The organism is Stappia indica (genome assembly GCF_001696535.1).
In the GTDB taxonomy this organism is placed as follows: Bacteria; Pseudomonadota; Alphaproteobacteria; order Rhizobiales; family Stappiaceae; genus Stappia; species Stappia indica.
Genome location: NZ_MBQE01000001.1, coordinates 1459483 through 1683996, shown reverse-complemented (window position 1 = coordinate 1683996; position 224514 = coordinate 1459483). Strand labels below are relative to the sequence as shown.

The 224514-nt window shown below is 66.3% G+C and carries 215 protein-coding genes, 1 tRNA gene, 2 pseudogenes and 1 other annotated feature (1 of these 219 only partly in view); of the genes and pseudogenes, 104 read left to right on the top strand and 114 right to left on the bottom strand.

The features are described 5' to 3' along the window. Positions 1–33: 33 nt before the first annotated feature. The gene (locus tag BBX35_RS07890) at positions 34–2010 is read left to right on the top strand and encodes a vWA domain-containing protein (protein WP_141687834.1); all 1977 of its coding nucleotides are present in this window, start codon (positions 34–36) and stop codon (positions 2008–2010) included. Between the two features lie 84 nt (positions 2011–2094). On the opposite strand, the gene BBX35_RS07885 is transcribed toward BBX35_RS07890, so the two are convergent. The 5 genes from BBX35_RS07885 to BBX35_RS07865 all read right to left on the bottom strand — a co-directional run bounded on the left by BBX35_RS07885 (position 2095) and on the right by BBX35_RS07865 (position 7281). Beyond that, positions 2095–2946, bottom strand: a complete 852-nt coding sequence (locus BBX35_RS07885; RefSeq protein WP_067217898.1) for a carbohydrate ABC transporter permease — start codon at positions 2944–2946, stop codon at positions 2095–2097. After that, positions 2943–3857, bottom strand: coding sequence for a carbohydrate ABC transporter permease (locus BBX35_RS07880; RefSeq protein WP_208979774.1), 915 nt, complete (start codon positions 3855–3857; stop codon positions 2943–2945). Before BBX35_RS07880 ends, BBX35_RS07885 begins: the two co-directional genes overlap by 4 nt. Before the next feature lie 127 nt (positions 3858–3984). After that, the gene (locus BBX35_RS07875; RefSeq protein WP_088946043.1) at positions 3985–5280 is read right to left on the bottom strand and encodes an ABC transporter substrate-binding protein; all 1296 of its coding nucleotides are present in this window, start codon (positions 5278–5280) and stop codon (positions 3985–3987) included. A gap of 130 nt (positions 5281–5410) precedes the next feature. Beyond that, positions 5411–6490 carry an ABC transporter ATP-binding protein gene (locus BBX35_RS07870; RefSeq protein ID WP_067217893.1) on the bottom strand — a complete coding sequence of 360 codons (1080 nt, stop codon included), beginning with the start codon at positions 6488–6490 and terminating at the stop codon, positions 5411–5413. Then, positions 6490–7281, bottom strand: a complete 792-nt coding sequence (locus BBX35_RS07865) for a DeoR/GlpR family DNA-binding transcription regulator (protein WP_067217890.1) — start codon at positions 7279–7281, stop codon at positions 6490–6492. Before BBX35_RS07865 ends, BBX35_RS07870 begins: the two co-directional genes overlap by 1 nt. Before the next feature lie 388 nt (positions 7282–7669). Between BBX35_RS07865 and BBX35_RS07860 the strand changes: the two genes are divergently transcribed. The 9 genes from BBX35_RS07860 to BBX35_RS07820 all read left to right on the top strand — a co-directional run bounded on the left by BBX35_RS07860 (position 7670) and on the right by BBX35_RS07820 (position 21855). Further along, positions 7670–9328, top strand: coding sequence for a methyl-accepting chemotaxis protein (locus BBX35_RS07860; protein WP_067217888.1), 1659 nt, complete (start codon positions 7670–7672; stop codon positions 9326–9328). A 271-nt stretch (positions 9329–9599) separates the two neighbouring features. Continuing rightward, complete coding sequence (locus tag BBX35_RS07855; protein ID WP_244271578.1) at positions 9600–10547, top strand: metal ABC transporter solute-binding protein, Zn/Mn family; 948 nt, start codon at positions 9600–9602, stop codon at positions 10545–10547. Between the two features lie 15 nt (positions 10548–10562). Further along, positions 10563–11387, top strand: a complete 825-nt coding sequence (locus BBX35_RS07850; protein WP_083206082.1) for a metal ABC transporter ATP-binding protein — start codon at positions 10563–10565, stop codon at positions 11385–11387. Beyond that, positions 11387–12631, top strand: coding sequence for a metal ABC transporter permease (locus tag BBX35_RS07845; protein ID WP_067217883.1), 1245 nt, complete (start codon positions 11387–11389; stop codon positions 12629–12631). The genes BBX35_RS07850 and BBX35_RS07845 overlap by 1 nt, the downstream gene beginning before the upstream one ends. After that, positions 12631–13554, top strand: coding sequence for a metal ABC transporter permease (locus tag BBX35_RS07840; protein ID WP_067217881.1), 924 nt, complete (start codon positions 12631–12633; stop codon positions 13552–13554). Before BBX35_RS07845 ends, BBX35_RS07840 begins: the two co-directional genes overlap by 1 nt. A 250-nt stretch (positions 13555–13804) precedes the next feature. Next, a complete protein-coding gene (locus tag BBX35_RS07835; RefSeq protein ID WP_067217878.1) occupies positions 13805–16153 on the top strand; it encodes a hypothetical protein in 2349 nt (782 codons plus the stop codon). Between the two features lie 6 nt (positions 16154–16159). Next, the gene (locus BBX35_RS07830; protein ID WP_141687833.1) at positions 16160–17260 is read left to right on the top strand and encodes a hypothetical protein; all 1101 of its coding nucleotides are present in this window, start codon (positions 16160–16162) and stop codon (positions 17258–17260) included. After that, positions 17253–18212, top strand: coding sequence for a hypothetical protein (locus tag BBX35_RS07825; RefSeq protein WP_067217872.1), 960 nt, complete (start codon positions 17253–17255; stop codon positions 18210–18212). Before BBX35_RS07830 ends, BBX35_RS07825 begins: the two co-directional genes overlap by 8 nt. After that, on the top strand, positions 18181–21855 hold the full coding sequence (locus tag BBX35_RS07820; RefSeq protein ID WP_141687832.1) for a PLL family lectin: 3675 nt from the start codon (positions 18181–18183) through the stop codon (positions 21853–21855). Before BBX35_RS07825 ends, BBX35_RS07820 begins: the two co-directional genes overlap by 32 nt. 97 nt (positions 21856–21952) lie before the next feature. On the opposite strand, the gene yghX is transcribed toward BBX35_RS07820, so the two are convergent. The 3 genes from yghX to BBX35_RS07805 all read right to left on the bottom strand — a co-directional run bounded on the left by yghX (position 21953) and on the right by BBX35_RS07805 (position 25511). Continuing rightward, complete coding sequence (gene yghX / locus BBX35_RS07815) at positions 21953–22873, bottom strand: YghX family hydrolase (protein WP_067217867.1); 921 nt, start codon at positions 22871–22873, stop codon at positions 21953–21955. A gap of 161 nt (positions 22874–23034) precedes the next feature. Then, on the bottom strand, positions 23035–23334 hold the full coding sequence (locus BBX35_RS07810; protein WP_067217865.1) for a GNAT family N-acetyltransferase: 300 nt from the start codon (positions 23332–23334) through the stop codon (positions 23035–23037). A gap of 269 nt (positions 23335–23603) precedes the next feature. After that, positions 23604–25511, bottom strand: coding sequence for a PhoX family protein (locus tag BBX35_RS07805; RefSeq protein WP_067217863.1), 1908 nt, complete (start codon positions 25509–25511; stop codon positions 23604–23606). A 160-nt stretch (positions 25512–25671) separates the two neighbouring features. Between BBX35_RS07805 and BBX35_RS07800 the strand changes: the two genes are divergently transcribed. The 3 genes from BBX35_RS07800 (at position 25672) to BBX35_RS07790 (ending at position 29657) form a co-directional block, all read left to right on the top strand. After that, entirely contained in the window at positions 25672–26562 is an 891-nt protein-coding gene (locus tag BBX35_RS07800) for a metal-dependent hydrolase (protein WP_083206081.1), read from the top strand. Continuing rightward, positions 26559–27380, top strand: coding sequence for a class I SAM-dependent methyltransferase (locus BBX35_RS07795; RefSeq protein WP_067217860.1), 822 nt, complete (start codon positions 26559–26561; stop codon positions 27378–27380). The genes BBX35_RS07800 and BBX35_RS07795 overlap by 4 nt, the downstream gene beginning before the upstream one ends. Before the next feature lie 105 nt (positions 27381–27485). Next, the gene (locus BBX35_RS07790; RefSeq protein WP_067217857.1) at positions 27486–29657 is read left to right on the top strand and encodes an esterase-like activity of phytase family protein; all 2172 of its coding nucleotides are present in this window, start codon (positions 27486–27488) and stop codon (positions 29655–29657) included. Positions 29658–29724: 67 nt separating this feature from the next. Here the strand turns inward: BBX35_RS07790 and BBX35_RS07785 are convergent, their stop codons facing one another. Together BBX35_RS07785 and mnmA are read right to left on the bottom strand one after the other, a co-directional pair. Next, complete coding sequence (locus BBX35_RS07785) at positions 29725–30429, bottom strand: class I SAM-dependent methyltransferase (protein ID WP_083206080.1); 705 nt, start codon at positions 30427–30429, stop codon at positions 29725–29727. Further along, positions 30429–31613, bottom strand: a complete 1185-nt coding sequence (gene mnmA / locus BBX35_RS07780) for a tRNA 2-thiouridine(34) synthase MnmA (RefSeq protein WP_067217855.1) — start codon at positions 31611–31613, stop codon at positions 30429–30431. Before mnmA ends, BBX35_RS07785 begins: the two co-directional genes overlap by 1 nt. A gap of 403 nt (positions 31614–32016) precedes the next feature. Between mnmA and BBX35_RS07775 the strand changes: the two genes are divergently transcribed. From BBX35_RS07775 to flhA, 9 genes are all read left to right on the top strand, one after another. Further along, positions 32017–34572 (top strand): flagellar hook-length control protein FliK, encoded by a 2556-nt coding sequence (locus BBX35_RS07775; protein WP_067217853.1) that lies wholly within the window; start codon positions 32017–32019, stop codon positions 34570–34572. A 58-nt stretch (positions 34573–34630) separates the two neighbouring features. Then, on the top strand, positions 34631–35296 hold the full coding sequence (locus BBX35_RS07770) for a flagellar hook assembly protein FlgD (protein ID WP_067217851.1): 666 nt from the start codon (positions 34631–34633) through the stop codon (positions 35294–35296). Positions 35297–35601: 305 nt separating this feature from the next. Further along, positions 35602–35877 (top strand): CtrA inhibitor SciP, encoded by a 276-nt coding sequence (gene sciP, locus BBX35_RS07765; protein WP_067217848.1) that lies wholly within the window; start codon positions 35602–35604, stop codon positions 35875–35877. A gap of 558 nt (positions 35878–36435) precedes the next feature. Further along, positions 36436–38064, top strand: a complete 1629-nt coding sequence (gene fliF, locus BBX35_RS07760) for a flagellar basal-body MS-ring/collar protein FliF (protein WP_067217846.1) — start codon at positions 36436–36438, stop codon at positions 38062–38064. Further along, positions 38061–39125, top strand: a complete 1065-nt coding sequence (gene fliG / locus BBX35_RS07755) for a flagellar motor switch protein FliG (protein WP_067217843.1) — start codon at positions 38061–38063, stop codon at positions 39123–39125. Before fliF ends, fliG begins: the two co-directional genes overlap by 4 nt. Before the next feature lie 24 nt (positions 39126–39149). Then, positions 39150–39869: a FliH/SctL family protein gene (locus BBX35_RS07750; RefSeq protein ID WP_208979773.1), complete on the top strand. Its 720-nt coding sequence runs from the start codon at positions 39150–39152 to the stop codon at positions 39867–39869. Positions 39870–39913: 44 nt separating this feature from the next. Next, positions 39914–40213 (top strand): flagellar motor switch protein FliN, encoded by a 300-nt coding sequence (gene fliN, locus BBX35_RS07745; protein WP_410176271.1) that lies wholly within the window; start codon positions 39914–39916, stop codon positions 40211–40213. A 17-nt stretch (positions 40214–40230) separates the two neighbouring features. After that, on the top strand, positions 40231–41604 hold the full coding sequence (gene flbD / locus BBX35_RS07740; protein ID WP_067217835.1) for a sigma-54-dependent transcriptional regulator FlbD: 1374 nt from the start codon (positions 40231–40233) through the stop codon (positions 41602–41604). 65 nt (positions 41605–41669) lie between these two features. After that, positions 41670–43850 (top strand): flagellar biosynthesis protein FlhA, encoded by a 2181-nt coding sequence (flhA, locus tag BBX35_RS07735; RefSeq protein WP_083206079.1) that lies wholly within the window; start codon positions 41670–41672, stop codon positions 43848–43850. 60 nt (positions 43851–43910) lie between these two features. On the opposite strand, the gene BBX35_RS07730 is transcribed toward flhA, so the two are convergent. The 3 genes from BBX35_RS07730 to aguB all read right to left on the bottom strand — a co-directional run bounded on the left by BBX35_RS07730 (position 43911) and on the right by aguB (position 46397). Further along, a complete protein-coding gene (locus tag BBX35_RS07730; protein WP_067217832.1) occupies positions 43911–44267 on the bottom strand; it encodes a hypothetical protein in 357 nt (118 codons plus the stop codon). 148 nt (positions 44268–44415) lie between these two features. After that, entirely contained in the window at positions 44416–45510 is a 1095-nt protein-coding gene (gene aguA, locus BBX35_RS07725) for an agmatine deiminase (RefSeq protein ID WP_067217830.1), read from the bottom strand. Then, a complete protein-coding gene (aguB, locus tag BBX35_RS07720) occupies positions 45507–46397 on the bottom strand; it encodes an N-carbamoylputrescine amidase (RefSeq protein WP_067217828.1) in 891 nt (296 codons plus the stop codon). Before aguB ends, aguA begins: the two co-directional genes overlap by 4 nt. A 138-nt stretch (positions 46398–46535) precedes the next feature. On the opposite strand from aguB, the gene BBX35_RS07715 reads away from it, so the two are divergent. Continuing rightward, positions 46536–47159 (top strand): GNAT family N-acetyltransferase, encoded by a 624-nt coding sequence (locus BBX35_RS07715; protein ID WP_067217826.1) that lies wholly within the window; start codon positions 46536–46538, stop codon positions 47157–47159. 54 nt (positions 47160–47213) lie between these two features. Here the strand turns inward: BBX35_RS07715 and BBX35_RS07710 are convergent, their stop codons facing one another. After that, the gene (locus BBX35_RS07710) at positions 47214–47687 is read right to left on the bottom strand and encodes a YbaK/EbsC family protein (protein ID WP_067217823.1); all 474 of its coding nucleotides are present in this window, start codon (positions 47685–47687) and stop codon (positions 47214–47216) included. Positions 47688–47833: 146 nt separating this feature from the next. Between BBX35_RS07710 and BBX35_RS07705 the strand changes: the two genes are divergently transcribed. After that, positions 47834–48454 (top strand): hypothetical protein, encoded by a 621-nt coding sequence (locus BBX35_RS07705; RefSeq protein WP_067217821.1) that lies wholly within the window; start codon positions 47834–47836, stop codon positions 48452–48454. A 58-nt stretch (positions 48455–48512) separates the two neighbouring features. Here the strand turns inward: BBX35_RS07705 and BBX35_RS07700 are convergent, their stop codons facing one another. After that, entirely contained in the window at positions 48513–49424 is a 912-nt protein-coding gene (locus tag BBX35_RS07700) for a metallophosphoesterase family protein (protein WP_067217819.1), read from the bottom strand. A gap of 489 nt (positions 49425–49913) precedes the next feature. Between BBX35_RS07700 and BBX35_RS07695 the strand changes: the two genes are divergently transcribed. Continuing rightward, entirely contained in the window at positions 49914–50387 is a 474-nt protein-coding gene (locus tag BBX35_RS07695) for an NUDIX domain-containing protein (protein ID WP_244271577.1), read from the top strand. Between the two features lie 4 nt (positions 50388–50391). Here BBX35_RS07695 and BBX35_RS07690 read toward each other — a convergent pair whose 3' ends face one another. Continuing rightward, positions 50392–51369 (bottom strand): glutathione S-transferase family protein, encoded by a 978-nt coding sequence (locus tag BBX35_RS07690; protein WP_067217817.1) that lies wholly within the window; start codon positions 51367–51369, stop codon positions 50392–50394. Positions 51370–51786: 417 nt separating this feature from the next. Here BBX35_RS07690 and BBX35_RS07685 point away from each other — a divergent pair, with 417 nt between their 5' ends. Further along, entirely contained in the window at positions 51787–52299 is a 513-nt protein-coding gene (locus tag BBX35_RS07685; protein WP_067217815.1) for a GNAT family N-acetyltransferase, read from the top strand. A 70-nt stretch (positions 52300–52369) separates the two neighbouring features. Here the strand turns inward: BBX35_RS07685 and BBX35_RS07680 are convergent, their stop codons facing one another. The 4 genes from BBX35_RS07680 to BBX35_RS07665 are packed head-to-tail and all read right to left on the bottom strand — an operon-like array spanning position 52370 to position 59257. Then, positions 52370–54448 carry a hypothetical protein gene (locus BBX35_RS07680; protein WP_067217812.1) on the bottom strand — a complete coding sequence of 693 codons (2079 nt, stop codon included), beginning with the start codon at positions 54446–54448 and terminating at the stop codon, positions 52370–52372. Between the two features lie 10 nt (positions 54449–54458). Then, positions 54459–57293, bottom strand: a complete 2835-nt coding sequence (locus tag BBX35_RS07675; protein ID WP_067217811.1) for a DUF4159 domain-containing protein — start codon at positions 57291–57293, stop codon at positions 54459–54461. Beyond that, positions 57290–58246 (bottom strand): DUF58 domain-containing protein, encoded by a 957-nt coding sequence (locus BBX35_RS07670; RefSeq protein ID WP_083206078.1) that lies wholly within the window; start codon positions 58244–58246, stop codon positions 57290–57292. The genes BBX35_RS07675 and BBX35_RS07670 overlap by 4 nt, the downstream gene beginning before the upstream one ends. A gap of 6 nt (positions 58247–58252) precedes the next feature. Continuing rightward, on the bottom strand, positions 58253–59257 hold the full coding sequence (locus BBX35_RS07665; protein ID WP_067217808.1) for an AAA family ATPase: 1005 nt from the start codon (positions 59255–59257) through the stop codon (positions 58253–58255). Positions 59258–59462: 205 nt separating this feature from the next. On the opposite strand from BBX35_RS07665, the gene BBX35_RS07660 reads away from it, so the two are divergent. The 4 genes from BBX35_RS07660 to BBX35_RS07645 all read left to right on the top strand — a co-directional run bounded on the left by BBX35_RS07660 (position 59463) and on the right by BBX35_RS07645 (position 62312). After that, a complete protein-coding gene (locus BBX35_RS07660; RefSeq protein WP_067217805.1) occupies positions 59463–60083 on the top strand; it encodes a DUF1285 domain-containing protein in 621 nt (206 codons plus the stop codon). A 71-nt stretch (positions 60084–60154) separates the two neighbouring features. After that, positions 60155–60781, top strand: coding sequence for a CoA pyrophosphatase (locus BBX35_RS07655; protein ID WP_067218392.1), 627 nt, complete (start codon positions 60155–60157; stop codon positions 60779–60781). Further along, entirely contained in the window at positions 60781–61041 is a 261-nt protein-coding gene (locus tag BBX35_RS07650; RefSeq protein WP_083206127.1) for a DUF6111 family protein, read from the top strand. The genes BBX35_RS07655 and BBX35_RS07650 overlap by 1 nt, the downstream gene beginning before the upstream one ends. A 26-nt stretch (positions 61042–61067) precedes the next feature. Continuing rightward, complete coding sequence (locus BBX35_RS07645; RefSeq protein WP_067217803.1) at positions 61068–62312, top strand: CCA tRNA nucleotidyltransferase; 1245 nt, start codon at positions 61068–61070, stop codon at positions 62310–62312. Between the two features lie 18 nt (positions 62313–62330). On the opposite strand, the gene BBX35_RS07640 is transcribed toward BBX35_RS07645, so the two are convergent. From BBX35_RS07640 to BBX35_RS07625, 4 genes are all read right to left on the bottom strand, one after another. Next, positions 62331–63452: an AAA family ATPase gene (locus BBX35_RS07640; protein ID WP_067217801.1), complete on the bottom strand. Its 1122-nt coding sequence runs from the start codon at positions 63450–63452 to the stop codon at positions 62331–62333. 15 nt (positions 63453–63467) lie between these two features. Next, a complete protein-coding gene (hemF, locus tag BBX35_RS07635) occupies positions 63468–64406 on the bottom strand; it encodes an oxygen-dependent coproporphyrinogen oxidase (protein ID WP_067217799.1) in 939 nt (312 codons plus the stop codon). Between the two features lie 97 nt (positions 64407–64503). Continuing rightward, positions 64504–65508 carry a DUF1176 domain-containing protein gene (locus BBX35_RS07630; protein ID WP_067217797.1) on the bottom strand — a complete coding sequence of 335 codons (1005 nt, stop codon included), beginning with the start codon at positions 65506–65508 and terminating at the stop codon, positions 64504–64506. A 90-nt stretch (positions 65509–65598) separates the two neighbouring features. Beyond that, a complete protein-coding gene (locus BBX35_RS07625) occupies positions 65599–66093 on the bottom strand; it encodes a tRNA (cytidine(34)-2'-O)-methyltransferase (RefSeq protein WP_067217795.1) in 495 nt (164 codons plus the stop codon). Positions 66094–66235: 142 nt separating this feature from the next. On the opposite strand from BBX35_RS07625, the gene BBX35_RS07620 reads away from it, so the two are divergent. The 10 genes from BBX35_RS07620 to BBX35_RS07575 all read left to right on the top strand — a co-directional run bounded on the left by BBX35_RS07620 (position 66236) and on the right by BBX35_RS07575 (position 76944). Then, positions 66236–68104, top strand: coding sequence for an ABC transporter ATP-binding protein (locus tag BBX35_RS07620; RefSeq protein ID WP_067217793.1), 1869 nt, complete (start codon positions 66236–66238; stop codon positions 68102–68104). A 539-nt stretch (positions 68105–68643) separates the two neighbouring features. Then, positions 68644–69102, top strand: coding sequence for a hypothetical protein (locus tag BBX35_RS07615; protein ID WP_067217792.1), 459 nt, complete (start codon positions 68644–68646; stop codon positions 69100–69102). Further along, positions 69086–70927 (top strand): ABC transporter ATP-binding protein, encoded by a 1842-nt coding sequence (locus tag BBX35_RS07610; RefSeq protein WP_067217789.1) that lies wholly within the window; start codon positions 69086–69088, stop codon positions 70925–70927. Before BBX35_RS07615 ends, BBX35_RS07610 begins: the two co-directional genes overlap by 17 nt. A gap of 356 nt (positions 70928–71283) precedes the next feature. Further along, positions 71284–71844, top strand: a complete 561-nt coding sequence (petA, locus tag BBX35_RS07605; protein ID WP_067217787.1) for a ubiquinol-cytochrome c reductase iron-sulfur subunit — start codon at positions 71284–71286, stop codon at positions 71842–71844. 27 nt (positions 71845–71871) lie between these two features. Then, positions 71872–73134 (top strand): cytochrome b, encoded by a 1263-nt coding sequence (locus BBX35_RS07600; RefSeq protein WP_067217784.1) that lies wholly within the window; start codon positions 71872–71874, stop codon positions 73132–73134. Positions 73135–73163: 29 nt separating this feature from the next. Continuing rightward, the gene (locus BBX35_RS07595) at positions 73164–74048 is read left to right on the top strand and encodes a cytochrome c1 (protein WP_067217782.1); all 885 of its coding nucleotides are present in this window, start codon (positions 73164–73166) and stop codon (positions 74046–74048) included. Between the two features lie 128 nt (positions 74049–74176). Next, the gene (locus tag BBX35_RS07590; RefSeq protein ID WP_171901401.1) at positions 74177–75052 is read left to right on the top strand and encodes an S-methyl-5'-thioadenosine phosphorylase; all 876 of its coding nucleotides are present in this window, start codon (positions 74177–74179) and stop codon (positions 75050–75052) included. 124 nt (positions 75053–75176) lie between these two features. Beyond that, a complete protein-coding gene (locus BBX35_RS07585; protein WP_067217780.1) occupies positions 75177–75725 on the top strand; it encodes an adenine phosphoribosyltransferase in 549 nt (182 codons plus the stop codon). After that, entirely contained in the window at positions 75722–76408 is a 687-nt protein-coding gene (gene bluB, locus BBX35_RS07580; protein WP_083202545.1) for a 5,6-dimethylbenzimidazole synthase, read from the top strand. Before BBX35_RS07585 ends, bluB begins: the two co-directional genes overlap by 4 nt. Positions 76409–76461: 53 nt before the next feature. After that, complete coding sequence (locus BBX35_RS07575) at positions 76462–76944, top strand: GNAT family N-acetyltransferase (RefSeq protein ID WP_067218384.1); 483 nt, start codon at positions 76462–76464, stop codon at positions 76942–76944. 12 nt (positions 76945–76956) lie between these two features. Here BBX35_RS07575 and BBX35_RS07570 read toward each other — a convergent pair whose 3' ends face one another. The 7 genes from BBX35_RS07570 to BBX35_RS07540 form a co-directional block, all read right to left on the bottom strand. Further along, positions 76957–77781, bottom strand: coding sequence for a hypothetical protein (locus BBX35_RS07570; protein ID WP_141687831.1), 825 nt, complete (start codon positions 77779–77781; stop codon positions 76957–76959). Between the two features lie 450 nt (positions 77782–78231). Further along, entirely contained in the window at positions 78232–78714 is a 483-nt protein-coding gene (locus BBX35_RS23625) for a MaoC family dehydratase (protein ID WP_067217774.1), read from the bottom strand. Next, on the bottom strand, positions 78711–79169 hold the full coding sequence (locus BBX35_RS23620; protein ID WP_067217771.1) for a MaoC family dehydratase: 459 nt from the start codon (positions 79167–79169) through the stop codon (positions 78711–78713). The genes BBX35_RS23625 and BBX35_RS23620 overlap by 4 nt, the downstream gene beginning before the upstream one ends. A gap of 60 nt (positions 79170–79229) precedes the next feature. Beyond that, entirely contained in the window at positions 79230–79589 is a 360-nt protein-coding gene (locus BBX35_RS07555) for a hypothetical protein (protein ID WP_067217769.1), read from the bottom strand. A 91-nt stretch (positions 79590–79680) separates the two neighbouring features. Beyond that, the gene (gene ychF, locus BBX35_RS07550) at positions 79681–80781 is read right to left on the bottom strand and encodes a redox-regulated ATPase YchF (protein WP_067217766.1); all 1101 of its coding nucleotides are present in this window, start codon (positions 80779–80781) and stop codon (positions 79681–79683) included. A 6-nt stretch (positions 80782–80787) separates the two neighbouring features. After that, the gene (pth, locus tag BBX35_RS07545; RefSeq protein WP_067217765.1) at positions 80788–81510 is read right to left on the bottom strand and encodes an aminoacyl-tRNA hydrolase; all 723 of its coding nucleotides are present in this window, start codon (positions 81508–81510) and stop codon (positions 80788–80790) included. Positions 81511–81554: 44 nt separating this feature from the next. Beyond that, positions 81555–82175, bottom strand: a complete 621-nt coding sequence (locus BBX35_RS07540) for a 50S ribosomal protein L25/general stress protein Ctc (protein WP_067217762.1) — start codon at positions 82173–82175, stop codon at positions 81555–81557. A 320-nt stretch (positions 82176–82495) separates the two neighbouring features. Between BBX35_RS07540 and BBX35_RS07535 the strand changes: the two genes are divergently transcribed. From BBX35_RS07535 to BBX35_RS07520, 4 genes are all read left to right on the top strand, one after another. Then, positions 82496–83077, top strand: a complete 582-nt coding sequence (locus BBX35_RS07535; protein WP_088946041.1) for a hypothetical protein — start codon at positions 82496–82498, stop codon at positions 83075–83077. Between the two features lie 189 nt (positions 83078–83266). Next, positions 83267–84301 (top strand): ABC transporter substrate-binding protein, encoded by a 1035-nt coding sequence (locus tag BBX35_RS07530; RefSeq protein WP_067217759.1) that lies wholly within the window; start codon positions 83267–83269, stop codon positions 84299–84301. A 41-nt stretch (positions 84302–84342) separates the two neighbouring features. After that, entirely contained in the window at positions 84343–85116 is a 774-nt protein-coding gene (locus tag BBX35_RS07525) for an ABC transporter ATP-binding protein (protein WP_067217757.1), read from the top strand. Then, positions 85103–85954, top strand: a complete 852-nt coding sequence (locus BBX35_RS07520) for an ABC transporter permease (protein ID WP_083206076.1) — start codon at positions 85103–85105, stop codon at positions 85952–85954. The genes BBX35_RS07525 and BBX35_RS07520 overlap by 14 nt, the downstream gene beginning before the upstream one ends. Before the next feature lie 6 nt (positions 85955–85960). Here the strand turns inward: BBX35_RS07520 and BBX35_RS07515 are convergent, their stop codons facing one another. From BBX35_RS07515 to lgt, 7 genes are all read right to left on the bottom strand, one after another. Next, positions 85961–86410 carry a DUF411 domain-containing protein gene (locus tag BBX35_RS07515; RefSeq protein ID WP_341871210.1) on the bottom strand — a complete coding sequence of 150 codons (450 nt, stop codon included), beginning with the start codon at positions 86408–86410 and terminating at the stop codon, positions 85961–85963. Between the two features lie 124 nt (positions 86411–86534). Further along, complete coding sequence (locus tag BBX35_RS07510) at positions 86535–87467, bottom strand: ribose-phosphate pyrophosphokinase (RefSeq protein WP_067217754.1); 933 nt, start codon at positions 87465–87467, stop codon at positions 86535–86537. A gap of 244 nt (positions 87468–87711) precedes the next feature. Further along, on the bottom strand, positions 87712–88230 hold the full coding sequence (locus BBX35_RS07505) for a hypothetical protein (RefSeq protein ID WP_067217752.1): 519 nt from the start codon (positions 88228–88230) through the stop codon (positions 87712–87714). A gap of 98 nt (positions 88231–88328) precedes the next feature. Further along, the gene (locus BBX35_RS07500; protein ID WP_067217749.1) at positions 88329–89486 is read right to left on the bottom strand and encodes a M24 family metallopeptidase; all 1158 of its coding nucleotides are present in this window, start codon (positions 89484–89486) and stop codon (positions 88329–88331) included. A 3-nt stretch (positions 89487–89489) separates the two neighbouring features. Further along, complete coding sequence (gene pgeF, locus BBX35_RS07495) at positions 89490–90260, bottom strand: peptidoglycan editing factor PgeF (protein ID WP_067217746.1); 771 nt, start codon at positions 90258–90260, stop codon at positions 89490–89492. A 67-nt stretch (positions 90261–90327) separates the two neighbouring features. Further along, on the bottom strand, positions 90328–91437 hold the full coding sequence (locus BBX35_RS07490; protein WP_341871209.1) for a class I SAM-dependent methyltransferase: 1110 nt from the start codon (positions 91435–91437) through the stop codon (positions 90328–90330). After that, positions 91434–92279, bottom strand: coding sequence for a prolipoprotein diacylglyceryl transferase (gene lgt, locus BBX35_RS07485; protein WP_067217743.1), 846 nt, complete (start codon positions 92277–92279; stop codon positions 91434–91436). Before lgt ends, BBX35_RS07490 begins: the two co-directional genes overlap by 4 nt. A 33-nt stretch (positions 92280–92312) precedes the next feature. Here lgt and BBX35_RS07480 point away from each other — a divergent pair, with 33 nt between their 5' ends. The 5 genes from BBX35_RS07480 to BBX35_RS07460 all read left to right on the top strand — a co-directional run bounded on the left by BBX35_RS07480 (position 92313) and on the right by BBX35_RS07460 (position 95708). Beyond that, entirely contained in the window at positions 92313–92744 is a 432-nt protein-coding gene (locus tag BBX35_RS07480) for an accessory factor UbiK family protein (RefSeq protein ID WP_341871208.1), read from the top strand. A 314-nt stretch (positions 92745–93058) separates the two neighbouring features. Beyond that, a complete protein-coding gene (locus BBX35_RS07475; RefSeq protein ID WP_067217738.1) occupies positions 93059–93559 on the top strand; it encodes a type III secretion system chaperone family protein in 501 nt (166 codons plus the stop codon). Beyond that, the gene (gene proC, locus BBX35_RS07470; protein WP_067217736.1) at positions 93556–94377 is read left to right on the top strand and encodes a pyrroline-5-carboxylate reductase; all 822 of its coding nucleotides are present in this window, start codon (positions 93556–93558) and stop codon (positions 94375–94377) included. Before BBX35_RS07475 ends, proC begins: the two co-directional genes overlap by 4 nt. 170 nt (positions 94378–94547) lie before the next feature. Then, the gene (locus BBX35_RS07465; protein WP_067217734.1) at positions 94548–95249 is read left to right on the top strand and encodes a TetR/AcrR family transcriptional regulator; all 702 of its coding nucleotides are present in this window, start codon (positions 94548–94550) and stop codon (positions 95247–95249) included. 96 nt (positions 95250–95345) lie between these two features. Continuing rightward, positions 95346–95708 carry a tRNA-binding protein gene (locus tag BBX35_RS07460; protein ID WP_067217731.1) on the top strand — a complete coding sequence of 121 codons (363 nt, stop codon included), beginning with the start codon at positions 95346–95348 and terminating at the stop codon, positions 95706–95708. A 41-nt stretch (positions 95709–95749) separates the two neighbouring features. On the opposite strand, the gene BBX35_RS07455 is transcribed toward BBX35_RS07460, so the two are convergent. The 3 genes from BBX35_RS07455 to BBX35_RS07445 are packed head-to-tail and all read right to left on the bottom strand — an operon-like array spanning position 95750 to position 98429. Then, entirely contained in the window at positions 95750–97177 is a 1428-nt protein-coding gene (locus BBX35_RS07455) for an ATP-binding protein (protein ID WP_083206075.1), read from the bottom strand. Next, positions 97168–97890 carry a response regulator gene (locus BBX35_RS07450; protein WP_067218370.1) on the bottom strand — a complete coding sequence of 241 codons (723 nt, stop codon included), beginning with the start codon at positions 97888–97890 and terminating at the stop codon, positions 97168–97170. Before BBX35_RS07450 ends, BBX35_RS07455 begins: the two co-directional genes overlap by 10 nt. An 11-nt stretch (positions 97891–97901) precedes the next feature. Next, a complete protein-coding gene (locus tag BBX35_RS07445) occupies positions 97902–98429 on the bottom strand; it encodes a MarR family winged helix-turn-helix transcriptional regulator (protein WP_083206074.1) in 528 nt (175 codons plus the stop codon). 307 nt (positions 98430–98736) lie between these two features. Between BBX35_RS07445 and BBX35_RS07440 the strand changes: the two genes are divergently transcribed. Continuing rightward, the gene (locus BBX35_RS07440; RefSeq protein WP_067217729.1) at positions 98737–99639 is read left to right on the top strand and encodes a branched-chain amino acid aminotransferase; all 903 of its coding nucleotides are present in this window, start codon (positions 98737–98739) and stop codon (positions 99637–99639) included. Positions 99640–99722: 83 nt separating this feature from the next. On the opposite strand, the gene BBX35_RS07435 is transcribed toward BBX35_RS07440, so the two are convergent. The 4 genes from BBX35_RS07435 to pgsA all read right to left on the bottom strand — a co-directional run bounded on the left by BBX35_RS07435 (position 99723) and on the right by pgsA (position 102419). Continuing rightward, positions 99723–100958, bottom strand: a complete 1236-nt coding sequence (locus BBX35_RS07435) for a multidrug effflux MFS transporter (protein ID WP_067217726.1) — start codon at positions 100956–100958, stop codon at positions 99723–99725. Between the two features lie 103 nt (positions 100959–101061). Next, a complete protein-coding gene (locus tag BBX35_RS07430; RefSeq protein ID WP_067217724.1) occupies positions 101062–101556 on the bottom strand; it encodes a molybdenum cofactor biosynthesis protein MoaE in 495 nt (164 codons plus the stop codon). Between the two features lie 7 nt (positions 101557–101563). Next, positions 101564–101815, bottom strand: coding sequence for a molybdopterin converting factor subunit 1 (gene moaD, locus BBX35_RS07425; RefSeq protein ID WP_067217721.1), 252 nt, complete (start codon positions 101813–101815; stop codon positions 101564–101566). Between the two features lie 31 nt (positions 101816–101846). Further along, entirely contained in the window at positions 101847–102419 is a 573-nt protein-coding gene (pgsA, locus tag BBX35_RS07420) for a CDP-diacylglycerol--glycerol-3-phosphate 3-phosphatidyltransferase (protein ID WP_067217719.1), read from the bottom strand. Between the two features lie 208 nt (positions 102420–102627). Between pgsA and BBX35_RS07415 the strand changes: the two genes are divergently transcribed. Next, on the top strand, positions 102628–103341 hold the full coding sequence (locus BBX35_RS07415; RefSeq protein ID WP_067217717.1) for a GNAT family N-acetyltransferase: 714 nt from the start codon (positions 102628–102630) through the stop codon (positions 103339–103341). Between the two features lie 7 nt (positions 103342–103348). On the opposite strand, the gene BBX35_RS07410 is transcribed toward BBX35_RS07415, so the two are convergent. The 4 genes from BBX35_RS07410 to BBX35_RS07395 all read right to left on the bottom strand — a co-directional run bounded on the left by BBX35_RS07410 (position 103349) and on the right by BBX35_RS07395 (position 107648). Then, complete coding sequence (locus BBX35_RS07410; protein WP_067217715.1) at positions 103349–103645, bottom strand: HlyU family transcriptional regulator; 297 nt, start codon at positions 103643–103645, stop codon at positions 103349–103351. Between the two features lie 97 nt (positions 103646–103742). Further along, positions 103743–105806, bottom strand: a complete 2064-nt coding sequence (uvrC, locus tag BBX35_RS07405) for an excinuclease ABC subunit UvrC (RefSeq protein WP_083206073.1) — start codon at positions 105804–105806, stop codon at positions 103743–103745. Further along, on the bottom strand, positions 105803–106591 hold the full coding sequence (locus BBX35_RS07400; protein ID WP_244271575.1) for an SDR family oxidoreductase: 789 nt from the start codon (positions 106589–106591) through the stop codon (positions 105803–105805). The genes uvrC and BBX35_RS07400 overlap by 4 nt, the downstream gene beginning before the upstream one ends. Before the next feature lie 67 nt (positions 106592–106658). Continuing rightward, complete coding sequence (locus BBX35_RS07395) at positions 106659–107648, bottom strand: calcium/sodium antiporter (protein WP_067217713.1); 990 nt, start codon at positions 107646–107648, stop codon at positions 106659–106661. Between the two features lie 389 nt (positions 107649–108037). Between BBX35_RS07395 and BBX35_RS07390 the strand changes: the two genes are divergently transcribed. Further along, on the top strand, positions 108038–108709 hold the full coding sequence (locus BBX35_RS07390) for an outer membrane protein (RefSeq protein ID WP_067217710.1): 672 nt from the start codon (positions 108038–108040) through the stop codon (positions 108707–108709). A 144-nt stretch (positions 108710–108853) separates the two neighbouring features. After that, positions 108854–109681: a phosphate/phosphite/phosphonate ABC transporter substrate-binding protein gene (locus BBX35_RS07385; RefSeq protein ID WP_083206072.1), complete on the top strand. Its 828-nt coding sequence runs from the start codon at positions 108854–108856 to the stop codon at positions 109679–109681. A gap of 9 nt (positions 109682–109690) precedes the next feature. On the opposite strand, the gene BBX35_RS07380 is transcribed toward BBX35_RS07385, so the two are convergent. Further along, positions 109691–110305 carry a glutathione S-transferase family protein gene (locus BBX35_RS07380; RefSeq protein ID WP_067217708.1) on the bottom strand — a complete coding sequence of 205 codons (615 nt, stop codon included), beginning with the start codon at positions 110303–110305 and terminating at the stop codon, positions 109691–109693. Positions 110306–110612: 307 nt separating this feature from the next. Here BBX35_RS07380 and BBX35_RS07375 point away from each other — a divergent pair, with 307 nt between their 5' ends. Continuing rightward, positions 110613–110867 carry a hypothetical protein gene (locus BBX35_RS07375; RefSeq protein WP_067217706.1) on the top strand — a complete coding sequence of 85 codons (255 nt, stop codon included), beginning with the start codon at positions 110613–110615 and terminating at the stop codon, positions 110865–110867. An 11-nt stretch (positions 110868–110878) separates the two neighbouring features. Here the strand turns inward: BBX35_RS07375 and BBX35_RS07370 are convergent, their stop codons facing one another. The 6 genes from BBX35_RS07370 to BBX35_RS23985 form a co-directional block, all read right to left on the bottom strand. After that, a complete protein-coding gene (locus BBX35_RS07370; RefSeq protein WP_067217704.1) occupies positions 110879–111949 on the bottom strand; it encodes a DUF1176 domain-containing protein in 1071 nt (356 codons plus the stop codon). Further along, positions 111927–112616, bottom strand: a complete 690-nt coding sequence (locus BBX35_RS07365; RefSeq protein WP_244271574.1) for a ribonuclease T2 family protein — start codon at positions 112614–112616, stop codon at positions 111927–111929. The genes BBX35_RS07370 and BBX35_RS07365 overlap by 23 nt, the downstream gene beginning before the upstream one ends. 29 nt (positions 112617–112645) lie before the next feature. Continuing rightward, the gene (locus BBX35_RS07360; RefSeq protein WP_067217701.1) at positions 112646–113092 is read right to left on the bottom strand and encodes a hypothetical protein; all 447 of its coding nucleotides are present in this window, start codon (positions 113090–113092) and stop codon (positions 112646–112648) included. Positions 113093–113184: 92 nt separating this feature from the next. Continuing rightward, positions 113185–114036 (bottom strand): 23S rRNA (adenine(2030)-N(6))-methyltransferase RlmJ, encoded by an 852-nt coding sequence (locus tag BBX35_RS07355; RefSeq protein WP_067217699.1) that lies wholly within the window; start codon positions 114034–114036, stop codon positions 113185–113187. Beyond that, entirely contained in the window at positions 114033–114554 is a 522-nt protein-coding gene (locus BBX35_RS07350; RefSeq protein WP_067217697.1) for a GNAT family N-acetyltransferase, read from the bottom strand. The genes BBX35_RS07355 and BBX35_RS07350 overlap by 4 nt, the downstream gene beginning before the upstream one ends. A 212-nt stretch (positions 114555–114766) precedes the next feature. Beyond that, positions 114767–115591: a cold-shock protein gene (locus tag BBX35_RS23985; protein ID WP_083206071.1), complete on the bottom strand. Its 825-nt coding sequence runs from the start codon at positions 115589–115591 to the stop codon at positions 114767–114769. A 561-nt stretch (positions 115592–116152) separates the two neighbouring features. On the opposite strand from BBX35_RS23985, the gene BBX35_RS07335 reads away from it, so the two are divergent. Further along, positions 116153–116812: an MBL fold metallo-hydrolase gene (locus tag BBX35_RS07335; RefSeq protein ID WP_067217693.1), complete on the top strand. Its 660-nt coding sequence runs from the start codon at positions 116153–116155 to the stop codon at positions 116810–116812. A gap of 51 nt (positions 116813–116863) precedes the next feature. On the opposite strand, the gene BBX35_RS07330 is transcribed toward BBX35_RS07335, so the two are convergent. The 9 genes from BBX35_RS07330 to BBX35_RS07295 form a co-directional block, all read right to left on the bottom strand. Then, complete coding sequence (locus BBX35_RS07330; RefSeq protein WP_171901405.1) at positions 116864–117802, bottom strand: DUF1402 family protein; 939 nt, start codon at positions 117800–117802, stop codon at positions 116864–116866. A gap of 239 nt (positions 117803–118041) precedes the next feature. Next, positions 118042–118473 carry a hypothetical protein gene (locus BBX35_RS07325; protein ID WP_067217690.1) on the bottom strand — a complete coding sequence of 144 codons (432 nt, stop codon included), beginning with the start codon at positions 118471–118473 and terminating at the stop codon, positions 118042–118044. Beyond that, complete coding sequence (locus tag BBX35_RS07320) at positions 118470–119618, bottom strand: anhydro-N-acetylmuramic acid kinase (RefSeq protein WP_067217688.1); 1149 nt, start codon at positions 119616–119618, stop codon at positions 118470–118472. The genes BBX35_RS07325 and BBX35_RS07320 overlap by 4 nt, the downstream gene beginning before the upstream one ends. Before the next feature lie 177 nt (positions 119619–119795). After that, positions 119796–120770, bottom strand: a complete 975-nt coding sequence (locus BBX35_RS07315; RefSeq protein ID WP_067217686.1) for a heparan-alpha-glucosaminide N-acetyltransferase — start codon at positions 120768–120770, stop codon at positions 119796–119798. Between the two features lie 25 nt (positions 120771–120795). Further along, on the bottom strand, positions 120796–121746 hold the full coding sequence (locus tag BBX35_RS07310) for a DMT family transporter (protein ID WP_067217683.1): 951 nt from the start codon (positions 121744–121746) through the stop codon (positions 120796–120798). Positions 121747–121804: 58 nt separating this feature from the next. Then, positions 121805–121963: a hypothetical protein gene (locus BBX35_RS23615; protein ID WP_158193308.1), complete on the bottom strand. Its 159-nt coding sequence runs from the start codon at positions 121961–121963 to the stop codon at positions 121805–121807. A 132-nt stretch (positions 121964–122095) separates the two neighbouring features. Continuing rightward, positions 122096–122509, bottom strand: coding sequence for a DUF3775 domain-containing protein (locus BBX35_RS07305; protein ID WP_067217681.1), 414 nt, complete (start codon positions 122507–122509; stop codon positions 122096–122098). A 308-nt stretch (positions 122510–122817) separates the two neighbouring features. Continuing rightward, the gene (locus BBX35_RS07300; RefSeq protein WP_067217678.1) at positions 122818–123033 is read right to left on the bottom strand and encodes a hypothetical protein; all 216 of its coding nucleotides are present in this window, start codon (positions 123031–123033) and stop codon (positions 122818–122820) included. Further along, positions 123033–123311, bottom strand: coding sequence for a hypothetical protein (locus tag BBX35_RS07295; protein WP_067217676.1), 279 nt, complete (start codon positions 123309–123311; stop codon positions 123033–123035). Before BBX35_RS07295 ends, BBX35_RS07300 begins: the two co-directional genes overlap by 1 nt. Positions 123312–123565: 254 nt before the next feature. Between BBX35_RS07295 and BBX35_RS07290 the strand changes: the two genes are divergently transcribed. The 8 genes from BBX35_RS07290 to msrP all read left to right on the top strand — a co-directional run bounded on the left by BBX35_RS07290 (position 123566) and on the right by msrP (position 135283). Next, on the top strand, positions 123566–124690 hold the full coding sequence (locus tag BBX35_RS07290; protein WP_083206069.1) for a nitrogen regulation protein NR(II): 1125 nt from the start codon (positions 123566–123568) through the stop codon (positions 124688–124690). 663 nt (positions 124691–125353) lie between these two features. After that, positions 125354–125782, top strand: coding sequence for a TadE/TadG family type IV pilus assembly protein (locus tag BBX35_RS07285; protein WP_067218349.1), 429 nt, complete (start codon positions 125354–125356; stop codon positions 125780–125782). 14 nt (positions 125783–125796) lie between these two features. Then, positions 125797–127512 (top strand): TadG family pilus assembly protein, encoded by a 1716-nt coding sequence (locus tag BBX35_RS07280; RefSeq protein ID WP_083206068.1) that lies wholly within the window; start codon positions 125797–125799, stop codon positions 127510–127512. A 146-nt stretch (positions 127513–127658) separates the two neighbouring features. Beyond that, positions 127659–128858, top strand: coding sequence for a pyridoxal phosphate-dependent aminotransferase (locus BBX35_RS07275; protein ID WP_067217674.1), 1200 nt, complete (start codon positions 127659–127661; stop codon positions 128856–128858). Positions 128859–129293: 435 nt separating this feature from the next. Continuing rightward, positions 129294–131363: an elongation factor G gene (locus tag BBX35_RS07270; protein ID WP_067217671.1), complete on the top strand. Its 2070-nt coding sequence runs from the start codon at positions 129294–129296 to the stop codon at positions 131361–131363. A 135-nt stretch (positions 131364–131498) separates the two neighbouring features. After that, complete coding sequence (locus tag BBX35_RS07265; RefSeq protein WP_244271573.1) at positions 131499–132629, top strand: PQQ-dependent sugar dehydrogenase; 1131 nt, start codon at positions 131499–131501, stop codon at positions 132627–132629. A 157-nt stretch (positions 132630–132786) separates the two neighbouring features. Then, positions 132787–134172, top strand: coding sequence for a DHA2 family efflux MFS transporter permease subunit (locus BBX35_RS07260; protein WP_067217667.1), 1386 nt, complete (start codon positions 132787–132789; stop codon positions 134170–134172). Positions 134173–134317: 145 nt separating this feature from the next. Continuing rightward, a complete protein-coding gene (msrP, locus tag BBX35_RS07255; RefSeq protein ID WP_067217664.1) occupies positions 134318–135283 on the top strand; it encodes a protein-methionine-sulfoxide reductase catalytic subunit MsrP in 966 nt (321 codons plus the stop codon). A gap of 669 nt (positions 135284–135952) precedes the next feature. On the opposite strand, the gene BBX35_RS07250 is transcribed toward msrP, so the two are convergent. The 3 genes from BBX35_RS07250 to BBX35_RS07240 all read right to left on the bottom strand — a co-directional run bounded on the left by BBX35_RS07250 (position 135953) and on the right by BBX35_RS07240 (position 138929). Next, on the bottom strand, positions 135953–136849 hold the full coding sequence (locus tag BBX35_RS07250) for a LysR family transcriptional regulator (protein WP_067217662.1): 897 nt from the start codon (positions 136847–136849) through the stop codon (positions 135953–135955). A 63-nt stretch (positions 136850–136912) separates the two neighbouring features. Then, on the bottom strand, positions 136913–137878 hold the full coding sequence (gene trxB / locus BBX35_RS07245) for a thioredoxin-disulfide reductase (RefSeq protein WP_067217660.1): 966 nt from the start codon (positions 137876–137878) through the stop codon (positions 136913–136915). Between the two features lie 19 nt (positions 137879–137897). Further along, positions 137898–138929 (bottom strand): mitochondrial fission ELM1 family protein, encoded by a 1032-nt coding sequence (locus tag BBX35_RS07240; protein WP_067217657.1) that lies wholly within the window; start codon positions 138927–138929, stop codon positions 137898–137900. A gap of 225 nt (positions 138930–139154) precedes the next feature. Between BBX35_RS07240 and BBX35_RS07235 the strand changes: the two genes are divergently transcribed. Further along, entirely contained in the window at positions 139155–139625 is a 471-nt protein-coding gene (locus BBX35_RS07235) for an Lrp/AsnC family transcriptional regulator (protein WP_067217655.1), read from the top strand. A 22-nt stretch (positions 139626–139647) separates the two neighbouring features. Next, a complete protein-coding gene (locus tag BBX35_RS22760; RefSeq protein WP_083206067.1) occupies positions 139648–140871 on the top strand; it encodes a DUF2971 domain-containing protein in 1224 nt (407 codons plus the stop codon). 1500 nt (positions 140872–142371) lie between these two features. Here the strand turns inward: BBX35_RS22760 and greA are convergent. The 3 genes from greA to BBX35_RS07220 form a co-directional block, all read right to left on the bottom strand. Continuing rightward, a complete protein-coding gene (gene greA / locus BBX35_RS07230; RefSeq protein ID WP_067217652.1) occupies positions 142372–142845 on the bottom strand; it encodes a transcription elongation factor GreA in 474 nt (157 codons plus the stop codon). Between the two features lie 130 nt (positions 142846–142975). Further along, positions 142976–146290 carry a carbamoyl-phosphate synthase large subunit gene (gene carB / locus BBX35_RS07225; protein ID WP_067217649.1) on the bottom strand — a complete coding sequence of 1105 codons (3315 nt, stop codon included), beginning with the start codon at positions 146288–146290 and terminating at the stop codon, positions 142976–142978. Between the two features lie 170 nt (positions 146291–146460). After that, positions 146461–146778: a helix-turn-helix domain-containing protein gene (locus BBX35_RS07220; protein ID WP_244271572.1), complete on the bottom strand. Its 318-nt coding sequence runs from the start codon at positions 146776–146778 to the stop codon at positions 146461–146463. A gap of 288 nt (positions 146779–147066) precedes the next feature. Here BBX35_RS07220 and BBX35_RS07215 point away from each other — a divergent pair, with 288 nt between their 5' ends. After that, positions 147067–148110, top strand: coding sequence for an AraC family transcriptional regulator (locus BBX35_RS07215; protein ID WP_067217645.1), 1044 nt, complete (start codon positions 147067–147069; stop codon positions 148108–148110). Positions 148111–148565: 455 nt separating this feature from the next. Then, positions 148566–149018 carry a MerR family transcriptional regulator gene (locus BBX35_RS07210; protein ID WP_067217643.1) on the top strand — a complete coding sequence of 151 codons (453 nt, stop codon included), beginning with the start codon at positions 148566–148568 and terminating at the stop codon, positions 149016–149018. 623 nt (positions 149019–149641) lie between these two features. Here the strand turns inward: BBX35_RS07210 and carA are convergent. Continuing rightward, positions 149642–150853 carry a glutamine-hydrolyzing carbamoyl-phosphate synthase small subunit gene (gene carA, locus BBX35_RS07205; RefSeq protein WP_067217641.1) on the bottom strand — a complete coding sequence of 404 codons (1212 nt, stop codon included), beginning with the start codon at positions 150851–150853 and terminating at the stop codon, positions 149642–149644. Positions 150854–151096: 243 nt separating this feature from the next. On the opposite strand from carA, the gene BBX35_RS07200 reads away from it, so the two are divergent. The 7 genes from BBX35_RS07200 (at position 151097) to BBX35_RS23610 (ending at position 163000) form a co-directional block, all read left to right on the top strand. Continuing rightward, positions 151097–151552 (top strand): GatB/YqeY domain-containing protein, encoded by a 456-nt coding sequence (locus BBX35_RS07200; protein WP_083206065.1) that lies wholly within the window; start codon positions 151097–151099, stop codon positions 151550–151552. A gap of 143 nt (positions 151553–151695) precedes the next feature. After that, positions 151696–153783, top strand: coding sequence for a DNA primase (dnaG, locus tag BBX35_RS07195; protein WP_067217637.1), 2088 nt, complete (start codon positions 151696–151698; stop codon positions 153781–153783). A gap of 560 nt (positions 153784–154343) precedes the next feature. Next, a complete protein-coding gene (gene rpoD, locus BBX35_RS07190) occupies positions 154344–156392 on the top strand; it encodes an RNA polymerase sigma factor RpoD (RefSeq protein WP_067217635.1) in 2049 nt (682 codons plus the stop codon). A gap of 390 nt (positions 156393–156782) precedes the next feature. Next, entirely contained in the window at positions 156783–158270 is a 1488-nt protein-coding gene (locus BBX35_RS07185) for a DUF930 domain-containing protein (protein WP_067217632.1), read from the top strand. A 94-nt stretch (positions 158271–158364) separates the two neighbouring features. Continuing rightward, positions 158365–160962 carry a KAP family P-loop NTPase fold protein gene (locus BBX35_RS07180; protein ID WP_141687829.1) on the top strand — a complete coding sequence of 866 codons (2598 nt, stop codon included), beginning with the start codon at positions 158365–158367 and terminating at the stop codon, positions 160960–160962. Between the two features lie 802 nt (positions 160963–161764). After that, the gene (locus BBX35_RS07175; protein ID WP_067217628.1) at positions 161765–162154 is read left to right on the top strand and encodes a DoxX family protein; all 390 of its coding nucleotides are present in this window, start codon (positions 161765–161767) and stop codon (positions 162152–162154) included. Positions 162155–162301: 147 nt separating this feature from the next. Further along, positions 162302–163000: a hypothetical protein gene (locus BBX35_RS23610; protein WP_171901400.1), complete on the top strand. Its 699-nt coding sequence runs from the start codon at positions 162302–162304 to the stop codon at positions 162998–163000. Between the two features lie 15 nt (positions 163001–163015). Here the strand turns inward: BBX35_RS23610 and BBX35_RS23605 are convergent, their stop codons facing one another. Beyond that, positions 163016–163891, bottom strand: a complete 876-nt coding sequence (locus BBX35_RS23605) for a LysR family transcriptional regulator (protein WP_067217624.1) — start codon at positions 163889–163891, stop codon at positions 163016–163018. Between the two features lie 123 nt (positions 163892–164014). On the opposite strand from BBX35_RS23605, the gene BBX35_RS07160 reads away from it, so the two are divergent. After that, a complete protein-coding gene (locus tag BBX35_RS07160; protein ID WP_067217621.1) occupies positions 164015–164722 on the top strand; it encodes a glutathione S-transferase family protein in 708 nt (235 codons plus the stop codon). 19 nt (positions 164723–164741) lie between these two features. On the opposite strand, the gene BBX35_RS07155 is transcribed toward BBX35_RS07160, so the two are convergent. Then, positions 164742–165356, bottom strand: coding sequence for a TetR/AcrR family transcriptional regulator (locus BBX35_RS07155; protein ID WP_067218344.1), 615 nt, complete (start codon positions 165354–165356; stop codon positions 164742–164744). Positions 165357–165544: 188 nt separating this feature from the next. On the opposite strand from BBX35_RS07155, the gene BBX35_RS07150 reads away from it, so the two are divergent. The 3 genes from BBX35_RS07150 (at position 165545) to BBX35_RS07140 (ending at position 167652) form a co-directional block, all read left to right on the top strand. Continuing rightward, entirely contained in the window at positions 165545–165976 is a 432-nt protein-coding gene (locus BBX35_RS07150) for a VOC family protein (RefSeq protein WP_067218342.1), read from the top strand. Between the two features lie 118 nt (positions 165977–166094). After that, on the top strand, positions 166095–166505 hold the full coding sequence (locus BBX35_RS07145; protein ID WP_067217620.1) for a ketosteroid isomerase-related protein: 411 nt from the start codon (positions 166095–166097) through the stop codon (positions 166503–166505). A gap of 49 nt (positions 166506–166554) precedes the next feature. After that, positions 166555–167652 (top strand): NAD(P)/FAD-dependent oxidoreductase, encoded by a 1098-nt coding sequence (locus BBX35_RS07140; RefSeq protein ID WP_067217617.1) that lies wholly within the window; start codon positions 166555–166557, stop codon positions 167650–167652. Positions 167653–167693: 41 nt separating this feature from the next. Here BBX35_RS07140 and BBX35_RS07135 read toward each other — a convergent pair whose 3' ends face one another. The 3 genes from BBX35_RS07135 to speD all read right to left on the bottom strand — a co-directional run bounded on the left by BBX35_RS07135 (position 167694) and on the right by speD (position 169829). Beyond that, positions 167694–168218 (bottom strand): cytochrome b, encoded by a 525-nt coding sequence (locus tag BBX35_RS07135; protein ID WP_067217614.1) that lies wholly within the window; start codon positions 168216–168218, stop codon positions 167694–167696. Between the two features lie 202 nt (positions 168219–168420). Further along, the gene (gene speE, locus BBX35_RS07130; RefSeq protein ID WP_067217613.1) at positions 168421–169293 is read right to left on the bottom strand and encodes a polyamine aminopropyltransferase; all 873 of its coding nucleotides are present in this window, start codon (positions 169291–169293) and stop codon (positions 168421–168423) included. Beyond that, positions 169290–169829 carry an adenosylmethionine decarboxylase gene (gene speD / locus BBX35_RS07125; RefSeq protein ID WP_067217610.1) on the bottom strand — a complete coding sequence of 180 codons (540 nt, stop codon included), beginning with the start codon at positions 169827–169829 and terminating at the stop codon, positions 169290–169292. The genes speE and speD overlap by 4 nt, the downstream gene beginning before the upstream one ends. Before the next feature lie 546 nt (positions 169830–170375). Here speD and BBX35_RS23880 point away from each other — a divergent pair. Beyond that, positions 170376–170552, top strand: a complete 177-nt coding sequence (locus BBX35_RS23880; protein ID WP_244271571.1) for a hypothetical protein — start codon at positions 170376–170378, stop codon at positions 170550–170552. 106 nt (positions 170553–170658) lie between these two features. On the opposite strand, the gene BBX35_RS07115 is transcribed toward BBX35_RS23880, so the two are convergent. The 5 genes from BBX35_RS07115 to BBX35_RS07095 form a co-directional block, all read right to left on the bottom strand. Beyond that, positions 170659–171399, bottom strand: a complete 741-nt coding sequence (locus tag BBX35_RS07115; protein WP_067217608.1) for an SIMPL domain-containing protein — start codon at positions 171397–171399, stop codon at positions 170659–170661. Between the two features lie 245 nt (positions 171400–171644). After that, positions 171645–172892, bottom strand: a complete 1248-nt coding sequence (locus BBX35_RS07110) for a TRAP transporter large permease (protein WP_067217606.1) — start codon at positions 172890–172892, stop codon at positions 171645–171647. Continuing rightward, complete coding sequence (locus tag BBX35_RS07105; RefSeq protein ID WP_067217605.1) at positions 172889–173434, bottom strand: TRAP transporter small permease; 546 nt, start codon at positions 173432–173434, stop codon at positions 172889–172891. The genes BBX35_RS07110 and BBX35_RS07105 overlap by 4 nt, the downstream gene beginning before the upstream one ends. Before the next feature lies 1 nt (position 173435). Continuing rightward, the gene (locus tag BBX35_RS07100; RefSeq protein WP_083202136.1) at positions 173436–174419 is read right to left on the bottom strand and encodes a TRAP transporter substrate-binding protein; all 984 of its coding nucleotides are present in this window, start codon (positions 174417–174419) and stop codon (positions 173436–173438) included. A 332-nt stretch (positions 174420–174751) separates the two neighbouring features. Then, the gene (locus BBX35_RS07095; RefSeq protein ID WP_067217602.1) at positions 174752–175834 is read right to left on the bottom strand and encodes an AI-2E family transporter; all 1083 of its coding nucleotides are present in this window, start codon (positions 175832–175834) and stop codon (positions 174752–174754) included. A gap of 181 nt (positions 175835–176015) precedes the next feature. On the opposite strand from BBX35_RS07095, the gene BBX35_RS07090 reads away from it, so the two are divergent. Further along, positions 176016–176091: transfer RNA gene (locus BBX35_RS07090), tRNA-Ile, on the top strand. A gap of 145 nt (positions 176092–176236) precedes the next feature. Further along, complete coding sequence (locus tag BBX35_RS23875; protein WP_141687828.1) at positions 176237–176617, top strand: hypothetical protein; 381 nt, start codon at positions 176237–176239, stop codon at positions 176615–176617. Positions 176618–176641: 24 nt separating this feature from the next. Here the strand turns inward: BBX35_RS23875 and BBX35_RS24065 are convergent. From BBX35_RS24065 to BBX35_RS07070, 4 genes and pseudogenes are all read right to left on the bottom strand, one after another. Further along, positions 176642–177634: pseudogene (locus tag BBX35_RS24065) on the bottom strand (recombinase family protein); the annotation flags it as partial. Between the two features lie 5 nt (positions 177635–177639). Then, a complete protein-coding gene (locus BBX35_RS07080; RefSeq protein WP_067217597.1) occupies positions 177640–178038 on the bottom strand; it encodes a hypothetical protein in 399 nt (132 codons plus the stop codon). 182 nt (positions 178039–178220) lie between these two features. Beyond that, entirely contained in the window at positions 178221–179066 is an 846-nt protein-coding gene (locus BBX35_RS07075) for a hypothetical protein (RefSeq protein WP_067217596.1), read from the bottom strand. A gap of 228 nt (positions 179067–179294) precedes the next feature. Continuing rightward, entirely contained in the window at positions 179295–179807 is a 513-nt protein-coding gene (locus BBX35_RS07070; protein ID WP_067217593.1) for a hypothetical protein, read from the bottom strand. A gap of 92 nt (positions 179808–179899) precedes the next feature. Between BBX35_RS07070 and BBX35_RS07065 the strand changes: the two genes are divergently transcribed. Then, positions 179900–180124 (top strand): hypothetical protein, encoded by a 225-nt coding sequence (locus BBX35_RS07065; protein ID WP_141687827.1) that lies wholly within the window; start codon positions 179900–179902, stop codon positions 180122–180124. Between the two features lie 23 nt (positions 180125–180147). Here BBX35_RS07065 and BBX35_RS07060 read toward each other — a convergent pair whose 3' ends face one another. From BBX35_RS07060 to BBX35_RS07020, 9 genes are all read right to left on the bottom strand, one after another. Further along, the gene (locus tag BBX35_RS07060; RefSeq protein ID WP_067217585.1) at positions 180148–180456 is read right to left on the bottom strand and encodes a hypothetical protein; all 309 of its coding nucleotides are present in this window, start codon (positions 180454–180456) and stop codon (positions 180148–180150) included. Between the two features lie 332 nt (positions 180457–180788). Then, complete coding sequence (locus BBX35_RS07055; RefSeq protein ID WP_171901399.1) at positions 180789–182312, bottom strand: type IV secretory system conjugative DNA transfer family protein; 1524 nt, start codon at positions 182310–182312, stop codon at positions 180789–180791. Further along, positions 182309–182698 (bottom strand): hypothetical protein, encoded by a 390-nt coding sequence (locus BBX35_RS23600; RefSeq protein ID WP_171901398.1) that lies wholly within the window; start codon positions 182696–182698, stop codon positions 182309–182311. Before BBX35_RS23600 ends, BBX35_RS07055 begins: the two co-directional genes overlap by 4 nt. Next, entirely contained in the window at positions 182695–183171 is a 477-nt protein-coding gene (locus tag BBX35_RS07045) for a hypothetical protein (RefSeq protein ID WP_067217581.1), read from the bottom strand. The genes BBX35_RS23600 and BBX35_RS07045 overlap by 4 nt, the downstream gene beginning before the upstream one ends. Then, positions 183168–183800: a hypothetical protein gene (locus BBX35_RS07040; RefSeq protein ID WP_067217578.1), complete on the bottom strand. Its 633-nt coding sequence runs from the start codon at positions 183798–183800 to the stop codon at positions 183168–183170. Before BBX35_RS07040 ends, BBX35_RS07045 begins: the two co-directional genes overlap by 4 nt. 113 nt (positions 183801–183913) lie before the next feature. Next, positions 183914–184705 carry a hypothetical protein gene (locus BBX35_RS07035; protein ID WP_067217576.1) on the bottom strand — a complete coding sequence of 264 codons (792 nt, stop codon included), beginning with the start codon at positions 184703–184705 and terminating at the stop codon, positions 183914–183916. 160 nt (positions 184706–184865) lie between these two features. Then, positions 184866–186071 carry a hypothetical protein gene (locus BBX35_RS07030; protein WP_067217574.1) on the bottom strand — a complete coding sequence of 402 codons (1206 nt, stop codon included), beginning with the start codon at positions 186069–186071 and terminating at the stop codon, positions 184866–184868. 560 nt (positions 186072–186631) lie between these two features. Further along, entirely contained in the window at positions 186632–187381 is a 750-nt protein-coding gene (locus BBX35_RS07025; RefSeq protein ID WP_067217572.1) for a GNAT family N-acetyltransferase, read from the bottom strand. Next, entirely contained in the window at positions 187381–187698 is a 318-nt protein-coding gene (locus BBX35_RS07020) for a hypothetical protein (protein WP_067217569.1), read from the bottom strand. Before BBX35_RS07020 ends, BBX35_RS07025 begins: the two co-directional genes overlap by 1 nt. A 27-nt stretch (positions 187699–187725) precedes the next feature. Between BBX35_RS07020 and BBX35_RS23360 the strand changes: the two genes are divergently transcribed. Together BBX35_RS23360 and BBX35_RS07015 are read left to right on the top strand one after the other, a co-directional pair. After that, positions 187726–188292, top strand: a complete 567-nt coding sequence (locus tag BBX35_RS23360; RefSeq protein WP_141687826.1) for a hypothetical protein — start codon at positions 187726–187728, stop codon at positions 188290–188292. 65 nt (positions 188293–188357) lie between these two features. Further along, complete coding sequence (locus BBX35_RS07015) at positions 188358–191273, top strand: tetratricopeptide repeat protein (protein WP_083206063.1); 2916 nt, start codon at positions 188358–188360, stop codon at positions 191271–191273. A 305-nt stretch (positions 191274–191578) separates the two neighbouring features. Here BBX35_RS07015 and BBX35_RS07010 read toward each other — a convergent pair whose 3' ends face one another. From BBX35_RS07010 to BBX35_RS07000, 3 genes are read right to left on the bottom strand one after another with little or no spacing between them, the layout of a single operon-like run. Continuing rightward, a complete protein-coding gene (locus tag BBX35_RS07010; protein WP_067217562.1) occupies positions 191579–191923 on the bottom strand; it encodes a TraR/DksA family transcriptional regulator in 345 nt (114 codons plus the stop codon). A gap of 4 nt (positions 191924–191927) precedes the next feature. Beyond that, on the bottom strand, positions 191928–192779 hold the full coding sequence (locus tag BBX35_RS07005; protein WP_067217560.1) for a universal stress protein: 852 nt from the start codon (positions 192777–192779) through the stop codon (positions 191928–191930). Between the two features lie 16 nt (positions 192780–192795). Next, positions 192796–194280, bottom strand: a complete 1485-nt coding sequence (locus BBX35_RS07000; RefSeq protein WP_067217557.1) for a SulP family inorganic anion transporter — start codon at positions 194278–194280, stop codon at positions 192796–192798. A gap of 78 nt (positions 194281–194358) precedes the next feature. Continuing rightward, positions 194359–194414 (bottom strand) — a sequence feature (sul1 is cis-regulatory element that is thought to sense ions involved in sulfur or methionine metabolism; They are found in Alphaproteobacteria). Between the two features lie 646 nt (positions 194415–195060). Between BBX35_RS07000 and BBX35_RS06995 the strand changes: the two genes are divergently transcribed. The 7 genes from BBX35_RS06995 (at position 195061) to BBX35_RS06975 (ending at position 200146) form a co-directional block, all read left to right on the top strand. After that, positions 195061–196794 (top strand): SHOCT domain-containing protein, encoded by a 1734-nt coding sequence (locus BBX35_RS06995; RefSeq protein ID WP_067217554.1) that lies wholly within the window; start codon positions 195061–195063, stop codon positions 196792–196794. Continuing rightward, positions 196791–197156 carry an ankyrin repeat domain-containing protein gene (locus tag BBX35_RS24060; protein ID WP_083206062.1) on the top strand — a complete coding sequence of 122 codons (366 nt, stop codon included), beginning with the start codon at positions 196791–196793 and terminating at the stop codon, positions 197154–197156. The genes BBX35_RS06995 and BBX35_RS24060 overlap by 4 nt, the downstream gene beginning before the upstream one ends. Before the next feature lie 176 nt (positions 197157–197332). After that, entirely contained in the window at positions 197333–197530 is a 198-nt protein-coding gene (locus BBX35_RS06990) for a hypothetical protein (protein WP_067217552.1), read from the top strand. A 106-nt stretch (positions 197531–197636) separates the two neighbouring features. Further along, entirely contained in the window at positions 197637–197927 is a 291-nt protein-coding gene (locus BBX35_RS06985) for a type II toxin-antitoxin system TacA family antitoxin (protein ID WP_067217549.1), read from the top strand. Next, a complete protein-coding gene (locus tag BBX35_RS06980) occupies positions 197924–198415 on the top strand; it encodes a GNAT family N-acetyltransferase (RefSeq protein WP_067217547.1) in 492 nt (163 codons plus the stop codon). The genes BBX35_RS06985 and BBX35_RS06980 overlap by 4 nt, the downstream gene beginning before the upstream one ends. A gap of 100 nt (positions 198416–198515) precedes the next feature. After that, entirely contained in the window at positions 198516–198692 is a 177-nt protein-coding gene (locus BBX35_RS23595; RefSeq protein ID WP_171901397.1) for a hypothetical protein, read from the top strand. Between the two features lie 539 nt (positions 198693–199231). Next, positions 199232–200146, top strand: coding sequence for an ArdC family protein (locus BBX35_RS06975; protein ID WP_067217545.1), 915 nt, complete (start codon positions 199232–199234; stop codon positions 200144–200146). A gap of 158 nt (positions 200147–200304) precedes the next feature. On the opposite strand, the gene chrA is transcribed toward BBX35_RS06975, so the two are convergent. The 6 genes from chrA to BBX35_RS06945 all read right to left on the bottom strand — a co-directional run bounded on the left by chrA (position 200305) and on the right by BBX35_RS06945 (position 205424). Continuing rightward, on the bottom strand, positions 200305–201708 hold the full coding sequence (gene chrA, locus BBX35_RS06970) for a chromate efflux transporter (protein WP_067217542.1): 1404 nt from the start codon (positions 201706–201708) through the stop codon (positions 200305–200307). Continuing rightward, positions 201705–202529 (bottom strand): chromate resistance protein ChrB domain-containing protein, encoded by an 825-nt coding sequence (locus BBX35_RS06965; RefSeq protein ID WP_067217540.1) that lies wholly within the window; start codon positions 202527–202529, stop codon positions 201705–201707. The genes chrA and BBX35_RS06965 overlap by 4 nt, the downstream gene beginning before the upstream one ends. 114 nt (positions 202530–202643) lie before the next feature. Then, complete coding sequence (locus tag BBX35_RS06960) at positions 202644–203354, bottom strand: HoxN/HupN/NixA family nickel/cobalt transporter (protein WP_067218332.1); 711 nt, start codon at positions 203352–203354, stop codon at positions 202644–202646. Positions 203355–203359: 5 nt separating this feature from the next. Then, a complete protein-coding gene (locus BBX35_RS06955) occupies positions 203360–203800 on the bottom strand; it encodes a YqaA family protein (protein WP_067217538.1) in 441 nt (146 codons plus the stop codon). A gap of 29 nt (positions 203801–203829) precedes the next feature. Further along, positions 203830–205149 carry an MFS transporter gene (locus tag BBX35_RS06950; RefSeq protein ID WP_067217535.1) on the bottom strand — a complete coding sequence of 440 codons (1320 nt, stop codon included), beginning with the start codon at positions 205147–205149 and terminating at the stop codon, positions 203830–203832. Beyond that, positions 205149–205424, bottom strand: coding sequence for a metal-sensing transcriptional repressor (locus BBX35_RS06945; protein WP_067217533.1), 276 nt, complete (start codon positions 205422–205424; stop codon positions 205149–205151). Before BBX35_RS06945 ends, BBX35_RS06950 begins: the two co-directional genes overlap by 1 nt. Before the next feature lie 90 nt (positions 205425–205514). Here BBX35_RS06945 and BBX35_RS23355 point away from each other — a divergent pair, with 90 nt between their 5' ends. From BBX35_RS23355 to BBX35_RS06930, 3 genes are all read left to right on the top strand, one after another. After that, complete coding sequence (locus tag BBX35_RS23355) at positions 205515–205889, top strand: hypothetical protein (RefSeq protein WP_141687825.1); 375 nt, start codon at positions 205515–205517, stop codon at positions 205887–205889. Between the two features lie 140 nt (positions 205890–206029). Beyond that, the gene (locus BBX35_RS06935) at positions 206030–206677 is read left to right on the top strand and encodes a HupE/UreJ family protein (RefSeq protein ID WP_244271592.1); all 648 of its coding nucleotides are present in this window, start codon (positions 206030–206032) and stop codon (positions 206675–206677) included. A gap of 16 nt (positions 206678–206693) precedes the next feature. Then, positions 206694–207341 carry a transmembrane anchor protein gene (locus BBX35_RS06930; protein WP_067217525.1) on the top strand — a complete coding sequence of 216 codons (648 nt, stop codon included), beginning with the start codon at positions 206694–206696 and terminating at the stop codon, positions 207339–207341. 239 nt (positions 207342–207580) lie between these two features. Here the strand turns inward: BBX35_RS06930 and BBX35_RS06925 are convergent, their stop codons facing one another. Genes BBX35_RS06925 through BBX35_RS23350 form a run of 3 tightly spaced genes read right to left on the bottom strand, consistent with a single transcriptional unit; the run spans position 207581 to position 209425 of the window. Next, the gene (locus BBX35_RS06925) at positions 207581–208861 is read right to left on the bottom strand and encodes a relaxase/mobilization nuclease domain-containing protein (protein ID WP_067217523.1); all 1281 of its coding nucleotides are present in this window, start codon (positions 208859–208861) and stop codon (positions 207581–207583) included. Next, positions 208858–209256, bottom strand: a complete 399-nt coding sequence (locus tag BBX35_RS06920; protein ID WP_083206060.1) for a plasmid mobilization protein — start codon at positions 209254–209256, stop codon at positions 208858–208860. The genes BBX35_RS06925 and BBX35_RS06920 overlap by 4 nt, the downstream gene beginning before the upstream one ends. A 31-nt stretch (positions 209257–209287) precedes the next feature. After that, a complete protein-coding gene (locus BBX35_RS23350; RefSeq protein WP_208979772.1) occupies positions 209288–209425 on the bottom strand; it encodes a hypothetical protein in 138 nt (45 codons plus the stop codon). Positions 209426–209550: 125 nt separating this feature from the next. Here BBX35_RS23350 and BBX35_RS06915 point away from each other — a divergent pair, with 125 nt between their 5' ends. Beyond that, a complete protein-coding gene (locus tag BBX35_RS06915; RefSeq protein WP_067217518.1) occupies positions 209551–210270 on the top strand; it encodes an imm11 family protein in 720 nt (239 codons plus the stop codon). On the opposite strand, the gene BBX35_RS22740 is transcribed toward BBX35_RS06915, so the two are convergent. Further along, positions 210267–210476: a hypothetical protein gene (locus BBX35_RS22740; protein ID WP_083206059.1), complete on the bottom strand. Its 210-nt coding sequence runs from the start codon at positions 210474–210476 to the stop codon at positions 210267–210269. The genes BBX35_RS06915 and BBX35_RS22740 overlap by 4 nt on opposite strands. Before the next feature lie 58 nt (positions 210477–210534). Between BBX35_RS22740 and BBX35_RS23870 the strand changes: the two are divergent. Beyond that, positions 210535–210733 (top strand): annotated as a pseudogene (locus BBX35_RS23870) (IS3 family transposase); the annotation flags it as partial. A 117-nt stretch (positions 210734–210850) separates the two neighbouring features. Here the strand turns inward: BBX35_RS23870 and BBX35_RS06910 are convergent. Beyond that, entirely contained in the window at positions 210851–211738 is an 888-nt protein-coding gene (locus BBX35_RS06910; RefSeq protein WP_171901396.1) for a LysR substrate-binding domain-containing protein, read from the bottom strand. A gap of 217 nt (positions 211739–211955) precedes the next feature. On the opposite strand from BBX35_RS06910, the gene BBX35_RS06905 reads away from it, so the two are divergent. From BBX35_RS06905 to BBX35_RS06870, 8 genes are all read left to right on the top strand, one after another. After that, a complete protein-coding gene (locus BBX35_RS06905) occupies positions 211956–212666 on the top strand; it encodes an ABC transporter ATP-binding protein (RefSeq protein ID WP_244271570.1) in 711 nt (236 codons plus the stop codon). After that, complete coding sequence (locus tag BBX35_RS06900; protein WP_067217514.1) at positions 212666–213367, top strand: ABC transporter ATP-binding protein; 702 nt, start codon at positions 212666–212668, stop codon at positions 213365–213367. Before BBX35_RS06905 ends, BBX35_RS06900 begins: the two co-directional genes overlap by 1 nt. Before the next feature lie 67 nt (positions 213368–213434). Then, complete coding sequence (locus BBX35_RS06895; protein WP_067217511.1) at positions 213435–214655, top strand: ABC transporter substrate-binding protein; 1221 nt, start codon at positions 213435–213437, stop codon at positions 214653–214655. 4 nt (positions 214656–214659) lie between these two features. Beyond that, the gene (locus BBX35_RS06890) at positions 214660–215520 is read left to right on the top strand and encodes a branched-chain amino acid ABC transporter permease (RefSeq protein WP_067217508.1); all 861 of its coding nucleotides are present in this window, start codon (positions 214660–214662) and stop codon (positions 215518–215520) included. Then, on the top strand, positions 215517–216482 hold the full coding sequence (locus tag BBX35_RS06885) for a branched-chain amino acid ABC transporter permease (protein WP_067217507.1): 966 nt from the start codon (positions 215517–215519) through the stop codon (positions 216480–216482). The genes BBX35_RS06890 and BBX35_RS06885 overlap by 4 nt, the downstream gene beginning before the upstream one ends. Continuing rightward, positions 216479–217642, top strand: coding sequence for an acyl-CoA dehydrogenase family protein (locus BBX35_RS06880; RefSeq protein WP_067217505.1), 1164 nt, complete (start codon positions 216479–216481; stop codon positions 217640–217642). The genes BBX35_RS06885 and BBX35_RS06880 overlap by 4 nt, the downstream gene beginning before the upstream one ends. A 3-nt stretch (positions 217643–217645) precedes the next feature. Continuing rightward, the gene (locus BBX35_RS06875; protein ID WP_067217504.1) at positions 217646–218662 is read left to right on the top strand and encodes a zinc-dependent alcohol dehydrogenase family protein; all 1017 of its coding nucleotides are present in this window, start codon (positions 217646–217648) and stop codon (positions 218660–218662) included. Between the two features lie 119 nt (positions 218663–218781). Next, positions 218782–220335 (top strand): acyl-CoA synthetase, encoded by a 1554-nt coding sequence (locus BBX35_RS06870; protein WP_067217500.1) that lies wholly within the window; start codon positions 218782–218784, stop codon positions 220333–220335. 86 nt (positions 220336–220421) lie between these two features. On the opposite strand, the gene BBX35_RS22730 is transcribed toward BBX35_RS06870, so the two are convergent. From BBX35_RS22730 to BBX35_RS06850, 5 genes are all read right to left on the bottom strand, one after another. Beyond that, positions 220422–220706, bottom strand: coding sequence for a DDE-type integrase/transposase/recombinase (locus BBX35_RS22730; protein WP_341871213.1), 285 nt, complete (start codon positions 220704–220706; stop codon positions 220422–220424). A 12-nt stretch (positions 220707–220718) separates the two neighbouring features. Further along, positions 220719–220946: a hypothetical protein gene (locus tag BBX35_RS22725; protein ID WP_083206055.1), complete on the bottom strand. Its 228-nt coding sequence runs from the start codon at positions 220944–220946 to the stop codon at positions 220719–220721. A gap of 234 nt (positions 220947–221180) precedes the next feature. After that, on the bottom strand, positions 221181–223082 hold the full coding sequence (locus BBX35_RS06860; RefSeq protein WP_244271569.1) for a methyl-accepting chemotaxis protein: 1902 nt from the start codon (positions 223080–223082) through the stop codon (positions 221181–221183). Positions 223083–223261: 179 nt separating this feature from the next. Then, complete coding sequence (locus BBX35_RS06855) at positions 223262–223960, bottom strand: response regulator (protein ID WP_067217495.1); 699 nt, start codon at positions 223958–223960, stop codon at positions 223262–223264. Then, on the bottom strand, positions 223957–224514 hold the 3' end of the coding sequence (locus tag BBX35_RS06850) for a sensor histidine kinase (RefSeq protein ID WP_067217492.1). The gene runs 1590 nt beyond the window's last position; 558 of the gene's 2148 nt are visible here — the last part of the coding sequence; the start codon falls outside the window, past its right edge; it ends in the stop codon at positions 223957–223959. The genes BBX35_RS06855 and BBX35_RS06850 overlap by 4 nt, the downstream gene beginning before the upstream one ends.

Below are 224514 nucleotides of genomic sequence, written 5' to 3'. Positions count from 1 at the left end.
TGCGGTGCTCGATGCATCCGGTGGAGGTTCGTTTTGCGACAGACAGGAATTGCTGCCCTGCTGGCAGCGGTGTTGGCCGTGCCTGCGGCGACAGCGCAGGAGACCCAGCCCGACACGTTGCTTGTCATCGACATGTCCAACTCGATGTGGGGGCAGATCGATGGCGTCGCCAAGGTGGAGATCGCCCGCGAGGCGCTGGCCGGGCTGGTGGAGACCCTGCCCGACGGCGCGCCGACCGGGCTTATGGCCTATGGACACCGGCGCACCGGCGACTGCGGCGACGTGGAGCAGGTGGTGCCGGTCACGCCGCTCGACCGTGCTGCGCTCAATCGCGCCGTGGCGGCGATGAAGCCGCGCGGCAAGACGCCGATCACCGAGGCGCTGCGGCAGGCGGCCGCAGGCCTCAATGCCAACGACCGGCCGGCCCGGCTGGTGCTGATCTCCGACGGCATCGAGACCTGCGGCGGTGATCCTTGCGCTCTTGCCAAGGAACTTGCGGCAGGCGGCATCGACTTTACCGCGCATGTCATCGGCTTCGATATCGCCTCGCGCGCCGACCAGGCGAAGATCGCCTGCATCGCCTCCGAGACGGGCGGGCGCTATTTCAACGCGCGCAATGCCGGCGAACTGGCGCAGGCGCTGAAGAGCTCGACCGAGGCAGCGCCGGCCGAACCGGCCGGTTTTCCCGTCAGCTTCAGCGCGGTCGAGGCCGAGACCGGCAATGCGGTTACCGGTCCGATCGACTGGGCCGTGACCGATGCGACGAGCGAGCAGCTCGTGGCGACGCTCGGCGGCAACGATGCCAAGATGGAGCTTCCGGCAGGCGACTATCTCGTCACTGCAACGGCCGGCGAGCGTGCCGGCGGCGTCGAGGTCAGCGTCAACGACCAGGGCGCGTCGGTCGTGGTCAAGCTTGCCAGCGACGTGCCGCAGGCGACCGTGGCCCCTGCTGCGGCGTCCGCTTCCGCCTCGTCCAGTCTTTCCGTGGCCTTCACCGGGCCGATGGAGGACGGCGATTTCCTGCGTATCACCGGCCCCGACGGGGAGCGGCTGGAAACCGACAGCTGGGCCTGGGTGCGCGACGGCAGCCCGGTCTCCCTGCGCCTTCCCTCCGAGCCCGGCCGCTATGCGGTCGCCTATGTCTGGGCCAAGGGCGGTGACCGGAGCATCGCCACCGCGGCGATCGAGGTGACGCCGGCCGACCTTGCTATTGACCTGCCGGCAGAGGTGCCGGCCGGCACGATGGTCAAGGTCTCATGGCGCGGTCCGAACGGGGAAGGCGACTATCTCGCCTTCGTTCCGGTCGGGGGAACCGGGGCCGATTACGACGGGCGCTATGCCTTTGTCCGCGATGGCGCGGAGCTGTCCATGCAGGCTCCTGCCGAGACCGGCGACTACGAGGCGGTTTATGTGGCGGGCAACGACGGACAGGTGATGGTCCGCACGCCGTTCAAGGTGGTGGCTTCGCCTGCAACGGTCTCGTTCGAGGGGCCGCTGACGGTCGGCAGTCATGTGGATGTGGCCTGGACCGGCCCGGGCGGCGGATCCGATTGGGTCGGCTTTGCTCCGGCCGGCGCGCCGGCGGGCGAGTATCTCGGCTGGGCGACGCCCGAGGGCTCCAGCGTACGCCTGCCGACGCCGGCCATCGCGGGCAACTACGAGCTGCGCTACGTGCTCTCGGCCTCGGAAGGGCCAAAGGTTCTGGCCTCGACACCGGTCACGGTCGCGGAAGCCGAGGTGAAGCTTGAGGCACCCGCCGAGGTCGCGGCCGGCAGCGAGGTGCAGGTGATTGCCGAAGGGCCGATGGCCGGCGCCAACTGGGTGGGCTTCGCCCTGCCGGGCGAGGGCGATGCGGCTTATGTCGGCGGGGCTTGGAACAGCGCCGAGAACATCGCGGACGGCCGGATCTCGGTCATGGCGCCGACGGAACCGGGCCAGTACGAGCTGCGCTATGTCATCGCCACCGGCGAGCCGCGGGTTGTCGCGCGGGTACCGGTCACGGTGAAGTAGGCAAGAGCCGGCCCTGAAAAAGAAAACACCCCGGCAGGCGGGCCGCCTGCCGGGGTGTCTTGCATTTCGGCGAGGCACTCCGGCCTACTTGATGCCGGCGCGCATGAAGCTCTGCACGAACTGGCGCTGGAACAGCAGGAAGGCGATCAGCAGCGGCCCCGAGGTCATCAGTGTCGCCGCATTGATCACCGACCATTCGATGCCGGAATCGATGGCCGAGAAGACGCTGAGGCCGACCGTCACGGGGCGGGTGTCGACCGAGTTGGTGACGATCAGCGGCCACAGGAAGTTGTTCCAGTGGTGGCTGACCGAGACGAGGCCGTAGGCGAGGTAGGTCGGCTTGGCGAGCGGGATGTAGACCCGCCACAGGATGCCGAGGATGCTGGAGCCCTCGATGCGCGCGGCCTCGTCGAGTTCGCGCGGCACGGTCATGAAGGTCTGGCGCAGCAGGAAGATGCCGAAGCCGGAGGCGATGTAGGGCAGTGCGATCGCCGGGATCGTGTCGACCAGGCCGAGAATGCGCATGGTCTTGTAGTTCTCGACGATGAGGATGTCCGGCATCACTAGCAGCTGCAGCAGCACCAGCGTGAACAGGATCGAGCGGCCCGGGAAGGTGAAGCGCGCGAAGGCATAGGCCGCCAGCGTGCACAGCAGGAACTGGCCGGCGAGGATCAGCGTGACCAGCATGAAGGTGTTGAGGAAGTAGCGCGCGAAGGGGGCGGCCGCCCAGGCCTTCTCGAAATTCTCGAAGGTGAGCGGGGCCAGCAGCTCGAAGCGGGCCTCGTAGGCGGAAGGGTGGATCGCCGTCCAGATCGCGAAGGCGAGCGGCAGGATCCACATCAGGGCCAGTACCCAGGCGGCGAGCGTGTTGAGCGCCCGGTCGAGGTCGAAGCGCCGGCGGCGCGGGCGGGCGGGAGCGTCGGCTGCGGCGGTCATTTGTAGTGCACCCTGCGGTCGAAGAAGAAGAACTGGCCGATGGCGAGCGCACACAGGATCGCCAGCATCGCGACGGTCAGCGTCGCGCCGTAGCCGGTCTCCCAGTACTTGAAGGCCGTTTCGTAGATATGGAACAGCAGCAGCGAGGAGGCGTTGTCCGGGCCGCCATTGGTCAGGATGAAGATGTGGTCGACGAGGCGGAACGAGTTGATCACCGCGTTGATCGACACGAAGAGCGTGGTCGGCATCATCAAGGGGAAGGTGATGCGCCAGAAGATCGTCCAGCGGCCGGCGCCCTCGATCTTCGCCGCCTCCACCAGGGAGGGCGGGATCGCCTGCAGGGCCGCGAGATAGAAGATCATGAAGAACCCGGCCTCCTTCCACACCGTGACGACGATGACGGCGTTGAGGGCGGTGGCCGGATCGCCGAGCCAGTTGGTCTGCGGCCAGCCGAACAGGCTGGACGTGACCTGGTCGATGAGGCCGAAGCCGGGCGTGTAGAAGAACAGCCAGATGTTTGCGACGGCGATCAGCGGCAGCACGGTCGGGGTGAAATAGGCCATGCGCACGAAGCCGCGCCCCGTGAGGCGGTCATTGACCCAGAGCGCCATGACGATGGCGATGCCGACGGAGAGCGGGATCGTGCCGAAGGCGAACCAGAGATTGTTGCCCAGCACCTTCCAGAAGATGGGGTCGCCCATCATCCGCTCGTAATTGTCGAGGCCGATGAAGCGGGCGGGGCGCCGGCCGCGCGGGGTGGAGTGGAAGCTGTTCCACAGCGTCATCACCGCCGGCACATGGGTGAAGGCGAAAAGGAAGAACAGTGCGGGAAGCAGCAGCAGCCACGCGTGTATCCACTCGCGGCTGCGTATCAGCATCGGCACTCTCGTGCGGCCTGTCGCGGTCGTCATCTTGTCCTTGTTCCTTCCCTCGCAACGCTGTCGGTTCGTCCTGCCTCGAACCGGGATGGAGACCGGCAGCGATGGCTGCCGGTCTCCTTGTTCATCGTGACCCGGTTGCCCGGCTCGCCGTCAGGTGTCAGCGATACTCGGCGAGGATCGCGTCGGCCTGCTCCTGGGCGTCCTTGAGAGCGGTTGCGGCGTCCTTCTGGCCGGTGATCGCAGCGGCCAGCGCATCGTTGAAGATCGTCGTCACGCGCTGGTTCTGGTAGGTGGACAGCTCCGCGACGGCGAATTCGAGCTGGTCGCGGGCAACCGTCGCCGGCTGGAACTCGGCGGCGTAGGTCTTCATCGCCTCGGTCTCCCAGGCGTCCGGACGCGGTGCGACATAGCCCGTGGCAATGGTCCACTTGGCCGCCTGCTCGGGGCCGGTGATCCACTGCACGAAGTCGGCCGCTGCAGCGAGCTGCTCTTCGGACGCGCCCTTGAAGAGGTAGAAGTTGCCGCCGCCGGTCGGGGCGCCGCGGCGCTTGTGGGCGGGCAGCATGCCGACGCCGAACTCGAACGGCGCGTTGTCACGCACGTTGGTCAGGTTGCCGGTGGTGGTCCACATGATCGCGGCCTGGCGCTCGAAGAAGGCCTTCGGCGTTGCGCCCCACTCGATGATGCCCGGCTCCATCACGCCGTGCTTGGTCGACAGGTCGACCATGTACTGCAGTGCCTCGGCGACCTTCGGGTCGTCGAAATTGGTCTTGTTGCCCTCGCTGTTGGCCAGGATGACGTCGTTCTGCGTCGTCAGGCCCTGGAACAGCCAGTAGGGAAAGCCGGAGCTCGGGATGCGCACGCCCCACTGGGTGACATTGCCGTTGGCATCCTTCTTGGTCAGCTTCTTGCCGAACTCGACCAGCTCTTCCCAGGTCGCCGGGGGCGTCTCGGGGTCGAGGCCGGCCTCCTTGAAGGCTTCCTTGTTCCAGTACATCACCGGAGTGGAGCGCTGGAACGGAATGCCGTAGGTCTTGCCGCCGGTCTGGCTGTTTTCCATGAAGGCGGGATAGAAGCCCTCGAGCCAGGCCTTGTCCTCATCGGTCTTCAGGTAGTCGTCGAAGGGGACGATCAGGTCCTCGTCGATCAGGGTGAACATGTCGGCCGACAGGGCCATCGACAGCTGCGGCGGGGTGCCGCCGCGCGAGGCGGTGATCACCTTGGCGATGGTGTCCTGGTACGAGCCGGAATAGACGGCGTCGATCTTCACGTCCGGGTGGTTCGCGACATACTCGTCGGTCAGGGACTGGATGGTCTCCGCGGCCTTGCCGCCGACAGCCACCGGAAAGAAGAACTGCAGCTCGACGGCCTGGGCGGAGGCCCATGTGCCGAGTGCCAGTCCGGTCGAAAGGGTCGCCGTGGCGACGGCCTTCATCAGCATCGATTTCAACATGTCTGCCTTCCCTCATGTTGTGCCGGCCGCTTTGCGCTGGCTTGCCGGCTTGACGTCCCGCGTGCGGCGCGGAAGCGTTCCTCTGCGGAGAGCCGTTGCCGGCTCCCTGTTCATGCGTTGTCCGCTCGCCTCAACCGGCGATGCGTCCACCTGCGGCAGCCGCCAGATCGTCGCGGCGATGGCCCGTGGTGCCGTCGAAGACGTGCAGGTCCTGCGCTGCGAAGCCGAGGCGGATGTCCGTGCCGGCGGCGATGTCGTGGTCGCCCGGCAGGCGGACGGTGAAGAGCGTTCCGCCGGCCTCGCAGTCGATCAGCATGTCGGCACCGAGATATTCCAGGCTCGCCACCCGCGCGGCCAGGGGACCGCGCTCGGCCAGGGTCAAGGCCTCGGGGCGCAGGCCGACCTTGTGCGCGGCGAGATCCGCGTCCACACCGGCCAGCAGCGTGCCCGGCAGCACGTTCATCGGCGGTACGCCGATGAAGCGGGCAGCGAAGGGCGTCTCGGGACGCTGGTAGAGCGCGCGCGGATCGCTCGCCTGTTCCAGCCGGCCGCCGTTCAGCAGCACCACCTGGTCGGCCATTGTGATGGCCTCGACCTGATCGTGGGTGACATAGACCATGGTGAAGCCGAGCTTCTTCTGCAGCGCGCGGATCTCCACCCGCATCTCGTGGCGCAGCTTTGCGTCGAGATTGGACAGCGGCTCGTCCATCAGGCAGACGGGGCGCTCGGCGATGATGGCGCGCCCCAGCGCCACGCGCTGCTGCTGGCCGCCCGACAGTTGCGAGGGCTTGCGGTCGAGCAGGGCGGACAGGCCCAGCAGCTCGGCAACGCGCTTCAGGCGCGCCTCGCGCTCGTCCTTCGCCACGCGGCGTACCTTCAGGCCGAAGACGATGTTCTCGGCGACGTCGAGATGGGGAAACAGCGCATAGGACTGGAACACCATCGCCAGGTCCCGCTCGGCCGCCGGCAGGTGGGTGACATCCCGCCCGCCGATCAGGATGCGTCCCGCATCGGCGCTTTCCAGGCCGGCGATCATCCGCAGGGTCGTCGACTTGCCGCAGCCCGACGGGCCCAGCAGGACGGTGAACGTGCCGGCAGGCACGCGGATCGACAGGTCGTCGACCGCCTTGTGGGCGCCCCAGACCTTAGAGACATTTTCAAGCAGGATTTCCTGGCCCCCCGGGCGGCCGTCTGTCGCGGGCGTGTTCATCAGCGCTCCTCGTTGTTGTTGGTGCACACCACGCTTTCGCGTCCGGCCGCCGCCAGCAACGCCTCGACGGAGGCGGGCAGGGCGTCGTCGCAAAAGACCGTGGCGACTTCGGTGATATGACCGCCGCGCACATGCGCGGGGCGGCCGAACTTGCTGGCGTCGAGCACCAGGAAGGCGCGCCGGCAATTGGCCAGGATGGCCTGGCGCGCGGCGACCTCGTCCTCGTGGAAGTCGAGCAGGGTGCCGTCGGCATCGACACCGGCGACGCCGAAGACCCCGATGTCGACCTTGTAGGCGGAGAAGAACCGCTCGGTGTCGGCGCCCAGGATGTCGCGGTCGCCGTGGCGCAGGCGCCCGCCCGCGATGGTCACCTCGAAATCCGGGTTCTGCGAGGCGGAAAAGGCCACATGCAGGTTGTTGGTGAAGACCCGCAGTCCCTGATGGCGGGCCAGCGCCTGCATGACGATTTCGGGAGTCGTGCCGATGGAGAAGGCGAGGGAGGCTCCGTCCGGAACCTCGCGTGCCACCGTTTCGGCGATCGCGCGCTTCTGCGGCAGGTTCAGGATCTGGCGGCGCGCATAGTGGAGGTTGCCGGCGGGCGCCGGGGGCTCGACACCGCCATGGGTGCGGCGCAGGATGCCGTGCTCGCACAGCCGCGTGAGGTCGCGCCGGATGGTCTGGGTGGTTACGTCGAAGCGCTCGGCCAGCGACTCCACCGAGGCGAAGCCGTTGGACTGCACCAGATCGGCGATCTCGCGCTGGCGCGCAGTTATGGCCAGGCCGCTGGTCATGAGCGACTGTGTTCCTCCCGAATGCGGACGTTCCGTCTCTACTTCGTTCATATGAACATAGCACAACGTTCATATGAACATACAATGACAGAATTCACGATTTGGGAGATCAGCGCTTTTTTGCCCTTCTGCGGTTTGCGGCGCGGCGAAAAAGATGCTCCGGAGGGGCATGGAGGGCGGCAGCGTTTGCACGCCTTGCGTAAGCTCCCGACGGCTGCGGATCCTGCTGGTTGCAGGTCCGGGAGGTGTCGCTAATCGATTGATTTAAATGACGATCAGGTGCTGGCGGTATTTGGTAAATCACCTGTCAAAATTCACTAATATTTAATTCGAGAAAGCGCAAATTCCCGCTACGTCATCTAGACTGGTGGCGCCTTGGGAGTGGGCCATGCAAAATATGACAATCAACAAGCGGCTATATGCGGGGTTCGGCGCGGTGTTGCTGCTTACCCTGGCTCTTGCCGGCTTCGGGTTCTGGTCCGCCTGGACCGCAAGCGGGAACTTCGCAGGCTATCGCGAAGGAGCCAGGCAGACCATCGATTATGCGGATCTCAGCAAGTCGGCGTTGCAGACGCGCCTTGCCGTCATGCGCTACCGGGCGACGCGCAGCGACGCCATTGCAGCGGTCGTCGACGAGAACGTCGCGCGGATCGCGGATGTCTATCGCAGCGCGCAGGAGGCCGGCGTCGCGCCGGAGCATCTGGCTGTCGTCACCCGCATTCACGACAATGCGCTGGCCTATCGCGACGGTTTCCGAAAGGCACAACAGCTGGCGGGCAATCCCCAGGCGTTCGAGGCGGTCTATCGCGACACGCTCGACCGGCTGGGACCGCTGATGGTGGACGAGGCGACGGAAGGCCTGCTGGCCGCTGTTGCCAGGGAGGAGAAACTCGGCCCGGTCATTCAGGGCGAATTCCTGTGGCAGGAGATTGCCTCGGTCGTGCTCGGCCTTGCCATCGTCGCCGTCGGTCTCGGCATCGCCCTCTTCGCCGCCCGCAGCCTGTCCCGTCCCGTCGTTGCGATCACCGGCGTGATGCGGCGGCTGGCCGAAGACGATCTCACCGTCACCATCCCCGGCACACAGCGGGGCGATGAGCTCGGCGAAATGGCGCGCGCCGTCGACGTGTTCAAGACGCGAATGATCGAGGGCGAGCGCATGCGCTCGGAGCAGGAGCGCGAGACCGCGGCGAAGCTGCGCCGGCAGGAGGCGATGGAAGCGGCCGTCGGCGAGTTTCAGAGCGCGGCCCGTGCGGCCATCGCCACGGTGACCAGCGCGGCCTCGCAGATGGAAGGGGCGGCGCGCGGCCTGACCGGAACGGCCAGCAGCTCCGCCGCGCGTACCGTGACAGTGGGCGTGGCGGCGGAAGAGGCCAACCAGAACGTCCAGACCATCGCGACGGCAGCGGAGGAACTCGCGGCCTCGATCCAGGAGATCGCCCGCCAGGTGTCGTCCTCCACGGCCATGTCGGAGCGGGCGGTCGCCAGCGCCGGCCTCACGTCCGAACGGGTGCAGTCGCTGGCACATGCTTCGCAGAAGGTCGGCGAGGTTCTGCGGTTGATCTCCGATATCGCGGAGCAGACAAACCTGCTCGCCCTCAACGCCACCATCGAGGCGGCTCGGGCGGGCGAGGCGGGGCGCGGTTTTGCTGTGGTTGCTGCCGAGGTCAAGGAACTGGCGAACCAGACGTCGCGCGCCACCGAGGAGATCGGAGCCCAGATCACCGCCATCCAGTCCGCAACCGGAGTGGCCGTTTCCGACATCCGCTCGATCACCGAGACGATCCGGGAGATGGACATCGTGACGACCGCGATCGCTTCCGCCGTCGAGCAGCAGGGCGCGGCAACGCAGGAAATCGCTCGCAACGTCCAGAGCGCAGCAACGGGCACCATGTCGGTGACAGGCTCCATCGCCGACCTGGGTGCCGCAGCGGAGCAGACCGGCGGCGCCTCTCGCGAGGTGCTGTCGGCTGCCACCGAACTCAACCGGCAGTCCGACATGCTGCGCGGTCAGATCGGCCGCTTCCTGACGGCGATCCGCGCCGCCTGATCCAGCGAAACGGTCGGATAAAGATAGGGCTGCCGCATGGGACCGTGCGGCAGCCCTTTGCATTCCGCCCCTTCCGGTCGCTCTTCCTCCCTTGGCTCGACGTCGGCTGTTTTTGCAAATGGTTCGCAATTGCATTGACAAACTGCAAATGGTTCTCATAATCATTAAAAGGAAGAAGGCTGCCGACCCTCGCGAGCCGTGCAGCCGCCGCAGAACCACGGGACGGCAGCACATGCGCAGCAGCATCTTCAGCAGGCTTCGACGGATTGCGATGGCAGGCGCCTTCGCGCTTGCGACACTCGGTATGCTAGCGCCCACCGGAGCGCGGGCAGAGACCCCGCTGTCGGTCGTAGCGACCACCGGCATGATCGCCGATGCGGCCCGCCAGATCGGCGGCGACCGGGTGAGCGTGCGTGCCCTGATGGGGCCGGGCGTCGATCCGCATGCCTATCGCCAGACCCGCACGGACATCGCCGCCATGGTGCGGGCCGACCTGGTGCTGTGGCACGGTCTCTATCTGGAGGCGCAGATGGAGGGCTTCCTGCAGGAGCTCGCCGCCCGGAAGCCGGTCGTCGCGGTGGCCGAAAGCCTGCCGCGCGAGTTGCTGATCTCCCATGTCGACTATTCCGACAAGTTCGACCCGCATGTGTGGATGGATCCGCGGCTATGGTCGCGTGTCGTCGAGACGGTGCGCGAGGCACTGGTCGCGGCGCGGCCCGAGGACGCGGAGGTCTTCGCCGCCAATGCGAAGGCCTATCTCGACCGGTTGAGCCAGCTTGCCGACTACTCCGACAAGGTTTTCGCCAGCGTGCCCGAAACCGCGCGTGTCCTGGTCACCGCCCATGACGCCTTCAGCTATTTCGGCAGGGCTCAAGGGTTCGAGGTGCTCGGCATCCAGGGCATCTCGACCCAGAGCGAGGCGGGGCTGCAGCGGGTGGCGGAGCTCGTCGACATTCTCGTCCAGCGCAAGATCGGCGCCGTCTTCGTGGAAAGCTCGGTCTCCGACAGGTCGGTGCGGGCCCTGATCGAGGGCGCGGCGGCAAGGGGCCACACCGTCGTCATCGGCGGCGAGCTGTTCTCGGACGCGATGGGCGCGGACGGCACCTATGAGGGCACCTATCCGGGCATGATCGATCACAATGCCACGACCATCGCCCGCGCCCTTGGCGGCTCTGCGCCCGAGCGCGGCATGTCCGGGCAGCTGGCGAACGGAAGCTGAAGGAGCACGACGGTCATGCAAGCGCGCGACAGGATCGAACTGGTGCAGGGGCCGGAGGCGGAAGCCGCGGCGCGGGCGGAGGCGGCGCGGGCGGCGATGGCCTTGCGGGAGATCACGGTCTCCTATGGCGAGAGCCCGGCGGTGTTCTCCGTCGACGCTACGTTCCCGCGCGACAGCCTCGTTGCCATCGTCGGCCCGAACGGCGCCGGCAAGTCGACCCTGCTGAAGGCGGCGCTCGGCGTCGTGCCGCGGCTGTCCGGCACCGTCACCGTCTTCGGCACGCCGCTGGAGCGGGCACGCGAGCGGGTCGCCTATGTGCCGCAGCGTGCCTCGGTCGACTGGGATTTCCCGACCCGTGTCATCGACGTGGTGATGATGGGACTCTACCGTGAGCTCGGATTGCTCCGTCTGGTGCGGGCGAGCTACCGCGAGCGCGCGCTTGCCTGTCTTGCCCGCGTCGGCATGGCGGATTTCGCCACGCGCCAGATCGGCCAGCTGTCCGGCGGACAGCAGCAGCGGGTGTTCCTGGCCCGCGCCCTGGCGCAAGGGGCCGATCTCTACCTGCTGGACGAGCCTTTCGCCGGCGTCGATGCGGCGACCGAGAAGGCGATCATCGACGTGCTGAAGGAGCTGAAGGGCGAGGGGCGTACCGTCGTTTGCGTGCATCACGACCTTGCGACCGTTGCCGACTATTTCGACCGGGTGCTCCTGATCAACACCCGCCGCATTGCCGAAGGTCCGGTCGGCGAGGTCTTTACCGCCGAGAACCTTCAGGCGACCTATGGCGGCCGGCTGGCCTCCGCCCATATCGATCAGTTGCGCCTGTCGGAGCAGAGGTGATGCCGGTTCCGATCACTCCCTTCGAGGTGTTCGTTTCCGCGCTGCTGCTGCAGGCCGGCTACAATGCCGCGCTGGTCGCCATCGGCGCGGGGCTGCTCGGCATCGCCGCCGGGGCGGGCGGCACCTTCCTGTTCCTGCGCAAGCGGGCGCTGGTGAGTGATGCCATCGCCCATGCGACGCTGCCGGGCGTCGGCATCGCCTTCCTCGTGATGGTCGGCTTCGGCCTCGACGGGCGCAGCCTGATCGGCTTGCTGGCGGGGTCGGCGCTTTCGGCCGCGCTCGGACTTCTGTGCGTCGAGTGGATCACCCGTCGCACCCGCCTTGCCGAGGACACGGCGATCGGTGCGGTGCTGTCCGTCTTCTTCGGCTTCGGCATTGTCCTGTTGACAGTGATCCAGACCCTCTCTCAGGGACGGCAGGCGGGGCTGGAAGGCTTCCTGCTCGGCTCGACGGCGGGCATGCTCTACCAGGACGCGGTGGTGATCGCGCTCGGCGGTGCGCTCGCAGTGCTCGCCCTCGTCGCCCTGCGCCGGCCGATGACGCTGGTCTCTTTCGATCCGGGTTTCGCCGCCGCGCTCGGTCTCAACACCCGCCGCATCGATCTTGCCATGATGTTGCTGGTGCTCGCCGTCACCGTGACGGGGCTGAAGATCGTCGGGCTGGTGCTGGTGGTGGCGCTGCTGATCGTGCCGCCGGTCGCTGCCCGGCTGTGGAGCGAGCGGACCGACCATGTGGTGCTGATCGCCGGCGCCGTGGGCGGGGTGTCCGGCTATGCGGGTGCGGCCATCTCCGCCGCGGCGCCCGGCCTGCCGACCGGGCCGATCATCGTGCTGGTGGCCTTTGCGCTTTTTCTTCTGTCCCTTGCCTTCGCGCCCGGGCGCGGCGTGCTGGCCGCGGCGATCCGCCACCGACGCTTCCAGCTGCGCCTGCATCGGCGTCAGGGACTGCTGTCGCTGGCGCGCGGCGAGCCGATCTTCGATCCGCTGACGCTGAAGGTCCTGCGCCGCGAAGGGTTGATCCGTCCCGACCGGGTGCCGACCGAGGCCGGGCGCATCGAGGCGGGCCGCGCGCTCGTCGACGAGCGCCGCTTCGAGGTAGCCCGCCGGATCCACCGGGACGATCCGCTGAGCCATCGCTACGACGGGCTGACGCCCATCGCTGCGGTGTTGACGGGCGACGAGATCGCCGAGATCGACCGCATGCTGGCCGCTTCGGCGACCCTGCGGCGCGGGGAGGCAGTCTGATGGGTGCCGAGTTCGTCCAGCTGTCGCTGACGCCGATCCTGATCGGCGTGCTCGCGGCGATTGCCTGCGCCCTGCCGGGCAACTTCCTGATCCTGCGCCGGCAGGCGCTGATCGGCGATGCCATCAGCCATGTGGTGCTGCCCGGCATCGTCGTCGCCTTCCTGGTGACCGGCAGTCTCGCGAGCCTGCCGATGCTGCTTGGCGCCGCCGGGGCGGCGCTGGTCGCGGTCCTCCTGATCGAGACCATCCGCCGGCTCGGGCGTATCGAGCCGGGTGCGGCGATGGGTGTCGTCTTCACCGCGATGTTCGCCGGCGGCGTGCTGCTGCTGGAGCAGAGCGACACCAGCGGCGTTCATCTCGATGTCGAACATGCGCTCATGGGCAATCTGGAGAGCCTGATCTGGTTCGATGCGACCGGTTGGGGCTCGCTGCTGGACCCGGCGGCCCTCGCCGGCCTGCCGCCCGAGCTGCCGCGCATTGCGCTGGTCGCCGCCGCGATGACCCTGCTGATGCTGGTGTTCTGGAGGCCGCTGAAACTCTCCACCTTCGATGAGGGCTTTGCGGCCACGCTCGGCCTGCCGGTGCGGCTGATCGGGCTGGCGCTGGTTGCCGCCTCCGCCGTTGCCGCCGTTGCGGCTTTCGATGCGGTCGGCTCGATCATCGTCATCGCCATGTTCATCTGTCCGCCGGCAACCGCCCGGCTGATGACCGAGCGGCTGGAACGTCAGGTCGCCTGGAGCGCGGTTTTTGCGGCGCTCTCCGCCGTTCTCGGTTATGTGCTGGCCGGCTATGGGCCGCAGTGGTTCGGCGCTGCCAATGCGGTCAGCGCGGCCGGCATGATCGCCACCGTGTCCGGCGTGATCCTGGCCATCGCCTGCCTCGTCGCGCCACATCGCCGGCGTATCGGCCAGCCTGCTGCCTGACAATTCCGCCGATGATGTGCATATGATTCCGTTTTTGCCTCGTAAAATATGAAAATTATCAATTTACTCTGCGTAATCATGAAAGCTTTGAGAAAATGGTAATTTCAATTTCGACTTGAAAGAGCCGCTTCTATTCGAAAATAGGATCAATATTGCAGCTTCTATCGATTGTGTGAGGTCGGCCTCGGTGCGAATGTTCGCGCATAGAGTGCATTCCAGATTCATTCAATTTTTTCGATGGAGGGCTGTGATGTTCGACGTCTCGAGCGTTCGCGAGATCGAGTACGGCGCCAGCGGCGTCACCTATGTCTACCAGGACCACGACGATCCCAAGCTCTGGTACATGGTGCCGGTTCCGCGGCTGCGGACGCTGGACGGCGCACCCTCCTTCGGGTTGACCGAGTACACCTCCAACGGCGGCGGCATCGCCGGCCTTTGCACCTTCGAGATGGAGCTGGTGCAACCGGTCGAGGCGCGCCGCGCGGCCGAAGAGATTCTCGGCAACGACATTTCCTGGGGCGGCTTCGTGTGGGTGGGCGGTACGGCCTATTTCTACTACGACATCGCCGGCGAGAATCAGGTTCTGGCGGTCGAGCCGACGCTCTACGGCACCAATGTCGCGGCCTTCCAGATCGAGCTGGCGACGCCGGAAGCGGTCAACAGCTTCAAGAACGCCTTCAGCGGCGATGCGGGCGGCGCCTCGACCTTCCGCGTCGAATACGAGATGCAGGTTCTCACCAAGCTGCTCGGCGCCAAGGCCACGGTGATCTACACCGCCGAGGCGGCCATCGAATACGAGAAGAAGTACAAGACCGTTCGCGACACCTGGGGCAATCAGAAGCAGGTGCTGCAGGAGGTCAAGCAGGTGCTGCGCCAGTCGGGCGCCGGCGAAGTGAAGGTCGAGCTCGGGCCGGGCAGCAGCGACGAGCTGGCCCAGCGGGTGCGCGACTGGGGCTGGACGACGCTGGAAAACCAGGTGGCCAACACGGTGGCGGCGGCGGCCGTCATGGCGACGGGCCCCAATCCCGTCTCGGCAACGACCTCGTTCAACCAGACCTACCAGGAAGACACGGTGATCGACTGGTCGACGCCGGTGAGCAGCTTCATGCGCCGCTTCTCCTCCGACGAGTGGAAACAGGTCTTCACCAAGGTCGACAACCGCAAGCTCTCGGTGGTGTTCAACCTGATCGGCGAGCTCAACCGCTCCGGCACGGACGATCCCGTGGCCGAGACCGTGACCGTGACCGTCACCTATCCGACCCGCAAGACGGACAACACGTTCACGCTGATCGTGACCGACGGCGACCAGTCCTCGAAGATCTACGAGGCGCCGGGCGACTTTTCCGGAGGCAGCTACAATCCGGAATTCACCTACAGCTACGTGATCAACTTCAAGGACGGCAAGACCTTCCAGAGCGACCCGATCACCACGACGGACACGCTGGTCAACATCACGCCGAACGTCTTCGGCACACGGCAAGTGACGTTTATCGGCCAGAACATTCCCTTCACCGGTCCGGCCGGCGTGCGGGAGGTCAATATCGACTTCTTCTTCGCGCCGCCGGCGGGCAATCCGGCCATCGTCCAGACCAAGACCCTGACCGGTAACGGGGTCGAGAACGGCGTCCGCTTCGACAGCTTCTACAACCTGCCCATCGGCCAGAACTACAGCTACCGGCTGCGCTACCAGATGGCCGACAACAGCGAGATCGTCTCCGAGCCGCCCGGCGCCCTGTCGTCGGCCCCCGACTTCACGGGATCGGGCAATGCGGACATCGTGTTCGTCGCCGATCCGAAGGGGCTGTTCACCCAGTTCACGCTGCGCGCGTTCAACTACACGACAGAAACGACGACGCTGCTGCTGGTCGACGTCAACGCCCAGTATTTCGACCCGCTCAACAACGGCGACAGCTGGCTGGCGGAGAACACCTGGTCGAACTGGCAGCCGACGGGCCTCCTGAGCTTCGCCGAGCCGCGCTGGAACTTCCAGGCGGTCGACAACACCAACAATGCCTATTTCAACCTCTCCGGCACGATCTTCTATTCGAATGGCGAGAGCTTCACGCTCGACGGCTATCGGCAGTCGAGCGAATACAAGACCCTGACGATCACCAACACGGTGCAGAACTACAGCATCAAGGTCGACAGCAGCCTCATCGACTGGACGCAGGTTTCCAGCGTCAACCTCACCATGTTCCAGCTGAAGCCGCAGGCGCGGGAGAGGTTCGGCAAGTCCGTGCCGGCCTTCCTGACCCGGCCGCGCCACGAGATGAGTCGCGCGGAGCGGGTCGAGGCCGAGGCCTCGCAGCAGAACGTCATCCTGTTCAGCCTGCTGGGCGCGCCGTCGGGCGTCGTCGTCGACAATCTGGAGCGGTTCTACGGCATCCAGCGGCCGATCGCCGAACCGACGATCGAGTTCTATTACACGGCCGTCTATGTGTTGAAGGACGGTACGACCCGCGAGCTGGCGAACCAGGAAGTCTCCGGCCGCCTGTCGGTTGAACTGCCGGCGCTGCCGCCGGCGACCGTGACGCCCGGTCTCGTGCATCAGGTGATCGAGCCTGAGGCGCTGGCCGTGCGGATGCGCCAGGGCGGGTGACCGGTCATGCATCCGCCGATCCCGTCCGGGAGCGCGCGGTTGCAGCAGGGGCCGGGGGGCGTATCCCCGGCACCGCTCCCTTCCTTGCGGGCGGGGGCTGGCCCGGCTGCGGCCGTTTCGACGCTCGACCGCCTGCTGGCGGCGGCCCGTATCGTGCTGCCGCCGGAGATCCTGAAGGCCGGCCAACCGGCAAGCGACCTGACGCCTTCGGGTGCCCCGCTCGAGGCAGCCTTCGTCTGGGCCGATAGCGAGCCGGGCTGCGATCCGCGCATCAGTCTCGACCCTGCTCCCGGGGCACAGCCCGAAAGCCGGCTCGAGGCGGCGCTGTCGCTCTGCCGGGCGGTCTCCGGCACTGAGCCGGCGCCCGACGTGTTGCGGCTGGCCAAGCGGCTGTCCTGCTGGCAGCAACGGGCGGGGTGCCGTTACGGCGCCTGGGCGGGCCTGCGCCCGGGCGAAGCCGGTGGTCTTGCGGCGAAGCTCTATCTCGAGGTGGCGTCCCTCATCGACGCGAAAGGCCGCCCGCTCTGGGCCGCCTTCGAAGAGCGGCTTGCCGGCGTGCCGCCGGTTCTGGCGGGCCGGAACCTGCGGCCGACCATGGCAGGTGTCACGCCGGATGGCGGGCTGCTGGAACTCTATTATCGCACCGATCCGCTGTTTGCCGGCGATCTCGACACGCTGATGACTCGTTTCGGCCTTGTCCCGCGGGGGCAGGAGGTCCGTCGGCTGGTCGAGCGGCTGACCGGGCGCAGCGTCCGCTTCGAGATCCCCTCCAGCGACATCGGCTTTTCCGTCGCCTTCCGGCTGGCGGGCGAAGGCCGGGCGCAGCGCGCCCGTGCGGTGGCCTTCACCTTCTATTCGAACGCTGCCGCCCTGCTCGGCCCGGACGCGCGCATCGCCGATGCGCTGCTCGCCGAGGGTGCGGCGCGCGGCTGGGACATGACGGCCTACCGACAGGCCTTCGCGGCCTTTGACACCTGGCACAGCGAGGGCGAGGCCCCGCTGCAGCGGCACGGGCTCATCGGCATGGTGCTGGCGGGTGAGGAGCCGCCGCGCGTCACGGCGACGCTCGCGCTGCCGGTTCCGCACACGGGAGGTCGCGATGGCTGAGCCCGTCCCGCATCCGGCTGATCTTTTGGCCGATCTTCTGGCCCTGCAGGCTCCGTCCGGGGCGTTCCCCTCGCAGGTGGAAACGCCGGCGGGGGTGATCGCCGACGAAAGCTGTTTCGTCACCGCGCAGGTGGCGCTGCTGTTTGCCGCGCTCAGCCGCAGCGAGGCGGTAACCCATGCCCATGCGCGGGCGCTCGATTTTCTCGAGACTTGCGAGGACGCGAACCTGCCGGGGGCCTTCCGCTTTTATCCGCAAGGGGGAAGTGGACCTCGCCTGATCGACAGCCTGCCGCCGGATGCGGACGACACGGCGCTCGCCTGGATGGCGCTGGTCGCCGGCCGCCGCCGGGATGCGCGCGAAGGGCTGGTGCGGCTTGCGGGCCTGTTGCCGCGCCTTGCCTGCGGGCCGCTGCGGCGCGGAGATCCGCCGTTCGCGCGGGCGCCGTTGTTGCGCACCTGGTTTCTGGACGGCGATCCCGGTCCTGTCGACCTGACGGTCAATCTCAACGTGCTGGCGGCGCTTGCCGCCTGCGGCGCTGGGCGCTCGGGCTGTGCGCTCACCGCGTTGATGCCGCGGCTTGCCGGGCGCATCTCCGCAGCCTTTGCGCCGCACGCGCCGACCCGTTCGGCGATGCGGGTGCTCAGTCCCTACTACGCCGATCCGGCGGAGCTGGCGATTGCCGCACTGCGTGCGAGGGCCTGCGGCGCACCCGGCCTCGACAGCCTTGCCGCATCGCTCGCCCCGGTGGACGCACGCGACCGTGCCGACCGCCGTCCGCAGGATCGCCCCCTTTACTGCAACGCCCATGGTCGCCCGCTCTGGCGCGCGCCGGCACTGCAACTCGCCCGGCGGCTTGCCGACCGGGCGGCGTCCCCTTTCGACCTGTCTCTTTCACCGGCCAGATTTTCGGGAGGTTTCCATGATTGCGATGCCCAGGTCCGTTTTTGCTGAACTCGACACGGGCGAGCGCCCGGCAGCGCGCGCCAGTACCAAGTACATGGAGACCTTCCAGCTCTCCCGGCCCGCGCTCGGCGGCACCGATATCGTCACCTACGCCAATGGCGCCGGCGATCTCGACCTCTACACCATCGGCACGGGAGGCGAGATCTACCGCCTGCGCCGCGGCGAGAAGTCGATGGCGCCCTATGAGGACACCGACCTGCACATTCGCGGGCGTCAGTTGTTCCTCTACACGTCCGGCACGGAAGGCAGCGACACGCCCAACATCATGACGCTGGGCGACAGCGGGCAGCTGTCGCTGGCCGAATACCAGGCGACCACCGGCAGCTATTACCAGCGCGAGACCAAGCCGCGCGATGCAGGCGAGACCATCCGCCAGTTCCGCGGCGCGCGCGGCATCACCGGCAATGTCTATGTCAATGTCATGCTCGACGTGCCGGGCGAAGATTACGGCTTGCTCGCCAACAATTTCTTCAAGCCGGGCACTAGCGAATGGGCGGGGCCCGTCTGGGCGCCGGTGATGGGACCGGGCGGCACGCAGGCGCAGGTCAAGAGCATCGCCATGGTGGCCAACAGCTCCGTGCAGTCAGCGATCTTCGCCATCGGCAAGGACAATTCGGTCCTGTTCAGCGAGACCAGCGACCGCACCTCGGCGCTGCGGGTGTTAGGGCCCAAGAAGGCGACGGCGCTCTATGTCGTTGCGGATGCCAACGACCGGCTGGCGATCTTCGCGGTCGAGCAGGGCACCGGCAAGCTCTTGCTGAAAAAGGAGAAAAAGTACCAGTCGGGCACGGTGAAGCAGTTCGACGACTGGATCCAGGTTGATCCCGCGCAGAGTGTGCCGCTGACCGAGATCTACGCCTCCGTCACCTTCGACGACCTGCTGCAGGTCTTCGGCATCGGCACCGACGGGCGGCTGTGGCGCGCCGGGCAGGCGCCGGGCAGCGGGCGCAGCGCCGAGCCGGTGTGGCAGACGCTGTTTCCGCTCGGCAATGCGATCCCGGCAGATCCGGGATCCAAGGCGACGATCTTCACCGTCGGGCGCGACCGGGCCGGCTATGCGGAGGCCTATACCGTGTCGGCGGTGGGCGATCTCACCCGCTTCTGGCAGTCGCCGACCTCGCGCCAGTGGTTCGACCAGCGCATCGACCTGCTGCGCCAGGACAACGACATGGTGCCGGTGGAGACCCATGCGCTGGAGGTGGTGGTTCTGGACGAAGACGGCATGCCGCTGTCCTTCGCGCCGGTCTCGATCCAGGCCTCGTTCCTTGTGACCCTGTTCGTCGACGGCCGCTCCTACCGGTGCAGCCAGCTCAACCGGGTTGCGGCGCAGACCGGGCCGGGCGGCAAGCTGGTGATCTACCAGCAGGCGACGGCGCTGGCAGCAGCGACGGTCTATATCGAGACGCCGGGAACGCTGGCCGGCACGCCCATCGTGGTGGAGCCGAACCTGCAGCTGCAGGAAAAGCTCGCCAGTCTTTCGGTTGCCGACATCAAGAACGCTAAGGATGCTTCCGGCAACTACCTGCTGCCGGCGCAGTATCGCTCCAGCGACGAGTATGCGCAGAGCCTGCAGCAGATCACCCAGGCGTCAATGGACATTGCCGGCCAGCGCGAGACGCCGGCCGCGCGGGTGGTCTATCACACGGTCTCCCGGCGCAAGGCGGCGCGGGGCTTCGATCCGCGGCTGGATCTCCGGGCCATGTCCGGTACAGCCTGGTCCATCGACTTCAGCTCCGGCTTTCCGCAATACCAGCCGATGACGCTCGCGCAGGTGGCCGACTGGAAGGGCGAGCGGCTGGCAGCGATGCGGGCCTCGGCGGCCAACGACGACCGCGCCGAGGTCGCCGGGTTCCTCGGCATCGACTGGGGCGATGTGTGGAACGGCATCAAGAACGCGGCGAATTACGTCATCGACGGGCTGACCAAGATCGTCGTCGAGATCATCGACGGTATCGGCCGGGTGCTGTTCGAGATCGCCGGCAAGGTGTTCGAGGCGATCATCGAGTTCGTCCAGCAGGCCTTCGACTTCGTGCAAGGGGTCTGGAACTGGTTGAAGGTGAAGCTGCGCCAGCTGTTCGAATGGCTCGCCTTCCTGTTCAACCTCGGCGACTTCCAGCGCATGGCCGAGGCGGTGGAACACAACACCCGGGTGCTGCTCGACTTCACGGCGGCGGGCGTCGACCACGTCAAGGACATGATCCTGTCGGGCATCGACACCTTGAAGGAGTCGCTCCAGTCGGTCGTCGACACGATGATCGACGAGCTCAACAAGGACGACAATCCGACCTACGACCAGTTCTCGTCGCAGCAGGAGATGACCGACGAGCAAGCCTATGAAATGGAGCACAATCTGTTCTCCAACGCCTATGAGCAGAATGGCGGCAAGGCGGACGAGAAGGGCGGCGGCGGGGCGGCCAGCCTGATGCGGTCGACCGCCTTGTCGAGCGCGCTCGACGGGCTGCTGGCGATGATGGAGGACCTTGCCAACAACTTCCAGTTCGGCGACGGCAAGGAGGCTTTCGACGAGGCGCTGACCTTCTTCACCGCCATCGGCGATGACCCCAACAACGCGCTCAACCTCCTGATGAGCGGTGTCATCAAGCTGATGGAGAGCGTCGCCCTGTTTGCGCTCGACGCGGCCAAGGGCGTCATTGCGACGCTGATGGATCTCGTGCGGGAGGTGGTGGAGTCGTTCCGCGACGTGCTGTTCTCGGAATGGGAAATCCCGGTCCTGTCGCAGCTCTACAAGTTCTTCACCGGCAAGACCCTGTCGATCCGGGTCAGCCAGATCGCCTCGTGGCTGGTCGCGATCCCGGCAACGCTGATCTACAAGCTGGCGACCGGCAAGGCGCCGTTCCCCGACCAGGCCTCGCTCGACGCCTACAAGAACTACGTCACCGTCGACTGGGTGAAGTCGAAATTCGGCATGACGACGCAAAAGCAGGTTCTGTTCGACAGCACGTCGGAGAAGGTGGTGGCCGGCGTCTCGCTCGGCATCTATGCCGCCGCGATGGTGGTCCGCATCTTCACCGACGGGCTTACCGGCTTCCTCGGTTCCACCGGTGCCATGCCCGACCAGGGCAGCAAGGTGCCGGAGGGGCTGAAGACCTATTCGAAGAGCTGGACGCCGAAGGGCAAGAACCTCGCGGGCCTTGCCGCCGTGCTGATGCGCTACGTCACCACCTTCGCGACCATGCCCTGGCTGATCCGGCCCGGTTCGCCGGCGCCGAGCTGCCCGGCCGGCGATCCCGGCTTTGCCGGCGTCATCTGGATCTGCCAGGTGATCGCCGGGCCGACGCGCGGGCTCCTGATCCTCGCAACACTCAGCGGCAAGGCGCGCACCTATACCGGCGAGCTGACGATCACGCTATGGGGCTTTGCCAATATCGGAATGATTTCATGGAATTACGCGGCAAGTCCCAAAAAGGACAAGCTTGCCAAGCTCGGCCTGTCGCGGGCGCTGACCAATGTCATTCCGGGTCAGGCCACCCGCTTCCTGTTCGTGCCCGACGTGCAGGAGGCGCTTTACTACGTGCCGGCGATCATCGGCGAGGCGCTGATCGTCGTCGGCAATCTCGGCTCTGCCGGCGTCGCCGTCTGGGAACTCACGGAAGTGGTCAAGGACGAGTGAGGCGACGCTTGGCGGTGGTCCGGGAGGAGGGGCGGCGCCCTTCTCCCGGGCCCTTCCCGGTACGCGGGCGGGGCATGGCTCCGCCCGTTTTCGCGTGTCAGGCCAGATGCTTGCGGAAGAAGGCGATGGTCCGCTCTTCCGCCAGCTTCGCCGCCGTCTCGTCGTAGCGGGGCGTCGTGTCGTTGTGGAAGCCGTGGTTGGCGCCCGGATAGAAATGCACCTCATAGCTCTTGCCGTGCTGCTGCAGGGCCGCCTCGTAAGCGGGCCAGCCAGTGTTGATGCGCTCGTCGAGCCCGGCATAGTGCAGCTGCAGCGGTGCCTCGATCGACGACACGCCGTCAAGCGGTGCCTGGCGGCCGTAGAAGGGCACGCCCGCGCCCAGCTCCGGATAGGCGACCGCCAGCGCGTTGACCACGCCGCCGCCATAGCAGAAGCCGACGGCGCCGACCTTGCCGGTGCTGTCGTCGCGGGCGACCAGATGCTCGAAACCGGCAAAGAAGTCGTTGAGCAGCCTGGTCGCATCGACCGTACGCTGCAGTTCGCGGCCGCGGTCGTCGTCTCCTGGATAGCCGCCGACCGAGGTCAGCCCGTCGGGCGCCAGCGCCATGAAGCCGGCCTTGGCCATGCGCCGGGCGACGTCCTCGATATAGGGGTTGAGGCCGCGGTTCTCGTGAATCACCAGCACCGCCGGCAGCTTGCCGGTGCTGCCTGCCGGGCGCACCAGATAGGCGTTGACCGTGCCGTGCCCGTTCGGAGAATCGTAGGTGATCCGCGAGGTCTCGATGGCGGGATCGTCCGGGGCGACCTGCCGGGCGAGCGCGTAGTCGGGCGAGAGCTGGCGCAGCAGCGCCAGCGCGGTGACGCCGCCGACGGCGAACTTGGCCGCCCGGTCGAGAAATTCGCGGCGGTCGATCCGGCCGTGCGCGTAGAAATCGTAGAGCTCCAGCAGCTCCTGCGGAAAGTCCTTCGCGGTCTTCCGCGGGGCTGGCGCGCCGTCGATCCCAGACAAGTCGTCCATCGGTTCTCCTCCGTCGCGCGAGGCTCCGTCCAGCGCCGCCGACTCCCATGATGTGGTGAGACTGCAGACTATGACATGGAGTGCGACGGAAAAAAGACCATTTCCATCGGTGTTTTCGACGGATTGGTCGGCAAGGAGGACCTGGCGAGACCGCCGCTGCGTCAGACGTTGAAGGCGTCCGCCCACTCCGGATGCTTCTTGCGCTGGGCGTTGACGAAGGGGCAGAGCGGCATGATCCGGAAGCCTTTCTCGCGCGCGTCGGCGACCAGCCGCTCGACCATGGCAAGGCCGATGCCGGTGCCGCGCATGCTCTCCGGGACGCCGGTATGGTCGGCGATGACCAGCGTCTCGCTGGCGATCGAGAAGGTCAGTTCGGCCTCGCCTTCGCGGCCCTCGACACGGGCGACGTAGCGTCCCTTGCTGCCGGATTGCTCGAGTTCGATGGTGATCGCGTCGGTCATCGCTGTCTCCCTGATCGGCCCTTCGGGGCGGGCCGGTTCGCGATCGCGATCCTGTCAGTCAAGTGCAGGTTGGCGCAAGCGCCGGCTCGAAATTGCCGTTCGAACCGCCTTGAGACGATTTTGCAAAATTTTGCGAAATTTCGAGAATCGGCCTCCCAAACTCTCTCAATCGTCTCAAAAATCCGGCGCGCCGCTTTCGCCGCGCGCCGGGTCGTTTCGCCCGCCCGCAAACGGGGACAGGGCGGGGATAAGTGCGGTCCGGGGCCGCCTCAGCCGACCGGCGCGTTGTCCGCCCGCTTGATCGCGATCACGCTGGAGCGGGCGAGCTTGCCGTCGCCGTCCGGGAAGGGCGCCTTCGGATGCTGGATGCCGACGAACATGGTGCGGCGGTCGGCCGACCAGGTCAGGCCGGTCACCTCCGAGCCGACGGGCGCGGTCAGGAAGCGCTCGATGCGTCCGGTCGCCGGGTCGCCCGCCAGCATCTGGTTGTTGCCCTGTCCGGCGAAGTCGCCCTCGTTGCTGTCCTCGCCGTCGGTCTGGATCCACAGGAGGCCGGTCGTGTCGAACATCATCCCGTCGGGCGAGTTGAACATGTTGCCCTCGTTGACGTTGTCCGAGCCGCCATAGGCATCCTTGTGCACGGCCGGGTTGCCGGCCATGACGAAGAGGTCCCAGGCGAAGCTGTCGGCGGCGTGGTCATCGCCGTCCGGATACCAGCGCACGATCTGGCCGTACTGGTTCTCGGCGCGCGGGTTCGGCCCGCCGACCGGCGTCTCGTCGCCGCCGGCATTCGGCTTGACGCCCCGGCGCGTGTTGTTGGTCAGGGCGCAGTAAGCCTCGACCGCGACCGGGTTGACCGCGACCCATTCCGGCCGGTCCATCGTGGTGGCGCCGACCTTCGAGGCGGCGACGCGCGTGAAGACGGCGATCTCGGCCGCCGACATGCTGGTCGCCTCCGGCGTCAGCGCGACCCACTCGCCCTTGCCGTCGTCGGCAAAGCGGGCGACGGAGAGCGTGCCCTCGTCCAGCAGGCCCGAGGTGTCGGCGCCCGGCGTGTAGAGGCCGCTCGAGACGAAGCGGTAGAGAAACTCGCCGCGCTCGTCGTCGCCCATGTAGACGACGACGCGACCGTCGCGGGCCAGCGTCAGCGCCGCGTTCTCGTGCTTGAAGCGGCCGAGGGCGGTGCGCTTGACCGGAACGGAAGCCGGGTCGGACGGGTCGATCTCGACGATGTAGCCGGCGCGGTGCGGCTCGTTCGGGTTCTTCGAGACATCGAAGCGGGCGTCGAACTTCTCGTAGGAATAGACGCTTTTGGCGCCGATGCCGTAGCGCTTGTAGTGCTCGGGCAGGGCGAAGGCCTCGTCCGTCGAGCCGAAATAGCCGTTGAAGTTTTCCTCGCAGGTCAGGTAGGTGCCCCACGGGGTGCGGCCCGCGCCGCAATTGTTGAAGGTGCCGAGCGAGGCGGTGCCGGTCGGATCGGCCTCGGTCTTCAGGAGGTCGTGGCCGGCGGCCGGACCGGAAAGGCGCATCTGCGTGTTGTGGTCGATGCGCCGGTTGAGCGGGCTGTCGACGACGATGTGCCAGCCGTCCTCGCCTTCCGCGACTTCCATCACCGTGACGCCCTGCAGGTTCTGCAGCTTGCGCACGTCGTCAGCGCTTGCCGGGGTACCCTTGTCGTTCTTCGGCAGGTTCAGCTTCGGGTTGACGTATTCGTGGTTGACCGCGATCACCTGGCGGCCGCCGACGACGAACAGCTCCATGCCGTCGGTGTTCTCGCCGAAGGTCCGGGCGGAGCTGGCGACATCGCCGCCGGTCTCGTGGTCGAACTCGCCGGCATCGGAAAACAGCGGGTCGCCCCAGCGTGCCAGCACCTGCCAGGTGTAGCCCTCGGGCACGTGGACCGTGGCGTCGGTGGCGATCGGCACGGCCGTGAAGGCGAAGCGCGAGGTCGCGGCTTCGGCCGAGACGGACGACAGCAGGCCGGTCACGCCGGTCCCGAGGCCCATGGCGGCAGCGCCCGAGCCATAGGCCAGAACGCCCAGGAAACCACGGCGGCTCAGCGCGCGCTCGACCACCTGGTCGAAGCCGGTCGCCTGCGGGCCGGGGCGGCGGGCTTCGTCGAATGCGTCGAAGGAAAAGTCCTCGAAATCGATGTCGGGCTGGGTGTCGCGATCCATGCTGGCTCTCCTGTCGCTGGCCGGAAGCGGGCCGCATCGGCGGCCTCTGGCTGGACCCTAGCGCCGGTGTGACTCATATGTGTGACGGAGGCTCGGGACGTCTTGCAAGGGCAGCTCGCTCATTTTACGTTGCGTCCAACATTCCAGAAGGTCCGTATTAATGACGAGCGCAACCATGCCCGGTTGGGCAGGCGAGCATGACGACGACGAGATCGTGCCGCGCGACATCCGCTTCAACATCTCCGGCAATCCGGAGCGCCACTGGTTCGACGGCGATCCGATGCGCACCGCGATGTTCGACGCCTTCTCGATCTTCCTGCCCGAAGGCGAACGGTTCTTCATCCGCTCGCTGAAGCACTATACGTCCAAGCTCGGCGACCCGGAACTGATCAAGGAAATCAACGGCTACGCGGTGCAGGAGGCGTTCCACACGCGCGAGCACGAAGACTACAACCGCACGCTGGCGAGGCTCGGCTACGACGTGGAGGCGATGGAGCGGCCGGTGAAGTCGGTGCTCGGCAGCGTCAACGTGCCCCTGTTGCGGCTGGCGGTGACCTGTGCGGTCGAGCATCTGACGGCAAACTTCTCGACCATGACGCTGCGCCACCAGAAAATCCTCTCCAACGCGCACCCGGCCTATCGGCGCCTGTGGATGTGGCACGCGCTGGAGGAACTGGAACACAAGGCGGTCGCGCTCGACGTCTACAAGCGGGCAGCGGCCGGCATGCCGGCCTGGAAGCGCTACGGGCTTCGCGTTTCGGCGATGAACCTCACGGCGGTCCATTTCGTGCGGATCTTCCTGCGCAACGTGCGCCTGCACGCGCAGGCCGACGGCATCCGCACCGGCTTCCGGTTCTGGTCGCGCTTCGCCTGGCTGCAGATGGTCTCGCCCGGCTATACGCGGGTCAGCCTCTGGTCCTTCCTGTGCTATTACATGCCGGGCTATGATCCGCGAAAGGTTGACGACAGCGACCTCATCCGCAAGGGGCGGGCCTGGCTTGCCAACGAGTATGCCGCCGACGGCGCGGCGCAGGAGACCCCCGCCCGATGACCAGCCGCGCCTTCGTCTACATCCTGCGTGCGGTCGAGCGCGGCGCCTTCCCGAAGAGCCGCAAATGGGCGTGGAAGCGGCTCTACAATCTCCTCTCCAGGACCTGGCGCGACAGCGACTGGCGCTTCATGAACTACGGCTACATGCCGGCGGGCGACGCCTTTGCCCTGACGGCGGAGGACGAGCCGGAGCGCGCCTTCATCGGGCTCTACCATCAGGCGATGGCCGGGCTGCCGGTCGAGGGCGCGCGCGTTCTGGAAGTGGGCTCGGGCCGGGGCGGCGGAGCGCGCTACATCGCCCGCTACATGGCACCGGCCGCGGTGACCGGCCTCGACTATTCGCCCGAGACGGTGCGGCGGGCGCGGCAGCTCAACGCCGACACGCCGAACCTTACCTTCGAGGTTGGCGATGCGGAGGCGCTGCCCTTTGCGGATGCGAGTTTCGACATCGTCGTCAACATCGAGTCCTCCCATTGCTACGCTAATGTGCCGGCCTTCGCCCGCGAAGTGGCGCGGGTGCTGGCGCCGGGCGGCTGCTTCACCTGGGCCGATATGCGTGCGGCGACCATGGTCGAGGGGCTGGACCGGGATCTCGGCGCATCGGGCCTGGTGCTGGAGAGCGAAACCAACCTGTCGCCGGGCGTGGTCAGCGCGCTCGACGCGGTCGACGAGCGCAAGATGAGCCGCATCCAGAAGACCGCCATGATGCGGCGGTTCCTGAAGGAGTTTTCCGGCGCCAAGGGCTCGATCCTCTATGGCACCTTGAAGTCCGGAGCCGTCGTGTACCTTGCCCGTCGCTACCACAAGCCGCTGGCATAAAAGGGTTTTTCAAGCTCAGTCCTGCTGTCAAGCAGATGTCATGTCCACCCCGTAACACTGCCGGACCGGCGTAAGCGCCGCCTGCCATTCTCGGGGGAAACATCCATGAAATTCTCGGTGCTCGGCGCGCTTGCCGCCGCGCTTCTCGGCTCGACCGTCGCGGCCTCCGCCGATCCGGTGTTCAACCGGATCGCCTCCTTCCCGGTCAACACCAACCTGCCGGCCGGCACGGACGGCAAGACCGAAACCTCGGCCGAGATCATCGCCGCGACCGCCGACGGGATGATACTGGTCTATTCCGACAGTCCGCTAGGCGGCGTCGGCTTCATCGACATCGCGGATGCGACGGCGCCGAAGCCGGCCGGGTTCGTCGGCCTCGACGGCGAGCCGACCTCGGTAGCGGTGCTGGGCGGCAAGGTGTTCGCCGGCGTCAACACCTCGGAGAGCTATACGGCGCCGTCCGGCCGACTGGTTGTCATCGACATTGCGACGCGCGACGTCGGCGCGTCCTGCGATCTGGGCGGCCAGCCCGACTCCGTTGCCCTGTCGCCGTCCGGCGACCTCGTTGCCGTCGCCATCGAGAACGAGCGCGACGAGGACCTGAACGACGGCGCGCTGCCGCAGATGCCGGCGGGCTTTCTGGTGCTGCTGCCGGTGAAGGACGGGCTGCCCGACTGCGCCAATGCCCGCAAGGTCGACCTGACGGGTCTTGCGGCCGTTGCCCCGGAAGACCCGGAGCCGGAGTTCGTCGACATCAACGCGGCCAATGAGGTCGTGGTGACGCTGCAGGAAAACAACCACATCGCCATCGTCGATGGCGCCAGCGGCGAGATCCTCTCGCATTTCCCGGCCGGGACCGTCGATCTGGAGAATGTCGATGTCGAGGAAGAGGGCGCGCTGACCTTCGACGGCACGCTGACCGGCGTTGCCCGCGAGCCCGATGCGGTGCAGTGGCTGGGCGGCGAGCGGCTGGTGATCGCCAACGAGGGCGACTACGAGGGCGGCTCGCGCGGCTTCACGATTCTGTCCAGGTCCGGCGAGGTGCTGCACGAGAGCGGTCTCGACTTCGAGTACCGGGTCGCGATGGCCGGCCACTATCCGGAGAAGCGCTCGGGCAACAAGGGCGTCGAGCCCGAGGGGCTGGAAGTCGGGCGCTTCGGCGACGACACGCTGATCTTCGTGCTGTCCGAGCGCGGCTCGGCCATCGGCGTCTATCGCGATACGGGCGCAGCGCCGGAGTTCGTCCAGCTGCTGCCGACGGGCGTTGCGCCGGAAGGGGCGGTCGCCATTCCCGGGCGCAACCTCTTCGCCGTCTCCAACGAGGCGGACCTCGTCGAGGAGACGGGCCTGCGCTCGCATGTGACGCTGTACGAGCGGGCGGAAGGGGTTGCCGCCTATCCGATGATCGTGTCGCGGATGGATAACGCGGGCCGGCCGATCGGCTTCGGCGCGCTTTCGGGCCTTGCCGCGGACCCGAGCGAGCCCGGCATTCTCTATGCGGTGAACGACAGCGCCTACGCGATGCAGCCGACGATTTTCCGCATCGATGCCAGCGCCCATCCCGCCCGCATCACCGATGCGATCCGCGTGACGCGGGCCGGCCAGCCGGCGCAGCTGCTCGATCTGGAAGGCATCGTCGCCGACGGCAAGGGCGGGTTCTGGCTCGCCTCGGAAGGGCGCTCCGACAAGCTGGTGCCGCATGCGCTCTACCGCGTCGACGGCAAGGGCGAGATCAAGGCGCAGGTCGCCTTTCCGCCGGAGCTGCTGGCGGGGGAGACCCGCTTCGGCGCCGAAGGCGTGACGCTGATCGGCGACACGCTGTGGATCGCGATCCAGCGTCCGTGGAAGGACGATCCGAAGGACACGGTGAAGCTGGTTTCCTACAACACCGCCACGAAGGAATGGGGCGCGGTGCGCTATCCGCTGGAGCGGGCGGAGACGGGCTGGGTCGGCCTGTCGGAGATCGCGCTCCATGGCGAGCACGTCTACCTCATCGAGCGGGACAACCAGATCGGCGACAATGCCCGGCTGAAGAAGCTCTACAAGGTGCCGGTCTCGGCGCTGGTGCCGGCGCCGCTCGGCGGCGAGCTGCCGCTGGTTGCCAAGGAAGAGGTGCGCGACTTCATCCCGGACCTGAAGGCGACAGGCGGTTACGTCGTCGACAAGATCGAGGGCTTCACGGTCGATGCCTCGGGCACCGGCTATGCGGTCACCGACAATGACGGCGTCGACGACAGCAACGGCGAGACGCTGTTCTTCTCCACCGGCAAGATGTGACACGGGAACCGGCGGGCCGGCATGCCGGCCCGTCGCTCGGTTTCTCCCGTTCAGGGGGCCCGGTCGGTCAGGCCTGGCGGCGGAAGACCATCATCGTGAAGAGGCCGAGCGGGCCGAGGCGCTCTTCGCGGACCAGCTCCATCGAGGTGTTGTCGAGCACCGTCTCGCGGCGGAACAGCGGGTCCCAGCCGAGGGTCGAGGCGAAGCGGGCAAGGCCGCGCTCGATCAGCGCCAGCAGGCCTTTGTCGGCGGCGAAATGGTTGACGATGATCACCGTGCCGCCGGGCTTCACCACCCGCTCCAGCTCCTTGAGCACGGCGGAGGGATCGGGCACCACGGTCATCACATACATGACGGTGGCGATGTCGAAGCGGGCCTCGTCGAAATCCATCTCGGAGGCGTCCATCGCCCAAAGGGTGGCGACGTTCTTCAGCTTCTTGCGGCGGACGCGCTCGCGCGCGCGCTCCAGCATCGGCTTCGACAGGTCGATGCCGGTAACGGTCAGGTTCTCGCCGTAGAGCGGCAGGGACAGGCCCGTGCCGACGCCGACCTCCACCAGCTCGCCGCTCAGCCGGTTGGCCTCGCGCGCGGCGGCGCGCTGGCCGAAGACCAGCGGCGCGGTGAAGACCCAGTCATAGACCGGCGCCCAGCGGGCATAGGCGCTTTCCACCGAACCGGTGGACAGGCCGGCGACGCGGGCAAGACCAAGGCGCTTGGCAACGCGCTCGGCAAGGCGACGCAGGCGGCTGACCGGGAAGAACTCGACATTCATTACAGGGATACCGCTGTGGCGGGCTCGGCGCGCGGGGCGGCGAGGCCGGAATTGACGGGAATGGTGCGTTCGATCCAGCCCCCGCCGAGAACGCGGGCGCCGTCGCCGTCGTCGTCGAAGAAGACGCAGGCCTGGCCCGGCGCGACGCCGGTCTCGCCGTCGACGAGATCGATCACCGCCCGGCCCTCGACGAGGCGCAGAACGGCAGGCTTGGGCGGGCGGGTGGACCGGACCTTGGCGTGCAGCTCGATGCCTTCCGGCGGGATGTCGGAAAGGCGTCCGGGGCCGATCCAGTTGACCTCGCGCAGCACGATCTCGCGGGTGCCGAGCGCCTCGCGCGGGCCGACGACGACGCGGCGCCCCTCGGCATCCAGGCGCACGACATAGAGCGGCTCGCCGGTGGCGATGCCGATGCCGCGGCGCTGGCCGATCGTGTAGTGGATGATGCCCTGGTGGGTGCCGAGCACCCGGCCGTCGACATGGACGATCTCGCCCGGCTCGGCGGCATTGGGCTTCAGCCGTTCGATGACGTCGGCATAGCGGCCCTGCGGCACGAAGCAGATGTCCTGGCTGTCCTGCTTCTCGGCGACGGTGAGGCCGAACTCGCGTGCGAGCTCGCGCGTCTGCGGCTTGGTCAGCCCGCCGAGCGGGAAGCGCAGGAAGTCGAGCTGCTCCTGCGTGGTCGCGAAGAGGAAGTAGCTCTGGTCGCGGTCGAGATCGACCGGGCGGAACATCGCGCGGTGGCCGTCTACGAGGCGCGAGCGGACATAGTGGCCGGTGGCCAGCACGTCGGCGCCGAGCGTGCGCGCGGTCTCCAGCAGGTCGGAGAACTTGACCGTCTGGTTGCAGGCGACGCAGGGGATCGGCGTCTCGCCGGCGATGTAGCTTTCGGCGAAGCGTTCGATCACCTTTTCGCGGAAGCGGTCCTCGTAATCGAGCACGTAATGCGGGATGCCGAGGCGCTCGGCGACGCGGCGGGCGTCCTGGATGTCCTGGCCGGCGCAGCAGGCACCGGCCCGATGCACCGCCTCGCCGTGGTCGTAGAGCTGCAGCGTGACGCCGATGACGTCGTATCCCTCGCGCTGCATCAGCCCGGCGACGACCGAGGAATCGACGCCGCCGGACATGGCAACGACGACGCGGGTGTCCTCCGGTCGCTTCTTGATGTCGAGACTGTTGAGCATGAATGTCACCTTGCGGTCCTGTCGGGATGCGGGCCGGCGGCCGCTGCGCGGCGGCTGTCGGGCTCTGCGCGGACGGTGCTGGAGGACGCGCGTGAGGTCTCTGTATCTGGCGGCCCGCTTCTGTTGCCCGCGACTATAGCGGATCACCCCGCCCATGGGAAAGGGGACGCCGACGCGCGGCAGGGCGGTTTTCGCCGCTTCAGCCCGGCAAAGCTTGCCACACCCGGCAAACTTTACCCGGCATGTGAGGCGCATGCGGCGATTCCGCAAGAGGTCGTTCACCGAAAAGGTCAGGATTTCCGCGACTTTTCCAATCTGGCCCGGCATTTGCTCTCCTTCCTTGCGAAAGATGGCGCCTGGCGGGAAATCCCCCTTCCGGCGCTTGAGAGTTGCGGAGATACGCGTGAACCTCGCAGGCCATATCCCGACGATTGCGACAGGCGTCATGGCGGCTGCCCGTACCGGCCTTGCCGGTGGCGGGGACGGCGCCAACGGCGCGTCCGGCGCGATGTCGGCTTTCGCGGCGCTGCTGGGTGCGGTGCCGGGCGGAACGGCGGTGCAGGGCGTGCTGCAGGTGGCCGGTGCGGCCATCGGCGGGGCGAGCGGCAACGCGGCGAATGGCGCAGCGAAAACTTCTGCGGGCGGTGTACCCGTCTCCGCCGGACGGGCGATCTCCACCGATCTGGCGGGCCGCGTCGATTTCGGCGAGACGGGCAGCATGCTGCCGCTCGATTTTCTTCAGCGCCTGATCGCGGGGACGCAGGCCGGCGTGCCGGCGGTCGGCCTCGCCGCGGGCGGCGAGGTGACTGCGGCAGCCGAGACCGCCGCGGGCGATGCCGATCCGGCACTGGCGGCCAAGGGCAAGGACAGCGGCGCGACCGGGATCCCCGGCATTCTCTCCGGGCTGATCGCGCAGAACGGCAAGGCGGCCGAGGTGCTGCCGACGGTGCCGGCCGGCAACAAGAAGGACGCCTCGGCGGCCGTCATCGGCGCTGTGGCGCTGCCGGCTGCGGATGGCGCCGATGCTGGCGTGATCGCGCAGGGCACTGCGACGGTCGCGGCGGATGCCGACGGCATCGTCTCCACCGGTGTTGCAGCCACGGGCGCTGCCGCCGCCTCGCTCGGCGCGGCGGCGGGCCAGCTTGCCGAACAGGCAGCCGTGGGGGCGCAGGCCCAGGCTGGGGTGTCGCTGGCTGCAAAGGCGGCCGGTCCCACTGGTGATCTGGAGATTGTCGCCGCAGCCGGTGCCAAGGCTGGCGAAACCGGCGAAACGAATGCCGCGAGCGCGGGCGCTGTCTCCGGCGAAGGCGACGCGGACGGCGATGTCGCGGCGCAAGCGCTGCGGCTGGCAACGGCCGCCAAGCGCGGCGGCGAGACGATTGCGACCAGCGGAACGAGCCCGCAGCCGGTTGTCGCGACTCAGCAGGCTGACGAGACCGCCGCTGCGGACGAGACCAAGAGTTCCGGCCCGGCGACGATCGCGGCAGGTCTTGCCGCGGGAACGGATGCCGAGCTTTCGCAGCCGGCCGGCAACGGCACGCCGACGCAGGCCGCACCGCTGGCTGGCGCGGCTGGCGATGTTGCCCTGCCGCAGGACCTTGCGGCGACGACGGACACCCGCGCACCGGCTGCCCAGACGGTGGCAGCGACGGCAACGGCAACCGGCGAGGCCGAACTGCAGGACGCCGCTGTCCGCACGGTCTCCGCGCCGACGCCGGCGCCTGCCGCAGCGCAGGCCGCTGGCCTGCAGATCAGCGCAGCCGCGGCGACGGCGGATGCGGGCGTTGCGGCTGGCGTCCGCGCCTCGGCTGCGGCGCGGATGCAGGCCGATGTGCCGGCAGGAAAGACGACCGGAGAGACGACCGCCGACACGACCGGGGACGGCGATGCCGCTCCGGCCAGCGGCGCGAAGACCGCGACCGCCACCGTGACGGCCGCCGATGCGGCGGCACGGGCTGCGGGCGCGGCGGTTGTCGCACGTGCGGCGGTGAGCAGCAGCACGCCGCAGGACAGCAAGGTGCCGGCGGACGCGAAGGTTTCGGTCACGGTCGAGACCGACGAGACGAACGTTGCGGCGAAGACCGAGGCGCCGGCAGGGCGGCCGCAGACGGGCGCGGCCCAGACGCAGGCCGTCGATACGGCGGTTGCCGCGGTTCTGCCGCGCGGCGCAGCTTCGGCCGAGGCACGCCATATCGCCATCGGCGAGGCGGAGAGCCTTGCGGCGGCGGACCTTTCGGCAAGCCTGTCGACGGGAAGCGATGCGGACGGCGACACCCCGGTGCCGGGTGCCAAGCCGCAGGCGCAGACGATACAGGGAACGGCGGTTGCCGACATGCAGCGCCCGGGCGTGAGCGCAGCGGCGCTCGCCTTCGCGGCGGCGATGACGGATGGCGCCGGCGAGACAAGCACCGACGCGCCGCTCGACGGCAGCTTCGATGGACGCATAGAGATCGGCCGCGCCGAGGCGCAGGCCCATGCTTCAACCGCCGCCTTGCGCGGATCGACGGCGGCGCTGCCACAGAACGTGGCAGTGGCAAGCGCTCATCTGGCGGCGGAAGTCGCCAGGTTTGCCCAGAAGGGGCAAACGCGCTTCCAGATCCGTATGGACCCGCCGGAACTCGGCCGGGTGGACGTTGAACTGAAAGTCTCGCGCGACGGCACGGTGAAGGCGCACCTTTCCGTGGAGCGGAGCGAGACGCTGGACATGTTCCTGCGCGACCAGCGCGGGCTGGAGAGGGCACTCGATGCCGCCGGCCTCAAGCTGGACAGCGGAGGACTCGAAATGTCGCTGAAAAACCAGAATGGTTTCGCCGGATTCGACCGGGGCGAGGGCGGTCACGACCGCTTCGCCGCGGGCGAGGGCGGCGGCCTCCAGAAGGAGGACGGCGACACGCTGCCGATGGCAGCGGCACGGGCCTATGTCACCGGCGCGAGCGGCGCCCTCGACATACAGATCTGAAAACGCTCGAACGGCGGCGCCGCGGCCTCGGGCTGGGCGGCGACAGGAGTGAGACGAGATGGCGACGAGCGGTATCAGCGGAAGCGGCGGCAGCGGCGGGGCGACGACGACCTCGTCCTCGCTGACGGCCCTGTCGAACAATTACGAGCTGTTCCTGTCGATCCTGACGACGCAGATCCAGAACCAGGATCCGCTCAATCCGATGGACTCGTCCAAATATACCGAGCAGCTGGTGCAGTATTCGTCTGTCGAACAGCAGATCAAAACCAACGATCAGCTGGGCGATCTGCTGTCGGTGATGGCGGCGACCACCGCCTCCAGCTATGTCAGCTATCTGGGCACGAACGTCACTGCCGCCGGCAACACCACCAGCCTCAAGGACGGCGAGGCGGAGTGGACCTACGATACGCCGGAAGCGGGCAAGGCGCGCGTCGAGGTGCGCAACAATCTCGGCGCGGTGATCTTTTCCGAAGATGCGGACCTGTCCTACGGCCGCAACACCTACAGCTGGGACGGGCGCACGACCGCGGGTTCGACCGCGCCGGACGGCGAATACACCATCTCCATCGCCCGGTATGACGCCAACAACCGGCCAACCGTGCCGGTGGCGACGGAAATCTCCGGCACCGTCGACGGCATCGAGTTCACCTCGTCCGGCGCGGTGCTGCAGATCGGCGGCGTCTACGTGTCGGCAAGCTCGGTGCTTTCGGTCAACCGCGACTGAGCCGGCTTTTTCTCTCCCATCCCCTTCTCGCCCGATTCCGGGTCGGCACCAGATGCCGGCCCGGCGATTCCGTATCCGGCGAAATCTTGCGCGGGCCTGAGAAATTTTCGCCGCCGCTTCCCCCTTCTCATTTTGCAAGGAACGCGTTCAGGCCGCCGGGGCAGGGTTTTCCTTGGCTCGCGAGGTGTTTTGCGGGGCACGAGTCGTTCAAATTCTTACCGAATTGTTGCTTGCAGCTTAGGTAATTTTTAAAGGCAAACCGTTACATTCACAGTCAACGTGGTCATGTTGAGTGTGAGTGTACAATGACCGACCGAGCGAGTGCGCGTGTCAAATATGTAATCGGCCCCGACGGTTCGCCGTTGACGATCGCCGATCTTCCTCCGGCGACAACCCGTCGCTGGGTGATCCGGCGAAAGGCCGAAGTGGTGGCTGCCGTCCGTGGCGGACTGTTGTCCCTCGACGAAGCCTGCAAGCGGTATACGCTGACCGTCGAGGAATTCCTGTCCTGGCAGAGTTCCATCGACCGTCACGGCCTGGCCGGACTGCGCGCGACGCGCGTCCAGCAATATCGGAACTGACCGTACCCGGCCGGCTCGCTTCCCCGCAACGGCCCGTTCTGCAGATCAACTCCCAAGACGTTGCCAGAAGGCCGGCCGCCATGCCGGCCTTTTGGCGTTTGCTGGGGAGGCACAGCGGCGGCCGTCTCATTGGGGAGCTCACCTCATACGCCATCGGCTCTCCGGTCCCGGGTCGCACGTGCGCTTGCCCGGGATGACGAACGAGGGGGCGGTGGGAGACGGCTGGCGCTCTGGGAACCAATAGGCCCCGGCGCGCGCTTCGCTTGGCCGGGGTGACGGCCGAGGGGCGGTGCCGCGACTCATTACGATTGGCCAAAGGTTAACGGTACCCGGTCGATTTTGCCGGTCTCCTTTCGCATTTCGCGACGATAACCGATGGAAATCCCGAGATATTTACCCTTTCCTAACGCGCGTTAACCACTCGTTTACCATCTGGCGGGCAAAAATTGCCTACCGGCCATCCGGGGTGGCTTTTTTCCATCCCCTCATCCCCAGAAGCTGCCCTGGGTGGCCCGGTCTCGCCAAAGGGTTTCCGCGACAGCATCGACGGGTGGGCACGTGAACGGACTTGCGGATCTTGTGAAAGCACTCGGCCCGGCGCGGCTCGGCGCCATGGGCGCCGTGGCGGCGATCCTGGTGGGCGTCTTCGCCTTCATCATGCTGCGGGTGACGGCGCCGCAGATGACGCCGCTCTATACGGACCTGACGTTCGAGGACTCCTCGGCGATCGTTTCCCAGCTCGACAGCCTGGCGGTGCCTTACCAGATCCAGAACGACGGAGCGACGGTGCTGGTCCCCGAGGCCGACGTGTTCCGCACCCGCATGCGGCTGGCCGAGCAGGGCCTGCCGCTCGGCGGTTCGGTCGGCTACGAGATCTTCGACAAGGCCGACACGCTCGGCTCCACCAGCTTCGTCCAGAACATCAACCGGACGCGGGCGCTCGAAGGCGAGCTGGTCCGTACGATCCGGTCCATCGGCCGCATCAAGTCGGCCCGCGTCCATCTGGTGCTGCCCGAGCGCCGCCTGTTCCAGCGCGATTCGCAGCCGCCCTCCGCCTCCATCGTCCTGTCGGTGCGCGGCGACCTGGAGCCGGGCCAGATCCGCGCGATCCAGCATCTGGTGGCGACCGCCGTGGAAGGTCTGCAGCCGAATTTCGTGTCCATCGTCGACGAGACCGGCCGCCTGCTGGCCAGCGGCGCGGGCGACGAGGGCGAAGGCTTCCTCGCCTCCTCGCTGCAGGAGCGCACCCAGTCGATGGAGGCGCGGCTGCGCAACCAGATCGAGGAGATCCTGAACTCGGTGGTCGGCGTCGGCCGCTCGCGGGTGCGGGTGGCGCTGGAGCTGGACCACACGCGCGTTTCCGAAACCCAGGAGACCTTCGACCCGGAAGGACAGGTGGTCCGCTCGACCCAGTCGCGCGAGGAGAACTCCTCGACGCAGGGGCGGCAGGGCGCCGTCACCGCCGGCAATCAGGTGCCGGGCGGCAACCAGCAGACGGGCGATGCCGGCGACCGCGACCTTTCCAACCAGTCCGAGGAAATCGTCAACTACGAGATCTCCAAGTCGGTGAAGACCGAGGTGGTGGAAGCGGGCGGCATCCGCCGGCTGTCCGTCGCGGTGCTGGTCGACGGCGTCTATGCGCCGGACGCGAACGGCGACATGGTCTACACCCCGCGCACCGAGGACGAGCTGGCCCGCATCCAGACCCTGGTGCAGTCGGCCGTTGGCTTCGACGACCGGCGCGGCGACAAGGTCGACGTGGTCAACCTGCGCTTCGCCCAGGCGCCGAACACGATGCTGGGCGACGAGCAGGCCGGCCTGTTCGACTTCACCCGCGCCGACCTGATGCGCTTCGTCGAGCTGGGCGTGCTGTTCCTGATCGCCCTGCTGCTGACGCTCTTCGCGGTGCGCCCGCTGGTCAAGCGGATCCTGGCCAAGGAAGAAGAAGCCGCTCCCGTGCTGCTGGGCGCCGACGGCCAGCCGCTGGAGCCGGCGCTGCTCGCCGACCATTCGGCCGGGTCCGGCGAGGAAGAGGGCGACGGCACGCCGCGCATCGAGTGGCTGGAAGAGGCACAGGCGCAGGGCGCCGTGCAGGTCGCCACCATCGCCAAGGTGGGCGCGCTCATCGACGACTATCCCAAGGAAGCGGTCGGAATTATCCGCAGCTGGATGAATGAGGCAGCATGAGTATCGCAGGCAGCATCCAGGCCGGCCCAGGCAACCACCTGACGATCAGCGCGACCGAGAAGGAGCGCGACCTCAAGGGTGTCGAGCGCGTCGCAGTGCTGCTGCTGGCGCTCGGCGAAAAGCACGGCCGCCGCATCTGGGAGCAACTCGACGAGATGGAGGTGCGCGAGGTCTCCGCGGCGATGTCGCGGCTGGGCCCGGTGACGCCGAACATGCTCGACGAGCTGTTCGTCGACTTCGTGCGCAAGATTTCCAGCAACGGCGCGCTGAACGGCAATGTCGACGTGACCGAGCGGCTGCTGTCGAGCTTCCTGCCGCGCGAGCGCGTGTCGCTGATCATGGAAGAGATCCGCGGCCCGGCCGGCCGCAACATGTGGGAGAAGCTCTCCAACGTGCAGGAGAACGTTCTCGCCAACTACCTGAAGAACGAATACCCGCAGACCGTCGCCGTGGTGCTGTCGAAGATCGACCCCGACCATGCCGCCAAGGTCCTCGGCATCCTGCCGGAGGAGCTGGCGCTGGAGGTGATCTCGCGCATGCTGAAGATGGAAGCGATCCAGAAGGAAGTGCTGGAGAAGGTCGAGCAGACGCTGCGCGTCGAGTTCATGTCGAACCTGACCAACACCTCGCGGCGCGACAGCCACGAGATGATGGCCGAGATCTTCAACAATTTCGACCGCCAGACCGAGGCCCGGTTCCTTGCGGCGCTCGAGGAAGAGAACCGCGACTCGGCCGAACGCATCAAGACGCTGATGTTCACCTTCGACGACCTGATGAAGCTCGACGCCGGCAGCTGCCAGACCCTGCTGCGCAACGTCGAGAAGGACCGTCTCGCCATCGCGCTCAAGGGCGCCTCGGAATCGGTGCGCGAGTTCTTCTTCTCCAACATGTCGTCGCGTGCCGCGAAGATGATGCAGGACGACATGGAGGCGCTCGGACCGATCCGCCTGCGCGATGTCGACGAGGCTCAGTCGGGCATGGTCGCAACGGCCAAGGATCTCGCCGCGAAGGGAGAGCTGATGCTCTCCAAGAGCAAGGGCGACGACGAGATCATCTACTGAGCGGCCTGAGGAATGACGACGAGAATGGCGAGCACGCACATGAAGGTCCACCGTTTCCTCTTCGACCGCAATTTCGCGGCCGTCGAGCTTCCCGAGGTGGAAGAGGTCGAGGAGATCGTCGAGCCGGTGGAGCCGACGATCACGCTGGCCGAGCACAAGGCGCTGCTGGCCATCGCCGAGCAGGCGGCGTTCCAGCGCGGGCGCGTCGAGGCGCTCGGCGAGCAGCAGACGAGCGAGGAAGGCCGCCTCGCCGACGAGGCGGCGCGCCTGGCGGAATCGGTCTCGGCGCTGATCGGCCAGCTCGACGTCGAGCAGGCCCGGCACGAGAAGGATGCGGTGGCGCTGGCTTTTCTGGTGGCGCGGCGGATCTGCGCCCACCTGATCGCCCGCGAGCCGCTCGGCGAGATCATCGCGCTGATCTCCGAATGCCTGGGGCCGCTGCGGCGGGCGCCGCATCTGGTGATCCGCGTGCGCGACAGCGACCTGGCCGAGCTGAAGCCGCGGCTCGACCCGCTGGTCGCGGAAAAGGGCTTCGACGGGCGGCTGGTGCTGCTCGGCGAGCCGGACATCGCCGCCGGCGACTGCCGCATCGAATGGGCGGACGGCGGCATCGTGCGCGACCGCAAGGCGATCGAGCGGCAGGTCGATCAGGCCGCCAAGCGTTATTTCGAGGGCCGGCGCGCCGGCAAGGGGCACAAAGCGTCCCTCAACCAGGAGACCGCCGAGGAGCGGAGTGACGGATGAGCGATACCAACGAAGTGCAGGAAACCGGCTTCCAGCTCACCGACATGGAAGCGCAAGGCGCTCCCCGCGAAGGCGAGCGTGACTATACGCAGGCCCGCAGCGCCGCCGATCTGGAGGCGGTGTTCGACGTTCCGGTGCAGATCTCGGCCGTGCTCGGACACTCGCGCATGCATGTGTCCGAACTGCTGCGGCTGGCGCCGGGCACGGTGCTGAAGCTCGACCGCAAGGTCGGCGAGGCCATCGACATCTATGTGAATGACCGTCTGGTGGCACGCGGCGAGGTTGTCCTCGTCGAGGACAAGCTCGGCGTGACCATGACGGAAATCATCAAGTCCGATCGCTGATCGGAAGGAGAAGACCCATGCGACTGTTGATCGTCGGCACGCTGGAAGGCCAGCTGATCACCGCCTCGAAGATCGCCATGGACCGCGGCGCCTCCGTCACCCATGCGGCGACGATCGAGGAGATGCTGAAGGTGCTGCGCGCCGGGCGCGGCGCCGACCTGGTGATGGCCGATGTCGGGCTGGACATCGCCGACCTGATCGAGCGGCTGGAGGGCGAACGCTTCCATCTGCCGGTGGTCGCCTGCGGCGTGAAGACGGACGCGACGGCGGCGGTCGGCGCGATCCGGGCCGGTGCCAAGGAATACATCCCGCTGCCGCCGGATCCGGAGATGATCGCCGCGGTGCTGGCGGCGGTGGCGCGCGACCAGTCGAGCATCATCTACCGCGATGCGGCGATGGCCTCCGTGGTGCGCCTGGCCGAGCAGATCGCCCCGTCCGACGCCTCGGTGCTGGTGACCGGCGAAAGCGGCTCGGGCAAGGAGGTGATCTCCCGCTACGTGCATGCCCGCTCGTCCCGCGCCAACCGTCCGTTCATTTCCATCAACTGCGCGGCGATCCCCGAGCAGCTGCTGGAATCGGAGCTGTTCGGCCATGAGAAGGGCGCCTTCACCGGCGCCATCGCCCGGCGTATCGGCAAGTTCGAGGAAGCCAACGGCGGCACGCTGCTGCTGGACGAGATTTCGGAGATGGACGTGCGGCTGCAGGCGAAGCTGCTGCGTGCGATCCAGGAGCGGGTGATCGACCGGGTCGGCGGCGGCAAGCCGGTGCCCGTCGACATCCGCATCATCGCCACGTCCAACCGCGACCTTGCCGAGGCGGTCCGTGCCGGCACGTTCCGCGAGGACCTGCTCTACCGCCTCAACGTCGTGAACCTGAAGCTGCCGCCGCTGCGCGAGCGGCCGACGGACATCGTCGAGCTGGCCTCGCATTTCGTCGAGCGCTATGCCCGCGAGAACGGCGTGCGCCGGCGGCCGATCTCGGAAGAGGCGCGGCGGATGCTGCTGGCCAATCCCTGGCCGGGCAACGTGCGCGAGCTGGAAAACACCATGCACCGCGCGGTCCTGCTGGCGATGGGCGAGGAGATCGACGTCGACGCGATCCGCATGCCGGACGGCAGCCCGATCGCCCCGGGCCGCAGCGCCGACGCGCGGCTCGCCGCCGATGTCGCGGCGACGGCGGAGGCGGTCAGCCGGGCCCTTGTCGGGCGCACGGTCGCCGACGTGGAGCGGGATCTTATCCTCGACACGCTCGACCATTGCCTCGGCAACCGCACCCATGCGGCAAAGATCCTCGGGATCTCCATTCGCACGCTGCGCAACAAGCTGAATCAGTATACCGACGAAGGGGTCAACGTACCCGGTCCGGGCGAGGCGCGGATCGCCGTCGCCTGAGGGCGGCGGACGGATGGTTCGGTTGACGGCCCGCACGGGCCGCAGGGTGTGACGAAGGACGTGGCATGAGCGATGTGACGGCAGGCGAGAGCGGCGGCGCCCGGGTTCCGGCCCAGGCACCGGCGCCGGGCGGCTCCGGCGGGGGCGGCGGGTTCCGTCCCGCGCTCGGCGGGCTGAGCCTTGCCGCGATCTGGGACACGATCCGGCGCGGCGACATCGCGCTGGCTCTCGGCGTCATGGTCATCCTGGTGGTGCTCATCCTGCCGATGCCGGCGATGATGCTCGACCTGTTCCTGGCCATCTCGATCATCTTCTCCGTCCTGATCCTGATGACCGGCCTGTTCATCCAGAAGCCGCTGGAGTTCTCGTCCTTCCCGACCGTGCTGCTGATCGCGACCATGTTGCGGCTGGCGCTGAACCTTGCCTCCACCCGCCTGATCCTGGCCAACGGCCATGAAGGCACGGATGCGGCCGGCGAGGTCATCCAGGCCTTCGGCAACTTCGTGATGGGCGGCAATTTCGTCATCGGCATCATCGTCTTCGCGATCCTGGTGATCGTGAACTTCGTGGTCATCACCAAGGGTTCGGGCCGTATCGCGGAAGTGGCGGCGCGCTTCACCCTCGACGCGATGCCCGGCAAGCAGATGGCCATCGACGCGGACCTTTCGGCCGGCCTCATCGACGAGACGACGGCGCGCCAGCGTCGCCGCGAGCTGGAGGACGAGAGCTCGTTCTTCGGCGCCATGGACGGTGCCTCGAAATTCGTCCGGGGCGATGCCATCGCCGGCCTGCTGATCACCTTCATCAACGTGATCGGCGGCATCATCATCGGCGTCGCGCAGATGGAGCTGAGCTTCTCCCAGGCGGCGGCGTCCTACACGCTGCTGACGGTGGGCGACGGCCTCGTCTCGCAGATCCCGGCGCTGATCGTCTCGACTGCGGCCGGCCTGCTGGTGTCGAAGGCGGGCGTCGCCGGTTCGGCCGACAAGGCGCTAGGCCAGCAGCTCTCGGGCTATCCCAAGGCGCTCGGCATGTCGTCCTTCGTCATGGTGACGCTGGCGATGCTGCCGGGCATCCCGATGATCCCGTTCCTCGGTCTTGCCGGTCTTGCCGGCTATCTCGCCTATCGCTCGGGCAGGACGCAGAAGGTGGCGGCCGAACAGGTGCGCATCGCCGAGGTGGCGGCGGCCGAGCCGCCGAAGCCGAGCGAGCCGCCGGTGACGGATTCGCTGAAGATGGACGAGCTGCGCATCGAGCTCGGCTATGCGCTGCTGGCCCTGATCAACCAGAGCGCGGAAGGCGACCAGCTGACCGAGCAGATCAAGGCGCTGCGCCGCCAGCTGGCCTCCGATCTCGGCATCCTTATGCCGCCGGTGCGCATCCTCGACAACATCCAGCTGGGCGCCAACGACTACGTCATCAAGGTCAAGGAAGTGCCGGCCGGCAGCGGCCAGCTCTATCCGAACCACTACATGGTCATGGATCCGAGCGGCAACCAGGTGAAGCTGCCGGGCACCCACACGACGGAGCCGACCTTCGGCCTGCCGGCGACCTGGGTGGAGGGGCAGTATCGCGAGGATGCGGCGCTGCGCGGCTACACGGTCGTCGATCCGGCGACGGTGCTGGCGACGCACCTGACCGAGACGATCCGCGGCAATGTCTCCGAGCTGCTGACCTATGCGGACGTGCAGAAGCTGCTGAAGGAAATCCCCGGCGAGCAGGCGAAGCTGGTGGAGGACATCGTGCCCTCGCTGATCACTGTCTCCGGCATCCAGCGCGTGCTGCAGGCGCTGCTGGCCGAGCGAATCTCGATCCGCGATCTCGGCACGATCCTGGAAGGCATCGCCGAGGCGACGGGCTTCACCCGCAACCCGGCCACCATCGCCGAGCACGTGCGCTCGCGGCTGGCGCGCCAGATCACCGCGTCGAACCAGGCGCCGGGCGGCTACCTGCCGCTGATCGCCCTGTCGCCGCAGTGGGAGCAGGCCTTCATCGAGTCCATCGTCGGCGACGGCGACGAGCGCTCGCTGGCCATGGCGCCGTCGAAGCTGCAGGAATTCGTCCGCCTGGTGCGCGATGCGTTCGAGCAGGCGGCGCAGCTGGGCGAGGTGCCGGTGCTGCTGACCTCGCCGCAGACGCGGCCCTTCGTGCGCTCCATCGTCGAGCGGTTCCGTGCCCACACGACGGTGATGAGCCAGAACGAGGTGCACCCGCGCGCAAGGCTGAAGACGGTCGGATCGGTGTAACGAAAAAGCGCCCCGCAAGCGGAGCGCCAAAAACGCGATCAGGGGTGGAGGACCGGGCGGTCAGACCGTGACGTCGACGCCTTCGGTCTTCTTCTCGTCGGTCTTGCTGTCCGAATTGATGTCGGACTTGGCGAGGTCCAGGCTTTCGATGGCCTTGTCGATGCCCTCGTTCTGCTCGGCGAGCTTGGCCTGGGCGGCCTTTTTCACGCGCGCCGCGACGTTGTTGAACAGCATCTCGGTGGCGGTCTGGGTTTCGCTGACCCCGACGGCAAAGACGTTGCTCGCCACCGCCTGCTGATTCAGGAACTTCTGGGAATGGGCCTTCTGCTTGGCCTTCCACTGCTGGATCTGCTGATAGCCGGACACCTTCTTGGTGCTGCCATAGCCGCCGCCAAAAGATTTTCCGATGAGAGGCATGGCGGTGGAATGAGCTCCCTGAGCCTGTGCGAGTGCGAGATGTTCGGAACCAGTCTCGCCGCAATCCGGTTAACAAAGTCTTAGCAAGAATTCTGCCGTGACGGCATGTTGTTGCGGAATGCGACCCCGCGAGCGCGCGGCCCGGCCGTCAGGCCGGGACCTGCTGGGTGATGCAGTGGATGTTGCCGCCGCCGAGCAGCACCTCGCGCCCCGGCACGCCGACGATCTCGCGCCCCGGAAACAGCTCCGCGAGGATGGCGGCGGCCTCAGCGTCGGTCCGCTCGTCGAGCAGGGGAAACACCACGCGCGTGTTGGCGATGTAGAAATTGGCGTAGCTGCCGGCGAGCCGCTCGCCGGCACTGCGGGCCATGCCGTTGTCGCCGGCGGCGATGCCGGCCGCTTCCTCCGCGCTCATGTGGAGCGGGCCGGGCATCGGCAGGCGGACGATGCGCAAGGGGCGACCGCGCGCATCGCGGCAGGCGGAAAGATGCTCCAGCGCCTCGGCCGAGCGTTCGTATTGCGGGTCGCCCTTGTCCTCCGTCCAGGTGAGGGCAACGGTGCCGGGCGCGCAGACATGCAGCAGGTTGTCGACATGGCCGTCGGTTTCGTCGAGATGGACGCCGCGCGGCAGCCAGACGACGGTGGTGGCGCCGAGCCAGTCCTTCAGCCCCTGTTCGATTTCGGCCCTGGTCATCTGCGGATTTCGGCCCGCCGACAGCAGGCATTCGGCGGTGGTGAAGACGGTGCCTTCGCCATCGACATGGATCGCGCCGCCCTCCAGCACCAAGGGAGCGCGGTAGCGCTCGACCCCTTCCACCTCGGCAATACGCGCGGCCATGGCATCGTCCAGGTCGAAGGGGGCGTAAAGGCCGTTCACCTCGCCGCCCCAGGCGTTGAAGCGCCAGTCGACGGCGCGGATCCTGCCGCCCGGACCGGTGAGGAAGGTCGGCCCGATGTCGCGCATCCAGCAATCGTTCGAGGGAATATCGAGAATGCGGATGCCGGCGGGCAGCAGGGCCTGCGCGCTCTCGCGAGCCTGCGCCGAGGAGACTGTCACGGTGACCGGATCGCTGGCATGGATCGCGGCGGCAATCGCGGCGAAGGCGCGGCGGGCGGGGCCGGCGCCCTCGCGCCAGTTGTCGGGCCGCTCCGGCCAGGCCATCCAGCAGCCGGAATGGGGCGCGAACTCGCCGGGCATGCGGAAGCCGTCGGCGGCCGGCAGGGAGGCGAGCGGCGCGCTCATGCGCGGGACGTCCTGGGTGTGGCGCCGTCGAGGCTGGCGAGGGGGCCGTAAAGCTCCGGCCTCCGGTCGCGGAAGACGCCCCATGAGGCGCGCAAGGCGGCGAGCGCGTCGAGATCGAACGTGTGCAGCAGGATGCTCTCGGAGGTGCGGTCGGCCTCCGCGACCTTGGCGCCGGTGGCATTGGCAATGAAGGAGGAGCCGTAGAAGGTGAGCTCGGTGCCGCTGCGGCCCGGTTCGGTGCCGATGCGGTTGGAGGCGACCAGCGGCATCAGGTTGGCGCCGGCATGGCCCTGCATGACGCGCTGCCAGTGGGCGGCGGAGTCCCACTGCGGATCGAGCAGCTCCGAGCCGATGGCGGTGGGGAAGAACAGCATTTCGGCGCCCATCAGCGCCATGGCGCGGGCCGTCTCCGGGAACCACTGGTCCCAGCAGATGCCGACGCCGATGCGCCCGAAGCGGGTGGACCAGACGCGAAAGCCGGTGTCGCCGGGAGAGAAGTAATACTTCTCCTGATAGCCCGAGCCCTGCGGGATGTGGCTCTTGCGGTAGATGCCGAGGTTGGTGCCGTCCGCATCGACGATGGCGATGGAGTTGAAGCGGGCCTGGCCGGCGAGCTCGTAGAAGCTGACCGGAATGACGATGCCGAGCTCGGCGGCCAGCGCCTGCATGCGCGTGATCGCCGGGTGGCCGTCGGCGGGTTCCGCGTGCAGCAGCAGGTCGGGCGCCTCGTCCTGGCAGAAATAAGGGGTCTCGAACAGCTCCTGTGGCAGCACGATCTGGGCGCCGTCGGCCGCCGCCTTGCGGATCAGGCTCTCCATGCGGGCGAGATTGTCCTGCCGGTCGGGGCTGCAGGCCATCTGCAGGGCGGCGAGGGTGACCTGTCTCATCGAGGCTCCTTTGGCGGGCGGCGCTTTCGCAAGGGAGCCTAGCGCAAGGCGGTGCCCCGCGCCAACGCGGGTGCTTGATCGCCGGGGCGGGACGGATTACCTCAAGCCGTGCCGCATCGCATCGTGCAAGGAGCGAGAATGACGTCGTCGATCACAGTTGACCTGTCGGGCTATACCGACCTGCCGGCCGGCAAGGTCGCGACCATCGTCACCTATCTGGAGATGCATGCCCGCCCGCTGGCGCGCCGGGCCGAGCGGCCGGATCTGTCGCTGGAGCGGATCGAGCACCCCGATCCGACGGAGTACCGCGCCCTGTTCCGCCGCATCGGCGACGAGTGGCTGTGGTTCGGGCGGCTGACCGGGAGCGATGCGGATCTCGTCGCCGATCTGACGCGGCCCGGGCACGAGGTCTATTTCTGCCGCAAGGGCCGGGGCGGGGAGCCGGTCGGCCTGCTGGAGCTGGACTTCGGCGATCCCGCCAATGTGGAGCTGGCCTATTTCGGTCTGGTGGCGGAGGAAATCGGCAACGGCGCCGGGCGCTGGCTGATGAACGAGGCGCTGTCGCGGGTCTGGTCGCGGCCGCAGACGAAGCGGCTGTTCGTGCATACCTGCACCGCCGACAGCCCGCAGGCGCTGGGCTTTTACCGGGCGAGCGGCTTCACGCCCTACAAGCGGGCCATCGAGATCGCCGACGACCCGCGCCTTGCCGGCGTGCTGCCGCGCGAGGCGGCAGGCCATGTGCCGGTGATCGAGAGCGAGTGAGGGGGCGGGCGAGGCGGCGGGCGAGGCGCTGTGACGCCCCGGTCAGGGCGTCATTCAGGGCGTCATGCGGATGACGGTGGCGCCGGTCGCCTTGAGAAGATCGCTCGCAGTTGTGGCAAACACCGCATTGGGCGCGCCTGCGGCAGCCCAGATCCCTTCGAATCGGGTAAGGTCCTCGTCGAGATAGACCTTGACCGGGGCGAGATGCCCGATCGGGGCGACGCCGCCGATGGCAAAGCCGGTGCGCTCGCGCACGGTGCGCCCGTCGGCCCGGCCGAGCTCCTCGCCGAGGCGCTGCGCGACGGCGGCTTCATCGACCCGGTTCGAACCGCTGACCAGCAGCAGGACGATCTCGCCGCTGGTCTTGCCGAGGAAGACGAGGGACTTGCAGATCTCGGAGACGGAGCAGCCGCAGGCGTTTGCCGCATCTTCCGCCGTGCGGGTGGAGGACGGCATCTCGCGGATCTCGATGGTGAGGCCGGCGTCCGCGGCGGCTTGGCGGACGCGGTCTGTACTGCTGATTGCCATGGAGAAGTCTTAATCTCCGTTAACTATAAGTCGTTGTTTGTCCGTGGACGACTCGCGAACGACTGCCCACGATGCTGCGGTTAATGCGAGTCTATGGTACAAATTTAATTAAGGGTTCGTTTACCTCGCTCGAATCGGAATGATGCATGACCAGACCGCGTGACAATGTCGTACCGCATGCCAAGGTGCGCAGCCTTCGGGAGGCCATCCGCAAGGTCAAGTTCGCCGAAGTCGAGCGCACCGACGTGGTGGTGGAGTTGCAGGAATCGGAGCGGGCCCGTCTGGAACTCCTCGCCGAGGAGCTGCAGGACGTCTTCAAGGAAGTGCCGGAGGACGACGACCAGTTCTCCTTCCAGATCGTGCCGGGCAACCTGCCGCGGCTGTGGATCGACATCACCAGCCACGTGGCGATGGGCCGCGACAAGCGCACCTACCGCTTCGTCAAGGACACCAGGCTCGGCCGCACGGTCATCCTCGAGACGCCCGAGCTCGACGACATGGCCGACTGCATTACCGAATACATCGCCGAGCGGGTGCTGGAGCGCGAGCGCGCGGTCGAGGGCGACTGGCTGAACAAGCGGCTGAAAGAGCCGCCGCGCACGACGCAGCCCGAGGCCGCCGTGCAGCAGCCGCAGCCGGCCGCACCAGTTACCACCGTGCCGACGGTGCGGGGCCTGTGGGGACCGTTCGCGGCCTTCGCCATCGGCATCCTGGTCGGCGTTGCCGCGCTGATCGGCTATGCCTGGTTCGCCAATCCGCTGAACTGACGCTTCTTCGAAGCGAGAGCCTCCGGCGCACGGCCGGTGCCCGGGACGCGCATGCGCGTCAGCCGGGGATCTTCAGCGTGTGCCGGGCGATGAACTCGACCTTGGCCGGGTCGTCGCGGCCGGCGGAGGCGGGCAGGCCGCGCTCTTCCATCTCGCAGTGCCAATTGCCGGGTTCTCCGGAAATCGAGAAGAGATTGTAGCGGGCGGCCGGGCGCTTGCGGCCCGGACCGTTGGAGGCGGACGGCACGCCGATGACCGGAACGGGGCCGTTCGGGCCCTCGATTTCGGTCCGGGTCGCCAGATGCGTATGGCCGTGCAGCACCAGCTCGCAGCCGGCACGCTTGACGGCAGCGCGCACGCGCGAGGCATCCGTCAGCCGCTTGTTCCAAGAGGTGGCGCCGCTTTGCGGGGGATGGTGGATCAGCAGGACGCGGAACGCGCCTTCCTCGCCGAGGCGGCCGAGATGATCGCGCAGGCGGCGGGACTGGCCGCTGCCGAGCCGGCCGGTGGCGAACCACGGGCCGCTGGCCCGGGCGCTCGATGCGCCGACAAGGGCGACGTTGCCGCGGCGGCGGACGAACGGAAAACCGTCCTGCAGCGGCAGGTCGCCGGTCATGTACGGGCCCCACGCATGCACCGCGCGGCGCAGGGCGCCGGGCACATAGGCATCGTGATTGCCGGGCACCACCGTGAGGTCGTCGGGCAGGCCGAGATCGTCGAGCCAATGGCGGGCGGCGGAGATTTCCACATCGAGGGCGATGTTGACCAGATCGCCGGTGACCGTGACGTGGTCCGGTGACTGGGCTTTGAGGTCGTCGAGCAACAGGTCGAGCCAGCTGGCGGTCATCGAGCGGGCGCGGGAGCGATGCCAGTTGACGTAGCCGATCACACGTTTGGAAACGAGGTCGCGGAAGCTGGCATCGGGCATGGGACCCAGATGCGGGTCCGAAAGATGGGCGAGGTGAAACATGCGCCCACATCAGGATCTGGAGGGGGAGCGGTCAAGCAAAAAGCGCCTCGGAGGGTCCGGGCGCTTCCATCCGTCCCATGCGGACGGTGCTCACAAAGGCTCCGCGGCGGCGCGATGCGCGACCTGCCGAGCGTCCTGTCAGTTGCTGCTGAACGTGGTCAGCACCGCGGCGATGCGCGGGTTGGTCAGGTCGACCGCCGGGCGCCACACATAGCGACGACGGGCGAAGGCCGGGAACAGGGCCGACAACATGATTCTCTCCTTCGAGAAGACAGCTTGGAGACGGGCTTCGTCCCGGCGCTCTCGGTTGCGAGCTGATGTCCGGGTGCCGCTCCTTCGGCTGCGGTGGCACAATTGGCGGAATCGCTGGTGCGAACAAGCGCGATTCGGGCAGTGCTCCCATGCAGGGCGCGCATGGTGGGTTAAGCAAAGCTTGCGGTTTCGCGCGCCGGAATGGGCTCGGAGAGACAACGAAGGGACGCGGACGCGATGAAGCGAAGCCTGCCGGGCATGAAGGCGCTGAGACGGCTGGCGCTCTCCGCCACCCGCTACCAGCGGGCGATGACGCTCGGCGTGCGGGTTGCCGCCACCGACGCGGAGGGGCGCTTGCTGCTTGTGCGGCACACCTATCTGGCCGGCTGGTACCTGCCGGGCGGGGCGGTGGATGCGGGCGAGACGCTGGCCGAGGCGGCGCTGCGCGAGCTGCGCGAGGAGACCGGCGTGATCGGCGGCGAGCCGGTGCTTTTCGCCGTCTACCACAACCGGCGCAATCACATCCGCGACCATGTCGCGCTCTACCGGGTGGCGGTGACGGAGGTGCCGGAGGGGGCGCTGGCGCCCAATCGCGAGATCCGGGAGGCCGGGTTCTTCGCGCCGGGTGCGCTGCCGCCGGACACCAGCCCGGCGACGCTGAGGCGCATTGCGGAGCTTTCCGGAGAAAGCCCGCCGTCACCGCTCTGGTAGGAGCTCAGCCCTTCGGCAGGGCGTCGCGGCCATGCGGGCGATCGAGGTCCAGCACCGGGCCGAGCGGCACGATGCCGGTCGGGTTGATGGTGTCGTGCGAGCCGTAATAGTGCTGCTTGATGGTGGCGAAGTCGCACGTATCGGCGACGCCCGGGTGCTGGTAGAGTTCGCGCAAGTAGCCGGACAGCGCCGGATAGTCGGCAATGCGGCGGATGTTGCACTTGAAGTGGCCGACATAGACCGGGTCGAAGCGCAGCAGCGTGGTGAACAGCCGCCAATCGGCCTCCGTCAGCCGGCCGCCGACGAGATAGCGTTGGCGCGACAGGCGCTCCTCCAGCCAGTCGAGCGCGGTGAACAGGGTCGTCACCGCCTCCTCGTAGGCCTCCTGCGTGGTGGCGAAGCCGGCCTTGTAGACGCCGTTGTTGACCTCGTCATAGACGCGGGCGTTGACCTCCTCGATCTCCGTCCGCAGGTCTTCAGGGAAGAAGTCCAGCCCGCTGTCGACGCCGGGCAGGTCGTCGAAGGCGGAATTGAACATGCGGATGATCTCCGCCGATTCGTTCGAGACGATGGTCTGCGTCTTGCGGTCCCAGAGGATCGGTACGGTGGCGCGGCCGGTATAGTCGGGATCGGCCTTCACATAGACCTGCCAGGCGGCCTCGGCGCCGGTCTCGGGTTCGGGCTTGGCGAACGTCCAGCCGTTTTCCAGCATCAGCGGCTGGACGGCGGAGAGCGAGATCTTGTCCTCCAGGCCCTTGAGCTTGCGGAAGATCAGCGTGCGATGCGCCCAGGGACAGGCGAAGGAGACCATCAGGTGATAGCGACCGCTTTCGGCCGCGAACCCGCCGTCGCCGCTGGGGCCGGGGGTGCCGTCGCGGGTAACCCAGCTGCGGAAGGAGGATTCCTTGCGCTCGAACCGCCCGCCGGTCGAGCTGGTATCGTACCAGACGTCCTTCCACACTCCGTCCACCAGCATGCCCATGTCGCGTTCCCTTTTCCGTGTCGTTGTCGTTCACGACAGGAGATGGGACCATGGCGCGCGGCTTCAACCGCGCGAATGGACCATTCACGGTGAGTGAACGATGCCGGCGGGGCGCAAAAGCGCTTTACGCCCCGGGCATTGCATGATACCGACGCCATCCGGTCAAGGCACCCTTTCCGATTGCGGAAAACGGGCCGGACCGATACCGGTTGCGACGCATGCGAGAGGCATGCGGCAAGAGCAGGACGCGATGACCAGGATCGAACGGCAGCGACGACGAGACTTGCGACGAGGCCAGCCCTCGCGCGTCGTCACACGTGTGCCTTGAGATCCGGCTAGAGCGTTGGGGATGAACCGGCGGAGCGGATCGAGGGCACAAGTTTCCGCCTGACCGTACCGATCACCGAGATTCGACCCATGCTCGCACTGTCCTGGCTTATCCGGAACGAACTGCCTTCCGACCTTCCCGCCATCCTCGACCTGCAGGCCGAAGCCTTCGGCCCGGGCCGCTTCGCCAAGACGGCCTTCCGTCTGCGCGAGGGGATCGAGCACGACCGTCGGCTGAGCTTCGTGGGGATGAGCGGCGACGTATTCGCCGGCTCGGTCTGGCTGACGCCGATCACCATCGGCGATGCGCCCTCGCAGCTGCTCGGCCCGCTGGCGGTGGCGCCGGCCTTCAAGAACCGGGGGCTGGGCCGGCTGCTGGTCAACCAGGCGCTGAAGACGGCGCAGGCGCTGGGCGAAAAGAGCGTGCTGCTGGTCGGCGATGCGCCCTATTACGGGCCGCTCGGCTTCGCGCCAGTGCCGATGGGGCGGATTACCCTGCCGGGGCCGGTCGATCCGGCGCGGCTGCTGGTTGCCAATCTGGTGCCGGGCAGCGACATGCCGCATGGCAAGGTGCGCGGCGGCCGCGACGCGGTCGCGGCCTGAGGCGCCTTCACGCCAAATAGCGCTGTTTTACGCCTCACGCGATGGCACAGGCCCTGCGAGGGAGCGCGCGTCAGCGCCCCTCGCGATACCAAAGAAACGACACGCCGCCGAGCAGCAGGGCGAGACCGAGCAGACCCTGGAACAGGGGATAGCGGTCGATGCCGCGCAGGATGCTGGCTTCCGTGGTGCGGAAGCCGATCCAGCCGTCGCCGGCAAAGCTGGTCGCCCGGCGCATCGGCACCACCCGGGGCACGACGATGCGGTCGTCCGCACCGGCGAGGCGGCGGACGCTGCCGGCGGTTTCACCGGCGATGGGCGCAAGCGTTTCCACCGTCGACAGCACGTCGGTGAACTCGCGCGGGTTCGGCGGGCCGACATGGACCAGCGCCTTGCGGGTGCCGTCGTCGACGGAATAAAGGCCGAGATCGGGAGCCGGTGCCGTGGCGCGCCACAGGCCGGGCGAGACCTCGGTCGGGGTGAGGTTGCGCGTCTCGCCGCCCGGCAGGGTCAGCGTCATGTCGCCGACGGTTTCGCCGATGGTCTGGCGCTCGGCGACGACCTCCGCCCCGCGCGAGGTGAGACGCAGGGCCTCCTCCTCAAGGTCCGGTTCCTTCATCAGCCAGTGGGCGAGACGGCGCAGCAGAGCGACATGCGGGCCGCCGCCCTCGTACCCGCGCGCCCACAGCCAGACGTGATCCGACAGCAGCACAGCGACGCGGCCCTCGCCCTCGCGGCTGAGCACCAGCAGCGGCTTGTCCTCGGCGCCCGTCATCAGCGTTTCGCCGTTGCGGATGGTGGCATCGACCAGACGGAACCAGCGGCTCCAAGCCGGCGGCTCGGAGTTGGAGCCGGGCAGGGCGCGTGTCACCGGGTGGCGGTTGCCGACCTCGGAAATGCCGGCGCGGAACGGCTCCTCGTAGATCATGCCGCTGGGCTCTGCCGGCAGGACCGGCGAGAGCGGCGTGCGGTAGATGCTGCCGCCTTCCGCGTAGTCGGGACCGCCGGCGACGAGCACGGCGCCGCCCTCGCGCACATAGCGGGCGATGTTGTCGAAATAGAGCAGCGGCAGCACGCCGCGCCGCTCGTAGCGGTCGAAGATGATCAGGTCGAACTCGTCGATCTTCACCGAGAACAGCTCGCGCGTCGGGAAGGCGATCAGCGAGAGCTGGTTGATCGGCGTGCCGTCCTGCTTGTCGGGCGGGCGCAGGATGGTGAAGTGGACGAGGTCGACGGAGGCGTCGGACTTCAGAAGGTTGCGCCAGGTGCGCTCGCCCGCATGCGGGCTGCCGGAGACCAGCAGGACGCGCAGGTTCTCGCGGATGCCCTCGATGGTGACGACGACGCGGTTGTTGACGTCGGTGAGTTCGCCCTCCAGCACTTCGGCGGAGAACTCGAAGATGTTGTTGCCGCCATGGGCGATGGTGACGGGAATGTCGATGCTGGCGCCGGGCTGGGCCATCTGCTGCGAGACGATCTCGCCGTCGCGGCGGATGACGATGGGCACGCGGCCGCCCGATGCGGTCACGCCGCGATCCTGAAGCTGCAGCGTCACGATCTGCTCGGAGCCGACCAGCGCGAACTTCGGGGCGCGGGCGATGGCAAGGCGGCGGTCGATCTCGTCCTCGCGGCCGGTGATCAGCGCATGCAGCGGCGCGTTGAAGCCAAGGTCGGCGGCACGGGCGGGAATGTCGTGCACCTGGCCGTCCGTGATCATCACGGCGCCGCCGATGCGATCCGGCGGCACGTCGGACAGGCTGTCGGCGAGCGCGGAGAAGAGGGCGGTGCCATCGGCGGTGGCGCCGTCGCCGCGGCCGGCGCGCGTCACCCGCACCTCGTAGCCGGGCAGGCCGGCGAAGCGCTGTTCCAGGGCGGTCAGGGCTTCGGCGGCGGCGCTGGTGCGGTCGGCAAGGCGCTGGCTCTGGCTCTCGTCGACGATGACGGAGACGACGCTGGAGAGCGGCTCGCGGTCCTCCCGTTCGAGCGCAGGGCCGGTCAGCGCGAGAAGCAGCAGCGCCATGGCGAGCGCCCGCAGGGGCCAGGCCGGCAGGCGCAGCACCAGCGCGCCGACGACGAGCAGCAAGGCCACCACGGCGGCGGCGATGAGCGCCCAGAGCGGCACGAGAGGGGCGAAGGAGAGGGACCAGATCACAGGTGCGCTCCTATTGGCCGAGCCGTTCCAGCAGCGCCGGAACATGCACCTGGTCGGCCTTGTAGTTGCCGGTCAGGGCGTACATGACGATGTTGACGCCGGAGCGATAGGCATATTCGCGCTGCATGGCATCGTTCGGAACGGTGGGAAACAGCGGGTTGCCGGCCTCGTCCACGGCCCAGGCGGCGGCAAAGTCGTTGCCGGTGATCAGGAGCGGGGAGACGCCGTCGCCGGCGCGCACGGGGCGGTCGCCAGCGGACTGGGTTTCCGTCGCCTCGACCCAGAGCGGCCCGTCCGCATAGCGGCCGGGGAAGGTCTCCAGCAGGTAGAAGGCCTTGGTCAGGACGTGGTCGGCGGGCACCGGCTCCAGCGGCGGGATGTCGAGCCCGTCGAGCACCTGGCGCAGGCGCAGCACCGCCGGCGAGGTGCCGAAGCCGGAAATCCCGGCCGAAAGCTGGTCGGCAGTGTCGAACAGGATGGTGCCGCCGTTGCGCATATAGGTGTCGATGCGCGCCAGCGCCTCGGGCGAGGGCACCGGCGTCGTCTCGGAGATTGGCCAGTAGAGCACGGGGTAGAAGGCGAGCTCGTCGGTCGCAATGTCGACGCCGACCGGCGCCTCCGGCTCCAGCGCCGTGCGGGTGGAGATGTAGCGGGTGAGGCCGAGCAGGCCCTGGCGGCTGGTGGCGTCGCGGTCCGGTTGGCCGGTGAGCACATAGGCAAGGCGGGTGTCGAGCGTCGCTTCGAGTGCGGCGAGATCGTCTGACGTGTCCTGAGCCCGTGCCGTCTGCGGCTGGACGAGCGCTGAGGCAAGGCCGGCGAGAAGCAGCACGGCGGCCCCGCGGGACAGGCGGCTGCGCAGCCCTTGCGCATCGCCGCGCAGCCACATCATCGCGATGGCATCGGCGAAGAGCAGAAGCAGTGCGGCAATGAAGAGCAGCGGGCGCAGGTCCGTCGCCTCCGTGGTGGGATAGCGCGCGAGTGTCGCAGCGCCCTCGATCGGGGCAAGATCGAGCGGCATGACCTGATCGAGAGAGGTGAAGAGGTTGATGGCGCGGAATGCGTCGTCGCTGCCGTAAAGGCCCGGCGGATGGCGGCGGCTCGCCTCGACCTCGCCCTGGCGGGCCGAGACGGGCAGGGCGGAGGCCGGCGGCGGGCCGAGACGGCCGCGCCCGTCGAGCACGCGCACAGGCGGCAGCAGCACCTCGGCCGGCTCCTGCACGGTGCCGGAGGCCGCAGCCGTGCCGGCACCGTCTCCGCGAGCACCGGAGGTGGAGGAGAGTGCCACGATCCGCCGCAGCATCGAGACGAAGGTGCCGGAGATCGGCAGGTTCGACCAGCCGGTGTCGGCGGTGACATGGAAGAGGACCAGCGTGCCGCGTCCGCGCGGCGAGGCGGTGACCAGCGGCGTGCCGTCGGCCAGCGAAGCCCAGGTGCGGTCGGCAAGGTCGGGGCCGGGCTCGGCCAGCACCTGCCGGTTGACGGTGACGTCGGCCGGCACGTCGAGGCGGGCGAAGGGGGAAGTGTCCGCAAAGCTGGCCAGCGGCTGCGGCTGCTCCCAGGACAGGCTGCCGCCCAGCGTGCGGTCGCCGGCACGCAGGGGCGAGGGCACCAGATCGTCGGTGCCGCCGGCCATGCGCGGGCCGGCGAAGCGGACGAGCACGCCGCCCTGGTCGACCCAGGCGGCGACGGCCTCCAGCGCGCCTTCCGGCAGGCGGCCGACATCGGCCAGCACGATGACGGAGACGCCCTGCTCGATGAGGTCCGGCAGGGCTTCGGCGAGGTTCTCCTCGCGCGGGCGGCGCAACTCGGCGAAGGGCGAGAGCGCGCGCTCCAGATAATAGAGCGGCGACAGCAGCGGCTGTGCCTGATCGGCGGAGGCGCCGGAGACGAGGCCGACGGTGCGGCGCTGCCAGCGGTCGTCGAGAAGCTGCACGCCGGCGGCGCTGTCCTCGCCGACCAGCTCCAGCCGGGCGACATCGTTGCGCAGCTCGACGGGGAAGTCGAACCGGGCAGCGCCCGTCACCCCGTCGTCTTCAAAGGTGGCGTCGGCCTCGCCGAGGGTGAGGCCGCGCATGTCGAGCGCGCGGATGGTGCGCGGCTCGGAGGAGGGCGCATCGGCGAGCAGGGAGACGGTCAGCGCCTCGATGTCGTTGCGGGCATCGGCCAGGACGGCGGGGCGGCCGAGCCCGGTCATGACGGTCAGCTCGCTGTCGCCGGCAAGGGTGCGCAGGTCCTCGACGAAGCGCGGGGTGCCGGCCGTCGCCGCATCCTCGGCCAGCCAGACTATGGAGCCGGGGCGGGTCTCCTGCGCGGCCTTGCGCAGGCCGATGGTCAGCTCGCCCCGATTGGTCGGCCAGGAGCGCGGCTCGAGCACGCGCAGACGCTCCAGCGCGAGGCGGGCGTTCTGGGGAACGAGCGGCTGGTCGGCGCCTTCCGCGGTTGCCGCGAGCAGGACCGGTCGGCCGGTGTCGGCGGCGGTCTCGGCGAGGCGCTCGGCCGTGCGGCGGCGGGTTTCCCAGCCCGAGGAGGAGGCCCAGCCGTTGTCGAGGACGATCCACAGGGGACCGGAGCCGGCGGGCGCATCGGCGAGCGGGCGCCAGATTGGCCCGGCAAGGGCGAGGATGATCGCGGCTGCGAGCAGCAGGCGCAGAAGGGTCAGCCACCACGGGCTGTTGTCCGGCGTCTCCTCACGCTTGTCGATATCGGCGAGAAGGCGGGCGGGCGGAAAGGCGACGCGGCGCGGGCTCGGCGGGATCAGCCGCAGCAGCCACCAGATCACCGGCAGCAGCAGCAGGGCGGCGAGCACCAGCGGCGCGGTGAAGCCGAGGGGCAGGAAGGAGGTCATCGGCCGGCGCCTCCCGATCCGTTCAGCGGTATGCCGCTGAGGCGGCTGTGCAGGACCAGCATCGGCTCCGACGCCGGACGGTCGGTATGGTGGACGACGAAGGTCCAGCCGGCGCGGCGGGCGGCATCCGACAGGGCCTGCCGGTGTGCCTCCAGCCGGTCGCGATAGGCGCGGCGCCACTGCTCGGCCTTGCCGCTGGTCAGCTTGAAGCCGGTCTCGGGATCGCGGAACTCGGTGCGGCCGGTGAAGGGGAAGGTCTCCTCGATGGGATCGAGGACCATCACCACATGGGCGCGGGCACCGGTGGCGGCGACCTTGCGCATCCAGGAAAGCGTTTCCTCGACCGGGTCGAGCAGGTCGCCGATCAGAACGACTTCCGAAAAGCGCCGGATGTCTTCCGTCGGCGGCAGGCTGACCGGGTCGGCGAGATGCCCCAGCGCATCGGCGATACGCTCGGCCGCGTGACGGTCGGCGGCCGGCCGTCGCAAACCGGGCAGGCCGATGCGCTCTCCGGTGTCGGCGAGAAGGTCGGCCAGCGCCAGCAGCAGCACGAGGGCGCGGTCGCGCTTCAGCGTCTGCGACAGATGCGAGCGAAAGCCCATGGAGGGCGAGAGATCCGCCCAGAGCCAGACGGTGTGCGCGGCCTCCCACTCGCGCTCGCGCACATAGAGATGATCGTCGCGCGCGGAGCGGCGCCAGTCGATGCGGCGTACCGGCTCGCCGGCGATGAAGGGGCGGAACTGCCAGAAATTCTCGCCGGTGCCGGAGCGGCGGCGGCCGTGCCAGCCGGCATTGATGGTCATGGCGACCTGGCGGGCCTCGACCAGGAGGTCGGGCAGGGCTTCGGCGAGCGAGCGCGCGCCGGCCACGACCTGCGGCCAGGCGGCTCCCTGTTCATCGTCCTGCGACGCGGAGCCTGACGAGGAGAGCGAGAAACGCCCGAGGCCGCTCATGCGCCGTTACCCGATCCGGCTCTTGATGCGGCCGATCACCCCGCGGATGGTCTGGCCGTCGGCGCGCGCGCCGAAGGTCAGCGCCATGCGGTGCTGCAGGATCGGCTCGGCCAGCGCCAGCACGTCGTCCACCGATGGGGCGAGGCGGCCGTCGACCAGTGCGCGGGCGCGTACGGTGAGCATCAATGCCTGGCTGGCGCGCGGGCCCGGGCCCCAGGCGATCTGGCTGGTGATCTCGTCGTCGCTCTCGCCGGGACGGGCGGAACGGACGAGTTCGAGGATTGCCTCGACGACGCTCTCGCCGACCGGCATGCGGCGCACCAGCTGCTGGCAGGCGACGAGATCCTCCGCCGACATGACGGCGGTCGCCTTGGCGTCCTGCGCGCCGGTCGTCTCCATGAGGATGCGCCGTTCCGCCTCGCGGTCGGGATAATGCACGTCGATCTGCATCAGGAAGCGGTCGAGCTGCGCCTCGGGCAGGGGATAGGTGCCTTCCTGCTCCAGCGGGTTCTGGGTCGCGAGCACATGGAAGGGGCGCGGCAGGTCGTAGCTCTGGCCGGCGACGGTGACATGATATTCCTGCATCGCCTGCAGCAGGGCCGACTGGGTGCGCGGGCTGGCGCGGTTGATCTCGTCGGCCATCAGGACCTGCGAGAAGATCGGCCCCTTGATGAAGCGGAAGGCGCGGCTGCCGTCGCGGCCCTGGTCCATCACCTCGGCGCCGAGAATGTCAGAGGGCATCAGGTCCGGCGTGAACTGGATGCGCCGGGCATCGAGCCCGAGCACGGTGCCGAGCGTTTCCACCAGCTTGGTCTTGGCAAGGCCCGGCACGCCGACCAGCAGGCCGTGGCCGCCGGCCAGCAGGGTCACCAGCGCGCGTTCGACCACGCTCTCCTGACCGAAGATGATGCGGGCGATCTCGGTGCGGGCGGCGGTGATCTTGTCCATCGCCGCTTCCGCATCGCGGGCAACCTGCTCGTGATCAACTTCCGGTGAAGTGACGGCGCTCATGGTCGATTCTTACCTCCTGATCACGCGGCAGCTGCGACATCGCTCGATCTGCCAAGGTCGGCCCGCGGTTGCCATCGGCCGTCTGCCCGTTGCAGTCTTCGGCGGGAAACGGCCCGGGACTCAGTCTGCCATCCGGCGATGGTAACCCATGTCATGATAGGGTATGGGCCAAATGATGGCAGCGACAATGGGAGATGCGACAGGGATGACGCAAAGGCAGACGGAGGACACCAGCAAGATGCCCGCCGGACTGGCCGATCTCGTCGCCCGCGCCGGCAAGACACGCGGCACGCCGCCGGTCGAGCGCTGGAACCCGCCCTTCTGCGGCGACATCGACATGCGGATCGCCAGCGACGGCCGCTGGTACTACATGGGCTCACCCATCGGGCGCGAGGCCCTGGTGCGGTTGTTCGCCTCGGTGCTTCGGCGCGACGAGGACGGCCGGCACTATCTGGTGACGCCGGTCGAGCGGGTGGGCATCACCGTCGAGGATGCGCCGTTCATCGCGGTGGAAATGCATGCGCAGGGCGAGGGGCGCGAGCAGCGGCTGACCCTGCGCACCAATGTCGGCGATGTGGTGGACGCGGATGCCGACCATCCCCTTCGCTTCGAACGTGAAGCTGGCACCGACGGCCTGAAACCCTATATCAGGGTACGCGGGCGGCTGGATGCGCTGCTCGCGCGGCCGCTGCTCTATCAGCTGGCCGAGCTTTTCGAGGAACACGAAGTGGAAGGGCGCGCCATGCTCGGCGTATGGAGCGGCGGCGTCTTCTTCGCGGCGGTTGCAGCCGACGAAACGGATACGGAAACGGGCGGGGCAGGGTGAGCCTGGAGATCGAGACGGATCGCGGGGACAGCGATCGCGAGGCGCGGACGGCGCCGGCCATGTCGCCGGAAATGGCGGCCGTGCTGGACAGCGCCGAGGCCTTCGTCGAGCAGGCGCGGCTGCGCCTTGCGCTGGCCGCGATGGACGAGGTCGGCGACCACATCCTCAACCCGGACATGGGGCCGTTCGCCTTTGCCAAGCGCCCGCCGCGCGATGCGGCCGTGCTGATCCCGGTGGTGGACAGGCCGGCCGGCGCCTCGATCATCCTCACCCAGCGCACCGATCACCTGACCAGCCATGCGGGGCAGATCTCGCTACCCGGAGGTAAGATCGACCCGGAAGACAACGGGCCCATCGACGCGGCCCTGCGCGAGGCGAACGAGGAAATCGGCCTTGCGCCGCGCGCGGTGCAGCCCGTCGGCGTGCTGCCGACCTATCTCACCGGCTCGGGATACCGGGTCGCGCCGGTGCTGGGCCTGGTGTCGCCCAAGGCGCCGATCCGCGCCAATCCGGACGAGGTGGCGGAGATCTTCGAGGTCCCGCTGCGCTTCCTGATGAACGACGTCAACCATCGCCGGCAGTCCCGGATCTTCGCCGGAAAGCCCCGCTATTTCTACGCCATGCCCTATGGCGAGCGGTACATCTGGGGGGTTACCGCCGGTATCCTCCGTCTCCTCTACGACACGGTGTGCCGCTGATGCTGCGTATCATTCTCACCCAGCTCCTGCTGTTTTCGCTGCCCTTCATCGGCTTTGCGATCTGGCTGTTCATCAACAAGAAGGCGCAGACCTCCGAGAACTGGCGCAACGGACCGATGCTGTGGCTGGTCATCGCCGGCGGCCTGCTGGTCATCGGCGGACTGGTGATGCTGACCATGGCCGGCGGCCTGCCGGACGGCATGACCTACCGCCCGGCGGAAATGCGCGACGGGCAGTTCATCCCCGGCCGCTACGAATAACCGGCAGCAGTCGCCGGGAGGGGCGCATGGACGATCCGATCAAGGCCGACTGGCTGGGCGAGCCCGCCCTGCAGGCCGTGTTCGACGCGCTCGAGCAGGAGGGCGATACGGCACGGGTGGTCGGCGGCGCGGTGCGCAACACGCTGCTCGGCGTTCCCGTCAGCGACATCGACATCGCCACCACGGCCGAGCCGGCCACCGTCATCCGGCGGGTCGAGGCGGCCGGGCTGAAGGCGGTGCCGACCGGCGTCGACCACGGCACGGTGACGGTGGTCAGCGGCGGGCGTCCGTTCGAGGTGACCACCCTGCGCGAGGACGTGGAGACGCATGGACGGCACGCGACCGTGCGCTTCGGCCGCAACTGGCAGCACGATGCCGAGCGGCGCGACTTCACCATGAACGCGCTCTATGCAGCACGCGACGGCACGCTGTTCGATCCGGTCGGCGGGCTGCCCGATCTTGCCGCACGGCGGGTGCGCTTCATCGGCGAGGCAGACCGGCGCGTCCGCGAGGATTACCTGCGCATCCTGCGCTTTTTCCGCTTCCACGCCCAGTACGGCGAGGGTGCACCGGACGCCGAAGGGCTGGCCGCGGTTGCCCGGCTGAAGGACGGTCTTGCGGGGCTTTCGGCCGAGCGGATCGGCGCAGAGATGCGCAAGCTCGTCGGCGCGCGCGGCGCGGTCGCGACGCTGGAGGCGATGGCGGATGCCGGCATCATGCCGCAGGTCTTGGTGCCGCATGGCGGGCTCGCCCCGTTCAGGGGCTTGCGGGCACTCGATGGGCTTGGCGCCAACACGCGCGAGCCGGCGCTGGCGCTCGCTGCCCTCAGCGAGGGGGGCGAGGCGGAGCTGGACGCGCTCGCCGACCGGCTGCGGCTGTCCAATGCCGAGCGGCGGCGGATGAAGGCGGCCCGTCTTGCGGCCGACATGGCGCGAGAAAAGCTCGGGTCTGCGGAGCCCGAGGCGGTGCGTCTTGCCGCGCTGGAGCTGCTCTATCGCCATGGCCGCGAGGCAGCGTGCGACGGCGTGCTGCTGGCCGCCGCCGAGGCGGGACTGGCCGCGGAGGATGCGGGCCTTCGCGCGCTGCTGGAGGCGGTGACGGCACTCGATGTTCCAAGGCTCCCGGTCTCGGGCGGCGACCTGACGAAGGCCGGGGTCGCCCCGGGGCCGAAGGTCGGCGAGGGATTGCGCCTTGCCGAGAGCCGCTGGATCGACAGCGGCTTTTCGCTCGACCGGGCGGCATTGATCTCGGCGGTGCTCGGCCGGACCTGAGACCGCTCGGGCACACAATCAGTCGTCGTCGGCGAATTCGCCCGTGATCTTCAGCCCTTCGATGCCGGTGGCGCCCTCGGTCTTCAGAATCGTGCGCGGCACGGCCCCTGCCTCGCGCGCCAAAGCCTCGGCGAAATCTTGCGAGTGGGTGACGATCCAGACCTGCGTGCGTTCGCAGGCCCGTGCGACGACACGGGCGAGCGGCGCCAGAAGCTCGGGATGCAGGCTCGCCTCCGGCTCGTTCAGCGCGACGAAGGCCGGCAGACGGTAGGCGAGCAGCGCGCCGGCGAGCGCCAGATAGTTGAGCGTGCCGTCGGACAGCTCGCGGGCCGAGAAATCGCGTGGCATGTCGGCAAAGCGCAGCGACAGGCGCGCCGTTCCCTCCGCGACCTCGACCCCGAGGCGGGCGCCGGGAAAGGCATCGTCGATGGCGGCTTCCATGTCGCGGGCATCGCCCCGCACCATTGTCAGCGTGGCAAGGACGGCGGCAAGGTCCGACCCGTCGGACGAGAGGGTCGGCGTCGTCAGGGCAAGGGCGGGCTGGCGCAGCGGCGAGGCCTCGTCCGTGCGGAAGCCGTGATAGAAGCGCCAGTCGGCGAAGGTGCGGCGGGCGATGTCGAGCTCGGGAAAGCGGGCGCCGTCGCGAAAGGCACCGAGCGCCGTCTCCGAGCCGAGCAGCTCGTTCTCGTAGGTCAGCCTCGTGCCGTCGGCGGCGCGCAGCCAGGCCGTGGGGCCGCCGCGCTGCATCAAGGTCACCTCGCGCGCGCCGGCGGCAAGCGTCAGGCTCTCTTCCTTGACCAGCGGCTCCAGCGGCAGGGCGGCGTCCGAAATCTTGTTCGGCAGGCCGACCTCGATGGAATAGGTCATGTCGCCGAGCCGGGCCTTGAGGATCAGCCGCACCGGCGCGCCGCGCTTGCGGGTGCCGGCCCACAGCACGCTCTCGACGCCGCCCTCCTCGGCGATGGCGCGGGTGATGCGTCCGAGGGCTGCCTGCTGCAGCAGCGAGAGGGCGCGGTAGAGATTGGTCTTGCCGGTGCCGTTGCGGCCGACGAAGACGTTGAGCGCGCCGACGGGCATGTGCAGCGCGCGCAAGGAGCGGTAGCCGGTGACGGACAGGGATGTCAGCGGCGGCAAGGACATGGGATCAGCCTCGCCTCAGGGCCATTTCACCAAGGGAGGCATCGACGAGAGGATCGAGGCGACATTGCCGCCGGTCTTCAGGCCGAAGATCGTGCCGCGGTCGTAGAGCAGGTTGTACTCAACGTAGCGCCCGCGGCGGATCAGCTGTTCCTCGCGCTCTTCTTCGCCCCAGGGCTTGTGGTAGTTGGCGCGCACGAGCTTGGGATAGATGTCGAGGAAGGCGAGGCCTACATCCTGGGTGAAGGCGAAGTCCGCGTCCCAGTCGCCGGAGTTGAGATAGTCGTAGAAGATGCCGCCGATGCCGCGCGCCTCGTTGCGATGCTTGAGGAAGAAGTACTCGTCGCACCACTTTTTGTAGCGGGGATAGTCGGCGACCGCGTGGGCTTCGCAGGCGCCCCGCATGGCCGCGTGGAAGGCGCGCGTGTCGGCGTCTTCCTGGGTGCGGCGGGCATCCAGAACCGGCGTCAGGTCGGCGCCGCCGCCGAACCACTGGCGGGTGGTGACCACCATGCGGGTGTTCATGTGCACCGCCGGCACATGCGGATTGTGCAGGTGGGCGATCAGCGAGATGCCGGATGCCCAGAAGCGCGGATCCTCCGAGGCGCCGGGGATCTGGCCGCGGAACTCGGGCGAGAACTCGCCGTGGACGGTGGAGATGTGGACGCCGACCTTTTCGAAGACCCGGCCCTTCATCATCGACATGATGCCGCCGCCGCCCTTGGCGCCGGTCGAATCGGTGCGCTCCCAGGGCGTGCGCTCGAAGCGCCCGGCGGGCTCATCGGCCAGCTCGCCCGGCAGGGCGGCATGTTCGGCGGCATCGTCCTCGATCGCCTCGAAGGCGCCGCAGATGCGGTCGCGCAGGCTGCGGAACCAGGTCTCGGCGTGCGCCTTCTTGTCCTCGATCCCGTCCGGAATGGCGCCACCGCGCCGGTCCGCTTCTGCCTGATTGTTCATGCCGCCAATCCTTGCCGTCGTGTCTTTCGTCCTGTCGGGGCGCACGCGCCCCGGATCCCCGCTTCATGGCAGAAGCGGGCGCGGGACGAAAGGCCCGTCAGCGCGAATAGACCAGCGGGTAGTCCTCCGGCTCGACATAGGTGCCGTCGCATTCGGGCTTTTCCCGGTACTCGACCAGCACGAACTCGCCGTCGACATAGCGGTGGCGCTCGAACGTGCCGCAGTCGCCGAGACCGCGGTCGGAGGCGAAGGCGGTGACGGTGCGGGTGGCCGCATCCCAGGTCGCGTTGAACAGGACATGGGGCGAGGGGCGGGTGCGCCCCGGCGGATCCTGGAAGCTCATCAGGGAGAAGGTGTTGGGGTCGGCGATGTAGACCTGCGCGACGACGTGGCCGATATTGTGCATGCCGGCGGCGCAGGACATGTCCCACACCGCGCCTTCCTCGCTGGTCTGGAAGGCGGTGACGGGCGAGCGCATCAAGGCGTCGCGCCACTCGCATTCGTAAGCCTCGTTGGCGGCCGCGATCAGGCTGTCCGGCACGCTGTCGCCGCCGACCTCATACGGCGCGAAGAGGTCGGTGAGGTCCTCGCCGGCCGGCGGCGCGAGGCAGCCCGCATCGCCCTCGACGGCGACGGTGAAGGGCAGGTAGCCGCTGCGGACGACGATCATCCGGCCGCCATCGATGCCGACGGCCTCGCCTTCCTCCGGTGCGATCTCGAGCTCCAGCAGCGCGCGGGTCTTGCCGTCGCGCGAGCGATAGGCCTGCTCGGGGTAGAGGTCGTAGCCGGTCGTCGCCCCACCGGTGGCGACGCGCTCCAGCTCGACGATCTCGCCGCCGATGACGATGCGCGCCGGCGCACGGGTGTGGTCGGCATCCAGCGCCTCGTGGAAGACCACGGCGTAGCGGTCGGTGTCGGGGTCGAGCCCCGCCTGCCACAGGCGCACGGCGCAGGCGGGCGGTTCGCCCAGCTCTTCCTGGGAGAACAGCTCCAGGTCGAGCTTCGGTTCCTCCGCCAGCGCGGGCCCCGCGCACAGAACGGCGGACGCACCGCCCCAAAGACCCAGCGCGAGCACGCGCAGACCGCTTGCAACCCTGATCATGTGTCGATGTCCCCGCTCCCCGGCGCCAGTCTTCGCGCCGCATGCCGGCTCACGCTATGAGGCGAGAAAGCCCCGCGCAAGGCGGGAAAATCACGCAGGAGACCCGGCGGCAGGAGGTTGCGGAGCGGAGGGGAAGCCGGACGTCTGGCGCAGCGCCTCGCCTAGCACGATGGCGGCGGTGACTGCGACATTCAGCGAGCGCATGCCGGCGACCATCGGCACGGTGACACGGGCATCGGCAAGGGCGTGGACGTCTTGCGGTACGCCGGAGGACTCGCGCCCCAGCATCAAGAGGTCGGTCGCTGCGAACGCGTGATCGAGATGCGAGACCGCCCCGGACGTGGTGAGCAGCACCAGCCGGCGGCCTTGCTCCCGGCGCCAGGCCTCGAAGGCCGGAAAGTCGACATGGCGGACCATGGCGGCGCGCTCCAGGTAGTCCATGCCGGCGCGGCGCAGCGCATGATCGGACAGGGGAAAGCCGGCCGGCTCGATCACATGCACGGTGACGCCGAGACAGGCGCCGAGCCGCAGGATGGTGCCGGTGTTCTGCGGAATGTCGGGCTGGAAAAGCACAAGGTCGGGCATGGGTGCGAAGTCCGGGCCTGGAAGCGGGGCTTGGAAGAGGGGCGAGCTGTCCCATATGCAATTGCGGGCGGCGCCCGCATCCCCTCGGCGCCCTTCTTGCCCGCGCACCGTCCTCCCGGCAACAGCAAAGGACCTTCCTTCCGTGCTCGAAAGACTGTTCGCCTGGTTCGAAGGGCGGCTCGACCCGCTGGCCCCGCTGCCCGACCGCCCGGTGCCGGGCACGGGCTTCGGCTACCTGTGGTTCTTCGTCTCGCAGGCGCGGGTGACGTTCCTCGTCATGCTGGTGCTCGGCGGTATCACCGCGCTGATCGAGGCGGCGCTCTACGTCTTCGTCGGCGATCTGGTCGACATGATGCAGGCCGGAACGCGGGCGGACTTTCTGGCGCAGAACGCGACGATCCTGATCCTGATGGGCCTGACCGTGCTGGTGGTGCGCCCGCTGATCGCCGCGCTGACCGCGCTGGTGGAGGAGCAGGTCGTGGTGCCGGGCTTCTTCAACCTGGTGCGCATGCAGGGGCACGCGCAGGTGGTCGGAAAGTCGCTGGCCTATTTCCAGGACGAGTTCGCGGGTCGCATCTCGCAGAAGGTCTGGCAATCGGGACAGGCGGCCGGCGACTTCATGGTCAGCCTGCTGCAGATCATCTGGTTCATCGTCGTCTTCGCGGTGTCGACGCTGGCGCTGGTGACCGCACTCGATCCCTGGTTCGGTCTGGTGGTGGCGCTGTGGCTGGTCGGCTTTGCCGGGCTGGCCGTCGTCTATGTGCCGCGCATCCGCAAGTCCGCCAAGGACAGCGCCCATGCCTCGTCCGGCGTGACAGGCCGGTTCGTCGACACCTACGGCAACATCCAAACGATCAAGCTGTTCAGCGACACCGAGCGCGAGGGCATCGGCACCCGCGAAAGCTACGAGACCTTCCTTGTCGCAATCCGGCGCTTCACCCGCACGCTGACGGCGGTGCGCAGCGTGATGAGCGTGCTGTCGGGCGTGATGATCGCCGCCATCGGCGTGCTGGCGGTGTTCGCCTGGGAGGCGGGGAGGGTGACCACGGGCGATGTGGCGCTGGTGCTGGGACTGGTGCTGCGGCTCAACGTGCTGCTGGGCCGGCTGCTCGGCCAGCTCAACGGACTGTTCCGGGCGCTGGGCACGCTGCAGGACAGCGCCGAGACGATCACCCGGCCGGTGACCGTGACCGACCGGCCGAACGCGCCGTCGCTCGCCGTGTCCAAGGGCGAGATCGATTTCGAGGGCGTGCGGTTCCACTACGGCAAGACGGGCGGGGTGATCGAGGACCTGACGACGACGATCAGGCCGGGCGAACGGGTGGGCCTCGTCGGGCGCTCGGGAGCGGGAAAGTCGACGCTGGTGAACCTCTTGCTGCGCTTCTACGACGTGGAGAGCGGGCGCATCCTGATCGACGGGCAGGATATTTCCGCGGTGACGCAGGCGAGCCTTCGCGCGCAGATCGGCATGGTGACGCAGGACACCTCGCTGCTGCACCGCGCGATCCGCGACAATATCGGCCTGGGCGCGAAGTACGCGGACGATGCGGCGATCCGCGAGGCGGCGCGGCGGGCGCATGCGCTGGAGTTCATCGAGGCGCTGGCCGACAGCCGCGGCCGTACCGGCTTCGACGCGCGGGTCGGCGAGCGGGGCGTGAAGCTGTCCGGCGGCCAGCGCCAGCGGATCGCCATTGCCCGGGTCCTGCTGAAGAACGCGCCGATCCTGGTGCTGGACGAGGCGACCTCGGCGCTCGATTCCGAGGTCGAGGCGGCGATCCAGGAAAGCCTCAACGAGCTGATGGCCGGCAAGACGGTGATCGCCATCGCTCACCGGCTGTCGACCATCGCGGCGATGGACCGGCTGATCGTGCTGGACGAGGGGCGGATCGTCGAGGAAGGCCGGCACGAGGAGCTGATCGAACGCGGCGGGCTCTATGCCGAGTTGTGGGCGCGCCAGTCCGGCGGCTTTCTCGCCGCCGACGAAGAGGAGGAAGAAGCGGCGGCGGTGTAGGCTCTGCCTTTTCTGGTGGCGTGAGAACGCTGCCCCCGCGCTGGCCAAGACCAGCGCGAGAACGTTGCATGAACGCAACAGTTCCGCGGCTTCAATCATTCGGGTTCGAATTGTCGCTATGCAACCGGCGGTCCTCGTGTATGGTTCCGGGTGTCGGGATCCCGGCATCGCCAGCGTCATGGACGCGGATGCTCGAACACCCGGCCGGCGGATGCCCGTCCGTCTTGAAACCCGCAGGTCGTCACAGGTCGCAACAGCCAGGGAGGGAGTGCATGATGTCATTTAACGCAGTCATTTTCCGCACCTCCACGTGCGACCTCGCTCCGCTCGCCGGAACACCAGCGACCGGATCTGCGGTGCGCGGCGCTTAGGCCGCCAGCTTTTCCAGCCAGACTACTTTCCCCCTAGATCCGGTTTCCGGCCGGATCCCTGCCTGTCCCGTCCCGCACGCAATTCGCCGATCCGCGGCGAATGCACTGGTCTTTCCGTCCGTGTCCGTTGCGGGACTGTCCGATGCCGAGTTCCGCAGGAGCTTACCCATGGACTCCCGTTTTCCGCTCGATCCGTTCGCGCGGCCCGATGCACCGCTGCCGAAAGTCGGCGGTCTTCCCGATCACAGCCCTGGAGCCGGTGCCGAATCCGTCTCCGTCAAGGGACGCCTGACCGATGCCGCGCTCGTCGCCGGTGCCGCCGTCGGGCTGACCCTGTCGCTCGCGCTTGCGCTCTTCGTGCCGCAGGCCTTGCAGGAGTTCGCCCGCCTGGACGCGGTCGTCTCCGCCGGCACCAGCGTGCCCGCAACCGAGTTCGCCGAAAGGCTGTTCACCCTGTTTCTGGGACTAACGGTGCTTGCCGCCGCCGTTTCCGCGTTCATCCTGTCGGTGCTGATGACACCGGCGGCGCAGCAGCCGGTGTTCCCGGCCGGGCGGCACGCGGTGAAACGGCGGGCAGACCGCATCCGCAGGTCTCAAGAGGATCTTCGCAATGTTCGACCGGTTTGAGAAACTCATCGACCCGTTCCGGGAGCAGCCGATCACGGCGCCCCCGGCCGGGCTTTTCGCCTTCTGCTGGCATTACACGCGGCCGATCTGGCCGATCCTGGTGGCTGTGTGCCTGCTGGGAACGGCCGTCGCCATCTTCGAGGTGATGGTCTTTTCCTTCCTCGGCGACCTGGTGAACTGGCTGGCGACGGCGGATCGCGAGACCTTCTTTGCGGACAATGCCGGGCGGCTCGTCTGGATGGGGGTGGTGATCCTGGTGATCATGCCGGCGCTGTCGCTGGCCTGGGAACTGCTGTTCCACCAGACGCTGCTCGGCAACTATCCGATGGCGATCCGCTGGCAGGTGCACCGCTACCTGCTGCGCCAGAGCATCGGCTTCTACCAGAACGACTTCGCCGGCCGCATCGCCACCAAGGTGATGCAGACGGCGCTGGCGGTGCGCGAGGTCGTGACCCGCGTGCTCGACGTGCTGGTCTATGTGTCGGTCTACTTCGTCTCGGCGGTGCTGCTGATCGGCGAAGCGAACTTCCGCCTCGCCCTGCCGCTGGTGCTATGGTTCTTCGCCTATCTGGCGGTGCTGGTGTTCTTCGTGCCGCGGCTGAAGAAGCTGTCGCAGGTGCAGGCTGACGCGCGCTCGCTGATGACCGGGCGGGTGGTGGATGCCTATACCAACATCTCGACGGTGAAGCTGTTCTCCCATACCGACCGGGAGGAGGACTACGCCCGCTCGTCCATGCGGGACTTCCTGAAGACGGTGCACCGGCAGATGCGGCTGGTGACGGTGCTCAACACGCTGCTGCACACGATCAACGTGCTGCTGCTGTTCGGCATCGGCGCCATGTCGATCTACCTGTGGCGGGCCGATGCGGTGACGACCGGCGATGTCGCCGTGGCGGTGGCCTTGGTGCTGCGTCTGCACGGCATGTCGCAGTGGATCCTATGGGAGGTCTCCGGCCTGTTCGAGAATATCGGCACGGTGCAGGACGGCATCACTACGATCTCGCGCGAGCGGGAGGTGAGGGACCGGCCGCAGGCCCCCGCGCTTGCCGTGTCCAGGGGCGAGATCGCGTTCGAGGGCGTGCGCTTCCACTACGGCAAGGAAGCGGGCGTCATCGACCGGCTCGACCTGACGATTCGTCCCGGCGAGAAGGTCGGCGTCGTCGGGCGTTCGGGAGCGGGCAAGTCGACGCTGGTGAACCTCTTGCTGCGTTTCTACGACGTGGAGAGCGGGCGCATCCTGATCGACGGGCAGGACATCTCCGCGGTGACGCAGGCGAGCCTGCGAGCGCAGATCGGCATGGTGACACAGGATACCTCGCTGCTGCACCGGTCCGTGCTCGACAACATCGTCTACGGCAAGCCGGGAGCCGGCGAGCAGGATGCGATGGAGGCGGCGCGGCGGGCCCATGCGGCCGGCTTCATCGACGGGCTCGAGGACCTGGAAGGGCGCAAGGGCCTGATGGCGCATGTCGGCGAGCGGGGCGTGAAGCTGTCCGGCGGCCAGCGCCAGCGGATCGCGATCGCCCGGGTCCTGCTGAAGAACGCGCCGATCCTGGTGCTGGACGAGGCAACCTCGGCGCTCGATTCCGAAGTCGAGGCGGCGATCCAGGAAAGCCTCAACGACCTGATGGCCGGCAAGACCGTGATCGCCATCGCCCACCGGCTGTCGACCATCGCGGCGATGGACCGGCTGATCGTGATGGATCGCGGGCGCATCGTCGAGGACGGCACGCACGAGGAGTTGCTGGCCCGCGGCGGGCTCTACGCCAGCCTGTGGAGCCGGCAGTCGGGCGGCTTCATCGACAGCGGCCGCGAGGCGGTGTAACACCTCTCCCGCCTGCCGCGCTACGCGCGTGGTGGGCGGGGAGGACGCCGGAGATGATCGCCGCGCCTTGCGCCGGCGAAACCCGCGATCCGCGCCGCGGCGCCCGCGTGGCCAAAATCCGGCGGCATTGCTGCAATCATTGGGCAAAAAACCGCGACAAAGAGTCGTCTCGACCCATGATCATCTGGACAAGCGCGGGCAAGGGTGCCAATAACAGCCCCGCTTGGAAAGATGCGGAAAGCCGCATCTGCCGCCCAGACGACGCACTCCGCCGACCTTCGTCCCCGTTTCGGCCGGGCCAGGGACGGCGGCGTTTGCCGTTTTCGTCGGGCCTATAGGTTAAAGAGGACGCGACCTTGGCACAGCAGGATACGGTCGAACCCACTCGCCGCGATTTCCTCTATATCGCGACCGGTGCGATGGGGGCGGTTGGCGCAGCCGCGCTCGCATGGCCTTTCATCGACCAGATGAACCCGGATGCGTCGGCCCTGTCGCTCGCCTCGATCGAGGTCGACATCTCGGCCATCGAGGAAGGGCAGGAAATCAAGGTTATGTGGCGCGGCAAGCCGGTGTTCATCCGCAACCGCAGCGCCAAGGAAGTCGAGGAGGCGAATGCCGTCGCGATTTCCGATCTTCCGGACCAGAACGCACGCAACGCCAACCTGGCGGCGGACGCGCAGGCGACCGACGCCAATCGCGGCGTCGAGGGCCGGGAAGCGCTGATCGTGATGGTCGGCGTCTGCACCCATCTTGGCTGCATTCCGCTCGGACAGTCCGGTGATTTCGGCGGCTGGTTCTGCCCCTGCCACGGCTCGCACTACGATACGGCCGGCCGCATCCGCAAGGGACCCGCACCCGAGAATCTCCTGATCCCGCCGTTCGAGTTCACCTCGGACAACGTGATTCAGATCGGTTGATAGCGGCAATCCATAGGAGAGGCAGCCATGGCTGGACATTCCAATTACGTGCCGCAGAGCGCGGCGGCTAAGTGGCTCGAGAGCCGCCTTCCCGTCATCGGGCTCGTTCGCGGTTCCTTCGTCGATTTTCCCACCCCGAAGAACCTCAACTACTGGTGGACCTTCGGCGGCATCCTGTTCTTCGTGCTGATCGCGCAGATCGTCACCGGCATCGTGCTGGTGATGCACTACACGCCGAACACCGCGATGGCCTTCGCGTCCGTCGAGCACATCATGCGCGACGTGAACTTCGGCTGGCTGCTGCGCTACCTGCACGCCAACGGCGCGTCGATGTTCTTCATCGCCGTATTCATCCACATGTTCCGCGGCATGTATTATGGCTCCTACAAGGCGCCGCGCGAGATCTCGTGGATCCTCGGCGTCGTGATCTTCCTGATCATGATGGCGACCGCGTTCATGGGCTACGTGCTGCCCTGGGGCCAGATGTCCTTCTGGGGCGCCACCGTGATCACCAACCTGTTCTCGGCGCTACCGCTGGTCGGCGAGCCGATCGTGAACTGGCTGTGGGGTGGCTTCGCCGTCGATAACCCGACGCTGAACCGCTTCTTCTCGCTGCACTACCTGCTGCCGTTCATGATCTTCGGCGTCGTTCTGCTGCACGTGTGGGCGTTCCACACCACCGGCAACAACAACCCGACGGGCATCAACCCGAAGACCAAGCAGGACACGATCCCGTTCCATCCGTACTACACGATCAAGGACCTGTTCGCGATCGTGGTGTTCATGATCCTGTTCGCCTACTTCGTGTTCTACATCCCGAACTTCCTGGGTCACGCCGACAACTACATCGAGGCGAATCCGCTGGTCACCCCGGCGCATATCGTTCCGGAGTGGTACTTCCTGCCGTTCTACGCGATCCTTCGCGCGGTTCCGGACAAGCTCGGCGGCGTCATCCTGATGTTCGGCTCGATCGCGGTGATGTTCGTCCTGCCGTGGCTCGACACCTCGAAGGTCCGTTCGGGCACCTACCGTCCGCTGTTCAAGCAGTTCTTCTGGATCTTCGCCGCTGTCTGCGTCGGTCTCGGCTACCTCGGCGCCATGCCGGCGGAAGGCGGCTACGTGATCGCGGCCCGTATCCTGACGGCCTACTATTTCGCTCACTTCCTGATCATCCTGCCGCTGCTGGGCTTCCTTGAGAAGCCGAAGGAGCTGCCGGCCTCGATCTCGGAAGCCGTGCTCAGCGGCGGCGGCAAGCCGGCCGGTGCGGTCGCGGCGCCGGACACGAAGTGAACCACGGACGGGATTGGGAGTTCTCCTCAATGAAGACGATGATCAAATCCGTGCGTGGCGCCCTGCTGGCCGTGGCCGCAACGGCAGTTGCCACGCCGGTCATGGCTGCGGGCCAGGCCCCGCACATCGAACGCCAGCAGTGGTCGTTCTCCGGCCCCTTCGGCCAGTACGACAAGGCCCAGCTGCAGCGCGGCTTCAAGGTCTACAAGGAGGTTTGTGCCTCCTGTCACGGCTCAAGGCTGCTCTCCTTCCGCAACCTGGCGGAAGAGGGCGGTCCGGGCTTCACCGAAGACCAGGTCAAGGCGGTCGCCGCCGAGTACACGGTCATGAAGGGCCCGAACGACGACGGCGAGATGGAGGAGGTCGCCGCGATCCCCTCCGACCGCTGGCCTTCGCCGTTCCCGAACGAGCAGGCGGCCCGTGCCGCCAATGGCGGCGCCTATCCGCCGGACTTCTCGACGCTGGCCAAGGCGCGCGCCGTCGCCAGCGGCTTCCCGGGCTTCGTGTTCGACATGTTCACGCAGTACCAGGAGCACGGCCCGGACTACATCTACAACCTGCTGACGGGCTACAAGGACGCGCCGGCCTGTTTCGGCGAGGATTTCTCGGGTTACTACAACGAGAAGTTCATCGGCGGCTCGATCACCAATGAGGAATGCCACGGCCAGCCCCTGACCGGCGGCCCGATCGGCATGGCGCCGCCGCTGTCCGACGAGCAGGTCGAGTACACCGACGGCACGCCGATGACCGTGGACCAGTACGCCCACGACGTCTCCGCCTTCATGATGTGGGTTGCCGAGCCGAAGCTCGAGGAGCGCAAGAGCATGGGCTTCCGCGTGATGATCTTCCTGGTCGTCTTCGCTTCGCTCCTCTACTTCACCAAGAAGTCGATCTGGCGCGACGTCGAGCACTAAGCGGCCCCGACGAAAGTCCTGAACAAGTGGCCGCCGGAGCAATCCGGCGGCCTTTTCATGTCCGCTGCCCGGTTGGACGGGCGCGGCGCGGGTGCTATCGCAGCAGGCACGGCAGAGGAGTTGCGCGGATGGTGAAGGCTGTACTGGGTGTGATCGGCGGATCGGGGCTTTACGACCTGCCGGCGCTTGAAGGCGCGGAATGGGTCGAGGTCGCGAGCCCCTGGGGCGAGGCGTCGGACGCCGTGCGGATCGGCGAGATCGACGGGCTGAAAGTGGTCTTCCTGCCGCGTCATGGCCGGGGCCACCGCTATGCGCCCTCCGACATCAACTACCGCGCCAATATCGACGTGATGAAGCGCTGCGGCGTCACCTCGCTGGTTTCGGTCTCGGCCGTGGGGTCGCTCAACGAGGCGATGGCGCCGGGGCATTTCGTGCTGGTCGACCAGTTCATCGACCGCACCTTCGCGCGGGCGAAGAGCTTCTTCGGCAAGGGCTGCGTCGCCCATGTGTCGATGGCCGAGCCGGTCTCGCCCGGCCTTGTCGGCCATATCGCGGCGGCGGCAGAGGCGGAGGCGCTGACCTTCCACCGCGGCGGCACATATCTCGCCATGGAAGGCCCGCAGTTCTCGTCGCTGGCGGAGAGCAAACTCTACCGCAGCTGGAACTGCGACGTGATCGGCATGACCAACATGCCGGAGGCCAAGCTCGCCCGCGAGGCGGAGATCTGCTACGCGACCGTCGCCATGGTCACCGACTACGACAGCTGGCATCCCGACCACGGTTCGGTCGACATCCAGTCGATCATCAAGGTTCTGCACGACAATGCGGACAATGCCCGCCGGCTGGTGGCGCGGCTGGCGCAGGACCTGCCGCGCGAGCACGAGGCCTGCCCGATCGGCTCCGACACGGCGCTGGAATTCGCGCTGATGACGGCGCCGGAGGCGCGCGACCCCGAGCTCACGGCGAAGCTCGATGCGGTGGCCGGCCGGGTGCTCGCCCGCTGAGGCGACGACGGCGCTGCGAACGAAACCGCTTTGCCGGACCGGCGAATGTGGCACACTCCCCCAACAACGGGTTGCGCGGCTGCCTGTCGGGCACGCGCGCCCCAAGCAACAAGACGGACGGGCAATGACGACTGAAACGGTCTCTGAGGAGCTGACGGCGGCAATCCGCACCATCGTGGACTATCCCAAGCCGGGCATCCTGTTTCGCGACATCACCACGCTGCTCGGCAATGCGCGGGCGTTCCGCCGGGCGGTCGATGCGCTGGTGCAGCCCTGGGCCGGCTCCAAGGTCGATCAGGTCGCGGGCATCGAGGCGCGCGGCTTCATCCTCGGCGGTGCGGTGGCGCATCAGCTGTCCTCCGGCTTCGTGCCGATCCGCAAGAAGGGCAAGCTGCCGCACGACACGGTGCGCATCGCTTATTCGCTGGAGTACGGCATCGACGAGATGGAGATGCACAAGGACGCGATTCGTCCGGGCGACAAGGTGATCCTGGTCGACGACCTGATCGCCACCGGCGGCACGGCGGAGGCCGCGACCAAGCTGCTGCAGCAGATGGGCGCGGAGGTGGTCTCGGCCTGCTTCATCGTCGACCTGCCGGATCTCGGCGGGCGCGCGCGACTGGAAGCCCTCGGCGTTCCCGTGCGCACGCTGGTGGACTTTCCGGGCCATTGACCGGGGAGGGGACCCGCGACCCGGCCCGCAGCGACGGGCAAGACGGCGGGGCGCCGGCCTTCGGCGATGCCTTTCTGACAGGCTTCGAGACGTTGCTGGCATGGCGGCGGGACGTGCGGCGGTTCGATCCGCGCGCCCTGCCCGAAGGCCTGCTGGAGACGCTGCTGGCACAGGCGCACATGTCGCCGTCGGTCGGCAACAGCCAGCCCTGGCGCTTCGTGCTGGTGGACGCGCCCGAACGCCGCACGGCGGTGCGGGAGAGCTTCCTGAAGGCCAATGCGGATGCGCTGTCGTCCTATGATGGCGAGCGGGCCGAACTCTATGCCCGGCTGAAGCTGGAGGGGCTCACGGTCGCGCCGGTGCAGCTTGCCGTCTTCTGCGACGAAGGCACCCTTCAGGGCGAGGGCCTCGGCCGGCGGACCATGCCGGAGATGCTGGCCTATTCCTGCGTCTGCGCCGTCAACACGCTGTGGCTCGCCGCGCGTGCCCGCGGTGTCGGCCTCGGCTGGGTGTCGATCATCGATCCGCAGCAGGTCGCGCTTGCGCTGGACGTGCCGGACGCCTGGCGGCTGATCGCCTATCTGTGCATCGGCTATCCGCAGGAAGAGCACGACGACCCGGAACTGGAGCGTGCCGGCTGGCAGGCGCGGCAGGGGCTCGGCGAACGGCTGTTCCGGCGTTAATCTCTCCGACAAGCATGGCGGGCGCGGCGCCCACCCATCACGAGGACATTGTCATGACCGTAACCATTCGCGCCAAGACGGAGGACGACCACGCGGCAGTGGTCGAACTGCTGACCCGACGATGGACCAGCCCGGAGATCCTGATCGAGGGCGAGATGATCGACGCGTCGCGCCTGCCCGGCTTCATCGCGCTGGACGAGGACGGCGAAATCGTCGGCCTGGTGACGCTGATCCAGCGCGCGCGAGAGTGGGAGATCCTGACGCTCGATTCGCTCAATCGCTGGGGCGGCATCGGCACGCTGCTTTTGAAAGCCGTGGCCGGAGCTGCGGTCGAGAACGGCATTCGCCGGCTGCTGGTGCGCACCTCCAACGACAATCTCGACGCCTTCCGCTTCTACCAGCGCCGCGACTTCCGGCTGGAGAAGATTGTCCCAGGCGCGATCGACGAGGAGCGCAAGCTGAAGCCGGAGATCCCGATGCTCGGCGAATACGGCATCCCGATCCGCGACGAGGTGGTCTTCGCCAGGGCGCTCTGAAGACAGGGCGTTTTAGAGAATCACAGCCTGCGGGGAGGCGAGGGACGAAACGCCCGCCCCGGCGGTATACGCAAGGCTTGCCTGCGCGGGTGCGGCGGTGGCCGCCCCCGAGACCTGAGCCCTGGCACTTCCCGGCCTTTCGGAAAGCGCCAGGTCGAGCGACCGGGCAAGCTCGGGGCTGTCGAGGGCTCGGTTGCCGTCGTTGAGGGCCTGATCGATCGACGACTTGTCGCGTCGGCTTTCCGTTTCGTCTGTCCCGTCGCGGCGGGCGAGGTCCGCGATCCTTTTCGCCAGTTGCTTCAGTTCCTCGCCGAGCTTCTTCAGATCTTCGCGCTCTTTCTTCATCCCCACGGCGCGGGAGCGGTTCGCCGCCTCCTCTTCCTTGTGCTGGGCGCCGATATAGGCCTGCAGGGCGGACTTCAGCTCTTCCTGGCTCGGCTCGTCGTCGCTCTTGCCTGTGGCGTCCGCGTCGCTCTCTTCTCCGGGCTGGCCGGACGGCTTCGCCTCGTTGCTCGCCGTGCCCGCCGCTGCGGTCTCTTGCGGCTCGCCGGGCTGGGCCGTGCCTTGCGCTTCGCCCGAGGCCGTCCGGTTTGCCGCATCGTCTGTGGCCGCTGTATCTTGCGCCGGGGAAACGCTAGCGCCGGAGGTGCCCGATGACAGCTCGGCCGCATCCGAGCCCAGCTGCGATGCCGCGCCCTTGAAGTCCTGCGCAAGCGCCTTGAGTTCGCGCAGCATCGCCTTGGCCTGCTTCGGCGTCGCGAACTGCAGGCGCTGCTTCAGCTCCTCGATCTTCTGCTTGATCTCGCTGGCCTTGTTCGAGCGTGCGTCGTCCTTCATCTGGTCGACCGCGCGCTGGAGCTGCTGGCTGATCTCGACGGTGTCCTCGATCTCCTTGACCGAGTCCTCGCTCAACGTGATGCCGCTATCGGCAAGCCGTCCCAGTGTCGCATTGGTCTGGTTCGCGAACGGATTGGAAAGGCGGTCGGCGGAGCGGGAGGGAAGCCCTGCGAGGCTTGAGGCCGTCTTGAGAAGGGATAGCACCGACACCGCGACGTCCTCCGACCCGGGATGGAGGCCGACATCATCGCCCGCATGTCACCGGACCGCCGGCACAGGGCATGGAAGGTCTTGCAACCATCAGATGCAATGTGTATCGGCCGGCACCTGTTAAAAAAGAGTTAATGGTGAACAAGACGTTAACGGTGCCACACCTGCCCGGGCCGGTGCCAGGGGTTGTGGCCACGGTAGCCGCCGGGAACGTGATCGCGGTCCGCACTTGCGGCGGGTTCAGCCGTCCGTGTCGTGCGTCTCCGGACGGCGGGCGACCAGCACCTTGCCGGTGAAGGAGAACACCGTCACGCCGTCCTGATTGACGCCTTCGTTGCCGTGGATCGCCAGGCCCCATTGCGGCCTCGTGCGCATCTCGCGCTTCTCCAGCAGGGTCGAGCTGTAGGTGATCGTATCGCCGGCGAAAACCGGGCGGATCCACTTCAGGTCGGTGAAGCCGGGGGAGGGGCCGAGGCGCGAGGGCGTGCCGAGCCTTTCGCATTCGGCCTGGATATGGGCGACCATCAGCTTCATCCACACCGAGCCGGTGTGCCAGCCGGAGGCGCACAGACGCCCGAAATGGGTCTTCGCCGCCTCTTCGTCCGACAGGTGGAAGGGCTGGGGATCGAAGGCGCTCGCGTAGCGCACGATCTCTTCCGGCGTGAAAAGGTAGCTGCCGAGCTCGCGGCGCTCGCCGATGGCCATGTCCTCGAACCAGGTCATTGGGCGGCCTCCCGACGTGCGAACAGGATCTTGTTGCGCTGGGTCATAACGGTGGCGCCGGTCTGGTCGACGACGGTGAACAGGAAGTCGACCATGCCGAGTTCGGGACGCGAATTCAGCACGCGGCTGGAGATCACCTCGGCGCTGGCGGCAAGCACGTCGCCGGGGCGCACCGGGCGCATCCAGCGCACTTCCTCGACGCCGGGCGAGCCCTTGCCGCTGGAGTTCAGCAGCAGGCCGTCGCACATCAGGCGCATCAGCATGGAGATGGTGTGCCAGCCGGATGCGGCCAGACCGCCGAGAAGCGAGGCTTCGCCCGCCGCTTCGTCGAGATGGAACGGCTGGGGATCGAACTCGGCCGCGAAGGCGATGATCTCTTCGCGGGTGACGGTCTTGGAGCCGAGAGCGATGATCTCGCCGGGCTCGAAATCCTCGAAGCTTCTGAACGTGCTCATGATGTCGATCTATACGCAGCCGGAGGCCGCTGTCGAGAGCCTCCGGCCGCGTGCCGACACTCAGTCGTAATAGATCTCGTTGTCGTCGAGATAGACGTTGCTGGCTTCGCAGATGTCGATGTCGATCGGGTCATCGAGCACCTCGCCGCCGTCGGTCCCGAGCCAGCCGACCCGGAAGGTCTGGGCGCAGGAGCCGCTGTCGTCGGTGAACTCGGCGCGGGCCGACTGGTCCGGCGCGATCGGACTGGAAAGCCAGTTGCTCGACCAGCCGCCGCCGTCGTTGGTGTAGAACCCGACGACGGTGTTGTCGTCCGTGTTGTTGTAGATCTGGAAGTAGCCTTCGGCGCCCGTGCCGGCGAATGCGGCGGACGCACAAAGCACGAGCGCCGCCGAAGCGGTCGCGAGCATGCGATGGAACATGCGATTTCCCTCAGGAGACTGCCGCCACGACGGCGGCAGCGCACACTAGACCGGCCGCAGGGAAAGCGCGAGAGCGATCAAAGTCGGATGCTCAGGTGTTGAACTTGAACAGCAGCACGTCGCCGTCCTTGACGACGTATTCCTTGCCTTCGTCGCGCGCCTTGCCTGCTTCCTTGGCCGGAGCCTCGCCGCCGAGCGTGACGTAATCATCGAAGGCGATGGTCTGGGCGCGGATGAAGCCGCGCTCGAAATCGCTGTGGATGACGCCGGCCGCCTGGGGCGCCTTGGTGCCCTTGCGGATCGTCCAGGCGCGGGCTTCCTTCGGACCTGCGGTGAAATAGGTGATCAGGTCGAGCAGGTCGTAGCCGGCGCGGATGAGGCGGTCGAGGCCCGGCTCCTCGAGACCCATGGTCTCCAGGTACTCGGCCTGTTCGGCATCGTCGAGCTGGGCGATCTCGGCCTCGATGGCGGCGGAGATCACGACGCAGGCGGCGCCTTCGGCCTCGGCCATCTCGCGCACGCGCTCGGACTGGGAATTGCCGGTGGCCGAGCAGGCCTCCTCGACGTTGCAGACATAGAGGATCGGCTTCGTCGTCAGCAGGTTGAGGCCGGCGAGGATCTTGCGCTCCTCGGGGGTGGAGACGTCGAGCAGGCGCGCGGGCTTGCCCTCGCGCAGAAGCTCCAGCGCGCCTTCCATGATCGGGATCACCGCCTTGGCGTCCTTGTCGCCGCCGGTCGCCTTCTTCTTCAGCGGCGCCAGGCGACGCTCCAGGCTCTCCAGGTCGGAGATCATCAGCTCGGTCTCGACGGTCTGGGCATCGGCGATGGGGTCGATGCGGCCGTCGACATGGGTGATGTCGTCATCCTCGAAGCAGCGCAGCACATGGGCGATGGCGTCGACCTCGCGGATGTTGGCGAGGAACTGGTTGCCGAGGCCCTCGCCCTTGGACGCGCCGCGCACCAGGCCGGCAATGTCGACGAAGGTGAGGCGCGTGGGGACGATGCTGGCCGACTTGGCGATGCGGGCGATGTCCTTCAGGCGCGGATCCGGCACCGCCACCTCGCCGGTGTTCGGCTCGATGGTGCAGAAGGGATAGTTCGCGGCCTGAGCCGCCGCGGTCTTGGTCAACGCGTTGAACAGCGTGGACTTGCCCACATTCGGCAGGCCGACAATGCCGCACTGGAATCCCATCTCGTCTCAGTCCTTCTTTCCAAACATGCGTGCCAGCTGCTCTGCGAGCGCCCCCTTGGGCGCGCTGTCCTTGCCGCGCCGCGGCAGCGGCGGGTTCGGATTGCGGGAGGTGCCGCCCGATGTCGCGCCCTGCTCCTTGCGGGGCTTTTGCGGCTTTGCAGGGGCCAGCGCCAGATGCAGCCGGTTGCAGAATTCCGAATGATGTCCGCCGACCAGCAGGCCGGCTTCGGCGGCGATCGCGTCGAGCATCGGGTCGAGCCATTCGGCGTCGACCTTGGCGAAATCGCCGAGCACATGCGCGGTGACGCGGTCCTTGTGGCCCGGATGGCCGATGCCGAGGCGCACGCGCGAGTATTCCTTGCCCAGATGGGCGTCGATGGAGCGGATGCCGTTATGGCCGCCGCTGCCGCCCCCGACCTTGGTGCGAACCTTGCCCGGCGGCAGGTCGAGCTCGTCGTAGAGCACGATCACGTCGGCGGGCGCGAGCTTGTAGAAGCGGGCGGCCTCGCCGACCGAGCGGCCGGATTCGTTCATGTAGGTCTGGGGTTTCATCAGCATCACCTTCTCGCCGTCGAGAAGGCCCTCGCTGACTTCCGCCTGGAAGCGGGTTCGCCAAGGGGCGAAGGAGGAATTCCGGCCGTGGATCGCGTCCACGGCCAGAAAACCGATATTGTGGCGATTGCGGGCGTATTTCTCGCCCGGATTGCCGAGACCGACGATGAGACGCATGGGTACTCCCCGTTACTTCCCCTCGCCGGTGCTCAAGCGGGACCTCAGTCCTCGCTCTCTTCCTCGGCAGCCTCGTCCTCATCCGACGCACCGGCGCCGCCGCCCGGGGCAGCGATCGTCGCGAGGGTGAAGTCGCGATCGGTGATGGTCGGGGCGGAACCGGCGGGGATTTCCACGGCCGAAATGTGGATCGAATCGCCGACCTTGGCCTTGGCCAGGTCGATGACGAGCGCATCCGGAATGGCGTCGGCCGGCACGGTCATCTCGACCGTGTGGCGAACCACGTTCAGCACGCCGCCTGCCTTGATGCCCGGGCACTTCTCTTCGTTGATGAAGTGGACCGGCACGTCGACGGTCAGCGTCGCGCCCTTGGACACGCGCAGGAAGTCGACATGGATCAGGTCGTCGCGAACCGGATCGAGCTGGTAGTCCTTGGCGATGACGCGGTGAGCGACGCCGTCGACCTCGATGGTGCCGAGGTGGGTCATGAAGCCGCCGCGGTGCAGGGCGATCGTGGACTCCTTGACCGGAATCGCGATCGGCAGGGCAGCTTTCTTCTCACCGTAGATCACGGCGGGGACGAGGCCTTCACGGCGAAGTGCACGAGCGGCCCCCTTGCCAACCCGGTCCCTCACCGAAGCCTTCAGCACATAGCCTTCAGCCATGGTAGTTCTCCTTGATGTTTCGTGAAAGCGGGCGGCTGCCAGTGCTCTGGCCTCGATGCCGACCCGATTGCGCCGCCTCCAGGGGTGCAGGTGCGCGCCGGTGCTATAGCGGAAGCCGCGGAAAAGGGCAAGCGCGAGGCGGGGTTTGCCCGCTGCCACCGACGTAGCGTGAAGTTTCGATCTTGCATGTCTTCGTCATTAGGGATTTTTATGATTTCAAATGTCCGCACAAGCGGATGGCCTCCGACCGCACAGTGCCGTTCGGCCGGCGGAGGGGGAGCGGGGAGCGCGCAACGTTGCGGAAGATGTTGGTCGGGGGAATGCGCAGACTGGCCGCAGCGGTGATGGCCCTGCTGGTGCTGACGGGCCCGAACGCCGCAGTCGGTCTCAACGTCTTCGAGGCCGAGCTCGGCGAGCTGGCACGAACGCAGCTGCAGGAAATCGCCCGCTCGCCCGTGGTGATCGACGCGGTGCGGGCGCAGAACCTGGTGACATCCTCATATTCCGAAACGATGATCACCTCGCTCGACCGCGAGTGGGCCGAGGAGACCGACGGCGACTATGGCCGCCCGTTGATCGATGCCACCTTGGCGCGCGAGGTCTCGCGCTACCTGTCGACGATCCAGGAGGGCAGCGAGGGCCTGTTCACCGAAATCATCCTGATGGATGCTCGTGGGCTCAATGTCGGCATCAGCCGGGTGACCTCGGATTACTGGCAGGGCGACGAGGACAAGTGGAAGATGACCTTCCTCGTCGGCCCTGAAAGCCTGCATATCGGCCCGCTGGAAGAGGACCTTTCCACCCGAACGGTGCAAAGCCAGGTGAGCCTGCCGGTGGTCGATCCCGATACCGGCAAGGTCATCGGCGCCCTGACCTTCGGCGTCGATGTGGAAGAGCTGTAAAGCCGCGCCCGCCGGCCGGGAAACCGCCCTGCACAGATTGACAAGGCAGACCTGCTGCGCTCACCTGCCTCCCCGGTTCGTTGCCGCCTGCCTCACTGCCGGCGGGGATGCACCGACATATCAGCAAGATGTCCGCATGACGGACTGAACAGGACCGGAGCGGACTTCCGGCCATATGGGGAGGGTGCCATGAAGGCTTTGACCAAACGCGGATTCGTGAAACTGGCGGCAGCGGCAGGCATCGCCGCCGGCGTGAGCATCGCTCCGCTCGGCACGGCATTCGCCGCCGACAAGATCACCGTCGGGGCCCTGCGCTTCACCTCGCATGCACCGAGCTTCATCGCCTTCGAGCGCGGCTATTTCGCCGACGAGGGGCTGGAGGTGAACTTCGAGTTCTTCCAGGCGGCGCAGCCGATGGCGGTGGCCATCGCCTCCGGCGACGTCGATTTCGGCATCACGGCGATTTCCGGCGGCCTGATCAACCTGGCCGAGAAGGGCGCGATCAAGGTGGTCGGCGGCGGTCTGCAGGAAGAGCCGGGCGTCGACGGCCAGATGATCCTGGTGTCCAAGGCCGCCTATGACGCCGGCCTGACCTCGCCTGCACAGCTGAAGGGCAAGAGCTTCGGCATCACCCAGACCGGCTCGTCGTTCCATTACATCGCCCACAAGATCGCCGACAAGGAAGGCTTCGACCGGTCGGAGATCACCCTGCGTCCGCTGCAGAAGGTCGGCGCGGTCATCGGCGCGCTGAAGACCGGACAGATCGACGCCTGGGCCATCGTTCCGCACATCGCCAAGCCGCTGGCCGCCGGCCCGGAGATCGAGTCGATCGGCATGGTCGCCGACTACATCCCGGACTATCAGGTGACGACGGTCTTCACCTCGACCGCGATGACCAAGGACAAGCCGGACCTCGTGAAGCGCTTCCTTGCGGCCTTCTCCAAGGGCGCGGCCGACTTCAACGCGGCGCTGATCGACAAGACGGCCAGCGAGGAGGAAGCCGAGGCGCTGGTGCAGCTGCTGCACAAGTATGTCTACAACGACCAGCCCTACGAGAAGGCGGCGCCCTCCATCCGCAACGGTGCGATGCGCATCAACGAGGGCGCCAAGCTCAACATGACCTCGATTGCCGACCAGCTCGACTGGTTCAAGTCGGAGAAGCTGGTTCCCGAGATGGTGACGATGGACCTGCTGGTCGATCCGAGCTTCGTCGAGACGAACTGAGCCGGTACGAGCAGGCAAAGAGCGGGCAAGGAACGCAGCCGATGGATCTCCTGCTGCGCGGGATCACGCATCGCTATGGCGCGACCGAGGTGCTGAGCGGGATCGACCTCTCGATAGCCGAGGGCGAGATCGTGTGCATCATCGGTCCGTCGGGCTGCGGCAAGTCCACCTTGCTGCGTTTCATCGGCGGGCTGGAACGGCCGGACGAGGGCGAGGTGCTGCTCGCAGGCCCGGTGCCTGCCGGCTCGCTCAACCCGCTGACCTATGTCTTCCAGGACTTCGCGCTGCTGCCCTGGCGCAGCGTCGAGGCAAACGTCTCGCTGGTCCTGGAAGACCATCCGCTGTCCGCGGCGGAGCGCGAGGAGATCGTCGCCGACGTGCTGGAGCGCACGGGGCTGTCCGATTTCCGCAAGGCGCTGCCGCGGCAGCTCTCCGGCGGCATGAAGCAGCGCGTCGCCATCGCCCGGGCGCTCAGCGTGCGCCCGGCGGTGATGCTGATGGACGAACCGCTGTCGGCGCTGGACAGCCAGACCCGCGAACTCCTGATGGACGACCTAGTCGCCCTGTGGCAGCGCGAGCGCTTCACAGCCTGCTACGTCACCCACAACCTGGCCGAGGCCGTCCGGCTCGGTCACCGGATCGTCGTGCTGTCGCGCCGGCCGGGGCGGATCCGGACCATCGTGGAGATCGACCGCGATCTCGGCGAGCGTGAGGCGGGCGACCCGAAGCTCGACGCAGTGCAGCGCGAGCTGTGGCAGCTCCTGCGCGACGAGGCGCGCGCCGCCGACAGGGAGATCGCCCATGACGTCGCTTGACCAGACGGCGCCCGGCACCCCGGCGACCGGCGACGGCGAGGCGCCGCGCGAAGGCCTGCGCCCCGTTCCCTATCGCGGGGGCGGGTTCCGTCCCGCACCGATCCGGCTGGTCGGCCCGATCGTCTTCCTGGCGATCATCGCGCTGTGGGAGGCCGGCTCGCGCAGCGGCGTCATCAGCAACCTGGTGCTGCCGGCTCCGAGCCAGGCTTTCGAGGCCTTCAGCTATCTGGTCGAATCGGGGCAGCTCTGGCGGCACCTGTCGGCCTCGCTGCAGCGGCTCGTGATCGGCTGGACGCTGGGCACCGCGCTCGGCATCGCCGTCGGGCTTGCCATCGGGCTGTTCTCGCTGGCGCGCGCGGGCCTGCTGCCGCTGGTCTCGGCGCTGTTCCCGATCCCCAAGATCGCGCTGCTGCCGCTGTTCGTGATCTGGTTCGGCATCGGCGAAGGCTCGAAGGTCGCGACGATCCTGTTCGGTTCGTTCTTCCCGACCGTCATTGCCACCTATGGCGGCGTCGACAATGTCGACCGCACCCTGGTGCGCATGGGCCAGTCCTTCGGCCTGTCCTGGTGGTCCATCGTGCGCAAGATCATCCTGCCGGGCGCCATGCCGGCGATCCTGTCGGGTTGCAGGATCTCCGCCTCGATCGGCATCATCCTGCTGGTGGCGGCCGAGATGATCGGCGCCGAATACGGTGTCGGCGCCTACATCCTGATGGCCGGCAGCCTGTTCGCCACCGACCAGCTGCTGGCGGGCGTCGCGATCCTGTCGGTGCTCGGCCTGATCGTCAGCTGGCTGATCGGCCGGCTCGAGCGCTGGCTGCTGGCCTGGCGCGGCTGAGGCGGCTCAGCGCGCCCCGATTTCCTCGAAGATGCCGGTGCTGCCGTTGCTGTTCACATAGTGGACGTCGTAACGGGCCGCCGGATCCTCGCCCATGCCGAGAGAGCCCGAGGGCATGCCCGGCACTGCCAGCCCGGCGACGGCGGGGCGCTCCGACAGCAGGCGCTGGACGGAGGACAGCGGCACGTGGCCTTCCAGGAAATAGCCGTCGATCATCGCGGTATGGCAGCCTTCCATGCCGGCCGGCACGCCGGCCTTTGCCTTGATCGGGGCAAGGTCCTCGCGATTCTCGGTCCGCACGGTGTAGCCCGCGGCCCGCATCGCCTCGCTCCAGGCCTCGCAGCAGCCGCACCACGGCGATTTCCACACGGTCATGTCCGTGCTGCCGGCGAGGACCGGCTGGGCCGCCATCAGCGAGCCGAGAACGAGAAGGGTGCTTGCAAGACGCGCTTTCACGGGAAGTCTCCTGACCTTGCTTTCGGATGACGGCGAGTGTCGGACTTCCAGCAGGGGGAAGGTCAAACGAAAATGCCCGGAGCAGGGCTCCGGGCATTCGAAAGGTCGCAGGTGGCGCTTGCGGTCAGCCGAAGAGGCTGGACACCGACTGCTCGAGCGCGGTGCGCGAGATCGCCTCGCCCATCAACGGGGCGATAGAGATGGTGCGGATGTTCGGCGCGGCGAGGACTGCTGCGGTCGGCTCGATGGAATTGGTGATGACCAGTTCCTTGAGCTTGGACGAGGAGACGCGGGCAACCGCGCCACCGGACAGGACGCCGTGGGTGATGTAGGCGGTGACAGACTTTGCACCCTCGGCCAGCAGCGCCTCGGCGGCGTTGCACAGGGTGCCGCCGGAATCGACGATGTCGTCGACCAGGATGCAGTCGCGGCCCGACGGATCGCCGATGATGTTCATGACTTCCGACTCGCCAGGCTTATCGCGGCGCTTGTCTACGATGGCCAGCGGCGCGTCGATGCGCTTGGCGAGCGCGCGGGCACGCACCACGCCGCCGACATCCGGGGAGACGACCATGACGTTGTCCGTCGAATAGCGCTCCTTGATGTCGCGGGTCATCACCGGCGCGGCAAACAGGTTGTCGGTCGGGATGTCGAAGAAGCCCTGGATCTGGCCGGCATGCAGGTCCAGCGTCAGAACACGATGGGCACCGGCATGGGTGATCAGGTTGGCGACCAGCTTGGCCGAGATCGGCGTACGGCCGGACGCACGGCGATCCTGGCGGGCGTAGCCGAAATACGGCACGACGGCAGTGATGCGCTTGGCGGAGGAGCGGCGCAGAGCGTCGATGACGATCAGCAGCTCCATCAGGTGGTCATTGGCGGGAAAGCTGGTCGACTGCAGGACGAAGACGTCCTCGCCGCGCACGTTTTCCTGCAATTCGACGAAAATCTCCTGGTCGGCGAAACGGCGCACCTGACACTTTGCCAGGGGCGCCCCGAGATAGGACGAGATTTCCTCTGCAAGCGCGCGATTGGAATTGCCCGCGACGATCTTCATGGCCCGCAAGTCCTTTCTTGGGTCCGCCGCCGCACGGGGAACGCAGCGTCGGCACGACAGGGTCACACGGTGGTCTGTCTGGTCTTCTTTCGTGGCCTAGGTCGAAGCGTGGCAGGCCAGACCGGAGTACGGCATTGGCGAGCCTTCCTCCTACAGGCGGCGGCGTTTTAACAACGCCTCCCGCCTTGCACAACCGGCCAGTGCGCCTGTTGGCGATTTTTCCTTGATTTGGCGTTCGGCGCGCTCAGCGGCGCAGCCAGGCGGCCAGCTCGGCGACCGAGCGGCGGGCAGCCCGGTTCAGCGCGTCGTCGTCGATGCCCGACCAAGGATCGCCCGAGGAGCCGGGGGCCGATTCCTGACCCAGGATGCGATGCAGCCTGTTTCCGCCGGCATCGACGATGTCGAAGACGTAGAACAGCGTGGTCTGGGACTGGTCGCCGGAGGCGGAAAGGTAGCCGTTGATGCGGTAGGTCGCGGGCGCGCCGACCCGGCGGACGAGGCGGAGGTTCTGGTTGCGCGACTCGGCGCCGATCTGGCGCGACAGGGCATCGGCGATGTTGCCGGGGGCGCCGGTGAAGGGCTCGAAGGCGAAGGTCGCCTGATCCGCCGGCACGCTGGGCACCGGAACGGCGGCCGGCTGCGAGCGCGAGTTGGAAACATAGGCGGGCGGGGCGGGGTTGCCGGCACAGGCCGCCAGCAGGAGCGCGAGCGCCGGAACAGCGGCACGCAGAACGGTTTTTCTGGTGGAATGGAACGCGTTCATCTGGCCTTGCTGGTCCCCGTGTCCGTCGTCGGTCCTGGTCCGGCTGCACGGAGGACGCGCCTTCTGGCGTCCGCGGCACCGGTTTCAGGTTTCTTCGTTTATCCCGCCTTGACCGGCAGGTCGAGGGGGAGCTTGGAAAGACACTCCGCGCGTCCCTCGTGCGTGAGGTAGGTCTGGCCGAGCGACATGGCCGCGCCGCTGTCCGAATCCATCAGGATCATGTGCGTGAAGATGACCATGCCGGGCACGATGCGGGCTGGATTGCCGCGATAGGCCATCGGCCAGTCCATCCAGCTCGGCGCGAACCGTGCGCCCAGCGAATAGCCGCAGGCATTCAGCCGGTGGGCGCCTTCCCCGTGCGCGTCGATCTCGCGGGCATGGGCCTCGAAGACCTCGCCGAAGGTGCGGCCCGGGACGAGCTGCTCCTCGACCGCGGCGAGCGCGGCGCGGGCTGCCTCGTACAAGGCGACGTGCCGGCCGGTCGGCTCGCCGACGATGACCGTGCGCATGGCGGCGACATGGTAGCGGCGGAAGGCGCCGGCCCATTCCAGCGTCAGCTGGTCGTTGCGGTCCAGAACCCGGCGGCCGCTCTGGTAGCGGCACAGCAGGGCCTCCGGCCCGGAGCCGATGATGAACTCGTTGCCCGGATAGTCGCCGTCGCCGGCAAAGACCGCGCCCTGCATGGCGGCAAGGATCTCGCCCTCGCGCGCACCGGCTCCGATCAGAGGCAGGGCGGCCTCGTAGGCAGCGTCGGTCAGGCTGGCCGCGCGGCGGACATAGGCGATCTCGGCCGGCGACTTCACTGCGCGCAGGTGCTGGACGGTCATCGAGGCGTCTTCGAGGCGCGCGAAGTCGGACATCAGCGTCGCGATATCGATGGCGATGCGGCCGGTCATGCCGTGCGTGTCGTATTCGACGCCGATGCGCGCGCCGCCAAGACCGAGCTCTGCAAGCAGGTCGCGCAGCTGCAGCACCGGAGAGGCGCCGTCGCGGTCCTCCCACACGCGGATATCCTCGAGAATCGAGGTGATCTGCGCCTGCCGAAGGTCGGCCGAACGGGTGAGCAGGACGATGGCCCCGTCGCGGGTGACCACCATCGACTGGAAGAAGCAGAAGCCGAACGTATCGTAGCCGGTCAGCCAGAACATGCTCTCCTGTGCGAAGAGCAGCATGGCGTCATGGCCGGTGTCCGCCATGCGGGCACGAAGGGCGTCGAGCCGGGAGGCATATTCCTCCCGCGTGAAGGCGAGCGACATGGATCAGCTTCCCGACAGGGCGATGGCGGAGACGAGGCGGCCGTAATCCGGCTCGCCGCGATGGGTGGCGCGGCGGTAGGAGAAGAACAGGTCCTCCTCCGCATAGGTGCAGCGGTCGAGATTGGCAGCGATTGCCACACCTGCCGCCTGCAGCCGCGCCAGGATGTAGGCCGGCAGGTCGAACATCGCGTGGTCGGCGTTTTCCGAGGGAGAGAAGAAGCGCTGGTTTGCCGTGTCCGCCTCGAGAAAGCGGGCGACGAATTCCTCGCCGACTTCGTAACTCTCCTTCGAGATCGTCGGGCCGAGTACGGCGACGACCCGCTCGTTGCGCGCGCCGAGCTGCTGCATGGCGGCAAGCGTCGCCTCGAGGACGCCGGTGAAGGCGCCGCGCCAGCCGGCATGGGCGGCGCCGATGACGCGGGCCTGCGGATCGGCGAAGAGCACCGGACCGCAATCGGCGGTGGAAATGCCGAGGGCGATGCCGGGCCGGTCGGTCACCAGCGCATCGCCGCGCGGCTGCGCTCCCGCTTCCCAGGGGGCGTCGACGACGATGGCATCCGGCGAATGGTGCTGGTAGGGCGACAGCAGCGCGCCCGGAGCAACGCCCATCAGGCTGGCGACCCGGGTGCGGTTTTCAAGCACGGCGGCGCGCTCGTCCTGCGAGCCGAGGCCGATGTTGAGCGAGGTGTAGATGCCGCCAGAGACGCCGCCCTGCCGGGTGAAGAAGCCGTGCGAGACACCGGGAAGGCCGGCAAGGTCCGGGGAGGTGATCATGGGGCCTGTCAGCCTGTTTCGTGGCGGGAAGGAGTTGCCGGGATGGTGGTTTGAAGCGGGGCCGCTGTCAAACGCCATCGAAAAGCGGCAGCACGGCATCGTCCGCCGCCACGGCCAGCACCTTGAAGAGATCGCCCATCTCCTGGGGCGCCGCCAGCCGCTCGACCTCGCCGCGGATGCGCTCCTGATCCTCCTGCGGGCGGCCGGCACCGACCTGGCCGGCGCGCTCCAGCAGGCCGAGGCGGAGCAGGAAGTCGCCCTGCGTCAGCAGCGGGCGCGGGCGCAGTCCGCCGGTGCGGGCCGCGCGGGCCAGCGCCTCGAAGTTCACATGGGCGGTGAGATCGGCAAGGCCCGGCTCTGCGAGGACCGGAACATGGCGGTGGGCGCGCAGGGCCTGCAGCGTCTCGCCGGTCGCCGTGCGGGCATAGCCGTAGTCGATGGCGAGCAGGGCGCCGCCCTGCCGGGCGATGCGGCCGGCAAGCTCCTCCATCAGCGCATTGGCGAGCGGCTGGGTCTCCAGGATTGCGCCCTCGGCTGCGCCGGCAAGATCGGCGGGCAGGGAGCCGGGGTCGAGGCTGCCGGTGCCGGCGACGAACTGGAGGGAGCCGGCCGCATCCAGCCCGACGGCCCGCTCGCGCCAGCCTTGCGGGGTCCTGACATACTGGCGCACGGGCAGGGCGTCGAAGAACTCGTTGGCGACGACGATCAGCGGCGCGTCCGTCGGCAGGTCGGTGATCCGGTCGTGCCAGTGGGTGTGGTCGCCAGCCTCGCCCAGGGTGGTGCGCTGGATGGCGCGCAGGCGCCGGCTGGTCTCCACCAGATGCAGGGAGGCGGCCTCGCGAAAGGCCGGACGCAGGGCGGCGACACGCAGCATGTCGGCCATCAAGGTGCCGCGACCGGGGCCGAGTTCGACCAGATGAACGCGCTGCGGGCTGCCGAGGGCGGCATGGGTCTGGACGACCCAGGCACCGACCAGCTCGCCGAAGAACTGGCTGACCTCCGGTGCGGTGATGAAGTCGCCATCCGCGCCGAAGGGCTCGGCTTGCATGTAGTAGCCGTGCTCGGGGTCAGTGAGGCACAGGCCCATGAAGTCGAAGACGGACATCGGCCCGCCGGCCTCGATCAGCGCGCGGATGCGCGCGCCGAGCGGTGTCGTTTGCGGCTCGGGCGAGGTCACGCAGCCTGGCCCGGGCTTGTCTCGCCGTCGACGGGCGGCTTGCGCAGTGCCCGCGCGATGGCCCACAGGCCGACGATGATCATCGGCAGCGACAGCAGGATGCCCATGGTGAGCCCCGGCCCGAGATAGCCGATATGGGCGTCCGGCACCCGGAAGAACTCGACGAAGGAGCGCGACAGGCCGTAGCCGAGCGCGAAGGTGCCGGCGACGAGGCCCGGCCGGCGGAAGCCGCCGCGCAGCACCACGATGCGGGCGACGACGAGCAGCAACAGGCCTTCGAGCGCGGCTTCGTAGAGCTGGCTCGGATGGCGGGGATCAGGACCGGCACCCGGGAAGACGAAGGCCCAGGGCACATCGGTCACCCGGCCCCACAGTTCGCCATTGATGAAGTTGGCAAGGCGCCCGAAGAACAGGCCGATGGGCGCGACGGCGCCGGCAAGGTCGAACAGCGTCCAGAGCGGGATGCCGCGCCGCCAGGCGAAGACGACCATGGCGAGAACCACGCCGAGGAAGCCGCCGTGGAACGACATGCCGCCCGTCCAGACCTGCAGGATGTCCATCGGGTTCTGAAGGTAATAGGCCGGGGCATAGAACAGCACGTAGCCGAGCCGCCCGCCCAGGATGGTGCCGATGGTCGCATAGACGACGAAATCGTCCACATCGAGCAGGGACGGGCGCGGCGTCCGACCCCACAGCTCGTCGCGCGAGACGAGGCCGCGCATGTAGCGCCAGCCGAGCAGCAGCCCGGCGATATAGGCAAGCGCGTACCAGCGGATCGCGAAAGGGCCGAGCTCGATCAGCACGGGATCTATGGCGGGGAAGGGCAGGGCAAGGATCGGCATGGGGGCTCCGGCTCGCCGGCGGACCGGCACGACATGCGGCGCGACGTTGCCGCTCCGGGCAGCGTGCGTCAAGGCTGCGGCGATTTCTCCGAGATGGGGTGTTTCGTCGCGCACAAAAGCGCACTACCTAGGAGAAAGTACGACACGGCCCGATGGGCCGGCAGCAGAGAAGGACTGGCCATGACACAGGGACCGAACCGGGTTCTCGACGATTTCGCCAAGCTGATGACGGACATGGCTGGTGTCGCCCAGGGCGCGCGGCGCGAGGTGGAGACCGCTTTCCGGGCCCAGGCCGAGCGGTTTCTCGCCGACATGGACCTGGTCAAGCGCGAAGAACACGATGTCGTGAAGGATATGGCGGCGCGTGCGCTCGACCGGATCGACGAGCTCGAGGCGCGCATCGTCGAGCTGGAAAAGTCCGCGGCGAAGCCGCGCGCGACCAAGGCGAAAGCCGCGGAAGACTGATCCTGCGACGGCGCCGGCGAATCGGCACAGGATGGTCACCCGGCGTCAGCGCCGGGTGAGGGCCGGGGACGTAGCGGAAACTCGCCGTCCACAGCTTCAAATCCGTAAAGGAAAAGTGAACATATCCTTGAAATCGCTTCTCCCTATATACTGAAGCCAGGCGGAGATTCGCGGGACGGCGATGCCGATGGGCTCGAAACGTCAACGCGGCTCGCGGACATTCGCTTGCGGCAGGCCAGCACCCTGCGGACCGACACGGTGGCCACGCGCTTCGGCAGCGCCGCGCATGGCCTGCAAGCCGAGAGGAACCTCCCATGAGCCTCATCGACATCGACTTCGAACGGCCCGCCAACCCCGTCGACACGATCGAGCATATCGCCGCCATCAACGACTGGTCCTTCGAGCGCTCCTGCGACGAAGAGATCACGATTTCCGTTGCCGGCCACTGGTGCGACTACCACGTCTCGTTCTCCTGGATGGAGGACCTGGAGGCGCTGCATCTGGCTTGCGCCTTCGACCTGAAGGTGCCGGACCCGCGCCGCACCGAGGTGGTGCGCCTGCTGGCGCTGGTCAACGAGCAGCTCTGGATGGGGCATTTCGACCTGTGGAACCGCGAAGGCGTGGTGATCTTCCGCCAGTCGCTGCTGCTTGCCGGCGGTGCCGAGGCGACCTCCAAGCAGATCGAGGGGCTGCTTACCAACGCGCTCGAATCCTGCGAGCGGTACTACCAGGCCTTCCAGTTCGTGGTCTGGGCGGGTAAAAGCGCCTCCGAGGCAATCGACACCGCCTTGTTCGAAACCGCGGGGGAAGCATGAGTTTTTCGAAGGAGCGTCCGCTCGTCCTTGTCGGAGCCGGCAAGATGGGGGGCGCCATGCTGTCGGGCTGGCTCGCCGCCGGCACCGATCCGCAAGCTGTTCTCGTCGTCGATCCGAAGCCCTCGACCGAGCTGATGGACATGGTGGCAAAGTCGGGCATCCGTCATGCGGAAGCCGTCACCGAGGGCCTGAAGGCCGGCGTGCTGCTGGTAGCCCTGAAGCCGCAGATCATGGAGAGCGTGCTGCCGAGCCTGGCGCCGGCCGTCGACGAGCGCACGCTGGTGATTTCGGTTGCCGCCGGCACTCCGGTCGCAGCGTTCCGCAAGGCCTTCGGTGATGTCGCCATCGTCCGCGTGATGCCGAACACCCCGTCCCAGGTGGGACGCGGCATGAGCGTCGGCTATGCCAACGACCGGACGGACGGCGAGCAGCGCGCGACGGTCGACAAGTTGCTTGCGGCCATCGGCGCGTCGGACTGGGTCGAGCAGGAAGAGCAGATCGACGCGGTCACCGCCGTCAGCGGCTCCGGACCGGCCTATGTCTTCTACCTGACCGAGGCGCTGGCCGCTGCCGGCGTCAAGGCGGGCCTGCCGGAGGACCTGGCGATGCGCATCGCCCGCCAGACCGTCTGCGGGGCGGGCGAGCTGCTGTATCGCTCCGACCTGCCGGCCGCGGAGCTGCGCCAGAACGTCACCTCGCCGAACGGCACGACGGCGGCTGCGCTCGCCGTGCTGATGGAGCCGGAGAGCGGCATCCAGCCGGTGATGGACAAGGCCGTGGCGGCCGCGCGCAAGCGCTCGCAGGAGCTGGCCGGCTAAGAGAACACGTTGCGGCGCCGACGTCTGCATGACGGACAAGGCGCCGCAGCTGCTTTCTCGCGCAAAGGCTCGAAAAGTCGCGCAGGGTTTCCTACATCTTCATCAGGTGTTCGTGACCGGCCTGTCGCAGCTGCGGCTGAAACGCGGTCACACGTGATCCGGAGATGACCATGGCCACCGCGAAAACCAGGCAGAAGATCGTCGCAAGCTTCCTTTCGCTCCTTGGCGAACAGGGCTGGCACGGCTTCGAGATGGCGGATGTGGCGCGCGACGCGGGCGTCAAGCTGTCGGTGCTGCGTGCCGAATTTCCCGGCAAGACGGCATGTCTGCGAGCATTCCTCTCCGAGATCGACCAGAAGGTCCTCGATTCCATCGATCCTGACATGGAGGGCGAGCCGGCGCGCGAACGGCTGTTCGACGTGCTGATGACGCGGCTGGACACGCTGTCTCCCCACAAGGATGCGATCCGCGCCCTGCGCAAGGCGGTGCAGCGCGATCCGCAGTTGGCGCTGAAGCTCAACCGCGAGGCCGTGACGTCGCAGCGCTGGATGCTGACGGCGGCCGGCATTCCCGCCAATGGTCCGCGCGCGGCGGTGATGTCGCAGGCGCTGGTCGTCGCCTTCGCCCGCGTGGTCGACACGTGGCTTGACGACGAGGATCCGGGCCTAGCCCGCACCATGTCGGCGCTGGCACGCCAGCTGGACGAGGGCGAGGTCTGGATGGGCCGGATCGACCGGGTCAGCAGCTTCCTCAAGCCGTTCCTGTCGAAGGTCCGCGAGCGCGGCGGCACGCGGCAGGACGCGCCGCCGCCCGGCAGCGAAGGGCCGGAAGATGCAGCGTCCCCCTCCGGGGCTTCCCCGAGCGCAGCCTGACGACTAAGGTACCGGGAGCGCCGCCCAGCCACGCCGGCCGAAAGGCCCGCGCGGATCCAACGTTCCCGCCTTCTGTCTTTCAGGACATCACCTATCATGACGAAAGACCATGCGGCCGCTTCGCCGGCCATTTCCTTTGACGACTTCCTCAAGGTCGACATCCGCGTCGGCCGTATCGTCGAGGCGGCGCCCTTTCCCGAGGCGCGCAAGCCGGCGATCAAGCTGATGATCGATTTCGGAGCAGAGATCGGCGTCAAGAAATCCAGCGCCCAGATCACCCGCCACTACACGCCGGAAGAACTCGTCGGCCGCCAGGTTCTGGCGGTGGTCAACTTCCCGCCGCGCCAGATCGGACCGATCAGGTCCGAGGTCCTGACGCTCGGCGTTCCGGACGCGGACGGGGAAGTCGTGTTGCTGGCTCCCGACCAGGAGGTGCCGCTCGGCGGCCGCCTGTTCTAGCGATCGCTTGCGCTCGCGTCCGCGCCCTGGACCGGCCTGACCTAAACAGGGATGCGGACGCGGGCGTGCAGCCCGCCCAGGGTTTCGCTGTCGCCGAGCATGATGTCCCCGCCATGGGCGCGGACGATGTCGCGGGCGATGGCAAGCCCGAGGCCGCTGCCGCCGCTGTCGCGATTGCGCGCATGATCGAGCTGGTAGAACGGGCGGAACACGTTTTCCCGCTCCTCCGCCGGAATGCCCGGCCCGTCGTCGTCGATGGTGATGGTCAGCCAGCCGTCGGCGTTTCGCCCTTCAATGGTCAGTCTGCTGCCGTGGCGCGCCGCGTTGGTGACGAGATTGGTCAGGGCTCGCTTGAAGGCATTGGGACGCAGCGTGACCTCGGCAGGCCCCTGCAGGTGCGAGGTGACCGAGGCGCCGAGGATCTCGGCTTCCGCCTCCAGCTCCTCGAACAGCAGGCCGATGTCGGTGGGATGCGCCTGCTCGTCGCCCTCGCCGCGGGCAAAGGCGAGATAGTCCTCCAGCATCGTCTTCATCTCGTCGACGTCGCTCTGCAGCGCGCGCACCTCCTCGCTGTCGGGGAACAGCGCGAGTTGCAGGCGGAAGCGCGTCAGGATGGTCCTGAGGTCGTGGCTGACGCCCGCAAGCATGGCCGTGCGCTGCTCGATCTGGCGCTCGATGCGCCGTCGCATCTCGATGAAGGCCTGTGCCGCACGACGCACCTCGCGGGCGCCGCTGGGGCGGAAGTCCTCGATCGGCCGCCCCTTGCCGAAGCTCTCCGCCGCATTGGCCAGCCGCTCCACCGGGCGTGTCTGGTTGCGCAGGAACAGCATCGCCAGGATCACCAGGACGAGCGAGGTCGACACCATCCAGACGATGAAGAGGTGCGAATTGGAGGCATAGGTCTGGCTGCGGCGGGCGATGACGCGCAGCACGTTGTTCGCCAGCTTGATGCGCAGCTCGACGAAGCTGGAGCGGCCGACCGTGTCGATCCAGAACGGCTTGCCGATCCAGGCCGCGACCTGCTGCGACAGGTAGCGGTCGAGGATATCGAAGAACGGCTTGGGCCGCGGCGGCGGCAAGGGCTCGGGCGGCAGCAGGGTGATGGCGAGGCCGAGATCGGCACGGGCCATCTCGGCGATCTTCTGGAACTCCTCCTCGCTGCCGGTGGCCTCGGTCAGGCGCACGATCATCGCGATGTCGCGCACGACCGCGTCCGACAGGCGCTGGGTGACGAGGTTGTAGTGCCGCTCCATGAAGACGAAGGCGAGCACGGCCTGCATGATCACCAGCGGCGTGACGATGATCAGCAGCGTGCGGGTGAAAAGGCCTTTCGGCATGCGCCGGTAGAGGGCGTGGGCGAGAGCACGATAGGGCGCGGCCAGCAACTCGCCGAGACGGCGCAGCCAGCCGGGCATCGGCAGGGCGCGCAGGCGGGCAAGGGCGCTGCGAAACGGTGTGCTCAGTCGCATACGAGACGGTAGCCGATGCCGCGAACGGTCTGCAGATAGAGCGGATTGCCGGGGTCGGTCTCGATCTTGCGGCGTAGCCTGTTGATCTGCACGTCTACCGTACGCTCGCCGAGGCCGCTGTCGTCGCCGACGATCTCGGTGCGCGGCACGGTCTCGTTGGGCTTTTCGGTGAAGAGCGTGAGAATTTCCTTCTCCCGGTCCGTCAGGCGGATCACCTCGTCGCCGCGGCGCAGCTCGCGGCGGGCGGCATCGAAGACGTAGGGCCCGAAGCGGATGTCGGTCGGCTCGGGAACTTCCGCCGTTGCGCGCCGGCGCAGGATCGCGCGGATGCGCAGGAGCAGCTCGCGCGGCTCGAACGGCTTGACCAGATAGTCGTCGGCGCCTGCCTCCAGTCCGGCGATCCGATCTGCCGCGTCGGAGCGGGCCGTCAGCATGAGGATCGGCACGTCGGAGCGGGCGTGCAGGTCGGCGGCAAGCTCCAGCCCGCTCTCGCCCGGCATCATCACGTCGACCACCAGCAGGTCGAAGGCGAGCCCGTTCATGCGCCGGCGCGCCTCGGCGGCGGACGCTGCCACCGTGATGCGGAAGCCATGCTCGGTCAGGAACCGTTTCAGCAGGGTGCGGATGCGGGTGTCGTCGTCGACCAGCAGCAGGTGGGGGGCATCGTCCTGCACGCTGGCGGCCGGCGGCGGGGCAGCGGCCTGGGTCTCGATGCTGTCGGTCGTCACGGGCTCACCCTCGTCTGGGCCGGCCGGTCAATCAGCCGGGCGACGTCGCCGCGCTGATCCGGATCGATCATATGATACAGGAACTGCCGGGCGCTATCGTGGCTCTCGGCCGGCATTGCGGCGAGAGCGCGGCGGATGCGCTGCGCCTGCAGGTCGGTGAGACGGGCGGCCAGCTGTTCGCCCTTGGCAGTGGCGAAGAGCAGCCGCTCGCGCCGGTCCTGCGGTCCGGGCTCCTGCAGGATGTAGCCTTCTTCGACCAGCTGCTTGAGGACACGTGCCAGGCTCTGCTTGGTGATCTTGAGGATCGCCAGCAGATCGGTCACGCGCAGGCCCGGATTGCGGCTGACGAAGTGCAGCACGCGGTGATGTGCGCGGCCGAACCCGAACTCGGCAAGGGCCGCATCGGGGTCGGCGGTAAAGTCGCGATAGGCGAAGAACAGCAGCTCGATGAGGTCGATGGGGATCTCCATCGAGTTGGCCGGCTGGCCCTGTTTCGCGCCCTGCGAGAAATTTACGTCAGCCATATTGACTTATTTCCGACCGATTGTTACACGTATCCAGTCTGCAGCGAAATGATCGTACGTCATCGCCGTTTTAGCATGGTAGATGTTGTCCGTAGGCGTTGCAGAACGCGGCTTTCCGGGCTAGGCGTGCGACTCCGGTGTCGTGCGTGTTCAGGCGCCGAGGGGCCCGTCACCATACAAACAGTTGACGAGCCGCGCAAAGCCGCGAGACGGAACCACATTGCAGTCCTGACGGTGCCGGCCGGACCGGTATCTCATTCAAACGCAAACGGGATCGAGCCCGTTGCCTGTTTCGGGAGTAGTTCATATGGCGCAGCTGCCCTTTGACCAACGCGAAGGCCACATCTGGTATGATGGCGTGTTCGTGCCCTGGGCCGAGGCCAAGCTCCACGTACTGAGCCACGGCCTGCACTATGCCAGCAGCGTCTTCGAGGGCGAGCGCGCCTATGGCGGCGAGGTGTTCAAGCTCGAAGAGCATACCGAGCGCCTGCACGAGTCGGCTCGTATCCTCGGTTTCGAGATCCCCTACAGCGCCGAGACCATCAATCAGGCGACGCGCGAGCTGCTGGCCAAGGGCAATCTGGTCGACGCTTACGTTCGTCCGGTGGCCTGGCGCGGCAGCGAGATGATGGGCGTGTCGGCCCAGTCGAACACCATTCACCTGGCGATCGCCGCCTGGGAGTGGCCGAGCTACTTCAAGCCGGAAGAGCGGCTGAAGGGCATCCGTCTCGACATGGCGGCCTATCGCCGTCCGGACCCGATGACGGCTCCCTCGCGCTCCAAGGCGGCCGGTCTCTACATGATCTGCACGATCTCCAAGCACGATGCCGAGCGCAAGGGCTATGCCGATGCCCTGATGCTCGACTGGCGCGGCCAGATCGCCGAGGCGACGGGTGCCAACGTCTTCTTCGTGAAGGACGGCAAGATCCATACGCCGAAGCCGGATTGCTTCCTCGATGGCATCACCCGCCGCACGGTCATCGACCTGGCCAAGCGGCGCGGCTTCGAGGTGATCGAGCGGGCGATCCTGCCGGACGAGATGGAGGGCTTCGAGGCCTGCTTCCTGACCGGCACCGCGGCGGAAGTGACCCCGGTCTCCGAGGTCGGTCCGTACACGTTCACCGTCGACGCGATCACCAAGACCCTGATGGAAGACTATCACGTCGAGGTGCAGCCGAAGGCCGCGGCCAAGGTCGCCGCTGCCGGCTGAGATCCCGCGGATCTCACCATGGATATGCGAAGGGCGGCCGTCTGGCCGCCCTTTTGCGTTTCTGGTCAGGCCTTCTTGCCCTCTTAGACGCGGAACATCCGGCCGCGCTCGGTCCAGGCGACGACGGCAAGGCCCGACAGGGCGAAACAGGCGAAGCCGAGGGTCAGCGGCAGCACCGATCCGTCGAAGCGGCTGGAGACCAGGTAGCCGAGCGCGGCGCCGCCGCTGGTGGTGACGAAGCCGAGCATGGCGGAGGCCGCACCGGCGATATGGCCGAGCGGTTCCATGGCGATGGCGTTGAAGTTCGGGCCGATCAGCCCGAACGAGAAGACGCCGAGCACCAGAAGTCCGGTGAAGATGAAAAGGTTCGAGCCGAAGGTCAGCACCGCCGCGACCTGCACGATGTTGAGCAGCGCGTAGGCGACCAGCGCCCAGTGCGACAGCGGACGCAGGCCGATACGCTCCACCAGCGAGGCGCTGAGGAAGGAGGAGGCGGCAAGCGCCAGCCCCATGACGGCAAAGACGAGCGGAAAGGCCGCGCCGAGGCCAAACAGGTCGACATAGACCTGCTGAGCGGAAGCGATGAAGGAGAACAGCGCGCCGAAGATCAGCGTCGTCGCCAGCATGTAGCCGAAGGTGGTGCGGGTGGCGAGCGTGGTGCGGTAGGCGCCGAGCACGGTCGCGACGGACAGCGGTCGGCGCTCCTCGGCGGGAAGCGTCTCGCGCAGCCGCAGCAGGCACCAGCCGAGCATGGCGAAGCCGCCGAAGGTGAGCATCAGGAAGATGGCCCGCCACGGCGCCACGAACAGGATCAGCTGGCCGATGGAGGGGGCGATGACCGGAACTGTCATGAACACCATCATGACGAGCGACATCACCCGGCCCATGCGGGCGCCGGAATAGCAGTCGCGCACGGCCGACAGCGCCACCACGCGCGGGGCGGCGCAGCCGATGCCCTGCAGCAGGCGGGCGAGCAGCATCTGCTCCATGGTCGGGGCGAAGACGCTGAGGAGCCCAGCAAGGGCGTAAAGGGTGAGCCCGCCGAGCAGGACGGGACGCCGGCCGAACCGGTCCGAGAGCGGGCCGCAGACGAGCTGCGCCGAGCCGAAGCCGATCAGATAGACGACGACGATCTTCTGGCGCTCGTTGGGATCGGCGATGGAGAAGGCGCGGCCGATATCGCCGAGCGCGGGGAGCATGACGTCGATGGCGAGGGCGTTCAGCGCCATCAGCGCAGCGACGATCGCGACGAATTCCGTGAAGCCAAGGCCATGGCGCGGGCCGTCGATCACCTCGACGGGCGTAGCTGTGGTGTTCATGAGCGGTCCGGTCGCAGACCCCGGGTCAATCCGGGGCGCGCCTGTTGGGGAGGGGGCGTGTCTGCCACGAAGAGGCAAGACTTCCTCCCTTATGGACGGCAGGTCAAGCCTTCCAGCGGTCGGCGTCGCGGGTGTCGCTGTCGCGGGCATCCACCCAATTGCCGCTGCTGCCGTCCTTCAGATGCTCTTTTTTCCAGAACGGCGCGCGGGTCTTGAGATAGTCCATCAGGAACTCGGCCGCCTCGAAGGCGGCGCGGCGATGGCGGGATGCGGCGACCACGAGAACGATGTTGCCGCCCGGCTCGATACGGCCGTGGCGGTGGATCGCGGTGAGCCCGTCGAGCGGCCAGCGTGTGCAGGCCTGCCGGGCGATGCGGGTGATCTCCGCCTCGGCCATGCCGGGATAGTGCTCCAGTTCGAGCGCGGCAAGGCGGCCGCCCTCGTCGCGGCACAGGCCGGTGAAGGTGACGACGGCGCCGATGTTCGGATTGGCCTGTCGAAGCTGCTCGATCTCCGCGGCCGCGTCGAAATCGGCACTCTGGATGCGGACCTCGATCGGCGGCAGGCTGTCCGGGGACGTGTCCGGCGTGACGGTCATGACGGGCTCAGCCGCCGGTCATCGGCGGAAAGAAGGCCGCCTCGCGCACGCCGGCCAGCGGCGCGTCATGCTCGGCATGCTCCTGGTCGAGGGCAACGCGGATGATCTCGCGGTCGGCGAAGGCGCTGGCATAGCCTTCGTCGCGCGCGGCCAGCCAGTCGAGCAGGTCGGCGACGGTGGTGATGTCGCCCGGCAGGTCCACGGTCTCGGCATCCTGGCCGATCCGTTCGCGGACCCACGCGAAGTAGCGCAGCTGCATTTGGGTCTCCGTCCTTGCGGCGGTTCGTATCCTAGTCCCGCACCAGGTGGCCGATGCCGGCCCGGAAGTAGTCGTAGCCGGTATATAGCGTCAGCAGGGCGGCGATCCACAGGGCGATCAGCCCGAGGATCTGCGTGCCGGGCAGCACGGCCTCGCCCGCAGGGCCGGCCAGCAGGAAGGCCATGGCGACGAGCTGTACGGTGGTCTTCCACTTGGCAAGCTTGGTCACCGGCACGCTGACGCGCAGCTCCGCGAGGAACTCGCGCAGGCCCGACACCAGGATCTCGCGGCACAGGATGACCGCGGCGGCGATCATCGACCAGCCGCCGATATCGCCCCGGCCGGCCAGCAGCAGCAGGCAGACCGCCACCAGCAGCTTGTCGGCGATAGGGTCGAGCATCTGGCCGAGCCGCGACTGCTGTTGCCAGGCGCGGGCCAGATAGCCGTCGAAGAAGTCGGTGATGGCCGCGACGATGAAGATGCCGAGGGCGATCCAGCGCGGCCCGTGACCGGGGAAATAGAAGCAGATCATGACCGCCGGAACCGCAAGGATGCGTCCGTAGGTCAGGATGTTCGGAAGGCTCCAGACATGGGATTGAGACATGTCGCTTCAGGGTCTCGCACTGCATGAGTGGCACGGGGCGGTTACCGACCTTGAAGCATGCGGGCCCCATCGCGTCAATCGGGCCTCCATGCCGCAGGCGGTTGCAAACGCGTTACCGGTGCCCTGAAACTGCAGCGGGCCGGATCTCCCGTCCGCAGGAAGGGCGGGTATATCTGGGACAATCACAGGCAGTCGGCGGGGTCGCGCAATGATCGAGAGGCGGAACGAATTCGGACAGGCAATCGGGCCGGATGTGCCGGACTGGACCGCGCGCGAGCTGCCGCCGCGCACGATCATGCAAGGGAGAACCTGCCGCCTGGAACCATACGAACCGCGCCATGCGGCGGGTCTTTTCGCCGCCTATCGCGAGGATGCGGACGGGCGCAATTGGACCTATCTCGGTTACGGGCCGGTGGCGACGGAGGCCGAGTTCCGGAAATTCGCCGACGCAACCTTCACGAGCAAGGACCCGCTGTTCCATGTGGTGGTGGATGAGGCGAGCGGGCGCGAACTGGGCGTTGCCAGCTACCTGCGGATCGACCCGGCGAACGGCGTGATCGAGGTCGGGCACATCAACTTTTCGCCGCTGATGCAGGGCAGCGTTCAGTCCACCGAGGCGATGTACCTGATGATGCGCCGGGTGTTCGACGAGCTCGGCTATCGCCGCTACGAGTGGAAATGCGACGCGCTGAACGCTCCCTCGCGGCGCGCCGCCGGGCGACTCGGTTTTTCCTACGAGGGCACGTTCCGGCAGGCCGTGGTCTACAAGGGGCGCAACCGCGACACGGCGTGGTTCTCGATCCTCGACAGCGAGTGGCCGCATCTGCGCGCGGCCTTCGAAGCCTGGCTCGCGCCGGAGAATTTCGACCTGCAGGGCCGGCAGATCCAGCGTTTGGAGGATATCCGGTCGCAGGCGCGCTGAGCGCGACTCAGCCGAACATCCGGTCGCCCTGTTCGTCGATGATCTGGCGGGCCTTGCGTGTGGCGAATTCCGCGGCCTGCTCCTCGCTCGGCATCAGGTCGGCTCGGATGAAATCGTGGGTGCGGGTGTCGCCGTCGTCGAAGGTGCGCGCGATGGAACCGGCGACCTGCCACTGGCCGTCGCGCGAGGTCGGCGCCGGGGTGATGAGGTAGCCCTTGTATTCCTGCGTCTGGTGGCGCGAGGCCGCCGGGGCCTTGTCGCCGCCGCCGCCGAACAGTCCGCCGAAGAGCTTCCCGAAAACCATTGCCCGTCCTTCCGTCTTTGTCTGCCCCGCACCGGGGGCCAGTGTCTGCTGTCCCGCCGCCCGCTTCAACCCTGCTCGCCGGCTGCGACCGCCGCCGCTATTCGTGGAAGTGGTCGTAGATCGTGCGCGCGACCGTCTCGGAGACGCCGTCGACCGCCATCAGATCGTCGATGCCGGCCTTGGAGACGGCCTTGGCCGTGCCGAAATGGCGCAGCAGGGCGCGCTTGCGGGCAGGGCCGATGCCGGCGATCTCGTCGAGCGGGCTGCGGGCGATGTCCTTCTTGCGCCGCGCCCGGTGCGTGCCGATGGCGAAGCGGTGCGCCTCGTCGCGCAGGCGCTGGACGAAGTAGAGCACCGGATCGCGCTCCGGCAGCATGAAGGACGGCTTGCCGGGGATGAAGAACTTCTCGCGTCCCGCATCGCGGTCCGGCCCCTTGGCGATGCCAACCAGCGGCACGTCCTCGATGCCGAGCGCGGTCAGCGTCTCGCGGGCGGCGTTGAGCTGTCCGAGGCCGCCGTCGATGAAGACCAGATCCGGCCAGGCCGGGATTGCGCTGGTGTCCTCGGTCGTCTCTTCGTCCGGATTTGCCGTTTCGGGGGCGGGCGCTGCTGCCGCCTTGCGCTCGTCGGCATGTTCCTTCAGCAGGCGCGAGAAGCGACGCGTCAGCACCTCGCGCATCATGCCGTAGTCGTCGCCCGGGACGAGGTCCTCCGAGCGGATGTTGAACTTGCGGTACTGGCCCTTGGCGTAGCCCTCCGGCCCGGCGACGATCATGCCGCCGACCGCATTGGTGCCCATGATGTGCGAGTTGTCGTAGACCTCGATTCGGCGCGGCGTTGCGGCCAAGCCGAAGGTCTCTCCCACACCCTTGAGCAGGCGTGCATGGCTGCTGGTCTCGGCGAGCCGCCGCCCGAGCGCCTCGCGGGCGTTCTTATGGGCATGCTCGACCAGCTCGCGCTTTTCGCCGCGTTGGGGCACGGCGACCTCGACCTTGTGCCCGGCCCGCTCTGACAGGGCGGCGGCGAGCAGCGCCCGCTCCTCGATCTCGTTCGACAGCAGCACCAGCCGCGGCACCGGCTTGTCGTCGTAGAACTGCGCCAGGAAGCTCTCCAGCACCTCGGCGACGGCGAGCGAGCGGTCGGCGCGCGGAAACAGGGCATGGTTGCCCCAGTTCTGGCCGGTGCGGAAGAAGAACACCTGGATGCAATACTGTCCGCCTTCCTCGTGGATGGCGAAGACGTCCGCCTCCTCGACGCTCTGCGGGTTGATGCCCTGGTGCGACTGGATATGGGAGAGGGCGGCGAGGCGGTCGCGATAGACGGCCGCGCGCTCGAAATCGAGCGTTTCGGAGGCCGATTCCATCTGGCGGGCGAGATCCTTCTTCACCATCTGGCTGCGGCCGGACAGGAAGGACTTCGCCTCCGCGACGAGGCCTGCATAGTCCTCCCGGTCGATCTCGCCGGTGCACGGGCCCGCGCAGCGCTTGATCTGGTAGAGCAGGCAGGGTCGGCTGCGGTTGGCGTAATAGCTGTCGGTGCAGTTGCGGATCAGGAACGCCTTCTGCAGCGCAGTGATCGTCCGGTTGACCGCGCCGGCGGAGGCGAAGGGGCCGAAATAGCTGCCCTTGCGCCGGCGGGCGCCGCGATGCTTGACGAGGGCAGGGGCCTCGTGGTCGCCGGTGACGAGAATGTACGGGAACGACTTGTCGTCGCGCAGCAGCACGTTGAAGCGCGGCCGCAGGCGCTTGATCAGGTTGGCCTCGAGCAGCAGCGCCTCGGTTTCCGTGCGCGTCGTCACGAATTCCATCGAGGCAGTGGCCATGATCATCCGCATGATGCGGTTGGACTGGCCCTGCAGGCGCGTGTAGCTCGTCACCCGCTTCTTCAGCGAGCGCGCCTTGCCGACGTAAAGAACCGTGCCTTCCTCGTCGAGCATGCGATAGACGCCCGGCCCGAGCGGCAGACGGCGGACGAAATGCGAGATGACGTCGACGCCGCGCGCGTCCGGCCCGAGCGGCGAGGTCTCGGCCTCGAACGTCGGCATGGGAACGGGCTCGCTGCCTTCGTCCGGCAGCGCATCCTCGTTCTCGCCGGTCTCGTCGGTATCGAGGTCGTCGGGCAGATCGTCGTCGGGGGGAATGTCTTTTTCGCGTCCGGTCATTCGGCGATGCCTACGACGTCCGGGGTCTCCCAGGCAAGATGCTGGCCGCCGTCGAGGGCGATCATCTGGCCGGTGATCGACGGCGTCTCCCACAGGTAGCGGATGGTGCGCCCGAACTCCTCCAGCGCGGGACCGCGCTTCATGAGCACCGCCTCGGTCTGGCGGGCGAAGTCGGACGCCTGCTGGCGCGTGTTGGCGAGGGTCGGGCCGGGGCCGATGCCGTTGACGCGGATTCGCGGGGCGAGCCCCTGGGCCAGCGTCTGCGTCGCCGCCCACAGCGCCGCCTTGGACAGGGTGTAGGAAAAGAACTGCGGCGTCAGCTTCCATACGCGCTGGTCGATGATGTTGACCACAAGCCCGGTCATGCCCGTCGGCAGGGCGTTGGCCATCTCCTGGGTCAGGAAGATCGGCGCGCGGGTGTGGATCGCCATGTGCTTTTCGTAGCGGTCCAGCTCCAGCTCGCCGATCTCGTCCTTCTCGAAGATCGAGGCGCTGTTGACCAGCAGGCGCACGGGGCCGAGCTGAGCGCGGGCCGCGGCCATGATCCGGCCCGGCGTGTCGGGATGCGTCAGGTCGCCGGCGACGATGCAGGCGCGTCCGCCGCGCGCGGCGATATCGGTCGCCAGCGCCTCGGCCTCGGACAGCGATCGGTGGGCGTGGATCGCGATGCGGAAGCCATTGGCCGCCAGATCCTCGGCGATGGCCCGGCCGATGCGCAGGGCCGCACCCGTCACCAGGGCTACAGGGGACTGCTCGGGGCTGACAGACATCTGGGAAACGGACATGGCGACTCGCTGGTTGTCGAAATGGACGAGATATCAGCGGGTCTTACGCGCATTCGGGAAAGCCCGATCAGGCGACCTTGCCCGTCTGGAACACGACGAAAATGTACAGGGCGTACAATGCACAAAGAATGATACCGGATGGCCAGCGGATGGTCACCTTGAACGCGGCGAAGGCGAGGACAAGGAGCGCGCAGGCGAGCATGGCCCACAGGTCGAGGCGCAGGACCTCCGGCGGGACCTGCAGCGGCACCACCATCGAGGTGATGCCCATGATGGCGACCAGATTGAAGATGTTGGAGCCGATGACATTGCCGAGCGCGACGGCGGCGTGACCGCGAATCGCAGCCATCAGCGAGGTCATCAGTTCGGGCAGCGAGGTCCCGAGGGCGACCACGGTCAGGCCGATCACCGCATCGGAGACGCCCCAGTCGCGGGCCAGGGCCGAAGCCCCTTCGATGGTGAAATGCGCACCGAGCGGCAGGCCGATCAGGCCGAGGACGATGAACAGGATGGCGAGGCCGACATTGTCCGGCACGCCCTCGACCTCGTCGAAGGGCAGGTCCTCGTCGCCGTCCGCGACCGCCGCGGCGCCGACATTCTGGGCGCGATGCTTGCGGGTCGCGCGCACCGATTCCCACAGGAACAGCGCCAGCAGCATCAGCAGGATCGTGCCATCGAAGCGCGACAGCGGGCTGTGGAAGGCCATGCCGATGAAGATGGCGGTGATCGCCACCATGAACACCGAGTTCCTGACGGCGCCGTTCTCATCGCAGGAGGTGGCGGCGAACAGGGCCGGCAGGCCGAGAACCGCCAGGACGTTGGCGATGTTGGAGCCGACCACGTTGCCGATGGCGATGCCCGAGAGACCGTCGAGCGCGGCACGGAGCGAAATGACGAGCTCCGGCGCGCTGGTGCCGAAGGCGACGATTGTCAGACCGATGACGAGGGTGGGGATGCCGAGCCGCTCCGCAACGCTTACCGACCCGCGAACCAGAACGTCACCGGCGACGATCAGGACGACGAGACCTCCCACGAGGCTGACATAGTCGATGAGCATGAAGTTGTGGCACCCGGCTGATAGGTGGACGGATTATCAAGCGTGCTGGCCGGCGGAGGCGATGCGGCCTTTTGTGAGGCACAGCTCCGGTGCCAACGCCGCCGGCTGAAGACCTGCCCTATATATGCATTTGCCCTGAGATGAAAAGCCCGGTCGTTGGGGCTTTGCGCTGCCTGAGGGTGTGCGGTACCCTGTCGAAACTCCCCATATTCCATGGTAACCAACTGGTTACCATGTCACCGAAAAATCATCCATTGCCACGGGATCTCCCCATTTTGTGACGGGCAGCGCCACATTCACCCGTCATAGGTGACTGTCTGGGGGGCCGGGCGTGCTGGGGATCCAATCCCGCATGTCCGCTTGTTCCACGTGGTAACTGGAGTATTCACATGAAGCGTCTAGCTGCTGCCGGCCTTGCTGCGGCCGCCGCATTTGCGGCGAGTGCCCCGGCTTTCGCGGCCGACCTTCCGCAGCCCGAACAGCCCTACACCTACACGGACCCGGTTCCGGCGGAACGGTTCGACTGGTCGGGGTTCTATTTCGGTGGGCATCTCGGTTGGAACTGGTCGGACTATCGCGTCACCAACGCGGTGACCGGTCGATTCAACAACAATGACAGTGGTGTAACCGGCGGTGTCCATGCCGGTTACAACTACATGGTCACGCCGAACTTCCTGCTCGGTGCCGAAGCTGACTTCAGCATGAGCGACATCGAGAAGTCGCGTACCGTCGCTGGCGTCAACTACAAGACCTCGAGCAGCTGGAACAGCACGGTGCGTGCGCGCGCCGGTTGGGCCTTCGACCGCTTCCTGGTCTACGGTACCGGTGGTCTCGCGATCGCCGACGTCGATGCGTCCGCCAACGGTGCTTCGGACAGCGTTGCCCGTATCGGCTGGACGGCAGGTGCCGGTGTCGAGGGTGCAGTCACCCAGAACGTGACCGCTCGCCTCGAGTACCAGTATCAGGACTACGGCAACACGAACTTCGGTCTGGGTGGCCAGACCTACAAGAACAAGCTGGACAGCAACCAGGTTCGGTTCGGTCTCAGCTACAAGTTCTGATCCCTTTCGGGACGGACAGACGCCAGGGGGAGTCGCATCGCGGCTCCCCTTGTCGCTTTTTGGCGACCCCTCTGTCGTCGCCAGGCGTCTTGCAAGGCGCATGAAGGCTTTCTAGCCTTGAGGGACCCTGCAAGAGGTTCCCCGTTGCCCCACGACATCCCATCTCTCGACAATGCTCAGCCCTTCGCCTTTCTGCCGATGTACGACTGGCCGGAGGTTCGCAGCGAGACCGACCGCCTGTGGTCGCTCCTGCGCGAGGCGCTTGCCGATCTCGGTCTGTCTGCGCCCTCGCAGCTGGAGCGCGGGCGCGAGCTGATGGACGGCTGGCGCGACCAAACGCTGCTGCTCGGCCAGACCTGCGGACTGCCTCTCGTGCGCCATCTCCTCGACAGCGTCTGCGTGATCGGCTCGCCCGACTACGGGCTGCTCGGCTGCCCGCCCGGTCACTACTGCTCGGTCGTAGTGGTGCGCGAGGAAGATCCGGCCGTCTCGCTCGGCGATCTTCGCGGACGCCGGCTGGCCTTCAACCACCCCGGCTCGCAGTCGGGGGAAGGGGCGCTGCGGCACATGCTGGCGCCTCTTGCGGAAGGGAAGCCCTTCTTTTCGTCGGTGATGGAGACCGGATCCCACCGCGCGGCGCTGAAGAGCGTGGCGGCGGGAGACGCGGATGCGGCGACGCTCGACGCGATGAGCTACCGGCTGGCGCAGGCACATGAACCGGCCGCGCGCAGCGTACGGGTGTTGCTGGCGACGCCTCCGACGCCGGGTCTTCCGATGATCACTTCGAAAGCCAATTGCAAGCGCGTGCCGCTATTGCGGCAGGCGGTGGCTACGGCGATTGCGGCTGCACCGCAAGACCTGCGCACGGCGCTGTCGCTGCACGGTTTTGCGGCGTTCGATGCGGACGACTATGGGGTCATTGCCGAGCGCGACCGGCATGCGGCCGCGCTCGGATACCCTGTCCTTGCCTGAGGCGCGTCTTCAGGGGGTGACGCGCGTCTCGGCGAAGGAGGGCACGGCCGCCTCGAAGGCGTCGAGCCAGGCGACGAGCTTGGGATGGTCGGCCCGCCAGCTGCCGCCAAAGCGCAGGTCGAGATAGCCGAGAGCGCAGGCGACGCCGATCTGGCCGGCATCGGGGATGCCGCCGGCCGGTACCGCTGCCGGCGGGGTTGCCTCCAGGACGGCGAGCGCGCGGGTCACCTTCTCGGCCTGATAGGCCAGCCAGTCAGCGTGCCGGCGCTCCTCGGGCCGGAAGCGGGCCTCGTAGACCTGCAGCAGGGCGGCATCCATCAGGCCATCGGCGAGAGCGGCAAGGCACAGCGCGTCGAAGCGGGCCTCGCCGTTCGGTATGATCCGCCCGCCGCCGGCGAGATGGTCGAGATAGTCCAGGATCACGCGGCTGTCGAACAGCACCTTGCCGTTCTCGAGCACCAGCGCGGGGATCTTGCCGAGCGGGTTCTGGCCGCGGATCGAATCCTGCGGGTCGAGCGTGTCGGTCATCTCGACCTTGATGCGATCCTTCAGGCCGAGGCTGGCGGCTGCGATCTTGATCTTGCGGCCAAAGGGCGAGGGCGGGGAAGAGCGAAGCACGAGCACGGGGAAGCCTCCGATTTGGCAGTGGTGCGGGAACGGTGCAGCGGACGGGGGAGCCCGGTCGCAAGGCGCGCCTGCGGCAGGGCGGAGGGATGGGGCGTCGCCGCAGATTTTCCGGCAACGACGATCTCTGGTTAACGCGGTTTTGCGTTGTCTGTCCACGGCTTGAAAAACAACAGAGGTTTCAGCGCGTTGTTGATACGAATTGTCGGAGCGCCGGTAAGGTCTCATTAAAGGGCGGTTCCTAGCGTGGCGGAAACCGGGGCTGCAGGGCCTCTTCTTCCCTTGTCTGCCACCCGCAGGGACCGAAATGCTGCTCTCGCTTCACTCTCCATTCGGAGCGTTTTGCAAGGCGCTTTGCCTGTCGGCTGCGATCTATGCGGTGTCCGGTCCCGCCCTCTCCCGCTATCGTCCGGAGATCGTTGACGTGCCGCTCAGCCGGTACCATCAGGCGGTCAACGAGATGTTCTCCGACCAGACGCCAGTGCTTGCGATGGTCACCGACCCGCTGAAGGCATCGCCCCACATCCTGCGGCGGAAGATCGACGGAATGCTGCGCCGCTGAGCTTTTTCGCGTCAACGGGGATGCTGGCGCGCCCAGTTGCCCGGCCTTGCGGCGTCGCGGCAGTCGTTCGGGCCCTCGAACCGCTCCATCCTGAACGCGTGATCCTGCCAGGACCAACTGGCGCGATAGCCGCACACGCGGTCGCCCGGGCCGACATACTCAGCCGTCAGCTGGCCGGCCGCATCGTCGAAGCGGATATTCGACAAGAGGTCCGTTCCGATCCAGCCGAAGCGCGGGTCGTACAGGGCGAAATGCAGCGTCTCGATGCCGCCGATTTCGCCGGTGTCGCGCATGTAGAGGCGATAGGTCACCGTGTTGCCAGAGACCGTGCAGGGAATGGCATAGAGCACGGCCGTCTGTCCCAGCGCGGCGATGGGAACGCCGACATTGCGGAAGGACGCGCTGTCCGTTGCCTCGCAGTCGCTGCTGCGGGCGTGGCGCTCCAGCACGGCATAGGGAATGCCAAGGGCCGCCACTGCTTCGCTGCGCGAAGGGGCAGCAACCTCGGCAAGGGCGGGGGCGGCGATCTTCGGTGCGGCGGGAAGGCTCACCTGCCCGCTCATTGCCTCCAGTCCTGCCGTCAGGCCGTCCAGCGAGAAGACCGCGTCATGCGCTTCGGCGACCGCATCGAGATAGGAGATGCGCAGGCGCGCGCCGCCGCGCATCGCGGCCAGCAACTTGCGGCCCGCAGCGGCATCGGTGACGAAGAAGCGGCGGGTGTCGCCATGCAGGGCGAACTCGCCGGGGCGCAGCACATGGACGAGGTCGCCGTCGATCTGCCATTGCATGGCGCGGATATCGTCCGGGCGAGGCGCGCCGACCGCAAGTTCCAGCGCCAGCGCCAGCGCATCGCCGCTCGGTGACAGGGCGAGGAGGAAGAGCGGCTCACCGCTCAGCTCCTCGCGTCCCTGCGTCGCCAGCCGGCATGTTTCGCGCGTTGCGCAGTCGAGCTGCCAGTCGCCGAAAGTGTCGGCCTTTGCGGGCGGCGAGGACAACCCGCCCAGCAGGCAGACGAGAGCGGCCGCGAGGGCGGAAACAGGCTTGCGCAGCTTGCGGTGCCTAGCGACCGGGAGCAGGGACATTGATCTGCCTTTGCGTGCAGCCGCGCCGGTCGACCCAGCGGCAGGAGCGGAACTGGAGGTCGCGGGTGAAGCACACCCGCACTTCGGCCAGCCGGCCGGCCTCGCAGGTGACGGCGATGGCATTGTCGCGCAGGCCCGGATTGGCGAGGCGGAACGCGGTTTCGACCGCATCGGGTGCCACACGCCCGCCTGCTTCCATATTGTTGAAGGCAGCTGGGATCCGTACCTTCTGCAGCGCCTTGCGAGAGAGGTCGAAATAGGCCTCCGGCGCCAGCCCGCTGCAGCTGCCGTGCTTGCGCCATTGATGCCGGACGAGGCCGCGGCTCGGCATAATGTCGAGCATGCCGTCGACCGTGCGGTGCGAGAGGTCTCGGCCGTGATCGTTGCGGCAGAACTCAGGATAGCCGCGTTCGTATTGCGGCCAAAGTCCGTGCAGGACGAAGCGGAACGGACGGGTGGTCCGGCACTGCATCGGATCGGCGGAGCGTCCGGCCCGGGCGCAATAGGACGGAGACCAGGACAGCGACAGGACATAGTAGTCGAAGCGGCCGGACTCGTCGGCACGGCCGGGCATCGTCCCGCATGCGACGAGCGCGAGCACGCCAAGAGCCGCAAGCCGCATCATGGCGATGCCTCGCCATGGCTGCCAAGGGGCGGTCTGCCGCATCATGCCTGTCCTGCCGTGTCGGGAGCTGCTCAGTAGGGGCGAACCGTCCGGCAGTTCGCGTCATAGACCCGCCACGGGTCGACGCCGGCGACGCAGGCCTGAAGGTTCCAGGAGACGCCGACGAAGCCGCTGTGCTCCATGATCGCATAATAGACGCGCCGCTCGCGACCGTCGCTCATCTGCGCCCTCGCCTCGCAATAGCGGCGTGCATAGGGGCTCGGCTGGTTGACCTTGTAGCCGGTCTCGGTGATGCGGTGCATCTCGCGGATCTTCAGCCCGCCGCTATAGACCGGATCGGCGCTGGCGATATGGCCGATGACCGCGCCTTGCACGGACACGGCCTCGCATTCGGGGACGCGCGGGTCGCCATTCCAGGAGAAGTAGGGCTGTTCGCCGGCGGCCGCCGGCAGGGCCAGCGCGAGAGCGAGGGCAGCGCCGCACAGGCTGCGCAGAAGCGGGCGGGAAAAGTCGGTCATGCGGCGGTCTCCTCGGCGGCCAGGTCTGGACCCGTGGACGATGCGTCAGCGGGCTGTCCCGGTCAAGCACCCGCATGACCGGCGCCGCGCGCCTATTCTCCGGTCAGGTCGAAGACCTTCCACTCGGCGCCGCGCCCCTGTTGCAGGGTTTCGGTCAGCCAAGGCAGCAGGGTTTGCAGCTCGTTGCGCAGCACCCAGGGGGCATTGATCATGATCAGCCCGCTGCCGGCCATCGGCTTGTCCGCAGCCGGCCGGCCGGCGAAATGTTCGGCGACCGAGATCCGGGTGATGCCGGACACCGACATGGCATCGTAGAAGCGCTTGACCAGCTTGCGGTCCTTGATCGGATACCAGGCCATGTAGACGCCGGTGCCGAAGCGGCGCCAGGCCTTGTAGAGGCCGGAGGCGAGGTGTTCGAACTCGTTCGGTTCCTCGAAGGCGGGATCGACGACGACGAGCGCGCGGGTCTCCTTCGGCGGTACGAAGCTCTTGATCGCGTGCCAGCCGTCGAGCTCGATCACCTTGGTGTGGTAGTCGCCGGCGAAGAGCTCGGCGAGCTTGGCTGCATCGAGCGGATGCAGCTCGGTCGCCGTCAGCCGGTCCTGCTCGCGCATCAGCTTGCGGGCAAGCAGCGGCGAGCCGGGATAAAGCGACAGCTTGCCGCTGCCGCCATTCACTTCGCGCACCACGTCGAGCCAGGGCGCCAGCAGTTCCGCCACTTTCGGCGGTTGCGGGGTTTCCAGCACGCGGCCGATGCCCTGCTTCCACTCGCCGGTGCGCTGGGCATCGCCCTTTGTCAGGTCGTAGAGCCCGAGGCCGGCATGGGTGTCGATCACCCGGAACGGCGTGTCCTTGGTCTTCATATAGGTGAGGATGCGGGCAAGCGTCGCGTGCTTGAGCACGTCGCCGATATTGCCGGCATGAAAGGCGTGCCGATAATTCACGCTGAAACTCCTTGCTGTTCCGCAGGCACGACCGCCCGGGCCAGGTAGACAACCGCCTTGTCGCCGTGGTCGTTGGCGCCGATTTCCGCAAAGCCGAGCCGCTGGTGAAAGCGCAGGGAACCGGGGTTTGCCGGCCGCGTGTTGACCTCGCAGGCGAGCGGCAGGGCCGCCCTGTCCGGGTCGGCCGCCAACAGGGCGAGCAACGCGCGGTAGAGGCGCTCGCCAGTGCCCGAGCCGCGCGCGGCGGGCGAAAGCGCGATGCGGTCGACATAGGAGAAGCGGCCGAGGTTCTGCTTCAGCCAGGCGAAGTTGCGGCTGTCGTAGTCGGCCGTCTCGTCGAGGCAGACCATCAGGCCCACGACCCCGTCGGGGCCAACGGCCACCAGCGTGTGGCGGCTCTGGGCAGCCAGCGCGCGCAGCTCGTCCGGCGTGAGGCTGTTGACCGCCGGCAGGCTCGCCTCGTTGGCGGCGAGGGCTCCATCGGTGTCGGCAGGAGTGAAGGGGCGAATGTCGATCATGTCTGGTCTATGGCTGCTTGCCGCCCGCCTTGCAAGTCTTCCGCTATGGCGATCCGCCTGCCGCAGGATGGCGACAGGTGCCTGTATCGGAAAAGAGGGGCGGGCAAAACGAAAGACGGCGGCCATCGCTGGCCGCCGCCATATTCATCGCCCGGATGTCGCAAGCCCTTGCGGCGCGACACTCCGGAAAGGAACGGTCGGTGCGAGGCGGCTTACGCCTCCTCGTCGCCGCCTTCCTCGATCTTCAGCTCGACCGCCTTCGGGCCCTTGCCGTGCCGGTCCGGCTCGGTCTCGAACGAGACGCGCTGGCCGCTGTCCAGGCTGGTCAGGCCCGAGCGCTCGACCGCCGAGATGTGCACGAAGACATCGGCGTCGCCGTTGTCCGGCATGATGAAGCCGAAGCCCTTGTCGGACTTGAAGAACTTCACGACGCCCGTCTGGCGCGGTCCACGCTCCACCGGAGGTCCGCGACGCGGGCCGCGGTCGCCGCCTTCGCGCGGGCCGCCGAAGCGATCGCCGCCGCCGCCGAAGCGGTCACCACCGCCGCCGCGCGGGCCACGGTCGCCGCCACCGCCGAAGCGATCGCCGCCACCGAACCGGTCGCCACCGCCGCGCGGTCCGCGATCACCGCCGCCGCCGAACCGGTCACCACCGCCGCCGCCACGCGGACCACGGTCGCCGCCTCCGCCGAAGCGGTCACCACCGCCGCCACGCGGGCCGCGGTCGCCACCACCGCCGAAGCGGTCGCCGCCACCTTCACGCGGGCCGCCGAAGCGGTCGCCGCCGCCGCGGGGGCCGCGGTCACCCCGGTCGCCGCCGAAACGGTCACCCGACGCAAAGGGCTCTTCCGGCACGAATCCCGGCTCCGGAGCAGTCCAACCGGCTTCGCCGAAACTGTCGCGCCGGCCGCCCCGTTCGGGTTTGTTGCGCTTGCCATGGTCGAAACCAGCGTCGAATTCGTCCCCGTCCCCACCATAGTCCTTCGAACCGCCGCGCCGCTTTCCCTGCCGACGATTGTCCGAACGCCAGTCTTCCATGTTCACATCACCTTGTAAGAGCCTGCCGCAGCAGCAGGCTCGCAGATCTTCATCGTCCGGCGCAGGGCTGCCTTCTCAGTCCTTGCTACGCCGGGTTCCACATGCGGCTGTCAGCCACACTCCGTCGCACGACTTCCCCAGAGGAATTCCGCCGCGACCGTGCAGCGTGACCAATTTCGATGTCTTGTGTCTTGCCGAACCGCCCGAACTCACGCTTTCGGCACCCGCGCACCGCTCCAGCCTTGCCAACCGCGCGTATATCATACGGTCTTGTAAGCCGTCCGGGCAAGGAAAACCCTTGCAAGCCGCGTCCCTGGCGGCTTTTTCCGAAAGGGAGAAGCGGCGGAGCGGGATTCGCCCTGACCGAAATGACAGGTGGCGCGCCTGCAGCCGGGCATTTCCGCGCCGAGCGGTTGCCAGAGCGCCCGCGGGCGGGTTACCTGAGCGCGCGTGCCTGCGACCGGCTCCGGGGGAGCGAGCAGACGTCGCAGCGACCGCAGCTCCGGCCAGCACATCCAGGCGGCCGGACGCCTTCATCCCATTCACTCGACGGGAGCCGTCATGTCGGAACAGCAGGGCCAGGAGCCCCCCATCCAGATCATCGTCATTCCGGTGACTGCCTTCCAGCAGAACTGCTCGGTCATCTTCGACCGCGAGACCAAGGCGGGCGCGGTGATCGATCCGGGCGGCGACGTTGACCGCATCCTCGCCGCGCTGGAAGAGCACGGGGTCAAGGTGGAGAAGATCGTCCTGACCCATGGCCATATCGACCATGTCGGCGGCGCGGCGGACCTCGCCGAGCGCCTGTCCGTTCCCGTGCTCGGCCCGCACGAGGCGGATCGGCCGTTGCTGGAGCGGGTGGAGCAGCAGGCGCGCGAATTCGGCGTTGCAGACGTGCGCTCGGTCGAGCCGGACACCTGGCTGTCGGAAGGCGACGACCTGACCATGGCCGGCCGCAGCTTCCAGATCCTGCACTGCCCGGGTCATGCGCCGGGGCATCTGGTGTTCTTCGATCCCGAACTGCGCTTCGCCATTTCCGGCGACGTGCTGTTCGCCGGCTCCGTCGGGCGGACCGATCTGCCGGGCGGCAACCACGAGACGCTCATCACCTCGATCCGCGACAAGATGCTGCCGCTCGGCGATGACGTCACCTTCCTACCCGGTCACGGCCCGGCCTCGACCATCGGCCATGAGCGGCGGACCAATCCGTATCTGAGGTGAGTGCGCGCCCGGCGTGCGGGCCGGGTTCGACCGCCAGGGCGGCCTGCCGAGTTACAGCAGGCCGCGCAGCACTTCGATCTTCTCGTTGACCAGCCAGCCGTAATAGTTCTCGACCGGCCAGGTCTGCGTTCCGGCGGCCCGGCGGCGCCGATACTCGGATGCCCGTGCCCAGGGATCGCCGAGATTGTAGAGCGTCGCCGTCAGGCCGGGGTTCTTCGAGATGTCGACATTGGCAACGACGCGATAGGCGTCGATGGCGTCGCGCAGAATCGCGGCCATGTAGTGGAGCGAGCGGCCCGGATCCATCGCCGCGCGATAGATCTCCTGCTCGTTGCCGGGCGAGAGTTTCTCGAGCCCGCTGGTCTTGGCGACCTTGTCGCTCATCATCAGCACGGTCAGCGGCGACAATTGCCCGAGGCCGAAGCTCTGACCTGCGAAGAGCGGCTGGAAGAACGCCTCGTTGAAGGTCTTCTGGGGATAGCTGGTGCCGTCGACGCGCTTGCCGCGGAAAGTGCTGTCCCACACCCGCTGATAGCAGTTCCACAGCGTGTTGGTGTCCTTGCGGCCGGCATTGCAGCGATCGAACTGCGGACGCTTGACGAACTCCTCGACATGTTCGCCGCCGAGCGAGAACTCCATGCGGATGCCGGCATAGCTCAGCGCCTTGACGTAATAGGACTGCGCGCTGTCGAGGCTGTCGTAGTTGTAGGTATGCTCGCCGACGATGGCGCCCAGCATGTGCACCGGGTCGATGCCGTAGAGCCCGGCGACGCGCTTGATGTCGCGGATCAGCCGGCTGTCGCGGCGCAGAACGCCGACGATGCGCTCGAACTTGGCATCGTAGCCCGCGTTGCCGGCGGCGGTGCGGCGGGCGGATGCGAAGGGAATGCGCGGCTGCGAGGCGTGGCGGTTGCCCGGCGGAACGGTGGTGGCCGCCTGTGCCTCGCTGGTCAGCGCGGGAAAGCCGTCCGGCCCGTCGGGCGCCGGCATGAAGGCGAGCAGCAGGGTGGCGAGCGCCGCGTTGACGGCCGTTTTCCGGCTTCGGGCAAGAAGTCTGGTCATGGTTGCCACGGCTGTCCGGCGCTGCGGGGTGGGGATGCCCTGTCCATATACCGGCGAGCCGATCCGAGGGAAGGCTTCTTGCACGTTCCTGCATTCGCGCAGGCGAACATTTCTCAAGGTGTTGCGCCGGGTCCACGGCTTGAGCCCGGCGAGGGGGAAAGAGGAGATCATGCGGGTCGCTGCGTCCGGTCGTTTGGGGGAAGGGCGGCGTCGGCAGGCGGCAGCGGATCCGGAGGGTCTATCGCCGTCGCCGCGGGACCCATCAGCAGGTGGACGGACCGGGGCACGTCGAATTCGCGCAGGAAGGCCTCGTGATGGCGCAGGCCGCATATCTCGCGCTGGATCAGGACGCTCCAGAGCGCCTCGCCGGCTTCTGCATGGCGCCGGCGCCAGCGACGGCGCGCCTCGTCGCGGGCCTGCGCATCGGCCTGGTGGAACCGTGCCGTGCTTGTCTTGAGGCGCGCGATCGCATCGGCGAGAGCCTTGTTGAGCCGTACCAGGGTGGCGACACGCTCGGTCTCCGCTTCTTCGCGGAAGAGCTCGGCGAGCGGATCTTCGGGCTGGCGCCGCCGAAGGCTTTCGGGAAGGCGAAGGCTCATGGGCTGCCTGCCTTCGCCGCCGCCGTGGCCGTGTGGATGACGCCGCCGCCCTGGGCGCGGGCAACGCCGGTCGTCGTGGGAAAGCTGATCGGCAGGGCGCGCAGGGTGCGGGCGGCGAGCAGCGCGAAGCACTCGGCCTCCACCGCGTCGCCCCGCCAGCCGAAATCCTCCGACATCAGCACCTCGACCCCGGCGCGTTCCGCGATCTCGCGGCGCATCACCGGGTTGTGGCGGCCGCCGCCGCACAGCACCAGCCGCTGCGGGCGGGCGGGCAGGCGGTCGAGTGCCTTGCCGACGGCACCCGCGGTGAAGGCGGTCAGCGTCGCCGCGCCGTCCTCGTCCGACAGGCCGTCCGCCATGGCGGAGGTGAAGTCGTTGCGGTCGAGCGACTTCGGGTAGGGCGCGACCAGATAGGGATGGTCGAACAGCCGGGCGAGGCGATCCTCGTCTACCTTTCCCGAGGCGGCGATGCGCCCGTCCCGGTCCATGCTGCCGCGTCCCTTGCGGCCGATCCAGTCGTTGAGCGGGGCGTTGGCCGGGCCGGTGTCGAAGGCATGCGGCACGCCCGACGCATCGACCCAGGTGATGTTGGCAACGCCGCCGAGATTGAGCACCGCGGTTTCGGGGCCGGCTTCCGCGCGTTTCAGCAGGGCGGCATGATAGATGCCGGCCAGCGGGGCGCCCTGTCCGCCGGCGGCCATGTCGGCGCTGCGAAAATCGTTGACGACGGTGATGCCGAGCCGGCGGGCCATTGCCGCGCCGTCGCCGAGCTGGCGTGTGCGGCCGGTTCGCCCGGCCGCGGGCGCGCGGTGCAGCACCGTCTGGCCGTGGAAGCCGACGGCAGCGACTTCCGCATGCGGCAGGCCGACCTCCTCGAGGAAGGTCGCGACGGCTTCGGACTGGGCCTCGGTGATGCGGGCCTCGGCCTTGGCGAAGATCTCCGGCTCAGCGCCGGAAAAACCCCAGTCGGCCGCCTGTGCGAGGGTCTCCACCAGCAGCGGGCGAAGGTCGGACGGATAGGGAGCGAGCGTCCACGGGCCGAACTCGGCGATGGTCTCGCCGTCGCTGCGCAGCAGCGCCACGTCGATGTTGCCGTCCAGCACCGTCCCGGTCATCAGACCGACGGTCCATTCCTGCCGGATCATTCAAGGGCTCCCATCGGCTCGTCCAGGCGCACGGCGAGGCGGCACTTTCGCCGTCCGGTCTGTGTTCTCGCCATCGTCGCTTGCCATATTTCCCAGTCGTCTCATGAGTGTAGCATGAGAATGCCGGGTTGAGGCGGGCGGCGAAGTGACCTGTGTCACGTTCCGGTGAAGGGTGGGTCAGTTCGCCTGCGACCGGCACATCCGGTAGCGCTCCGCCAGCAGGTCGTTGAGACCCGGGTCTTCGGGGCGGGCAAGCAGCGCCTCCCAGGTGCCGTCGGCGCGCAGGCTCTCCACCGTGCAGCTGCATGTGGCGCGGCAGGCCGCTTCCTCTCCGGTGATGGTGCAGCTCTGCACGCATTGCTCGACAAAGGTCTCGGCCGAGCGGTCCGGGGTCAGCCCGAGGGCGGCGGCGGTCCAGACCAGGCCGAACAGGATCGGCTGATGCGCGAGGTAAACGAGCAGCGAGTGGCGACCGGCGAGCGCTGCAAGACGCCCCGCCGGCCCCCGCGCGGTCCAGGCCGCGAGGCGCACGAAGAGCCCGGCGGCAAGCGCCAGCCGGCCGGCGACGACGCCTGCGAGAATCGCTGCCATCCATGGCAGCAGCGGCACGTAGTCGACCGACAGCGGCGGCTCGGCGACAAGGCCGGTCCACATGAGCCAGGCATCGCCCGGAAAGCTCAGCGACACGAGATGCGGCGCGGCGACAGCCGCAATTGCCAGGGCGGCGACCAGCCAGAGCGGGGCGCGCAGCGCCGGCAAGGCCAGCAGTGAGCCGGCCGCGATGGCATGCAGGATGCCGAAGCGGACATATTGCTCGGCCAGCGCGAAATAGGTGGCAAGGCTGATGGCTGCGGCGGCCAGGGCGATCTTGCCGGCCCGCCGCAGCGCGCGGTCGACCCGGACGCTCCCGCGATGGGCGAGCACCTGTCCGACGCCGACGAGGAACAGGAAGCTCCCGGCGATGGACATGGCGAAGATGCGCCAGCCGAGGCCGGAGTCGACGGGCCAATCCACCACTCCGAACCACTTGAGATCCCAGGAGAAGTGATAGACCGCCATGGTGGCGAGCGCGACCCCGCGCGCCGCGTCGAGCGCATCGATCCTGCCGGAATAGGGAAGGGCGGGAGCGGGTGCGGAGGCGGTCTCTGTCACGATGTCTCGTCTCCCGTCAATGCGGTCAGGCCGGGCTCGCGGGTTCCGCTTCGGCCGGGACTGGCGGCACGATCGCGGGTGCGGCAACGCTCTCCTGCGGGCGGCGCACCAGCATCGGCACCAATTGAACCGCGAGGATCGAGGCGAAGATCAAGGCGCAGCCGAAAAGGCCCGCCGGCCCAAGCCTTTCGCCCAGCAGCAAGGCACCGAACAGGGCGGCGAAAAGAGCTTCCGAGGACAGCAGGATCGCGGCGTCCGCGGCCCGTGTCCAGCGCTGGCCGATAGCCTGCAGAGTGAAGGCGAGGCCGCCGGACACAAGGCCGGTGTAGAGAAGTTCCGGCCCCGCCGCCAACACGGCGTTCATGCTGACCGGCTCCAGCAACAGGCCGGGAATGATCGCCGCCGTTCCGACGACCGCGAACTGCCACACCGACAACAGCAGCGGGCGGGCACAATGGCGCACGACGCTGCCGATCATGCCGACATGCAGTGCGCAAAACACCGCGCAGACGAGCATCAGGAGATCGCCGATGGTCAGAGCCGACAGGGCTCCGCCGCCGAGCAGATAGATGCCACTGAGCGTAACCAGCGAGGCGGGCCAAACAACGGGGTGCGGTATTTCGCGAAAGGCCAGCAGCGCGACCAGCGGCGTCAAGACCACATAGATGCCGGTGAGAAAGCCGGCATTGGTCACCGTGGTGGTGAGCAGGCCGATCTGCTGCAGGGAAATCGCCGCGAAGAACACCAGCCCGAGCGCGGTGAAGGCTCCGGCGGTGCGCAGGTCGAGCGGCCGGTCACGGCGCAGGCGCGTTTCGGCGATGGCGAAGGGCAGCACCGCCAGCGCCGCCATCAGGAAGCGGATGCCGGTGAAGGTGAGCGGGCCGACATGCTCCATCGCCGTGGCCTGCGCCACGAAGGCCGAGCCCCAGATCAGGGCGGTCAGAAGCAGGAGCGTGTTGGCGAGGGTGCGGCTCATCAGCTTGCGCTACCGGAAAGGCGAAGCGGCCGCAAGCGGCTTGATGGAGCGCCGGGGATCAGCCGTTGGGAAAGGCGTAGCAGAAGACCAGGGTGACAAGGAGGGCGGCGCTGGTGACCCGCAGCGCGATCGGCCAGGGCGAAGGCTTTTGTACGCTCAGCGTGTCGGCCTGAAGGCCGGCCTTCTCGTCTGCCTGCATACGGTCCGTGAAGCTCATGCGGTGTCTCCGACCTCTTCTCTCGCCGACGAAGAGTTAACCGTCATGGTTAACAATGTGTAAATGCCGAAGGAGAGCACAGAAAAGGATATCCAGAGAAAAACGCCGTTGCCTGTGGGAGAGTTCCCTGCGTCAGAGATCCAGGGCGTCGAGACCCGCTTCCAGATGATCGGCAAAAAGCGGTAGTCCGATCAGATATTTGGCTGTCGAGCGAAAGGCCCTGTCGCGGGCATCTTCGACGGCCTGGTCGAAATCGTCGGCTTCGTAGTCGCCGCGCCCGATCCAGACGATCGCAACGAGCTCGGCTGCCTCGTCGACGTTAAGATCTTCGATCAGTTCGGCCAGTTCCTCGACCGACAGATCGTCCGTCTCTTCCTCGGCGAGTCCGTCATGGGCGTGACTGTCCTGGAGGGTGTCGGCGTCGAACTCGATTTCCCGGTCGCGGCCGTCTTCATAGCCGCCGTCCAGGTCGGACGCCGAAGCGGCACGGGCCTTCTGGACCAGCATGCGCATCGTCGCCGGAGAAAGTGTCAGATTGACCGCCATGGCTTGCATTCAGCTCCCGTCTTGTGCGGGGCGGTGTCGGCTTGGCTGGCGGGGGATCGCGCCGTGCAGCCGCGTGCCGAAAGTCCGTCCCTGTCCGGACACTTGCCGCAAGCTGCAGTCGGCACCTTGATCCATCGCAAGGGCGCGCCTCCGCCGGTGGATTGTCCCCGGTGGTCTGCAGGCGGCGTGCTTTGGATGAGCGTACGCGTTGACGGGGCGCTTTGCCAGTGGCGGCAGCCCCGGGAAGCAGGGGCGCGAGGCAAGGGGCGTAAAACGAAAAGACGGCGGGGCCTGAGGCCCCGTACCGGTCAGTGGTCCTGGGTATCGGCAGCGGCGGCCGGCGGCGCCAGGTCCTTGAGCGAATGGGCCAGCGGTCCGCCGAACAGGGTGAGCGAGGCGGCGAACAGAAGGCCGACGCCGACTGCGGTCGCCAGCAGCATGGCGGCGCGCTCCTCGTCGCTGCGGTTGCGGCTGGCGGCGCGGACGCTGCGGCCCGCGGCGGTGCTGAGGGAAAGAGTACGCATCACGAATTCCTCTGGTCGTGCGAACGGGTGCGGATGCTCGCCAGAAGACCGTGCGACAGGCGCTTGCCGAGGACGGTCACCAGCACCAGCATGCTGCCGAAGGCGGCGAGCAGGGCGCCCATGGTCCAGTCCTCGACGACGAGGCTGCCGGAGGCGCGGGCGCTGGAGGCGATCAGCAGAGCGGGCAAGGCTCCGAGGACAGCGATGGCAAGGGCGCTGAGCGTCTTGCCGAAGCGGGTGCCGGAACGGCTGCGGGACGACCGGGATGTGGAACGCATGACTTTTCTCCGTCCAATCGGACTTGCCTGATGGGGAGAAAGTGATCGGCGAGTTGGACTTCCCAAAGCCGCCAATCGGGCACTTCCTGTGTCATTTCGCGGCAGAACCGTGGCGATCCGGTTAACAGATCCTATCAATTTGGATTTCCCGCTTTACCGAATCTCAGGAGCTTTGGGCGAGGGTTGGGACACCAACACATCGAGGTCATGCGTGTGCCGATTCCGGCCCGCTTGAGCGCAACCGGAAAAGCCAAATGGATGCAATGGAGAAGACTGCCCGGCCAGCGGCTGTGACCGCGACCGAGGCGGAGGGCGAGGCCGCGACGGTTCCGCAAAGCGGCAGCGGCGCGCCCGCGATGTCGGTTGCCGGCCTGTCCTTCTTCACAGTCGATATCCAGGCGAAGCGTGTCATCTGGCTCGAGCCGCGTTCGCTCGATTTCGAGCACCGTTCGGGTCTCAACGAGGCCTCGCTGTCGACGGCACTGCGCCACATGGCGCAGAACGACCAGAAGCAGATCCTCGGGCTCATCCAGCAGGCCGTGAAGACGGGGAGCGCCGGACCGATCGAACTCGGCGGTGACGATCTCGGCGCGGGCCTGTCGCTGGTGGCGATGCGCTACCAGGTCGAGGGCGGGCGGACCTTCGTCATTGCGGTGTCGGGTGCGGAGGTGGAGGACGAGGCGAACGGCACCGCCGTGCGCGGCGTTGCGCCGCTCATTCGCCATCTGGTGGAGGACAGCGAGAAGTCGGTGCTCGTCGTCGACAGTTTCGGCTACCTGCGCTACGCGAACGATGCCTTCAACAAGCTGTTCGAGATCGGCGACACCTCGCTGTGCATCGGCCGCAACATCGCGCATATTCCCAATCGCGTGGGCAAGACGCTGGCCTCGGTCGTGCTGACCGCGCTGGCGCGGCGCGCGCCGATGGACGGCAGCAAGCGGTTCTTCCTGGCCAGCGGCGATTCCTTTACGCTGAATTTCGACGTGATCCCCTTCCGCGTGTCGGCCGGGCTCGGCGGCGTGGTCTTCTCCGCCTCCAAGGTCAAGGAGCGCGGGGTCGACTTCCAGCAGATCTTCAACTGCGTTCATGCGCCGATGCTGGTCGTCGATGTGCGCACACGCATGCTGGTCTCGGCCAACACCGCGGCGCGCAAGACCTTCGCAGTGACCGAGCAACTGATGGAATCGGCTCCGATCACCGAGACGATGCTGCACCCGAAGACCTTCGTCAGCCTGATCGAGCACGCGCGCAAGGGCGGCAACACGCCGTTGCAGGCGACCGTCAGCGGTTTCGACGGCGTGACGCGGAGCAAGCGCATGCGCGTGACGCTGATCGAGAGCGGCCCGACGCACTATCTCCTCATCGAGAGCAAGCACTAGGGGCTCTCCGCGACAGCGGGCGCCCCCCGGCCTCTTGCCACCTTCCGATCCGAATACGTTCTGACACGCGCCGCGGCCCAGCCCGGCGCGTGTCTTGCGTTTTGGCCCCGCTCTCGTGACCTCGCGGCCGGCTGGCGCCCTCCAGGGCGGCTCGAGATCCGGTCGCAGGCCTCTCGTATCGATGCGCAAATGGGTCGTTTGTAGCGCGTGAAAGCCGTCTCGCGCGGGCAAGACACCTCGCTGCGACCGGGTTTTTTTGAAGATGTGAGGGGGATTCATCTTTGCCCGGGCGGCGAGAGACCGCTCCGATCTTTCTGTTGCGTGAGTGTAAAACCGTCAGTTGTATCAACCGCGTAGCCGTATTTTCCCCTACGGAATTTGTGCGTTTTGCCGCTTGTATTCATTCGAAGTCCCTAAAAGGTTGCAGTATGAAATCATTAACGCCTGTCAACGTTTACACAATATTAGGTCGCAGAATGCACTATACTTCCCAGTATGGTGCTTCAGACATGTTTGTTGCGACCTTTGAATCCAGTATCTGTCGAGATCTGATTTGAATATCTCGAAATGATCGTTGCGCGAAAACTGTAAATTCTCGCGAGGACGATCACGTGCAAGGCCATCAACATGTTGCACTGCCATTCTCTTCGAATGGAGGCAGAGATGCTTGCGGATCTGAAACACTTTTTACGAGCAAGATCGGGTGCGTCTGCAGTCGAGTTCGCTCTGGTTCTTCCCGTCTTCATTCTGGTGATGCTCGGGATTATTGCGTACGGCATCTATTTCGGGGCGACCCACAGCGTCGCTCAGCTTGCTGCCGACGCAGCGCGCGCGTCCATCGCCGGCCTGTCCGCCCAGGAACGGGTGCGCATCGTCACGGACCATGTGCAGCGCAATGCCGGCCAATACGCTCTCATCGACGCCAGCAGCGTCACGGTCGATGCAGGCCCTGTCGCAGGCGACGTGACCCAGTTCAAGGTCGCGGTCGTCTACGACGCCAGCCGCCTGCCGATCTGGACGCTGGGTCCCATTCTTCCGCTGTCGAGCCAGACGATCCGGCGTGTCGCCGTGATCAAGCGCGGCGGATATTGAGCAGGAGACCGATCATGCCTTTCCCCCTTCCGGGCTGTTCGTCTTCCTTGTCGCGTGCCAAAGCCCAGGTGCGGCTTCCGCGCTGGCGGGGAGTTCGCGGGTTTTTCCGCAATCGCGATGGCTCCATCGCCATCATGACCGGTTTCTTCTTCTTCGTGATGATGGGACTGCTCGCCATCTCCATCGACATGGCGTCGCTCTATCTGGAGCGCCGGACGCTTCAGGGCGTTGCCGATATCGCCGCCGTCGCCGGAGCTTCGGACATTCCGCGTGCCGAGGCCGCGGTTGCGGCGACGCTCGCCGCCAACGACATGGATGCCCGCTACACGGTTGTGCGCGGCCATTATGCAGCCGACCCGCAGGTCGACTACACCCAGCGCTTCACCGCCAATGCCACGCCCTACAACGCGGTCCAGGTGTCGCTGCAAAAGACCGGGCGGCTCTATTTCGCCAAGGTCTTCAATGCGCAGACTGCGACCCTTGGCGTGCAGTCCATGGCCGCGAATGCCGAGCTTGCGGCCTTTTCCGTCGGAACGCGGTTGCTGGCGCTTCGTGATGGCGTTGCAAACCAGCTGCTGGGCAAGCTGCTGGGCACGCGGGTCGAGCTGAACGTGATGGATTATCAGGGACTGGCATCCGCCGATGTGCAGGTCGCCCGGATGATCGATGCGGTCGCCACCGAGATCAACCTCAAGGCGGGCACGTTCCAGGACGTGCTGGATGCCTCGGTCACCGCCGGGGACATCGTGGCGGCAATGGCCAAGGTGACGGGCGAAAGCGGCGATGCCGCCGCGAACCTCGCGCTCAAGCGGTTGCTGCTTGGCGGCGGGCTGGGCGCGAAGGTGCCGCTGTCCTCGCTGGTCGATCTCGGTCCGTTCTCGACCGTGGCCATCGGCGATCCGGCACCCGGTTTCGACGCGCGCGTCTCGGCGATGCAGATCCTGTCCTCTTCGGCGATCCTCGCCAACGGCAAGCGGCAGGTGCAGGTGGATCTCGGTGCAGAGGTGCCGGGCCTGCTCGGCCTCAAGCTCGACCTGGCCATCGGCGAGATGCCGCAGCATACCGCTATGATCGCGATCGGCCCCAAGGCGACCCGCGTGCGGACGGCGCAGGCGCGGCTGCGGCTGGTCGCCTCCGTCGGCGGGCAGGGCCTGCTGAAGAACCTCAGCGTCAACCTGCCGCTGGTGGTCGACCTGGCTCATGCGCAGGCGCAGCTCGCCTCCATGGCGTGCTCGTCGAGCGGGCCTTCGCGGGTGACCGTGGCCGCACGGCCGGGCATTGCCGAGGCGTGGATCGGGGAGATGCGCGATGCGGACTTCGACGACTTCTCGCGCACGCCGCAGCTGTCGCGGGCAAAGATCATCGACGCGTCGCTGATCCGGGTGAACGGGCGCGCCCATGTGAATGTCGGCAACATGTCGGACACGCAGGTCAGCTTCACCGGCCTCGACGTCGAGCGCGGCACGGTCAAGCGGGTCAGCACCAGCTCCATCGCCGGGTCGTTGGTCAGTTCGTTGGTCGGCGATCTCGACCTCGAGGTGCAGGTCCTGACGCTGGGCCTCGTCCTTCCCGGGCCGCTGATCTCGGCCGTGGGCGATCTGCTCGGCACCATCGCCGAACCGCTGGATGCGGTCGTTTACGGCGCGCTGACGACCCTTGGCCTGCACCTGGGCGAAGCGGACATCCGGGTTCACGGCGCCCATTGCGGCGGCGGCATGCTGGCCGGTTGAAGCGTGTGGCCGGCGGTGAGCCGGCTTCCGCGGAAATCCGCGAGATTGCGGCCATCCTCCCTTGCATGGCAGGAGCGCGGGAAGTAGTCTCCCGCGCGCCTTCAACCACCTGCCTCATCGGGCACCTGCCTCATCGGGAGAGCATCATGGGCTTCATCGCCGACGCACTTTCGCGCGTCAAACCGTCCGCTACCATCGCCGTGACCAACAAGGCTCGCGAACTCAAGGCCGCCGGGCGCGACGTCATCGGTCTGGGCGCGGGCGAGCCCGATTTCGATACGCCGGAGAACATCAAGGCGGCGGCGATCGCCGCGATCACCGAGGGCAAGACGAAGTACACGGCCGTCGACGGCATCCCCGAGCTGAAGGCGGCGATCTGCGCCAAGTTCAGCCGTGAGAACGGCCTTTCCTACGAGCCGTCGCAGATCACCGTCGGTACGGGCGGCAAGCAGGTGCTCTACAACGCGCTGATCGCCACCATCAATCCGGGCGACGAGGTCATCGTGCCGACGCCGTACTGGGTCAGCTATCCGGACATGGTGCTGCTGGCCGGCGGCGAACCGGTGATCGTCGAGGCCGACAAGTCGACCTTCAAGATCACCGCCGAGGCGCTGGAAGCGGCGATCACGCCGAAGACCAAGTGGTTCATCTTCAACTCGCCGTCGAACCCCTCGGGTGCCGCCTACACGCGCGAGGAGCTCAAGGCGCTGACCGACGTGCTGCTGCGTCATCCGCAGGTGTGGGTGATGTCGGACGACATGTACGAGCACCTCGTCTATGACGGCTTCGAGTTCACCACCCCGGCGCAGGTCGAGCCGAAGCTCTACTACCGCACGCTGACGGTGAACGGCGTTTCCAAGGCCTATGCCATGACCGGCTGGCGCATCGGCTATGCCGGCGGCCCGGTCGAGCTGATCAAGGCCATGGCCAAGGTACAGTCCCAGTCGACGTCCAACCCGAGCTCCATCGCCCAGTGGGCGGCGGTCGAGGCGCTGAACGGTCCGCAGGACTTCATCCCGGCCAACAACGAGGTGTTCAAGGCGCGCCGCGATCTCGTCGTGTCGATGCTGAACCAGGCCAAGGGCTTGAGCTGCCCGACGCCGGAGGGCGCGTTCTACGTCTTCCCGTCCTGTGCCGGCACGCTCGGCAAGACCGCGCCGTCCGGCAAGGTGATCGAGACCGACGAGGACTTCGTCACCGAGCTGCTGGAGAGCGAGGGCGTTGCCGTGGTGCAGGGATCGGCCTTCGGTCTCGGCCCCAACTTCCGCATCTCCTACGCGACCTCCACCGAGGCGCTCGAGGAAGCCTGCACCCGCATCCAGCGCTTCTGCGGCAATCTGAAGTAAGCCAAGCAAGGCGCTTTCGAGCCTTTCCTCCGGCCGGCGGCAGCAATGTCGCCGGCCGTTTCTTTTGTGCTTTCGAGGGCGGGTCTGCCGTCCTTCGTTCCCGCAGTGCGGCACAGGTTTCCCTTGCGTTCGCTGCGGCATCGGCGCGACGATGGATGTCCGCCCGCTGTCGGCGGGCGGCGGCGCCGGTGCGCGGTGCCGCTAGTCACCCGAATCTGAAGTTCGTCGCATTTGGCGGCATGCTCTCAGCGAACTTCAGATTCAAAAGGCTGACTGGCGATTTTATGTTTCCAGTGTGGTTTTCGAATTTGAACTACGCTCTGTGTGTGCTGCCAAAGTGAGGCGTAGTTCAAATTCACCACACTATGTCAGCCGCGCCCGGCTCCTCCTGACAACACGCGGTCCTACGGGGCCGACGGGAGAAGGAGACGCGACATGGGCGCAGACAGGGTGAATGGCGGTGCAGCCGGCGGCAGGGAAACGGGGCCCCGGTGCATCGGGATCTTCGGGCCGTTCGGCAGCGGCAAGACCACGCTGCTGGAAGCGGTGCTCGCCCGCACGGGGGCCATAGCAAGACAGGGAACGGTGGGAGCCGGCAACACGGTGGGCGACGGCGCGCCGGAAGCGCGGGCCCATGCCATGAGCGTCGAGGTCAATGTGGCCGAGGCGGAGCATCTGGGCGAGCACTTCACCGTTCTCGACTGTCCCGGGGCCGTCGATTTTCTCGGAGACATGGCCGGGGTCATGCCCGGTATCGACCTGGCCGTCGTCGTCGCAGAGGCCGACGAGAAGAAGGTTCCGGCGTTGCAGGTGATCCTCAAGCAACTCGAGGATCGCGGCATTCCGCGCCTGCTCTTCCTCAACAAGATCGACCGCACGTCCTCGCGCCTGCGCGATGTCCTGACCATGCTGCAACCGGCCTCGGCGGTGCCTCTGGTGCTGCGCCAGATCCCGATCTGGAACGAGGGCATCGCCACCGGCTTCATCGATCTCGCGCTTGAGCGGGCCTATGTCTACCGCGAGCATGCCGAGAGCCAGGTGATCGATATTCCGAACGAGGCGATGGCGCGCGAGGTCGAGGCGCGCTTTTCCATGCTGGAAACGCTCGCCGACCATGACGACGTCCTGATGGAATCGCTGCTGGAGGACATCGCCCCGGAGCGCGAGCGGATCTTCGCCGATATCGGCGGAGAGATGCGCGAGGGACTGATCTGCCCGGTGCTGTTCGGCTCGGCCGAGCACGGCAACGGCGTCGGCCGGCTGCTCAAGGCGCTGCGTCACGATGCGCCGGGCGTTGCCGCCACCCGTGCACGCCTCGGTCTCGAGGAGACGGACGGTCCCGTGGTGCAGATCCTCAAGACCGTCCACACGCTGCATGCCGGCAAGCTGTCGGTCGGGCGGCTCCTCAGCGGGTCGCTTTCCGACGCCGATACGCTGACCCGGCCCGACGGCGAACAGGTGCGCATTTCCGGCTTCTACCGGGTGACCGGACAGCAGGCGTCGAAGCGGGCGCAGGCGCAGGCCGGTGACACCGTGGGGCTCGGCAAGCTCGACGGCGTCAACACCGGCGATACGCTGGGCGGATCGGCCCCGGCGCCGCAACTCGCGCCGCTGGCGATGCCGCAGCCGGTGCTCGGCCTCGCGATCTCGCCCCGCGAGCGCCGCGACGAGGTCAAGCTCTCCGCGGCGCTTGCGAAGCTTTGCGAGGAGGATCCGGCACTGGTCGTCACGCAGGCGCAGGACACCGGCGAGACCCGTCTCGACGGCCAGGGCGAGATGCACCTGCGCGTCGCGCTGGAGCGGCTGACCGGCAAATACGGCCTTGCAGTGGAGACCGGCGACCCGGCGATCCCCTATCGCGAGACGATCCGCGCGGGAACCTCCGTGCGCGCCCGCCACAAGAAGCAATCGGGCGGCCACGGTCAGTTCGGCGATGTCGCCATCGACATCCGCCCGCTCGGGCGCGGGGAGGGCTTCGTCTTCGGCGATACGATCACCGGCGGCGTCATTCCCAAGCAGTACATCCCGTCGGTGCGTGCGGGCGTCGAGGAGGCCCTGAAGACCGGAACGCTGGGCTTTCCGACCGTCGATATTGCGGTGACGCTCACCGACGGGTCCTATCACAGCGTCGATTCCTCGGATCAGGCATTCCGCATGGCGGCGATCCAGGCGATGCGCGAGGGACTGCCGGACTGCCGGCCGGTGCTGCTGGAGCCGGTCCATCAGGTCACCATCGCCTGCCCGAGCGAGGCGACGGCGCGGATCAATGCCATCGTCTCGGCCCGGCGCGGGCAGTTGCTCGGGTTCGATGCAAGACCCGGCTGGAGCGGCTGGGACGAGGTGCAGGCCCTGATGCCGGCGACCGAGCTGTCCGGTCTCATCGTCGAGCTGCGCTCGGCGACGGCAGGCGTTGCGACCTATTCCAGCCGCTTCGACCATCTGGCCGAGCTGACGGGCAAGGCGGCCGACCTGGTGCTTGCCCGGCACGGCCGTCAGGCCGCGTGACACGACACCTGCGCGGGGCGCGCCGAGGGTGCGCCCCGCCTGCTCTTTTGCAAGGACAGATTGTCTTCGCTTGCCCGCACCCTAGCTATCCCTGACGGGGTTCGGGGCTCATGCCGAGGGAGAATGTCTTTGCGATTGGCCACCACCGTCCTTGCGGGCAGCGCAGCTCTTGCCGCTGCCTGCGTCAGCGTATCCGCCCAGTCCGTTCACACGGCCGGCGATGTCCGTTTCTCGGTCGAACAGGTCGTCGGTGACCTTTCCTATCCATGGGGCTTCGACTTTCTTCCCGACGGCTCGCTGCTGGTGAACGAGGTCGACGGGCGGATGCTGCTCGTCTCGCCGGATGGCGACAGCCGCATCGAGGTCGCCGGCGTCCCGGAGGTTCGCGCCTCCGGCCAGGGCGGTCTGCTCGATCTCGTGGTTGCGCCGGACTACGGCGAGACCGGCACAGTCTATTTCACCTTTTCCGAGCCGGGGCAGGGCGGGGCAGGTACAGCCGCCGCGCGTGCCCGGCTGGTGGTCGCCGACGGTGCCGCGCGGCTGGAGGACGTGAAGGTGCTGGCGAGCATGAACCGCAAGACCTCCGGCGGACGGCATTTCGGCTCCCGCATCGTCCCGGCGCCCGATGGCACGCTTTTCGTCACGCTGGGCGACCGCGGCGAACAGGACCGGGCGCAGGATCCGCAGGACCATGCGGGCTCGGTGCTCCGGGTCGCTGCCGACGGCTCGATCCCCTCCGACAATCCGTTTGCGGACGGCGCGCAGGCGCTGCCCGAGATTTGGTCGACCGGCCATCGCAATATCCAGGGCGCGGCCATCGAGCCCGAGACCGGCGTGCTGTGGACCGTGGAGCACGGCGCGCGCGGCGGCGACGAGATCAACATTCCCCAAGCCGGCAAGAATTACGGCTGGCCGGTGATTTCCTACGGCCGCCACTATTCGGGCCTCAGCATCGGCGTCGGTACCGAGGCGGAGGGCTACGAGCAGCCGGTGCATTACTGGGATCCGTCCATCGCGCCGTCGGGCATGGCCTTCTTCACCGGCGATGCGGTGCCGCAGTGGCGCGGCGACCTGTTCGTCGGTGCGCTCAAGGACCAGCTGATCTCGAGGCTGGAGGTCGCCGACGGCAAGGTCGTCTCCGAAGAGCGGCTGATCGCCGGCGAGTACGGGCGCATCCGCACCCTGCGCAACGGGCCGGACGGGGCGCTGTGGTTCTCGACCGACGAGGGCGAGGGCGCGATCTACCGGATTTCCGGGGCTCCCTGATCGCGCCCGGCGACGGGCACCAGGGCCGGGCATCTGCCCGGCCTTTCAGCTCTCCGGTCGCTGCACTTTTGCCGTTTCATGCATTTGCAGACAATCGCTTTCGGGCTAATGAGGTTGTGCGGCGCCGATCCCTTCCCCTGCCGCGCTTCCGGTCGTCATGAACAGCATTCCGCTCATCATCGCCTTTGCCTTCTTCATGGAGATGATGGATTCCACCGTCATCGCCACCTCGTTGCCGGTGATCGCGGAGGATCTGGGCACCAGCCCGATCGCGCTGAAGCTGGCGCTGACGTCCTATCTGGTGGCGCTCGGCATCTTCATTCCCGTCAGCGGCTGGGTGGCCGACAAGTTCGGCGCCAAGCGCGTCTTCCGCTGGGCCATCGTCGTCTTCGTCATCGGCTCGGTCGCCTGCGCCTTCTCCAATTCGCTGCTGACCTTCGTGCTTTCGCGCTTCCTGCAAGGCATGGGCGGCTCGATGATGGTGCCGGTCGGACGGCTCATCCTGGTCAGGACCTTCCAGAAGAAGGATCTGGTCCATGCGATGACGCTGATGACCATTCCCGGGTTGATCGGGCCGATGGCCGGCCCGCCACTCGGCGGCTTTCTGACCACCTACCTGTCCTGGCACTGGATCTTCATCATCAACGTGCCCATCGGCTTCGCCGGCATCTGGCTTTGCGGCATCTACCTGCCGGAGATCCCGAGGCGCGAGACCTCGAAGCTCGACTGGACCGGCTTTCTGCTGACGGGAACTGCGGCGGCGGGCATCGTCTTCGGCCTTTCGGTGATCAGCCTGCCGGCCCTGCCGCCGGCGGTGGGCCTTGTGACGACGATCATCGGCTTTGCCGCCCTGCTTGCCTATCTGGTCCATGCAAGACGGCGGGCGAACCCGATCCTCGATCCGGCGCTGCTGCGCAACCGCGCCTTCGGCCTGACGCTGCTGGGCACCAACATCTTCCGCATCTCGTCCGGTTCCATGCCATTCCTGATGCCGCTGATGCTGCAGACGAGCTTCGGCTACAACGCCTTCCAGTCCGGGCTCATCACCTTCACCGGCGCGTTCGGCGCCATCTCGATGAAGTTCATCGTCAAGCGCGCGCTCGCCGCCGTCGGCTTCCGCATGGCGCTGGTCATCGCCTCGCTGGGCGGTGCGCTGCTCTCCTTCGCCATGGTCGGTTTCGTACCCGGCACCCCGGTCTGGATCTTCGTGCCGGTGCTTTACGGCGCCGGTCTCACCCGCTCTTTCCTCTTCACCTCGTCGAACGGGCTGGCGTTTACCAGCATCGAGGAGAACGAGGCCAGTCAGGCGACAGCGCTCAGCTCGGTGTTCCAGCAGGTCTCGCTGGCGCTGGGCGTGGCGCTGGCCGGCTTCGTGCTGGAGGCGACGGGCTGGGTCACCGGCGACACGCTGGGCCTCGTCAACTTCCACATCGCCTTCGCGGTGACGGCGGTGCTGGCCCTGGTCTCCGTGCCGATCTTCGCCTTCCTGCCGGCCTCTGCCGGTCAGGAGGCGTCCGGCCACCGCTTGCGCGACCTGCCATGAGGCCCGGGGCAGCCGCGACGTTCACGGGGCCGGCGCGGGCGTTCAACCGCACTTGATTTGCCGCGAGGGGGTGTGCGCGCTAGGTCACATGGCATGAGATGTCCGGAAAGGACGTCCTGACGGGACTGGGAGAGGACGCATCACGATGAACATCATCCGCAAACGCAGCTGGGACCTGCCCGAGCGCGAGGCGACGCCGGAGGCGGTCTTCTTCAACCGCCGCTCGGTTCTGGCAGGGCTCGGCATCGCCGGCGCATCCATTGCCGGCGGGGCAGGGCTCCCGCGTGCCGCCTTTGCCGAGGAAGACCCCAATGCGGGGCTCTATCCGGCCAAGCGCAACGAGGCCTTCACCCTCGACCGCGAGATCACGCCGGAAAAGGTCACCTCGATCTACAACAACTTCTACGAATTCGGCTCGCACAAGCAGATCGCTTCCGCCGCCCAGGCGCTGAAGATCCGCCCGTGGGAGGTGAAGATCGACGGGCTTTGCGACAATCCGCAGGTGCTGGATTTCGACGACCTGATGAAGAAGGTCTCGCTGGAGGAGCGGCTCTATCGCTTCCGCTGCGTCGAGGCCTGGGCAATGGCCGTGCCGTGGACCGGCTTCCCGCTCGCCGAGCTGGTGCGTCTCGCCTCGCCCAAGCCCGAGGCGAAGTACCTGCGCATGGAGACCTTCATGGATCCCGATACGGCCAGCGGCCAGCGGGCGTCCTGGTATCCGTGGCCCTATGTCGAGGGGCTGACCCTGGCCGAGGCGACCAATGAGCTCGCCTTCATGGTCACCGGCGTCTACGGCAAGCCGCTCGCCAAGCAGTACGGCGCGCCGCTGCGCCTTGCCGTACCGTGGAAATACGGCTTCAAGTCGATCAAGTCGATCGTCCGCTTCTCCTTCGTGGAGGAGCGCCCGGTGAGCTTCTGGGAAGAGATTCAGTCGGCGGAGTACGGCTTCTGGGCCAACGTCAATCCGGAGGTCTCGCATCCGCGCTGGAGCCAGGCGCGCGAGCAGCTTTTGCCGACCGGCGAGCAGGTGCCGACCCAGCTCTTCAACGGCTACGCCGAGCAGGTCGCTGCCCTCTACAAGGGGCTGGAGGGCGAGAACCTCTACATGTGAGGGACGCGCGCCGCTCGGCCGCTGTCTTCAGACGATCCGAAGGCCCGGTGCTCTGCGCCGGGCCTTTTGCGTGGCGCGGCGTCCAGGGCAAGGCGCCAGCATGCCGGAAATCTAATCCACCGTATTGGGGGCTGGTGGCATAATGGGAGGGCGGTCGAAAACGGCAGGCCCGATCTTCGGCATAACAAGCGGCTGTGATCCGGGCAAAAAAAATGCCGGGCCATAGGGCCCGGCAGTTATTCGATTTTGCCACATGCGTGGCGAAATCACCTTCCAGAGGGGAACAGCTGGTCGCATCATACGTCGCTGGGAGGAGGTAGCGACGAAGCAGACCAACAGCCTGTTGCTTATATGCAGTGCACAACGCGCCTATGCAAGAAGCACTCTTGCAGGGCTGCTATGCATATTCCGCAAGGCGCCGCCGCGAGCTCTGCGCAAGGCTCCGTATCGGCAGAAAACTGCGCCCGAATGTCGGGCGAAATGCCCGATTTCTGGTCGCTGCGGCAGGCTGACGCAGGCCTGCCGTGCTGCCGGATGCGGCAGGGCCGTGGTCGCCCTGCCTGCTTCATCGGCACAGCGAGGCAGCCCGAGCAGGCGCCGGCAAAGGCTTTTTTACGCGTTGTTTCGAAATTTGCAGTGCAACAAGAGCGCGAGGCTGGCGGCGCCGGCTCAGTAGGTCCAGCGCTCTGCCTTGGCCAGCAGGAAGTCGCGGAACACGGCGATGCGCGCGGTGTTCTTCAGCTCCGAGGGGTAGACGAAATAGGTGTCGAAGCTCGGCACCTCCGCCTCCGGGAGCAACTGCACCAGGCCGGAGCTGTCCTCGTTGATATAGTCGGGCAGCATGGCGATGCCGATGCCGCGCTGGACGGCGCGCTTGATCGCCACCACGTTGTTGACGCGCAGCACCGAACGACGCTGCTCACCCGGCGGCAAACCGGCAGTTTCCAGCCAGTTCATGTCGCGCAGATAGGGCGGGGCGTGCTCGCCGAACGTGACGATCCGGTGGCCGTCGAGGGCGGCGACGGACTTCGGAGCGCCGAAGCGCTGGATGTAGCCAGGCGCGGCGTAGACGTGGAAATGCACCGTGAACAGCTTGCGCTGGATCAGGTCCGGCTGCGTCGGCTGGCGCAGGCGGATGGCCACGTCCGCCTCGCGCATGCCGAGATCGAGCTCGTCGTCGTCGAAGATCAGCCTGAGGTCCATCTCCGGATAGAGGTCGATGAACTCGTTGAGCCGCTCGGTGAGCCAGGTCGAGCCGAGGCCGACGGTGGTGGTGATGCGAAGGGCGCCGGTGGGCTTTTCGCGGCTGTCGGTCAGCCGGGCCTGCGCGGCCTCCAGCTTCATGAACACCTCGCGCGCGGTGCGGTACAGCACCTCGCCCTGCTCGGTCAGCAGCAGCCCGCGCGCATGCCGGTGGAACAGCGGGACCTTCAGGTCGTGCTCCAGCGCGCTGACCTGCCGGCTGACCGCCGACTGGCTCATGTTGAGCATGTCGCCGGCATGCGTGAAGCTGCCGGCCTGCGCGGCCGCGTGGAAAATCCTCAGCTTGTCCCAGTCAAGCGGCACGACACCCTCTGCCTGTTCTCGTCAGTTTCCAGCGATTTAGGCCGAAGCCTCCCGGAAGACAGCCTATTCGGCGGCCTGCACTTCCGCAATCTCCAGTTCGGCGAGGAATCGCTCGCACTCGAGCGCCGCCATGCAGCCCATGCCGGCCGCGGTCACCGCCTGGCGGTAGATCTCGTCGGTGACGTCGCCGGCGGCGAAAACGCCGGGAATCGAGGTCGCCGTGCTGTCCGGCGCCGTCCAGATGTAGCCCGAGGGCTTCATCTTCAGCTGCTCCTTGAACAGGTCCGCCGCCGGCGCATGGCCGATCGCGACGAAGAAGCCGTCGGCGGAAATGTCGCGGGTCTCACCCGTGTGGATATTGCGGATGCGCGCGCCGGTGACCGTCTTGGGCACGCCGCCGCCGAGCACTTCCTCGACCACGCTGTCCCAGATCACTTCGATCTTGTCGTTGCGGGCGAGGCGGTCCTGCAGGATCTTCTCGGCGCGGAAGGAATCGCGCCGGTGCACCACGGTCACCTTGGAGGCGAGGTTGGCGAGATAGAGAGCCTCCTCCACGGCGGTGTTGCCGCCGCCGACCACGATCACTTCCTTGCCGCGATAGAAGAAGCCGTCGCAGGTTGCACAGGCCGAGACGCCGCCGCCCATGAACTCCTGTTCGGTCGGAATGCCCAGCCACTTGGCCTGCGCGCCGGTGGCGATCACCAGCGCATCGCAGGTGTAGGTCGTGCCGCTGTCCCCGGCGAGGCGGAACGGGCGCACCGACAGGTCGGCCGACAGGATCGTGTCGTAAACGATTGTCGTGCCGACGTTTTCCGCCTGTTTGCGCATCTCTTCCATCAGCCAGGGACCCTGGATCGGGTCAGCGAAGCCGGGATAGTTCTCCACCTCGGTGGTGATGGTCAGCTGGCCGCCCGGCTGGATGCCGGTGATCAGGACCGGCTCCAGCATGGCGCGCGCCGCATAGACGGCTGCGGTGTAGCCAGCCGGGCCGGAGCCGATGATCAGGAGTTTGTGGTGCTGTTCGGCCATCGCCTCGTCGTCCTTGCTCTCATGTCCCTGCGCGGGTGCCGTCCCGCCGCGCGATCTCCGCGCGATGCGCCGCCAGGCGCTGCCGGATCGCCTCGGCGATCACGGGGGTGGAATCCATCGGCTCACAGGTAGTCACTTTAAGCGGTCCGGGAAAGGGGTGCACGGCGTTCCTTGCCGAAACTGCCCCCAGAAACGCATCGAATTTGCGGTGTCCACCGCTGGGGTGGAAAACATGTACTGCCCGCCCGCTCGCCAGCGCCTCGCCGACCATGTTGGCGCTGTCCGCCGTCACCACCACCGCGTCGGCATTGGCAAGGTAGTCGAGCATCGGATTGTCCCCGTGCCCGTCCCACATCACATGCGGCCCGCTGTCCGCGAGCTTGCGGAGCGCGCGCGCCAGCGCCGGAGGGGTGCGGCGGGAGGCGGTGATCATCAGCGCGGCGCCATCCTCGGCGATCTGCGCCAGCCCGCGCGCAAGCTCCGCCATGTCCCCGTCGGTGAAACGGTGGTTGCGGCTGTCGCCGCCGACCAGCACGGCAACGCGCGGATGCGGCAGGGCGGCGATGTCCGGCAGGGGCGCGGCCCGCGCGGCGGCAAGGCGGTCTTGCGAGAACCGGTGCGGGCCGCTCGCCGTCACGATCACGTTTTCCCCGCGCAAGGGGTCGTGCTCGGGCACCCAGATCAGGTCCGCCGCCTTGGTGCCGGTGCGCGGATCCTTCAGGAACACGGTGAAGGTGCGCTCGCCGCTGTCGCGCTTGATGCGGGCGAGATAGGAGACCGCGCGCCGGCCTGAGGCGATGACGAGATCGGGAAAGGGCGGGGCGATGGGGCTGCCGGGGCGCGAGGGCGCCTCGCGCGGGTCGATCAGGCCGAGACGCGGCATGATCCAGGACCACGGCGCGCGCGGTGCCACGCGCCGACGCTCGGCCGCCAGCCCCAGGGCTTCGGCCACGGCCAGGCACTGCGTCTCGTCGCCGGCCTTGCCGTCGGTCAGCACCCAGGCGGTTGCCGGTTCCTGTGAGGTTTCGCTTTCCGGATATTTCTTCGTCATGACCTGTGTTGATATAGTATTGCAGGTTTCGGCAAAGAATCATAAGTGCCCGGATGAACAGGAGGCACGATCTGTCGGCCCCATCGTGCGCCTGGCACCGCGTCGCTTGCCCGTCCGGCCGGTCCTCCCGCCTGCCGGAACGTGGGCGAGGCGACCGGCCCGGCCGCCGCGGTGGCGGATGGGGTGACGACATGTCTGTGCCAGCGATTTGTGAAGGAGACCAGCGTGAAAATTCGCCTCGATGCGATTGATTGGCACATTCTGAAAGAGCTGCAGGCGGATGGCCGCATCACCAATGTGGAGTTGGCGCGGCGCGTCGGCATTTCTGCGCCGCCCTGCCTGCGCCGCGTGCGCGCGCTTGAGGAGGCCGGACTTATCACCGGTTACCGCACGCTGCTGGACGAAAAGCAGCTCGGCTACGACGTCACCGCCTTCGCCATGGTCGGCCTGCATTCGCAGACCGAAAGCGACCTCAACGCCTTCGAGGACAAGGTCAAGAGCTGGCCCGAGGTACGCGAAAGCTACATGCTGTCCGGCGAGGTAGATTTCCTCCTGAAATGCGTGGTGCCGGACCTCCAGGCCTTCCAGAACTTCATCATCCGCGAACTCACCGCCACGCCCAATGTCGACAGCGTGCGCACGGCCCTCACCATCCGCCAGACCAAGAACGAACCCGTGGTGCCGGTGAAGGAGTGAGGGGGGCGACGGGGAGGTTATTATGAAAGATATTAAACTAACATATATTTCTGACAGTTTGGCCGAGACATACGGCAGAATAATTCTTACTCATGATGGCGCTTTTGTAGCTGGAGATGGCGATTTTAATTTTGTTTGCAGTGTTTGCTCTCGTGTCATGGCGAGGAAAATGGGGATCTTACTGCCTTTCCGGAATGCAGTAATTAAGTGTAATGGGTGTCAATCCTATATGCACCTTACGAGGCCCGCGAGATATTCAGAAGTTCCTTCTAACTTAAAGAATTTGAAAGGAAAAGTGGAGATGCCGCTTAACTTTGACATTGGTGGCATGTGGAAGCAGGCAGATGCTCTTTCAAATCTCGATGCGGTCAGCGACGCCGTTCTCAAGCCGTGGAAAGATCATCATTCTAGTATTCCGTCAAAAATATTTCATTATACAAGTGGTGTTGGAGCTGTTGGAATATTTGGTTCAGGTAAATTGTGGGCGTCTGATCTTGCGTATCTTAATGACGCGTCTGAGTTGCAGTATGCGGCTGATTTGATTGAGGAGGTGAAGAATGAGTTTATTCAAAATTCTTCGCCAGAGGCGAAAGAGCTTCTGAAAAGGTCGACGTTTTTGACTACTCCGTATGCCCTTGATGTAGGTTATTACGCAGCGTGCTTTTGCACAAACGGAGATCTTTTGAGCCAGTGGCGCGCATATGGAGGTGTAACTGATGGATACTCCATAGGGTTTGCGACTGAGGGGTTTCTGAAGGCTGGTTTTAAACTGAGAAGAGTATTGTATGATCCTGCGGCGCAGCGGGCTTTGCTTGCCAGTACGTTTTCTCGTGTATTAAGTGTTTTCGAGGAAATTCGTGCGGGTCGTAGCGTTGAACATCTTGATAGAGATTTAATACTTGCGCCTTTCGCCGAGTTTTTGAATAAGCACATTGTTGAGTACATATATTGCTTCAAGCATCCTAGTTTCTATGAAGAAAATGAATGGAGAATTGTAATTGATTTTAATAGGGAAGATCATCTGAATTTTGTTGAATTCAGGCAGGGGCAAGGGCGCCATATCCCTTATGTCAAATTCAATTGTCAGGGTGAGGCTGGGTTGGCCCCTGATCTTCCTGTTGTTTCAGTGACCATTGGCCCCAATTTCACGCCGCCACTAGCAAAGAAATCTATGCATTTGATGATTGAAAGATATGGCTACGAGCATGTGGAGATTCTGGGCACGGATGCACCACTGCGTGTTTAACAGACACGCTTTCCATATCTAAAGATCTGATTTTTTGTTGATTTTATCGATTTCCAGCTCTTCGCTTCAATTGCCTCCTGCGATTGCACGCATCCTCTCCTTCGTCATCCCGCACGCAGCGTTAGCGGAGATGCGGGATCGGAGAGCCGAGGGCGTTGCAGGCAGGGCTCGGGACGACGCGCAAGCGCCATGGCTCGCCGGTTCCGGGTCGCGGCTTCGCCTTGCCCGGAATGACGACGGGAGAGGACGGAGGGTGAGGAGACGCAGCAGGCGGCATAGGTGAGGGCGAGCGGGGACAAGTGCTCCGAAGCGGGGTTTCGGGGCAGTGCGCCAGAGGGCCGCGAAAACGGGGATAGATGATTTCCCCCGGCGGGGATAGACGGCTTCCGCTGCGGGTATAAGTAGCGAGCGGCGATTGAGAGCCGAGTCTCGAACAAGCTGACCGGATGTGTGATTTTCAGGTTTATGATATTGAAATAATTATGTTATTCGACCTAGTCTGGCGTCGCAAATTTCGATAAGAATTTTGCAAAAATCGCTCTCGAAATTCGCGAAAAATGAGACGGCGGCCCCGAACAGGCCGATTGGTTCGTCCTGTCAGACAATCGACGCACCTTTAGCGCCACCCGTTCCCGGTCTGGCCATTCACTTCGGCTGTCGTCCCGGCGCTCCTCCCTCTCCAGCGTCATCCCGCACGCAGCGCGGCGGAGATGCGGGATCGGCGGGCCGAGGGCGGTAGCGGACGGAGGCGCTTCGGCAAGAGCGGCAAGCGCCATGGCTCTCCGGTTCCGGGTCGCGGCTGCGCCTTGCCCGGAATGACGACGGGAGAGGACGGAGGGTGAGGAGACGCAGTGGGCGGGGCGCTCGTTGGCGTGTTGAAGCTGCCGCGTGATCGGAGCCCATCGACGGATCCGACGCAAAACTCTTTTCAAACAGGAAGCGCGCCTTCGGCGCGAATGATGCGCTGGATTCCGGCTCTGGCCATGCGGCTGCGCCGCAGGCCGTCCGGAATGACGGGAGCGGGCGGTGGGCGCTCTGCCCTCTCGTGTCTGCTGAGGGTGCCAATGGATACTGGGTCGCGCTTCGCTTGCCCGGGATGACCGTCGAGGGGGAGGTGGGGGCCTTGCATCTTCTCGGCAAGAGCGGCAAGCGCCATGGCTCGCCGGTTCCGGGTCGCGGCGGCGCCTTGCCCGGAATGACGAAAGGAGAGGTCGTGCCGGAGGGCCGCAGAGGGACGAGGAGGGGCCGCGCCACTCTCTCTGGTGGGGCCCGCGATGCAGGGGCGGCCGGAGAACCAGGGGCGGCCGGCGAGCCGAGGGCGGTCGTGTTGCGGCTGTGGGGCCCGCGAGTGCGCTCCTGCCTCCCCCTACCGGCCCGACATTCCGCACCTCGCCCCCAAAGCAAAACGGCTCCGCAGGGCAGGGGCCCGGCGAAGCCGTGGGATGAGCGATCCGCGATGTATCCTGGAAGGGGCAGGCGGACGGGACGAACGCCCGGCGATCAGCCGAAGGCGACGTTGATGATCTCGTAGGCGCGGGCGCCGCCGGGGGCGCTGACCTCGACGCTGTCGCCGACGGCCTTGCCGATCAGCGCGCGCGCAATGGGCGAGGAGATCGAGATGCGGCCGAGCTTCACGTCGGCCTCGACATCGCCGACGATCATGTACTTCTTCTCTTCCTCGGTGTCCTCGTCGATGAGGGTCACCGTGGCGCCGAACTTGACGGTGTCGCCCGACAGCTTGCTGACGTCGATCACCTCGGCACGGCCGAGCTTGTCCTCGAGCTCGCTGATGCGGCCCTCGTTCAGGCTCTGCTGCTCCTTGGCGGCGTGATACTCGGCATTTTCCGACAGGTCACCATGGGCGCGCGCTTCGGCGATCGCCTGGATGATGCGCGGCCGCTCTTCCGACGTACGCTGCTTCAGCTCCTTCTCAAGCATGGCGTAGCCAGCGCCTGTCATCGGGACCTTTTCCATAGGTCTTCGACCCTTCTTCTTCGCGCCGCCCGCAGGCGTCGCGCGTCAAAAAAAATGACGTCCGGCAAGGGGTGTCCCTGCCGGAACGTTCCACATTTCCTTAAGGTCCGGCGAGCCGGACCAGCAACACTCAGGCCTTGGTGAAGTAGGCCTGCAACGGAACCACTTCAAGGTTGCCCGAAGCGTAGGCCTCGATCCCCTTTGCGGCCGCGATCGCACCAGCCAAGGTCGTGTAATACGGAACCTTGTGCAACAGGGCCGCGCGGCGCAGCGACCTGCTGTCGGAGAGAGCCTGTGCGCCTTCGGTCGTGTTGAAGACGAGCTGAACCTCTCCGTTCTTGATAGCATCAACGATGTGCGGCCGCCCTTCAAGCACCTTGTTGACCTTGTCGCAGGAAATTCCCTGCTTCTCCAGGAAGGTCTGGGTGCCGTGCGTGGCGATGATCCGGAAGCCGGTCCTGGCCAGGCGGCGGATCGGATCGAGCACCCGCTCCTTGTCCGCATCGCGCACCGAAACGAAGACGGTGCCGCTGGTGGGAACGCGCGTGCCCGAGCCCAGCTGCGACTTGGCGAAGGCCACCTCGAACGTGCCGTTGAGGCCCATGACCTCGCCGGTGGAGCGCATCTCCGGGCCGAGAACCGTGTCGACGCCGGGGAAGCGGGCGAAGGGGAACACCGCCTCCTTCACCGCAACATGGTCGAGCTTCTCGCTCTTGAGGCCGAAGGAGGCGAGCGGCTCGCCGGCCATCACCCGCGCGGCGATCTTGGCGATCGGCGCGCCGATGGTCTTGGCGACGAAGGGCACGGTGCGCGAGGCACGCGGGTTGACCTCCAGCACGAAGATCTCGCCGTCCTTGATGGCGTACTGAACGTTCATCAGGCCGCCGACGGCGAGCGCCCTGGCCAGCACCTCGGTCTGGCGGGTGAGCTCGGCCACCATCTCCTCGGAGAGCGAATAGGGCGGCAGCGAGCAGGCGCTGTCGCCCGAGTGGATGCCGGCCTCCTCGATATGCTCCATGATGCCGCAGACGAAGACGTCCTTGCCATCGGCCAGCGCGTCGACATCGACCTCGATGGCGCCGTCGAGATAGCGGTCGAACAGCAGCGGGTTCTTGCCGAGCACCGTGTTGATCTGGCCGGTCTTGTCGTTCGGATACTTGGCGCGCACGTCGGCCGGCACCAGCTCGGGCAGGGTGCCGAGCAGGTAGGCGTTGAGCGCGTCCTCGTCGCGGATGATCTGCATGGCGCGGCCGCCCAGCACGTAGGACGGGCGCACGACCAGCGGAAGGCCGAGCTCGGCGACGATCAGCCGGCTCTGCTCGACCGAGTAGGCGATGCCGTTCTGCGGCTGCTTGAGGCCCTGGCGGTGCAGCAGCTTCTGGAAGCGGTCGCGGTCCTCGGCGAGGTCGATCATGTCCGGCGCGGTGCCGAGGATCGGCACGTCGGCCTCGACCAGAGCCTGGGCGAGCTTCAGCGGCGTCTGGCCGCCGAACTGGACGATGACGCCGTGCAGCGTGCCGTTGGTCTGCTCGGTGCGGATGATCTCCAGCACGTCCTCGGCCGTCAGCGGCTCGAAATAGAGCCGGTCCGACGTGTCGTAGTCGGTGGAGACGGTCTCCGGGTTGCAGTTGACCATGATGGTCTCGAAGCCGGCATCCTGCAGCGCGAAGGCCGCATGGCAGCAGCAATAGTCGAACTCGATGCCCTGGCCGATCCGGTTCGGGCCACCGCCCAGGATCACCACCTTCTTCCTGTCGCTCGGGCGCGCCTCGTCGGCGAGCTTGCCGGCGAACGGCGTCTCGTAGGTGGAGTACATGTAGGCGGTCGGCGAGGCGAATTCGGCAGCGCAGGTGTCGATGCGCTTGTAGACCGGGTGCACGTCGAGTTTGCTGCGCAGCTTCTTGACGTCGGCCTCGTCGAGACCGGCGAGCGAGGCAAGGCGCGCATCGGAGAAGCCCATCGCCTTGAGGCCGCGCATGGCGACCGCGGTGTCCGGCAGGCCGTGGGCGCGCACCTTCTCCTCGGTGTCGACGATGGCCTTGATCTGGCGCAGGAACCACGGGTCGATGTGGCAGGAGCGGTAGACCTGCTCCAGGTCGGTGCCGAGGCGGAAGGCCTGGGCGCACTTGAGCAGGCGGTCCGGCGTCGGCGAGGCGAGCGCGGCGCGGATGGCGTTCTTGTCGTCGTTCTGGCCAAGGCCGGGGATCTCGACCTCGTCGAGGCCGGTGAGGCCGGTCTCGAGGCCGCGCAGGGCCTTCTGCAGGCTCTCGGCGAAGGTGCGGCCGATGGCCATGACCTCGCCGACCGACTTCATGGCGGTGGTCAGGGTCGGCTCGGCGCCGGGGAACTTCTCGAAGGCGAAGCGCGGGATCTTGGTGACGACATAGTCGATCGACGGCTCGAACGAGGCCGGGGTGGCGCCGCCGGTGATGTCGTTCTCCAGCTCGTCCAGCGTGTAGCCGATGGCGAGTTTCGCCGCGACCTTGGCGATCGGGAAGCCGGTCGCCTTGGAGGCGAGCGCGGAGGAGCGCGACACGCGCGGGTTCATCTCGATGACGATGAGGCGGCCGTTCTCCGGATTGACCGCGAACTGGACGTTGGAACCGCCGGTCTCGACGCCGATCTCGCGCAGCACCGCCAGGCTGGCGTCGCGCATGATCTGGTATTCCTTGTCGGTCAGCGTCAGCGCCGGCGCGACGGTGATGGAATCTCCGGTATGCACGCCCATCGGGTCGATGTTCTCGATGGAGCAGATGATGATGCAGTTGTCCGCACGGTCGCGGACCACCTCCATCTCGTATTCCTTCCAGCCGATCACCGATTCCTCGACCAGGACCTCGGTGGTCGGGGAGGCGTCGAGGCCGCGCTCGATGATGTCGAGATATTCCTCGCGGTTGTAGGCGATGCCGCCGCCGGTGCCGCCCAGCGTGAAGGAGGGGCGGATGATCGCCGGCAGGCCGATGTCGTCGAGCGCGTCGAGCGCCTCGCCCAGCGAATGGGCCAGACGCGAGCGCGGCGTCTCCAGGCCGATCTTGTCCATCGCCAGGCGGAACAGCTCGCGGTCCTCGGCCTTGTCGATGGCCTCGGCGGTGGCGCCGATCATCTCGACGCCGAACTTCTCCAGCACGCCCATCTTCTTCAGCGACAGGGCGCAGTTCAGCGCCGTCTGGCCGCCCATCGTCGGCAGCAGCGCGTCCGGGCGCTCCTTCTCGATGATCTTGGCGACGATCTCCGGCGTGATCGGCTCGATATAGGTCGCATCGGCCAGATCCGGATCGGTCATGATCGTGGCCGGATTCGAATTGACCAGGATGACCCGATAGCCTTCCTCTCGCAGCGCCTTGCAGGCCTGGGTTCCCGAGTAATCGAACTCGCAGGCCTGGCCGATGATGATCGGCCCGGCACCGATGATCAGGATCGAGGAGATGTCTGTGCGTCTGGGCATACTGGGCTCGCGGCTGGCCTTCGCCGGATCGTTCCGCGCGGGGCGCGGGATCCGGTCGTCGGCGTCTTACTGGATGAATTCTACGGCTGAGCGCGCCTTATAGGCAAAAAGCGCGAAAGGTGAAACCCCATCCTCGCCATGTTTCCAACGGCCGGCACGACGGGTCGTCCTCACGTGCCGGGAACCGGGTCGGAGGAGCCGCGCGCCGGCTGTCCGGGGCTGGGCGAAGAGGTCGGCTGGACGGGCCCGCGGAGCGGCGTCGCGCCGTCGAAATCGGCAATGCCGGAGCTCAGCGCATAGCAGGCGAGGCGCACGGCCTTGGGGATCTCGACGGGACGGCCGTTGCGGTCGCCCTTCTCGTAATACTGGATCATCCGCTTCTTGAGGCCGAGCACCTCGGCGGCGTCCTTCTGCTTCAGGCCGAGCGACTTGCGCCATTTGCGGAACAGCTCGGGCGTCATCGTGGCGGAAGGGGCAGGGGGCGCCATGGGCCGTCTCGTCCGGATCTTGCGTTGGTCTTGCGCCGGGGCTCGCGTCTCGGGTGCGGCGTTTCCGGTGGAAACCGCCGCGCCTGAAGCGCACCTTTTGCGCCCGACTTGATGTGACGCGGGCGCGAAAAAGTCAAACGCCAATCGGCGCGTTTACCGTGATTGGGTCGCGGGCGACGCGAACTTACATAATGCCGACACTTTCTTATAATGTGCGCGGCGGCCCGCTTCCCGGGGCCGTCCTTCCGGCGCAGTCCGCCGGGCCCCCTTTTACGGATCGTGTCTGCAATGCTGATGAGATTCGACGCGGCCGCGCCGGCGGACACGCTTCTCATTCACTCCCGTGCCCAGATCGGACTGGCCGACTACTGCCGGCTGCGCGGCGTGCCGTTCGACGCGGTGCTGCGCGAGAGCGGGCTGGAGACCGAGACGGTGAGCGCGTCGCTGGGCGGCCATATCAGCCTGCGCGCCCATTCCAGCGCGCTGGAGGCGGCAAGCCGGCTGGCCGACGACGACACGTTCGGCCTCGGCTGGACGCGCTCGCTGGGGCCTGGGCCCGAAGACACGGTGTCGCTGGCCGTGCGCCATGCGCCGAACTTTCGCACGGCGCTGGAGGTGAGCGCCCGTTTCATGCGCATCGTCGCCGATGTGGCAGAGGTGCGCGCCGAATTCGACGGGGAGAGGGCGGAGCTGGCCTTCGGCTTCTCGCCGGAACTGGTCTGCCGCGACCAGCTGCACGACCGGGTGACGAGCAAGGTGTTCGGCCGCTTGATGCGCATCGGCGGGGGCAGCGTGCAGCCGCTGGAAGTGCGCCTGGCGCGCTCGCGCCCGCTCAGCGTGACGCTGCACGACATGTATTACGGCGTGCCGGTGCGCTTCGGCGCGCCGCGCAACAGCCTGCATTTCCGCATCGATCCGCAAGGCGGCGAAAACCCCTTGCGCGACGACGACCTGTTCGACGCATTGTGCGAACTCAACCGGCGGCGGCTCGACGACCGGCGACGGGCGGAGGATTTCGTGGCGATGGTCAACGACGCCATCGCCGAACGCATCGCCGATCCGATTCTGACGATCTCGGAAGTGGCGCGCGGCATGGCGATCAGCGTGCGGGCGCTTCAGCGCAAGCTGGCCGAGCGCGACACGACGTTCAACGCCCTGCACGATGGGGTGCGCCGGCGCATGGCCGCGGACTATCTGGTGCAGACCGACCTGCCGATCTCGGAGATCGCGTTCCGGCTCGGCTTTTCCGCTGTCGGCAATTTCTCCCGCGCGGCGCGGCGCTGGTTCGGCCGTCCGCCCAGCGAATGCCGCAGCGGCGCGCTGAAAGTGTGAACTTCGCGATATTCCTCATCCCGAGACGGTTGCGGCCAGCAACTTTACATCCTTGCGCGCTGCAACCGGGATTGCAGCCGTCTAATCACGTATATACTTTAGTTTTAAGCGATGTTTTGACCGAAGATACCGTCGCTGTATTTTGTATACCATCGCGTTAATCTGGTGCGGGGCACCCGACTGACTTCGCGTAGGTCGTGTTTTTGCCAAGAAAAATTTTTTTATCGGCAAGCTGTCGGCGAAAGATAACGCATGGCTCGACGCAAAGGCGGCCTGCGGCATCCTGTCCGCTTCTTTGAGCGGAGCGGTTTTTCTGGAAGTTTTTTTCCTAAACGAGTGCAAGGATAAAAAAATGGCACCGGAAGAGAAGGCCGAAACGCGAAGCCGATGGCATAGTTGCTCCCGTTGTGCGCGTTCCGGGCCGCGCCATTCGATCGGGAACTACGGATAGTGAAATGACGGAACTCTCCAGAACTTCTGCGTTCGGACCGGACCTTGCGGGACCGATCCAGATCGACGGCAAGAACGAGGCGCGGCTCTCCATCGCCGAGATGGCCGAGACTTTCGGGGTCACTCTGCGTGCGCTGCGTTTCTACGAGGAAAAGGCGCTGCTGCGCCCGGAACGAAAAGGCGCGCGCCGGTTCTACGGCGCTCGCGAGATCGGCCGGATGAAGGTGATCCTGCAGGCAAAGCGGATCGGCCTGACCCTGGTCGAGATCAGGGACGTGATCGCCCTGCTCGAGGGCAAGACCAGCCGCATGTCGCAGCTGCGCTCGCTGCGCGAGATGTGCGCGCGTCAGGACGAGCTGCTGAGCGAGCAGCTGGCCCAGCTCAAGGAGCAGGCCAAGGAAACCGCCGAAGTGGTCGCCGCGCTGGACGCGCTGATCGAGGCCAATCCGCAGGCTTGAGAGGGCGGGCCACCGCGGCCCGCACCGAGTAAGACATTGAACGCCGTCCGGGATGCCGGGCGGCGTTTTTCGTTGTGGGGAGGTGCGGTCGCTGTTCACCCCCTCTCTGTCGGCTGTCTCCCCCTGATCTACTTTTTGGGGGGAGAGAGGGGAGCGTTGGGGCTCACGCCCTTCCTGCTGCGCCTTTCCTTCTGCTTCGGCCTCAGCTGGCGTCTTCCCGGACGAGGCCGAAGGCCGATGATCCGGGACCGGGGAGGCACTGCGTTTGCGGGTTCTGCCCGGAGCGCACCTCATACGCCCTCGACTCTCCGGTCCCGGGTCGCGCTGCGCTTGCCCGGGAAGACGCAAGGAGAGGTTTCGGTGTCCTCGCTACTGCTTTGGCTGCAGAGGCAACCCCGGCAATTGAGAGACGGGAGGCGCTTACCCCCACTCTCGGCTGTCATGCCTGCGAAGGCAGGCATCCAGTATCCGCTGGAGCATATGGGTTGGCGCAAGCGGGGGCCCCGGAGGAGGGTGGCGCGGCGGCATCTCTCCGGTGGCAAAAGAACCGGTGGCAAATGAAAACGCCGCCCGCGAGGCGGGCGGCGTTCGGTGCGTTCAGATGAGGGACCGCGATGCGCCGATCAGGCGGCGGCGTCCTTTTCCGGGAGCGCCGGGGTGCCGGCGCGGGCGCGCATCAGGTTGGTGAAGCGGCGGAACAGGTAGTGGCTGTCGCGCGGACCGGGCGAGGCTTCCGGGTGGTACTGCACCGAGAAGACCGGCTTGTCCTTGAGCCGCAGCCCGCAATTGGAGCCGTCGAACAGCGAGACGTGGGTCTCCTCGACCGCTTCGGGCAGGCTCTTGGCGTTGACCGCGAAGCCGTGGTTCATCGAGGTGATCTCGACCTTGCCGGTGGTGCGGTCGAAGACCGGATGGTTGGCGCCGTGATGGCCCTGATGCATCTTCTCGGTCTCGCCGCCAAGGGCGAGCGCCAGCATCTGGTGGCCAAGGCAAATGCCGAAGACCGGCAGGCCGCTGTCGACCAGGTCGCGGATCACCGGCACGGCATATTCGCCGGTTGCCGCCGGATCGCCAGGACCGTTCGACAGGAAGATGCCGTCGGGCTTGCGCGACAGGACATCCTGCGCGCTCGCATCGGCGGGAAGCACCGTCACCTTGCAGCCGGCATCGGTCAGAAGGCGCAGGATGTTGCGCTTGATGCCATAGTCGATGGCAACGACGTTGAACTCGCCGTCCTCACGCTCGCCGTAGCCCTGGTCCCAGACCCAGGGGGTCTGCGTCCAGCCGTAGCTCTGCGAGGAGGTGACGTCCTTGGCGAGATCCATGCCGACGAGGCCCGGCCAGTTGCGGGCGGCAAGCTTCAGCGCCTCGATGTCGAAATTGCCGTCCGGATCGTGGGCGATCACCGCGTTGGCGGCGCCGGTCTCGCGGATCAGGGCGGTGAGGGCGCGGGTGTCGATGCCCGACAGGCCGATGATGCCGCGCGCCTTCAACCAGGCATCGAAATGCCGGGAGGCACGGTAGTTGGCCGGCTCGGTGACATCGGCGCGCACGATGGCGCCGCGCACGCCGGAGGACGAGGCCATGTTGACGGTCTCGACATCCTCTTCGTTCGTCCCCACATTTCCGATATGCGGAAAGGTGAAAGTGACGATCTGCCCGGCATAGGAGGGATCGGTGAGAATCTCCTCGTATCCGGTGAGTGCGGTGTTGAAGCAGACTTCGGCACAGGCCTGGCCGGTGGCACCGAAGCCGTTGCCCTCGATCACTGTTCCGTCGGCCAGGACGAGAACGGCCGTGGTCGGCGGCGCGGACCAGACGTCGGCGGTCGTCATATCTTGCTTTCTCGATCGGTTCGATGACATGATTTCGCTGAACGCGCCTTGACGGAGCGGGGCTCGGCTGTCAACGGTGCGTGTCGCGCGGCACTCTAGGGGAAGCGCGCCTGGGGGTCAACCGACAGACTTTACAAAAATAATCCTTGTAAATCAACGTGATGGACGAGGTGTCCGGCAGTGGAGCCGAAGCTTTGAGCAAAGTTTCCGCGCTTCCGACCCGGGCAAACGGCAGGGCAGATCATGCGTGAACGTATCGATGCGGCGTTGCAAGACGCCGTGGAGAGCGACGACAAGCGCCGGGCGGCGACGCTGCGGCTGATGCTGGCGGCGATCAAGGACCGCGATGCGCGCTCGCGCGAGCTGGGCCACGACGTGGTGCCGGACGCGGAGATCCGCGAGATCCTCAACAAGATGCTGCGCCAGCGTGAGAGCTCGGTGCGCGACTTCGAGGAGGCCGGCCAGCTCGAGCTCGCCTCCCAGGAGCGCGAGGAAATGGCGGTGATCCACGAGTTCCTGCCGCGCCAGTTCGACGAGCGGGCGATGCAGAATGCCTGCGAGGACGTGGTGCGCGACATCAACGCGCGGGGCCTTCGCGACATGGGCCGCTGCATGAGCGCGCTCAAGGAGCGCTATCCGGGGCAGATGGACTTCGTGCGCGCCAGCTGCGTGGTGAAGGACCTGCTGCGCAGCGAGTAGGCCGACCCGATCCGGGCCGACCTGTTCCAGGGTTGTGGAATTTCTCCCCGCTCTGTCCTACCTTGATGATGAAGGCTGGTGCAGCCGCCCCGCTCCGGGGCCGCGCGCCGGCACCTTTTCCTGTCTCGAAGGCCTGCAAGCCCATGCGTTTTTCACCCGGTCTCCTCGATGAGATTCGCGCTCGAGTGCCGTTGTCGGAGCTCGTCGCGCGGCGGGTGAGCTGGGACCGGCGCAAGTCGCAGCCGGCGCGCGGCGACTACTGGGCCTGCTGCCCGTTCCACCAGGAAAAGTCCCCGAGCTTCCATGTCGACGACCGGCGCAACCGCTACAAGTGCTTCGGCTGCGGCGCCTCTGGCGACCATTTCCGCTTCCTGACCGAGACGGAGGGCCTGTCCTTTCCCGAGGCGGTGGAGCGGCTGGCCGAGCAGGCGGGCGTCGCGCTGCCCGCCCCCGATCCGCAGGCGGCCGCGAGGGCGGCCGAGCGCGCCAGCCTTGCCGAAATCTGCGAGATGGCGGCGCGGTTCTTCCAGGATGCGCTGGCGATGAGCGGCGGCGAGCAGGCACGCGACTATATCTCCCGCCGCCGCCTGCGCCCGGAAACGGTGCGCGAGTTCCGCATCGGCTTTGCGCCGAACGGGCGCGACGCCCTGAAGCGCCATCTGATCGGCAAGGGCGTCGACGAGGCCTCGATGGTCGAGGCGGGGCTGGTGATCCGCCCGGACGACGGGCGGCCGACCTACGACCGCTTCCGCAACCGGCTGATGATCCCGATCCAGGACGAGCGCGGCCGGGTGATCGCCTTCGGCGGGCGCACGCTCGATCCGGACGGGCAGCCGAAATATCTCAACTCGCCCGAGACCCCGCTCTTCCACAAGGGCATGATGGTCTTCAACTTCCACCGGGCGCGCGAGCCCGCCCACCGCACCGGCCAGGCGGTGGTGGTGGAAGGCTACATGGACGCCATCGCCATCGCCCAGGCGGGCATGGGCAATGTGGTCGCGGCGCTCGGCACGGCCTTTACCGAGGAGCAGGTCGCCCGGCTGTGGCGGCTGGCGCCCGAGCCGGTGATCTGCTTCGACGGCGATGCCGCCGGCACCTCGGCCGCGCACCGGGCGGTCGACCGCATCCTGCCGGGCCTGCGCAGCGGCCACTCGTTCGGCTTCGTCTTCCTGCCCGACGGCAAGGATCCGGACGACCTGATCGCCGACGGAGGGCTTGCCGCCTTCACCAAGGAACTGGCGGGCTCGCAGCCGCTGATCGACGTGCTGTGGTCGCGCGAGGTGGACGCGGCGCGCATCGACACGCCGGAGCGCCGCGCGGCGCTGGAAAAGAGCCTCGAGGAGCTGGTGCGCACCATTGCCGACGAGCGGGTGCGGCGCGGCTACCAGCTCGACATCCGGCTGCGGCTGTCCAACCTGTTCTATCAGCAGGCGCGGGCCGCGCGGGGCCAGAATTTCGGCCAGGGCGGGGCGCAGGGCGGCCAGGGTTTCGGGCAAGGCGGCGGCCAGAACTTCGGCCAGGGGAATGCGTTCCAGAAGGCGCCGTCCGGCCAGGCGCGCGGCTCCGACCTGCCGGGCAGCTCGATGTTCGGCCACGAGCGGATGCTGTGCGGACTGTGCCTGAAATATCCCGAGCTGCTGGAGCGGCACGTGGAGCGGCTGGCGCAGGCGCAGTTCGGCGACGTGCTGCATGCGCGCTTCCGCGACGAGCTGTGCCGGATCGCGACCGAGCTGCAGGACGTGCCGGTGAGCGGGTTCTTCGAGACGCTGGACACGCGCTTCTTCCAGATCCTGTCGGAGGCGCTGGACGGACCCGAGGAGGCCGGGGCCCCCGGAGGCGGTGGTGCCGGTGGGGGGCAGCGCATGGTCGCCCGCTTCCACGACCTGTTGCAGCGGCTGCCGATCCTGCGGCACGAGCCGCCGGCGGATTTCATCGAGGACCTGTTCTGCCACTATCTCGACGTGCTGGAGCTGCGCGCGCTGGAGCAGGATCTCGAAGCCGAGCTGGCCGCGCTCGGCGACGGGTTGGACGAGGCGGACTGGGAGCGCATCCGCGCCCATTCGCAGGATCTTGCCCGCCGGCGCGAGGAATGCGCCCGCGACGAGCAGGAGATCGCGGAACGGGGCAAGGTCTTCCGCTCGGCCCGGCCGGTCTCCTCCACGCCGGCGGGAGCTGCGGCGCGCGCCCGCGCGGCAATGGGGCAGGGTGCGATCGCCGGCGCCGGCGGATGACGCTAGGGGCGTTTGCGGCTGTGGATCCCGCCGCCTCTTTGGTTGACGGCCAACGAATCACTCTTGCGAATCCGGACCTTTGCGCTACATAAGCAACTCAGGCAGCATCCAGAGCCGCGACAGGCCCGTCATGCAGACCCGGTCCAGGAGACAAGAGGTCGCAAGACATGACAGGAGCCGACACGGCGGCCCGAAATCACCTTGCCTGCCGATATCCCGTGCGGAGCCGGATGGCCGGAGCCTTGTGCGTGCCGGCCGTATCCGGGGTCGAGTCTTGTCGAACCGGGTTGCAGGGTTAAGTGGCACTTAACGGACAGCGACTAAGACTGACATTCTGTCCCGGCCGGCGTGGCGGCGCGTCGCGGGGGGAGGATCCGTTTGGCCGCAAGGTCTTGGCCGGAAAGGGATCCGGTAGACAGCCGCGAAAATGAATCAGCCGGTCCTCCGGCTTTCACGGCGCCCTGAGGCGCGGAAAGCGGAAACCGGGCCCGCGTGGCGGGCATCGAGCGTGACACGAACGACAGCGCCAGGCCCAAGGGCCGGCGGGGCCGGAGACAACCATGGCAGCCAAATCCACCCAGGCGGAAGAGACCCAGGAAACCGCTAGCGAGACCTCCGACGGTCCGCTGCTGGATCTTTCCGATGCCGCTGTAAAGCGGATGATCAAGCTCGCCAAGAAGCGCGGCTACGTGACCTACGAGGAGCTCAACGAGGTGCTCCCGTCCGAGGAGGTCACGTCCGAGCAGATCGAGGACACGATGGCGATGCTGTCCGACATGGGCATCAACGTCATCGAGGAAGAAGAGGCCGAGGAGGCCCAGGCGGACGATCAGGGCGGCGAGATCGTCGAGGCGAGCCCGACCGCGGTCGCCAAGACGACGGCCAAGGAGCCGACGGACCGCACCGACGACCCCGTGCGTATGTATCTGCGCGAGATGGGCTCGGTCGAGCTCTTGTCGCGCGAGGGCGAAATCGCCATCGCCAAGCGCATTGAGGCCGGCCGCGAGGCGATGATCGCAGGTCTCTGCGAGAGCCCGCTGACCTTCCAGGCCATCATCATCTGGCGGGACGAGCTCAACGAGGGCAAGGTCCTGCTGCGCGACATCATCGATCTCGAGGCGACCTATGCCGGCCCCGATTTCCGCGGCGACGATGCCGAGGAGAGCGAGGAGGAGGGTGCTGCCGAGGGCGAGACGAGCGCTTCCGGCACGTCTTCCGGCCAGGCCCGCGAAGAGTCCACGGCCCGCGGCGAGGGCTCTGCCCGCCCGGCCGGCGAGGGCGAAGCCTCCGGCGAGGCCGAAGGAGAAGGCGACGGCGAGGAGGATGACGAGTTCGAGGCGAACATCTCGCTCTCCGCGATGGAGGCCGAGCTGAAGCCGAAGGTTCTGGAGACCTTCGACCGCATCGCCGACGACTACAAGAAGCTGCGCCGCCTGCAGGACCAGCTGGTCGAGAACAAGCTGGCCAACAAGACCCTGTCTCCCTCGCAGGAGCGCCGCTACAAGAAGCTCAAGGAAGACATCGTCGTCGATGTGAAGAGCCTGTCGCTGAACCAGCAGCGTATCGACGCGCTGGTGCTGCAGCTCTACGACATCAACAAGCGGCTGATGGGCTACGAGGGGCGCCTGCTGCGCCTTGCCGACAGCCACGGCGTCGACCGCGGCGACTTCCTGAAGCAGTACCAGGGCAACGAGCTCGACCCGAACTGGATCCGCAAGGTCGCCAACCTTGCCTCCAAGGGCTGGAAGAACTTCGTCGCCCAGGAGAAGGAAACGATCCGCGAGCTGCGCCAGGAGATCCAGAGCCTTGCCTCGGAGACCGGCCTGGAGACGGCCGAGTTCCGCCGGATCGTCTCGATGGTGCAGAAGGGCGAGCGCGAGGCGCGCATCGCCAAGAAGGAGATGGTGGAGGCCAACCTGCGCCTCGTCATCTCCATCGCCAAGAAGTACACGAACCGCGGCCTGCAGTTCCTGGACCTGATCCAGGAAGGCAATATCGGCCTGATGAAGGCGGTCGACAAGTTCGAGTACCGGCGCGGCTACAAGTTCTCCACCTATGCGACCTGGTGGATCCGGCAGGCGATCACCCGCTCGATCGCCGACCAGGCCCGCACGATCCGCATCCCGGTGCACATGATCGAGACGATCAACAAGATCGTGCGCACCTCGCGCCAGATGCTGCACGAGATCGGCCGCGAGCCGACCCCGGAAGAGCTGGCCGAAAAGCTGCAGATGCCGCTGGAGAAGGTCCGCAAGGTGCTGAAGATCGCCAAGGAGCCGATCTCGCTCGAGACGCCGATCGGCGACGAGGAGGACAGCCACCTGGGCGACTTCATCGAGGACAAGAACGCGGTGCTGCCGATCGACGCGGCGATCCAGTCGAACCTGCGCGAGACGACGACGCGGGTTCTGGCCTCGCTCACCCCGCGCGAGGAGCGCGTGCTGCGCATGCGCTTCGGCATCGGCATGAACACCGACCACACGCTGGAGGAAGTCGGCCAGCAGTTCTCGGTGACGCGCGAGCGTATCCGCCAGATCGAGGCGAAGGCGCTGCGCAAGCTGAAGCACCCCTCGCGCTCGCGCAAGCTGCGCTCGTTCCTCGACAGCTGAGGACGCTGGCGGAGCCAGGGCTCAGGCATTTTTCGGGGCCCGGCGGCAACGCCGGGCCCTGTGTTTTTGGCGGGCTTGCGCTTTCCGGCATGATGGAGAGCGGGGAGAGGGGAGCAGGAGGCCCGGCCGGCGCCCCTCTCGGAGGTCATCCCGGGCAAGCGAAGCGCGACCCGGTACCCATTGGCACCCTCGCCAGGCATGAGGCGGGAGAGCGACGATCACGCATGCGCGAGATACGTGCTGCGGTAAGGTGCGGCCTCCCTTTTTCCCAGAAGCTGGGGTAGGCGTAGCAGCGGGCGCACGACACACGCGGCCCGACCACACCGAACGGAGCGACGGGGCCTGACCCTGAGACAGCCAATCGACAAGCAGGAGCCGGGTTTCACGTCCTTGTCACCCGTCAGCGAGCGGGCGGGCGAGCGGCGGGGCGAAGCCGTGCCCGCGTCGCAGGACCTGCCGCAGGTCGCGCCCGATCCCGTTGCCGAAAGCGCTGCTGGCGAGATGGCGGATGCTGGGGCGCGCGGAACCGGCTTGCGGCGGCGAATCGGGGCGGGTCTTGCCCTGTCGCTGCTGCTGCACGGCGTTGCCGCCTGGCTGGTGTTCTTCGGCCCCGGCGCGGTGCGCGCGCTGCCGCCGACCGTCGACGAGCCGATCGAGGTGGTGCTGATCGAGCCGCCCGCAGCCGAGGAGCAGGCGGAAGAGCAGGCCGAGCCGCCCGCACCGCCGCCCCCGCCGCCGAAAGAAGAGGAAACGCCGGAAGAGGAGGCGCAGGCCGCGCCGCCTCCGCCACCCCCTCCGCCGCCTGCGTCAGAAGAAGAGACGCCTGAAGAGACACCGGAAACGCCGGAGGCAGCCGCCGAGGCGGCGGTGCCGCGCGTGCTGATGCCGGTGACGGAGTTTGCCGAGGAGGACAGCGGCAGCGAGGACCAGGCCGGCGAGATTGCCTTGCGCGAAAGCCTGGACGAGCCGACTGAGACCGCCCCGCAAGAGGCGCACGAGACGTCCGCCAGCGCGGAGGGGCAGGACCAGCCCGCGGGCGAGGCCGAAGGCGAGAGCGCGCAGCAAGGTCCCGGCGAGGCGGAGAGCGAGGGAACCGCGGACAGCGGCGAGACGGGCGCTGCCGAGGAGCTTGCGGCCGAGACGCCGGGCGCTGTGGAAGAGGGCACGCCGCAGGAGGGCGCCGCTGCTCCCGAAGCCGCACCCGAAAGCGAGCCGGACGCCGAGAGCGAGGCGGAGACGGAAGTGGCGGCGCTGACCGACCCGAGCGAGGCGGAGACGCAAGGACCGAGCGATCTCGACGTGCTGGCCGCGCCGACGGAAGGGGCCGGCGTGCCGGCGGGCGGGACGGCCGTGCCGCGGGCAAAGCCGGCGGACATCCCGCTGTTTGCAGGCTCCCGTGCCGATCCGCAATCGGAGGCCGAGGCGGTGGCGCGGGCGATTGCCGCGACCACGCCGGGCTCCGGCGGGCTGAGCTTTGCCCGGCCGAGCGGCGGGGGCGGCGAGGGCGAGCTGGCCGGCGGCACCACGGCAACCCGCCTGTTCTCGCGCGACATTTCCGACGATCCGCGCATGCGCACGGCGATGAACGGCATGCCGCAGGCCGCGCGCGTCGATCTCCTGTGCATGACCGAGCTGCGGGCGCAGTTGCGCACGGCAACGCCGCCCTATCAGCCCGATCTCCTGCCCTCGTTCCGGCTGGAAAGCGGCACGGTGCTGCAGCCGCGACGGGCGGCCTTCCGCGCCGGCGGACAGTGGTACGACCTCGCCTTCCGCTGCGAGCTGAACACGCAGGTGACGCGGGTGGAAAGCTTCACCTTCCGCGTAGGCGCACCGGTCCCGCGCTCGGAATGGTCGGCCCGCGGCTTCCCCGGCAACTGAGCCTCAAGCCCCTGAAAAGAGGTTGTTGTTTTTTGAGGCTCCCGTCAGACTGGCGCTGGGGAACGCGCTGCGGCGCGGCACTGCGGGGGCAGGCTTGGCGGACAGAGACGAACGGCCGGAGATCGACAGCCCGGAAGCACTGGAAGCGTGGCTGGCGGACAAGCCGGCCGAGTGGGCGCAGGTGATCGCCGTGCGGGCAGCGCTGCGGGTGTTTCCGCTGGTGTTCCAGGTCCATGAAGATCCGGATCAAGGCTTCGATGCAGACCTGAAGCAGAACCTGATTCTGCAGGTTTTCAGGGCGAGTTTCATTTCGAGGCTCGTGCTCATATATCCGCGCAGCGAAATACGCACTGCCGTCTCCGCCGCTGCGAAAGCCGCAGCCACGGCCGCTAACTACGCTTCCGCTATTCCTTTCGCCAGAGCCGCTGCTGCCGCTGCCTCCGCCGCCAGAGCCTCCACAAGAACCTCCGCTGGAGCAGATGTCATTGCACGCGCCGCCTCCTCTGTCAGAGCCGCTACAAGTGCCTCCACCGCCGCTGTCGTAGTTCACGCAGGTGGCGACGCCGACGACACCACCAGCTGGCGCGCGGTTTCAGAAGATTGCCTACGGTTACTTGAGTATGTCACGATAGACGATCTGATCGATGAGCCGCTTTGGCTTATGGATGTTCGAGGGAAGGCTTCCTACCGCGCGAATTTTCCTCCTTGGGTCCGCGAGCCATTCGACCGTTTTGCAGCACGGGACGAAGTCAAAAGCGGTCCTTGGCGGCTGATCATCGACTGGTATCGCGCGATACTGCCCAACTCCCTCAATGCAGAGCCGCGCAGTCTCTTCGGCCAGACAGTAGATATCGCCATCGCCACCCAGCCGGACGCATTCTGGATCGTAACCGACGAGCGATCTGCCGAAGATGTGTTTCGGGATCTCGAGCGCATACGCGACGGGAAGCCAACGGCCATCCAGACAACAGCGACATCTGACCAGTACGATTCCGTCAGTGGGCCGGCCGGTGACGATGATCTCGCCGATGGCGATGTGTTGCGGACCGACGCTGTGCCGACGCATTCGGATGAGCCGACCGGCGATGACCACTTAGGCCGTCGGCCCTTTGCACGGGCATTGGTCGAACGCATGATCGAGGTGAAGCAGGCTAGCGGACGCGACGGCTTTGCCATTCACCTCCACGCTCCCTGGGGGGCGGGAAAGACGTTCATTCTGCGCATGATGGACGCGATGCTGAGGCAGCCGGAGCAGGAGGGGAAGTCCTGGATTGTTGTCCATTTCAACGCGTGGGAGCATGAGCGCCGCAAGCCGCCCTGGTGGCCAATGATTGTGGCATTGAAGGATGCCGGGAGCGGTTGCCTCTGGCAAAATCGAGACATCTGGGGTTGGTCTCTGTTCCGGCTGAAGTATGCTTGGTGGTGGACGAAGATGCATCTCGGGCCACTCGTCTTGGCCATCGTTGCTCTGTTGGCTGTTGGTGCTCTTGTCGTTTGGCCTGCGCTGGGTGTTCTGCTCGCTGATGGCACCGGCTCAGTCGCGCAGCCGGATCATGCGACAACCGTGCAGACGGTAGTCAAGTCGTTTGATCTTGCCCTCAAGGTCGCGCTGTCGCTGGTAGCGGCTTTTGGTGCGTTCTTGCTAGCTGGTCGAGCGCTGGTGTTTGGTTCGGCTGACGGAGCGAAATTCTTCTTCGATCTGTCTCGCGATCCGCTGAAGCGGGTCAAGAAGCTGTTTTCGGCGCTGGTGGCAGCAACAAGAGCGCCAGTCTGCATCTTCATCGATGACCTCGACCGCTGCAATGCGGACTATGTGGTCGATCTACTGGAAGGTATCCAGACATCCTTCCGCCACCGTGACGTCACCTATGTTGTGGCCGCCGATAGAGCCTGGATCCGCGCCAGTTTCGAACAACGCTATTCGAACTTTTCCAGCCATGTCGGCAATCCCGGCCAACCGCTCGGCTATCTGTTTCTTGAGAAGATCTTTCAGGTCTCGACGCCGGTTCCCGGAATGGGCGGCGTGAAGCAAAATTATTGGAAACACTTGCTGGCTGGAGAGGCAGAGACAATGAAGGCCGACACAGTGGAGGCTTCCGAAAGCTGGGTGTCGAGAGCGGGTGAGAGGTACCGGAGAAAGAGCATCCTCCCGACTGCGATCTTCGACGAAAAGGTGCGTGTCAAGCGTGAAGAAATTCGGGACGAGTTCGGCAACGAGCTCTCAGAGGCGGATGTTCGTATTCTGCTTTCCAGAGCGTCTACGGAGACGGATCGTGTGGCGACCATCCTGAACTACAGCGAATCCGAGGGAACGACGCGGGAAGCAGAACACTTGCTGCTCAAGTTTTCAGAATTTCTGCCAGACAATCCGCGTGTCATGAAGCGGATGGTGAATTCCTACAAGTTTCGCAGGGTCATCGGCTATTTGGAGAGCAACTCCGTCGGTCACGAGGTTCTGGCGCGCTGGACGATCCTGGAACAGCGGTTCCCGGCCCTGGCCGACCTGCTGATCGAGCATCCCGAGTGGGCGGACATGCTGGCAGAAGGCATGGAAGAGGGCACCGACATGCCGCAGGCGCTGCAGCCTTTCGCGGGCGACAAGGACGTGATCAAGGTCTTGGGCGGGCCGGGAAGCGAGCACCCGTTGCGGGAGAAAGTCATTGCCACGATCACTCGTGGTTCCGCCACCTGACCGGCGGGTCTGGTGTCGTTCGGGAGTGCCTTCCTGGGGCGCTCGGCTCGCCGGTCCCGGCTCGGCGCTGCGCGCCGTCCGGGAAGACGAACCGCGAGAGCGGAGCGTTTTCACCTCTGCTGCTGCCCCCCTCTGTCGGCTGACGCCGACATCTCCCCCTCAAGGGGGGAGAGGGGGAGCATGACGCTCCGCCCACGTGTCATGGCCCACACCTTTGCTTGCGTCCTCCCGGACGAGCATCGCGAGATCGGGGACCGTGGAGGCGCGCCGGTTGCGGAGTCTTTCGGGAGCGTGGCCGTGAGGCGCTCGGCTCTCCGGTCCCGGCTCGGCGCTGCGCGCCGTCCGGGAGGACGAACCGCGGGGCAGAGCGTTTTTCAGCGCCGCTGCCCCTCTCTGTCGGCTGCGCCGAAATCTCCCCCTCAAGGGGGGAGAGGGGGAGCATGGCGCTCCGCCTGCGTGTCATGGCCCACACCTTTGCTTGCGTCCTCCCGCACGAGCATCGCGAGATCAGGGGTGGGGAGGCACGGCGGTTGCGGTGTCGTTCGGGAGTGCCTTCGTGAGGCGCTCGGCTCTCCGGTCCCGGCTCTGCGCTGGCGCGCGTCCGGAATGACCGCCGAATGCCGCGAGGTCGCGCGACGGTCTGGGGTGCGTGCCCCCCGGTTATCCCCTCACATTCGTGTCAGGGGGCTCCCGCTTGCCGGGAAAATCGGCTTAGGCTGAGTTTTGCCGCGCCGGGACGTTGCCTGTACCTGTCTGCAGGGCGGGCGCCCACAATCGGGAGCGCGGCACGAAGGAGGCTTGAATGACGTTCCTCAAGAGCTATTCCGGACCGCTTCTCAGCGTCTTCCGCATCGCGGCGGGCCTGCTGTTCCTGCAGCACGGCACGACCAAGTATCTCAGCCTGCCGCCGACGCAGATGTCGGGCGCCTCGCCGATGACTATGGGCGGTGCGGCCGGCCTGATCGAGCTGGTTTGCGGCGCGCTGATCGTGCTAGGCCTGTTCACGCGGCCGGCCGCGTTCCTTGCCTCCGGCACGATGGCGGTCGCCTATTTCATGGCGCATGCGCCGCAGAACTTCTACCCGATCCTCAACGGCGGCGAACTGGCGGCGCTCTACTGCTTCGCCTTCCTGTACCTTTCCGCGGCGGGCCCCGGCCCGATCAGCATCGACCGGATGCGCGGCGCGGCCTGAGGCTGTTTTCGCAAGACCATGACCCTTTCGGGCGCGGAAGCATAGCCGCGCCCGTTTGCGTTTTTGGGCCTGATTTTTGGGTCGGGTTAGGGCCGGCTTAAGGCCGTGCCGGCATGGTCGAAGCATTGCATTCTTGAGGTGATTGCCATGCTCGACGGATTGCCGATCTGGTTCTGGTACCTTGTCGTGATCGCGGGAACGGCCTTTCTGGTCGTGCGCCATCTGCCACGCCTAGCCAGGCGGCGGACGCAGCAGCGCGTGCCCGCCGCCACCATTGCCCGGCCGGAAGAGCCGGCCGCCATGACGCGGATCGAAATGCCCGAGATCCTGGCCTGGCTGCAGACGCGGGCGCCGCGCAGCCCGGATCTCTGGCACATATTGCCCGACCTCAACTGGGACCATGAGGAGCATCTGCACCCGATCCTGCTGTGGGTCGTGCGCCAGCCGGACTGCGATGCGGCAACGGCAATCGACATCCTGAAGCTGATGAGCGACGACGTGGCGCTCGACCTCGCATCGGGCGGAACGAGATGGGCCCCAAGTGGTTTCGATCCGAACGACAGCGACGAGGTGCGCCTGTTGCAGGCGATTTGCGAGCGCTCGGAAGGGGGCGGGTTCGCCGGGCCGGTTCTGAAACAGACGATGTGGCCGAGCACCCATGCCAACCACCAGCATCTCGAGATGCTTCAGGGGGTACTTGCGAAGATCGAGGCCGAGGGGCGGTCGGTGCCGTTTCCGCTGCCGGTGAAGCTGCTGTCGGCACCCGTGCCGGACGACGTTCGGCCGGCGAAAACGCCGGTGCGGCTCGACGACGATGCCATCCTGGTGCCGCACGACATGGCGTGACCGGACGGGCGCAGCTCACGCCTCGACAAGGGCCTCGATCACCGCGCGCACGGCCGGCAGCACGCCGCGGCGGTGCGGGGTGAGGATGGTCGTGGTGATGGTGCCGGCGCGCCAGCCGGGCAAGAGGGGAAGCAGCTCGCCCCGCTCCAGAGCGCCGGCGGCGACCTGCTGCGGCAGGCAGGCGATACCGAGACCGGCGCAGGCGGCGGCGAGCAGCATGCCGGCCTCGTTCAGCGACAGGCGGGAGCCGGGGCGGACTTCGGCGCGGGCGCCGTCCGGCCCTTCCAGCTGCCAGGGGGCACCGTCGCCGATGTCGATCAGTTCGTGGGCGGCGAGGTCGGCCGGGGTCTGCGGCGTGCCGGCGCGCTGGAGATAGGCCGGTGCCGCGGCCAGGATCACCGCTTCCTCCGACAGGCGCCGCTGCATCAGCCCGGAATCGGGCAGCAGCGCGCGGTGGCTGCGCACGGCGATGTCGAAATCCTCATGCGCAAGGTCGACGAAGCGGTCGCTGACATGCAGCTTCACCGAGAGTTTCGGGTGGCGCTGCAGGATCTTTGCGAGCTTCGGCGCCAGATGGAAGCGGGAGACCGGTACGGAGGCGGTGAGGCGGACCGTGCCGCTCGGCTCGGCAAGACGGCGGCGCACGACGGCCTCGGCCGCTTCCGCCTCGATCACCGCCGCGCGCGCATGCTCGTAGACGTCCCGGCCGACATCGGTGAGGCGAAAGCTGCGGGAGCTGCGATGCACCAGCCGGGCGCCGAGCTGGCGCTCCAGCTCGGCAACGCGCTTGGCGACGGTGGATTTCGGCGTGCCGGACAGGCGGCTAGCAGCGGCAAAGCCGCCGCCCTCCACCGCCCGGACGAAGAAGCGCAGGTCGTTGAGATTGTACATCGACAGCGTCCATATCTGTGGACTTGAAACCGGCATATCGCGGGCTACAGCACCAGCGTCCATAATTGCATAGTCCCGGCATCCGGGCGAGACCTCTCGCCCCAAGCAAAGGGACACAACATCATGACCCCCATCCTGTTCTACGGCGTGCCGGCGGGCTGCTCCTTCGGCTCGATCGTCGCGCTGGAATGGCTGCAGATCCCCTATCGGCTGTGCCGCATCGACATGGCCGGCGATGAAATCCGCAGCGAGGCCTACAGTCGCATCAACCCGGTCGCCGAGACGCCGAGCCTTGCCACCGCCGACGGCCGGCTGGTGGCGGAGAGCATGGCGATCCTCAACCATCTGGCGCCGCAGGGGGCGGAAAGAGGTCTCGGCTTTCGCCAGGGAACGGCGGGCTTCGACCGGCTGAACCAGATGCTGGCCTTTCTGAACACGGCGCTGTTCGACGGGTTCAGCCCGCTCTGGCATGCCTATGAGCATGGCGTCGAAGGCGAGGGGAAGGCGGTGCTCGTCGCCTATGCGCAGGCAAAGCTGACGGGCGCCCATGCGCAGCTGGAGCGGATGCTGGGCGAGGGGGCGTATCTGCTGGGCGAGAGCCGGACGCTGGCCGATGCCTATTTCTACGGGATCGCGCGCTGGGCCGAATATCACGGCGTGCCGGATCGCAGCGCCTTCCCGCGCTTGCAGGTATTGTTCGCGCGGCTTGCGGACGATCCGGCGGTGCACTTTGCCGCCGGCGTGGAAGCGGGCGAGGAGGCGGCCTCCGCGGGCGGGTTCCTCGGCCATGTGAGGCTGGAGGACGCGCTGAAGGAACTGGGGCTGGCTTGAGGCGTGCCCGGAGCGGGTCTTACCGTTCCGGAGCCAGCAGCCCGTCGACAAGCGCCTCGAAGACAGCGAGGAAGCCGGTCTCGTCCGTGCCCGAGGCGATGTCGAGGGCGGCGCGGTCGAAGGCGGCGGAGAGCACGCCGGTCAGCGCATCGAGGGGCAGGGGGCGCAAGTCGCCCTGCCCAAGGGCCTCTGACAGCCCCTCGCGCAGGGTTCGGCCGGCATGGAGGGCGTCGAGGCGGATGGCCTCATTGGGGCCGAGCGCCGCCGGGCCGTCGACCAGCAGGATGCGGCAGCGGCCGGGCGCGCGCATCGCCGTAAAGTAAGCCCGCGCGCCGGAAAGCAGCGCCTCGCGCGCTGATGCGGCTTCAGACGACCCGTCCTCGATCTCGCGCGCGACTTCGCGGCTTTCCGCCTCGAAAACGGCGGCGAAGAGCGCGGTCTTGTCGGCGAAGTGATGATAGAGCGCGCCGCGCGTCACCCCGGCGGCGGCAACGATCTCCGGCGTCGAGGTCTCGGCGAAGCCCTTTTCGGCAAAGAGACGCCGGCCGGCGGCAATCAGCTCGCCGCGCATTTCGGCGGAGCGCTCGGAATTGCCCCGGCCCTTGCCGCGCCGCCGGTCGGGCTTGTCCGTCATCGTGTGGTCCATCGGGTCACCTATTTACATACAGACTGTTTGTATGTATATGGATACAGGCTGCATGTATGTGACATGGAGCGGCGCCGGCAGGCAAGGGTTTGCTGCTGTCGCCGAGGGACGGGCAAGACGGCCGGGCCGCAGGGGCGGCGGGCGCGCTGCCGATGGAAAGCAAGGAAGGACGGGCCATGAAGGTGACGAGCTATTATCCGGTGGTGATGACCGGCGAGGTGGACGCGACCGCGCGGTTCTACGAGACGCATTTCGGCTTTCGCCGGGTCTTCAGTGCCGACTGGTACGTGCATCTGCAGTCGGAAAGCGATCCGTCCGTAAACCTTGCCGTGCTGGACGGCAGCCATGAGACGATCCCGGCGCCTGCACGCGGGCAGACGGTCGGCGGGCTGCTGCTCAATTTCGAGGTGGAGGATGTCGACGGCGAATACGCGCGGCTGAAGGCGGCGGGCCTGCCGATCCTGCTGGACATTCGCGACGAGGATTTCGGCCAGCGGCATTTCATCACGTGCGATCCGAATGGCGTGCTGATCGACATGATCAAGCCGATCCCGCCGAGCGCGGCGTTCCTGGCGCAGTATGCAGAGGACGCCGTCCCGACCGAGTGAGCGCGGGGTGGAACGTGTGGACAAGAGGGGCGGGCGCGGCTTGCCAAGGCCGGGACGGGGAGGCCAGAATGCGGCCGCAACGCCTGCCTTCTTCCTTTCCCGAACACCGGAACCAGACATGCCGCACGCTGCGACCCTCAAGCTCCTCCAGGACTATTACGCTGCCTTCAACGCCGGCGACACGGCAGCGATGCTGGAGCTGGTCACCGACGACATCGCCCATGACGTGAACCAGGGCGAGCGCCGGCAGGGCAAGGCGCTGTTCGCCGCGTTCAACGACCACATGACGCGCTGCTACAAGGAAGAGCTGTCGGACATCGTGATCTTCGCCAGCGCGGACGGCACGCGCGCAGCGGCCGAGTTCATCGTCTCCGGCACCTATCTCGTCACCGACGAGGGCCTGCCGCCGGCGGAGGGGCAGACCTATCGCCTGCCGGCCGGCACGTTCTTTGACATTCGCGAGGGGCGGATCGCCCGCATCACCACCTATTACAATCTGCAGGAGTGGATCGCCCAGGTCGGCGCCTGATCTGAGCCCGCAGCCGCAGGCGGCCCGCGCCGGCAAGGAGGCAGTACCCATGAAGGTCATCGTCGTCGGCGCCGGCATTGCCGGGCTCTCCACCGCATGGTCGCTGGCAAAGCGCGGCGTCGAGGTGGTGCTGCTGGAGCAGGGGCCGATCCCCAATCCGCTGTCGGCCTCCGGCGACCATCACCGCATCATCCGCCGCGCCTACGGGGCGCAGGGCGGCTATCAGCGGCGGATCGACGAGGCCTATGCGGCCTGGGACGAGATGTGGGCCGATCTCGGCGCCAAGCATCTGGCCGATACGGGGTTCCTGCTGGTGTCGCAGACCGGGCGGGACTCCTCCATCGAGTATCGCGACAGCCTGCTGGCCGGTGGCTATCCGGTGGAAGACCTGAGCTGCGACGAGGCGGTGCGCCGCCATCCCTTCCTCGATCCCGGCGGCGTGCATTCGGCGGCCTTCAGCCCGGAGGGCGGCGTGCTGCTGTGCCGGCATATCGGGCAGGACCTGCTGGGCTTCCTGCAGCGCGCCGGCGTGACGATCCGCCCGCAGACGCGGGTGGAGGCGGTGGATGCGGCGTCGGGCAAGGTGCGGCTTTCGGGCGGCGAGGAGCTTGCCGGCGACCATGTGGTGGTGACGGCCGGGGCCTGGGTGCTGCAGCTGTTCCCGCAGCTTTCCGACCGGCTGACCTCCTATCGCACGGCGGTCGCCTATCTCGAGCCGCCGGCGGATCTCGTTGCCGCCTGGGAGGCCTCGCCGGTGATCCTCGATGTCGGCGGTACGGTCGACGGCTACGTGCTGCCGCCGGTGCGCGGCACGGGGCTGAAGGTGGGGGCGGGCATCCACAAGGTGCGCGCCGGCGCCGACGAGCGGCGCGTTCCCGAACCCGGCGAGGGCGAGCGGCTGCGCGATCATTTCGGCCCGCCGTTTGCGCGCATCGCCGAGTACCGGGTGAGCGAGGTGGTGACCTGCGCCTACACCTTCACTGCTGACGAGCACTTTCTCGTTGCCGGAGAAGACCGGCTGACCATCGTCTCGGCCTGCTCGGGCCATGGCTACAAGTTCGGCGCGGCGGTCGGCCGCCGGGTGGCGGAGGGGGTTCTGTCCGGCGACCGGGCCGGCTTGAGAGAGTGGCTCGAGGCGCGCGACTGAGGTCGCGCGCCGTTCGAGCTGTGGGGGCGCGCGAAACGCGGTCAGCGCCCGAACAGGCTCATGCGGCTCATGACATCGTCCTTGAGCACGAAGCGGTGGTACAGGGCGGCCGCCACATGCAGGCCGATCAGCACGATGAACACGGGCTTCAGTGTCTCGTGCACCTCGCCGGCAAGGTGGATGCCGCCGTACCAGGCAAGGAGCCCGGTCACCGGCACGGCGACGAGCAGCACGTAGAACGCGACATAGGTGGCGTGCATGGTGAGACGCAGATGCCGTGCGAGCGCCGGCGGCTGCGGCGCGCCGAGCCTGACGCGCAAGCTCAGCCTCAGCAGCGTGAGCGCGAGCACTGCGACACCGACCCAGATGTGCAGGTTGCCCATCAGCCAGACCAGACCGTCCGGCACCTGGCCGTCTCGCAGGACGTGGCCATAGTCCTGGATGGATTCTCCGAAGATGAGCTGGAAGACGACCAGGGCCGCGATGAGCCAGTGAAGCAGGATCTGCGCGCGGGAATAGCTGGCCGAGGTTCGTCCGGTATGGAGGCTGCTGCTGATGTGGGACATGGCTACCTCTTGAAAAAAAGGATGGCTTCGTTGGAAGTGCGCCCTCCCGTCCCGAAGGCCTGTCCAGATTACTCCCATTCCCTTTCAAGTATGTATCCATCCGGTTGCAATATGCCGTTGAGGCAACGTGCCGCGGCCGGAACGAAAACGCCCGCGCGAGGGATCGCGCGGGCGTCTTGTTTCCGGTCCTGGCCGAGAGGCGTCAGGCGCCCTTGCGGCCTTCCGCGACCGCATCGCGAATGAAGCGCGGCAGCGCGAAGGCGGCCTGGTGCACTTCCGGCGTGTAGTAGCGGGTGTCGAGCCCGGCTGCCTCGAAGCGCTGTTCCAGCACGTCGAGCGGCTGGCGGCGCAGGGCCGGATTGTCGCTTGCCCAGCCGAGGGCCATATGGCCGCCGAAATAGGTCGGGATCGCCGCGACATAGGCATAGGCGTCGCGGTAGATCTTCGAGAAGTGGCCGATGGAGGACACCAGCTCGCCCTTCTGCAGGAAGGGGACGCCGTTCTGGGTGACCAGCACGCCGCCCGGCTTCAGGCAGTGGTGGACGCCGCGATAGAACTCCGGCGTGAACAGCACGGCGCCCGGCCCCATCGGGTCGGTGGAATCCACCATCACCACGTCGAAGCGGCGGTCGGTCTCGGCGACGAAGCGCGCACCGTCCGCAATGACCAGATCGAAGCGGTCATCCTGGAAGACGGAGGCGTTGAAGTCGGCGAAATGCTCCTTGGAGAACTCGACGACGGCGTCGTCGATCTCCACCTGGGTCAGCCGCTCGATGCCCTTGTGCTTCAGGGCCTCCTCGGCCATGCCGCAGTCGCCGCCGCCGACAATCAGCACCTCGCGCGCCTCGCCATGGGCGAGGATCGGCACATGCGCCATCATCTCGTGATAGATGAACTCGTCGGCGGTGGTGACCTGGGTGACGCCGTCGAGCATCAGGACCTTGCCGAACACCGGATTGGCGAACAGCACGAGGTCCTGATGCTCGGAGCGATCCTGATACAGGATGTCGTCGCAGGAATACTGCACCTGGACACCCGGATAGAGCGTCTCGCGGAAGACCAGCCCGTCGCTCATGCGACCTCCTTGCCGCGCAGCAATTCGCTGACGCTGGTGCGACCGGGGCGGAAGGCCTGCTCGAGAACCTCCACGCATTTTTCCGGCCGGGCATCGCCGCACATGAACACATCGAAGGCGGCGTAGCCTGCCTCGGGCCAGGTGTGGACCGAGATATGGCTTTCGGCCAGCACCGCGACGCCGCTCACGCCGGTAGGCTCGAACGGGTGCAGGTGGATGTGCAGCAGCGTTGCGCCGGCCTCCGTGACGCAGGTCTTCAACGTCTCCTCGATAAAGGGAAGATCGTCGAGACGCGAAGCGTCGTAGAGGTCGATGATCAGATGCGAACCGGCACAGCGGACGCCCTCGCGCTCGATGAAGTGATCGAGCCGGTCGTCCTGCGTGTTGGCCGCAGGCGCGGTAGTGTCGTTGTCTTCCGTATGGGTGGTGCTTCTCGGCACGTCGAAGGCATATGCGTCCGCAAACGATGCGTCGGCGCCCTCATGGTGACGTGCTTCCAAGTCCATCCCCAATTGGAAGAGGCCGTCGTCAGACATGGCGGTCTCCCCAACCAGCAGATGAAACCCGGGTTCAGTCCCGAACGGGGGTGCTATAGGGTGGTTCGTGCTGCGATGCAATGGACGTTTTTCCGCAAGTCCCCGAAAACCGGCGAGAGGCGATGAAGGCAGAGCTTTTTACTTTGACGGGTAACGAAATCGGCGACGCGCTGGATGACCTTGCGGCATTGCGGGTCAAGGTGTTCCGCGAATGGCCCTATCTCTACGAGGGCTCGCTAGACTACGAGCGCACGTATCTGCGCCGATATGCGGAAGGAAAGGGCGCCGTCGTCGTTGGTGCCTTAGCCGGCAAAGAAATCGTCGGTGCGGCGACGGGCCAGCCGCTCGCAGAAGAGGTGGCGGAGTTCCGCGATCCTTTCGAGGCGGCGGGCTTCGACCCCGCGACGATCTTCTATTTCGCCGAATCCGTGCTCGATCCGCAGTTTCGGGGGAGAGGGACTGGGGCACGGGTTCTTCGATGCGCGCGAGGCGCATGCGCGGGCCCTCGGCTTCGACCGTGCGGCGTTCTGCGCGGTGATCCGCCCCATGGACCACCCGGCGCGGCCGAAGGATTACAGCCCGCTCGATCCGTTCTGGCGCAAGCGCGGCTATCTGCCGGTCGAGGGGCTGACGGTCGGCTTCGACTGGCCCGATGTCGGCGAGACCGCCTCCAGCCGCAAGCAGATGCAGGTGTGGATGCGCGACGGGCTGCTGACCGGCTGATAGCGGCCGGCGGAAGTCGCCCGGTCGGAAGCGGGGGCTGGAAACACGTCCGGCGCGGAGTGACCCGCGCCGGATGGTATCGCCAGAGGGGGATGGATGGCAGCCGTTACGGCTGGACCAGCTCCCAGGTGACGTTGACGCGCACCTCGAGCGAGCTTTCGCCTGCTTCCATCGGCGCCGGCGCGCCGTCCATCTTGGCCTCGGCGCGGGCCATCATCATCATCGGGCGCGGGCCGCCGAAGTCCTGCTCGTTGATCGACAGCACCCGGCCGAGCTTGACGCCGGCCGCTTCGGCGAAGATCTCCGCCTTGCGGATCGCGTCGGCCATCGCTTCCTTGCGGGCGCTGTCCTTGAGCTTGCCTTCCTCGCTGACGATGAAGGTGACGCCGCCGACCTGGTTGGCGCCGTCGCGCACCATCACGTCGATGAGCCCACCGAGCTTGCCGAGGTCGCGCACGCGCACGCTGACATTGTTGCTGACGCGGTAGCCGAAGACCTCGCTGCGGTATTCCTCGGGGCTGGAGCTCTTCACCTGGCGGTAGCGCGGCTGCACGGAAAAGCCCGAGGTCTGGATGTCGCGCTGCTCGATGCCGGCTTCCTTGATGCGGGCGATCACGGCCGACATCGCCTCGGTGTTGGCGGACAGCGCATCGGCGGCCGTGTCGGCATCGCTGACGACGCCGCTGGTGATCATCGCCATGTCGGGAGCAGCACTCGCCATGCCGGTGCCGACCATGTCGATGGTGGCGATGCGCGGGGTCTCCTGCGCGCGGGCGGGCAGGGTGGCGGCGGCAAGGGCAAGCGTGCCGACGAAGGCGAGGCGAGCGGCCGTCTGGAGCGAGGTCATCGAATATCTCCTTCGAAAACGGAAATCCGTTCACCGCAGCCTTCGGGCGCAGGAAGCGGAACGGCGCGACCATCGCGAGCAATTGCGGCGGACGGAAGGCGCTGGCCCGGTGGTTTTCGGGTCGTTTCGGGTCAATCCACACCACGGGGAACGATCCCGGTCCGGGCAGGGCGTGCGACATGCGAAAACGGCCGCCGCGAGCGGGGCGCGGCGGCCGTCGTGAGGTTGTCGATTTGCGGTCCCCGTCAGAAGACGAAGGGCACGAAGGCGATCAGCAGGTAGACCACGAGCAGCGTCGCGAGATAGGGCATCACCGCCTTGGCGATCCGCTCGATCGGCAGCCCGGCGATGGTCGAGGCGACGAACAGGTTGATCGCCACCGGCGGGGTGACCATGCCGATGGCGAGGCCGACGACGATGATGATGCCGAAATGCACCGTGTCGAGGCCGAGCTGGGCGGCAAGCGGCAGCAGCATCGGGGTCAGGATGATCAGCGCAGAGGCGGTCTCCAGGAAGACGCCCGCGACCAGGATCACCGCCATGATCAGCAGCAGCAGGACATAGGGGTTGGACGACAGCGACAGGGCGGCGCTGGCGATCTGGTTCGGCACCTGCCAGCTCGACAGGGTCCAGCTCAGCACCGACGAGGCGGCGATGACGAACATGATCACCGCGGTGGTGATGCCGGCGCGCAGCACGATGTCGTAAAGCTGGCGCAGGGACATGTCGCGGTGGACGAGGAAGGAGATCAGGATCGCGTAGTTCACCGCGATCACGGCTGCTTCCGACGGGGTGAAGATGCCGGAGAAGATGCCGCCGAGAATGATCAGCGGCGCCATCAGGCCCCAGCTGGCGGCGACGAAGGTGCGCCAGATGGTCCCAAGGTTCAGTGCCGTGCCGCGCGGATAGGCGCGGCGATGGCCCTGGATCACGGCGATGATGATCAGGCCGACGCCCATGGCGACGCCGGGAATGAAGCCGTTGAGGAAGAGCTTTGCGACCGATTCCTGCGCGATCACCGCATAGATGATCATCGGCACGGAGGGCGGGATGACGACGCCGATGGTGCCGGAGGCGGCGATCAGCGAGGCGGCGGAGGCCGGGTCGTAGCCCTTGCGTTTCAGCTCGGGAACGAGGCTGGCGCCGACGGCGGCCGTGGTGGCGGCGCCCGAGCCGGAGATCGCGGCGAAGAACATGCCGGCGAAGACCGAGACGATGGACAGCCCGCCCTTGATGAAGCCGAAAAGGCTGTCGGCGAAGGCGACCAGGCGCTTGGAGATCTCGCCCTGCGCCATGACATCGCCGGCCAGGATGAACATCGGCACGGCGACGAGAGCGAAGGAGTTGATGCCGGAGAACATCTGCTGCGGCACGGCCATCAGCGAGGTGCCGTCCATGTGGAGCGCGGTCATGGTGGCCGCGCCGATGACGATGGCGACCGGCAGCCCCATCAGCAGGAACAGGACGAACAGTCCGAAAAGAAGGAGGCTCATGCCCGGCGATCCTCCCCGTGGGCCTGCGCTTCGAGTTCCAGCTCGACCTCGGACGGGGTTTCCCGCATGCCGCCGCCGCAAAGCAGCCGGATCAGGTCGATGGAGGACATGAAGGCGATCAGCGCGGCCGAGATCGGCATGATGACATAGACGTAGTTCATCGGAAGGCGCAGCGATGGCGACTTCTGGAAGCTCTGCAGGTTGGTGTACTGCCAGCCGACCCGGGCCAAGGCCACGAGAAAGGCGATCGTGACGAGGATTGCAGCCCCCGTCACGATCCGTTTGAAGGCGGGCGGCAGGCTGTCGCGCATGATCGTCACCGCGATATGCCGCCCCTGCTGATAGGCCAGCGTGGCGCCGAGGAAGGTGATCCAGATCAGGAGGAAGCGGGCGACTTCCTCCGTCCAGCTCACGGATGTGAAGAACACCCGTGAGACGATCTGGAGCGTGATGACCGCGACGAGCGCAGCCATCCCCACGAAGACCACGGGCTTGAGCGTCTCGCCCAGAAGACGGTCAATCCACGCCAACCCTGCCAGCATCTTACTTCAGCGCCTCCTGGATGCGGGGCAGGTAGTCGCCGAACTTCTCGCCGTACTTCTCGTAGACCGGCTGAACGGCGGCGGAGAAGGCGGAGAGGTCGGCATTCTCGACCACGGTCATGCCGGCATCCTTGAGCGCCTGGAGCTGCTCGCCCTCAAGACGGGCGTTGAGCGCGCGCTCGTACTCGGCCGCTTCCTGCGCCGCCTGGCGGACGATCTGCTGGGTCTCTTCCGACAGCTCGTTCCACTTCGGCATGCCCATGACGAAGATCGCCGGGGCATAGGTGTGGCGGGTCATGGTCATGTTGGTCTGGGTCTCGTTCAGCTTGAACGAGTAGACGACGCCGACCGGGTTTTCCTGGCCGTCGATCGTGCCCTGCTGCATGGCGGTGAGGGCCTCGGTCCAGGCCATCGGAATGGCGTCGGCACCCAGCTGGCGGAAGCTGTCGATGTAGACCGGGTTCTCCATGACGCGCACGCGCAGGCCGCTGAGATCGGCCGGCGAGTTGATCGGGCGCTTGGAGTTGGTCAGGTTGCGGAAGCCGCGCTCGGCATAGGCGAGGCCCTTGAGGTTGACCTCCGACAGGCGGTCGAGCAGCTCCTGGCCGATCTCGCCGTCGAGCACCTTGTAGGCGGCCTCGGGCGAGGGGAAGAGGAAGGGCAGCTCGAACACGGCCATCTCTTCCAGGAAGTTGGAGACCGGGCCATTGGTGATGACGCCCATGTCCACGGTGCCGATCTGCATGCCCTCGAGCAGAGTGCGCTCGTCGCCCAGCGTGGCATTGGGGAAGATCTCGACGGTGATCTTGCCGTCGGACCGCTCGCCGACCAGCTCCTTGAACTTCGTCGCGGCAGCATGGAAGCCGTCCTGCTCGTTCACCACATGGGCGAGACGGAGGTTCACGGTGTCGATTTCGGCGAGGGCCGGCACTGCGCTGATGCCGAGCGTGATCACGGCAGCGGCTGCTGCCTTGAACATATTCATGCTGTTTCCTCCTAAATTATTTAAAGAGTGTGCGAAGGACGCAAAGTCAAACCACACTCGCAAGCGTGTCTTTGTTCTGTGAATGATGGGGCTGGCATTTCCGAATTAGTCTTTCGTCGATGCCAGGGTCACATGGTTTCATAAACTGGCCAAGCGTTTCGCGTCAAGGATGGTATTTTAGGTAATTATAACGATTGGTTGTGCGGTCTCAGGCTGGAAACTGCTTGATTTGAGGGGAGTTTGCGCCCGAAAGCCTGTCAATCGCGCAGGATCCTTGCGCGGTTTTGCAAGGGGCGGGGTTGTCTCGTGCAGGATGGAGGGGGAAGCGCGCCTCAAACCGGCGGGGCCGGCGGGGGCGGGCGGCTGGCGACCATCGGCGCGCCGACCTCGCCATCGGCGGAGAGCAGCACCGCGACGGGGCGCGAGGCGGGAAACTGGGCGCAGATGAGCAGCACCATGACGGTGAGCGGCACGCAGAGCAGCATGCCGGTGATGCCCCACACCGCGCCCCAGAAGGACAGCGACAGCATGATCACCAGGCCCGACAGATTGAGGCTGTTGCCCATCAGCCGCGGCTCGAGAAGGTTGCCGATCAGGAACTGGATGGTGCCGAGGCCGAGGCTGATCACCAGGAAGGGCGTCAGCGTCTCGAAATGCACCAGCGCCAGCAGGCTGGGGAAGATCACCGCGATCAGCGAGCCGATGGTGGGGATGAAGTTGAGCGCGAAGGCGATGAAGCCGAACAGCGCGGCATAGGGAAGGTCGAGCAGCGTCAGCAGGCCGGCGGTGAGCGCGCCGGTCAGCACGCTAACCGCGGTCTTGATGCCGAGATAGTGGCGCAGCGCCCCGGTGATGCGCTCGCGCATCAGGAAGGCGATCTCCATGCGCTCGCGCGAGGAGAACAGCCGCGCCATCTTGCGGTCGAAGGTCGACTGCTCGAGCAGCAGGAACAGCACATAGATGAACACCAGCGAGGCGGAGCCGGCGATCTGGGTGATCGCGTTGGCGCCGGCGCTGAGCGCCCGGTTGAGGGCATTGTCCGGCACGAGGTCGCGCATCTGCACCGGATCGGCAAGGCCGACCCAGACCGAGCCGCTCTGGAGGATCTGGTCGAGCCGGGCCTGGTAGACCGGTGCGTCGCGGGCAAGCTCGGTCAGGTTCGCCGCGACGATGTCGACCGCCATGCTGAAGACGACGAAGATCACCGCGAGCGCGGCGGGCACCGCCACGAAGCGCGGCAGGCGCAGGCGGCCGAGCGGCAGGGTGCGGATCGCCTCGGCCAGCGCGACGATCAGGTACCAGGCCAGCAGCGCGATGACGAAGGGGATGAGCAGCGACCGGCCGAGCACGAGCAGCCAGCCGAACAGGGTGATGGAGACCAGGGTCGTGGCGACCAGCAGCGGAAATTGCGGCATGGGGCTCCCTGTCGTTCGACTGCGGTCCGGGCGCTGCGCCGGGCCTTGCACATCTTGTGCTTGTCACCCGTCGCGCCCCGCCTTGCAACCCCTCGAAAAGGTGTTGTAGGAAGGATCGCACACCGCGCGGGGAATTGCCGTTTCCGCCCCGTTCGGCGCGACCGGTGTCCAGCCTGTCGGGGGGCCTGTAGCTCAATGGTTAGAGCCGTCCGCTCATAACGGATTGGTTGCAGGTTCGAGTCCTGCCGGGCCCACCACTTCTTCCATTTGCATGTTTTTGTCTCCTAACAGTTTGAATATCAAAGCGGTTTGGGCGGTTCGATAACCGCTTCCGCGCTGGTAGGCGAGACGCTCCGCGAAGACCAGTCGCAGCACGGCGCGGCGGTCCTCCAGACGGGGCGAATGCCAGAGATTGCAAGGGTTTGCGATGAAGGCGAAGGCGGTTCGATACGTTTCCGCAAACGACGCCTGCGGCTTTCCCATCGATGCAGCCTTTTCGCTCAACGCGGCCTTGTGTTCGTGCAGCTCGCGCAGGCGCGCTTCATAGGCTTCCGCGAGCGCGCTGGTGCTGGCCCCCATCACCCGGTCGACCAGCTGACGCACCTTCACCTCGACGCGCTGCAGCTCGCCGGCAACGGCACGGGCCATCTCCTCGCTGCGGGCAAGACGGTCGTTCCACTGATCGCGCAGCATCTCGTAGATCGCGTGGAAGAGATGCGCGCTCGGCTTGAGCGCGGCCAGCAGCGTCTCGAACTCGCCCTCGATGATCTCCTTGCGCACTGATTTTCTTCGATCCGGGCAATCGCGCGTATCGCAGAGATAGTAGGCGTAATGCTTGGTGCGGCCCTTCGACCAGCAGGCGGTCATCGGCTGGTTGCAAGAGGCGCAGCAGACGAAGCCGCGTAGCGGGAAGTCCTCGTTGAGATCCTTGCGCACGGGAGCCTTGGGTGTGCCCTTGAGCCGCTCCTGCACCCGCTGCCAGGTGGCAAGGCTCACCAGGGGCTCGTGCTTTGCCGGAATGAAGGACATGCCCCATTTGGGCACCTCGATATATCCGGCATAGAGCATGCGGTTGAGCAACTCGGCGACGCGCTCGAAGTGCACCTCGCCGCGATGGTCGCGCGGATAGGCGGGCTGGCTTTCCAGGAAGCGCTTCACCTCGGCAACGCTCTCCAGCCGGCCGCAGGCGAAGGCCTCCAGCGTCTCCTTGATGATGCTGGCAAGCGGCTCGTCGCGCACCAGGAGCTTGCCGTGTCCGGCGACCTTCTCGTAGCGATAGCCGTTGGGGGGCGAGAAGCACCAGTAGCCGGCCATCACCCGCGCCTTCATCTTCTGGACCACCTGGCGGCTGTTCTGCTCGCGCTCCAGCTCGCCCTGTGCGGCGAGGATGGTCTCGATGAACTTGCCCTCGGGCGTGTCCTCAAGACGGAAGTTCAGACACTCGATGCGGGCGCCGCGCATGCGGAACGCCTTGCGCAGCTTGATGTGGAATTCGGTGTCGCGGGCGAAGCGCTTCAGGTCGTCGAAGATGACGACATAGTTCTTCCGGTCGGGCTGGGCGTCGAGATAGCTGAGCAGCGCCACCATGCCGGGCCGCCGCATGAAGTCGCCGGCACCGGAGACGTCATCGGGGAACACCGCCTCGACCTCATAGCCCATGTGGAGCGCATGGGACCGGCACCGGGCCTCCTGCGAATCGAGGCCGTGGAATTCGGTCGCCTGCTTGCTGCTCGAGACGCGGCAATAGATCAGCGCCTTGGTGGGTGCGGTCTCGGGGGTTTGGGGGATGTGTGCCGGCATGTCTCTCACTTTCTCCCGCCGGCACTTCCGCTTGTCGTGCGGAAGGAACCGGCAAGGTCCTTCTTGTCTGTCTCCGTTGTGGTGGTGGTCCCGAATGAGCCTATCACAGGGCGGGAATCGATTGCATCTTTGGCCCCCGGTTTGGTTCCTGGCTTGGCCCCTGGGTTGGCCTCCAGGTTGGTTCCCGGCCCATCGCCCACGGGCGGCAGCGCAGGCACCGAGGCGTGCTCAGCGGGGCCGGACAGGGAACCGCTGACCTGCTGGACCGGATCAAGGCCGAAGGCGCGGTCGACGAAGCTCTGGGCAATCGTCCACAGCACGCGCAGCATCTCGTCCTTCTTCTCGTCGGGCAGATCGAGATGGTCGACATGGCGGCGGTAGCGGGAGAGATCGAGATCGCTCATTGTCCTGTCTCCTCGAACCGGTCGGACCGGCCAGCGCAAGGCGCGCGTCCTGAACCTCGTGTTGAAGTGTCGGAGACGCGGCGCGAGCCATGGACGAGCACGACAGGCGTGCGGGACATCCTGTCCCGCGCGCGATTGCCGATGATCATCACTGTCCGCTCGTGCCGCATCTCCATCTCCGTTCAGCGGTCGTAGCTCATACGGGAGCGGCGCTGATAGCGCGGCGGCGGACTGTCGCTGTCCTGTGACACGCCGTCACTGGCCCCGGCATCGCGTGCGGCGCGGGTGTAGCTGCTGCGGGTCGTGCTCTCGCCGGCAGCGCTGGTGGAACCACTGTCGCCACTGCCCTGGCGGGTGCGACGGGCAGTGCGGCTGCGCGACGTGCCGGAGGCCCCATTCTCCTGCCGGCGGGCTTCGGCTTCAGCGCGCTCCGCCTCGATCTGAGGACGGTAGAACTCTTCCTCCAGATGCTTGCCCCACTCATAGAGGTCGGCCTGTTCCGCCGCCTGGAACTCCTCGCGCATCAGCCGCTTTGCCGCCGCGTCGGTGATGCCGAGAGAGCGGGCCAGCGCTTCGCCCTGATGGGCGAAGGCCCGGTGGAAGGTGATCTTGTCGCCGGTCTCGATCATCGCGCCGACGCCAAGGGCATGCTCCAGCGCCTGCTGGCCGGTTTCCTGCGGCAGGGCCTCCTCGCGGGCGACCAGCTCCTCGCGCAGCTGGTTCATCGAGCGCCCGGTGCGGGAGCGGAAGAGATCGCGCAGGATCGTCTCCGCCTTCGCGGTGTCGAAGTTCTCGGTCCGCGCATAGGCATGGGCGTAGTCGGCAAGCTTCTCCTTGAAGGCGCCGCTGCGCAGGATTTCGCGTTCGAGAATGCGGGTGATCGTCACCGCCTCGTCGAACTGGGGATTGCTGAGCAGGCGCCCGGAGAAGCTGGCGCGGGCCTGCTGAAGGCGCTCCCGCTCGGAAGGCGCGTTGGGGTTGGCGTGAGCGTTGGGATTCTGGTTGGAGTTGGTGCTGTTGGTCGACATGTCCTGGTCCTTTCTGTTGGGTTTGTCTGTCTTTGGCGTCCTTTGCTGTGTTGGGTTGTTGATATGCAAGAACATATCAGGAACATAGGACAATTGTCCTATTTGAAGCAAGGATTACGCGCGACAGATTCTTTCGTTTTATTTGCGATAACAGGGGCTTGGCCGGCACAGGCAGCGCGTCGCGGACCGGCCGCCCCCAAACGGCAGGGCCGGCCGCGACGTGCCGTGCTAGCTGTCGCGCCGACGAACCCAGCCGCCGCGCCGTTCCATGGCGGGAGAGCGGGTGCTCGCCTGCGCGAAGGTCTCGCGCGGCGAGTTGCCGGGCGACGTCTCCCGCGCCGCCTTGCGGATCAGCGCATCGAGCTGGCTCTGTTCCTCCCGGTCGATCTCCTGCATGCGCTTGTCGTGCGCGGCCTCGACCTGACGATGGGCCTCGTGCTCGATCGCATCGCGCGAGAAGCGGTCCTTGCCTGTCCAGGCCGGCTTGAAGTCGCGGGGCCTGCCTGCCGCCTCGTCGATCAACCGCCGGCGGGCCTCATCGACCCGCTCGTCATAGGTCTCGGTATAGAGCCGCTCTTCCTCCTTGCGGCTGTCGCGGGCCTGCCGGTCGATGGCCGTGCGCTCCCCCCAGTGTCCGCTGGTCTTCAGCGCGTCGGCCATGCGGCGCATGGTCACCAGTTCGAACTGATTGCGCAGCTCGTCCTCGATCGGCGGCAGCTCCGGGGGCGTCTTGCTGGTCATGGCTGTTCTCCTGAAGCGCGAGGGCAAATTTGCGTTTCGGCGACACGATCCGGCACACTGTGCGGATGATGTTTTTTGAAGATCGGAATGACGTGGAGGAGTGGCTCGAGCCGCTCGGTTACGATGCCTTTTGGCGCGAGGTGGCGGTGTTCGAGCCGGACATCGACACGCGCACGCATTGCGATGCGATGATCGCCGCCGGGATCGTGAGCGAGGCGGAGGTGCTGAGCGTGCTGAAGTCGGATGTACGCCGCGACCTGGTGGCGCGGTTCCGCCTGCCATGCCGCCATCCGCGCAGGTGGAAGTCGGTGCACTGAGCCCCTGGTCTCACCGGCCCGCCTCATTGCGTGCCCCCAACGGGCTGCGCCCGCCGGAAGACGATCAGCGGGCAGCGGCCGTCCGTGGGGTTGAGCAAGGCTGCGCTGCCATGGAAGCCGATATAGCGGCACTGCGTGTAGTACCGGGCACTCCAGTCCCAGCGGTCCGCGCCGGATGTCACATAGCTGTAGGACCACAGGAGGTGCGGCAGGCCGTGGGTGCTGTAGCCCCACCACAGGAGGCCGATAACGACCAGCCAGAGCGCGTGGGCGGGACGCAGCAGGCGCGGCGGTCTGGGCCGGCCATGGTGATGCGGGGATTGCGGGCTCATGGGCGTGTCTCCATCTTGCGAGGGTGGACGGGAGGTGTTGGGGGTGTCGGCACGTGCGGGCGCGCCCGCCGGTCGCGTGGGCTGTTGCTGGGCGTGCACCGGGCGTGCATTCGGCATGCAATGCGTGTCGGCGAGGCCAGGCCGTGGCGCGCGGCTGCGTGAAGCGGCTCTGGTAATGCGGGAACGGCTCGGTCGGTCCGCCCGGTCGCCGGGTCCGTGTCCTGCGCGTGCCGTGCCCGCCGTGCTTCCCGGGACGGGGCAACGAAGCGCCAACGCGCCTTGCTGATCGCAACAGTGCGGCAGCGTATGCCGCCCGGGAGCGGTTCCGCGCATCACCCGTCCCTCGCGATGACAACGCGCGGGTCCGGCGGCAGCCGGCCGCCCTCCAGCGGATTGGCGGCAAGCTCGAAGCAATAGGGCGCGAACTGGTTCTGGTAGAACTTGCGGCAGTGGATGAAGCCGACCCCGTCGACCTGCAGGATCTGTTCGTCGGGCGGCAGGCGCATCAACTCGTCGGCCGTGAACACCCGGCCCTGACCGGTCGAGTAGTTGCTGTTCCAGCCGCTCTGATTGCTGGCAAGCCCAAGCCCCGGCGAGATGACGATGGTCTCGCCCATCGCCCTGGAGATGCGCTCCGCCTCCTCATAGTTGGAGAACTTGAGGTACTGGATGATCGAGCAGTTCTCCTCCAGCAGTGCGGTCTCCTTCTCCCCGTATTTGCGGACGATGTCCTGGCGCGACTGGGCAATGAAGTGCGAGCGGGCGCCGAAGGCCCGCTGGATGGTCACCCGGTTGAGCGCATCCCTGAGCGGTGCGTTGCAGAACTCGTCCAAGATGAACTCCGACCTGCCCGCCCCGTGACGCAGCTGAGCGTTCATCAGGGCAAGGAAGTGGAGCGCGTAGAAGGGGCCAAGCCGATCGGTGAAGCGGGCCGGATTGACGAAGCAGACGACCGCGCCTTTTTCGATCATCTCGGCATGAGTGGCCTGTGCCAACCGTCCGGCATTCTTGAGCGGACCGGTGGCAAAGATCTTCAGGGAGGTGAGAGCCGCCCGCATGTGCTGGGAATAGTGTTCGGGATTGTCCTGCTTCATCTCCAGCAGCTGACGGGCCGATGCGCTCAAGCTCGCATCGAGACTGTCGGCGGCCTCGCGCAAGGCCCGTGCCCATGTGTCCGGATCGGCGAGCAGCGCGGTGAGCGCGCCTGGAAAGCACCGGCGCGGGTTGAGCTCCAGCAGGATGAGGATGCCAAGCGTCAGGATCTCCCGGGGAGCTTCCCGCCAATAAAAGTTCTTCTGGTCGTCCGCCGGCTCCTCGATCAGGGCGTGGACGATGTTGGCGATGACGAAGGGCAACTGCTCGGGATCGACCTTCAGCGCATGGACCGCCGCGCCGAACGGGTTGAGGGTGATCCGTGCGGGGTTGTCCTCCCCGAGCACGGCGAACTCGTCGACGACGGCAAAGAGCCGCCCGTGCTTGCGGCACATCCCGGCGACCTGCGCCGCGATCTCGCCGTCCTTGCTGTCCGAGGTGAACACCGCCCTGGAGGTGTCAGTGAGCATCGACATCAGGGCCGGCACCGAGACGCAGGTGGTCTTGCCGCCACCGGCGGCGGCCAGCGTCAGCGAGGAGCCGGCAGTCTTCGGCTCGAAGATCGGCCGGCCGTCGAAGGTCAGGCCGAGAATGCGGCGGCCGATCATGTGCTCGGGAACGGGCACCGGCTGATAGTGCGGCGGCGCCCCGCGCTTCAACCAGCGCCGATATTGCCGTTTTTGGTGCCTGATCCAGCGACGCAGGCCACGCGAGAGATCGGATCCCGCCCAATGCGGCGGACGATGGTGGAACGGCATGGTCATTCGAGCATCCCCGCCTTGCGCAACGTCTCGTGATCGGCAAGCGGGGCCGCCTTTTGCGGCGTGCCCTGTACGAGGAAGCGGTGGACCACACGCCGGCGCTGCCAGGAAGCGCGCAGGCTTCCAAGAGCGGCGATCAGCGAGGCGAGCGACCCCATGCCGAACAGCGTGCTGGTGATGGCCAGCCCCCACCATTGCGGGCTGGTCGGCCAGATCGCCCAGGCGCAGCCGCCATAGATCACCGCCGCCACCATGCGGGCGTTGAACCCGGTCGTCTCACCGAGGCTGGCATCGCGGACGGATACAGTGGGATCGCCGGGCATCCGGTCTCTGGCATGGTTGCCTTGCGTGCGGGCGGTGCCGGACGTGGTCGGTGTGGGCCGTCTCATGCCCCGTCCTCCCGGCGCTCGCCGCGCGCGGCCATCGCCATCTCCACCGCCTGCCGCACACGGCGCAGCGTGGTGATCAGGCCGATATTCGAGGCGACCTCCTGATCCCTCAGGGCAAGGCTGTGCACCTTGAGGGTGCCCACGGTCAGCGACGCGATCAGCGCCGCAATCCCGAAGGCGCCGACGAAGACAAGCTCCGCCGGCCACAGATAGCGGTGGAAGGCCACCGCAAAGCCCGCCAGCCCCAGGGCCGGCGGCAGCAGGAACAGAGCGAGTGGCCGCTCGACCGAGATGTATTCGATGCGCTCCAGCACATAGCTCTTGCGCGGCGTGCGCAGGATCCGGTCGGTGACGAGGAAGCCGCCGCCGGCAAAGCGCACCGTCTCCCCGGCACGCTCAAGATTGGAGCCATCGGCCGGCGTGCTGCCAGGTGTTTTGGGAGTGTCGCGGTGGACGTGAAGGCGGTTGGTCACGACGCACCTCCCGCCTGCCGTTCGCAAGACCCGGAGCGTGCGGCCTGCGCCATGCGGCCGGCAAACCCGTCGATGGAGGCCGGGCGATAGAGCGTCAGGCTGCCGGTATAGAGCGCCCAGTCCATCCGCGTCTCGGCAATGGCCACATCGGCGATACAGCCGCAGATGTCGTCCGAGGCGGCGAGCCGGCTCGCCGTGCGTGCCAGCACCTGATCGCGCGAGCGCTGCCAGGTCTCCATCGCCGCCTGCTTGCTGCGCTCGTAAGCGCGGCGCGCATCCGCGACCTGCTGGCGCGGGTCGAAGTCGAAGACAGAGCCAAGACCGCCCGGGCCGCTGTTGGCGGCACCATAGGCCCAGTCCAGTATCGGGCTACGGACGATACGTTCAGCCTGGGTGAGAAGTTGCTCTGCCTCAAAATCCACCTGCGGCAGCGGCAGCGCGGCGAGCTGTTCCTCACCCGCCCGTGCCGCCAGCGCCGCCACATTCGCGGTGCAGGCCGGCATATGATCGGCGGCCGCGACCCGCTCCGCCAGCTTCGGGCCGATCAGCACGTAGTTGACCGCGCCCCAGGCGAGGCCCCCGGCAAGCAGCGCCCGAGGCACGACATCCGTCAAGATATTCGGGATCATTCCTGTCTCCTGTTCAGGTCGGTTGGGAGGGGGAGAGGGTCGGCGCGCGCAGTGGCGCCTTTGGCGAGTGACCGCTTGCGGCGCCCTCGGGAGGGCTTCCCGCCGGTGCAGCGTCAGCCGAGCGGCGCGAGGCGATCGAAACGGCAGTGGGAGCGGGCCAGGCGAGAGAGCCGGCCGGGGTCGAGGCGATGTTTTGCCAAGACCGCCTTGTCGAAGACCTGCGGAGGCGTGAGAACAGGTGCCCGCGTCCCGGACTGGCTGCCGAGATGGATGTGCGGGGCAACGCCTGCCTTGGGCTCAAGCGTGAGGTAGCACCACTGGCTCGCAGGCCGGTTCGCCTCGACCGCCGCAACGTCGGCATAGGCACCGCCGGTGATGATCGCCAGGTTCGTGCCCTTGACGGGCACCCGTTCGAAGAAGTGCAGCTCCTTGGAGGGGCGGAAGCCTGCATCACCGCTGCCCTGCGAAGAGGTCTGCGCCTTCCCCGTGTCATTCGCCTGCCGGTCAGGGCGGGTGTCGCCGCTCCGCTCGGTACGGCCAGGCGCCTCTCGAGGCAGGGGGATACCGCCGCTGCGGATGCCATCCTTGCCGCCGCGATACAGCGGAAGGCCGCCGCCCATGTCGATACCGCCAAGGCTTCCTGCATGATCCTGCTCGGAGCGGTCAGTAGCGCCCAGAGACGGCCCTTTGTCGGGATTCGCGTTGTCGGCGCGGCGAACCGGCCTGGACGGCTGCGGGATCGCTGATGCGGCCGCGACCGCTGGGGTGCCGGTGACGGCCAGCCTGTCCCACAGACGTGCCATGCCATGTGCGCCGACAAAGTCATGGGCGATGAGAGCGGCAATGCCGGTGATGACCGTGAAGGCGAAGATACCGGCAAGGCCGAGACCGAGAATGCGGGTCATGGGAATCTCCTTCGCAGGATGCGGGACGTCGAGTTTGGGAGGGGCGTTCGGGGGGGACTGGCGTCGACGCCGGAGCGGTGCAGCGGGGAGCCCCAAGAGACACGACGCAACAGGGGCGCCGGTCCGGGTCGATTGACCCGACACGCTGCCCGTCCTGCCCTCATGCACGTCTGGCAGAGGGAGAGCCCTGTTCGGCATCCCCGGCACGGGACGTGCCCGCCGCTTGCGAGGCTGCGTGCCCGGCAGGCAGGTGATCGTGTTCGCGCCAGGCGCTGATGAGGATGATCAGCAGGATCGCCGGGGCGAGATCGATGAACAGCGCCGCCGCCCACTCGGGCAACAGGGCGCGCCAGTAGGTGCGCACCGCCTCATGCGGCCCCTGCGGGCGCTTGCGGGTGGCCGGCTCGCTCTTGACCGTCGCAAGGCTGGACAGACCTGCCTGAAGCGCCTCGGCAACCGGCTTCACCATCTCCGAGATCGCGCGCACCTCGTCGTTCTGCACCTGCTGGAACCCGGTGCCGGCCTGCGTGGAGGCGGGGAAGAGCGTTGCCAGGCTCTTGAGCGTTGCCGCGATCGACACGCCGTAGTCGTGCTGGGCCATCTGCACGAGCAGGTCGTCGATGCGCTCGGCGGCAACAACCGCCGCCTCGACCCGGGGGCGGATCGGACCCGGACGATAGGTCTGGGCCTTCAACTCGGCGAAGTGCCGGCCGAGTTCGCCTTGCAAGGCGCGCGAAGCCTCGACGCCCTTGCCGATGTCATCGGCAAGGCTGTTCAGCAGGCCCGCCACCTGCCCCAGGGCGTCCGACACCTTGCCGGGCTTGGGGCGCCCCGACTGGGTGCCATGATCGATCTCGCTCTGCTGCAGGGCGGCGAAGCGCTGTGCCTGGGCGCGAATGGCCGGCAACAGGCGCTGTGCGGCAAGCGAGTTCGCGAAGATCTCGTCCTTGCGCCGTTCGGCACTGGCGGTGACATCGTCGAGCGACATCTGCACGGCGGTGCCGCCGGCAATCGCCATCATGTTGAAGGGGGCGTCGATTGCCGCGAGCGTTCCGACATAGAGGCTGGCAGCCGACAACGCCACGGCAAGACGGGTGCCGCGCAGCCGGTAGATCAGACCGAACAGATAGAACCAGCCGAGCCAGGCGAAGACCCCGATCGACAGCGCCACCGCCAGGGCCTGCCCCTTCTGGACAAAAGTCGCGCCGGTCTCGCCCATGGTCACGGACAGCCCGTAGTAGGTGAGCATCATCGTCGCGCAGGACGGGGGCATTAGCAGGATCTCGGTGAGATGCTCGCGCAGGACAGTGCGCCCCTTGAGATCGAAGCGGTTCTGCTGGAATCGGACGTCGGCCGGCGACGGCATGGCAGATCTCCTTGTGGCTGGAGAAGGCCGCAAGACGGCTGGGCCTTGCGGCGGGTCCCGCACTCCGGGCCAACTGCCGGACGATAAACCGGCAACGTCACGTGGCGAGATGAGATGAGACGAGACGAGGCCGGCCGGCGGAGGCAGGAAGAGCGAGGACGGGGAAGACAAAGCGGGAGGATGATCGAAGTGGGAGAGTGTTCAGGCGCGCCCGGCGCAACTGGCAGCGCGGGCAGGACCCAAGCCGGACATCCGGCAAGCCCGCCAAGGCAGTCGGGTGGCCCAAGGCGGTGGCGGTGCGCTCACTGGACCGGGCGGATGTCGTGCCTCAGGCCAGCCTTGGTGGAGCGCTGGATCGTCTTGTTCGAAGAGATCCGTCCCCTTGAGCTGCGCTCGGCGGCTCAGGTATCCCGGCGGGCGCCAAGCCCAGCTTGCGCAGCGCTGCAATGCGCCTTTGCACAAGACGGGCGATGCCAGACTGTCGATGGAGGGAATACACTTGATCTGGGGATGGCCCGCGCGGGTTCAAGCCCCGCGCGGATCAAAATCATCGATGCTCCTTACGACCGCCTGCCGGCAGTCACCGGGAGCATTGCCTCCGACCAGGCCGCAAGGAAGGCCCGCGCCCTCGGCAGGATCTCCGGCCCGGCAGTCATCTGCCGATAGCGGATGAAGGGCATTCCATCGGCATCCTGCTCGCAGCTGTCCAGAAGATGCCGGTCCCGGAACGTCCCGGTCAGGGCGGTGCGGCCCGTCTGGGTCTCCAGCAGAAAACCCAAACGCGAGAAGCTAATCCGGGAGGCCTCGTTCAGCCGCCCGCTTCCCGTCTGCCGGACGGCAAGGCAGATCTCCCGCACCTCGCCATTGGCAACGAAGTCGTGCAGCATGCCAAGGGCCCCCATCGCGCTGGCGATCTTCAGCCCCGCATAGTCCGGATGAACCACCGCGCCTCGCAGGACAAGACGGTCCCGATCATCGCGGTGGAAGTGCATCGTCCCGACAACACGCATCCCGTCGCGGGCGCACACCACATGGGCGTCGCGCTCGATCAGGTCGCGCGGTTCGAAGCGGAACAGCATCGCACGGCCCGCATCCGAGGCAAGCACCTCGTTGAACAGGTCCAGGCTTGCCGCAGTCAGGCGAAGCGCCTCCGCATCGCTCATCGGCCGCGCGCTGCTGAGCTCGATATTCGCATGCCGGTTGCGCACCGACACGGTGCTGAGCGGCAGGCGCGGGGTCGGGCCCTTCGGGGCGGCAACCGCCGCCCCGTCAGGTCCCTGTCCGCCATGGTGGTCGAACAGTGCCGTCATCACATCTCCTCCCGTCCAGGGGCGAACAACTTCGCCCATTCCTTCGCCTCGTCCGCCCGCTGCGCCTGCAGCGCATGGATCTGCGAACACAGCTCCAGCACCGTCTTCACCAGCGCCTCGGCAAGGCAGCACCCGCCGGCATTCGGCACCGCCTGCCGAACCGCGAGAGCCTCAGCCTCGCGTGCGCCGGATGCCTCGGTGGTCTCCTCCCTCGCCGAGGGTGCCTCCCGGTACGGGCAGCGCCGGCAGATCGAGAACGCGCCGTCCGACACAAAGGGCTGGCGGCAGGAAGGGCAGTTGGGGGAGTGGTCGCTCATATCGGCTCTCCTGTGTCAGAGCGGAACTTGCTTGGAACAGCAAGCGTATGGAAACACAGGGAAATTCAGGCTCTAACCAGATTGGCCTGGAATTATTCTGGAATTGTCTGGAATGGCGTGGAATCTGCGCCAGGAGGCAGCTCAAAGATAAATTTGATTTTTCGTAAGTATTTATTGTATTATTTTCGAATGAAAGAAACAATAACAACAGAATTCACGGTAAAAGTAGTTTCCGATCCTGCAACAAACCATCCCATAAGCGAGTTTTGGTACTTGGGTCGGCAAGGGCACGCGCCGGGCGATCAGCCGGCTGTAACCCATTATGACGAACAAGGGCGCGTTACGGAACAGATTTGGATGCAGCACAACGTGCGTCACAGACTGGATGGTCCCGCTCATATCAAGATAAACCCTGACTCGGGGGTGATCCATGAGGAACTCTGGATGCGGGAAGGGCTCCTATTCAGACAAGGTCGGTTACCAACCTTTATCCTCCGGGATCCTGCCTCCGGTGAAATCACCAAGCAAAGTTATGATGGCTGCGTTCCTTTAGAGCAGCGCCCCTTATCCGGCGCACGCGCTCCCTCCTTCTGAAAACACTGTTCATCGCAGGATTGCTTTGCAATGATCGGCAGGGTTGTGTCGATTGGGGGGCTGGAATGCCGATCGTTTGCAATGTTCCTTTCTTTGTTTTCAAACAAGATATTATTAAGAAAATGGCCGGCGAAGACTGCCCAATCAAGATGGCGATTGGTGTGCAAGTCGACGAAGAGCTGGGGGTGAACTCGGATGATTTGGTTGAATGGGCCAAAGAAGCGCTCGCCGATCAAGAGACTTCTGACCGACCTGCTGTCAACTGGACACGCGACAGCTACGCGAGTTTTATAGCTGATCTCAAGTCTCATGGCAGCGGGAGCAAAAAACAAGCCGCAGCCCTCTATTATCGTCTCCATTATCACCTCGCTGATCTCAGCTATGCTGACAATGTTGACAGGCTGGTGTTCGGGAAACCGTACCGTGAGCTGTTTCCCACTCCCGTCTTTGAAGACATAGGGCATGCGCCCAACCTACGTCTGCCGGTCTCAGGCAGCACCCTGCATTATGCCAGCACGGCCACTCAGGTGCTTGGGCGCGGTACCCAGGTCGAGCAACTCGAGAGTTTCCTTGGTGACCGGAAGGAGAAGAACTTCCGCTGGCTACAGCTTGCAGGTGTCGGCGGACAGGGAAAAAGCCGTCTCGCCTACGAGCTCGTCAAGGCCCACACCCATGACTGGTATGCAGGTTTTCTGTCTGCTGGCGATCTTCAGGCCTTCTCCGAACACTGGGACGAGTGGCAGGTCGGCAAGCCAACCCTCATCGTGATCGACTATGTGCTCGGTCAGGAAGATGAGGTCGGCAAGGCGCTACGCTCGCTTGCAAACCCCGCGAGGACGTTCGCTCAACCCGTCCGCCTGCTTCTGATCGAACGGCAGCGATGGGACCGTGGCGGCCTCGAAAAGCCGGCGACTGCACAGGCGACGGATGACGCCTCGATCACGAAATTCCAGCTTTCCTCCGGCGGCCATGCCGAGTGGTTCCTCAAGCTCTGCGGCGACGGGAATGGATTTAACGGGGATATCGCGGCGTGCCGGTCGAAGGTCGGCAATGGGGTCATTGAACTCACCACACTGAAACCAGATGAACTTGCCGACATCACCGCCGACGTCATGCGACAACGCGGTGTCGACCGCACGTTCGGTGATCACTGGCGGAACGAGGTCAAGGCGACATTGGCCCGCATCGACACCTCGGGGCGGCCACTGTTCGCTTATTTCCTGGCAGTCGCCTTGTCGGACGGAGCTTCCGGTGTTGAGCCGCGCGACGGAGAACCCGAGTGGACCCGCGAACGGCTGCTGAGCCATGTTCTCGACCGGGAGCGCATCCGTCGCTGGACCGCCATCTTCGGGAGGGATGCGCCCTTGCCCGGCAGCGACACTCCCGAAATGCATCTTGCACTCCTTGCGACGATGATCGGCGGCTACGACAACACAGCGATGCGACAGCGTTTGCCGCAGGAATGGCTTGCCAGATTCGATCGAGCAACGCTTGAACGAGCGAACGTGATCGTCGACACGCCGCGAGGAACGGGCGCCCCTCTCGCCGGCATCGTCTGGCCGCTGCAACCGGACATTCTCGGCGAGTGGTTTGTGCTCTCTTCTGTGACCGGGGGGTTCATTGAGACCGAAGCCTTATGTGAAGCGGCATGGAAATGCAGCCCTGCGCTCTTCTCGGCTTTTCTGCAGCGCTGCGCGCAGGATTTCCCGCTCCGCGCGGAGACCTACGAACTGCTGAACGCTCCCTTGTCGGATGACGCCGCTTGCGCGGCGTATCGCGCGGCCAGTGCGAGGATGATGTTGGGACTGATTGAGGGGAAATGCGAGACGTTTCCACTGCAAGTGCTGGAGCAACTCGAAGCAGCGGCTTTCGTCGATGAAAACCCGGAGGCTCAAGCCCTCCTAGGGTATTGTAAACTAGTGGGAGTTGGTTTTGAAAAAAAAACGGAAGAGGCGTTTGGCCTGCTCAAAGCCGCCGCCGAAAGCGGAAATATTCGTGCCATGAACAACCTGGGCTTTTGCTACCACCAAGGCATTGGCGTTGAGGCGGATCCTCAAGAGGCGGTTCGCTGGTATCGCAAGGCAGCGGAAGCTGAACACGTTTCAGCCATGTTCAGCCTCGGCTTTTGCTACCACCAAGGCTTAGTCGTCGAGGCTGATCCTCAAGAGGCAGTCCGCTGGTACCACAAGGCAGCGGAAGCTGGGCATGCTGATGCCATGGCTCATCTCGGTGATCACTACGCTCAGGGTATTGGCGTCGAGGCGAATCCCGATGAGGCGGTGCGCTGGTATCGCAAGGCGGCGGAAGCTGAACACGTTTCAGCCATGTTCAGCCTTGGCCTCTGCTACCGGCAAGGCATTGGTGTTGAGGCGGATCCCGAAGAGGCGGTTCGCTGGTACCGGCTGGCGGCGGAGGCTGGACAAGCTGACGCCACGTTCAACCTCGGGGTCTGCTACCACCAAGGCATGGGCGTCGAGGCGGATCCCGAAGAGGCGGTTCGCTGGTTCCGAGAGGCGGCGGAAGCTGAACACGTTTCAGCCATGTTCAACCTTGGAATTTTCTACCTGAAAGGCTTGGGCGTTGAGGCGGATCCCGAAGAGGCGGTTCGCTGGTTCCGAGAGGCGGCGGCGGCTGGACAAGCTGACGCCATGGTCAACCTCGGGGTCTGCTACCAGAAAGGCTTGGGCGTCGAGGCGGATCCCGAAGAGGTGGTTCGCTGGTTTCGAGAGGCGGCGGAAGCTGAACACATTTCAGCCATGTTCAACCTTGGCCTCTGCTACCTGCAAGGCATTGGCGTTGAGGCGGATCCCGAAGAGGCGGTTCGCTGGTTCCGAGAGGCGGCGGCGGCCGGAAACGCTGCCGCCATGAATAACTTGGGTTATTGCTATGAGCATGGCATCGGTGTGGTGAGTGATCTAGCAGAGGCGGAGCGCTGGTATCGTAAAGCGAAGGAGGCTGGTGGAGCAGGCGCGAAAGGATAGATTTTGGCCTTGGCCGGAGCGCCGATACACGGAGTTCCTGACACTCCTGCATCGCTTGATGCGGGTAAACGAGGCCGATAGCTCTGGGAATGTCGATCTGATCCCAAGCTTTGTCTCGAACCACTCCTTACCACTTGCAAGGTGTGCCTGTATTACAGGCGACCTTGCCAAGGGAGGCCCGCTGCGCGCCTCCCGTTGGATCCCTCCCGGCCAGGTGCCGAACGCCAGTCGCAGTGAGACACTTTCGGGGCGCAGTCAGAGACGCTAATGAACGTCATCGCTTTGCGGGTCTGTCGACCGCCTGCCTATACCGCGCATCTCACGCACTTCGGGGTTGCAGCATCAATCTCGAGCCGGCGCATACCGATAAACTCACCGCAATCGAGACAGTAGCCGAACTCTCCGTTTTCCAGACGATCCAGAGCCTGCCTGACAGCAACAATGCGCGCCCTCCGCCGTTGTTCGACAGCCTTCGCCATCGCCTGAAGCTGTAATGCGTCCATGCGAGAGAGGCGACCGACCGACTGCTGGTCAAGGTCTACTGGCCGACGATCAGCGTCAGTCGCCTCGGACCGGCGCTCAATCTCCGCCTGTTCCGCTTCGAGGCGAGGCCTAAAGGCCGCTTCCAGCTCTTTGTCGTCAGGGTCCATCGTCCTATCGGAACAGCACGACCGGAATCTTGCAAGAGCGGATCATCTCTGTGGTGGTCGATCCGATAATCATTGCACGAATCCGGGAGTGCCCATAGGCGCCCATGACCAGAAGATCGGCGCCCTCGCGCTCCACTGCATCCGTAATCACCTTATCAGGCTGGCCGGACGCCAGTTCGATAGACACGGTGTGCCCACCGGCTTCCAGCGTGGCTCTCGCATCTTCCAACCTTCGGTTGGCGTCCTCGCTCTCTGGTCCGGCGGTGAGAACGTGGAAGTCGAGGCCGGCGAAAAGTGGTGCTCTTGCGACATGATCGACGGCGCGCATCGCACTTGGCCCGGCATCATAGGCGATCAGCACCTTGCGGATGGGATTGAACGCCCGCGATGCGACAAAGACCGGCTTGTGAGACGAGCGGACAATACGTTCCAGGTTCGAGCCCAGATGCATTTTTGCAAAGTCGGCAGCTTCGCCGCGCTTGCCGATAACAATGCCGCGTGCGTCACCTTCAGCCTCGATGACCGTCTCGACCAGATCCCCGTTCCGCAATCGTGTGGTCACATGTTCGACGCCTGCGGCCCTCAGCATCGCTTCTGCATCTTCAAGAAGCGCCCGTCCGCGCTTCTGAGCCAGACGCGCGCGCTGCTCGTCGAGTGCGGTCAACTCTTTGAGCAGGGCCGAACGTGCGCCCAGTGCAATGGCACCAGATAGATCGGACCCCGCCGTCTCGCGGCGCCCAAGAACGTGGAGCACCTCGACCGGCGCCCCAGTGCGCTCCGAAATCCAGGCGGCGTGGTCGCAGACGCTCTTCGAGTAGATGGAGCCGTCTACCAGGGCGATTAGTTTTTCTGTCATTGGATCCTCCCTTGTCTCAGTGCGCCAGCAGCTTGTCGAGCGCGCCCGGCTTATCGTGAATGGCAAGCTTGTCGACCAGGGTTTCACTGGCCTCGTTCATGCCGACAATGTCTACGTCCGCCCCGTCCCGACGGAACTTCAGGATCGCCATGTCCAGTGCGGCTACACTGGAAATATCCCAGATATGGGCGCGGCTGACATCGATGGTGACCTTCTCGACCGCTTCCTGGAAATCGAAGGCGGCCATGAAATTTTCGGCCGAAGCAAAAAATAACTGGCCCTCCACCACATAAGTACGATGTCGGCCGTCGGTGCTGAGCGAGGCGGTAACCCGGAACAGCTGAGCGATCTTCCATGCGAAGAAAATGCCTGACAACAGCACCCCGATCAGAACGCCGATCGCCAGGTTGTGCGTAACAACAACGCCAACCACGGTGGCGAGCATAACCAGAGACGAAGATCTCGGATGGTCTTTGAGGTTCTTGATCGACGACCAGCTGAACGTGCCGATCGAGACCATGATCATGATTGCCACCAGCGCAGCCATCGGGATCTGGCTCACGAGATCACCGAGCACCAGAATCATGAACAACAGGAAGATGCCGGCCGCAAAACTCGACAAGCGTCCGCGTCCGCCAGACTTCACATTGATGATTGATTGACCAATCATCGCACAGCCGGCCATGCCACCGATAAATCCGGTGGCGGTGTTGGCAATGCCTTGGCCAATGCATTCCTGACTACGATCCGAGGGCGTGTCCGTGAGATCATCGACAATCTGCGCCGTCATCAGGGACTCAAGCAGACCAACTACCGCAACAGCCATCGAATACGGCAGGATGATCATCAAGGTCTCAAGGGTCAGTGGGATGTCCGGAATGAGAAAAACCGGCAGTGTATCGGGCAGTTGGCCCATATCGCCGACAGTGCGAAGCTCGAAACCGAACAACATCGCCACACCGGTCAAAACGACAATGCAGACCAACGGTGAGGGAATGGCCTTGGTCACATAGGGAAAAAGGTAGATGATCGCGAGGCCGGCCGCGACCATGACGTATGTCAGCCAAGGCACGCCGACCAGTTCCGGAATCTGCGCCATGAAGATCAGAATGGCGAGGGCATTGACGAAGCCGGTCATCACCGAGCGCGAAACAAACCGCATAAGCATACCGAGCTTCAGTACGCCTGCGGCTATTTGTATAAGGCCCGCGAGAACCGTCGCGGCCAGAAGATATTCGAGGCCGTGATCGCGAACCAGCGTGATCATGAGCACCGCAGTGGCGGCGGTGGCGGCCGAGATCATGCCGGGGCGCCCGCCCACGAAGGCGATAATCACGGCAATGGAGAAGGATGCGTAGAGGCCGACTTTTGGGTCGACACCTGCGATGATGGAGAAGGCGATCGCCTCCGGGATGAGCGCAAGCGCTACCACCAGTCCGGAGAGCAGGTCGCGGCGCATATTGCCGACCCATTGGGCACGGTAAGCAGTCAGAGAGATCATGCAGTTCCAGGGGGATAGTCAATAACCAAACCAGCGTCCCGATAGAGCAAGGGGGCGCACCGATGTCGGTATCGATTTAGTTATCCGGCGGATTGGCGGCCGGAAGAGCCACCCGGATTTGCACCGGGTCCGTATGAATGATTATCCCTTACCGCAACTCGATATTGCATTGCAATATTTAAATTGCTCAGTGTTTCGTTTGCCGCTATCGCGCGCGTGTGGATTAGTTTCAGCGACCAATTGAGGATTGTAATATTTCCTTGTGAATATTCGCCCCTTCTCGGGGTGATCGCTTCAATTTATACCGCATAGTTCGCCGGATCATGTCGGATGTATTTAGGTGGCGAACATTACGAGGAATTTATTTACATCATCACAGAGAGGCGCTACATCCAGTTTTTTCGCGCGAGCTGACACGATAGTGGGTTCCGCATGCTCTTGCTGATCCGCTTTGAGCGATTAAGGAAACACGTCAGGACCTGAAGGAGAAAGCGGAAGCAATGGCGTTGATTGCGCAGTATTTTATCCCGTTCACTTCCTACCCTTATACCGGTGAGACGATTGACTGCGATCTGTGCGGCTGCCCGGACCATAAAGTGATCTGTCGGCACGATCGTCGTTTCAAAAAGCTGCAGACAGTGGCCTGTTTACAATGCGGGTTGATGCGCACCAATCCGATGCCGACCAAGGCGGAGATCGAGGAATACTATTCCAATGTATACCGCCTGGACTACGGGCTGACATTGTCGAGACCGTCGAAGCGGCACCTGAACCGCTCCCATGATCATCCGTCTGGACCGCGCCCTGTTCGATCTGGAGCAGTACACGGGGCCGATCATCTCCGACCTGTTCAGCGAAGCACGCTACTTCGGCGATGTGCAGGCCTTCTGGTCCCTGCAACATGCGGCCATTGCCGCGCGGCGCGAGGCCTATCTCGCCAAGGGCTGGGAGGCGGTGGTCGTGCTCGACATCGGCCAGCACGTGCCGCGCTGGGACTATGTGAAGGTTCCCAAGGCGCGCGGCGGCAAGGTCTATGTCTCCATGACCGCAGACGGCGAGGTGAGCTTCCTTGAAGGCTACCTGCCCGAGCGCGAGGCGCGGCGCAGGCAGAAGCAGGAAGCCGAGGGCGGCAAGCCCGATGGCGCACCACTTCCCTCCACCGTGGCGCGGGGCGAACTGACCAAGCCGATGCACAACTATATCGGCTTGCACAAGCATGCGGCGGTGCGCACCGAACTGCTGGCCCATCCCCGCATTGCCCTGCGGCTGACGGTGGCGCACATGATCGCAGGCTCCGGCCTGTGGAAGCTGGAGGCCGACCGTCAGAAGGCGGCAAGCCCTACCATTCAGGAGAGCCTTGCCGCCTCGCTTGCCGAACAGGGCTTTGCCGAGGAACGCCGCCGCATCCATCTGCTTCTGGGTCTGGATGATACGGACGCGGAAGCCGATGCGGATGTGCTCCCAGACGGCCGCCGCGTGTTCAAGACCGAGGACGGTACGCGGGTGTTTGACGAGTTCGGCCACGAAGTCGAGGCTTCGATCCTGGCACCTGAAGAGGTCTCCGATGCTCGCCCCAGTTGGGAGACCTACAAACCGGAACTCAATCGCCTGCACGAGCTTCAGGCGGAGCGTTCCGATCTTCTTGAGTACCAGCAGAAGCTGGACGAAGCGCGCGAGCGGATCGACGCAGGCGAGATCTCACGCGAGGAGTTCGACGAGATGCGCGACGAGTTGAAGACCGTCATGCCCGATGCCGTGCGTGCGCAGGTTCCAGAGCTTGCGGCCAAGCACATCGCTGTGAAAGAGATCTTATCTGAGTCAAAAGCCGGCGTGGATCGCTCGACGCTGGGGCGCTTCATTAATCAAAAAACGGAGAAGTTAAATCAGTTGGCGGCGGAGCGCCTTTGGAATTATATACAAAAAAAATATCCAATGGCACTCATTTCCCCGAGTAATTTATCTGATGATTTGCCTATAGAAGATCGGTTTTTTGTTTCATCTCAGAATTTTTATCGCATACGCCCACCAAGAATCGAGACGTTTGGGAGAAAATACGAGGGATTTTATCAGTTATTCGTTAGATCTGAGATTTTCTATAATGAACGAAAGGTTGTCCTCGGCTTGTGGCATTTCCGTCGTTCAGAGAACGGTGCGCTTTTAATGACGGAGGTCCAAAAACATCGATCTGATGATTTAGGCAACATGGAAGAGTCTTATACCGGTGTTTGTATACCAAAAAGCGATAGAGAGATTTTTCTACTAAGAAAGAATGGATATGAAAATATACCTAAGTTTTGTTTTGTAGATGATCATCATGCAAACCAATATGACAATAAGGTTGACTGGGCGACTGGTTTTATTGTAAAGCCATCTAGTAAATTTGGAATTTACTTTCAAACAAACTTCTTTGCTAGGAGAATTTCTAGAAAAGAAGAGGCTATTTTTGATATAGTTGATGAATCTTGGATAGACAACGCTAAATATAGACACATACATAACTGGGTATTTAAATGAAAAAAAATCTTTTTAAGAGTGTGCTTTGTAGAGATTACTCTGGGGTGCTTGCCGCTCTTCGGAATGGAGAGGATCCAAATCTATTTGACTCTACCACTCAGACGTTTGCCTTGCACATTGCGGCATTCAACGGAGATATAGAAATCTTACGGCTGCTACTTGACTACGGCGCAGACCCTTCCCTTAAAGACGGCCGCAGCGAAACCGCAGCGGAGTTCACGTTAAGAGGGATTAGCAGAAACGTTGTACGTGACCTTTCACAAATGTTTGAAGCCGTCTCAATATTAGCCCCTATCAGTAACTCGTATGATCTTCCGAGATTCGGTCTGCATAAAAGTTCCTTAAGCCTCAATGTAAATTGAAGATTTTTGGAGGATGTGCTCTGCACTTGTGAAGTCGGAGTATTAAAGCCAATAAAGGCCGCGCTTCAGGAGGACGAGCGCGAGATCGCCGCTGTTCGCGAACGTTTTGACGGCCTGCTGTTGAAGCGCGCGAGCGGATCGATGCGGGCGAGATCTCGCGCGAGGAGTTCGACGAGATGCGCGACGAGTTGAAGACCGCCATGCCCGATGCCGTGCGCGCGCAGGTGCCGGAACTGGCCTCCAAGGTCACCATGGACACAGACTTCGTCGCGCCGTCCTTATTCGGTCCCGCCGCCGACACTGGACTTGCCATCGAGGACGACATGATCCCGTCCTCCTTTACCTCCGCATCCGTCCCCGGCCTCACCCGATAGGGTGGCGTTGCGACTGTATGAGGGCGCGCGTGACGTCGGCCGAGAGAATCAGAATTGTCGTGACATTGTCGGGCAAATTCTGATAAGGTGAATGTAAGAGGCTGACATGACTACACGCACCACCCGATCCGAAAAGCTCGACCTGCGCCTGACGCCGGAAGCCAAGCGCATATTGATGGCGGCGGCCGCTGCCGAACGGCGCACGGTCAGCGACTATGTGCTGCAAAGCGCCCTTGGCCATGCCGAGGAGACACTTGCCGACCGCCGCCAGTTCGGGCTCGACAGCGCGCGCTGGGAAGCGTTCCAGAGCGCGCTCGATGCGCCGGTGCGCGACATGCCGCGCATGCGCAGGCTGCTGAACGAGCCCGGCATCTTCTCCGGCAACGAGCCGGCGTGACGGTCTTCCGCGTCGAGAAGCTGACACGACGCCACGCGGTCGACCCGTTCGACTGCGGCGAGCCGGCACTCAATCGCTTCCTGGCGCGCTTTGCCTTCCCCAATCAGCAGGCCAATGCCTCGCAGACCTATGTCGGCCTGGCGGATGACACCGTCATTGGCTTCTACACGCTGGTCGTCGGCGAGGTTGCCCACGCCGAGGCGCCCGAGCGTCTGGTCAAGGGACTGGCCCGTCACCCGGTGCCGATCATGCTGCTCGCCCGGCTTGCCGTTGCGCGCGACTGGCAGGGGAAGGGCATTGGCGCCGGACTGTTGCGCGACGCGGTCCTGCGCACCCTGCAGGCTGCCGACATTGCCGGCATCCGAGCGCTTGCCGTGCATGCCAAGGATGATGCCGCCCGTGCCTTCTATCGCCGCTTCGATTTTGTCGAGTCCCCCACCGATCCGCTGCATCTCTTTGCCCTGATCAAGGACCTGCGCGGCCTGTAGACCCGGCGCAGCACAACGAGCAGGCTCCCATGGAAGCCTGCCTGTGAGTGGATTGGCGCTTTGTCTGGCCGGGGGCCGCCGACTATGGCAGGCTGAAGCCATGACGGATCGATCTCAACATCCCGACACGCCTGATCGCCCCCTTGATGCCGACGCCTGGCGCGCGGCATGGAGAGCCGGGGTTCGCGAGGGGATCGAGGATGCCGACAAGGGCCGCTTCGTCACCGAGCAGGAAATTGCCGCCGTGCTCGGCAGATACGCGAAGGCCTGTCGCTGAGCAACGCGGCGCTGCCGATCCTGCCTCTCTACAGGCCTTACCCGCAGAAATCATCTCGCATAGCGCTGTCAGCCTGATCTCCCGCGTCGTCACAGATCGCAACCGGCCTCGCCACCTCGCTGGCGTTCCGCCCCCGATAGCTCCACCCGAGCAGCGATGATGATGCCGAGATGGTCTCCGAAGCTGAGACGGACGCGCTTGTCTTCGATCCGCAGTTCGTCCCTGGCGGTTCCAGCGGTAGCGCCGTGAACGCCGCCATCTCCTGAGCTCGATCCGTTTCCCGCTCTCCTTCTACCGCCACTGTCCCCGGGCCGTGTCTCCTTGGTGCCCACCATCCTGGCCGCGCCGCCTGCGGCCTTTGCTGGCGGTCCTGGCAGGGGAGGAGCGCCCTTGCAACGGCATGCGCCGTCTTTCCGCTTCGCCCGCCCGCTCGCTGGCCGCTCCGCTCGCTCGGGGTGCAAGGGTGCGCCTCTCCCTGCCTCTCCGGACGCCGTCAGGCCGCAGTGGTCGCGGCCTCAACAGGCACAAGGAGATACATCATGGCCCGTATTCAGAAGTTCGATGTCCACCAGGAGATCACCAACCGCATCGTCGACGCGCTCGAGAGCGCCGGGGAGTTCAGCCTACCCTGGATCAGGAACAAGGGCGGCTCAATGAAGCGCCCCGTCAACATCGCCTCCGGCAACCCCTACAATGGTGTCAACATCGTCTCGCTCTGGGTGGCGGCGCAGGTCCAGGACTATCCCTCGCATCTGTGGGGCACCTACCGCCAGTGGCAGGCGCGCGGCGCTCAGGTGCGTCGCGGCGAGAAATCCTCCCTGGTGGTTTTCTACAAGACGCTGTCGGTCGAGGAGACCAATGAGCAGACCGGCGAGAGCGAGCAGGCCGAGCGCTTCATGGCCCGCGCCAGCTTCGTCTTCAACGCCGCCCAGGTCGAGGGGCTCGATCTTGCCACTGAAGAACAGCCCTTGCCCAATGAGCCCGTCTTCGACCCGATCGCCCGTGCCGAGGCCTTCGCAAGGACAACCGGTGCCAGGATCGAGGAAGGCGGTGACCGTGCCTGCTATATCCCGTCCGCCGACATGATCCGCATGCCCGAGCGTCGCCGCTTCACCGGGACCGCCACCACCTCGCCGGCCGAGGGTTTCTATTCGACCCTGTGTCACGAGCTGGTCCACTGGTCTGGCGCGCCGAACCGCCTCGACCGCAATCTCGTCGGCCGGTTCAATGCCGAGAGCTACGCCATGGAGGAGCTGGTTGCCGAGCTTGGTGCGGCCTTCCTGTGCGGTGATCTCGGCATCACGCCGGAGCCCCGTGCCGACCATGCCCAGTACATCGCCCACTGGCTCAAGGTCCTCAAGGACGACAAGAAGGCCGTCTTCACTGCCGCCTCCAAAGCGTCCGAGGCCGCCAACTGGCTGATCGCGCGGGAGGCGGAACAGGCTGCGGCATAACGTGGATGCGAGGACGAAAGGCCAGCCCCGGTCGCTGGACTATCGGGCGACCGGGGTAACGTGTTCCGATTTGGGGCAGGAAGCGGACTGGCAGGTTTGGAATCGCACGGGCTCCTAAGCCGACATTCCCAATCCGCGTGGCGGAACCGCTGGGCCCTTTAATAGATCAGTCGGTAGACAATTCCCGACAGTGCACAGGCGGCCAGCACCCAGCCCATCGATATCCCAAACCTGAATATGGCAAGCATCGCGGCTGCGGTAAGCATGATCGCGGCCCAGTTGGAACTGGAGAGAACGGGCACGTTGAGGGTCAGATCGAGGACGCGGGTTTCCATAACGGTGTCGAACAGCACATGTAGCGCGAACCAGATCGCAAGGTTGAGGATCACACCGACGACGGCCGCCGTGATCGCGGACAGTGCGCCTGAGAGCGCCGCGTTGCCGCGCAGGCGTTCGATGAAGGGCGCGCCGAGGAATATCCACAGGAAGCAGGGCACGAAGGTGACCCAAGTGGTGAGAACGGCGCCCAGCGTCGCGGCCAGCAGCGGATCGAGCCGGCCGGCATCGCGGTAGGCACCGAGGAAGCCAACGAACTGGACTACCATGATCAACGGCCCAGGCGTTGTCTCGGCCATGCCGAGACCGTCCAGCATCTCGCCTGGTTGGAGCCAGCCATAGGTCTCGACTGCCTGCTGTGCGACATAGGCGAGCACCGCATAGGCACCGCCGAAGGTGACGACGGCCATCTGGCTAAAGAACAGAGCAATGCGGGAAAACACGTTGTCCCAGCCAAGCGCCGCGATCAGCCCAACAACCGGCACCAGCCATAGTGCCAGGAAGATCGCCGAGACACGCAGCGACCAGCCGACGTTGGCCCGCGCATGTGTAGGCACGCCCTCGCCAAGCGCCGAATCCGCATCTGACAGCACCGGTCCGGAGGCTGAACCATGCCCCCCGCCGAGCATGAACACGGGCAGGCCCGCGCGGCCCCCTAGATAGCCGATGAGGCCGGCGGCGAGCACGATGAGCGGGAACGGTGTGCCGAGAAAGAAGATCGCAATGAACGAGGTCGCCGCGATGGTCAGCATGACATTGTTTTTCAGCGCACGCTTGCCGATGCGCTGAACGGCGTGCAGCACGATCGCCAGCACCGCGGCTTTCAGGCCGAAGAACAGCCCTTCGACGAGCGGCACGTTACCGTAGAGAACGTAGACGTAGCTCAGCGCGAGGATCGAGAGAAATCCCGGCAGGATGAACAGCGTCCCGGCGACGAGGCCGCCCTTCGTCCTGTGGAGCAGCCAGCCGATATAGACGGCAAGCTGCTGCGCCTCCGGGCCAGGCAGCAGCATGCAGTAGTTGAGCGCATGCAGGAAACGGTTTTCGCCGATCCAGCGCTTCTCCTCCACCAGGATGCGATGCATGACGGCGATCTGGCCCGCGGGACCGCCGAAGGAGAGTGCGGCCACACGCGCCCAAACGCGCGCCGCTTCGCCGAAGGGGATGCCGTGATCGCGGCTGGCAGAGCTGGGCGCAACGGTCGCTGTTTCAGCGGCGCTGCTCATGGCCTGCCTCCGGCCTTGGCTGACGGCCAGTTGTGGGCCTCGCCTGTCGCGTCGCGCGCCCAGCGGTAGAACGCGTCGTAGAGCGACATTCCGGCTTCGAGTTGCGTGAGATCCTCGGAGAACATGCGCGAGAGACCGAGCGATGCCGCGAGCAGGCCTGCCGCCTCCGGTTCGAGGTCGAGGCGGGCGGTGTCGGCGGCCCGCACGACCCGCGCCAACCGGAGCAACGGCTCGGTAGAAAGACCGAACTCCTCGACCATCACGTCGAAGGTGCAGAGCTCGCCACGGTGGCTCCAGAATACGTTCTCGACATCGAAGGGCGTTGCGCCGAAGCGCTCGCCGACAGCTTCGACTTCCTGGGGCGCGACGAACAGGAACACCGCGCCGGGATCGACGAAGCGGCGGATCAGCCAGGGACAGGCGATGCGGTCGATCTTGGGCCGCGCGCGTGTCACCCAGACAGAGCGGCCCTCTTGGTCGCGGGTCGGGATGCGTTCGTCGGGAACGGTTGGCTGGCCCGCCGCCGACCATGCCTCGAAGCCGCCTTTCAGAGCTTCGGCCGCGATGCCCTGGTGGCGCAGCCATGCGGCGACGCCTTCGCTCAGTTTCTTGCCCTTCTGGCAGATGACGATCGCGGACGAAGCATCCAGGCTGTCGCTCCAGTCCGAGACGGATGCGTGCGGTCGGCGGACCGATCCGGGAACCAGCCGCGGATCGGCGGAAAAGTCCTCGTCTGTCCGGACGTCTATGAGCGTCGGGCAGCCAGGAGTGCCAAACAGGCGAGAAAGCTTCTCGACAGATATGGTCGTGGGAGATGGCATGGCGCGTCCTCCGTTGCCGGGTTGCTGGACGCGATTCTTGGGCCGGAGCCTCGTGGGGAGATCGCCGTCCCCATGAAGCCTTTGTCGCGCCGGACAGGAGACCTGTCAAGCGCGCTAGCCGCGTATCGCGTTCATGGCGACGACAACCAGGACCAGTCCGACCACGATTTGAATCGAGCGCGTGACCGTGTCGATGGCGAGGGGCCGCGTCGCGAGCAGTCGCAGAAGCTGCTGACGGAAGAGGATCGCAGCCAGTGCGACCGTCCCCAGTACGAGCGCCACTCCTATCATCATCACACCCGCGAAAACGACACCCGCCTCAGGTACGCCGCGCGAGATGGCAAAGGTCATGACGAACAGCGTCAGCGGACACGGGATCAGCCCGGCCGCGAACCCTGCGGCGATGGCTTGACCGTGGACATGGCCGGTACCGCGCAATCCCTGCCAGAGCATCCACAGGCCGATCACCCCGAGCAGCCCGCGGCTGAGATCTTCGAGGAGCGGCGCGCGACCGACGCTGCCGAGGGTCACCGACACCAGCGGTAGAGACAGGAGCGCAATCAGGACGGACATGCCGACATGGACGAAGGAGAGCACCAGGGACACGGCCAGCCCGCGCGGCACGCTGGCGGTCGAGCCGGACAGGTATGTCGCCAGCACCGCCTTGCTGTGTCCTGGCGTCAGCGCATGCACCGCGCCGAACAGGATTCCCATCGGCAGATAGGCGGCGAGCAGCGTCCAGTCGCCCGTCTTCGCAAAGTCGCCGATACGGTCGGCGAAGGCGAGGTAGATCTCGCGCTGGATGGCGACAAGGTCCTGGAACAGGCCCATCATGCGAGGACACCCAGCGTGGCGGCCGCGAGCACGACATAGCGCGCGGTCTTGGCGATCGTGACCAGGACAACGAAGCTCCACAGCGGCTCGCGCAGGACGCCCGCGGCCACGGTCAGCGCATCGCCGCCGATCGGCGCCCACGAGAGCAGCAGGCTCCACCGCCCCCACTTTCGATACCACCCGGTTGAACGGTCGAGCGACGCCGGACCGACCGGGAACCATTTACTGTCGCGAAAGCGCTCGACGCCGCGCCCGAGCGCCCAGTTGACCACCGTGCCCAGCACATTCCCGAGGCTGGCGACGGCAACCATTAGGCCCGGCGAGTGCGTGCCGGCGACAAGAAGGCCGACCAGCGCCGCCTCCGACTGGGAGGGAAGGATCGTCGCGGCGACGAATGCGATGGCGAACAGGCCCCCCAGAACGGCGATGTCATCCATGGCGACGATGCCGGATTTGTCCGCTGATCTCACCGCGCATGCGGCCATGCGGAGTGGAGGTCGTCGATGACATAGGCGTGGGCGTGCCTGTTGCTGCCGTCCGCGACGCCCTCGTTCCAGTGCGGATGGCTGGCGGGCAGGCCCTCATGCGAATGCACGATGACCTCCGAATCAACGGCGGGCCAGAGCCATGCGGCTGTCGCGACGGCGGCCCCGGCGGTCAGGGCGAGGATGACCGACGTCGCGGGTAGCCCAAACGTCGCGCCAGCCCAGCCGGCCAGCGGATAGGTGATCAGCCAGCAGGCATGCGAAAGGGCGAACTGTGCTGCGAACAGCGCCGGGCGATCCTCCGGATGCGAGGATCGCCGCAGCAGCCGCCCCGAGGGCGTCTGCGCCATCGAGTAGCCCGCCCCGATGACGAACCAGAGCGGCAGCAGCCAGCCGTAGGATGGGATTACGGCGGCGATCATCGTCGCGACCGCCAGGGCCGATGCGCCCACGAGCATCACCGTGCGGTCGGGGATAGTGTCGAGAAGCCGTGGCAGGACCAGCGCGACCAGCATGGAGCCGCCGCCGAATGCTGCCAGCGCCAGCGCCGTGTCTCTCTGGCCGAGGCCGAATGTGGCTTGCACGTAGACGACCGTATTGACGATCACCAGCGCCCCGGCCGCCGCCACCGCCATGTTGATCGCCAAGAGCCCGCGCAGGCGAGGCGTCGTGAGATAGATGCGGATGCCGCGGGTCGTCCGGTCGTAGATGCCGCGCGGGATCGACGGCTTCGGGCTCGGCAGAACCACAGAGACCACCAGCGCCGCCGAGACGAGGAAGCCGACGACCGTTCCCGCGAACAAATTGTGATAGGAGATGATGGTCAGGAGTGCCGCTGCAAGCATCGGGCTGACGAGGCTTTCGAGATCATAGGCGAGCCGGGAAAGCGACAGCGCGCGGGTATACTCCTTCTCGTCCGGAAGTACGTCCGGGATCGTTGCCTGGAAGGTCGGCGTGAAACCGGCGGAGGCGGCCTGCAACACGAAGATCAGGACATAGATTTGCCAGACCTCGGTGACGAAGGGCAGGAACAGCGCCACGCCTGCGCGCATCAGGTCGAGGACCACCAGCATGGCCCGGCGCGGCAGCCGCTCCGCAAAGGCAGACGCGACAGGCGCGACGCCGACATAGGCGATCATCTTGATCGCAAGCGCCGTGCCCAGCACCGCGCCCGCATTGTCTCCCGCCAGGTCGAAGGCAAGCAGCCCCAGCGCGACGGTCAGCAGTCCGGTGCCGAGCAGCGCGATCACCTGCGCAGCGAACAGATGGCGGTAGGTTCGGTTCGCGAGGACGGTGAGCATCACAGGTATTTCGCGATTTTTCTGAACTCATCGATCGAACCACGCTTTTCCAGCGACAGGGGGCCGATGGTTTCCTCCAGACAGTGGTCGAGATGGTCGTGGATCAGCGTGCGCTTCGCCTGCGCCACCGCCTTCTCCACCGCATGCAGCTGCTGTGCGATGTCGAGGCATGGTCTGCCGCCCTCGATCATGGCAACGACGCTGCGCAGGTGGCCTTCGGCGCGCTTGAGCCTCTTGACGATGGCGGGATGGGAGGCGTGACGATGATCGGACATATTTGTCTCCTATCCTCCCCCGGGGGATAGTGTCAAACGTATACTGCCTCCGTGCCTTTACCTCGCCTTAACCGTGCGTTTATACCGATCATGATGATGCCGGACCGAATCGCGACCGTCAGGACCCTGCTGATCTGCCTGCTTGCGCTGGCGGTGCTGGGGTTGCGTGCGCCCGTCGTCGACCCTTCCGGCCTTGCTCTGGCCGCCACGGTCGCGAGTGACCATCATGGCCATTCGCACAACCATCATGGCCACTCCCATGACGACGAGGACGAGCCGTCCGCGACGTCCGGCCATGACCACGACCGCTTCCACGTCGGCGACCACAGTCACGACACCCCCACGGTCGCCGACATTAAAGGATTCCGCTTCGGATCGCCGAAGGATTCGGAACGTGGGACACCGGACGATCGGGTCGCTTCGCGGCCCACTCCGCCGGGCGATCGACCTCCCAGAGCAGCGTGACGGACTGATCCCGGCTTCGGCCGTCATCCTTCACCAAATCACGGAACGATCACATGACACTTCTTCCGCCCGGGGGCGGACGGTTCGCTACGCGCGCGCCGTTCGCCCTCCCGGTGGCCATTCTGTTGGTCGTCCTGGCCATGCTCCTGTCTACAGGCCTCGCCGCGGCTCACGCCGTCGCCGAGGGGGACAAGGGCTACATCCAGGAGATCTACGGGGTCCACCTCATCCCGTTCATGTATCTCGGGGCCAAACACATGGTCACCGGATACGACCACCTGCTGTTCTTGCTCGGGGTGGTTTTTTTCCTCTACCGCCTGCAGCACATCGCGATCTATGTCAGCTTGTTCGCGATCGGCCACTCGACGACGATGATCCTCGGCGTCTACTATGGCTGGAATGTCAGCGCCTACCTGATCGACGCGATCATTGGCCTGTCGGTCGTCTACAAGGCGCTCGACAATCTCGGCGCATTTCAGCGCTGGTTCGGCTTCCAGCCGAATACCAAGCTCGCGACGCTGATCTTCGGCTTCTTCCACGGCCTCGGTCTCGCGACCAAGATCCTGGAATACGACATCGCGCAGGACGGGCTCCTGCCCAACCTGCTCGCCTTCAATGTCGGCGTCGAGATCGGACAACTGATCGCGCTCGCCATGATCCTCATCGCGATGGGGTACTGGCGCCGCACGGCGAGCTTCTGGAAACACGCCTACACCGCCAACGTCATCATGATGACCGCCGGGTTCGTGCTGATCGGATATCAGCTCACCGGCTACTTCGTCGCCTGACCAAGGAGAACTTCACATGTACAATTCCGATACGCCCACCCGCGCCGAACTACCAACCTCGGCGCAGCTCCTGAAGTCCACGATCATCGCGATCGTGGCGGCCGTCGCCATCCTCGTGGCGATCGTGCTCCCCTCCGAATACGGCATCGACCCCACAGGGGCCGGCCGAATGCTCGGCCTGACCGAGATGGGTGAGATCAAGACACAGCTCGCCGAGGAGGCTGAAGCCGACCGCATCCTCGACCAGCAGAATGCGGTGCCGGCAGCACCTGCCGCGCCGCAGCAGGGGTCGAGCCTGCTCGACCGCATCTATGCCGAGTTCCTGGTCGGCAGCGCGCATGCGCAGGAGATGCGTTCCGACGAGATGTCGGTGACGCTGGCTCCGGGCGAAGGCGCGGAGATCAAGCTGGTGATGATCAAGGGCGCACAGGCAAACTATGCCTGGACCGCGAATGGCGCCGTGGTGAACTTCGACACCCACGGTGACGGTGGCGGTGAGAACATCTCCTACGAGAAGGGTCGCGGCGTCGCCAAAGACGAGGGAGTGCTCGAAGCCGCCTTCGACGGCAATCACGGCTGGTTCTGGCGCAACCGCACGGACGCGCCCGTCACCGTCACGCTGAAGACCAGTGGCGCCTATTCCGAAATCAAGCGGATGATGTAGGCGGCGATGGCGATAGCCAACCGTCCCATGCGTCCCGGCGGTCTGGCCCGCCGGGACGTTCTTCGTCGTCCATCCGATGAGGCCATGCAGATCAACGGCAGCTTCTGGGATCAGCGTGATTGCCATTGAACGACGGCAAGGAGGGCGCGTAGCTGCCGATTGTTGAGTTCTCTGGGGGGCTCAAGGCGGGCACAGCCAACGATCAGATCTCATGTCACTCGCTCGCGGTTCGCGCGACGTCACAGTTCCAACTTTCTTTGCCTGCTTCTCCTCCGCCGGTCGCTATGGTCGACGGTGATCGCCTGACCCTGTTCCTGCATCTTGGCCGTCCTGCTGATCTCGCGATGGAGGCGGGCGAGTTCGCGCACGTGCTGACGGCGCTCCTCATCTATCTCTTTCTGGAGAGCCAGGCGCTCCTGCCGCTGCCGGTCGATAAGGGCCTGCCGCTCGGTGGCGTCGCGTAGCGCGCAGGCATCGGCCTCGCGCTCGATCTCGCCCTTGAGCTTGCTGTGCTTGCCGGTGAGCCGGTCCCACAGGCCGAGCAGCCCCTTGCGGAAGCGTGAGGCACGTTGGCGGGCCTCGTCGTCCGCTCGGCGCCGCTGTGCATCGTCAAAGACGTTGCGGTCTCTCCTGTGGCGTTCGACCATCGCCAGCCGCTGCCCCTCCAGCTGTGCGGCGGCATGGGCGAAATCTTCCATGACGCTGCCGATGAAGCCGGACAGCCGGTCACGGACAAGGCTGCCGACCTTGAGCCTCGTCTCCTCGACGGAGGGGAGAGTGTCGGGATCGCCGATACGCTGGCGTACGTCATTCGTCTTCAGCCCGATCCACCGGGCAAGGGCATAGACCTCGCCTTGCGTGTCGACGGCGACGATGCGGCCGCGATCGCCTCGTGCCAGGTGGTAGCCACGCGCTTCGAGCGCATGGGCGAGGGCCTTGCCGGAGTCCGAGGCCGCCCAGCATTGCTGGAGCGCCGCCTTGATGTCGCGCGGGTCCTTGCCCGCCCGCTGTGCCTGGAACCATTCCTTTCGGTCGAAGTTGAGCGGATTGCGCAAGGCCGGATCGATCAGGCCCTCCGGCATCTTCCAACCGTGCTCAAGATAGAGCTCGCGGGACAGGGCGCCGAGCTTTCTCCGGTCATGCGACATCCGCACTGCCGTCATGGTCTCGGCATCGATGCGCGACCAGACGCAATGGGCATGGCGGCGGCCCTTCTTCTCATGGAACACCACCACCCGAGGGTGACCGGAAAGACCGAGCCGTTCCTCGATCCGTTCAATGGCCGCCTCGAAGACCGAGACGGAGACGTTCTCCATCTCCGGCGGGCTCAGGGACAGCGAATAGAGATGCTGACGACAGCGTGTGCCCCGACTGATGGCTTCGGCTTCCCGCAGGGCTCCCGAAACCGTCTCGGCCATGAAGCCCCGGATCTCGTGGATCTCGACATGCTCATTCTCCGGCTTCATCAGGTGAATGGCGAGCTCGCGGGCACCGCCGCGCTGGTTGCCGTCGAGGATCATTGTTCGCCCTTTTCGACAAAGCCGAGCGCCGCCATCAGGTCCCGGCGCATGCGGGCGACCATGGCGCAGGCTTCCAGCAGGTCCTGCTCCGTCTCCGTGGTGAGCGGCAGGGTGCCGATATTGGCGGCCCTGGCGAGCTGGTTGAGGTTGCTGGCGATGCGGCTCTTGCCGAGGGCGGCGAGCACACGAGCCAGCGCCTCCTGGTCCTTCACCGGACTTCTCGGTTTGCGCGTCTGCGGTCGGGGCGCTCTGTCGCCGGCCGCCAGCACGAGGTTCCGCAGATAGGCGCCGAGGGACATCGCCCCGGCGCGCTGCATCAGCAGGCGCTTCTCGTCTTCGGTCAGCCGGATCGAAAAGGGTGTGGTCTTCGGCCTGGCCCTGTCCGGGCCAGCCATTGGCGTCTTCGTCGACATGTCGGCACCTCGCTCAAGGTGCCGGAGGAGGCGTCGGCGGACCGGGCCGCTTTGCCAGCGACGTATCCTTCAAAAGCGCTTCCCATTCGGCGAGTTCAGCGAACAACTGGTTTGACGTCTCGCCGAGCACGTCCACCATCTTTTCGCTCATGAAAACCCGTTTTGCCGCCTGCTCCCGGGGGGCTGACAAGCGATGCTCCGTCTCAATTTGTTATCGGGAATATTTATTCATGAAACACGAGGCTGGTCTTTTGGAAGGCGGAGAGGAGCAACTCGATGGCATGGTTGCTTGAGTTGGTCTACCAGGCTTGGTCAACTCCTCAATTCAAGTTCGATGACGAAGACAAGTTTGGCAACCGAGGCGATAAAGCTTTTGGGCTCAGCCAGGGATTTTGGGTTGATCCGACCAAAATACCCGTTTCTGCTCAGCAAACGACGAAGAAGCGAGTGCCCGACGTTTTTCCGATGCCGGGATGCAACGCAGTCAGTCAACGCTTCAAGGACCTGGTCGAGCAGTTTGAGCCCGGCATACACCAGTTCTTTCCGCTGAAATTGCGAAGAAAGAGCGGGTTTTCGATTGAGCAGAATTACTATGTGTTTAACTGCATGACCTCCGTCGATACTGTTCTTGTAAAGGAATCCAGATTTCGATGGGGCCGGTTTGAGGAGATAGACAAGCCTCGCATAGATATAGATCGTGAAAAGGATATTGTACTGAGCCGGATGGCAATAGAGACGCGTCATTTATGGAAAGGTCTCTATCTGCAACCGATTGGTAGCGGGGTCTTCTGTTCCGACGCGTTCGAGAAAGCGTTGAAGAAGAAAAAGATTCGCTTCCTTAAGCAAACCTACTGCAGGGAGATCGACGTCCCCTGGCTTCCCGAGGAAAACATCCAGCCGGCTCTGGATTGGGAGGCGGAAAACGGAGAGCCGTGGGGATACCGCCCGAGGTTGCGCGCTCAAACACTCGCATCGCGCGGAAAGCTCGAGCTTTAGAAAGGGCGGCTCTTCGGCTGGCCGCGCGGCATCTCGTAGATCGCGTGGAAGAGATGCGCGCTCGGCTTGAGCGATGCCAGCAGCGTCTCGAATTCGTCCTCGATGATCTCCTTGCGCACCGACTTTCGGCGATCCGGGCAATCGCGCGTATCACATAGATAGTAGGCGTAATGCTTCGTGCGGCCCTTCGACCAGCAGGCGGTCATCGGCTGGCTGCACGAGGCGCAGCAGACGAAGCCGCGCAGGGGGAAGTCCTCGTTGCTGAACGTGTGGCGTCGTAAGCCGAAGGAACGGCGTACTGGTCCATTCCTATCAGGGCTCGCAGTTCACCAGCATGGACTGGGCGGCGTTCCTGAAGCTCCGTAATCTTGAGCACTCGATGAGCTGTCGCGGGAACCGCCACGCCAACGCCGTGGTGGGGAGCTTCTTCAATCGCCTCAAGCGCGAGCGGATCCATCTACGCGGTTCAGGCGAGCTCGAGGCAGGATTTCATCGGCCAGGTGGGGCGCCGGCCGCTGCGCAGCGACGCCGGCTATTGTGCCGGCGTTGCACCGGGTGTGGTGTGGATCGGCCGACAGGCCTACCCCTTGGTCTCCTGTAACAGCCAGGACCGGAATTTCCGGGCCGGCCCGGACAGGGCGAAATTCTCCGGCTGGACCAGATAATAGCGGCACTGTGTTGGATAGGTGCGGCCCAGCGGGTTGACCAGGGTTCCGGCGGCCAGTTCATCCTGCACGAAGCTCTTGACCATCAGCGAGACGCCGACGCCGTTGAGGGTGGAACTGAGCTGAAAACTCCGGTCCTCCAGCAGCATCCGGTTCCGGGGATCGGGCGGGAAGCCGAGCACCTCCCCGAACCATTCGCCCCACAGGTCGTGATCGTTGACATGCAGCAGCCGGCAATGGGCAAGGTCCGCCTCCGTCCGGATGCAGGTCCGCTCCAGATAGACGGGGCTGCAGACAACGACCAGGTCGTCGGCAAAAATCTCCTGCGCGGTAAAACCCGGCCATCTGCCGAGGCCCCATTGCACGCCGATGTCCGCATTCAGGGTGCCGCGCGGCAGCTCGGTGTAGTTGTTGCCATGGTGAACGAAGCTCAGCTGGACATCGGAATGAGCCTCCCAGAAATGGGCAATGCGCGGGGCCAGCCAGCGGCTGGCGAACATCGGAACCATGGCCACACAGACCTCGCGTCCATTGCGCAGGCTGGCGATGTTCTTGAGCCCGGCGCGGATCTCGGCAAATCCCTTGCCGACATGGCTGGCGAGCAGGCTGCCGAAAGCCGTCGGCTCCAGCCCATCGAAGCGTCTGTCGAACAGCGGCACGCCGAGGTCATCCTCTAATTTCTTGATATGATAGCTGACCGCGCTTTGGCTGGTCGTCAGGGCCCGCGCTGCCGCACTGACGCTCTTCAGCTCCGAAACGGCGAAGAAAATCTGAAGAGAATTCAGGTTTCTGATCTGATCCAAGTGTCGACTTCCGTTCTGCAATTCTGAATTGAGGCGTCGCGCTTTGCCGTCAGGCTATCGAATTTTTGGATAGTTTGACAGTTTTTTGAAATTCCGCGCCGGAAGGAGGCTGACTAAGGTGCCGATGGATGGAGGCCTGCGTGGAGGAGACGCAGGCAGGGAGGATGCGGTGGACCTTGCACTAGACGTTCGCGATCTCGGAAAGACGTTTGGCGGCGTGAAGGCGCTCGACGGCCTGTCCTTCGGCATCGCCCGGGGAGAGGTGATGGGACTGATCGGGCCCAATGGCAGCGGCAAGTCGACCACGGTGAACACACTGGCCGGGGTGTTTCCCGCGACCTCGGGCGAAATCCGCTTGCGCGGCAAGCCGGTGCACCATCTGCCGGAATATGCCCGGGTGCAGGCCGGCCTGACGCGGACCTTCCAGACGGCCAGTGTCTTTCCCGAATTCACGGTTCGCGAGCAGGTTCTGCTGGGCGCGGAGCCGGCGAGGACCAGGCGCGGCGTCTGGTCGATGCTCCGCTCCGGGGCGCGCATGGAACCGGAATTGCGGGGCCGGCTCGACGAGATCCTGCAACTGACCGGCCTTGCCGATCTCGCCGATACCCGGATCGAGGAAGTTTCTGCCGCTGATCAGAGGTTCCTGATGATCGCCACGGCGCTGGCCGCCGACCCAGCGGTCATTCTACTGGATGAACCGGCGGCCGGCATGGTTTCGCATGAGCGGGACCGGTTGAGCCATCTCATTCTTGCGCTCGGGGCACGCGGGCACGCGGTGCTGGTGATCGAGCATCACATGTCCCTGATCATGAAAGTGTGTGACCGCATCACCGTGCTCAATTTCGGAGAGAAGATCGCCGAAGGGACGCCACGGGAAATCCGGTCCGATCAAAGGGTCGTCGACGCCTATCTCGGGGAGGCCGCGTGATGCTGGAGGTCAGCGGACTGAAGGCTGGCTATGGCCAGATCGAGGTGCTGCACGGCATCGACTTTCACGTCAACCAGGGGGAATGCGTTGCGCTGATCGGTGCCAATGGCGCGGGAAAGAGCACGGCGCTGAAAACCGTTTGCGGTCTGGTAAAGCCGCGCGGCGGAACGGTCCGGTTCCAGGGCCGCGACATCACCGGAGCGAGCGGACACGAGATCGTGCGGGCGGGCATCACCATGTGTCCGGAGGGGCGTCAGGTCTTTCCTGAAATGACGGTGCTCCAGAATCTGAAGCTGGGGGCCTACACCCGCCGCGACGCGGAGCAGGCCGACGATCTCGATGACATGATGCAGATGTTTCCGATCCTGCGGAAACGGGCGCGGCAGGCCGCGGGCACCCTGTCGGGCGGCGAGCAGGAGATGCTGGCGATTGCCCGTGCCCTGATGGCGCGACCGAAAGTGTGCATCTTCGATGAGCCGTCGCTTGGACTGGCCCCGAAAATCGTCGCGGAAGTGGCCGAGACCATCGCCCGGATCAAGGCGAGGGGCATGACCATCCTGCTTGTCGAACAGAATTCGCTGATGGCGCTGAAGCTGGCGGACCGCGCTTACCTCTTCGAGGTCGGCAAGGTGGTTCTGGAGGGAACCGGCGAGGCGTTGCAGCAAAACCCGGACGTCGCCCGCGCCTATCTTGGCGATTGAGCGGGGCGCGGGAGACCGAAACCGTCCGGCGGAACCGGGCGTGAACAACGACACTAGGGAGGAACTCATGAAACGCAGATCCACGATCGGCGCGGGGCTTGCTGCTGCCGTGCTCGCAGCCTCCACGTCTCTGGCCGGCGCGGCGGAAAAGGACCTTGTGGTCGGCGTCAGCGATGCGCTGACCGGGCCCGCCGCCGTTTATGGCGTGCCGCAGGCACGGGCGGTGGAACTGGCCGCGGAAGAGGTCAATGCAGCCGGCGGCATCCGTCTCGGCGAGGACACCTACAAGATCACGGTCCTGTCCTATGACGACAAGGCCAATCCGACCGAGGCCTCGAACAGCGTGCGCAAGCTCATCGACCGGGATGGCGCGCGGTTTCTGCTGGGCTTCTGCTGTTCCGGAGCGACCGGCGCGGTGGCCTCCTTCATCCAGAATGAAGATGCGGTGATGCTGGTCGGCAATGCCGCCGAACGCTCGATCACCACGCGCGGGATAGACAATCTGGTGCGCACCCGCCCGCCCGCCGACTACACGGGGGCGGCAGCCGGAACCTTCGTTGCCTCGAAGGGTCACAAGCGGGTTGCCGTGATCGGGGCCCTCGAAACCTCGTTCTACGCCATGTATGTCGACGCGTTCGAGCGCGAGTTCGTCAAAGGCGGCGGTGAGATCGTCACGCGCGAGGCCTTTGGCCTGAAAGATCGCGACATGAGCCCGCAGCTGACCAAGATCCGGGCGCTGGAGCCGGATGCGTTGCTGGTGGTCGGGTATGTCGAGCCGGCGGCCTTCGTCTACCGCCAGTCGGTGGAACTGGGGCTCGATGTGCCGCGCTACGGCTTTACCAGCGGCAGCGAGGAACAGTTCCTGCGCGTCGCCTCCTCCGAGCAGATGGAAGGCGTGTGGGATCTGCGGCCGACCGAACTGACCCTGCAGTCGACGGGGGAGACCGGTCGTGCCTACCACGAGAATTTCACGGCACGGTTTGGTGTCCAGCCCTCGCCGAGCTCGCCCTATGCCTATGACCAGCTCTATGCGCTGCGCGATGCGATCCTGAAGGCCGGGACGGTCGAGGATGCCGCGGCCGTGGCCAAGGCCCTGCGGGAACTGCCGGTGCCGAAGGAGGCGGTGATGCAATACATCCCGATCGACGGACGCATGTTCGATGGCAACGGACAGGCCTACACCACCAACGGCGCATTCCAGTGGCAGGACGGTGCATGGGTGTTCGTGCAAGAGTTGCCTTCGGTTGCCGAGGACTATTCCCGCTTCCTCAGCTCCATCGACGGTTGAGACCATGCTGGAGCTTGTTCAGCAGATCACGAATGGCGTGGCGATCGGCAGTGTCTATGTGCTGATCGCCCTCGGCCTGACCACGGTGTTCGGCATCCTCGGCATCGCGCATTTCGCACACGGGTCGGTGTCGATGTTCGGCGGATATCTGGTCTATGTGCTCGTGGCTTCCCAGGGCGTTTCGCTCTGGCTTGCCATTCCGGTCGCGTTGATCGTGGGCATGGGGGTGGGCGGGCTGATTGAGTTTCTTGCCTACCGCCCGGTCAGAAACGCCAATCACATCAATGCCTTCATCATCGCGCTCGGGCTGACCATGATGGTCGAAGGGATCAATCTCCAGCTTTTCGGGGCCGATCAGGTGGTGATCCCGACCGGCTTCGACCGGGTGTTCGAGATCGCGGGGGTGACCATCCCCGAGACGCGGCTCTACGTCATCCTGGCCGCGACGGTGCTGGTCATCGCCATGACCGCCTTCGTGGAGGGAACCAAGACCGGCCAGGCGATCCGGGCGGTGGCGCAGAACCGCGATGCGGCGATCCTGATGGGCGTGAATGTCCGCAGCATCCCGCTGATTGTTTTCGCGATGTCCACCATGCTCGGCGTTGCGGCGGGCGTCATGGTCGGCTCCCTCTTCGCCATCGCGCCGGGTGTCGGCGAGGCGATGGTCGTGAAGGGCTTTGCCGTGCTGATCCTGGGGGGGCTCGGCTCTATTCCCGGGGCAATCATCGGCGGCCTCGTGCTGGGCGTCACAGAGGCGCTTGCGGCCGGCTTTCTGTCCTCAGCTTACAAGGACGTCATTGCCTTCGTCGTGATGATTGTCGTCCTGTTGTTCCGCCCGCAAGGTCTGCTCGGAGGCGCGAAATGACGCTCACCAGGAAAAACGGGTTGCTTTATCTGGCAATTCTGGCCGGACTGATCGTCCTTCCGTCCTTCATTTCGACGAAATACTACATCCACCTGTCGGTTCTTGCGTTGATCTGGGTAATTGTTGCGCAGGGTCAGAACCTGATTCAGGGCTTCACCGGCTATGTGTCGATTGCCCAGGCCGGGTTCATGGGGATCGGGGCCTATGGAACGGCCCTTCTGGGGCTCAACTTCGGCCTTCCTGTCTGGTTGACGATCCTGTCTGCGCCGCTGATCACGGCTCTTTTCGCGCTCGTCGCGGGGTATCCGAGCCTGCGCGTGAAGGGGCATTATTTCGCCATCGTCACGCTCGCGTTCAACATGGTCATTTTCATCGTCTTGCTGAATCTGACCGATCTGACCAATGGCGAGGCTGGCCTGATGGGGATTCCCAAGCCCGGCGCCGGCAAGGACGGGGCGATCAATTTCGCCGACCGCACGACCTATTACTATTTTGTGCTGATCGCAGCGACGGGCGTGACCGCTCTGACGGCCCTGATCGTCAATTCCCGGCTGGGCCGGGTCCTGGTCGCGATCCGTCAGAACGAAACACTGGTCGGAGCCGCCGGACTGGCTGCCTGGAAGTACAAGCTCTTTGCCTTTGTCGTCAGCGCCATGTTTGCCGGTTTTGCCGGGGCGCTCTATGCCCACTACCAGAGCTTCATCAATCCCGAGATCTTCACCATCGCACAATCCATGGATGCGGTTCTGGCCGTGATCCTGGGGGGGAGCGGGACGATCACGGGGCCGATCATCGGCGCCTTCGCAATCGTTTTTCTGCCGGAATATCTGCGGTTCGCCGACAGCTTCCGTCTGGTGATCTATGGCCTGATTCTCATCCTGGCGACGATCTTCATGCCGCGCGGGATCGTCGGCCTGGCCAGTGATGCGCTTGGCCTCCTGAAGAAGAGGCGTGCGCGATGACCGGTCTCGACTGGGAGTGCGACCGGGGCTTCCTGGATCACGTGCGCGCCTTCGCCGCCGGGGAACTGGCGGAACAGGCGGCGGCGGGGCCGCTCGACGCAGCCGCGAATGCGCAGCTTCTGCTACGGGCCGCCGAGCTGGGGCTGACCGGTATCGAGGTGCCCCGGTCAGTCGGCGGGCTTGGATTGGGCTTTCGTGAAAAGGCCAAGGCCTGCGAGATCCTGGCAGGCGTCGATTTCGGCTTTGCGTTGTCGCTGGTCAACACGCACAACGTGGCGGCCAGGCTGGCTGTCACGGCCCCGCCCGAGCTGGCGGCACGCCTCCTGCCGGACCTCCTGGCAGGGCGGCACCATGCCTGCACCGCGCTGACCGAGCCTCATGCCGGGTCGGACTTCTTTGCGATTTCCACGATGGCGCAGCGTACCGGGGACGGCTGGTGCCTCCACGGCGAGAAGGCGTGGATCGCCAATGGCGCGGTCGCAGGCCTGTCGATTGTCTACGCCCAGACCGGGACGGTCGGCGAGCGGGACGGAATCGCAGCCTTCCTCGTGAGACTTGACGATCCGGCGGTGAGCCGCACGGCGTGTTCGGTCGATGCCTTTGTGCCTGCGCCTACGGGCGGTTTCGCGCTGGACGCCTATCGGGTGCCCGACGGTGAGATGCTGTTGCCGCCGGGTGGAGCATTCCGCGCAATCCTGAACGAGATAAACGGCGCGCGCGCCTATGTGGCGGCCATGTGCTGCGGGATGTTGGCCGCCGCGCTGGAGAGTGCGCACGGCTTCGGTCGCGAACGCAGGAGTTTCGGTCAACCGTTGCAAGCCCATCAGCATTGGCGCCTGCGGGTGGCGGAGGGCGAGGTTGCGCTTGCCGCGGCGCGGGCTCTGACTGCGGCGGCTGTGGAAGCCGTCGCCGAAGAGGCGGCGTCGGCCCAGCTTCTGGCGGCCCAGGCGAAAATCGCGGCAACGCACGCGCTGGGGCGCTGGATGCCGGAGCTTCTCCATGCGCTGGGAGCGGCGGGACTGTCGGGACAAACGCCGATGAAGGCGCATCTGGCAGCGGCCCAGGTGGTGGGGCTGGTGGACGGTTCGACCGAGATGCTGCTGGAGCGGGTGGCGGCGCTGACCGGGCGCCGGAAAACCGGACTTTTTCGGGAGGGGTGAACCTTGCGTGTATTTGAAATCAGGGATGACTGGGGGCTGGACAATCTGCGTCCGGGCCAGCGCGAAGTGCCGCGAGCCGGGCGGGGGCAGGTGCTGCTGAAGATGCGCCGTGCCGCGTTGAATGCCCGCGATCTGATCGTGCCGGAGCGCGGATACGGCCGAGCAACGGGCGAGTTGCCGCTGATCCCGCTGTCCGATGGCGCGGGAGAGGTGGTTGAGGTCGGTGCCGACGTCACCCGCGTGGCGGTGGGCGACCGGGTCTGTCCGACTTTCTTCCAGAACTGGGTGGCCGGGTCTCCTTCGGCAGCAGCCTTCGCATCGGCGTTGGGTGGGCCTCTGGATGGCGTGATGGCCGAATATGTGTGCCTGTCGGAAGAGGGGGTGGTGAAAGTACCGGAGTATCTGGACGATGCGGAGGCCGCGAGCCTGCCGTGCGCTGCGCTGACCGCCTGGAGTGCGGTGTCGGGAGAAGCCCGGCTACGCCCCGGCGATCACGTGCTCCTTCAGGGTACGGGCGGGGTGGCGCTCTTCGCATTGCAGTTTGCCAAGCTGCACGGCGCGACCGTGACGGTGCTGTCCTCCAGCGACGAGAAACTGGCGCGTGTTCGCGAGCTGGGCGCGGACCATCTCGTCAATTACCGGCAGCACGCCGACTGGGCCCGCGCGACCCGGGCGCTGGTGGCCGAGCGGGGCGGGTATGATGCAATCGTGGAACTGGGCGGGGCTCAGACACTGGGCCAATCGCTCAGGGCGATCCGACCCGGCGGTACGATTGCGATGATCGGCGTCTTGAGTGGGCTGGACCTGAGCCTGTCGCTGGGTCCGATCGTGACCCGGCAGATCCGCCTTCAGGGGGTGACGGTAGGCCATCGCGACGACTTCGAGGCCATGTTGAGAGCTATGGCAGCGCATCGGGTGCGTCCGCTCGTCGGCAGCTCCTTCCCCTTCGAGGGATTGAAGGAGGCGATGGCACATTTTGCGCAGGCCGATCGCTTCGGCAAGACAGTCATCGAGTTCTAGAGCAATTCCATGAAAAGTCGGCGCGCTCCAGGTCCGGCCGCCGAGCGGCCTCCGTCTATCGAGAAAGATCCCGGCCAGGTGTGACCGGCCGACGGGCTCCAGCCAGCGAAAGCACGAACATGTTGTACATCGATCAGGTTGCCAGGCGCGACCCGAACCGGCTCGCCTATGTCATGGCGGACACGGGAGAGACCGTTACCTTCGCAGACCTCGACCGTCGATCCAACCAGGGGGCGCATCTTCTGCGCGCGCAGGGTCTTGTCGTCGGCGACCACATTCTCATCCTGATGGAGAACCGCCGCGAGTTTCTGGAAACCTGTTTCGCTGCCGACCGGTCGGGGCTCTACTACACGACGGCCAGCACCCAGCTTTCCGCAGACGAGGTGCTCTACATCGCGCGCGATTGCGGCGCGAAGCTGGTGATCACCTCCGGGCGATTTGCCGAGGTCGCCGGCATGTTGCGTGCCCAGCTGCCGCCGGAGGTCCCGATCTTCATGGTGGGAGAGCCCTGCGCGGGCGCTGCCTGCTGGGATGACATGTGCCGCGACATGCCCACGCATGAGATTGCCGATCCGGCGCAGGGGCTCGACATGTTGTATTCGTCGGGGACCACGGGCCGACCCAAGGGCGTGAAATGGCCGCTGCCGGCGCAGCCTCCCGGCCGGATGACCTTTCTGATCGAGCTTCTGTGCGATCTGTTCGGCTATGGCGCGCAGACCCGCTATCTCAATCCGGCGCCGCTCTACCATGCCGCGCCGTTGCGGCACACCATGACGACGCTGAAGCGCGGCGGATCGGCGGTCATCATGCCGAAGTTCGACGCGGAAGAAGCCCTGGCTCTCATCGAGGCGCATCGGATCACCCACAGCCAGTGGGTGCCGACGATGTTCGTGCGGATGCTGAAGCTGCCGGAGGCGGTGCGGCGGCGCTACGATCTGTCTTCCCTGCAGATGGCGGTCCATGCCGCCGCTCCCTGCCCGATCGAGGTCAAGCGGCAGATGATCGACTGGTGGGGGCCGATCCTGATGGAATATTACGCGGGCACGGAGAACAATGGTTTCTGCGCTCTCAATACCGGAGAATGGCTGGCCCATCCCGGGTCGGTGGGACGTGCCAAGCTGGGCAGGCTGCACATCTGCGATGACGAGGGGGAAGAACTGCCGCCCGGTTGCGAAGGCGAGGTCTACTTCGCCAACGGCGTTCCCTTCGAGTATCACAACGATCCGGACAAGACCCGCAAGGCACGCAATCGTCTGGGCTGGACGACGCTGGGCGATATCGGGCGGGTCGATGCAGACGGCTATCTTTACCTGACCGACCGCAAGTCCTTTGTAATCATCTCCGGCGGCGTGAACATCTATCCTCAGGAGACCGAGAACATTCTTGTCACGCACCCGGCGGTGGCCGATGCGGCAGTGTTCGGCGTGCCCAACGCCGACTTCGGAGAAGAGGTGAAAGCGGTCGTCGAACTCGTGGACGGAGCGCAGCCCTCACCGGCGCTGGCTGAAGAGTTGATCGCCTTTTGTCGGGCGCGGTTGTCCCCCATCAAGTGTCCGCGAACGATGGATTTCCGCATCCGTCTGCCACGCGAGCCCAATGGCAAGCTGCTGAAGCGCTTGTTGCAACAGGAGTATCGACAGGCGGCGAAATCTGCCGAGGGCGCTGGTTGTTAGGAAAAAGCCATCCATTTCGGGATGGCCATCTTCGTTTCCGATCCTGTCTCCCAGGCGTGCAGGTGGACGCACTCGTATTCCAGGGTTCATCGCAGCCTCTCGATGAAGATGTTGTCGATGAACCGCCCCTTTCCGTCCACCGCGATCCTTGCGCCACTCCGGCGCAGACTGTCGGTCCAGGCGAAGGACGTGAACTGTGTTCCTTGATCGGTATTCATGATCTCGGGCGGCCCGAACTTGTGGACGGCCTCGTTCAACGCGTCGAGACAGAAGTCGGCCTCCAGCGTAATCAAGAAGCGCCAAGCCAAGACCTTTCGAGTGCGCCAGTCCACGATCGCCAACAGGTAGAGGGAACCGCGCCATATTGGCAGACAGGTGATGTCCTAGCACCAGACTTGGTTCGGACGATCCACCCGCAGACCTGCCTGCAGGTAGGGACAGGTCTTGTAACCTTTCGCCGGTCTGCTGGTGTCGGGCCTCCGGTTCGGCATGAGCCCGATCAGGCGCACCAGCCGCCGGATAGGCTTCTCGTCTTCGGTCAGCCGGATGGAAAAGGGGGTGGTCTTCAGCCTGGCCCTGTCCGGGCCGGCCATAGGCATCTTCGTGGACATGTCGGCACCTCGTTCAAGGTGCCGGAGAAGGTGTCGGAGGACCGGGCCGCTTTGCCAGCGACGTGTCGTTCAAGAGCGCTTCCCATTCGGCGAGTTCAGCGAACAACTGGTTTGACGTCTCGCCAAGCACGTCCACTATCTTTTCGCTCACGCAAAACCCGCTTCGCCGCGCAAAGGGAAGCGAGGCAAGAGCCCGGGCCGCGGCCTTATGATTCTGCTTCCCCGTGCCGCGGCCTAGGCTGCGAAGGCGGCGGCCTCGGAGCGGAATTCGATGCCGAGCTCCCGTCCGTTGCGGCGCACAACCGTGCCGCGTTTTGTGCTTCTGTCGTCCAGTTCCAGGATGATCTGGTCGGGGATCGCCGCGGGGTCGGCGACGTAGATCCTTGCGCCCGAGCCCGAGATATCGCGCAGGGAGGCGCGGATCTTCTGGCCGTCGACGCCGCCGATCATGCAGTCCCGATGCACGCGCGTGCGCTCGTCGCGGCGGCGGTTCTCCATGCCGATCACCCACTTGTCGAGGCTGTCGCACACGGAGGCGACGCTGGAGGACGCGGACTGGAGACGGACGTTGATCTCGTCCGTGGACACGCATTGCTCTTCAGTCGCGTTGGTGGTCAACAGGACGAGGTCCTGCACGTCGGAGATCGAGCTGCGGATGGCCTTCAACGCCTCGTCGACGGAGCCGGCGACCGACTGCATCTCGGCGATCTCGGAGAAGATCCGCGTCGTCGCCTGCGAGGTCTGGTTCGCCAGCGTCTTGACCTCGTTGGCGACGACCGCAAAGCCGCGGCCGGCCTCGCCGGCGCGGGCAGCCTCGATGGTCGCGTTGAGGGACAGCAGGTTGATCTGGTCCGCGACCTTGGAAATGAGCTGCACCACGCCGTCCATGGACGCGGCCGCAAGGCGCAGCTTTTCGGTCGACCGCTCGGCGATCTCGGACCGCCCGTGCATGGCCTCGACGGCCACGCGCGCCTTTTCCATGCCTTGCGAAATGCCCTGGGCGGACGAGTTCACATGCTGGGCGGAATGCGCCGTCTGCCCCACGGTGTTCAGCGTTTCCTCGGCCGCCTCGATGGCTGCCTGTCGCGCCGTCATGTTCTGGGTGATGTCGGTCGCGAACTTCGTCACCTTCATGATGTTTCCGGAGGCGTCGAAGATCGGATTGTAGTTCGCCTGCAGCCAGATCGGCTGTCCCGCCTTGTTGAAGCGCTGGTAGATCGCCGAGAGGTGCTTGCCGCCGGCCAGGGTCTGCCAGAACTCGGCATACTGCTCGGAATGGGCGTATTTTTCCTCGACGAACATGCGGTGATGCTTGCCCCTGATCTCGTCGAGGCGGTAGCCGACCGCTGCCAGGAAGTTGTCGTTGGCATCCAGGATGATGCCGTCCTTGCTGAAGGAGATGACGGCCTGGCTGCGGCCGATGGCGGCGATCAGGCCTTCATGTTCGGCGTTCTTGCGCTTTTCTGCGGTGATGTCGGACGCGAATTTCACCACCTTGAAGGGCCGGCCGGCCGCGTCGAGGATCGGGTTGTAGGTGGCGTGGATCCAGATTTCCTCGCCGTCCCTGGTGATGCGCTTGAACTCGCCCGCCATGAAGCGCCCGGCGCCGAGCTGCCTCCAGAATGCCTTGTAATCCGGTGTTTCGCGCTCGTCGGTGGCGACGAAGATCGAGTGGTGCTTGCCCTTGATCTGGTCGAGCGTGTAGCCGACCGCCTTCAGGAAGTTGTCATTGGCTTCCAGAATAGTTCCGTCCAGATCGAAGTGGATCACGGCCTGCGAGCGGTGGATTGCTGTCAGCTGCCCTTGGGTCTCCAGGCTCTTCAACTTGGCGTTGGTAATATCCGTGGCGATCTTGACGATGCGGCAGACATCGCCCTTGCTGTCGAGAACAGGGTTGTAGGTCGCCTGTATCCAGACCTCGGCGCCGGTCTTGGTCACGCGCATGAATTCGTCGGACTTGAATTCACCGCGGGCGAGATCCTGCCAGAACGCGCGATACGCCGCACTCGCAGCATAATCTTCGACAACGAACATACGGTGATGCTTGTTCATTATTTCGCCGAGCGAATACCCCATCAGAGACAGGAAATTTTCGTTGGCGTCCAGAATAGTTCCGTCCGGCCTGAAATGAATCATGGCCTGAGACCGACCGATGGCCTCGATCAGGCCTTGGTTCCTGTTGGAGAAGAGCGGCATTGGGGGAGACCTTTGTTCAGGCGCGAACCGCAGGATACAACTTTCGCGGTTGCCGAACCTTTAACTGAGGTAAATCCCCATTTCGCATCGCTTCGGCGGGCGCCGGAAGTGGCGGAAAGCTAGTCGGCGGAGCCGCTGGTGACGCCGTTCGCCGGGGGCGTCTCGGAGCCTTCCGTCTTGCCCGGTGCCAGGCCGAGCATCGCCGCGTGCCAGGACGCCTCGGCGCGCGAGGAAATGCCGAGCTTGCGGTAGATCGACTTGATATGCGTGGCGACCGTGTTTCCCGAAAGCGAGAGCTGCTCGGACACGTCGACATTGCGCATGCCCCGGCCGATCAGCGCGAGCACCTCCTTTTCGCGCTCGGTCAGGCTTTCCTCCGGCTCGGCGGCCGGTCCCGTGAGCTGGAAGTGCTCCATGATGCGGCGGGCGATGGCCGGCGACAGGGCCGGAATGCCGTCGGCGAGCTGCGACAGCTGCCGGACGATCATGGCCGAGGGCTGTTCCTTCAGCAGGTAGCCGTTGGCGCCGGCCGACAGGGCGGCCACGATGTGAACATCGTCCGCCATGGCGGTGGTGACGACGCAGAGCGTGCCGGAACTGCGCTGGCGCAGGGCCCGCAGCACCTCGATGCCGGAGCCGTCCGGCAGGCGCAGATCTATGAGCGCGACGTCGTAGTCGTGCCGGGCGGCGGCCGCGAGACCGTCCTGCAAGGTGGTCCTGGCGTCGATCTCGTGCGGTCCGACAAAGGCCTCCCGGGCGACGCCCTCAAGCCACTTGCGCGCCTCGGCGAGGTCCTCGACGATCAGGATGCGTGTCATCTTGCGTCCCCTTCTGCGAGCGGAAACCGGGCGCGGACCGTGAGACCGGGTTGCGCGTCTTCCAGCACCAGCGTTCCCTTCAGCGCCAGCAGCCGGGCCTCCAGGTTGGACAGGCCGTTGCCGCTTCCCCGGCTGCAGGCGACGAGACCGCGGCCGTCGTCGCTCGCCTCCAGGTCGAGCACGCCGTCCCGCATGCCGATGCGCACCCGCATCGTCTCCGCCCCGGAATGGCGGATCGTGTTGCTGACGATCTCGCGCAGGACCGAGCGCAGGGAGTGCGCGACATTGGGCGCGAGCACCCGCTCGCCGTCGTCGCAGGCGTCCTGCCAGTCGAGCCGGATGTCGGCGGCCGCCAGCCGCTCCAGCGCCTCGACCTTGAGATCGGCGAGCAGCTCGCCGATGGGCCGGCCGCCCCGGGCGGCGTTGTTGACGATGTCGCGCAGGTCCGAGATCGTCTCGCGGATCAAGGTGTCCTTGCGCTCGCGCCGCTCGCTGTGGAGCGCGGACAGGAGCTGCGCGCCCATGTTGTCGTGCATGTCGCGGGCGATGCGGAT

Coding starts and splice junctions, on each gene's coding strand:
- BBX35_RS07885 (WP_067217898.1), bottom strand. CDS start 2,946: ATGACCGCCGCAGCCGACGCTCCCGCCCGCCCGCGCCGCCGGCGCTTC.
- BBX35_RS07880 (WP_208979774.1), bottom strand. CDS start 3,857: ATGACGACCGCGACAGGCCGCACGAGAGTGCCGATGCTGATACGCAGC.
- BBX35_RS07875 (WP_088946043.1), bottom strand. CDS start 5,280: ATGTTGAAATCGATGCTGATGAAGGCCGTCGCCACGGCGACCCTTTCG.
- BBX35_RS07870 (WP_067217893.1), bottom strand. CDS start 6,490: ATGAACACGCCCGCGACAGACGGCCGCCCGGGGGGCCAGGAAATCCTG.
- BBX35_RS07865 (WP_067217890.1), bottom strand. CDS start 7,281: ATGACCAGCGGCCTGGCCATAACTGCGCGCCAGCGCGAGATCGCCGAT.
- BBX35_RS07860 (WP_067217888.1), top strand. CDS start 7,670: ATGCAAAATATGACAATCAACAAGCGGCTATATGCGGGGTTCGGCGCG.
- BBX35_RS07855 (WP_244271578.1), top strand. CDS start 9,600: ATGGCAGGCGCCTTCGCGCTTGCGACACTCGGTATGCTAGCGCCCACC.
- BBX35_RS07850 (WP_083206082.1), top strand. CDS start 10,563: ATGCAAGCGCGCGACAGGATCGAACTGGTGCAGGGGCCGGAGGCGGAA.
- BBX35_RS07845 (WP_067217883.1), top strand. CDS start 11,387: ATGCCGGTTCCGATCACTCCCTTCGAGGTGTTCGTTTCCGCGCTGCTG.
- BBX35_RS07840 (WP_067217881.1), top strand. CDS start 12,631: ATGGGTGCCGAGTTCGTCCAGCTGTCGCTGACGCCGATCCTGATCGGC.
- BBX35_RS07835 (WP_067217878.1), top strand. CDS start 13,805: ATGTTCGACGTCTCGAGCGTTCGCGAGATCGAGTACGGCGCCAGCGGC.
- BBX35_RS07830 (WP_141687833.1), top strand. CDS start 16,160: ATGCATCCGCCGATCCCGTCCGGGAGCGCGCGGTTGCAGCAGGGGCCG.
- BBX35_RS07825 (WP_067217872.1), top strand. CDS start 17,253: ATGGCTGAGCCCGTCCCGCATCCGGCTGATCTTTTGGCCGATCTTCTG.
- BBX35_RS07820 (WP_141687832.1), top strand. CDS start 18,181: ATGATTGCGATGCCCAGGTCCGTTTTTGCTGAACTCGACACGGGCGAG.
- yghX (WP_067217867.1), bottom strand. CDS start 22,873: ATGGACGACTTGTCTGGGATCGACGGCGCGCCAGCCCCGCGGAAGACC.
- BBX35_RS07810 (WP_067217865.1), bottom strand. CDS start 23,334: ATGACCGACGCGATCACCATCGAACTCGAGCAATCCGGCAGCAAGGGA.
- BBX35_RS07805 (WP_067217863.1), bottom strand. CDS start 25,511: ATGGATCGCGACACCCAGCCCGACATCGATTTCGAGGACTTTTCCTTC.
- BBX35_RS07800 (WP_083206081.1), top strand. CDS start 25,672: ATGACGAGCGCAACCATGCCCGGTTGGGCAGGCGAGCATGACGACGAC.
- BBX35_RS07795 (WP_067217860.1), top strand. CDS start 26,559: ATGACCAGCCGCGCCTTCGTCTACATCCTGCGTGCGGTCGAGCGCGGC.
- BBX35_RS07790 (WP_067217857.1), top strand. CDS start 27,486: ATGAAATTCTCGGTGCTCGGCGCGCTTGCCGCCGCGCTTCTCGGCTCG.
- BBX35_RS07785 (WP_083206080.1), bottom strand. CDS start 30,429: ATGAATGTCGAGTTCTTCCCGGTCAGCCGCCTGCGTCGCCTTGCCGAG.
- mnmA (WP_067217855.1), bottom strand. CDS start 31,613: ATGCTCAACAGTCTCGACATCAAGAAGCGACCGGAGGACACCCGCGTC.
- BBX35_RS07770 (WP_067217851.1), top strand. CDS start 34,631: ATGGCGACGAGCGGTATCAGCGGAAGCGGCGGCAGCGGCGGGGCGACG.
- sciP (WP_067217848.1), top strand. CDS start 35,602: ATGACCGACCGAGCGAGTGCGCGTGTCAAATATGTAATCGGCCCCGAC.
- fliG (WP_067217843.1), top strand. CDS start 38,061: ATGAGTATCGCAGGCAGCATCCAGGCCGGCCCAGGCAACCACCTGACG.
- BBX35_RS07750 (WP_208979773.1), top strand. CDS start 39,150: ATGGCGAGCACGCACATGAAGGTCCACCGTTTCCTCTTCGACCGCAAT.
- fliN (WP_410176271.1), top strand. CDS start 39,914: ATGGAAGCGCAAGGCGCTCCCCGCGAAGGCGAGCGTGACTATACGCAG.
- flbD (WP_067217835.1), top strand. CDS start 40,231: ATGCGACTGTTGATCGTCGGCACGCTGGAAGGCCAGCTGATCACCGCC.
- flhA (WP_083206079.1), top strand. CDS start 41,670: ATGAGCGATGTGACGGCAGGCGAGAGCGGCGGCGCCCGGGTTCCGGCC.
- BBX35_RS07730 (WP_067217832.1), bottom strand. CDS start 44,267: ATGCCTCTCATCGGAAAATCTTTTGGCGGCGGCTATGGCAGCACCAAG.
- aguA (WP_067217830.1), bottom strand. CDS start 45,510: ATGAGCGCGCCGCTCGCCTCCCTGCCGGCCGCCGACGGCTTCCGCATG.
- aguB (WP_067217828.1), bottom strand. CDS start 46,397: ATGAGACAGGTCACCCTCGCCGCCCTGCAGATGGCCTGCAGCCCCGAC.
- BBX35_RS07715 (WP_067217826.1), top strand. CDS start 46,536: ATGACGTCGTCGATCACAGTTGACCTGTCGGGCTATACCGACCTGCCG.
- BBX35_RS07710 (WP_067217823.1), bottom strand. CDS start 47,687: ATGGCAATCAGCAGTACAGACCGCGTCCGCCAAGCCGCCGCGGACGCC.
- BBX35_RS07705 (WP_067217821.1), top strand. CDS start 47,834: ATGACCAGACCGCGTGACAATGTCGTACCGCATGCCAAGGTGCGCAGC.
- BBX35_RS07700 (WP_067217819.1), bottom strand. CDS start 49,424: ATGTTTCACCTCGCCCATCTTTCGGACCCGCATCTGGGTCCCATGCCC.
- BBX35_RS07695 (WP_244271577.1), top strand. CDS start 49,914: ATGAAGCGAAGCCTGCCGGGCATGAAGGCGCTGAGACGGCTGGCGCTC.
- BBX35_RS07690 (WP_067217817.1), bottom strand. CDS start 51,369: ATGGGCATGCTGGTGGACGGAGTGTGGAAGGACGTCTGGTACGATACC.
- BBX35_RS07685 (WP_067217815.1), top strand. CDS start 51,787: ATGCTCGCACTGTCCTGGCTTATCCGGAACGAACTGCCTTCCGACCTT.
- BBX35_RS07675 (WP_067217811.1), bottom strand. CDS start 57,293: ATGACCTCCTTCCTGCCCCTCGGCTTCACCGCGCCGCTGGTGCTCGCC.
- BBX35_RS07670 (WP_083206078.1), bottom strand. CDS start 58,246: ATGAGCGGCCTCGGGCGTTTCTCGCTCTCCTCGTCAGGCTCCGCGTCG.
- BBX35_RS07665 (WP_067217808.1), bottom strand. CDS start 59,257: ATGAGCGCCGTCACTTCACCGGAAGTTGATCACGAGCAGGTTGCCCGC.
- BBX35_RS07660 (WP_067217805.1), top strand. CDS start 59,463: ATGACGCAAAGGCAGACGGAGGACACCAGCAAGATGCCCGCCGGACTG.
- BBX35_RS07655 (WP_067218392.1), top strand. CDS start 60,155: ATGGCGGCCGTGCTGGACAGCGCCGAGGCCTTCGTCGAGCAGGCGCGG.
- BBX35_RS07650 (WP_083206127.1), top strand. CDS start 60,781: ATGCTGCGTATCATTCTCACCCAGCTCCTGCTGTTTTCGCTGCCCTTC.
- BBX35_RS07645 (WP_067217803.1), top strand. CDS start 61,068: ATGGACGATCCGATCAAGGCCGACTGGCTGGGCGAGCCCGCCCTGCAG.
- BBX35_RS07640 (WP_067217801.1), bottom strand. CDS start 63,452: ATGTCCTTGCCGCCGCTGACATCCCTGTCCGTCACCGGCTACCGCTCC.
- hemF (WP_067217799.1), bottom strand. CDS start 64,406: ATGAACAATCAGGCAGAAGCGGACCGGCGCGGTGGCGCCATTCCGGAC.
- BBX35_RS07630 (WP_067217797.1), bottom strand. CDS start 65,508: ATGATCAGGGTTGCAAGCGGTCTGCGCGTGCTCGCGCTGGGTCTTTGG.
- BBX35_RS07625 (WP_067217795.1), bottom strand. CDS start 66,093: ATGCCCGACCTTGTGCTTTTCCAGCCCGACATTCCGCAGAACACCGGC.
- BBX35_RS07615 (WP_067217792.1), top strand. CDS start 68,644: ATGGACTCCCGTTTTCCGCTCGATCCGTTCGCGCGGCCCGATGCACCG.
- BBX35_RS07610 (WP_067217789.1), top strand. CDS start 69,086: ATGTTCGACCGGTTTGAGAAACTCATCGACCCGTTCCGGGAGCAGCCG.
- BBX35_RS07600 (WP_067217784.1), top strand. CDS start 71,872: ATGGCTGGACATTCCAATTACGTGCCGCAGAGCGCGGCGGCTAAGTGG.
- BBX35_RS07595 (WP_067217782.1), top strand. CDS start 73,164: ATGAAGACGATGATCAAATCCGTGCGTGGCGCCCTGCTGGCCGTGGCC.
- BBX35_RS07590 (WP_171901401.1), top strand. CDS start 74,177: ATGGTGAAGGCTGTACTGGGTGTGATCGGCGGATCGGGGCTTTACGAC.
- BBX35_RS07585 (WP_067217780.1), top strand. CDS start 75,177: ATGACGACTGAAACGGTCTCTGAGGAGCTGACGGCGGCAATCCGCACC.
- BBX35_RS07575 (WP_067218384.1), top strand. CDS start 76,462: ATGACCGTAACCATTCGCGCCAAGACGGAGGACGACCACGCGGCAGTG.
- BBX35_RS07570 (WP_141687831.1), bottom strand. CDS start 77,781: ATGAAGGACGACGCACGCTCGAACAAGGCCAGCGAGATCAAGCAGAAG.
- BBX35_RS23625 (WP_067217774.1), bottom strand. CDS start 78,714: ATGACCTGGTTCGAGGACATGGCCATCGGCGAGCGCCGCGAGCTCGGC.
- BBX35_RS23620 (WP_067217771.1), bottom strand. CDS start 79,169: ATGAGCACGTTCAGAAGCTTCGAGGATTTCGAGCCCGGCGAGATCATC.
- BBX35_RS07555 (WP_067217769.1), bottom strand. CDS start 79,589: ATGTTCCATCGCATGCTCGCGACCGCTTCGGCGGCGCTCGTGCTTTGT.
- ychF (WP_067217766.1), bottom strand. CDS start 80,781: ATGGGATTCCAGTGCGGCATTGTCGGCCTGCCGAATGTGGGCAAGTCC.
- pth (WP_067217765.1), bottom strand. CDS start 81,510: ATGCGTCTCATCGTCGGTCTCGGCAATCCGGGCGAGAAATACGCCCGC.
- BBX35_RS07540 (WP_067217762.1), bottom strand. CDS start 82,175: ATGGCTGAAGGCTATGTGCTGAAGGCTTCGGTGAGGGACCGGGTTGGC.
- BBX35_RS07535 (WP_088946041.1), top strand. CDS start 82,496: ATGCGCAGACTGGCCGCAGCGGTGATGGCCCTGCTGGTGCTGACGGGC.
- BBX35_RS07530 (WP_067217759.1), top strand. CDS start 83,267: ATGAAGGCTTTGACCAAACGCGGATTCGTGAAACTGGCGGCAGCGGCA.
- BBX35_RS07525 (WP_067217757.1), top strand. CDS start 84,343: ATGGATCTCCTGCTGCGCGGGATCACGCATCGCTATGGCGCGACCGAG.
- BBX35_RS07520 (WP_083206076.1), top strand. CDS start 85,103: ATGACGTCGCTTGACCAGACGGCGCCCGGCACCCCGGCGACCGGCGAC.
- BBX35_RS07510 (WP_067217754.1), bottom strand. CDS start 87,467: ATGAAGATCGTCGCGGGCAATTCCAATCGCGCGCTTGCAGAGGAAATC.
- BBX35_RS07505 (WP_067217752.1), bottom strand. CDS start 88,230: ATGAACGCGTTCCATTCCACCAGAAAAACCGTTCTGCGTGCCGCTGTT.
- BBX35_RS07500 (WP_067217749.1), bottom strand. CDS start 89,486: ATGTCGCTCGCCTTCACGCGGGAGGAATATGCCTCCCGGCTCGACGCC.
- pgeF (WP_067217746.1), bottom strand. CDS start 90,260: ATGATCACCTCCCCGGACCTTGCCGGCCTTCCCGGTGTCTCGCACGGC.
- lgt (WP_067217743.1), bottom strand. CDS start 92,279: ATGCCGATCCTTGCCCTGCCCTTCCCCGCCATAGATCCCGTGCTGATC.
- BBX35_RS07480 (WP_341871208.1), top strand. CDS start 92,313: ATGCGGCGCGACGTTGCCGCTCCGGGCAGCGTGCGTCAAGGCTGCGGC.
- BBX35_RS07475 (WP_067217738.1), top strand. CDS start 93,059: ATGAGCCTCATCGACATCGACTTCGAACGGCCCGCCAACCCCGTCGAC.
- proC (WP_067217736.1), top strand. CDS start 93,556: ATGAGTTTTTCGAAGGAGCGTCCGCTCGTCCTTGTCGGAGCCGGCAAG.
- BBX35_RS07465 (WP_067217734.1), top strand. CDS start 94,548: ATGGCCACCGCGAAAACCAGGCAGAAGATCGTCGCAAGCTTCCTTTCG.
- BBX35_RS07460 (WP_067217731.1), top strand. CDS start 95,346: ATGACGAAAGACCATGCGGCCGCTTCGCCGGCCATTTCCTTTGACGAC.
- BBX35_RS07455 (WP_083206075.1), bottom strand. CDS start 97,177: ATGCGACTGAGCACACCGTTTCGCAGCGCCCTTGCCCGCCTGCGCGCC.
- BBX35_RS07445 (WP_083206074.1), bottom strand. CDS start 98,429: ATGGCTGACGTAAATTTCTCGCAGGGCGCGAAACAGGGCCAGCCGGCC.
- BBX35_RS07440 (WP_067217729.1), top strand. CDS start 98,737: ATGGCGCAGCTGCCCTTTGACCAACGCGAAGGCCACATCTGGTATGAT.
- BBX35_RS07435 (WP_067217726.1), bottom strand. CDS start 100,958: ATGAACACCACAGCTACGCCCGTCGAGGTGATCGACGGCCCGCGCCAT.
- BBX35_RS07430 (WP_067217724.1), bottom strand. CDS start 101,556: ATGACCGTCACGCCGGACACGTCCCCGGACAGCCTGCCGCCGATCGAG.
- moaD (WP_067217721.1), bottom strand. CDS start 101,815: ATGCAGCTGCGCTACTTCGCGTGGGTCCGCGAACGGATCGGCCAGGAT.
- pgsA (WP_067217719.1), bottom strand. CDS start 102,419: ATGTCTCAATCCCATGTCTGGAGCCTTCCGAACATCCTGACCTACGGA.
- BBX35_RS07415 (WP_067217717.1), top strand. CDS start 102,628: ATGATCGAGAGGCGGAACGAATTCGGACAGGCAATCGGGCCGGATGTG.
- BBX35_RS07410 (WP_067217715.1), bottom strand. CDS start 103,645: ATGGTTTTCGGGAAGCTCTTCGGCGGACTGTTCGGCGGCGGCGGCGAC.
- uvrC (WP_083206073.1), bottom strand. CDS start 105,806: ATGACCGGACGCGAAAAAGACATTCCCCCCGACGACGATCTGCCCGAC.
- BBX35_RS07400 (WP_244271575.1), bottom strand. CDS start 106,591: ATGTCCGTTTCCCAGATGTCTGTCAGCCCCGAGCAGTCCCCTGTAGCC.
- BBX35_RS07395 (WP_067217713.1), bottom strand. CDS start 107,648: ATGCTCATCGACTATGTCAGCCTCGTGGGAGGTCTCGTCGTCCTGATC.
- BBX35_RS07390 (WP_067217710.1), top strand. CDS start 108,038: ATGAAGCGTCTAGCTGCTGCCGGCCTTGCTGCGGCCGCCGCATTTGCG.
- BBX35_RS07375 (WP_067217706.1), top strand. CDS start 110,613: ATGCTGCTCTCGCTTCACTCTCCATTCGGAGCGTTTTGCAAGGCGCTT.
- BBX35_RS07370 (WP_067217704.1), bottom strand. CDS start 111,949: ATGTCCCTGCTCCCGGTCGCTAGGCACCGCAAGCTGCGCAAGCCTGTT.
- BBX35_RS07365 (WP_244271574.1), bottom strand. CDS start 112,616: ATGCGGCAGACCGCCCCTTGGCAGCCATGGCGAGGCATCGCCATGATG.
- BBX35_RS07360 (WP_067217701.1), bottom strand. CDS start 113,092: ATGACCGACTTTTCCCGCCCGCTTCTGCGCAGCCTGTGCGGCGCTGCC.
- BBX35_RS07350 (WP_067217697.1), bottom strand. CDS start 114,554: ATGATCGACATTCGCCCCTTCACTCCTGCCGACACCGATGGAGCCCTC.
- BBX35_RS23985 (WP_083206071.1), bottom strand. CDS start 115,591: ATGGAAGACTGGCGTTCGGACAATCGTCGGCAGGGAAAGCGGCGCGGC.
- BBX35_RS07335 (WP_067217693.1), top strand. CDS start 116,153: ATGTCGGAACAGCAGGGCCAGGAGCCCCCCATCCAGATCATCGTCATT.
- BBX35_RS07330 (WP_171901405.1), bottom strand. CDS start 117,802: ATGCCGGCGCCCGACGGGCCGGACGGCTTTCCCGCGCTGACCAGCGAG.
- BBX35_RS07325 (WP_067217690.1), bottom strand. CDS start 118,473: ATGAGCCTTCGCCTTCCCGAAAGCCTTCGGCGGCGCCAGCCCGAAGAT.
- BBX35_RS07320 (WP_067217688.1), bottom strand. CDS start 119,618: ATGATCCGGCAGGAATGGACCGTCGGTCTGATGACCGGGACGGTGCTG.
- BBX35_RS07310 (WP_067217683.1), bottom strand. CDS start 121,746: ATGAGCCGCACCCTCGCCAACACGCTCCTGCTTCTGACCGCCCTGATC.
- BBX35_RS23615 (WP_158193308.1), bottom strand. CDS start 121,963: ATGAGCTTCACGGACCGTATGCAGGCAGACGAGAAGGCCGGCCTTCAG.
- BBX35_RS07305 (WP_067217681.1), bottom strand. CDS start 122,509: ATGGCGGTCAATCTGACACTTTCTCCGGCGACGATGCGCATGCTGGTC.
- BBX35_RS07300 (WP_067217678.1), bottom strand. CDS start 123,033: ATGCGTACTCTTTCCCTCAGCACCGCCGCGGGCCGCAGCGTCCGCGCC.
- BBX35_RS07295 (WP_067217676.1), bottom strand. CDS start 123,311: ATGCGTTCCACATCCCGGTCGTCCCGCAGCCGTTCCGGCACCCGCTTC.
- BBX35_RS07290 (WP_083206069.1), top strand. CDS start 123,566: ATGGATGCAATGGAGAAGACTGCCCGGCCAGCGGCTGTGACCGCGACC.
- BBX35_RS07285 (WP_067218349.1), top strand. CDS start 125,354: ATGCTTGCGGATCTGAAACACTTTTTACGAGCAAGATCGGGTGCGTCT.
- BBX35_RS07280 (WP_083206068.1), top strand. CDS start 125,797: ATGCCTTTCCCCCTTCCGGGCTGTTCGTCTTCCTTGTCGCGTGCCAAA.
- BBX35_RS07275 (WP_067217674.1), top strand. CDS start 127,659: ATGGGCTTCATCGCCGACGCACTTTCGCGCGTCAAACCGTCCGCTACC.
- BBX35_RS07270 (WP_067217671.1), top strand. CDS start 129,294: ATGGGCGCAGACAGGGTGAATGGCGGTGCAGCCGGCGGCAGGGAAACG.
- BBX35_RS07260 (WP_067217667.1), top strand. CDS start 132,787: ATGAACAGCATTCCGCTCATCATCGCCTTTGCCTTCTTCATGGAGATG.
- msrP (WP_067217664.1), top strand. CDS start 134,318: ATGAACATCATCCGCAAACGCAGCTGGGACCTGCCCGAGCGCGAGGCG.
- trxB (WP_067217660.1), bottom strand. CDS start 137,878: ATGGCCGAACAGCACCACAAACTCCTGATCATCGGCTCCGGCCCGGCT.
- BBX35_RS07240 (WP_067217657.1), bottom strand. CDS start 138,929: ATGACGAAGAAATATCCGGAAAGCGAAACCTCACAGGAACCGGCAACC.
- BBX35_RS22760 (WP_083206067.1), top strand. CDS start 139,648: ATGAAAGATATTAAACTAACATATATTTCTGACAGTTTGGCCGAGACA.
- greA (WP_067217652.1), bottom strand. CDS start 142,845: ATGGAAAAGGTCCCGATGACAGGCGCTGGCTACGCCATGCTTGAGAAG.
- carB (WP_067217649.1), bottom strand. CDS start 146,290: ATGCCCAGACGCACAGACATCTCCTCGATCCTGATCATCGGTGCCGGG.
- BBX35_RS07220 (WP_244271572.1), bottom strand. CDS start 146,778: ATGGCGCCCCCTGCCCCTTCCGCCACGATGACGCCCGAGCTGTTCCGC.
- BBX35_RS07215 (WP_067217645.1), top strand. CDS start 147,067: ATGCTGATGAGATTCGACGCGGCCGCGCCGGCGGACACGCTTCTCATT.
- BBX35_RS07210 (WP_067217643.1), top strand. CDS start 148,566: ATGACGGAACTCTCCAGAACTTCTGCGTTCGGACCGGACCTTGCGGGA.
- carA (WP_067217641.1), bottom strand. CDS start 150,853: ATGACGACCGCCGACGTCTGGTCCGCGCCGCCGACCACGGCCGTTCTC.
- BBX35_RS07200 (WP_083206065.1), top strand. CDS start 151,097: ATGCGTGAACGTATCGATGCGGCGTTGCAAGACGCCGTGGAGAGCGAC.
- dnaG (WP_067217637.1), top strand. CDS start 151,696: ATGCGTTTTTCACCCGGTCTCCTCGATGAGATTCGCGCTCGAGTGCCG.
- rpoD (WP_067217635.1), top strand. CDS start 154,344: ATGGCAGCCAAATCCACCCAGGCGGAAGAGACCCAGGAAACCGCTAGC.
- BBX35_RS07175 (WP_067217628.1), top strand. CDS start 161,765: ATGACGTTCCTCAAGAGCTATTCCGGACCGCTTCTCAGCGTCTTCCGC.
- BBX35_RS23610 (WP_171901400.1), top strand. CDS start 162,302: ATGCTCGACGGATTGCCGATCTGGTTCTGGTACCTTGTCGTGATCGCG.
- BBX35_RS23605 (WP_067217624.1), bottom strand. CDS start 163,891: ATGTACAATCTCAACGACCTGCGCTTCTTCGTCCGGGCGGTGGAGGGC.
- BBX35_RS07160 (WP_067217621.1), top strand. CDS start 164,015: ATGACCCCCATCCTGTTCTACGGCGTGCCGGCGGGCTGCTCCTTCGGC.
- BBX35_RS07155 (WP_067218344.1), bottom strand. CDS start 165,356: ATGACGGACAAGCCCGACCGGCGGCGCGGCAAGGGCCGGGGCAATTCC.
- BBX35_RS07150 (WP_067218342.1), top strand. CDS start 165,545: ATGAAGGTGACGAGCTATTATCCGGTGGTGATGACCGGCGAGGTGGAC.
- BBX35_RS07145 (WP_067217620.1), top strand. CDS start 166,095: ATGCCGCACGCTGCGACCCTCAAGCTCCTCCAGGACTATTACGCTGCC.
- BBX35_RS07140 (WP_067217617.1), top strand. CDS start 166,555: ATGAAGGTCATCGTCGTCGGCGCCGGCATTGCCGGGCTCTCCACCGCA.
- BBX35_RS07135 (WP_067217614.1), bottom strand. CDS start 168,218: ATGTCCCACATCAGCAGCAGCCTCCATACCGGACGAACCTCGGCCAGC.
- speE (WP_067217613.1), bottom strand. CDS start 169,293: ATGAGCGACGGGCTGGTCTTCCGCGAGACGCTCTATCCGGGTGTCCAG.
- speD (WP_067217610.1), bottom strand. CDS start 169,829: ATGTCTGACGACGGCCTCTTCCAATTGGGGATGGACTTGGAAGCACGT.
- BBX35_RS23880 (WP_244271571.1), top strand. CDS start 170,376: ATGGACCACCCGGCGCGGCCGAAGGATTACAGCCCGCTCGATCCGTTC.
- BBX35_RS07115 (WP_067217608.1), bottom strand. CDS start 171,399: ATGACCTCGCTCCAGACGGCCGCTCGCCTCGCCTTCGTCGGCACGCTT.
- BBX35_RS07110 (WP_067217606.1), bottom strand. CDS start 172,892: ATGAGCCTCCTTCTTTTCGGACTGTTCGTCCTGTTCCTGCTGATGGGG.
- BBX35_RS07105 (WP_067217605.1), bottom strand. CDS start 173,434: ATGCTGGCAGGGTTGGCGTGGATTGACCGTCTTCTGGGCGAGACGCTC.
- BBX35_RS07100 (WP_083202136.1), bottom strand. CDS start 174,419: ATGAATATGTTCAAGGCAGCAGCCGCTGCCGTGATCACGCTCGGCATC.
- BBX35_RS07095 (WP_067217602.1), bottom strand. CDS start 175,834: ATGCCGCAATTTCCGCTGCTGGTCGCCACGACCCTGGTCTCCATCACC.
- BBX35_RS23875 (WP_141687828.1), top strand. CDS start 176,237: ATGCCAGAGATTGCAAGGGTTTGCGATGAAGGCGAAGGCGGTTCGATA.
- BBX35_RS07080 (WP_067217597.1), bottom strand. CDS start 178,038: ATGAGCGATCTCGATCTCTCCCGCTACCGCCGCCATGTCGACCATCTC.
- BBX35_RS07075 (WP_067217596.1), bottom strand. CDS start 179,066: ATGTCGACCAACAGCACCAACTCCAACCAGAATCCCAACGCTCACGCC.
- BBX35_RS07070 (WP_067217593.1), bottom strand. CDS start 179,807: ATGACCAGCAAGACGCCCCCGGAGCTGCCGCCGATCGAGGACGAGCTG.
- BBX35_RS07060 (WP_067217585.1), bottom strand. CDS start 180,456: ATGAGCCCGCAATCCCCGCATCACCATGGCCGGCCCAGACCGCCGCGC.
- BBX35_RS07055 (WP_171901399.1), bottom strand. CDS start 182,312: ATGACCATGCCGTTCCACCATCGTCCGCCGCATTGGGCGGGATCCGAT.
- BBX35_RS23600 (WP_171901398.1), bottom strand. CDS start 182,698: ATGAGACGGCCCACACCGACCACGTCCGGCACCGCCCGCACGCAAGGC.
- BBX35_RS07040 (WP_067217578.1), bottom strand. CDS start 183,800: ATGATCCCGAATATCTTGACGGATGTCGTGCCTCGGGCGCTGCTTGCC.
- BBX35_RS07035 (WP_067217576.1), bottom strand. CDS start 184,705: ATGACCCGCATTCTCGGTCTCGGCCTTGCCGGTATCTTCGCCTTCACG.
- BBX35_RS07030 (WP_067217574.1), bottom strand. CDS start 186,071: ATGCCGTCGCCGGCCGACGTCCGATTCCAGCAGAACCGCTTCGATCTC.
- BBX35_RS07025 (WP_067217572.1), bottom strand. CDS start 187,381: ATGACGGCACTGTTCGACCACCATGGCGGACAGGGACCTGACGGGGCG.
- BBX35_RS07020 (WP_067217569.1), bottom strand. CDS start 187,698: ATGAGCGACCACTCCCCCAACTGCCCTTCCTGCCGCCAGCCCTTTGTG.
- BBX35_RS07015 (WP_083206063.1), top strand. CDS start 188,358: ATGCCGATCGTTTGCAATGTTCCTTTCTTTGTTTTCAAACAAGATATT.
- BBX35_RS07010 (WP_067217562.1), bottom strand. CDS start 191,923: ATGGACCCTGACGACAAAGAGCTGGAAGCGGCCTTTAGGCCTCGCCTC.
- BBX35_RS07005 (WP_067217560.1), bottom strand. CDS start 192,779: ATGACAGAAAAACTAATCGCCCTGGTAGACGGCTCCATCTACTCGAAG.
- BBX35_RS07000 (WP_067217557.1), bottom strand. CDS start 194,280: ATGATCTCTCTGACTGCTTACCGTGCCCAATGGGTCGGCAATATGCGC.
- BBX35_RS06995 (WP_067217554.1), top strand. CDS start 195,061: ATGATCATCCGTCTGGACCGCGCCCTGTTCGATCTGGAGCAGTACACG.
- BBX35_RS24060 (WP_083206062.1), top strand. CDS start 196,791: ATGAAAAAAAATCTTTTTAAGAGTGTGCTTTGTAGAGATTACTCTGGG.
- BBX35_RS06990 (WP_067217552.1), top strand. CDS start 197,333: ATGCGCGACGAGTTGAAGACCGCCATGCCCGATGCCGTGCGCGCGCAG.
- BBX35_RS06985 (WP_067217549.1), top strand. CDS start 197,637: ATGACTACACGCACCACCCGATCCGAAAAGCTCGACCTGCGCCTGACG.
- BBX35_RS23595 (WP_171901397.1), top strand. CDS start 198,516: ATGACGGATCGATCTCAACATCCCGACACGCCTGATCGCCCCCTTGAT.
- BBX35_RS06975 (WP_067217545.1), top strand. CDS start 199,232: ATGGCCCGTATTCAGAAGTTCGATGTCCACCAGGAGATCACCAACCGC.
- chrA (WP_067217542.1), bottom strand. CDS start 201,708: ATGAGCAGCGCCGCTGAAACAGCGACCGTTGCGCCCAGCTCTGCCAGC.
- BBX35_RS06965 (WP_067217540.1), bottom strand. CDS start 202,529: ATGCCATCTCCCACGACCATATCTGTCGAGAAGCTTTCTCGCCTGTTT.
- BBX35_RS06955 (WP_067217538.1), bottom strand. CDS start 203,800: ATGGATGACATCGCCGTTCTGGGGGGCCTGTTCGCCATCGCATTCGTC.
- BBX35_RS06950 (WP_067217535.1), bottom strand. CDS start 205,149: ATGCTCACCGTCCTCGCGAACCGAACCTACCGCCATCTGTTCGCTGCG.
- BBX35_RS06945 (WP_067217533.1), bottom strand. CDS start 205,424: ATGTCCGATCATCGTCACGCCTCCCATCCCGCCATCGTCAAGAGGCTC.
- BBX35_RS23355 (WP_141687825.1), top strand. CDS start 205,515: ATGATGATGCCGGACCGAATCGCGACCGTCAGGACCCTGCTGATCTGC.
- BBX35_RS06935 (WP_244271592.1), top strand. CDS start 206,030: ATGCTCCTGTCTACAGGCCTCGCCGCGGCTCACGCCGTCGCCGAGGGG.
- BBX35_RS06930 (WP_067217525.1), top strand. CDS start 206,694: ATGTACAATTCCGATACGCCCACCCGCGCCGAACTACCAACCTCGGCG.
- BBX35_RS06925 (WP_067217523.1), bottom strand. CDS start 208,861: ATGATCCTCGACGGCAACCAGCGCGGCGGTGCCCGCGAGCTCGCCATT.
- BBX35_RS06920 (WP_083206060.1), bottom strand. CDS start 209,256: ATGGCTGGCCCGGACAGGGCCAGGCCGAAGACCACACCCTTTTCGATC.
- BBX35_RS23350 (WP_208979772.1), bottom strand. CDS start 209,425: ATGAGCGAAAAGATGGTGGACGTGCTCGGCGAGACGTCAAACCAGTTG.
- BBX35_RS06915 (WP_067217518.1), top strand. CDS start 209,551: ATGGCATGGTTGCTTGAGTTGGTCTACCAGGCTTGGTCAACTCCTCAA.
- BBX35_RS22740 (WP_083206059.1), bottom strand. CDS start 210,476: ATGACCGCCTGCTGGTCGAAGGGCCGCACGAAGCATTACGCCTACTAT.
- BBX35_RS06900 (WP_067217514.1), top strand. CDS start 212,666: ATGCTGGAGGTCAGCGGACTGAAGGCTGGCTATGGCCAGATCGAGGTG.
- BBX35_RS06895 (WP_067217511.1), top strand. CDS start 213,435: ATGAAACGCAGATCCACGATCGGCGCGGGGCTTGCTGCTGCCGTGCTC.
- BBX35_RS06890 (WP_067217508.1), top strand. CDS start 214,660: ATGCTGGAGCTTGTTCAGCAGATCACGAATGGCGTGGCGATCGGCAGT.
- BBX35_RS06885 (WP_067217507.1), top strand. CDS start 215,517: ATGACGCTCACCAGGAAAAACGGGTTGCTTTATCTGGCAATTCTGGCC.
- BBX35_RS06880 (WP_067217505.1), top strand. CDS start 216,479: ATGACCGGTCTCGACTGGGAGTGCGACCGGGGCTTCCTGGATCACGTG.
- BBX35_RS06870 (WP_067217500.1), top strand. CDS start 218,782: ATGTTGTACATCGATCAGGTTGCCAGGCGCGACCCGAACCGGCTCGCC.
- BBX35_RS22725 (WP_083206055.1), bottom strand. CDS start 220,946: ATGTCCACGAAGATGCCTATGGCCGGCCCGGACAGGGCCAGGCTGAAG.
- BBX35_RS06860 (WP_244271569.1), bottom strand. CDS start 223,082: ATGATTCATTTCAGGCCGGACGGAACTATTCTGGACGCCAACGAAAAT.
- BBX35_RS06855 (WP_067217495.1), bottom strand. CDS start 223,960: ATGACACGCATCCTGATCGTCGAGGACCTCGCCGAGGCGCGCAAGTGG.